Below are 193,595 nucleotides of genomic sequence, written 5' to 3'. Positions count from 1 at the left end.
TTCGTTCGACTTGCATGTATTAGGCACGCCGCCAGCGTTCGTCCTGAGCCAGGATCAAACTCTCATTAAAATGATGTTGAATACTTATTCATAAGTATGAATAAGCTTCCTTACTCGTTAAACGGTGCTAGCAAATTTTTACTAACGTTTTTGATGGAAACGACTTTTCGTTTCCTATCCTAGGAATTTTGGGTGAAACATTTCGTTTCATCGCTTTTTCTTCTTTTTTGTTCAGTTTTCAAAGATCGAACATTCTCATTTCGCTTGTTCAGCGACAACTTTTATATTTTACACCGCTTATTTCATAAAGTCAAGAAGAATCTCAAAAATATCCCTCTTAGTTTTATTTTTTTGCAGCTGTTCAACTGGAACGTTTATAAATATATCATGTTTCTCTAGGCTTTGCAAGCTTAATATATAAAAAAATAGGCAAAAAACAAGCTTCTTTCAAAAAACTTAAATACTCCTTTATACTGCTATAGTTTTCCACTAAAAAGGAGTTGTTTTCAACCAACATAGATGCTTTAATTTACATCGCTTACTTATTGATCAATACCCCATAGTGACACTAAAATCCTCCTCTCGTAGACTTGCTTTTACACGTCTGAAAGCCTAGCTAGATTTCAAGAATAGATCCAGACCTTAAGATTTTTAAGAAATAACGTTTCTCTTTTCAAAAAATGGAGAAAGCTAAAACTTTTTAATGGTTTTCCTTCTCCATTTTTTATTTAAGCATAGAAATTATAATCTATACGCTAATATCCATTCACTCTTTCAAGCAAGAAAATAGATCAATATTTAGCTTTGCCATAGGTTAGTTCGAAACCTGGGTTTTCATCTTCAATTTCTACATGAAATGAAGTTTCCCCTATTGGTAGGCTAAAGCTATCATTAAAATCACCTATATATTAAAGCACCAATTTTAATATCAACATCCTTTGTTCAAAAAATAGAGGAAGATAACCTTTTTAGTGGTTTTCTTCCTCTGGTTTTACCTATATGCTATTTCAATCAAATAATTGAGCACGAAGAGGGGTGTAATAACCCTCTTTACTTTTATAAATAACTATATACATTAGAATAAATGTTGGCTAGTTCGAAGCCTGGTTCTTCACCTTCAATTTCTATATGATACTTTAATGGGCCGTATAATCCACCCACTAAATACTTATCAATAACAAAACAGTTAGGATCTCCGTAACCTGAGCCTATTAGCTTACCTGTTCTATCATCATAAACTTTATATATACTTTTACCTTTATACGATGATACTACTTTATAATCTAAATAAAGTAGTACAGCATGCGGGCCAGAACCGTTTATATAATATGACGTAGATTTATAAATTGGAGAGCCATTTTTATTCATACCTATACACTCAAAGTTTCTTACATTCTTATAATACTTATCTTGTGTTAGGAAAAACTTCTGGGAATCATAATCACTGTCATATCCATAGAAACCGCTGTTCTTAATCTTTGTACCATCCTTGGTTGCACCTCGGTCTACAGTTAAAACAACATGCGGGTTGGCATAATTACGAATAATATATTCATTGTTGCCTAAATCTTCTACTTTCCAATAATAAGCATCATACTTTCTATTAGGTGCACAAACGACACGAGTAGAACCAGCATTTTTATCCCATGCAATGACTTGATTCGTTCCATCTTTAGTATAGATTTGGTAAGCTTCTTTACTTTTATCATATACAAACTTCCATTTTTGATTTGAGCCATTATGGTTTTGCCATATCAACACTTGTCTTGTGCTCCACTCAACATCAATTGTTTTTTTAGTAGAGCTCAATCGCATTTGATACTCTTTACCATCAAGTGTCCCGTGATCAATGTTTTGCTCTTTAATCTCTTTGCTTCCAGGAAAGTATTCATATCCACTAAGCTCAAATTTTTGAGTTGCAATTTCAGAAGATTTGTAGCCATGGAATTGTCTAACTTGAAGGTTCGCTCCTTGATCGGAAGAAGGAACACTTAGCACAAAGTTAGGATCAGAGTAGCTTCGGATAATATAGGAGCCATCACTTGCTTTCTCTACTTTCCAATAATAAGCAGCATATTGCTTATTAGGAGGACAAACGACACGAGTAGGGCTACCACCTTTGCCTTCCCATGCAATGGCTTGATTACTCCCATCGTTAGCGTAGATTTGGTAAGCATCTTTTTCTTTATCATATTTAAATGTCCATATCTGATTATTTCCTTTGTGATCTCTCCATATGACTGGTCTTCTTGTTTCCCTTACAACATCAATAACTTTTGTACGATCATAAATTAATTGCATTTGATATTCTTTGCCATCAAGCGTTCCATGATCAATTACATCATTATCGATTTCTGACGTTGATGTTGGAGATACAGCCTGTGATTTGATATTATTAATTGGTAAGTTTAAATTTAAAGCTAGAACAGCCAATATACATGAAATCCCTATTTTTTTAAACATAAAATACGCCTCCCTAATTCCTTTTTGATTATCGAAGTTCATAAGGGCCCTTTATAAACAACCATAATTAATTGTGCTACCTTTTTTGCTACGTTCTCTATGAAGTACTATTACTCTAGAGTAACCACCCATATTATAACAATAAAAATAATGTACAATGCAAAAACTTTCATTAATAATTTATTCAAGTATGGCGAAAGTATAACAATTCTCAATCATTGAGCATGAGACAAACCAAATTCAAAAACAAATCATTTTGTATCGTCTTCTATCCTGTTTTCAAAAAAATAGAGAAAGATAACCTTTTTAGTGGTTATCTTTCTCTATTTTTATTTAAACACGAGCAACATTTGGTAAAATTGCTTCAATATCTATCATTTTTTCCAATTTAATCAATCGCGATGTTTCATCGTTGGGAATAACAGCACATCTCGAATCGATGGGGCATTAGTAAGCAACATGATTAAGCGATCCATTCCGATACCTAATCCCCCAGTTGGTGGCAATCCATGTTCTAATGCGATCAAGAAATCTTCATCCATTTCATGAGCTTCATCGTTTCCGTCTTCGCGTTCTTTCATTTGTGCTGCAAAACGCTCTCGTTGGTCAATTGGATCGTTAAGTTCTGAAAAAGCATTTGCATGTTCGCGACCCACGATAAACAATTCAAATCGATCTGTAAATCGCTCGTCCTCTTTATTTTTCTTAGCTAATGGCGAGATTTCTACCGGATGGCCATATACAAAAGTTGGTTGAATAAGCTTTTCTTCTACAAATGTCTCAAAAAATTCATTAACGATGTGGCCATAAGTCATATGGCCTGTAACCTCAACACCATGCTTTTTGGCCAATTCACGCGCTTTTTCATCCGTGTTTACATTCCAAAAATCTACACCAGTATGTTCCTTGATAGCGTCCACCATATGAATTCTTTTCCATCTTGGCGCAAGGTTCACTTCATATTCTCCATAAGTCACGGTTGTTTGACCAACAACTTTTTCAGCAACAAAAGAAACGAGTCCTTCTACAAGCTCCATTACATCTTCAAAATCTTCATAGGAGGCGTACGATTCTAGCATTGTGAATTCTGGATTATGCCTAGTTGAAACTCCTTCATTACGAAATACGCGTCCAATTTCATAAACCTTATCCATACCGCCTACAATTAGGCGTTTTAAATGAAGTTCCAGTGCAATTCGTAAGTACAGCTCCATATCTAGCGCATTATGATGTGTCGTAAATGGTTTTGCCGCTGCGCCACCTGCAACTGAATGTAATACAGGCGTCTCTACTTCTAGGTAACCTTGATCATCCATATAATCGCGGGCATATTTTAAAATTTTACTACGCATAACAAAGCGCTTCTGGCTCTCTTCATTAGTGATTAAATCAAGATAACGCTGACGATACCTTTGTTCCACATCTTTTAAACCATGGTATTTATCAGGAAGCGGGCGTAATGCTTTTGATAATATGGTAAATTCCGTAGCTTTTACAGAAAGCTCACCTGTATTCGTGCGAAAAACGGTGCCTTTTATACCTATAATATCTCCTAAATCCGCTAACTTGAAAACATTATACGAGTCCTCGCCAATATTGTCTTTGCGAATGTATATTTGAACTTGATGAAAACGATCTTGAATATGTGTAAAGCCTACTTTGCCTTTTACACGTTTTGTCATGATTCGTCCCGCTACAGTTACTTCTATTTCAGCTGTTTCAAGTTCTTCTTTCGTTTTATCCTTATATCTTTCTTCCATTTCTTCTGGGCTGATGGAACGAATAAATTTTTCACCAAAAGGATCTATGCCTTCTTCGCGCAATGTATCCACTTTTTCACGGCGAACGATTAATTGATCATTTAATTCTTCGTGATTTTCGTGACTCATGTCATGACACTCCTCTATTTTTTCTAAATTATTGCAGATAAATTTATTATACGCTTTTTCAGCTGTATTTCGCTAGTATAATATTAAAAAAAGTTACCTATCTTTAAATAGGTAACTTGATATCGTTTATTTCACAAGGTTTTTCTCTTCATATTCTTGAACAAAATCAAGTAAGATTTGTGCCATTTCTTCGCGTTTAGTGGCTTGATTGACAGCTACTTTCGCGCGAGTGCTTCCTTTGGCGCCTTTCAAGTAATAAGCTGCATGTTGTCTGAATTCACGAACCGCAATATTTTCGCCTTTTAAAGCGATAAGTCGATCTAAATGTAGCAAGGCTGTCGCTATTTTTTCACGAGGATTAGGTTCTGTCACAAGCTCTCCTGTTTCCAGATATTTTACTGTACGATAAATCATCCAAGGGTTTCCAAGCGCAGCACGACCAATCATAACGAAATCAGCACCTGTTTCCTCCAACATTCGTCTTGCATCTTCTGGTGTTTTTACATCACCATTTCCGATAAATGGAATCCTTAATGCTTTTTTTACATCTCTTAAAATTTCCCAATTAGCTTTTCCTTCATACATTTGCACACGGGTACGGCCATGCATAGCGATCGCTTTAGCACCTGCACTTTCTGCTGCAAGAGCATTTTCGACAGCAAAAACATGATCATCGTCCCAGCCTATACGCATTTTCACCGTTACAGGTTTATCAGTACTTGCAACAACAGCCGAAACCATATCATGTACTTTGTTTGGATCAAGTAGCCATTTTGCGCCAGCTTCACACTTTATCACTTTATTTACTGGGCATCCCATATTGATATCAATGATGTCAGCTGTTGTGTTCTCAGCAACAAATTTTGCCGCACCAACTAATGTTTCTTTTTCACCACCAAAGATTTGTAAGCTTAGTGGTTTTTCTTTTTCATCTATATAAAGCATATCAAGCGTCTTTGTATTACGGTAAGCAATCCCTTTATCACTAATCATTTCACAGCAAACAAGGCCTGCGCCAAATTCTTTCACTGTTAAACGGAATGCAGAATTTGAAATCCCTGCCATTGGTGCAACTACGACACGATTTTTGATCGATACATCACCAATTTCAAGCATATTTCTAGCCCCTTCCTAATTTTGATTTCGCTAGTGTAATGTTAACACAGATTCCTAATTCTGCAAGTGTGTTTTTACCAATTTAATTCAAGTTGTGTTTTTCTAACTCCAGTTTGCTTGATCACGTTCGTATTTACGAGCTTTTTAGCAATATTCGGAGCAATTTCTAAAAGTGGGATCATCACAAAAGCACGCTCTTTCATGTAAGGATGTGGAATCTTCAGTGTTGCTTCATTGCGCACAACATTCTGATAGAGCAAGATATCGATATCAATCAATCGTGGTCCCCATTTAAATAAATGGACGCGGCCTAAAACCTTTTCAGTTTGCAAACAAAATGCTAATAGCTTTTCTGGTGTCAATATTGTATCAATTTCAACGACAATATTATAAAAAACTGCTTGTTGTTCATAACCTACTGGATCCGTTTCATAGACATGAGAGACTTGACAAATATCGATTTGATCGTGCTTTTTTAATAAAGAAATTGCTTCTTGGAGGTTAGCTAGTTTGTCACCAATATTCGATCCTAAAGATAAAAATGCTTGGACCACTATTTTATTTTCCTCGCTTTCTTAAAATTTCTACAGCAACTGAATGATAATGCCCCGGAATGGGAGGATTGGGCTTGATGACCTTTACTGTAATTTCATCGAGCAATTTATATTCATTTAAAACTTCAGCGGCGATTGATTCGGCTAATGCTTCAATTAGCTTAAATTGTCTTTTTTCGGTAATATATTGGACGGTTTGATAGACTTCAGCATAGCTTACAGTATCTTTTACAGAATCTGTTTTTCCTGCTTTTTTTGTAGATAACCCAAGGACGAGCGAGATGATAAATGATTGACCTAAGCGATTTTCTTCTGGCAGGACACCGTGATAACCATAAAAACTTAGCTCATTCATATAAATTTTATCCACTTTCATTTACCCCCTTGTAATTTGAGTTTTACCCATGATTGCATCTGTCATTTTGACCATTCGAACAATTGGTTTGACGTCATGAACGCGCGCAATTGTGCATCCTTTTGAAAAACCATAAACAACTGTAGCACCAGTACCTTCCACTCGCTCTTCCGGTGGTAAATCCAATACTAGTCCAATCGTTGACTTTCGACTTGTCCCAAGCAATACTTCAAAGCCAAGCTGAACAATTTCATCAATTCGGCGTAATATTTCTAAGTTTTGCTCTGGACTTTTAGCAAAACCAAATCCTGGATCTAAAATAATGGATTCATCTGGAACATTGGCGCTTTGACAAATCTTTACACTTTCTAATAAGTCGTTTTTTACATCTGCTATAAAGTCATTATAATCACGATTTGTTCTATTGTGCATTAAGCAAATGGGGACATGATATTTTGCTGCTATTTCCGCTATTTTAGGATCATATTTAGCACCCCATTGATCGTTTATCATATTTGCTCCTGCTAAAATCGCTTTTTCAGCAACCTCTGCTCGCCATGTGTCGACAGAAAGCCAAATATGAGGAAGTGCCGCACGAACAGCTTTGATAACGGGAAGAATTCGCTTAAGTTCTTCGTCCACATCTATATTTAAGTGCCCTGGCCGTGTTGATATTCCACCAATATCAATAATTTCAGCACCTTCCTTTGCCATTTCTATCGCTCTATTTTTAGCATCTTCTAACTGTATGTATTTACCACCATCTGAAAACGAATCTGGTGTAATGTTTAAAATTCCCATCACCATGCCTAAATGGTTTTTTTCCCATCTGCTTCTCACATTCATGCACCTCTTTTTTCATTATTATAACATTAAATTTAGGCATAAAAAAACCAGTACGGAAAAAGGGAGTAAACCGTACTGGGTAAAAAGGGTGTTTTGGGATTTTCATTTATAGGAGAAAATGAAAATATTTGTTGTTAACCTATATGTATATACTAACCATATAATGCGAAAATTTATTGTGATTATCATGAAAATTTTATGAGATTTTTGCATTTTCTACATAAAAAAACTCAGTGCGGAAAAAGGGAGTAAACCGCACTGAGCAAAAAGGGTGTTTTGGGATTTTCATTTAAAAAAAGGGAAAGAAATGAAAATGTTTTGTTTGTTGTTAGCTTATGTTTATATATTACCTTTCAAAAGCGACAATCCACTGAAAAAAGGATTAGAATTTGCTAAGAAAACTATTTAGATTTTCTTAGTTTTAAAAATCATAAAGTGCTGTGCTTAAATAACGTTCTCCATTACTAGCAACGATCGCAAGGATTTTTTTCCCTTTACCGAGTTTCTTGGCTAAATCAAGTGCCGCTTTAATTGTCGCTCCTGAAGATATTCCTACAAGAATTCCTTCTTTTTTTGCTACTTCTCTTGCTACGACAATTGCGTCTTCACTTTTTACTTTAATCACATCATCATAGACTGTTTTATCCAATATATCTGGGATAAAACCAGCGCCAATCCCCTGTATTTTATGAGGCGAAACTTCGCCACCGCTAAGAACAGCAGATTCTTCAGGTTCTAGTGCATAAATTTTAATATTGGGATTGTTTCGTTTTAAAACATGCCCTACGCCAGTTATGGTACCGCCTGTGCCTACGCCAGCAATAAAAGCATCTAAGCCATCTTTACCAAATGCTTCAACAATTTCTGGTCCAGTTGTTTTTTCGTGAATCTCAGGATTTGCTGGATTGTGGAATTGCTGAGGCATAAAATAACCATGTTCTTTGACTAATTCTTCCGCTTTACTAATTGCTCCCTTCATGCCATTTGCACCAGGCGTTAAAACTAATTCAGCCCCGTAAGCCTGAAGTAGCTTACGTCGTTCTTGACTCATTGTATCTGGCATAACAAAAATAGCACGATATCCTTTTGCTGCTGCTACTAGCGCGAGGCCGATCCCTGTATTACCACTTGTTGGCTCTACAATCGTATCTCCTTGCTTTAGTACTCCTTCTTTTTCAGCAGCTTCAATCATCGAGTTAGCAATACGATCTTTTACACTCCCACCAGGATTTTGAAATTCTAATTTCACATAAACATCGGCACTATCTTGTTCTGGCAAACGATTTAATTTGACAATAGGTGTATTTCCAATAAGTTCAGTAATTGAATTAACAATTTTCATTTTATTAATACTCCTTTTGATTAATTTTATTTCATTTAATCAATTCCGAGTGTTTTTGTCAAATATAATGTAATGGGCATATTATTTCGCTTGCTGGTAGAGCATCTCTAGTTCAGCTTCACTAAACTGGTATTTCTTACGACAAAAATGGCATTCTGCTTCAGCACCGTGATCTTCATCAATCATTTGGCGAATTTCAGCTCGGCCCAAAGAAATAATCGCATTTTCAAAACGCTCTTTTGAACAATTACATTCAAATTCCACAGGGATCTTTTCCAAAATCTGTAAATTTTGTGCACCGCCAACTAAGGTAGCTAAGATCGTTTCTGGTGTTTCGCCACGCTCAATTAAACGAGACACAGTTGGACAATCTTTCAAGTTTTTTTCCAGTTTAGCGATTAATTCTTCATCAGCTCCTGGTAATAGTTGAATCATAAAGCCCCCTGCTGCTTCGATACTGTCATCTGGGTTAACTAAAACTCCTACACCAACAGAAGAACCAATTTGTTCTGAAGTCGCTAAATAATAGGTGAAATCTTCGCCTAACTCTCCGGAAACAAGCGGGACTTGGCCGGTAAAATTTTCACCAAAGCCTAAATCTTTAACAACAGAAAGCGTCCCTTCTGTACCGACCCCACGCCGAACATCTAACTTGCCTGCTTCATTTAATTCATTAAAATGGACATGTGGATTTGATACATACCCACGAATATGTCCTTGTGTGTTACTGTCAGCAATAATTCGACCGATTGGACCGTTTCCATCAATTTTCACAGTCGTTTTTTGATTTCCTTTTTGCATTGCCCCAAGAAATAGCGTTGCGGTCATTGTTCTACCAAGCGCCGCAGATGAAACGGACCAAGTATCATGATAGCGCTGTGCTACTTTGACTGTATTCGTCGTTATCGCGGCATATGCGCGCACTTGACCATCATAAGCAAGAGCTTTAATTAAATAATCTTCCATCTTGAAAATCTCCTTCTATTCTACTAGTTTGTTACGATGATAAAGAATTTTTAGACCTTTTAATGTTAAAAATGGATCTAGAACATCAACAGATGCTGATTTTTCAGTAATTAAGCGTGCTAAGCCTCCAGTTGCAACAACTACTGGATTTGTTTGCATTTGCTGTTTTATTTCCGAAATAATTCCTTCGTATTGACCAATGAAACCATAAAAAATTCCAGATTGCATGGAAGCAACCGTTGATTTTCCAATAATATCGTTTGCAGCAGTAATGTCAACGCGAGGAAGTTTAGCCGCATTTGTATATAGTGCTTCTGTTGAAATCATAATTCCAGGCGCAATTGCTCCGCCCTGATAAATACCCTTTTCATCAATATAGCAAAATGTTGTAGCTGTTCCGAAATCAACGACAATTGCTGGAGCCCCGTATTCCTCAATTGTTGCAACAGCATTAACAATTCGGTCAGCTCCAATTTCACGTGGATTTTCTACTTTTAAATTCAAACCTGTTTTTATTCCTGGGCCAACAATAAGCGGCTTAATCCCAAAATAACGGGTACACATTGTCGTCATCGCATGCATAACTGGTGGAACGACAGAAGAAATAATAATGCCAGTAATCGATTTTACTTCGATATTTGAATAGCTAAAAAAATTTAAAACTGAGATACCGACTTCATCTGAGGTACGATTTCGATTGGTTTGCATTCGCCAGTGTTGAATAAGCTTATTATTCTCATAAAGTCCAAGTGTACAATTTGTATTCCCTACATCGATAACAAGTATCATTATTTTGCCACCTTTGTCAAAATTACGTTCGTTTTCTCCTAAAAAGCTGAGCTCTAAACGAAATAAATCGGCGACAAAGCTCAATATTTAAAGACTCTGGCAGAAATGCTCTCGCAAACTTATCACATAGCTAAGTAAAAAATACTTACCACAGAGATAATAAATCATTTCCGCCAACCGCTTAAATACAAACCTTTCGCTCGATTTATCACGCTTGTGTTATATTTTTTTAGGAAAATCTCCTAATTTTACTTATTCTTGGCCTTTCTTATCGTCTTCAGAATGATCTTTTTTGCTCGCCTGATCATCCCATTTTTCTTTGTCCTCTTTGCGTTCAATATTTTCTTCTGCTGAAGCATCTCTTTTTTCTTCTTCAAAAGTTTTTGGTTCTGTTTGATCTGGAGTTTTCTTTTCAGAAGGATAATCTTCAACAACTAATGTATCGGCATCTGGAGGCATTACACCATCGTTAAACAATGACTTGATTTGACGAGCATCTAATGTTTCTACTTCAAGTAATGTTTCTGCGATTAATTTATGTTGTTTTTGATGTTCAAGCAAAATGTTTTTTGCACGATCATAACAATGACGGATCAAGCTTTGTACTTCAGTGTCAATTTCATAAGCAATTTTATCTGAGTAATTTTTTTCATTCCCAAAATCACGTCCCATAAATACTTGCTGACCAGAACCAGATGAAAACTGAAGCGGTCCAATTTTATCACTCATTCCCCATTCAGTTACCATGCGGCGAGCGAGTTCAGTTGCTCGTTCGAAGTCATTACTTGCGCCAGTTGTTACTTCACCAAATGTAACTTCCTCAGCAACACGACCTCCCAAAAGACCTGTAATTCGATCCATCAATTCTGCTTTTGTCATTAAGAATCGGTCTTCCTTAGGTAGCATTACTGCATAACCGCCAGCTTGTCCACGTGGAACGATTGTTACTTTATGGACAGTTTCCGCTTCATCAAGAACCATGCCAACTACAGTATGGCCACTTTCATGATAAGCAACTGTACGCCGTTCTTTTTTCGAAATAACGCGATTCTTCTTAGCAGGACCAGCAATAACGCGATCACTTGCCTCATCTAAATCGCTCATATCGATTTGTTTCTTATCTGCACGTGCTGCAACAAGTGCGGCCTCGTTTAATAAGTTTTCTAAGTCTGCACCAGAAAAGCCTGGTGTTCGCTGTGCAATAGCTTTTAAATCCACACTTTTAGCAAGTGGTTTATTTCTAGCATGGACACGTAAGACTGCTTCACGTCCCTTAACATCAGGACGATCAACCATGATTTGGCGATCAAAACGACCCGGACGAAGAAGAGCTGGATCAAGGACATCAGGACGGTTTGTCGCAGCAACGATAATGATGCCTTCATTTCCACCAAAACCATCCATTTCAACAAGTAATTGGTTGAGGGTTTGTTCACGCTCATCATGACCTCCTCCAAGCCCAGCACCACGCTGACGACCTACCGCATCAATTTCATCAATGAAAATGATACAAGGTGCATTTTTCTTTGCATTTTCAAAAAGATCACGGACACGGCTTGCACCAACACCAACAAACATTTCAACAAAATCAGAACCACTGATGGAGAAAAATGGAACTCCCGCTTCTCCAGCAACAGCTCTTGCTAACAAGGTTTTACCTGTACCAGGAGGACCTACAAGGAGCACCCCTTTTGGAATACGAGCACCAAGATCAGCAAACTTACGTGGATCTTTCAAAAATTCTACAACTTCAACAAGCTCTTGTTTTTCTTCGTCTGCTCCTGCTACATCTGTAAAGCGAACTTTTTTCTTATCGTCGTTATAAAGCTTGGCTTTGCTCTTACCAAAGCTCATCACTTTACCACCGCCGCCTCCTTGAGATTGACTCATTAAGAAGAAGAATAAAACGATAATAATCAGAAATGGAATAATCGATGTAAAGAACGTTACCCAACCACTATTTTGTTTGGCAGGAACGACTTCCATTTTCGCATCTTTACTATCAGCTGCTTTTTGCATATCTGTTAATAAAGTATCTGAGTTGATTGCATACGTAGTAAAGGATGAATCACTTTTACTACTCCCTATGCTTGACTTACTTTTTGATTTAGAAGAATTAGATGTTTTGTATTCACCTTCAATTGTATAGACACTACGATCTGGCTGAATTGTAAATGATTTAACATCGCCATTCTTTAATTTTGTCATAAATTCATTATAACTGATATCTTTAGCAGCCTCTTTCTTGTTGCTAATTGATGTAACGATACCAATAATCACCAAAAAAATGATGATATAAAATATTGCATTTCTAAAAAACCTGTTCATTCCTTACCTCCTTCCACGTAAGAGAAATGGATGTATACATTCTCAAAATCACGACAAACAATCGGCTTTCAAACTACTTTTCCCTGATTCCCGAAAATCATATCCGTCAGTGGTCTCTCACGAAGATTCTTCTATTAAAATTATTAAATTAATGAGCTCTCAAAACTAAAATTAATGATAGCATAACCTTGCTCAGTTGCCCACTAATTTGCATGTTTATTAGTCTTCAGCTACATCATTTATTTTACTAAAAATATACTTAATTGTGAAATGGTTTTACTCACTATAAACTTCAGGTTTTAAAATACCGATATATGGCAAATTACGATACCGCTCTGCATAATCTAACCCGTAACCTACAACAAATGCATTAGGAACGATAAAACCCACATAATCTGCAGAAATATCAACATTTCTGCCTTCAGGTTTATCAAGAAGCGTTACCAGTTTTACAGATTTAGCTTTGCGATATTTAATTAAATCGACGAGATAGCTTAATGTTCTGCCGCTATCAATGATGTCTTCAACGACCAACACGTCTCGCCCTTCAACAGATGTATTTAAGTCTTTAACAATTTTTACTTCACCAGAAGATACCGTGCTATTTCCGTAGCTTGAAACATCCATGAAATCCATTTCTAAGTATGTATCCACACGTTTAAGCAAGTCGGACATAAAAGGTGTTGCCCCTTTTAAAATACCAATAACTAGCGGATTTCTACCAGCATATTCAGCGGTAAGTTCTGCGCCCATCTCTTTGATTTTTCCTTGTATTTCTTCCTCACTAATTAGCACTTTTTGAATATCATTACGCATGGTGTGATTTCCTCCTAAATTACTCCTATATTTAATTAAGTATTGCTTCTCGTTCTGACTTGGCATCACATCATTATTTGATTTCTTTACACCAGGAACCCATAAAATTTTGCCACTATAATCAGTTATAATTGGAAGTTCATCACGCTTATGTTTTGGAACCTTCGCATCGATAAAAATATCTTTTAATTTTTTTGTTCCACCAGTTCCTTTCAGCGTCATTTTATCACCTGGGAGGCGATTACGAATAATTATTGGCAGATCACAAGCTCTCGCATTGACAATGATACCATCTAAACCAGCAGTCTGAACAACTGAGCTTTTTTGCTTAATCTGTAGCTCGACACCACTAGATAGCGTCAAACGATCATTTATCGTCATCTGATGATAGAATTCAACAGCTTCAGTCTCCTCCTCATAAAAACAGGCTAATCTGTCGTATACTCGCCGTATAATCAAGCCACAAGCAAAGTGCAAAACTGCTGAGGGGTTATCTCCGCTTAAAATTGCTTGAACTTGACGTATTTGCCTTGATGTAAGTTCTTTTGGTTTATCACGATACAGATATTTTAATAGTAAATGAATTACTCGGCGTTGTAAAGGAATCTCACTATTTTTCACTTCACAAATATCAAACCATACTTCTTTATCTTTTATTTGAAGGTTTCGTTGAAAAATTTCAGCAGCCATGTTTTCAAGATACAAAAAATCTGCTGTCATTTCTTCTGAAAAGCGAAGGAAATGCTCTTGAACTGCTGGGTTTTCATTTATTAAAAATGGAAGAAGATGTTTACGATAACGATTACGTGTATATTTTTCATCAGTATTTGAGGAATCTTCACAGAAGGCAATCTTTTCTTTTTCACAAAATGTTTGGATTTCTGCTTTAGAAACAGCTAAAAAAGGTCGAATAGCTTGTCCGCTATTGAGCTTACGGATTGGCTGCATTCCTGCTAAGCTAAGCCCAGAACTACCACGGACTAAGCGCATCAAGATGGTTTCTATTTGATCATCTGCATGATGGGCAAGAACGATCTTATCAAAGTTCTCTTCCTTCATTAACTTTTCAAAAAATTGATAACGAGCCTCTCTTGCTGTTGCTTCGATACCGTTCTTTTCTCTTTTAGCAAGCTCAACTACATCAAGATTTGCTTCAAAATAAGGAAGCTTGTATTCTTTTGCTACGCGTTTTACAAAATCAGCTTCGGTATCCGCTTCAGGCCGCAAATGATGATTAACATGGACAACAGCGATATTAGCAGATGAAAAACCCAGCTTTCTCACAAAAAAAGTTAGCAATGCTAAAGAATCTGCACCGCCTGAAACAGCGATAAGCAGTTTTTCATCAGGGCAGATTAGTTGGTGTCGAAATATGTAGTTATTTACTTTGCGCTCAAACTCTTCCATTCCAAAGACCTTCTTTAAATTTATTAGAAAAACAAGGATGGGATTACCAAAAGAATCTAGGGGCTTTGAGTGACTCATATCCCTAATTTTGTTGGCTTTCCCATCCTATAGAATAAACATCTTCGTTATATCTTAATTAGCCTCGTCTTGCGCCGCGGCCGCCACGTTTTGATTCAGTTTGGCGCTTAATTGTAGAAAGGCGATCTTCGCTATCTTTCAAGAACTTAGCCATCTTATCTTCAAAGTTTTCAGGCGGTTTCACATTACTTGGCTTACTATATTTCGGTTTGCGATCATAATTTCTTTCTGGACGTTCTGGTTGATCGGTGGCTTTACGAATTGATAAACCAATCTTCCCATCGTCCCCTACGTTCATTACTTTAACTGTAACTTCATCACCTACAGTCAAAATATCATTAATATCTTTAACATAGCTACCGGCTACTTCACTAATATGGACCAGCCCTGTCTTGCCACCTTCTAACTCAACAAACGCACCAAAATTAGTAATCCCTGTAACTTTCCCTTGCAACTTGTTGCCTACTTCGATTGACATAAAAAAAAGTTTCCTCCTTAAAAAATCACTGTACAACTTAATTATAGCTATAATAAAAAGAGTGTCAAACTTGAGAAATAAAATCTCAGCTTGAGCTCTAAACCGATTAGTTGGTCACCTCTTTTTGCTTATTCAGAATCATTCGGGGTATTAAAAATAATTTCCCCATCTTTTGAAAGGTAATATTCGCTTCTAGCTAACTTTGCAATATAATCATCATCATGTAGCTTATTGATTTGATTTTTCAAAGCTTTCTCTTCTTGTTTTAAGTTTACTAATTGTTTTTCGGTCTTAATTTGCTCAGCTTGCTTATCCTTGAGAGCAAGAGCTTGTTTGGTATACATATAAGTCAACCCAAACCCAACGACTACAAAAACAACCGCAATAAGTGCAAGTCTTCTAGTAAGCGCAATTCGACGGCGGCTTCTTGTCTTTTTCATAGCTTGTGTATTGCGAATATGATGATTTTGCATTCTTGATACACTTGACTTTACTTTTTTCATCCGACGTCACGCCTCCTTTAACCAAAACTTACCTTAATGCTACTAAAATATCCGAGAAAAAACCTTTCATATTCAAAATAATAACAATAATTCTCCTCTTTGTCTATTGGTATCTACATAAATTTAATATTTTTCTTGACAAATGACAATTTATATAGATTAACTTAAATAAAGTCGCTCCATTTAGGCTTGATCATGATTTCTCTCTTCACTAACGATTGAATACATTTCTGCAGCTACTTCCTTACGAGCATTCTCTCCAAGATGTTCGATTTTTGCAATGACTGTTTTTTGACCAAAGCGAATCTTTAATTCATCGCCTACTTTAACATTTGTCCCTGGTTTAGCAACGACTCCATTTACTTCAATCCGACCTTTTTCCGCAACTTCTTTAGCAACGGTTCTTCTTTTAATTAACCTTGAAACCTTTAAAAATTTATCTAAACGCATTTGTTCACTCATATTTTCACCTACTTTCTTTATTTCATTCTCCGAGAAACTATACGACTTAGCGCTAGTAGTCTCGTGCCAAATGGAAGGAAAACAAAATCTTTTGTATTAAACAAACGATAGCGTAAAGCAAAAACCAAAAAGAGACTGCTCCCTAACGCCACACTGACTAAAGTTTGAAACATACTTCCAAGTCTTGAAACAAGAGGGAAAAGCCATTCCCATAGACAAGGGATAAACACCATGATAATAAGCACAACACCCAAGTAACCCAAAGTTCTTTTCTCAATAAAAGGAACATTAAGGTTTCGTTTCAAAGCAATATAACAACATAATAAAATAACAATTAGTCCTATACAAGTCGAAAGCGCCGCCCCAAGCGTCAACCATTTGGGAACAAGTAGCGAATTCATTATCCATTTGCAAACAATACCAATCATAACGGCAAAAGCAGGTAGATTACTTTTGCCAAATCCTTGTAAAATACTACTCATCATAATGATTAACGAACTAAGAAAGACAGCCGGCATAAAGCACTGTAAAACGATGGTGCCATCACTTGTTTCAAACAACATTTGATTAAGTGGACGCATAATCGCAATTAAGCCGACCGTTTCTGCACCAGCTACAACGATTGTAAGCTTCATCGCAAGCAAGACAGAACGCTTCAATTGTAATTCTTTGTGACGCACTCTTACTGAAGTAATCATCGGCACAAGAGCAAGGGAAAGTCCCGTTGAAATGACAAGACCCAACTGCAAAATCGGCTGTCCTCGATCATATACCCCTTTTATTGATTTCGCAAGCAGTTCTGATACACCATGTTCTGTCATCAAGCGGTATACTTGAAATGAATCGACAAGTTGAAAAATAGTCAACATCGCACTAACAAGGCAAACAGCTATGCTTTGTTTTAAAAATTCTCGTCCAATTCCTTTTTTCTCTTCCTTAGCAGCAAATACGCCCCAAATGGAAAAGCCCCCACTACACAAATTTCTTTTATAGAAAAAGCTCAAAATAAAGTACGCAATTAAACCACCAAAAAGCGCACCACTCATGGAAAAAGAGCTTGCCGTATATAGATCAAAGCCAAGCATAAGCGCACATCCTGAACCTGCAAGAATGATCACAATCCGGATAAACTGCTCTATTGTTTGCGAAATAGCTGTCGGAATCATCATTTCCTGACCTTGGAAATACCCACGGAAGAAAGAAAGCTTAGGCGACAGCAGGAACACAAAACTAACAACAGCAATTAAACTAGCTAAATGAGGGTCCCCCATCAAATTAGCAATTACTCCTGCTCCTAAAAATAAGCAAAGAAAGGTAGTAAATGCTATAACTTTCAAGACCCGGTAAATAGATTGCAGAATAATTTGCTGTCTTCTAATATCCCCGTCTGCTTCTGCCATCATTTTTGAAATAACAACTGGAAAGCCACCAAGAGCAAGCGTCATCGCAATCCCATAAATTGGGTAAACCTGTTGAAAAATATAAAAACCAACGTCTCCTACCATGTTTTGAAAAGGAACTCGGTAAACAGCACTAAGGATTTTCGAAACAAGTGAAGCGATTGTGAGCCACATAGCCCCTTTCATTAAGTTTTTAATTGAACGTTCTGACATGACTTCTCCGCCTTCCTTCGCTAACAGAAAAAAGTCCCCTTCGCTTCTATTTTTTGGTTGTCTCCACTTCTTTTAAAGCTCCCTGCATTTTTTCAGTTAGTGTTAAAAGATCAAATAACCACTCTTTCAAAGGCTTGTTTTGAATAGCTATTGTTAATTTTAGCTGTGAACCTTCCATTCCAACACCAACACTTCTACCTTGTTCACTGACTAATTTCATCACAACATCTCCACGAATATTGGTTGTCCCTTCTTCAGAAAATAAAATATGAACTTTATTTTGAATTTGTTTAATTTGCATGATCCCAACTTTAAGTGCATCTACTTTAAGTTCTGTTACAGTAAACAAATATTCTACTTCTTCAGGATACTCCCCGAAACGGTCAATCATATCTCTTTTTAGTTCTTCAAGCTCAATAGTTTCCATAATGTTGCGGAAATGTTTATACATCTCAATTTTTTGACGACCATCTGGAATATAATATTCTGGAATATAAGCATCTACTTGAATATCAATTTCAACAGCTACACCTTGCTCTTCTGCTTTATCTGGTCGTCTTGTTTCAATGGCTTCTTTTAATAATTGCGAGTAAAGGTCAAAGCCAACCGAATCAATAAAACCATGCTGCTGTGCTCCTAAAATATTTCCAGCACCACGAATAGATAGGTCACGCATTGCAATTTTAAAACCTGATCCAAGTTCAGTAAATTCTTTAATGGCTTGCAAGCGCTTCTCAGCTTCTTCACGTAAAATCTTATCTTTTTGATATAAAAAGTAAGCATAGGCAACGCGATTAGAACGACCAACACGACCACGCAATTGATAAAGTTGTGATAAGCCCATGTGATCAGCGTTTTGCACAAACAATGTATTGACATTTGGAATATCAACGCCCGTTTCAATAATGGTTGTGGTTACTAAAATATCAAATTCTCCTTCTAAAAAGCTTAAAATAACCGATTCAAGCTCTGATTCAGTCATCCGGCCGTGAGCCACAGCAACTCGCGCATCAGGTACTAGGGCTAAAAGTTCATCTGCTTTTTGCGTGATTGATTCTACACGGTTGTATAAGTAATATACTTGTCCCCCACGCACAAGCTCTCGTTCAATCGCTTCACGAACTAATACATTATTTTGCTCAGAAACGTATGTTTGAACAGGGAAACGATTAGCTGGTGGCGTTTCAATCACAGACAAATCACGTACTCCTAACATCGACATATGAAGCGTTCGCGGAATAGGTGTGGCAGTTAACGTTAATACATCTATTTTCGCACGAATTTGTTTAATTTTTTCTTTATGCGTAACGCCAAAGCGCTGTTCTTCATCAACAATTAAAAATCCTAGATCCTGATAGACAATATCCTTTGAAAGCAAGCGATGTGTTCCAACAACAATGTCTATTGTCCCTTCTTTTAGCCCTTTAATTGTTTCATTTTGCTGTTTTTTAGTTCTGAATCGACTAAGCAGCCCTATATTAATTGGAAAACCTTGGAATCTTTCTTTCATGGTCTCATAATGTTGTTGTGCCAAAATCGTCGTCGGAACCAAAAAGGCGACTTGTTTACCATCCATAACTGCTTTAAATGCAGCACGGAGCGCCACTTCAGTTTTCCCATAACCAACATCTCCAACAAGGAGGCGATCCATTGGCCGTATGTTTTCCATGTCTTTTTTAATTTCATAAGTGGAACGTAATTGATCTTCTGTTTCTTGGTAAGGGAAAGCTTCTTCAAATTCACGTTGCATTTCGCCATCAGGGCTAAAAGCAAAGCCTCTCTCAGCTTCCCGCTCAGCATATAGCTTAATCAAATCATCTGCAATATCTTGGACAGAAGCTTTCACTTTTGTTTTAACGCGTTTCCATTCTGTACCGCCAAGTTTATTTAATTTCGGTGCTTTTCCCTCTGCCCCAACATATTTTTGCACAAGTTCTAACTGTTCAACTGGAATAAATAACTTGTCATCCCCTTGATAAATCAAGAGTAAATAATCTTTATGCACACCATTTATTTCCAAAGTTTCCATGCCAACATAACGCGCAATTCCATGATTGACATGAACAACATAATCTCCTACTTTAAGTTCTGAATAGCTTTTAATCCGTTCAGCGTTTGATAATTTTTGCCGTTTCTTTGTTTTATTCGTTGTTTTGTTGAATAATTCAACTTCGCTAATAATGGCTACTTTAGCAAGCGGGAGTTCGAAACCATTTTGGAATGACCCTAAAACAAATTGAACGGATCCATATTTAGGTATTTCACTCTCATGCTTTAAAATAACACTTTCCATATCGTAGTCAGCAAGCGTCTGCTGCATTTTTTCAGCACGTTCAAGCGTAGGGGCTAAAATCACAACAGCATAATTATTTTTTCGCCAACTTGTCATTTCAGTTTTCAAAATATTCATCTGACCATGAAATTGTTGCATTTGTTTATAGACTAAATTTGTGGTCTTTGTTACGCGCATGCTCCCCATTGCTTTTTGAAATAAGGAAAGATAAACCTTTGGTGCTCTGTTTGCTTCAAGCAACTCTTTAAAGCGATGACCAAATACAGTATCACGTACCGTTTCAAGACGCCCTAGCATTTCTGTTTGCCACTCCGCCTCCTCTTTTTCGAGACGCTCTTCTGCTTCTTGAATACGAGCAAACTCATCAAAGAGGATCACTGTATCATTTGCTAAATAATCAAATAATGAAGCTGGATCAGGATAAGCGAAACCAATATATTTGAAGAACATATCTGGCTTTATATTTGAACGCAACTTCTCTAAATCGACTTCTAAATTATCGACAAGTGTCTGCTTTTCAGTTTCACCTTTCATATGGTTCAATGTTTCAGCAAGTTTTTTTTCAAATTTTTTAACAATCCCAGGGTAATAAGCCTCTTCAAGCAAAACCTCAGTTGCTGGCAAGACTTGGAATTCCTCAATTTTCACTTTTGAACGCTGCGTTTCGACGTCAAAATACCGAAGTGAATCAACCTCTGTATCAAATAAATCCAAACGAATAGGATATTCTTCTGTAATCGGATAAATATCAATAATGCCACCACGCACGCTAAACTCTCCTGGTGTATTAACCATATCACTTAACGTATAACCCATCGTAAGCAAATCTTTTTTTAATTTTTCAGGATCAATCGTGTCGCCTTGCGTAATTGAAAGATTGTACTTTTTCCACAGCGAAACAGATGGTAAGATTTTACGTAAACCAGCAATAGGAACAACTATAATCCCAGACTGCTTAGAAAGTAAAAACTCTAAAGCTTCTACCCGTTGCCCACGAAGCTCAGGGCTAGCAATACTTAATTCTGCTGAAATTAATTCATCAGCTGGATAAAGAAATAAACGATCACCATCCATTAACGAGAGCAAATCTTCATACAATTTTTGAGCATGATATAAATTATGCGTTACTAACATAACTGGTCGGTTTGTTGCCCCTTGAATAACGCTTGCAAAAAGCGCTCGGGAAGATCCAGATAATCCAGTTACAAGTTGTGATTCACCCTTGCCTTTAAGTGCATCGATGATTCCGATAATATCTTTTTGTTCATAAATTAATTGTTGCAACCCTTTCAATTTCATCATCTCCTTACATATCTATTTCACAACTGCCACATGCTTTAAGAGCGCTCCATTTTTTGGCAGCGCTCTTAAAGCATGATTAATTATATTTATTCATAATTTCTAAAAATGGTTGGCTAGAAAAATCTTCAATAGCGCTAGCACTCCGCTTGATCGTCTCGATAATAAGAGATTGTTCCGCTTTTTTGAAATCACCAAGGACATAGTTGATGATATCACCATGTTCAGGTCGATCAATTCCAACACGAATGCGATTAAAATCCTGTGTCTTCAAATGATGGATAATAGACTTTATGCCATTATGCCCGCCTGCACTGCCTTTTTGCCTCAAACGAATCTTACCGACCGAAATATCTAGATCATCATAAATAATCACTAAATCTTGAATGTCAGCCTGATAATAGTCCATTACCGCCCTGACACATTCACCTGATGCGTTCATAAAGGTAAGGGGCTTAATAAGTAGCAACTTTTCACCGTTTAAGTTGACTTCGCTAATCATGCCACCTAGCTTTGATTTTTTCCACGGTGTTTGATGTAAATAACTTAATTCATCTACTACCATAAAACCAACATTGTGCCTTGTTCGTTCATATTTTTTACCTGGGTTACCAAGCCCAACGATTATTTTCATGATATATTCCCTTCAACAAATCTTTAATGAAGTATGTTTTACGATTATAACATGTTTTTATTCGTTAGAAAAGATTAAGCACGTAAAAAAGCCGCTAAAAAATAAGACAAGCCAAATTAAGCGAAAACGGCTCGATTCGCGGCAGTAAAAGCTTTGAACACGAGCGTTTATCGCTAATTTGTTTATCTAAAAATATCTACTCTACTGGCTCTTCAGCTGTCCCGTGATCAGCAACAGGCTCTTTAGCTTCCGTATCAACGACTGTTTCTTCTGCCGAACGAGGTGCAGATACCGTAGCAACAATAGATTCTCCTTCTGTCACTACTTTATAATTATTAACAGCCGAAATATCTTTCACCGCAAGAGAATCTCCAACGCCTATTTCTGTAATATCCACTTCAATGGTTTCTGGAAGCTTATTTGGCGTTGCTGAAACAGTTAACTCATAAAGCACTTGTTGCAGTACTCCGCCTTCTTTCACTCCTTTAGATTCCCCTGTAAGTGTAACAGGTACTTCAGCTTCAACTTCTTCAGTCATATTTACTGCTAAAAGATCGACGTGAATTAACTCATCTTTTAGTGGATCTATTTGATATTCGTGTAATAGCACATTCAATTTAGAGCCATCAACGTTAATTGTAAATACTTCATTCCGACCATGGTCTCTCACAGCTTTAATAAGTTCCAGTGCATCAATGGAAACAGGAATATTACTCGCCTTATAGCCATAAACAATTGCCGGTATACGTCCTTCCTCGCGAATTTTCGACGTATAAGAATGTTTTTCTGTATCTCTTTTTTGAACTTCTAATGCTGTTGCCATAAACAATCACTCCACTCATTAATTTTTATTTTTCTAGATCATTTAATTTTACCCTCCTCCAAAATTTCAAAACAAGGGATGTTTATTTACTCAAATTAAAGGTAAATAAAATGAAAGATTATCTTTGCTTAAATAACGAGTTAACTGTATTATAGCGCTTTCATTATAAAGTATAACAAAATTAAAAAATAAAGAAGCTCAATGCTTCACAAATTAGAATAACATGTTATACTGTAATAGTATTAGTTTTAAGAAGGAGGAATTGTAGTTATGAAAGAGCATCAAAAAATTATTTTAGTTGGTGATGGCGCAGTCGGTTCCAGCTACGCCTTTGCTTGTGTAAATTTAAATATTGGCCAAGAGCTTGGCATTATTGATATTGATAAAGATAGGACGATTGGAGACGCCATCGATTTAAGCCATGCTGTCCCTTTTTCTTCACCTAAGAAAATTTATTCTGCCAACTATAGCGACTGTCACGACGCTGATCTTATCGTGATCACAGCTGGTAGCGCTCAAAAGCCTGGTGAAACTCGATTAGATTTAGTAAGCCGTAATATCAGAATTATGAAAGGAATCGTGACTGACGTGATGGCTAGCGGTTTCGATGGTATTTTCCTAATCGCTTCTAATCCAGTTGATCTCATGACTTATGCTGCCTATAAATTTTCTGGCCTTCCTAAAGAAAGAGTTATCGGTTCTGGAACAAGTCTTGACACAGCACGCTTCCGTATGTCCATTGCCGACTATTTGAAAGTAGATGCTCGTAACGTTCATGGCTATATTTTAGGTGAACACGGAGACACAGAATTTCCAACTTGGAGTCATACAAGAGTTGGTGGTTTGCCAATTACAGACTGGATTAATGAAGAAGAAAAAGGCGCAATGGAGACGATCTTTATTAGCGTGCGTGATGCCGCTTACGAAATCATCGATAAAAAAGGCGCAACCTATTATGGAATCGCTGCTGCTCTTGCTCGGATTACGAAAGCTATTTTAGATAACGAAAATGCAATCCTGCCACTTTCTGTTTATTTAGAGGGCCATTATGGTTTAAACGGGATTTATATCGGTGCCCCCGCCGTTGTTAACCGCAAAGGAATTCGCCAGATTATTGAAATGAAACTTAGTGAAAAAGAACAAGAACAAATGAAAATGTCCGCTGAAACATTACAAAAAGTTTTAAATGATGCAATGAAAGAAGTAGAATAATTTAGATTTAAGCGTTTAAGACATTTTCTTGTTTTAAACGCTTATTTTTTTGTTTATAAATTAAATAATTCGTTGTATTGTCACATTTTTTTGTTGGAAATATGCTATACTTAAATAATCTTAAACACATACATATGCATGTGTTATTATAAGATGAATTCTTAAATAGGAAAGAGGGATATATGTGCGTCAAAGATCTTTTTTTAAGCGTAAAATATTTGTGCAACAAAGCAATCATCAAGTACATCTTAATAAATCGCTTAAAGCTTTTGATTTAACAATGTTAGGAGTTGGAGCAGTAGTTGGCGGCGGGATTTTCATTCTCCCAGGAGAAGTCGCATCAAAAACAGCTGGCCCCGGTATTATGATTTCGTTTATTATTGCAGGACTGGCATGTTGTTTGGCAGCCTTGTGTTACTCAGAGTTCGCCTCTAAATTACCTGTTGCTGGTAGCGCATATACATATAGCTATCATGTATTCGGCGAAGGTATTGCCTGGATTTTAGGCTGGTCCCTTTTACTTGAATATGGCCTTGCTGTTGCTGCTATTGCTAGTGGTTGGTCATCATATGTCAAAAGTTTATTAACTGGCTTTCATATTGAATTTCCAAAAGTAATCTCCAGTTCATTTAATCCGAGTAATGGAACTTATTTTGATTTATTAGCTTTCTTAATCGTTATAATTATCGGAATACTCTTAAGCATTGGTATTCGTGAATCAACTCGGATAAATAATATTATGGTGCTAATTAAAATGGCCGTCGTGATCTTATTTATCGTTGTAGGTGTTTTTTATGTCAAACCGGATAATTGGACACCATTTTTACCATTTGGTTTTAACGGTGTCATTACAGGCGCATCATTAGTTTTCTTTGCTTATATTGGTTTTGACGCAGTTTCTACGGCTTCTGAAGAGGTGATTAATCCGCAAAAAAATATGCCTATTGGAATCATTTCATCCCTTGCGATTTGTACTTTCCTGTACATTTTGTTATCCGCAGTATTAACAGGAATGGTTTCTTACAAACAGCTTGTAGGAATTAGTGCACCTGTTGCGTTTGCTCTTCAATATGTTAATTTAAACTGGGTAGCAGGTTTCCTTTCGCTTGGTGCTATTGTTGGGATGACGACTGTTATATTGGTTATGTCTTATGGGGGGACTCGTTTAATCTTTGCAATGGGTCGCGATGGACTACTTCCTAAAACATTCGCTAAAGTAAATGAAAAAAATACACCTGTTAAAAATACGCTTATTTTTGCGTTTATTATGGGGATCATTGCAGGACTTATTCCTCTAAATGATCTGGCGGCATTAATCAATATTGGAACACTTTTCGCATTTGCAATGGTATCACTTGGTATTTTCTTTTTACGAAACAACAAAGAATTGCCTACAGCTGGATTTAAAACACCATTCTACCCTGTTATACCTGCGATTTCATTTATCTTATGTGTTTATTTAATGATTAATTTACCTGGACTAACATGGCTATCGTTCATCATTTGGTTTGTTATTGGAATCATTATTTATCTATTGTATGGTAGACGCCATTCAGTATTACAAAATGAAAAATAAGTTGCCACGATTTAAAAATCACAGTAAAATGGAATTGTGAGGAGGAATACTAATGATTACAACAACATCACCAAATATTGAAGGAAAACAAATCATCGAGTATAAACAAATCGTTTTTGGAGAAGTAATTACAGGTGTTAACTTCATGAAAGACATCGGAGCTGGTTTGCGGAATTTCTTCGGCGGACGCTCTGGCGGTTATGAGAATGAGCTAATAAAAGCTCGGGAAGACGCTATTTTTGAAATGGAAGAGCGCGCTAAAAAACTTGGTGCAAATGCAATTATTGGCGTGGATATAGATTATGAAGTGCTTGGTGCTGATAACGGCATGCTTATGGTTACTGCATCAGGAACAGCTGTAATTATTGAAGTTCTTGATTATTAAATAAAAAAATGGAGCAGCGAATATACGCTGCTCCATTTTTTATTCAAAAAGCGAACTAACTGAGGCATTTTCATGCACACGGACAATAGCTTCACCAAGAAGTGACGCCACAGAAAGCTGTTCCATTTTATCAATCCATTTATCCTTTGGCAGTGAGATTGAATTCGTTACAACAAGCTTTTCAATAGGAGACTCGTTGATACGTTCCATTGCTGGTCCTGAAAGAACTGGGTGTGTACAACAAGCATAAACTTTTGTTGCGCCATTTTCCATTAAAGCATTCGCAGCAAGCGTAATTGTACCAGCAGTATCAATAATATCATCAATCAAGATACAGACTTTTCCTTCAACATTACCAACGATATTCATTACTTCAGCCACATTAGGGCGCGGGCGACGCTTATCAATGATTGCGATAGGAGCTTTTAAGCGATCAGCCATCTTGCGGGCACGTGTTACACCCCCGTGATCAGGAGAAACAACGACTAAATCTCCATCTAAATGGCGTTCTCCAAAATAATTACTTAATAAGCGTACCGCATTTAAATGATCGATTGGAATGTCAAAAAAACCTTGAATTTGTGGGGCATGCATATCAAGCGTAATCATACGCGTTGCTCCAGCAGTCTCGATTAGATTTGCCACTAGTTTTGCTGTGATCGGTTCACGGCTTCTCGCTTTCCGATCTTGCCGAGCATAACCATAATATGGCATAACAATATTAATGGTTGCAGCAGAAGCTCGTTTTAACGCATCTATCATGATCAAAAGTTCCATCATATTTTGGTTCACTGGATAGCTAGTTGATTGAATAACGTAGACATGACAGCCACGAATACTCTCTTCAATGTTAATTTGGATTTCACCATCACTAAAATGAGTAACACTAGATCTTCCTAATTCAATTCCTACTTCTTTAGCAATCTCTTCGGCGAGCGCTCGATTCGAATTAAGTGAAAAAATTTTCAACTTTGGATCAAAATAATCGTTTGACATAATCAGCCTCCACATTTTTTTATATAAATTAGATACCCTATATATTACTTAACAAAATTCATCTTAGACATATAACCTTCTTTGTTCGTCTGACGAGTACGTGCAATAGCAAGTGCTTCTTCCGGTACATCTTCTGTTATTGTTGAACCGGCAGCAACGTATGTATTGCTATGGATCGTTACCGGAGCAATCAAGTTAGAATTGCAACCAATAAATACATTGTCCCCGATAATGGTTTTATGTTTATTTTTGCCATCATAATTTACAGAAATGGAGCCACAACCAACATTAACATTTTTCCCAATCTCAGCATCGCCCATATAGATAAAATGCGGTAATTTAGTTCCTTCACCAACAACTGCTTTTTTCGTTTCTACATAATTGCCAATTTTAACGTGATCATGAATATCTGATTCGGGACGCAGATGAGCATAAGGACCAATTTGCACGTCATTTCCTACTTTGCTATCTTCAATTTCAGAAGTACGTATCCACACACGATCACCAATCTCAGCATTTGTACAATCTGTTCCGCTTGTGATGATGCAATCTTCACCAATCGTTGTTTTACCACGTAATGTAACATTTGATTCAATAACAGTATCTTGACCAATCACTACGCCAGCATCAATATATATGCTTTCAGGGTTAGCTAAGGTAACACCCGCACGCATGTGTTTTTCATTAATTCGCTTGCGCATAATTTTTCCAGCTTCTGCAAGAGCTATGCGATCATTAACACCCAATGATTCTTCAAAATCGTCAATCCGATAAGCAGCCACCACTTCATCTGCGTCTTTTAAAATTTTGATAACATCCGGCAAATAATATTCACCTTGCGCATTATCATTTGAAACTTTTGAAAGGGCGTCAAACAATACCTGATTATCAAAACAGTACGTGCCTGTATTAATTTCTGTTACCCGCTTCTCTTGTTCGCTTGCATCTTTTTCCTCGACAATTTTCCCAACAATGCCAAGGTCATCGCGAATGATACGGCCATAACCAGTAGGGTCTTCTATTGTTGTTGTTAGAATAGTTGCTTTCGCACGCTTTTCATGGTGATATTTCATTAGGGCTTCTATTGTAGTATCTTGAATAAGCGGTGTATCTCCACAAATAACAAGCGTCACTCCTTCTTTATTTTCAAGAAGTGATTTCGCTTGAAGAACAGCATGCGCAGTTCCAAGCTGTTCTTCTTGCATAACAAACTTACTGCGATCTACCAAGCGCTCCTTTACTTTTTCAGCACCGTGGCCCACAATTGTAATAATTTCATTCATATTTAGTGATTCAATTTGCTCAACCACATGTTCAACCATTGGCTTTCCACAAACAGGATGTAACACCTTATATAATTTTGATTTCATGCGAGTACCTTGGCCAGCTGCAAGAACAACAGCATATTGATTTGTCATGGTATGGTAACCCTCCTATTTGTAATAAATTCACTGTAAGTGGCTTTTTCATCGATTTATTTACATAAAAAAACTTTACCTAAATAGTTAGATAAAGAGCGTAATAGCAGGAATAAGAACACTAAAAACAGTGCTCTTTGAAAAAAAGGATGCACCTTGTCCGTTATTGGATTTTTCGGTATAGACATCCTCAATGGCAACCATTTTTACGCTCCCCCACATATAATATCCTATTTTTAAATTATAGCATATTCTCAAAAAGAAAAACAATAGTTGAAAAAACAAAAAATGTGCTGAATAGATCTTTCTTATTCAGCACATCCTTATTTCAAGTTACCAAAGACAACTTCTATATTAATCAGCAGAAATAGCTTCTGATTCCACTTTAGTTTCTTCGTTTGCTTCTTCTTCGCCAACACGTTCGTACTCAGCAAGAACAGCTTCTTGAATTTTCGCGCGTGTTTCAGAATTAATTGGGTGAGCTATATCACGAAATTCGCCATCAACACCACGTTTTGAAGGCATTGCTACGAACAAACCATTGTTCCCATCAATAACACGAATATCATGTATTACAAATACCCCCCACAATGTAATGGAAGCAATTGCTCTCATTCTGCCATCAGTTTCTACTCTACGTAATCTTACATCAGTTACTTCTATTTCCATTTTTGTCACTCCTTATCCCATTTACCCTTTTCCAAAAAGAATAGCTCTAATATCCGCAACGGTTTTAAGTAACCTCTCTATTTTGTTGCCTCATAGCTGCTTCTCAAATTAAAGGGGCCTTAATTTTTATTCTTCTACATCATCTTCACTTGTAGAAGATCCTTCTTCTTTAGCTTCCTGCTCAGCTGCTTCATAAGCATCTAGGACAGCTTTTTGGATTTTCGCACGTGTTTCCGAATCAATTGGGTGTGCAATATCACGAAACTCACCATCTGGTGTACGTTTACTTGGCATTGCTATAAAAAAGCCATTATCGCCGGCGATAACACGAACATCATGGACAACAAACCCTCCACAAATCGTGATCGAAGAAATTGCTTTCATTCTTCCATCTGTCTCAACACGTCGTAATCTCACATCTGTAATTTCCATTTCCTTCACCACCTTATTCTAGTTGCGCTGCTTTTATTCACTCAGAAGACATGCAACATTATCCATGATCAGAAAATTAAAAGGACCTCCATTTTAGAGCCATTATTTTTTCCTTAGTTCCATCATAATAAAAAAAAATAAATTTGACAACTTTGTGAACTCAATTTATCCAATTTTTTATAGATTGAACATTATTAACGAAGCACTTTGTCTATTTACTCGTATACAAGGATTTTGCTCGTATTCTTAATAAAACGGCTCAAGCGCCTTTAAACATGGACATTGTCTAATTTTATTTTCCCTATTTCACTTGGAATAAAACGTCTGGTCATATTTTATTTTCATTTATCATTAAATTGATTGCTTCTCTCACAGATCTTACACCGAATAACACGTCAAAGTAGCGAAAAATCATGCTTATATGTATGATCTAACATTTATCGTCTAAATTATTACAAATGTCATTATCACACATTTAGTGTGATAAATTTTTTTATAGAGTCAAATCGAATTGTCAATACATAAAATTCGTACATTTTTTCCAAAAATATATGAAAAAATTCTCTATATTGTCACAAAAATAAGTGGCTGAATATAGTAAGATTTAATGGGGGGTTAAAAAAAATTAAAAAAGGGAGTTTCATATGAAAAAAATATTTATCTGTGTCATGTTTTTCAATTTAATGCTAGCTTCATTTGCACCTGTAGTTTCAGCTCAAGAAAACAACACACCCAAGTTGTCAGCTCAAGATCAAAAAATTGTTACGGAAATTCAATCCGAACTCAACAAGCAATTACCTAAAACAAGAGGGACATTAACAGCAAAAGACTGGGAAAAAGCGATTGTAAATGTAGCTTTTGATTTCGGCTTTGCAAGAAACAATTCTTTATTTAAAGACGTGGACGATTCAGAACAACCAGCAAAAAAAGATGCGCAAAATAAAGAATGGTATGATAATTTAAAGAATAAGTCACAAAGGGAATTAACCGTATATGACATACCAACAAAAAAAGATATTAAGCTAATCGCAACCTACATTGATAACCAATCTTCTAAGACTGTCATCCTTCACAGTGGTTATCGTGCAGCTGCAACTGCTCTTTTGGGAGAGGCTGAAATGTTTTCCAAATTAGGCTACAACGTCCTTCTTCCTGACACAAGATCGCATAACCGAAGTGGAGGAGAGTATATTACTTTTGGTTATTATGAAAAAGACGATTTAAACAAATGGATTGATCAAGAAACAGCTTTAAAACCTGATCAAGAAATCCTGCTATACGGCGTTTCAATGGGAGCAGCTGCAACAATGCTTTCCCAACAGACCCCTCATGAAAATGTAACAGCGTATATTGCAGATTGTGGTTATGCTTCTTTATCTGAACAATTAAAAGACACACTCCATTTATTAACAAGATTTTTCAAATACATTCCTTATCTTAACCAATTTAATTGGAATGATGAAGAAGACAAACTGATTAATCTTTTAAATGAACTTAAAATCAAACCTATACTCGGTTTTGATTTATACGAAGTAACACCGCTAGAAAGTGTAAAAGCATCGACTGTTCCTAAACTTTTCGTTCATGGAGGCGTTGACTGGTTTATTTCCCCTCGTTCTATGGACAAACTATACAAGGCATCACCAGGTTATACGGAAAAATTACTTGTTCGAACTGCTGCACATGCAAAATCATTCCGATCTGCACCACAGCGTTACGAAGATAAAGTAACATCATTTTTATACAATGTTGAACATCCAGAACCAGCTTTACCAAAAGTTGCTGACATCAGCAATCGCTCTCACCTTATCACATTTGGTGCAGAAAAAAATACAACTTACCATGTCTCAGTTACAAACCCTGCAGGGAAACTGGTTAAAGAATATAAAGGTACTGTACCCGTTATAAATGCCGTTTTTATTCCAACGCTTTCAATTGCAGCTGATTCTAAAGTAAGTGTTACAATTCAAAAAGGGATTTACAAAACTGAACCAGTAACGGTGACGGTAAAAGATTCTATTGCTCCACCGGCACCTAAATTAAACAAGTTCACAACAATAGATACTAACCTTACTGGTAAAGCTGAAAAAAATGCAAAAATAACAATTAAGACAAAAAATGGTCAAACCCTTGCAACTAGCTATGCAGATGATAATGGGAATTTCAGCATCGCTATTGGAAACCAAGAATTAAAAACCCAGCTTTTAGTAACTGCTACTGACAAAGCAGGTAACGAATCTCGCACAGCAAAGATTGATGTAAAAAAAGGTAAGGCTGTTACCGTAGTAAACTCAATTTCAGCAGGATTTTAAACTAATAAACGAGCGATTGATAAGCGTTTTTCTTGCTTACTAATCGCTCGTTTTATCTTTTTATGCAATTAAAAAAACTGTAAACAAATATATTTTGTTTACAGTTTTTTTGTTTTTATTCCGAGCGTAAAGCATCAATTGGACGTAATTTAGAAGCTTTGTTAGCTGGTGCAATACCGAAGATGACTCCAATACAAAGTGAGAAAACGAAAGAAAAGATGACAATTCCCACATTTATACCAGAAGGCATATCAGCTAAGTTACTCACTAAGCTTGCTCCACCGGCACCTATAAGAATACCAATGATTCCGCCAACAACACTAATCACAACCGACTCGATTAGAAACTGCATTAAAATGGCTCGTTTTTTGGCTCCGAGTGCTTTTCGAATACCAATTTCGCGTGTTCGTTCACTTACCGATACAAGCATAATATTCATAATACCAATTCCACCTACAATAAGGGAAATCGCTGCAATAGCTCCAAGTGCTGAGGTAAGCGTTGCACTAATGGTATTAAAGGCGGTTAGAAGCTCTTGCTGATTAATCACTCGATACTTAGGAGTTGTTGGATCATCTTTTGAATCTGTCGTTTTCTTACCATCATCAAATTTAATAGCAAGACGCGATTCTAAAGTATTAACAACAAAATCCACTTCATCAGCTGTTTTAGTTTCAATATAAATACTTTGGATTCCTGTATTTTTTAGCAACCGCTGTGCTGAAATAATTGGGATGAAAATTTCGTCATCGCTTGATCCCATCATTGAGTCGCCTTTTTCCTTTAGAACGCCAACAACTTTATATGGTAAACCATTTAAGCGGACTGTTTCACCAATTGGATTTGAAAAACCAAATAAATCTTTAGCTACCGTAGAACCGATGACTGCTACCTTTTGTCCGTATTCTACATCAACTGGTAACAAGAAACGTCCTTTATTAAGATCAAGTTTACGAGCTGCCTGGTACTCTTCATTTGTCCCAACGATTTTTTTGGAAAGTGATTTATAGCCATAAGCAGCGTTAGCTTGTCCAGAAAGCTCTGGTGAAACGCTTTTAACGCCATCTATATTACGATATTTCATAACCTCATCATAAGTGAATTTATCGTTTGGATTGGTGGAGCTATTCACTACAGTTACTAAATTGGAGCCTAAATCTCCCATCTGTCCATTAACTTTTGCAGAAAGGCCGTTTCCAAGTGATACAAGCAAAATAACTGATGCAACACCAATGATAATTCCAAGCATTGTCAAAAAGGAACGTAACTTACTTGCACGTAACTGTTTGAATGCCATTTTCATACTTTGAAGAACACTCATTTGCGGCCCCCCTCTTGATAAAGTTTGCCATCTTGGATGCGGATACTTCTTGTGCCATAAGCGGCAATATCAAGATCATGCGTGATCATGACAATCGTATTTCCAGCAGCATTAAGCCTTTTTAAAATCCCCATTACTTCTTGCCCTGTTTTAGAATCTAAGGCTCCTGTTGGTTCATCAGCAAGCAAAATAGAAGGGCTTGCTGAAAGTGCTCTAGCAATAGCCACACGCTGCTGTTGTCCACCAGATAGTTGTGTTGGTAGATTTTTCTTTTTACTGGCAAGACCTACCATGTCTAAGCTTTGCAGTGCAACTTCCTCACGTTTTGTAGCACCCATACCTGCATAAATCAAAGGTAATTCAACATTTTCTAGTGCGGATAACTTTGCTAGTAAATTAAATTGTTGAAAAATAAAACCGATTTTTTTATTGCGAATTTCAGATAAACGATCATCATTCAGTTTAAAAACATTAACGCCATCTAATTCATAGCTGCCTGAATCCGGTACATCTAGGCACCCGATCATATTCATCAATGTTGATTTCCCCGAGCCACTTGGGCCGACAATCGAAAGAAACTCGCCTTGCTTTACAGAAAGCGAAACATCATCTAGCGCTTTAAATGTTTCTCCCCCAAGAGTGTAACTCTTTGTAATATTTTTCATGTCAATTAACGGTTTTGCCATACTTATAATCCCTCCTTCTAACCCTCATGTCTTAAAATCCTGCCGTAGCTGTGTTTGTCTTTTTAGAAGGGAGGATGACTGTATCTCCTTTTTTCAAGCCTTTTGTAATTTCGATATTGTCTTCGTTATGCAAACCTGTTTCGACAAAAATTTTCTTTTTCGTTTCTTTACCGTCTTTTACTTCTGGTACCATGACATAATATTTATCATTATCTTTTTGTACAGCTTCAATTGGAACATATAGTGCGTTTGCCTTTTTATTGACTAGAATAGAAGCATCAGCTGTCATTCCAGCTTTAAGTTTATCTGTTTTATCCAAACTAATGGTTACTGAGAATGTTGCTACACCATTTTGTACTTGTCCTTGATCAGCAATTTCTTTTACTTTTCCTTTATATGTTCTATCTGGAAGTGCTGTGACAGAAATATTAACTTCTTGATCTACTTTAATATTAGGAATATCTAGCTCATCCATTTGAACTTTAAGTTCTAGTCTATCATAATTTGGAACTTGTGTATTTTTAGGGCCAATAGCTCCTGTTCCTGTTGCGTTAATTTTCATTTCACCTTGTTTTACTTTTGCTGTAATATTTTTATTTTGACCAGCTGTATTTCCTTCGCTACCTTTTGATAGAAATGCGATGACTACTCCTACGATCACCACAACAATAACAATTCCTATCAACCATTTTAACCACTTCTTCATGACTTTCCTCCTCTGTAATAAAAACCCTAACTTTTTTATAGCACAATTTATTTTAACACACAACGAGTTATTTTACCTACCCCTTGAGACTGATTGTTATCTTTTCCGGGCTAAAAAGTTACTTTTTTTCTGAAATATTCGTATAATTGAAAGAAATTTCTGTTTATTCTTATTGAAGATCGCCCTTCAAAAGATTTTACTGATTTGACAATTTGTAAAATTGCAGGGGTTTCTTAAAAAAGCTCAAAGTTTCTGCGCACATTAGGAAACTTCAAGCTATTTTTTTAAATGGAGGAAAAGTAATTCCCTTCTACAACTTCGATGCGTCTTTCTTTTACATTGACATTTTTTATTTTTACAAGGGAAACATAATCGTCCACAAGTTTTTCTTCTGCATTTTCCGACTCGACTAAAACGCCAATGCCCACCAAGTTTGCATTAAATTCTTCAAGTAAGTTTTTCATGCCATTAATTGTGCCGCCAGCTTTCATAAAGTCATCCACAATCACAACATTTGATCCTTCTGCTAAACTGCGCTTAGATAACTCCATTTTTTCGATTCGTTTAGTTGAACCTGATACATAATTGATGCTTACAGTTGAGCCTTCTGTAACTTTGCTATCGCGTCTTACAATGACAAAAGGAACACTTAAATATTCTGCTACAGCCTGAGCAATTGGGATCCCTTTTGTCGCAACAGTCATGATCGCATCAATTGGCTTATCATTAAATTGCGTCGCTAAAACTTTTCCAATTAATTTTAGTGTTGCTGGTTCCCCAAGCAAATCCGAAAGATATAAATAGCCCCCTGGTAAAAGCCGTTCTGGTTCTGCAATCCTGTTACAAAGTGTATGAATAAAATCCAGTGCATCCGCATGGTCTGCTTTTGAAATATATCGTACACCACCAGCTGCGCCAGGAATTGTCTCAAGGGTTCCTACACCACGATCTTCAAATGTCTTTTTGATGATAACTAAATCCTCGCTAATAGAAGATTTAGCAGAACTATAGCGCTCAGCAAACATCGTAAGCGGCACTAGCTTACGTGGATGTGATAATAAAAAACGCGTCATATCAATTAAACGCTCACTGCGACGAATTTTCATAATCTCTCTCCCTCGACTTTTTCCGTATATTCAAATGAAAAAAGTTCATTTTGTACGCATTTTCTTTATTATAGAACGTTTTATAGGAAGATACAACTTTTTCATGTTTTATTTCAGGCTTCGTTAGAAACTCAATGTGTGTAAAGAGACCATTACTTTCTGATATTAAAGAGGCTGGGACGTGAACCAAATAAATTGGCGGCAAACGGTCGATTTGTCGTGTTCGGCATGCTCTACTTTTTAAATCTATCCCTGACTCGCCTTCTCTATCTATTCTTCGCTCCACGGTCGCACCATATAAACCTCTTCACAAAAACCTTTTAATCCGTTATACACGCGCTTAGCCCGTGAATATTGCTTAATGATCGCAAACACAGTTGGGCCGCTTCCGCTCATCATTGCTGTATCTGCACCAAATTCGAGCATTTTTTCCTTCAGTTGTTTTACTTGAGCATTTTTTTCAAGCGTTACCGTTTCTAAAACGTTCCCGGTGGCTTGGCAAATCCCTTGCAAGTCACTGGTTTCAATCGCGGCAAGCATTCGCTGTGTATCGGGGTGCTTCATTTGATTTAAGCGCAGTTCTTTATAAACCGATTGTGTTGATACACTGATTGTAGGTTTGGCCAAAACAATCCAACAACTTGGCATTTTTTTTAGTGGATGGATAATTTCACCCCGACCTGTCGCAAGTGCTGTTCCACCGTATAGACAAAAAGCAATATCAGAACCGATAGCAGCGCTAAGTTCTGCAAGTTCTGCAAGTGATAAATTTAACCGCCATAATTGATTTAACCCTTTCAAAGTAGCTGCGGCATCACTGCTCCCTCCAGCAAGGCCTGCGGAAACGGGAATATGTTTATCAATGCTAATTCGGACGCCTTCATTTATCTGGAACTTCTCCTTTAATAATAAAGCAGCTTGATACATTAGATTTCGCCGATCATCAGGAATAAAATGCGCCTTCACATCTAAAATAATTTCGTTAGTTGGTAATAATTCTAATTGTAACCTATCAGAAAGATCAATTGTGGTCATCACCATTTCAACTTCGTGATAGCCATCATCGCGTTTATGTAACACATCAAGCGATAAATTGATCTTAGCAGGAGCTTTTATATTCATTTTCATTATTTTTGCCTCCGTGCATCCTATTCAAAATCTTTTTGTTTATTTTATCATATACTATGTTCATAATTCGACTAAAAAAAGTAAAAACCGGATCCCAAAAGAGATCCGGCTAATTCAAATGCTTATAAAGCTAATTCTTTCTTATCATCAACAAATTCAAGCTTTACAACATCTGTTAAAATATCGATATAACTATATGATACTCTCTCAAAGCTGTTTTCATCCTGATTTAGCTCAACAATGAAAACGGATGGATATGTTTCTGCTAATACACCGCAACGTTCAATTGTTTTCTTGCGGCCACCGTTTGCTTTTAACGTTAACTCTTTTCCTAGCCTAGAATCTAAGCTTTGTTTAATGCTTGCAATGGTTTTTGGCATTTAATTCCACCTCACTATTGCATAAGTATAGCATAAATTTTTGAAAAAATCAAGAAAAGCAATATTTTAACAAGAATAGTAACCAAATGTCAATAACTAAGTGCTTCTTTTTTTAATCTTTTTAAATTTGTTCACAAAATTTACCTAAAAAGTTACTTAATAAAGCAAATTCTTGGATGGATAATGTCTCTCCACGCCTTGTAAGATCAATCCCAATAGCAGCAAGTTCTGACGTTATTTTATCTTTTTGTTTTTTTATTTCAGGAAATCTTACTGCTAAATTGTTCCATAATGTTTTACGACGTTGTGCAAAAGCTGAGCGTGTGACTTCAAAGAAAAACGATTCACTGTTCACCTCTGCTGCAGGGGTTTTTCTTTTCGTCAAATGAATAACCGCAGAATCGACATTTGGTTGGGGCATAAATACTGTTTTCGGTACAATAAAGGCCAACTCTGCTTTCATGTAAAATTGGATAGCAATCGATAAGCTGCCGTAGCTTTTTGTTCCTGGTATTGCACTTATTCGATCAGCCACTTCTTTTTGCAGCATGAATGTCATGGTATCTATTGGCAAATGAGCATGCAAAAGCTGTAAAATAATAGGTGTTGTGACATAATAAGGTAAATTGGCAACGACTTTAAGCGGTGCTGTTGTATCTTCAAAGTGCTCAGCCATTACTTGCATGATATCTGTTTTTAAAATATCAGCATGCACAATAGCTACATTGTCGTAATCATACAATGTATCCGAAAGAATCGGAAGCAAGCGTTGATCAATTTCAAACGCGATAACTTGTTTGGATACTTTAGCCAGTTGTTCCGTTAGTGCACCAATGCCCGGGCCAATTTCAATAACATTCATTTCTTTGGTTAACCCTGCTGTTTCAGTGATTCTTCTTAAAATATTGCGATCAATTAAGAAATTTTGGCCTAAGCTTTTTTTGAAGAGAAAATTATATTTTTTTAAAATTTCAGTTGTGCGAATAGGTGTTGCAATATCTTTAGTCATGTTTTTCCTCCTGAATCACTTTTTCAATGGCTTCTTTAAAAGCGGAATCAGAAATCTGGAATGCTTTTAAACGGGCAGATAGTTGTTTGCCGTTTGCATAACCGATTTTAAGCAACTCTCCAAGCTTCATACGGCGAGTTTTTGCATGGGTACCACCAAGTAAGCCATATTCAATTAAAGCTCGTTGTGGGATGCTTTGCGTGGTTTCAGTTCGTTTTGTACTATGGAAATTACGTAAAGCTTCGCGAATTACTTCGACTGAAGCATGTTCAACACCAAGTCCTTTTCCTCGCTCAGGCAAAGCGTCTTTTTTACTAATAAAAGCATGGCTACAGAAAGGAACAGCTTGGTCAACCGTTTTGCGGATTTTTTCTCCTGGAAAATCAGGATCAGTTAAAATAATAACACCGCGCTTTTGGACGGCTAACCGTACTTTTTCGATGGTTTCTTTATTTACTGCAGAACCATTTGTCTCAATCGTATCAGCAATGACTGCACGCCGGATTGCGGTTGTATCATCGCGCCCTTCAACGACGATGATTTGTTCAATTACTGGTTTTTCCATCTGTTTCGTCCTTTACAAAATAAGTATTATTATCATAACACACGACAGCTAATTTAACCATCATCGAAAAAAGTCTGGAACATAAACAAAATAAATCGATGACAAGCATTCACACTTAAGAAGCTTGCCAGACTTCCGGTTCTCACATACAATCGTACGCTCCACTTCCGAATTCTGGCAAGCTTCTTAAAAAATATAGCTGCATTGCATGATGTAAAAGACTCTTTTTGATAGGATTTATTTATAAAATCGTGATCTTTACCGAACGTCGCCCCCATGAATAGCAACTTGATTCATTTGGGAAGTAAACATCGATAATATTTCCTTTAATCGCGCCACCTGTATCTCCAGCGATGGCCTCACCATAGCCTTCAACAAATACTCTAGAGCCTAATGGAATGACTCTAGGATCAACAGAAATAACTTTTGCTCCTGGATTAGCACTTAGGTTAATGCCTGTTGCTGTTATTCCACCTCCAGAATAAGCAGTTGCTTCAACTACAAACGAACGCTCACCATTTACACTAGCTTCCGAAGAAACTGGTTGCACTGAATAATTTGTTTGAGTCGTTTTTGTTCCGCGAGCAACGATTTTATTTTTAGGCTTAGTCATTAGTTCGTCTGAGATGCGATTGTTTTTTACTTGCTTTCCATTTTCAATTACTTTCTCATAAGTAACTTTTCTTTTCCCTGCTTCTCCTTTGGAAATCACTTTTTCATTACCTTTTTCAAGATTTGCATCATTTCGGTAAATTGTGTCAAAGGCTACTGTTTCTGTTTTAGTTTCCGTTTTTTTATCAACGTATATTACTTGAACGTTCATGTTTTTTGTTAATCTGACGTTTTTAGTAGGGGAAATGCGATCATCTTTAGTTAAATGAATCTTCTTTTCTGAAAGTAAGTCGCCTACCGTCTTTTTTGTTGTCCATACATTTTCTTTTTTATTGCCATTTTCTAAAGAAAGTTGAATGGCACGTGTAATATCAATTTGTAGCCCATTTTTGACTTTATCGCTAAGCCCAACATTTAGTACATCATGTGGGCTTAATTTAATATTTTTATCTTTAAGTACTTCTTTAACTGTTTTTTTCGTACTCCAAATTTGCATCTTTTTACCAGTGTCCATAATTGTCACAGAATTTGCTGGTATGTAATTTATTTTCATGCCATCTTTAATAGGTGTACTTTTCACAGGAGATACTTGGTCATGTTCTCTCACTTTAATGTCTGATTCTTTTAACGCTTCACCAACTGTCGCTGCGTGTGTTCTTGACTCCATTTTTGCTCCGGCATTCACGATAGTAATATCATTTTTAGTTCCTTCAAAAACGAAATAAAAAACGAATGCGATGACAATAACAAACCCTATGATCAAAAATGGAATGGTCCATTTTGAAATTCGGCTTGTGTTACTGCTTTGTTCCGTGGTCATGTGTTTCTCCCCTTCCTGTTCGCTAGTGATTATATACAGGGGGCTAAAGAACTGTCAATTTTGCAGGAAAAATACGCCTCTTTTTTCACAATAAAGAGCATTTTTATTGGTATAAAGGCATTTATCTTTTTTACATTTTATTGTTCAAACGAAAATATGACAAATATATTTCAAAGAACTACATCTCTGGTCGTAGGCGATAGGTATAGCTTTTCCAAGAATTCACATTTTTGCTTATCGCTTTAGCTTAAGATTAAGTTACAGAGAAGTCTATTTGTTACAAATAAATTACAATTTTATTTTATCCGAAATAATTTTTCAGCGTTATTCGTTGTGTAAGTAGCGATTTCCTCATATTTCATATTTTTCAATTCAGCAATTTTTTCAGCAACTAGTTTGACATAAGCAGGTTCATTTCTTTTTCCTCGTTTTGGGTGAGGTGCTAAATATGGGGCATCTGTTTCAATTAGCATCTTTTCAAGAGGTACAGCTTCGGCAGCTATTTTTGGTAGCTTCGCATTTTTAAAAGTTACTGTGCCGCCAAAAGAAATGTAGAAGTTTAGATCTAGGCATTTTTGCATCACTTCGATTGCCTCTCCAAAGCAGTGCATGATTCCACCTACTTCTTCAGCATGTTCTTCTTGTAAAATGCGAACAATGTCATCTGTTGCTTCCCGATTATGAATGACTATTGGCAAGTTTACTTCACGCGCCAAGCGAATTTGTTTACGAAAAACTTCAAACTGCACTTCTTTTGGTGACGTATCCCAATGATAGTCAAGTCCCATCTCACCAAGCGCGACAACTTTCGGATCTTTTGCTAAATCTCGTAGCCACGCTAAAATATCATCTGTAAAATGAATGGCTTCAGTTGGATGCCAACCAACAATCAAGTAAATAAATGGGTAAATTTGGGCCAATTCTAATGCGCGTTCAATCGTTGCTTTATCAAAACCGACAACAGCCATTTTTGTTACATCATTTTCCTTTGCTCTCTTAATGACTTCTTCTATATCTTTATTAAATGCCAAATCATTTAAATGTACATGTGTATCAAACAGCATCTTCATCCCTCCAATTTATCCATATTTCTTCTTTAAAATAAATCGGCGACAAGCGCTCGCATTTACAAGAGGTGATAAATTTCCAGCCTATACTCGCTGGTTTCTATCAAAGCTTGTAAATCCAAATCGCTGTCGCTCGATTTGTCCTATTCAAAATAATAGCATCTAAGAAGACAGCGAGCCAAAACTCGCTTCTTTTTTATTTTATTTTTGCGCCATTAGGTAATTCTTTACTTGCTTCAATTATACGAAGTTTTCCAGATTCCTCACCTGAAAGGATCATGCCTTCACTCATCAAACCACGTAGTTTTACTGGTTCTAAGTTAGCTACAACAATCACTTTTTTACCAAGGAGTTCTTCTGGCGTGTAAAATTCGGCGATACCAGATAACACTTGACGTAGCTTGCCTTCACCAAGGTCAAGCTTAAAACAAAGTAATTTATCAGCTTTTTTTACTTTTTCTACTTGCTTTACTTCAGCAACACGTAAATCAAGCTTGTTAAAGTCTTCAATGCCGATTTGTGGTGTTTCATATGGTTCTATTTCTGCTTTCTTTTCTACTTCACTTACTGCTGATTGCTTCATTTGTTCACTAATATAATGAACTTCTTCTTTCGCATCAAGGCGCGGAAAAATTGGTGTTCCTTTTGAAATAACTTTAGTTCCTGCAGGGATCTTGCCATACCCATAAATGCTTGACCAAGCTTTTGCTTCCTCTTGCAAACCTAACTGCACAAAAATTTCTTTCGGTGCACGTGTTAAGAATGGTTGAAGCAAAACAGCAATAATACGTAAATTTTCAGCCAAATGCACCATTACGCTTTTAAGCTGGTCCCTAGAATCCTCATCTTTAGCAAGTGCCCATGGTGCAGTTTCATCAATATATTTATTTGTTCTAGCGACGAGTGTCCAAATTTTGCTAAGTGCAACAGAAAATCGCATATGTTCCATGCTTTCTTCATATTCTTTCACAACATCATCTTTAAAAGCAACTAATGCTTGATCAAATGGTGTAACAGCTCCCTTATAATTAGGGATTTCTCCAGCAAAATACTTGTTAATCATTGCAATCGTACGGTTTAATAAATTGCCAAGGTCATTTGCCAAATCATAGTTAACACGATCAACAAAATCTTCTGGCGTGAATAAACCGTCTGATCCAAATGGAACTTCACGCAATAAATAATAACGAAGTGAATCAAGCCCGTAGCGATCAATCAGCATATAAGGATCAACAACATTACCTTTTGACTTAGACATTTTACCATCTTTCATTAAAATCCAGCCGTGCCCAAAAATCATTTTTGGAAGTGGTAAATCCAGTGCCATCAAGATAATCGGCCAATAAATGGTATGGAAGCGAATAATTTCTTTTCCTACAATGTGCACGTCTGCTGGCCAGTATTTTTTAAAGTTTGCATCATGATCTGTATCGTAACCTAGTGCAGTAATATAATTTGATAAAGCATCAATCCACACATAGACAACGTGCTTTGGATTACTAGGTACTTTAATTCCCCAGTCAAAAGTTGTTCTTGAAACAGCTAGATCTTCTAAGCCTGGTTCGATAAAGTTTTTGATCATTTCGTTTTTGCGTGATTCAGGTAAAATAAAATCTGGATGAGAACGATAATATTCGACTAAGCGATCAGCATATTTACTCATTTTAAAGAAATAAGATTCTTCTTTGACCAGCTCCACTTCATTGCCACTCGGGGCTTTCCCGCCGATTACTTTACCGTTTTCATCGCGGTAAACTTCAGCAAGCTGTGTCTCAGTAAAATACTCTTCATCAGAAACAGAATACCAACCTTCGTATTCTCCTAAATAGATATCGCCTTGTTCAACAAGACGCTCAAATATTTTAGTAACGCCTTCTTTATGACGCTTCTCTGTTGTACGAATGAAATCAGTATTAGAAATTTCGAGTTTTTGCCATAAATTTTGAAACCCAGTGGCAAATTCGTCAACATATTCTTGTTCAGAAATCCCGCGATCTTTTGCTTTTTCTTGGATTTTTTGACCATGCTCATCCGTTCCTGTTAAATAAAAAACATCAAAGCCCTTTAAACGCTTATAACGAGCCATTGCATCACCTGCGATCGTCGTATATGCATGGCCAATATGCGCCTTCCCACTCGGATAATAAATCGGGGTGGTTATGTAAAAAGTTTTTTTCTCTTCTTGCACTTGAGTTTCCTCCTCTTGAATTACATCTACTTTCTATTATACAGCTATAAAATATCTAAGGCTAGATTAAGTTCAATTTTTTAAATAAAAACGTCCTAAGATTTATCTCAACTATGAGAAAGCGCTCGCATTTCAAGATGATGTGCAACCCAACTACAATTAATGACTATCAGCTTTTAGCAATACCGATCATTACGCCGCCAACAATGACTAAGATAACACCGAGAATAACTAATATAAGCTCTCTTCTTGTTTTCTTTTCTCCTAAGAATAAAATCCCACCGATTGTTGAAATGATAACCCCCATTTGGGATAGTGAGAATCCTGTGGCAACACCTACTAAGCGATTGGCAAATAATAATGCCAAGTTCCCCGTCGCCCACATAACACCAGGAATAAGGTTAAGAAAAGTGCGTTTATCAAGCCTTTTGCCTTTACTTTTAATCGACAGAACTAAGGCTCCAATGACCATACCAACAGCTTGCGGTAAGATTGCATCCCAACCACTAATATCAAACCACCGTGTTACGACTACATAACCCACATAACCCACTGTGGAAATGAGCAATGTAATCATTCCCTTTTTCATATTTTGTTCCGCGTTTTCTTTATTTTGCTGATAACTTGTTAAGAAAATCCCAAGAATAATTAAAGCAAGTGCAGAGAAACCAAGAGCTAATTTCGCATTCGTTCCCCACTCATGAAATGCAAAAACGCCAAATAACGATGTTCCAAGCAGTTGCATCCCTGTAGAAAGCGGCATTGTTTTCGAAACACCTACTTGTGTAAAAGCACGAAATTGATTCATTTGTCCAAGACTCCAAAATGCCCCAGAAACAAAACTTGCAATCAAAATTGTTACTGTATAATGCGGACTTATGAAAAAGAAAATGAATACCGCAAAAATAAATGCCCCTATCGTCGTTCCAATGATTTGCTGTTTTGGTTCTCCACCAATCTTGGAAACAACAAGCGGCATAACACCCCACATTAACGCAGGGACAAGCGCAATAAGAATATTCATCATGTTTACCTCCATCAATTGCTTCAACACTATACCCATTTTTTCAGTACTTTAAGCATATTTTTACAAAAAACGGGAATTATTTGGTACCATAAATTAAACGAAGGTAGGTGAAAATCATGAAATCAACAGGAATGGTGCGCAAAATTGATGAATTAGGCAGAATCGTTATCCCAATTGAAATCAGACGCACACTCTATTTAAATGTGAAAGACCCTATGGAAATCTTCATTGACAATGAAAATATTATTTTGAAAAAGTATAATACGGGAATGGTTTGTGATGTGACCGGTGAATCTTCCACAGAGAACAAAAGCTTTCTTAATGGAAAGCTAACTTTAAGCAAAGATGGCGCAGATGAACTTATTGCCGAAATTAAACAACAATTTAATGAAAAATAAGGACGTTCTGGCTCATATTGCTCCAGACCGTAGAAAAACCGATTTTAGTTTCCGAATAAAATCGGTTTTTCTGTTGTTTGGAGCAAAAAAGAATATAAAAAAGAGAGCGCGATTCATTTTTCAATCAATCGTTCTCTCTTCTTTATTATAAGCTAGCTAATCGATTCTCATTATCTTTCAATTACTGAATTTCTTGAACAGCAATTGATCCGATATATCCACCTCTATAGTTTTCAACATTAATAAGTGGATTGGTTTCATCTTCACCGACTGTAAATGTGTTTGTTACGACATAATAGCCTTTTGGTCCAGGTGTCCCTTTATCAAGGGTTGTTCTAATTATTTCACGGTATTCAGAAGAAGATGGGTCAGCCTTTAATGAAACTTTAACATAATGGCTTCCTAAATCATCATCTGGTAAAGGTTTAAAGTAAACAGTTACTCGGTACTGATGCCCTTCTTTTAAAGCATCATCTCCATTGAAAATTTTATAAACACTAGCTTGTTCATCTGCATAAAAGACTTTTCCACTATCTAAAATGGAGTTAGCCGGATCATCAATAAGCTCAATATCTTGTCCAGAAAACATTTTCCATCCACTTGTATCGCCATCAGGCCATGGGTCATAAGCTTTAACTGTTACAGTGATTGTTTTTGTGGCTTCTCTACCCGCGCTATTTTTCACTTGATAAGTTACATGATAATCCCCTGCTATTAACGGATTCACATCGTTTTCTTTGACTTGAATTTTACTTGTAAGATCTCCATCTACTGGATCATAAGCTTTTAAGCCAATTCTCTTATCATAAGGATCAAATTTATCCCCTTGGTTGATTGTGAGATCTTTGGCATCAAGTGTTAAAACACGTTCTTTAACAGTTACTGAAGCACTTCTCCTAAGCTCTTGATATTCACCTGTATACGTAAAAGTAATCTCATATTTTCCTGGTTTTTCTGTATTCACATTGTCCTTGTATGTGATCTGAGCGTCTTCAAAAGGAATTGGTTCTCCCTTTTCATTTGTAGCTGAAACAAAATTGTCCTTTGGAGTCCAGTTTTGCCCTTCATAGATTGTCACATCTTTTGTGTTTATAGAAGCATTTTGTGGTATTTTTCCGAATGACATAGCGTTAACTTCGTACTTATCTCCCGTGGAAGATGTAAAGCCCCAGTAAACAAGAGGACTATCTAAGAAATTAGTACCTCCTGGCGCGCTTCCGTTCTCATTAAAGTAAACGACTGTTTCATTAGTGAAACGTGCTCCAGTAGCAACATCTCTATAGCGATAAGATAAAGTAAAGCTATTAGATGTCTTAGGAGTCCCTTCAACAGTTAATTCTTTCCATGATCCGTTAGACATCGTGTAGCCATCAGCGATTTCGGTAAGCCCCGCGTGGTAAATTGATCCACCATTTTTAAAGCCAATGTGTTGATACGGCCCTGTAAGTCCAGAATCTTTCAATTTATCTGTTCCATCTCCATTAAAGTACGTATCAAACTCTAGCGAAACAAAATTCTTTTTGTCTGTATTATACATCCCTAAATATTGCCCATCTTTCCCTAAAAATAAGTTGCTGTAAGGTTGTAATGTAAACGTCATTCCATCAGCAGCACTACCTCGTTGTTCTCCAAGATAAATGAAGCCATCAAGGACGAATGGTTTTCTCACATCAATTTTCTGTTTTGACCAAATGGCACCGGTTTGACTTGTTCCAGAGCTCATTTGTAATAAATCTCTATTGTCATTATATTTAACCCCTGAACCTACCGCATTAGCAAAATAGTCATCTAACTTTAATCCCTTTTCCGGTGGCGCTGGAATTTCGCGTTCAAGTTCAGCAGCTTTTACAGAAACAGAGGCCGCTATAATAAACAGTACACATATACCTAAAAAACACATGATTTTTTCGAAATTTTTCTTCATTTCTAAACCCTCCAATATTTTTTAAGAAATCAAATAATTTTGTTTTTTCGTTTACTGCTTAATATATCCTCCTTTCTGATTTTTTGTCTTTTATTTAACAACCCCCTTTCTCGTTATTAGGTTAACTATAAATGATCGTTATTTTTATTTCAACTATAAACCTGTTGTATTTACTCGTTTTTAAGCGTATACAAAGCAGAAATTCGTTTCTTCCGTTAGTATAGCAATGGGTGTGCTTATTTTACATTTTCATAAAATTAAATAAACAAATACAATTATTAAGTATTTTTTGTTTTAAAAAACAATTTTTATTGTTTTGAAAATTTATATAAATAATGTTTTTTTCAATTCTAAGAAAAACCGGTTTTTTATTCACTAAGAATAAAGAAACCGATTTTTACAGAATTAACAACAGCACTAAATGAACTAGGATTGCGTCTTTTTAACTCAATTTTATTTTCTCTCTTAATAAGGTATCTTCTTGTCGGATGCGAATAATAAGGGTAATGAGGTAAATTGGAAAAACCACGATAAAGGTATAAGAAGCATGGCACAAAAGGGCTAAGCCTATTAATTCTGGGATGATATTACAATAATAATTAGGATGTTTTATTTTGGTAAATAACCAATGATCATTATACTGGTGGTTTTTTACAAGCATTAATTTAATGGTCCAAACAGAACCTAATAAATGACTGACATAGTATAACATCACTAGTGAAAATAACAATAATATGACTCCAATACTGCTGATGCTATCAAATGAACTTTTTCTTAACAGCCCTTCACCTAAACAACTTAGATAAAATGCAGTATGTAGGCATGCAATCCATCTCGAATTTATCTTGCCATATTCCACTCCACCTTGTTGCAAAATTCTTTTTTCATTCGCTTTTGATTTTTTTAAGAAAAACAAACGCGTGATGAAGACAAATAAAAAGATGAACAAAATAACTAAACTCATATTTTTCCTCCTTATTTCTAATCATGGTGTTATTACTAGTTTAACTTATTTTTTATTAAAAAGCGGCCCTTTTTGCATAGCAGAAATTGCCATGGTTTCATTTTAGCTCATGATATGCGGCATAAACTTCGCGTTTAGGTAAATGACGGATAGTGGCTACTTGTTTGATAGCTTCTTTTACAGATACTTCTTCATTGGTTAAAAGATGCTCCACATGCTCTTTAAGCGAGAACTTACTCCAAGTGGGATCTTCTGCTATTTTTTGATCGTTTCCAGCAACCACTAAGCAAAATTCACCGCGAATATTTTCTGCTTCGGCCCATTCTAGCATTTCCAAAACAGTGCCCCGCAGAAATTCTTCATATCGCTTCGTTAATTCTCGGCATAATACTATTTTTCGTTCTGAACCTATTATTTTTTCGATGGCTTTAAGCGTCTCTTTTAAACGATGCGGGGATTCATACAAAATCCAACTTTCCTCACGTTTTGCTAATTGTTCTAAAACTGCACGCCGTTCTTTGTTTTGGCGGGGCAAGAAGCCGTAAAAATAAAAGGGTTGTGGTGAAAGCCCTGAAGCGATTAAAGCTGTTAGCGCTGCATTGGCACCGGGAAGTGGAACAACCGCAATATTTTTTTCCAGTGCTGATTGGACAAGTTCAAATCCTGGATCAGAAATTGAAGGCATACCGGCATCACTTACGAGAGCGATCGTCATACCAGATTCTATTTTTGCAATGAGGTCGTTTTGTCGGTTTTGTTCATTATGCTGGTGATAGCTGATCATTTTCGTCTCAATTTCAAAATGGTTTAGTAGTTTAATTGTGTTACGCGTATCTTCAGCTGCAATTAAATCAGCTTCTTTTAGTAACCGAATCGAGCGGAAAGTCATATCTTCCAGATTGCCAATTGGCGTTGGAACTAAGTATAATACGCCTGTTTGACGTGTTTCAGTAAAACTTTTTTGGCGGTTCATTCTTTTTCCTCCTTGGCTAAATACACTTCTTTTGCGCGTCTTGTTAAATGTTTAAAATAGGATTCAGCTTTTGTTGCCTCACTTCTTGTAGTAAATTTTTCAAAGTGAATCATTTTAACAGGCCTGCGTGTCTTTGTATACTTGCAGCGAATGCCCGCATTGTGTTCTTTTTCTCTGCGAACCACATCGGTTGTATAACCGCCGTAGTAAGAGCCATCGCTACACTGCAATACATAAAAAAAGTGTTCACTGGACTTCCCCATACAAAATCTCCCTTACGATTTCAGTATATTCACCTTGATCATCATGAACAATAATCGGCGCTAAATATTTGATTCCGCGCTTGCCATCTTTAATCCCTTCAATAAGTACCATATTCGCATCGCGGTTTGCTAATGGGTGGACAAATTGAATACGCTTTGGCTCTAGGCGATAACGCTGCATTAAACTGATGATATCAAGCAAGCGATCCGGACGATGGACAAAGCTTGCTTTGCCACCTTGTTTTAGCAATTCAGATGCTGTTTTAATGGTATCTTCAAGGGTACACATAATTTCATGCCGAGCAATAGCATAATGTTCATTTTGATTTTTTAATGACCGGTCTAGTGAATGAAAGTAAGGCGGATTGCACGTCACGATGGTATGTTTTTCTTTTCCCAAAAGAGGGACTACTGTACGTAAATCATGCTCGATTATCTGAATTTTACTTTCTAGTTGATTATAATTTATACTGCGTTTAGCCATATCTGCTAACCGTGGTTGAATTTCAACACCAATAATGGGTACTTCTGTATGCTTACTTATCAAAAGCGGAATAATTCCATTTCCACTGCAAAGATCGACAATGCTTCCTTTGCGCGCGGGAATTGAAGTAAAGTAAGCTAAAAGCACTGCATCAAGCGAAAATGAAAATACCGATGGGCTTTGAATAATCCGTAAATTTTCGGCTAACAAATGATCCAATCGTTCGTCGTTTTGTAATAAATTCACAATTATCACCTTTATTTATAAAAAGAGCTAGGGAATTTAGCGTTGTCTTCAAAATACAGTACATTTACTGTATTTCTGATAACTTCCTAGCTCTTTTAATCATTTTTTACTAAGCAAAGATAGGCAAAACAAGCAATCTTCATCGTTGTTACGCGGGCTACCAAAATGCACATGACAAACATGAAAGCCTTCTTTATATAATTTCAAAAGGTTATCATGTCCTTCACCGCGTTCAATTAGTTGTTTCATGGCTTCTTTACGTTCTGGTGTCATGACGGTTTCATCTTTAATTGATCTTTCTGTGGTATCTAATTCAATTAGACGCCTGCGTAAGTGGTTATTCTCTAGTTGTAAGCGATTATTTTCTTCAAGCATTTCACCAAGGTTATTTTTTAGCTCGCCTAGGCGTGTGTATAATTCGCCAATTTGTTCTTCCATATTACTTACTGAATCAAAAACAGCTTTTTTATCCATTTTTATTCACCGCCTCAAGTCTTTTCTGGCTGTTTAAACTTTGGATTAAATGGACGTAATTCATCTAGTCCGTATTCCACGACCAATTCTTCTTCCGGCAAGCGTACTTGTAGCAACCTTTGCAAAAGATTGATACCAATTACTTTTCCTTCCATTCCTTCTGGTGTTTTCACAATAACACCAACATCTGGCATTTCACGTTTTGCCAATTCGTATTCATCATTTTCATACTTTAAACAGCACATCAAACGGCCACATAAGCCAGAAATTTTTGTTGGATTAAGCGATAAGTTCTGATCTTTTGCCATTTTGATTGAAACTGGTTCAAAGTCGCCTAAAAAGGTGGAACAGCAAAGCATTCTGCCACAAGGCCCGATACCGCCAAGCAATTTGGCTTCATCGCGTACACCAATTTGGCGTAACTCAATTCGAGTACGGAAAATCGAAGCAAGGTCCCGAACAAGCTCACGAAAATCAACGCGCCCTTCTGCGGTGAAATAAAAAATGATTTTATTGCGATCAAATGTATAATCAACATCAATTAAACTCATTTCAATATCATGTTCTTTAATTTTTTGATTGCATAGTAAAAAAGCTTTATCACAGCTTTTTGCATTTTCAGCTACATCAGCATAATCCTTTTCTGTAGCGACGCGAATAATATTTTTTAACGGTAAAACAACGTCTTCCTCGTCAACGAAACGAGGGCCGATCGCGATTTTTCCAAATTCAATTCCTTGTGCGTTTTCAACAATAACGCCTTGATCTTGTTCGACATCAAAATCGCCAGGCGAAAAATAATATATTTTACCAGCGTCTTTAAAACGAACGCCAACAATTTTAAGCAAAATGATTACCTCCTTTGCATTTTAAGAATAAGTTGCTCCATCAAAAGCTGCATGTTCATGTTGGAATCAAGTTTTGACTTGGCTGCTAAGATAAGTTCGATTTCTCTTGTTGTTTCAGCAAGCGAAATTTGCAGAGCATCTTGTTTTAGTAGATCTTTTTGTCCACTACAGACAGGCTGATATTCTTCAAAAAGTGTTAAATAAAGCCGGTCTCGATATAATAATAAAAATAGCTCCAATCCAAGTGCGCAAAATGCTTTTTCCTTGAATAAAGGCACCCACGAGTCTTGAATGAGAATAAGCGGAGAAAACTCGCCGCGTGTTAAGCTCTCGTATAACTTTAATACAACTTTTCGTGCTTCTGAAAAGTTTTCATCATCTTCAAAAAGCATTCCCTGCTTAACATTATTCGTTAAACTGGCATAAATACGTGCTTTTTGTTCTGAAATGCCGGCTTCTTGAAAAGCTTTGACTAAATGTTTAAACGACAATGCTTTAAAAGAAACGGTTTGAAGGCGTGACTGAATTGTCGGTAAAATACGACCCGAACTTGCTGTGATGAAAAGAAGCAATAATTCACTATCCGGCTCTTCTATAAATTTAAGCAAACTACTTGCCGCCTGAGCGGTCATTTTTTCTGCTTCATTAATAATTAACACTTTGCGATCTGACTCCATACCTCGTTTACTTAAATCCGCTTTTAACTCGCGGACCTGATCAATCTTGATACTTGCTCCGTCAGGCTCTAACCAATGAACGTCAGGATGGTTGTCATTTGCAATACGAACACAGTTAACACAATGTCCACAAGCCACATCTTGCTCTTTTTTTTCTAAGCAAAAGAGTGTTTGTGCAAGAAACAACGCTAACCTCTTTTTACCTGTACCACGAGCACCTTCCAGCAAATAACCGTGTGATAGTCTGTTTTCGCGGATGCTTTTTAAAAACAGGTTCATTACAACTGGTTGCAATTCTGTTAGTTCAGCTTGTAATCCCACAAAAAACTCCCTTTCCTTTGCATTCTATTTTATTATAACATGAGAGATGGTAAATAGCTTTGTAAAATTGAAAGAATTTTTGAGGTTTAAATCGTTGTTCTATAAAAGCAAAAAATGCTTAGCTGCTTATAGCCAAACATTCTTGATATGATTACCAAATTATTTCACGTAAACCTGCTTCTTTTAGATAATGGTTAATTTGACTAAACGGCTTACTGCCAAAAAAACCATGATACGCTGATAACGGACTTGGGTGTACGGCAGTAATGATTTTATGTTGTGAGGCAGTGATTAAATCCGCTTTCTTTTTCGCATACCCGCCCCATAATACAAAAATTACTTGTTCTTCTTTTTGATTTAGTAATGTGATGATTTTATCTGTAAATATTTCCCAGCCTTTTTTCTGATGAGAAGCTGCTTTCCCTTTTTCAACAGTGAGTACTGTATTCAAAAGGAGGACTCCTTGCTCAGCCCAGTCAGTTAAATTCCGCTCGGTGCGTTTCACTCCCATATCTGCTTCAAGCTCTTTAAAGATATTGCGCAATGAAGGTGGGAATTTTGCTTGGTTTGACATAACAGAAAAGCTAAGGCCGTGAGCTTGATGCTCTCCATGGTAAGGGTCTTGTCCTAATAATACTACTTTTGTAGCTTTGTAGCTTGTTAATTCTAACGCTTTAAAAATTTGGTTTTTTGGAGGATAGATCACTTTTTGATCATATTCTTGATTGATAAAATACATTAATTCGGTAAAATATGGTTTTGTTATTTCATTTTTTAATAGGCTTTGCCAATCGTTTGGGAGCATAGTTTCCAAATCCTTTTTACTTAAGATGCCTTTATTTTACTTTAGTTTAGCTGGCGACTCAAGTATTCGGCGATATCTTCTCTTCTGGTATAAACTCTGTTGTTGTCACGTGTCCTGCTTGAGTTATTCCTTCGTGTAAAATGACCTTTTTGATAGTTAAAAGAAGAATTTTGCTGTCTAAAAAAAAGGAAATGTTATTCACGTAAGATACGTCTAATTTAAATTTCTCCGCCCAACCGATTGCATTACGGCCATTTACTTGAGCATATCCAGTTAAACCTGGAAGGACTTCATGTCGTCTGTTTTGTTCTTCTGTATAGCGATCTAGGTAACTAACGAGTAAAGGCCTTGGTCCAATAAAGCTCATCTCTCCTTTAATAATATTAAACAATTGTGGTAATTCATCCAAACTTGTTTTTCGTAAAATTTTTCCTAGTTTAAAGAGGCGCAACTCATCAGAAAGTAGATTCCCGTTGTTGTCATGTTCCTCCTTCATTGTTTTAAACTTATAAATTGTAAAGATAGCGCCTCCTTTTCCAACGCGTTGTTGCGTAAAGAGGGCTTTTTCTTTGATTGTCACTCGAATAGCCAAAGCAATAATAAGCATAGGAATGCTACAAACAATAATTAATAAACTAGCAAAAGCAAAATCCATTCCCTTTTTAAAATTTATATACTCCATAAATTTTCTCCTCTTTTCCGAAAATGTAATTTTATCACAAGCTATGACACTATTCGTTTTCTTTGGAATCACAAAGTAGTTTGACTTGTTGAATAACATAATCTTGCTCTTCTTTCGTTAAATTGCTGCCAGACGGAAGACATAAACCGTTAGCAAATAACTGATCAGATACTGCGATTTCATTTGCTTTATAAAAAGTGGCCGTTTTTAAAAATGGCTGTCTGTGCATCGGATTCCAATTCAAGCGGCTTTCAATCCGCTTAGCTGCTAGTGCTTCCATAACTTTAGCCGGTTGCTTAATTTTTACAACGGTCAGCCAACGATTTGAGCGTACCCCTGGTAAATCCATTGGCATGATTTGAATCTTCTCATTTTCCAAAAATGCTTCGTGATATCGTTCGAAGTTTGCACGTCTTTTCTCAACTTTGGACGCTAATGTCTTTAGTTGAGCGCGTCCAATTCCAGCCAAAATATTACTCAGTCGATAATTATAGCCAACTTCTTCATGTAAATAGTAAGGAGCCGGTGTTTTTGCTTGCGCTGACCAATATCTCATTTTTTTTGCTAAATGTGCTTTATTGGTAACGATCATCCCTCCACCGGACGTTGTGATGATTTTATTTCCATTAAATGAGTAAACACCGATATCACCAATGGTTCCTGAATGTTTGCCATGATACGTGCTACCAAGCGACTCGCAAGCATCTTCAATCAATACTGCCCCATATTCGTCGCATAGTTTTTTAATTCGAGTTAGTTCTGCAACTTGTCCGTAAATATGTGCTACAATAACAGCTTTTGGTTTTTTACTTTCTTTTTTAAAAGCCTCTTCTAATAAGTCAGCAGATAAATTCCATGTTGTTTGGTCTGAATCAATAAGCACTGGAATCGCTTGCTGATATAAAATCGGATTAACAGAAGCTGCAAATGTGAAATCCGAACAAAAGACAACATCACCTGCTGAAACCCCTGCTGCAAGAAGCGCTAAGTGAAGGCCAGCAGTTCCAGAAGAAACAGCTACAGCATGGCTTGAACCCACTTGTGCTGCAAATTCTTCTTCAAAAGCATCAATGTGTGGGCCAACTGGTGCAATCCAATTATCTTGCAAAGCTTGTTCAACATAACTTAGTTCATTACCAGATAAATCAGGCGGTGATAGTAAAACATGTTTTTCCACCTATTTGCCACCACCAATTTTATATATATTTGAAGCAGCATGTTTATATATATATTGCATGTCCACAATGACATGACTCTCCTCAAGCAAGCGTGTATAATCTACTGTACTATGTTTTGTTAAAATAACAACGCAATCATAAGCAGCAAAATCACAACTTTCCGCTTGAATTACGGCTACTTCTTCCCCCATTTTATTTTTAAAAGAAGGGACAAATGGGTCAAGAATTGTAATGCTTCCTTCTTTTTCTGTTAAAATTTCATAAATATCAAGCGTGGGCGATTCTCGTACGTCATTGATATTCGCTTTGTATGCTGCGCCAACTAGCAAAATATTAGCATTCTTTAAGGATTTTTCTTGATTGTTCAAAGCTTCTTGAATTTTATCAACTACGTGGTAAGGCATATTCAAGTTAATCGCTTGCGCAGTTTCAATAAATTGGTTGAAAAACTTATTTTGTTTTCCTTTCCAATGCAAATACATTGGGTCAAGAGGAATACAGTGCCCACCAACGCCTGGGCCAGGATAAAATGGCATAAAACCAAAAGGCTTCGTCGCAGCGGCATCAATGGCTTCCCAAATATTAAGGCCCATTCGTTCACACATAAGTGCCATTTCATTAACAAAGGCGATATTAATGCTTCGGAAAGTATTTTCGAGTAATTTACTCATTTCTGCTGTTTCTGGAGAGCTTACAAGAACGACTTTATCTAGTACTGATCCATATAAAGCTTCGGCTAATTCACCACTTGAAGCGGTTAGTCCACCAATTACTTTAGGAATACTTTTCGTTTGAAATTGAACATTGCCTGGATCAACACGCTCTGGCGAAAAACATAAGAAATAATCTTCATCTGCCCGTTTTCCATGTGCGTCAAAATAATTAGCAAAAAGTTCTCTTGTTGTACCGGGATATGTTGTGCTTTCAAGTAAAATAAGGATTGGATGATTAAGGTGTTGCTCAATTTTTTCAGCAACAAATTTCATATAACTTACATCTGGTTCTTGATGTTCATTTAAGGGTGTTGGTACACAAACACTAACTGCATCCAGCTCGCTTAACTTACAAAAATCTGTTGTCGCCTGAAAATGGCCGCTTTGGATCGCGGATATTACTTGCTCATTTGGAATATCGATAATATGTGATTCGCCTTCATTCAAACTGTGCACTTTTGAAGAGTCGATATCGATGCCAACTACTTGAAATCCTGCAGATGCTAGTTCCATTGCAAGGGGCAAACCAACGTAACCAAGTCCTATAACGCCGACTTTAGCAACTTTTGTTTGGATCTTATGCATCAAGATTTCTTTAGCTTTTTTTTCAATATTTAACATTTAAGCATGCTCCTTTTCTAATATTGGCTGGCTGTTCGTCAGAGCTAGTAATATTTTACGTATATCTTCTTCATTTTTTTTGCTGAAGAATAAATGCCAATCTTCTATTTCATAAATTTTTTGCGGGATTTGTGCTTTCCCGCAGTAATACTTGGTAAAGTGGGTATCTGCAGTATCTAATTCTTCCGTTTCAAAAAGTGCTTCAGACATTTTTTCGCCGTCTCGTAATCCAATGAAACGTATGTCTAGTTGTTCTTCTTTTTTTCCAGCCAAAACACCGAGTTTACGGACGATATCAATTATCTTTTGCGCATTGCCCATTTTCAAAATAAAGACTTCACCGCCAACAGCTAACATGCTCGCTTCAATAACAAGCTGGCTTGCCTCGGCAATGGTCATAAAATAGCGTTCCATATCAGGGTGTGTGATCGTGACTGGTTGGCCTGTTTTAATTTGTTCCCAGAAAAGTGGAATTGCGCTACCGCGACTTCCTAATACATTTCCAAAGCGTACAACGGAATAAATTCCTGCGTGTTTATTATTATTTTTAGCTTGGACTATCCATTCTGCCATTTTTTTTGTAGCACCCATAACAGAAGTTGGTTCTACTGATTTATCTGTAGAAATCATGATAAAGCGCTCTATGCAATATCGCTCGCTTATATCCACTAAGTTTTTGGTTCCTATAATGTTATTTTTTACAGCTTCTCGCACGTTTAGTTCCATCATTGGGACATGCTTATGTGCTGCTGCATGGTATACTATATCAGGAGTATACTTGGCAAATATTTCTTGTATCCGATCTTTATCTTGTATGTCTGCAATGATCGGAGTAACTTTTACATCAGAATGCAGGCTCATTTCATGATGAATTGTGAAAATGCTATTTTCCCCATGTCCAACAAGTATAATTTCTTGCGGTTCACACCGAGCCGCCTGTCGCACAATCTCTGAGCCTATGGAACCCCCTGCTCCAGTAATTAACACGCGCTTTTGTTTAAAGCTTGGTTTCATCTCTTCATAATTAAGCTTGCCTTCTTCACGATCAAGTAAATCGACATAATCTAATTTTTGCATCGCTTGGATTGTTCCTTCTCCGCGAATGATCGCAGCTAAATCTGGCATAATTTCTGTTGAAACGCCTGTCTTTGCACAAGCCTCTAAAACAGCTATCTTTGCTGAACCTTTTAACGATGGAATCGCTACAATCAGATGCTCAATCGATTGGGACTTTACTATTTTTTCAATGTCCTTCACATTTCCTAAAAGCGGCAATCCAAAGTTCACTAGGGTTTTCTTGCGGTCATCCACTACACCAATTAATTGCAATGTGTCCGCATGATGTATTTGTAGGAAAGAAAGCGCAAGTTCCCCTGCTTCACCTGCTCCAATTAATAAAGTTCTTTTTTTCTTTTGCTTTATCTCTTTCATGTCTCCCATCCTCCCTTCGCTCGATCAAACAAAGGACAACCCAACCTTAGTAACTAGGACTGTCCTTCTGCTACATTTATGATGTCATTTTCCTTTTTTAGTCATTTTTATTAACTCAATGATAGGATTTAGGTCAGTCTAATGACTTCTTTATGGCAGGCAACTAGACTTACTACCAAAATCTCAGCATTCTAATTTATTAAAAATTATACTTTTTCTACAAAACAAACTTGTATGCGTAAACGTTTATCATGTATCCATATTTCAATGTTCGTTCACTTCAATTTTTGTTATTCTCTTTGTGTAAGAAACCCCATAAGAATAAGCTTCTAGCCTATAATTTATTATCACATTGCTTTTAAAAAATATATATAAGCAATCTCAAGACATTGTCTTTTTTGAAACTCTATTTTTGGCTATCTTTTTACTTTATCCCTGATCATCTCTATCTTAATTGGCTGAGAAAGGAAAATAAATCACATTTGTTTATAAATTAATGATTTTTACGGATATTAATGTATTTTTTAAAAAAATCACTTGCATTTTACAAACTAGATTTGGTTTTATTAGACAGATAAGAGATTAAAAGCTTCCAGTCTTTAGGCAGAAGGAATAGAATTTCCATAATAGGAACATGATATTTTCTTTTAAACCAAATCATCATCATAATCCCACCATTTGCATAAGAAATAATCGAAGCTAATGCGGAACCCTCTATGCCAAATAGAGGAACTAATATAAGATTCAATACAATATTTAGAAAAACACTTCCTCCAAGGGATAAAAAGTAATAGCCCCAGCCTCCGTTTGCTGAGAAAAGGGTGCCGATAATTTTGACATAAACCATAAAAGGGACAGCCATAAACATCATGATTAGAACTGAATAAGCATTTGCATACGAAGATGAAAATAAAAAAATCAAAATCTCCTTGCCAAAACACAGCATGATAATAGCGATGAAACTAAGAATTGTCATACTAGCTCGCAAGGAAAACGTCATCTTCTCAATATTGTCTTTTCTTGCGTTTAAGTGATACATCACTTCTTTAAAAATATCTGGAACCATCCAAGCATATTCGGCTAATGCAACGCCGGCACTGTAAAGACCAATTTGATAAAAATCAACTGACATCCATTTTAATAAGAGAATATCTGCCTGGTAATTAATTGAGACTAAAATAGAAGTAAGAAGTGGTACAAATGCGAGGCGGGTCATTGTGCCAAAGGAAGGGCTGAAAAAACGAAATCGAAATGATTTTCTACAAAGAAAACATAAAGAACAAAACATGGATACATAACTTTTCAGGCCGTAAATGATGAAAATTGTTAGCATGCTATGTGCGGTGAGCACGCTCGCTAAAATAAGCAGAAGAACGTTTACTACAGCAGATCCAATCATGATCCAAGTCTGCACAGCGAGGTTTTCTACTAAATTAATCTGGGTTGCCTGTAAGTTTAAAATACTAACCGCAGAAACTAATAAAACTGAACCTACTAATAAATTATTTGTAAGTAATATAAAAATAACTCCAGCGATAAAATAAAGGGCAAATTGCAAAATTGAGTAACTAATAAATAATTCTTTGGCATGCGCCCATCTTTTCCTCATTTGAGGGTAAATGAGTGAAATTCCTAAATTGAATATAGTCGTAAGCACAATCACCATGTTTACTAGATACATATACTCTCCCCGAAGTGTAGGGCCTAAATATCTAGAAATAATCATTAGAGATGTAGCACCACTTAAGATGGTTACACCTTTTTTTACGGTTGTCAGGACAAATGGATTTTGTAATAATTTTTTCATTGTGTTACAACTTTCCTTGCTGATTAATAACTTTGGCTGGTACGCCACCCGCCACTGTATGAGCAGGGATCGTTGTTACGACTACTGCGCCTGCAGCTAAAGTTGTCCCTGCACCAATCTGTACGCCCGCACTTATAACAACATGACTAGCAAGCCAAGAACCAGCACCAATTGTCACCGCTTGCTCTAATGATCTTTGTTGGATTTTTCCGTTTTGATGCGTATGTTTCGAGGTTACAACAACAGACATAGGGCCAATCATGCAACCCTCTTCAATCGTTAGCCCGCCTGTTCCATTGATATAGCAATTATGTGAAATATAAACATTTTCGCCAATGATGATTTGGTCAGGTCGATTAATGATATTTCGAGTACCCATTCGGAATTTAGGTCCGCATTTTTTAAAAAACGGGCGCATCAAAGCTCCGCGTATTCTTGAAGTGATATCTGTATTAGGCAGTATACTTGTTAGTAGCTGAATAAGATGAATCGGCAGTATATAGCGCATAAATAATCGGATTTTCATTTTAGAGATTCTCCTTCTTTTCTTTTAAATACGAATAATGAACTAAGAGCATAAATGATTAAAAATAAGAATAAATTATAGCTTAGATCATTTACAATGTTCATCGTATTCTGTCCCATTACCATACCTAACCTTGTGCACACCAAAGTTAAAAAATAAAACATAGCTAGTGAGCGTGTGCGGTTAATCTTCAAACATAAATAATAGGCTAAGCATACCGTGAGGACTGAAAATAATGGCGCAGCTACGTAACCAAAGAAGATATTACCTTGCCCTATAATCGGCAAAATTTGAGTCTCTTGTGCTGCATAATAGTAGCGATGATTAAAAAAGATATTAGAATACGTAAATGGCAGGTTTTTAACCAAAACGTTGATCCCAATCATGGGACGAAAAATATCAAAAAATAAAACGGATAAATTTTGTACTTCTGGATATAAAAGTTTTGTTTCAACTGCCAAAGCTACATTGTATGGGCCACCAAAATAAACCTGTAAGTTATCTGTAAAATCTACTAAAGCACTATTACCTCCCGAAATCGATGCGATATTACGCACTTGTCCCATTAAAGAAATAATCGTTACTAATAAACTACCCGTACCCATTGCCACCCACTTAAAAAACCGGGGAAACAAACGTTGAAACACAATCAAACTAACAATGGCAGATAAGACGATATCTGAGCGATTAGTTCCTACAAAAATACCGATATTTATAATTAATAATAAAACGGCAGCTAGCAGGTAACGTTTTTTCATTGTTCTCTTATAGCCTTTATGGCAAGCGTAAATTCCTAAAAGAAATAGTAGTTGTTTGGCTATAATAAATAGATAAGTTCCTAACATAGACAAGGTATTATTATTGGAGACGACATCTACTAACCCATCTTTTGGAAATAAAAAGGTAATGGTCGAAGCTGCATTCGGAATAACAATAACAGCGATAAGGCCTACCACTGAAAAGAGCAAAAAGCCATCTCGTCTAGATTGATCAGATAATTCCTCTGCTTTTACCGGGGGTTTCCATTTCTTAGCCAATACAAGCTCCAAGATGATAATCGTTAATGCAATAGCAATTAACTCATAAATCATAAGGTAAATTGCCTTGTGCAATGAACCGGCCAAAGGAGGTTCTGGAGAGCGGCCACCATAATACCCTGTATAAACAATTAAACAAGGTAAAATAACATACCGTGCAAAACTTATGCCCGTAAATACGATCAAAAAAATATTAAATCTTCGTAATAAACAATGCGATAGTACTAAAAAAAATACTACTACATAGGTAAGAGGAAGAAGGTATAGTTTATCGTAACCTGCAGCATTTGCATTATTATAAACATATAAGCAGATCGTTAGCCCAACTATCAAAACAAGGAGGTTAAGCCCCCAAGTGTACAATGTTCTCATATTCATCCTCTTCCATCATTTCGATTATATATACTAGGTTTTCTTCAACATATATATCTACAGACAAATATATGTCGTATTCAAAAACTTCTAAACTACTATTATTAAGTTGAATTCCATAATATCTTGCCTGTACTTTTTTGATGTCCATTACTTCGTTATATAAGAATTGGCAGCTGAAAAGTGCTAAGCTCCAATTTTTCTTTTCTAACTACTTTGATAAATTTTTTCTAGTTCCTTCCAGATATGGATAGACTGGAATTCTTCTTTACTACGCTGATGTCCTCTTTCTCCCATGCTTTTAGCTAACGCTGGTTGATCTAGTAAGTTTTTCATCGCTTCATAAAGCTGAGGGACATTCCCAATATCTATGATCAAGCCGGTTTCCTCGTGAATAACTGCATCTCTTGCTCCAGTAGCATTCGTTGTTATCGTTGGTATCCGACAATAAGCTGCTTCAATCAATACGTTTCCAAAACCTTCTCGATAAGTAGGAAGAACAAGGGTGTCCATCGTGTAGTAATATGGTGTAGGATCAGAAACGAACCTTGTATACGTAATAGCTGGATGATTTTTAATTTGGAATGCTACATCCTCATCTACTGGGTCTCCATCTTCAAAATCCCCTACTAACAAAAGATTAATATTTACTTTTTCCTCTAGTAATATTAAGAAACTACGGACTAATTCGTTGACACCTTTATCCCGCGTCAACCTTCCTACAAAGCCAATAACTGGCCCTGTAAACGAGAGCTCCTTTTGTACTTGTTGAACGGCCTCTTCTTTCCTCTCTAACCGTTCTAATTCAATGCCATTGTAACTTCCTGAAGCTAAAACCTGTAGTTTAGATGCTTTAGACAACTTCTCTGCAACAAGCGTTTCCCTTAAACTGGGACTTACTGCAATACAGGTTGTAGAAATTCGAATCATTAACTTCTCAAGCAGATAGAGTATTTTACGTTTAAGTCCGCTACAAGTTTCTAATCGCAAACCAATAATAGAGTATATTCGGATTTTCGTACGACTGAGAAAAGCTGCAATACTACACAATAAACTAGCTTTCGGAGTAGAAACGTTAGAAATATCCGGTTTTACTTGAAAATAAATATAAATAATTTTTAATAAAGCAATAAAATCTGCAAAAACGGAAATTTCTCGTTTCATTGGAACTACATGGACAGTCACAGCTTTAAGTTCTTCTAATTCCAATTCAGGTCCATCCGAAGTAATTAAATGAATGCTATATCCTTTTTTTGTAAAATAGTCAAATTGTCCTTTTAATAAAGTGAGACTAAAAGGTGTTGTAACACCCATCATTATTTTTTTCATTCTTATACTCTCTCCAGTATATGATATTTAACCTTGACTTCGATCGGTGTGATAAACTTGATCGAACTAATATTTGTCAGCAAGCCTTTATTCAACCTCTAAAGAATCTCATTTTTTACAGCTAATTTTAATTGATTAAAGAATTGTCGTCTTTTACTTTGAAGGTTCAGTGATTCAAATTTCTCTGCAGTTAAAAATGCTTTTTTAGCATAACTTAATTGCACGGATGGTTCAGTGACAACTTCTATTATTTTTTTAGCAAGTGTAGTACTGTCATCTGGCTCATGCAGTTGCTTTTCTTCTAGTAATTCTGGAATTCCGCCTACATTTGAGCCTAAAGCAGGGCACCCACACGATAGGGCTTCTATAAGCGCTCGTCCTTGGCCCTCTGTTCGACTTGGCATCAAAAACAAATCAATGCTATCCAACCACTGATAGATTTCTTTATTTGGCATACTTCCAACAAAACAAACTTCTTTCTCAATGCCAAGTTGGGAAGCTAATGCCTGCCATTCAGCAGAAGGACCCTTCCCTACAATCATTAATTGAAATGGAGGCAGCTCAGGCTTTGCAATGGCAAGAGCTTTCATCGCGACATCAAAGCCTTTATAAGCAGAAGATAGTGAACCATTCATTCCGATTTTTATTGGGCCAGAAGGGTTCTCAATCTTATTTATTCGTTGCTTCTCACATGTACTTTCTCTTAATGGAAGTTCTACATTTGAACAGCTTATTGCTTTTCCACGTGTTGGATAAATTTTTTGCAATGCTTGGTCTGTGATGTATAATACATGCGGTGCATCTTGTACTCGTTTTTTCATTTTATGTTTTGCAATCGGTGCGTAAAGAGTACCTTTTAAATTTCCGTATGTGTTCATCGCTTCATAAGCGTCTCCAACTACTTCGATCGCATAAGGCTTACCCAGTGCTTTGGCTGCGTCGACTGCCATATAACCAATTTCAGAAGGCAACCTGGCAATCACTGCGTCTGTTTTAGCGACTTCCCGTTTGATTTCTTGATAAGATTTAGGGAATGGGGTAAAACATCTTACTCCATAAGGATCCGCTACTCCAACAAAATTAACTTTTGGACCGGATGAAATATTCCATTTATCAGTAGGCATGTCTGGTGATACTTTTTCCAATCGAGCTAAGATGGTTAATTCATCTGCATGTTCTAAATAACGCTTAAAACTCTCATATTGAAAAGCTACTTCTGCGAATACTTCTCCATTTTCATTGTGAAAAAAACGATTGTCATGTGCAAATAACCACTTCATAAAATGGGTTCCTTTGCAGAAGCTTCTCCTACTTGGTTAGCAAGTTCTAGTAGTATTTTCTTTAGTTTCTGCGGGGACCATAATTCAAAATTTTGAATGACTCTGGCCAGCTCCTTATAATCGGAATATTCTGCCTTTCCGATAAAAATTTTAGGATGGACTCGATTTTCTTGTATTTCATTGTCTAACAATAATTCTTCATACAGCTTTTCCCCATCACGAATTCCTGTGTATTGAATAGGTATTTCCTCAAGTGTATATCCAGAAAGGAAAATTAAATTTTTAGCAATGTCAATGATTTTAACAGATTCACCCATATCTAGAACAAAGATTTCTCCACCTTTAGATAAAGAGCCAGCTTGTAGAACTAAACTTGCTGCTTCTGGAATTGTCATAAAAAATCTAGTCATTCTTGGGTCTGTTAGCGTAATTGGACCGCCATTCATAATTTGTTTGCGAAATAATGGGATAACACTTCCTCGGCTGCCAAGTACATTGCCAAAACGAACAGATGAGAACTTAGTATCGCTAAACTTAGCTAACTGCTGAATGACCATTTCACATAGTCTCTTTGTTGCGCCCATAACATTCGTAGGGTTTACTGCTTTATCTGAAGAAATCATGACAAAAGAATCTACACCAGCTAGTTTTGCTGCTTCTCCAATATTCTTTGTTCCTATGATATTGTTCATTACAGCTTCATGAGGGTTATGCTCCATAAGTGGAACATGTTTATGTGCTGCTGCATGATAAACAATTTCTGGCTTATATTGATCCATAAGTAGGATCATCTTTTTTTTATCTTTAATATCTGCAATAAATGGGATTAATTCAACAGATGTATTTAACATTTGTAATTCTTGGTTGATTTCATAGATGCTATTTTCTCCATGACCCATCAATATAATTTTCTTAGGTTGATGACAAATTAATTGTCTACAAATCTCAGACCCAATCGAACCCCCTGCACCCGTTACAAGGATTGTTTTTCTTTTTACTTCTTTTGTAATGCTGTCTGTATCTAGTTGGACCGGTGCTCGATTTAACAGAGCTTCGAATGAGATAGATTGAAAGTCAAAGATTTCTTTCTTTTTTAAAAGTAAGTCTGTAATATTAGGAACTTCTTTACAATAAATTTTGTTTTTTTGTACAGCTTTTAAAATGAATTTTCTCTTATTCATGGAAAGAGATGGGATCGCTATAATAACTTCTGTGATAGCGTGCGCTTTAATCGCTTCATCAATATGATCTATAGGCCCAACAATAGGGAGCCCTACTAGTGTCATTTCTTTTTTTTCATGGTCATCATCAATAAAAGCTACTGGCTTACTAGCACAATTTCGTTCCTCTGATAATTTTGATGCAACAAGTTTTCCTGTACTCCCTGCGCCCACAATCAATGTCTTATTCACTTTTGTTTTAGCTAAGCCACTCATAGTACAGCCTTCTTCCTTTATTAAGTCATATAGTACTTACTGTTGTATTTTTTTTCTCTAGAATCATTCAAAATATATCCAAGTAAAGGCAAATCAAAGCTGTCTATAATGGTTTTACATTTTAACAGATTTGATTTACTGGTGCGGTTAGCACGAATAACAAGGATAGAGGCGTCTACTTCTTTCATTACAATTTTAGCATCTGCAAGTTGAATTAATGGCGTAGAGTCAATAAAGATATAATCGTAATGTTCTCTACAGGCAATTAAAAAGTTAGAAAAGGCTTCCGATGCTAATAGATCAGATGGATTTGGTGGTGTAACTCCACTAGTAATGAGGTCTATTCCATATTGTTCTTCTGTTTGGACAGCCTCTTTTATCGTATGCTGGCCAGAAAGTATTGTACTAACACCGACATCATTTTTCATATTAAATAACCGATGTTGCGTGGGATGGCGTAAATCAGCGTCAATCAGTAAGATTCGTTTTTTCTGCTGAGCAAAGGAAATCGCTAAATTAGCTACTATAGTTGACTTTCCTTCACTGTTTATCCCAGATGTCACTAAGAAAAGCTTCTTTCCCGTACCTATTGTAAAGTTGATATTCGTTCGGATGATACGAAACTGTTCATTTAGACTTTGATTAGACATACTTGCTTGAAAATGTTGCCGCTCTTTTTGGATTTTTTTCGTCTTTTTCATTTTTCGCGTTCTCTCCTTTAGAAGTGATCGACATTTCCCAAATGAGATATATCAAGAAGCTTTTGCACATCTTGTTCATTACGGATAGTTTGGTGTGTAAACTCCCAAAGAAGGATGAGCAGCATACTAATAAAGAGGCCCACTATCATGCCTATTCCGGTAACAAGATATACATTTGGTTTGGCGGGGGCTTTCTCTTGAGTTGGAGAGGTTAAGATCCGGACACCATTTACTCCTAATATATTCTCTGATTGGATAGACGTCTCCTTTAGTAAAGCTTCATTAATTTTTTGAGCTTGTTTGGCATTTGCGTCTAAAACATTAACAGTTAATACTTGAGAATCTTGACTATTCTCAACCGATATATGTTTACTTAAAGTTGATTTACTAATTGATAGCTTTAACTGTTTTCTTGCTTTTTCGATTACTTCTGGACTTGTTACAATCATTTTATACGTATTTACTAGTTGAATATTGCTTTGCACATCTGAAATTGTAAATCCGGCATTTTTTTGTTGGATAACAATTTGAGATTGAGATGCGTATATTGGTGTCATTATATATTTGGCAGTGCAAACTCCTATAAGTCCTCCTAAAACAAGAAAAATCAGGACTAATAAAGACCACTTCTTTACAAATAAAGTCAGTGATTCCAAATCAAATGATCGATTCTCTATCATTTAGAGAAATCCTTTATTGTCCAGCTAGCTGTTACATCTGAATCTTGATCTTTATATTGGATCTTATAAGGCGCTTTTCCATTTACTTGGAAATATGCTGAACCGGTTACTGTTTTTTCAGGGGCTATGATTTCCCCGATATTCTCACCTGGGTAAATACTTAATTTTTTGCTATCTTTATCTTCAATTTGCATGCCAATAGATGTAAAGGTTCGCTTAGATGAGGAATTGTTTTTTACTTTCATGTCTACTTTTAAAACACTATCTTTTTTTCCTTTATCGTCTTGCACTAAAGAAGCTTTTACCAGGGTAACGTGTAGTCCTTTAAAGTCAATGGTTTGATCTAATGAATAAGTCTTCTTTTTATCCGGTGTAATTAATTCCGAACTCTTTTTCTCTTTTGCACTTTCTTTTTTTGTATCTTTTGTATTGCCACAAGCACCTAAAGCTAAGCTTAGACAAAGAATAACTAGTAGCATTAATATACTCTGTTTTTTCATTTAACTAACCGCCTTTATTTTTTATAACGGTAACAAGAAGTTTTTCTTGTTACCGTCATTGTGTGTTTATTTGTTTATTAAAGTATTGAATGACGCTTTTTTAGCATCGATTCATTTTCTGGTTGTATTTTTTACTTAGCTGCTTTTACTGTTGTTGTTATTGGATCGCTATAAGCTCCGTTACTTGGGTTTTGCATTTGTACACTTACTTTTGTACCTACTGCTTGCTTGCCAATAACTTTGCTATAGCTGCCATCTTCCTCTGCATAAGCGACATTCACAGCTACATCATTAATCAGGATACGGATTTTAGCTTTAGCTGGGGCCTTTCCTGTAACTACTGTGTTATCTGTTGTCATTTCATTGATTGTTAATTCTTTTTCAGCTTCTTTTACAGTTGTTGTCACTGGATTTCCATAAGCGCCAGTACTTGGGTTTTGCATTTGTACACTTACTTCTGTACCTACTGGTTGCTTACCGATGACTTTACTATAGTTACCATTTTCATCTGCATAAGCGATGTTTACTGCTTCGCCATTAACCAGAATTCTTACTTTAGAATTAGCTGGAGCTGTTCCTGAAACAGTTGTATCAGATGTTGTCATTTCCTTGATTGTTAACGCTTTTTCAGCTACTTTTACAATGGTTGTTACTGAATCGCTATATGCTCCAGTATTCGGGTTTTGTACTTGAGCACCTACTTCTGTACCTACTGGTTGCTTACCGATGACTTTACTATAGTTGCCATTTTCATCTGCATAAGCGATGTTTACTGCTTCGCCGTTAACCAGAATTCTTACTTTAGAATTAGCTGGAGCTGTTCCTGAAACTGTAGTATCATCTGTTGTCATTTCATTGATTGTTAATGTAGTTGCAACTACTGTTACTGTTGTTGTCACTACATCGCCGTATGCTCCAGTATGCGGGTTTTGTGCTTGAACACCTACAACAGTTCCTGCTGGGTGCTTGCCAATGACTTTACTATAGTTACCATTTTCATCTGCAGTTCCTACATTGACAGCTGTACCATTAACCAAGAAGCGAAGTTTTGCATTAGCTGGGGCTGTTCCGGTTACAGTATTATCGCTTTCTGTTAATGAATTAATTGTTACAGTTTGATCTACTTGTTCTACTGTTACAGTTGTTGGTGAAGAAGTATTGTTATCTTTATCTGTCAAAGTAACAACAATTTTCTTTCCTCCAGCTTGCGCTGGGATAGTCACTGAGAAAGTTCCATCTTCGCCAACTGTCTCTGTTTTTACACTACCATCTTCAAGTTTAACTTTTACTGTAGCGCCTTTTTCTCCGCTACCTGTGACTACTGTATCTGTTTCTTTAACTGTGTCTACTCTTGGAGCGTCTGGAGCTGTTCTATCTGCTACTGTTACTGTCTTTGTTGTTTCTTTATTTTTGTTTGCAGCAACCACTTTAACTTCTGTCCCTGCTGCTAATTTACCAGTTGGGATTGAATATTTGCCATCGTCTGCTACTATACCTGTTACTGTTCTATCACCAATAATTGCTTTGATCGTAGAACCAGGTGTTGTTATTCCAGTAATGTCTGTTTTGTTATCTGCTGCTTCATCGACAGTTAAGTCTGGTGCTTTGATGTTTTCACCTGCAATGCGGTTATATTTATTAGCTTGGAAGTTCGTTACAAAATTACTATCATCTGAAGTGTTGTTACTTGAAGTAAAGGCATTAATAGTAGTTGAACCAGTTAAATCATCCCAAGATAATGATGGTTTATCCGTTGCATTTGCTTTTTCCCATACACCTAAAGTTTGATTTGCAAAGCTTAACTTTGAGGCTCCTTCAGAGTAGAAAACTTGTGCAGTTGATTTTGGTGCTTGAATGTCATAAGATGCCGTATTATTTAATTTAAAGTTTCCATATTTTAAATAAATTGCATAATCTGAAACTCTTGAAGCTTTTACATTAAATGTTGCATTTGGATCTACGGTAATATTTCTAGCATAAATTTGTGCTGAAGCGTAATCTTCATTTGTTGTCGCTAGTTTTACTACTGCATTACTTGCTACATTAAAGTCACCGTTTACTACATAGACTCCATTTCTACTATTAAAATTAACTTTAGCTCCATCATGAATATTGATTTCACTATCCGCAACAGCAGCATGAGCAGCATACTCGTCAGTAGTAAAGTTTACTTCTGCATTATCCATGATGTCAAACTTGCCAAGACCTACTAGATAAACTGGTGCTAGTTTACTTTTGATGTCAACTTTAGAGTTGGGTTGGAAAATAACATTCCCAGTAGATGCTAAATGAATACCGCGTACGTCGATACTTTCGATGTTAAAAGTAGCACCTGTTGCCACATTTACTTGGGAATCAGCACCAAGCATGTAGATCCCAGTGGTTTTACTCTTCATTTTAACTTTTGCATTTTTTTGAATATCTACCTTGCTGTTTGCGCCTATTGCATAAATAGGATGAGAATTATTATCAAATTCAACATCAGATCCTTCTTCAAAAATAATAGAAGATTTTCCGGTAGAAGTAATCCCTGTCCCACCTGGGGTCGATAACTTCACTATAGAATCTTTTTTAAAGTTAACGTTTCGAGCTTCAATATTTTCTTGCCCGTTTGTTGATTTAAGTGTTGTTGTACCAGAAATATTTACTGTCCCGTTAACATTAAAAATTGATTGTAAGCCGTTATAATCAACATTATTAAGATTAATTGTGTAACCTTCTACACTAGATACAACGATACCGTACCAAGCTAAGTCACCATCGCCTTTATCACTAACCACTTTTAAATCATTAATTGTGACTGTATTGGCACCATTTCCTTCTCCATCAATCGTTTGTCTATGTTGATTCATTGTATGCCCATGACCATTAATAACTACTGAACGAAATACTCTAGCATCTTTAGCTATCGTAGTTGGAAACTCAATGTCTGCAGTTAAATTAATTTCGCCAACTTCTCGATTAGCTAACGCTGCTTTAAATTCAGCAAAGTTACTAACATCCACTGCTTTCCCATCTTCTACTGCTTTTGCTGTTTGGCTTTTGCTTACTGATGATGCTTTTGTGCTTACTACTTTATTTTTATCTGCTGCTAGTACAGATGCTGGTACAAAAGTTGCCACTTGGCTTCCAACAGTAAGTGCACTAATACCGATAATTAAACCTTTTTGTAAAACTTTTTTATTTTTTTTCTTTACCATGTTCTCCTCCTAAATGTTATGCTTTAAGGGTATATGATCCTGTTTATTATTTAAATTTTGATAATATCAAAATTTTTCTGTATATGATTAAGTTTTTTTCGCAAAGTTGTTTTACTGAAGCTGTTTTTCTTATTCATATTCCTTCTGTTCCCCCCAAAACAATATTGCACTATAATTTAACTCACCCCCCTTAAAACCAGATAATTCTAAATTCACTTATAATTTTTTTATTAAGTAATGATAATTAAATTAATATGCTTTTATCATCTTGCTTATTATTATCACCGTATTTTTCAATATAATTTAAATCAGTAATGTAAATTGGTTTTTTATTGAGCGGAGAAATAATCCCCTCTTTTTCCATCTCATTTAAAATACGCGATACTTGCTTGGTTGAACATAAACAACAAGCAGCAATCAATTTAATTGAAACAAATTTTGGTAAGAAACAGCGATTGGAAGTTTTTGTTGAGTATTTACTGATAAAATTAATGATTCTTTGTTTGACAGGAGATGTAATGCTTGTTTCTAAATAATTTAGTTCCGTTAATTTATTTTTCCATAGAAGATAAATGAAATTTGATAACAAACCATGACGTTCTAATTCATCAAACAAACGAACTTTATCAAAAATGGCTACTTTCCCGTAAAACAAAGTTGCATTATTTTCATGTGCTAGCGTATCTATCACTTCATACGAACTATAAAGTCTACCAGCTCTGGTTCTGAGGTCCTCTTTTAATAGAATGCCGGATTTCATTATATAAATCTTTTTTTCATCTAAAAAAAGCGTGCGCTCCTTCTTGGCTACGAATTCTTCATCTTGAAACTTTTGGATAATGTATTTAAGCAGTATTTCTTGCTCCTCTACATGATCTTGAAACTCAAAAAAGTCCAACTTTCCACCCCCAAATTCATTATCACATTACTGTAAAAAAAAATATATAAGTAAACATAAGACATTGTCTTCAATTTCAGCTTATTATTGGCTGAATTTTTACGTTAACGTCAGCACTTTACATATTAATTGATTGGAGGTGGAAAATAAATTACATTTGTTTATGAATTGATAACATTTGCGGATATTAATGTATTTCTAAAAGGATAATAAACTTCTCATCGGTTATTTGAATATTAAAGTGTAAATTACTATATTTATTACATATTTTTTTTATGATATGAAGGCCCTTACCTCTATGGCCTGCTTTAGTGGAATAGTTTTTATTAGTTATCTTTTGTAAATCAATTTTGTTTTCAGAAGGGAGGTTATTTGCAACTCTGATATAGATGTGTTGATCAACTTCTGCTAGCTCTACTTCAATTGATGGTCTTTCTGCATAAACGCTTGCTTCCATCGCATTATCAAGCACGATATTTAAAATACGTATGCAATCAAAAATATTGATCTCTATATGCGTGATATAATTCAATACTCTAACATCTAAAGCAATGTTTCTTTCTTTTATATATTGTATCTTCTTTAATAATGCTCCTTGAATTGGAAAGTTCGTGATTTTTGAAACTTCACTATAAACATCGTCTGCCAACTCCGTCTCAGAGTAATTGGCAAGTTTTTTCAAATAAGTTAACGCTTCATCATTGCGTTCTTGCTCTAAAAAGCTCATTAAAGACAATAAAATACCCTTATAATCATGCTTAAATTCCTCAGTTTGATCAATCTGTTCGCGTTGTATTCGGTACTCTTCTGCTTGCCTTTGTACGAGTTGGTATTCAATTTCTCTTTTTGCAATCGCATAAGCAATAATAAAAAGATGTAAAAAAACTAACACAACCAGCCATGTACTTAAAAGCCTTTGCTGCTGTGACGCATAGCTATAGTGAATTCTGTATACAACAAACGTAATAAAGCTCACTATAAAAAGATAATTAAACATCTGATAAGAATAATTAATACTCATCAACTTATTAATTAACTTATAATTAACTTCAAAAAATTTCATGACTGCTAATAAAAACAAGAAAAGAGAGTAATAGATAATACATAACACTAAAATAGAGGGCGTTAAAAAAATAACAATCATTTCATAACTAACAAAATGCGGAATAAAATTACTCATAAAATAGACAGATAATAAAATCAATGCAATGAAAACCTTTTTTGTATGCATCCAAAAAATGACCGACAGTAAAAGATGATAAACTAAAACGCCAACGTTTAATATCAGCATTATCGTAAACAAACTTTCCTCTCGAAAAGAATATAAAAGTATGAATAAGATAGCAAAAAATGGCAATAAATATTTTAAAATGTCTTTTAGAAAGAAAAACTTCTTATATCCTAAAAAACAGCTAAAAATAATGCCATTTATATAAATAAAATATATATAATAAATTTCCACATTAATCACCTATAAAGTTACGTATTTTATCAATTATTCTAATGCCCAGTTCAATTTCTTCTCCGCTATAAAAAACGACTTTCCTTTCAATTCTATTGATCTCTTTGATATTCAATATATTAATGATGTAGGAATTTAAGTCTAGATAAAATAATTGATTGTTTTCTTGCAGTTCTTGTTTGATTTCTTTAAGCGTTTTTCCAATAATATATTGGCTTGATATCGTTACAATGACAGAGTTTTTTTGCCCTTTTAGGGTTTTTATATAATTGATATCGCTTAATAGTATATTTAAAATATTGCCGCCCCATCTAAATTGGTAATGCTCAGCTTCATTGGTTCTTCTTGTTGTAATATCTATAATTTGAGTGAGTGTCTCTTCCAATTGGTCATGTAAAGAAAGCGTACTCCCAACATTTTTCACTAAATAATTGATTGGCAAGATTTGCTCGTTAATGATTTGCAGAACGTTTTGCGTATTGGAAGTGCAAAAAACGATAAAGCATTTTAAATTGTTTTTTCGAATTTTTTTAGCCAACTCAATACCATTAAAATTAGTATTAAAATCAATATCAACAATAAAAACGTCATCATCGTTAATATCATCTGAAACGTTTTGATAAAACGCGAACAAATCTTTAACTCCGATCACATCATAATCGATTCTCGCCTTTTTTTCTAGAATTAACTGAACATGTTTTTCCAAATATTCTCGGTGTAAAAAGTTATCTTCTAATATATATAAATTCACTTTTAGTCCTCCCTAAATGCAAGTTTATTTTTTAATTCCCGATAATTTTGAAAGCAAAACTAATGTTCATCCGCCCTTTCTTTAGCACTTTATACCGCAAAAGTATTATCTCATAAAAAAACCTCTTCTTCAAATGAAAAAGAGGTTTTCGGTTACCGCAAAACCTAATTTTTTACAACTCAACAGAAAGGTGGATGCTAAAGAATTTATCTTTAACACTAACCCCGTAAGATAGGTTATGGTAACTACTACAGATTTGGTTCATAATGTGTAATCCTCGACCACGATGATTTTGTTTTGTTGTATAATGATTGCGCATAATTTTCTCAAAATCAATCGCCCCTTCTTTTACACTATTTATCACTTTAACCATTAATTTACTCTGAGCACAGTCCAATTCAATCGCAATAAAAGGTGTTTCAGACTCAACAGCTGCTTCAAGAGCATTATCAATAACAATATTAAGCAAGCGAAGAAAATCAAAAATATTAATTCCAATATCATTCACATAATTCCCAACGGTTACTTGTACTATAACTCCTTGACTACGAATACTTTCTACTTTCTTTAAAAGCAATCCTTGAACAGGGAAATAAGTGATCTTTGAGATCTCTGTGTAAATGTTTTCTTCCAAACTTTTTTCAGCATATTGTGTTAGTTTTTGAATATAGTCTAGGGCTTCATCGCATTTTTCCTGTTCAATATAACTCACTAAACTAAGCAGAATCCCTTTATAATCTCGTTTAAATGCATCTGTTTTTTGGATGATTTCTTTTTGCTTCTGAAATTCAAGCAGTTGGCTCTGAATGATTTTACGCTGCTTTTCGTTTCTAATAACAAAATAGACAATTAAAAATAAATTACTAAAAACAAGGATAACAACCCAAGAAAGAAAATATTCTTGGTTAGGCTCCATATTAATATAACGAATTTGAATAAAAGAAAATGTAAGAAAAATAAGAATAAAAATAAAGTTAAATCGTTGATATTTTGGTTTTATCGTTAATAAATTCTCCAAAATATTTAGCCGGTAGCCCAGCCACTTTAAAATTAAAACTAAACTAATGAAGAAAATATGGAAAATAAGGATAATTTGCCATAGATACTGTACTTTAAAAATAGTTACTACTTCAATTGTCATAAACCTGGTTACAAAGTTAAATGAAAATAAAACAGCAATGATGCTTAATGTTACAAACAATAATTTTAAATTTTTATAAAAAATAAGTGCAATAACTAAATAAAACAAAAGAAAATAGAGCTCTAAAACCATGTCCTTCTGTAAAAAGGGTTCGACCAAAAACTGAAAGTGATCAATCAAAAAGAAGATACAGATGTAGGGCAACATAAAAAACAAAAAATCTTTAATGAAAATCATCTTTTTATATCCGATAACAAATGAAAATAGCACCCCATCTAATAAGAACATGTAGATATACAGTGCACTCATCCCAATCCCCCCACGTAGTTCCTAATTTTATCAATGATTCGCGTCCCGACATAAAGTTCTGATCCGTTAGTAAATACAATAATATTTTCACTACGATTCACTGATTTGATTGCTCTTGTATTCACAATATAAGAGTTCAAGCCGCAATAAATATCAGGATAATTTTTGGGAATTTCATTTTTTACGCGAGAAATAGATTTTCCAACGATGTATTCGCCTTTTTTGGTGACAACCCGGACGCTTTTTCGTTGACCTTTTAGTGAGCTGATAAATACAAGTTCGCTTAAAAGAACCGTTAATACGTTAGCTCCCCACTGAAATGATAATTTGCCTTCGTTCGCATGGCGTTCTAGTACAGCAAAATAAACAAGTTCCAATGCTGTTTTTAATTGAGCCTCAATCGTTAGAGCACTACCTGGATTTTTTACAATATAATACATTGGCATAATGTTTTTATTAATCACTTCCATACTTCTTGACGCATTAGCAGTACAAAAAATGATAAAACAGTCTCGGTTTATATTTCTAATTTTTTCAGCTAAGGAAATTCCATTGAAATACATATTAAAATCTACATCAATTAAAAAAACATCATTATTTTGCACATTTATTTGCATTTGCTTATAAAAACAGTCCAAGTCTTGGATAAGTTTAACCGTATAACTTTTATCCTTATAATAGGTTTCTAGAATCTCAGTTGTATGCTTTCCTAAGTATTCACGATGTAAGAAATGATCTTCTAAAATATATACATTTAGCAATTTAGTCTTCTCCTTGATTTCTTTCGTTAATGTCGAGTTCTTCACTAGAAAAACAGAAGCATTTTGAACACAAATGAAATAAATCGGCGACAAGCGCTCGTACTTAAAGATTTTATTAAACCCTTAAGTACAAACGCTTCCGCTCGATTTATTGTGAATAAGATGTAGATACCTACACTGCATTACTTAAAAATACAGTGTAGTCATTTTTGATTTTACTTTTTTCACGAATAATTATCTTGATATATCTGTAATATCTATCCAAGGCTCTTTACCTGGCATATCGCCTGCATTAGCCCACCATTTTGCTTTGTAAATTCTATCGTTGTAAGTGACAATGGAATCAGCTGGATAGTTTTGATCTGCAGACCATTCAGGAATTGTGCCTGGAGGAACGAGTTCTTTCCAAGGACTGTTTGTACCTTCTCCAGGAACATCTAGTTCACCAGCCCACCATTTTGCTTCATAGTTTTTGCCTTTATAAGTGACACGATCACCTAGAAGATATGTTTTTGAGCTATCCCAAGTTGGGTAGTCTCCATCTGCTGGTTTGCTTTCTGTCAGTCCATAAATATAGTTACTTGTTCCTGAAGAATAGTTTCCTGCTTCATCATAAGCTCTAACTGCGAAGGCATAGATTGTTTCAGGTTCTAAATTCTTAGCTGTATAAGTTGTACCGCTTGTAACATCTGCAATCTCTTTACCGTCACGATTATACACTTTATATCCTGCTACTTTGTTGTTATCTTTAGAAGCATCCCATTTCATGCTTACTTCTGTTGCAGTTACCTTAGTAGCTTGTAGATTTGTTGGGTCTGTTGGTCTTTCTGTATCAGGTGTGTTGCTAGAATCTTTTTCAGTATGCGGTGTAATTATTTTACTTGTTATTGACTTGTTACCACTAGTATCAACTGCTCGTACGAAATATGCATACGTTGTATCAGCTTTCAAACCAGTATCTTTAAATGAAGTTCCTTTGACTGTTTTAATTGGTTCACTGTTGCGGTAAACTTCATATTCTTTTATAGCAACGTCGTCTTTTGCTTCATCCCATGCTAGTGAGATTGTGTTGCTTGTTACTTCAGTTGTTCTTAGGTTTTCTGGTGCTGATGGGTTTGTTGTGTCGCCTGGTGGTGTTGGATTTCCATCAATTAGATCACGATAACGGTTTGCAAATTCCCAGTTGTATGTGTTGCCATCCTTATCTTTCCCATTATCCCAGTTTACGGACCAAGTCATGATACCTTTAAGAGGTCTACCTTCTAAGGCTAATTTATTATACGCATTGTAAACTGCTGTTGGATCTTTAACATAACCAGATCCAGCTGCATCATTATTTGCAGGTAAACCAAGTACTAATTTATCTGATGGAATAGCTGCGTAGCCATTTCCTTTGATAATTGCATCACTCATGTAGTATAAGAATTGTTCTTTAACTTCGTCATTATTTTGTTGCAAGTTGCCCAAGCCGTCAACCCAGATTCCATCTCCGCCTTGATTATAAAGTTGCGGGTTAATCCAGTCATAGTAACCTTCTAATGCATTAATATAACTAACATAGCTTTGGCCAGTACGCATATTAGGGAATTCAGGTGCCATTGTGATTAAGAAGTTCTTACCTAATTTTGCATAGTGATCTTTTACTTGTTTAAGTGCTTTTGGAATAACTGTTTGGTTGTCTGCAGCTGTGATTGCAATTTGTTCTAAATCAATGTCTAATCCGTCAAAACCATAAGTGTCTACTTGACGAATAAGTTCTTTAGCAAATGCGTCTTCATCACCTTTTTTCAGGCTGATTTGTGCTTCTGCTCCACCTAATGCAAGTAAAACAGATTTACCTTGCTCGTTTAATTTACTGATTTGATTTCTGAATTCTTTATCGGTCATGTTGTATGGCTCAAATGTAGGAATTCGGCTAGTTGCTCCTTCTTCGGTTTTCATGAAGGAAACATCAATAACATTATAAGCAGAATTGATTTCATCAAGCTTCATGCTCGCAGAAGAACCTTGTTGATAACCATCACGGAAACCTTCTTTCCAGTTGTGCCAGTAGCCAACCATTATGTCTCCAGTTGGGTTAACCATTTCATCTGCTGCATCATTTGCTGGGTCTTGGACAGTAATTGTGCATGATCTTGTTGTTGTTGCATGTGCGCTATCTTCAACAGTGTAAGTTACTGTATATCGACCTGCTTTAGTTGTATCAACTGTATCGCCACTAACAACGATTTTATCTGTGAGGTTACCATCTTCTTCATCTGTTGCTGTTACACCGTCTTTTGCATTGAATGTGCTGTTTAAAGCAATTGTTTTATCTGTTACGCCATTTAAGACTGGTGCATGATTTTCTTTTTTCTCAACTGTGATTGCGCGCTCTTGTTTTGTTTCTAAATCTTCTTTATCAGTTACGCTGTATTTTACTGTGTATTTGCCTGGTTTAGATGTATCAACTGTGTCACCGCTAATAACGATTTTATCTGTAAGGTCACCGTCTTCTTCGTCTGTTGCTGTTACGCCTTCTTTTGCATCGAACTTGCTACCTTCTTGGATTGTTTTATCAACTACACCTTTTAAGACTGGTGCATGATTTTCTTTTTTCTCAACTGTGATTGCGCGCTCTTGTTTTGTTTCTAAACCTTCTTTATCGGTTACGCTGTATTTTACTGTATATTTGCCTGGTTTAGATGTATTAACTGTGTCGCCGCTAATAACGATTTTACCTGTAAGATCGCCATCTTCTTTATCTGTCGCTGTTACGCCTTCTTTTGCATCGAACTTGCTACCTACTTGGATCGTTTTATCAGCTACACCTTTTAAGACTGGTGCATGATTTTCGGAAGGGCCTTCTGAACCATAGATGATTTGTGAACTTAATTCACTACTTGTGCTACTTCCTAAACGATACATATGCTGAGATAGATCCATTTTAGCAAAGTTTTTGTTGTCAGCATTTTCTTTTGCATCTGTTTTTAATTTAAAAGTAAGGCTTTGTCCTGGCTCAATAAACTGAGAGTCATATTGTGCACTAATATCAACAGAAACGATATTTCCGTTTTGTACCACTGACCCTACTTTGCCATCGCCACCAGCAATAAGGTGCTCATTTGTGCCTAGTTGAATCTTAAGTTGTGGAACTTTAACTGTTTTAGCCACTTTTTCAGTAGAACTTAAAACTTCATTATTAGCAGATTCATTTAATTTCTCATTATTTTTAATTGTAATTGTATAAGAAGAGGAATCCCATGTTTCTTGTGGTATAGTTGTTTCAATTGAAGCTGTAACATCTAATTTATTAGAAGAAAGTGAATTAGCTGGTAAAGCACTTGTTCCTAATAATTCTGTTTTAATTGCAGTTGTTAATTCATCACGCTTCTCAGAACCACTTTGACTTGGTTTATCTTGGGATTGCATCCAAGAAATCATTCCACCTAAGTGATGCTCTTTTACATAATCAGCTTTTGCTTTTACTGATCTTACATTATCATAAGAGAAAAATTGTCCTGTTTCTTTACTGTATAAATATGGAGCTTTTGCTGTATCATCCCAATATTCAGTTAAGCCAGGCACTTCCGTTTTCAACTTATCAATATTACGATAAGCCCAAACGCCAGCTGCACGACCACCTGAACCTGGATTAATTGGAACATCATTCACTGTTCCATAGGTAAGGGAACCATCTGCATCGTGGAAATTCTTTGTAGCAGGTTGGAAAAGTCCAGGATGCTCTGCATCTTTTCCTTCTTCTACTTTATTCCATCCACGAGTATAGAAAGCTGCACCAATAATGATTTTTTCAGAAGGGGCACCATCATTTTCTAAATATTTAACCGTTTCATCGATAGATAGTTTATCATTTGCTGTTGGGTTTTTAGGATTAGAATATAAGCCTGTTTGGTGTCCACTTTGACCTTCCCATGCTCCGTGCATGTCATAAGTCATGACGTTGGCAAAATCAACTACATTAAAGAGTTTTTTTGTGTCTACACTGGTTTGTAGCGTGCTTTGAGAAGTTGCAAGAGCGACAGATAATTCATAATCTTTATTTAATTCTGTACCTTGCTTGTTTAAACCTTCTTTTAGCTTGGTTAGCAATTTAATATAGTTTTCTTTATCTTCTTTAGTAGCATTAGGAGTACCTTCATCATTTACATTATCTACTGTATCACCAGGACGCACCATTCCGGGATATTCCCAGTCAATGTCAACAAAGTCCATATTCATATATTTAATGAATTTTAAAGCATTGTTAACAAAATTCTCCGTTTTCTTAGGATCTTTAGCAACTTCTGAGAATTCTCCGGACTTGGACCAACCACCAATAGATACACCTAGCTTCAAATTAGGGTTTTTAACTCGTAATTCTTGTAGTGAATTTAAAACACCTGAATTAATTCGACTCCAGCCAGAACCATCTTTTGTGTCAGCGTCAAGTGCTGCTCCTTTATCTGTAAATTGGAAATCACCATTTCCATCAAAATCCATGAAAGAAAAATTTAAATGTGTTAATTGCTCAGCGGGAATATCTTTTGGATAAAACTTTCCTTGTCCTTCCCAAATTGACCAATCTCCATAATACATAACGTTATGATAAGCCGGGCTTTGTTTTGTTTTTTTTGCGCTGACTTGTGTTTTGCTTTCTTTAACAGGTGTAATGTCCCCTGCTGCATAAACTGGAGATGTAAATGCTTGTAAAGAAATAACAGCCGCTAATACTGCGCTCACTTTTTTTGCTTTCACCTTATCTTTTCTCCTTTTTCCATTTTTATTTATGAAATACCTGTCTCATCTGAATATTTTATTCGAGACCGTGTTCACATAAGTTATAATACAGGATCTTTTAACAGCGAGAATGACATTTAAGTTCAAATTCAAAACATTTAAGTATTAAATTAGACTTTTTTAATGCGCATTTTATCCGTTCATATGCAAAAGCGACTTTTAAATGGAATAAAAGCCGCTTTTTATCTATTTAAATTACTTAATGATTCTGAGTCCTAGTAAGCCTAAGATCAGCACACCAAGTAAGGATAGGTATAAACTTGTTTGATCACCCGTTTTCGGTAATTTATCTTTTTGTACTGGTTTAACTTTCTGCTTTAAAATTTGTTTGATTGCCTTATTAGAAGTTAAGATACTTGTTGGTTTAGATGGTAGTAGTTTCTCATCTGTATTCTCAGCCTTATTAGAGGTTCCAGGCGCTTTAATCGCTGTATAAACATAGATTATTTCTTGTTTAGCTGTAGTATATACACCTGTTTCATGTCCTTTAACTTCTTTTAACTTATAATCAGCAATCGTTTGGCGCTCACTTTTATATGCTTCGCCAACTTCGCCTTCTAAAACTTTATCTTCTGCTAATTTCTTACCTTGCTCATCTTCGTAGCGAATGATGACTTTTCCATTAGAAGTGACTGGCATTTCTTTTGCGTAGATGTATTTAACTTCTTGTTTTGCAGCTGTAAAATGACCCGTTTGCTCTCCAGCAACTTCTTTTAGTTCGTAACCTGGAATTATTTTTGGTTCGCATTTATATGGATCATTTACTTTGCCTTCTAAAGTTTCATCTGCTGATAATTTCACACCGTTTTCATCTTGATAATGAACGCTGACCTGTCCATTGACGATTGGTGGCATTTCTTTTGTATAAATATAGGTGACTTCTTGTTCTGCTATCGTAAAATTGCCCGTTTCTTCGCCTTCAACATCTTTTAAGTGATAATTTAATATATTTTCAGGACTTGTTTTATAAGATTCACCAATTTTGCCTTTTACGGCTTTATCTTCTGCTATTTTATGGCCTTCTTCATCTTTGTAATGCGTGGTTACCTCGCCTTCGACAGTTGGTGGCATTTCTTTTGTATAAATATATGTGACTTCTTGTTCTGCCATCGTAAAATTACCTTTTTCATTTCCTTTAACATCTTTTAAGTGATAATCTAAGATGTTTTTAGGTGAAACTTCATAAGGCTCACCAACTTTGCCTTCGATCACTTCATCTGTTTCTATTTGATAACCTTCTTCATCTTCATAATGCACAACTACCTTACCATCGATAACGGGTAGTATATCTTTTGTATAAACATAAGTGACTTCTTGTTCTGATATCCTAAAGTTACCAGCCTCTTCACCTTTAACATCCTTTAAGTAGTACCCTACAATATTTTCAGGTGTTGTTTGATAAGCTGCGCCGATTTTACCTTCGATTACTTCGTCTTTTGCTATTTGATGACCTTTTTCATCTTCATAGTGCGTGACAACATCGCCTTCTACTAAAGGTGGTCTATCTTTCGCATAAACGTATTCTACTACTTGTGTTTCAGCAGTAAAACGACCTTCTTCTGAGCCATTTATTTCTTTCAAATGATAGCCACGGATTAATTTTTGTTCACTCTTATAAGATTCACCAATAGAACCAGTTAACGTTTCATCTGCTGCTAATTGTTTTTTTTCTTCATTGTTGTAATGAACGACAACCTTACTTTTTGGTAAGTTGACAATGTCACTTGTATAAACATAATTAATTTCTTTTGTCTCAGCAGAAAAACTGCCTTCAGTTTCTCCCTCTGTAGTCTTTAATCTGTATCCTAAAATATTTTTTACAGTACTTTTATAAGGATCACCAACAATGCCTTCTAATGTATCGTCGTCTGCCAATTTATGGCCATTCTCGTCAATATAATGAATAGCCACTTGACCTTTTTGAGCTGCTACTTTTACATCAACAGTGTACGTATCATTGGCAGTACCTGGCATTATAATTTGCATGGATACATTACCGACTTTTTCGCCTCTTATTTTAATTCTTGTTTCTCCTGCTGAGCCACTGCTTGGTGATAATGAAATTTTTCCATCACCACTAGACTCGAAGGTCCAATCTTTTTTTGTATGAAGCGTAAATTCAGCTTCACCATTGGTTTCAATAATATCAACCTTACTTCCTGGAGCATAGACATTGCTATCGTCATCTGTCATATATGAAGTTGCCCAATCAGGAATATCGGATATTTCGTTTGCTTTTACAGTATTATTACTTACAATATTTAAGCTCGCAAAAATAATTACAAGTATTAGTCCTATACGTGAAGTTAATTTTTTCAATGTCGTGTTCCCCTTTACTCAATTTTTAAGCTCGTCACTATGTTAAACTATTTCTGCTTAAGGGTAAATTACATTTAAATATGACTTGATTACATTTGTAATTTCTTTGCTTATTTTGGAATTTTATAAGTAATCATCCTTTCATCTTTTTTTACTGTATTTTATAATGAAAGAACATACACACAAAGGGAGGGGAAAAAATTTAATGGTCAAACAAATCCTTTATTTTTTGAGAAACGAAGATACAAAAATTGTTGATTACTGGTTTTCTACTTATTACATGAGATCCGAAGAATACGCACTTCGCAAGGAGTACCCTGAATACTTAATAAGAAAAAAAGAAACAGTTCTATGGCTATTTCATAAAATAGAAAGCAGCCTAGATCATGGGTATCTAAATACTAGCACTTTATATCATTACGGTGAAGATGCAAAAGATATTAAGACTCCTCTGCAGAGCTTATTTCACAATGTAATTATTTATTTGTAGCCATTTTTGAGTACTTGTTTCAGCAAATTCAAACCAGGCGTTTTCTTCCATCGCAAGAAGCATTATTCAATTTTGTCACACTAATGCACAAACTTGAAGCTAAGGCTGATACATCTTTAATCCAAGGTTATCTACAACATCAATAGACGAAACAAAATAAATCGAACGAAAGCGACTCAATAGCTTTTAACAGACTATTGAGCCGCTTTTGTTCGATTTATTTACATTAGTATTCCATTGCTAATTAACTAACTTATTCCTGATGTTCTAAAACTTTACGTCCATTAAGTGGCTGGATTTTGCGGTTATTGCCATCATAATATTTATTGAATGTTGCAATTTGCTCACTTGAGACTTCAATTGGTGTTTTCATTAAATACCACTCTACATTTTCAGAAAGTGGTGGTGTTGTAAGTGAGCCTAAATAATGGTAGTACGTTTTATTTGCTGGCAGCATTTGTTCTACATCGATCTTGCCAGAAACGTTAGCTTTTTTGCCTTTTTTAATATTATTTAACACTTCTTGGAAACCAGCATTTTCTTTACCTTCTTTAAAGAAGACTCCAATAACAGCAATACGCCCATCTTGTTCTTGATTGACAAAGTGGGCTTCAATTGGAAAATGTTTTCCATCTATTGTATGTTCACTTTTTGCGTGAAAATGAAATTGCTTTAATTCAAACTGACGCCCATCAATTTTAGCTTTTCCAGTGTCATCAACTTGAATGCTATGACCATTATCTACTTCATCAATTGGAATATCATTATAATCTAGTGTTATTTTTCCTTCGTCCGTCATTTTCTCTGTTTTGTTTGTATCAATATTGATTGGTGATTGAGTTTTCCCTGACTCAAAATCCCATTTATCCTGCTTGCTATAGTCTACCTCCTCTTTTTTTGTTTCTTTCTTTTTGTCTTCTTTAACATCAGTGTTGTTAGAACAACCTGCAAATAATAGCGAGGTTGCCATTAAAGATGCTGCAATTAAACCGGTTTTTTTCATTTACTTCGTCTTCCCTTCAAATTTTTGTACAGCATAATTATAATGAACACCGCGAAAAAAAGCTGTAGATAAAATGTGTCCAAAGCATTAATTACAGTTATAAAATTCCAACATTCACTGTATTTTTGCTGATTTTTATTTTACCTGTTGTTTTTACATCAACTAATCGTACAGACCTTGCCCGGTACTGAATAGCAATTTTTCCAATATCGCTAAATAAATGATGAATTACTACTTTATTATAAGCGGAAACAACCAATGCACGCGGTTCAGACTTTAAATAAAGTGGTGTTTTAGTAGGCGATATTGCTACTAAAAAGGTGGCACGAATACCTAGCGCCGATCGAGTATCGCAATCTTTACCTTGATGATGTCCAATATGTCTAAAGTTAAAGGAACGATTGTCAAAATGTGACAAATGCCCAACAATCTGTGTATCTGATGCCGCTGAACTTTTTTCATGTGCTTTGATTTCGACACCACCAAAACAACCTTCTGTCAGATTATTCATAAGCACACAATGTTCTGTTCCATCGTCTACTTCAATTCCATTAGAGTTAGAAAAACCTGTTTGATGCGCTCGTCCACTTGGATGGTGCAAATAACAATTTGAAATTAAAATAGAATCACTATGATGCGTTGTAATCCCATCATCGCCAAAACCGCTCGCCTCTACTTGATCAATCCAGATAAAGCGACTAGAAAACCGAGATCTCGTCCCATCACCACCGTAGCTATAATAAGCGGATGTAACATCCACGCCATGTAGTCCTGGATCAATAATTTTCATATCGCGCACTAAAGCAAATGCCACATGTGCAAGGGTAATGCCACTTGAAGCAATACCTCCAGTAGCGCTCCGTTCATCGCGACCAAATCGCTCAATATTCCAATCAAGCGTCATTCCTTGAATAATTATTGCTCGGTCTCCTAAAAAAAGATGCCTGTTTCTTAATAATTGTTTTCGCTTAGGTTCATTAGGGTGCATTGTTAATTTTACAACATCACTTCCAGCACCAATTAATTCTGTATGAGAAGGAACAGTTAACCCTCGCACAACGTATTCTCCCGCCGGAATGATCACTTTCCTATTTCCTCTTAAAATAGCTTTTTGAAAAGCAAGTGTAGAATCCGTTTTCCCATCAGGTATAGCTCCATAATCTAACACGTTAACGGTTTGGATATCTTTGTTGAGTTCGGTTAATCTTTCCTTTAATAAATCCGTAAATGTTGTTTTTATATTAAAATTTTCATCGATAAAAACATGATTCATAAAGCTAAAGTCTTTTTTACCTCGGACATAACCCTTTAATGTTTTCTGTGTTTTAAACAAACGGGTAACAGGAAGCTGAAAAAATAACTCATCTGTCTTTTTGACTTCTTCATTTATTTTAAGCGGATAAATAGGGAAATATTCAGCAATCCTTGCCGAAATCCCATTTTTCAACTCCAATTTGCTGCACCTCCTTACATTTTATGTTATCTTTTCTTTAATTACCCTATTTCCCCATTGACAATCCGTACTGTTACTGAAATAATTATAGGAAAAATAATAAAAGGAGTGTTCGTATTGGCGTTTTATTTCGAAGAGCCTTCTCGCACTTTTAGCGAGTTTTTACTTGTTCCCGGGTATTCATCTAAAGAAGCGATTCCAACTCGTGTCAACTTAAAAACACCTATTGTTAAATTTAAAAAAGGTGAAGAACCTGAAATCACAATGAATATCCCCCTTGTTTCCGCAATTATGCAAGCCGTATCTGATGACAATATGGCCATTGCGCTTGCAAAAGAAGGCGGCGTCTCCTTTATCTATGGTTCTCAGTCCATTGAAAGCGAAGCAACAATGGTAGCACGCGTAAAAAATTATAAAGCTGGTTTCGTTATTAGTGATTCCAACATTCGTCCTGAACAAACTTTAGCCGATGTCATTTCATTAAAGGAAAAAACAGGACACTCCACAATGGCCGTTACAGACGATGGTACAGAACATGGTAAATTACTTGGGATCGTAACAGGCCGTGATTACCGAGTAACTCGTATGAATTTAGACGAAAAAGTAGAAAGTTTCATGACACCTTTTGAAAAATTAGTCACTGCAGATAAATCTACTTCACTAAAAGAAGCTAACAATATGATTTGGGATAACAAATTAAATGCACTTCCTCTTGTTGATGAAAACAGACACCTTGTTTACATGGTTTTCCGTAAAGATTATGATTCAAATAAAGAAAATCAATTAGAATTACTAGACAACAACAAGCGTTATGTAGTCGGCGCAGGGATTAACACTCGCGATTATATGGAACGCGTTCCGGCTCTAATTGAAGCTGGGGCCGATGTTTTATGTATTGACTCCTCAGAAGGCTTCACAGAATGGCAAAAGCAGACACTAACCTTCATTCGCGAACATTATGGTGATTCCGTTAAAGTAGGGGCAGGTAATGTTGTCGATCGTGATGGATTTAGATTTTTAGCAGAAGCTGGAGCCGATTTTGTCAAAGTTGGTGTTGGCGGTGGTTCGATTTGTATTACACGCGAGCAAAAAGGTATTGGACGTGGTCAGGCAACAGCTGTTATTGACGTTGCTAAAGCACGTGACGAGTATTTTGCTGAAACAGGTATTTATATTCCAATTTGTTCTGATGGTGGTATTGTCTATGATTATCACATGACTTTAGCACTTGCAATGGGTGCCGACTTTATTATGTTAGGTCGCTATTTTTCCCGATTTGATGAAAGTCCAACAAATAAAGTCAATGTCAATGGCACATATATGAAAGAATATTGGGGCGAGGGAGCTAACCGCGCACGCAACTGGCAACGTTACGATCTAGGAGGCGATAAAAAACTTTCTTTTGAAGAAGGCGTTGATTCTTACGTTCCTTACGCTGGTTCACTTAAAGACAATATTGCAATCAGCTTAAATAAAGTTCGTTCAACAATGTGTAATTGTGGCGCTTTAACAATCCCTGAATTACAACAAAAAGCAAAAATCACACTTGTTTCTGCAACTTCAATCGTTGAAGGTGGAGCACATGATGTTGTGATAAAAGATGCTTCTAACAATTTAATGAAATAAGCAAATAACTCTGGGACATCATGCGATTTAAAAAATAGATTTCGATTGAGTGTGAGCATTTGTATTGAAGAAGATTGCTAGACGTCTAGCAATCTTCTTCAATGTGAGCGCTTGTCGCCAAGTGATTTTGTTTATCAATAAACCCGATACATTTGTCCAGTTTGTGCTCCGTGTACGCTTTTTTCAAACGCTTTAGCAACTCGTTTAGCAGAAACAGGCTCAAATCCTTCAAAAAAGGCCTCCAAACCTTCCCACGATTCTTCTAAAGCATTAGGACTAACTGTATTAATACGAATTCCACGAGGCATTTCAATGGCTGCTGATTTAGCAAAAGCTGCAACCGCGCCGTTAGCCATCGCTGCTGAAGCCCCCTGCCGAATTGGATCTTCCATCATAATCCCAGTTGTCAAAGTAAAGCTACCCCCATCTCGCACATAATCTTGTCCAAGCAAAACAAGATTAATTTGTCCACTTAATTTACTTTGTATCGTTTGACTATTTTTCTCCGGCGTAAGCTCGCTGATTGGTGAAAATACCGCAGCACCTGTTGCACTAATCACTGCATCCACTTGCCCAACTGTTTTATACATTTCACGAATACTATCAACCAATGTAATATCAACGCGCACATCACCACTATGTCGTCCCGCTGTAATGACTTCATCTTTTTTATTTAATCGTTCCAGAATCGCGCTACCAAGCGTTCCTGAAGCTCCCACTAATAAAACTTTCATCTTCAACACCTCACATTTTTTTGTTATACATTTAGTATAACAAATCCAGCTAGAAAAGGAGCGCCCCCTGCTTACTTTGCTTTTTTTCGAGTTAACAAGCCTTTTTGCCTCTTCCATAAATAAAAACTACGCCTGGAAACGCCAATATTTTCATAGATTTCTTGATCTGTTTTTGTTTGCTTACATTTTTGATATTCTTGTGTGCTAAAAAGCAATAATTTCTGATCGGCTGTTAACAATCCTTTTTGTCGATCTCCTAACGCTTCGAGCCATTCAAGTTGTAACAACAGCCTTTCCCGTTCATCTAAAGATATATCTTGTTCAAGCTTTTGTAAAAGATTAAGTTGACATCTTTTTAATAGCGTTCGTTTTAACAATTTTTCCACCTCATCCGTTACCATATCGGTGCTATATCTCCCGTAAATATCTAGGCACTGATTTTTTATATACAAATTATAGCACCAATTAGGTGACAATGAAACAATTTTATCCTTAAAAGAGATCAATAAGTTCCAAATTGGCAACTAAAGTGCTATACTGTTAGCAATATAAAAGAAAGGTAGAACTAAAATAATGGAACTCTACAAATTTATAGGAAAGCAAATTCGCAAATTCCGGGAAGAGCGAAAAATCAGTCAAGAAGAATTAGCTACTAGGCTGCGAACAACACGACAAACTATTAGTCGCTATGAAACTGGCGATCGTAAGGTTAATCAAGATGTATTATATGCGTTAGCTACTCTCTTTGACAAACAATTAGATGAATTTTTTCCACCTCGGAATAAAAATGAACGGTTGCTAACGATTGCTGCTCATTTAGATGATAACGTAACAGATGAAGAAATGCGTGATATTTTAGCCTATATTGAAATGAAAAAAAAGCTCCATCGGGGGGAGTGAAAAATGATGTATGATGAATTGATGAATGAATACCAAGATAAAGTAGTAATTAAAGAAGAAGAAATGCCAGCTAAGCTTCCTGGTTTATTTTTACAAAACACGATTTTTATTGATCGAAAAAAAACAAATGCTGAAAAAAGTTGTATTTTAATTGAAGAACTGATGCACTGGAAATATACTGCTGGCGACATTATTAATCAAACTGAAGCAGCCAACATAAAGCAAGAAAATTTCGCAAGGCGTCGCGGTTACGAGACGCTTATTCCTTTAGAAAAAATCATCTCTTGCTTTTATGAAGGCTACCATGAATATTTTGAAGTAGCTGACTATTTAGGAATAACAGAAGAATTTTTAAGAAAAACAATCGCCTATTATCGGGAGAAGTATGGTTTGATGTATGAATATCAATGTTATTATATCAACTTTAACAAGACCATTGACATTTATCGCAAACTGCCTTAAAAAGTCAGTCTCCCCATAGGATATACTGATAAAAGGGTTGATTTGACAGCTCTAAAATCCTCTAACGTTACAACTCGGCTTTCAAACCATAAGAACAATAATACAAATACACTAATAATGAGACAAGTTACAATAAAACAGCTAAATTTCTTCATGTCTATCCCTCTCATTTTCTCAAAAAGTCAACGTTCCTTAAAGCATTCTTGAAAAGCGGTCTTTTCAAAATATGGTTGAAATGTGTAGCCTTTTGCTTTTAATTGTTGGATAATTGTTGGCAGTGCTTGTAATGTATTTTTTCTTTCATGGAATAAAATAACAAGGGGTTGGTTGCTATTTTTCTTTTTGTCAACTTGAGTCATTACTGATTCAATCACTCCATTTGAATCGTTTTTATAGCGCCAATCATTGCTATCAATATTCCAGTCTAATAATTTGAATCCTGCTTTTTTCACTTCTTGATACTGCTGGTTACTTAAATACGTACTTCCATAAGATGCTCGAATAAGATTGGTTGTTATACCCGTTTTTGTTTTTAACACTTGTTGCGCTTGCTTCATTTCTGGAATAAAGGTAGGGTTGTTGGCTCGGTAAAGTAACTTTGAATTATGCGTATAACTATGCAAACCTAAGCTAAAGTCTTTATCTGCAAGTCTTTTTGCCGTATTCTGATCTAGATTATTGATATTTTTCCCAACAAAAAAGAATGTTGCTGGAACTTCTGCTTGTTTTAAAACATCAATGAACTGGTTTAAGTACACTGTTGGTCCATCATCAAAAGTTAGAAAGACTGTTTTTCCATCAATTTTTGGAGGTATCGCAGCTTTTGGTTCCATTTTTTGGGGTTGGACTATCTTTTTTGATTGAGTGACTTTTTGTGGTTGATTCTCTTCTTGAAGGACTTTTGCATCAGTAAAAAGGCCATTACCTAAGAAAATACCTAAGCCAAGCGTGACAACGACCATGACAATAACGACAGAAAGATCTCGGAATTTCAACTTTTTTTTGCGCATGTTTTATTCCTCCTTTATTTAATATAATCATGATTCGTTAAAGCACTAGCAATATCTTGCGTTGGAATTTGAAATTCCACTGCCCCCATATATCCTGGTGCTACTTCATAAGTGCTAAAAGAAATCACTAATTTATTCTGATTCGTAATATAAAACTTCTTACTTAAATTTTTAGCAGTTAAAACCGATTCGAGTTCTTTCCCTTTCAAATAAACCTTTTGGGGATCTTTCTTTGTTTCTGCGTTCATTTGTTTTTTAATACTTTGTTGAATGAATTGGAGATAATCTTCATTTTTAAAGAGTCTATTTAAAGTAATTAACTGTTGTTTTTCTTTATCAATGGTTAAATATTGATTTTCTACATAACTGCTAGCTCTTACTTCTTCAATAGTTAGTTTAATCGCAAGGAGCCTGTTGGTGTTAGTCACTTCTTTAAAATCACTCGCAACAGAATAATTTGTACCATTTTCATTGACGTATTTTTTATATTTAGCAAATAAAGCATTACCCGTTTGGATATAAGAATGATTAATTTCATCTTCAAATGTTTTATCTTGAAGACCTTTTAATTTTGGTGTTTTAACCGTTGCATTTGTGCTAGCTGTTTTTTCTTGATAATTTTGCCCGGTAATAATACCAACGATATTTTTTAATACAGGAACATTAAGCATTGCGCGGGCTAATGGTTCATTTGTTGAAACCATCGTAAGAAAAATGGCGATACAGACTGGAAGCGCTAAGCCTCCCCATTTAAAAAAATATTTCTTTTCCCTCTTTTTCTTCATTTGCTTTGCTTGATAAATAATTTGGTCTAACTCGCTTGGAATAGGTATCATTTTATATTCTTGACGCATTTTTTCAAAAGACTCATTTCGATTCATGCAAATCCTCCTCGCTAATATCTAGCCGTAATAATTTGAGTGCTTTGTATAATCTTGTTTTTGTAGTACTTAAATTTCGATTGATAATATAGGATATTTCTTGGAGGGAAAGCTCTTCAAAATAACGTAGAATAATCACGGTTTTATATTTTGTTGGCAATCGTTCTAATGCCTCTTTTAAATCAATATTTTCATATTGATCTTCTGTATAGGTATTCAAGTTCCCCATGGTTTCATGGTCCATTAATGTTACTTTTTTCTTTTTTCTTAAAAAGTCAAGCGATGTTCGAACAACAATTTTATAAAACCAACTTTTTATTGCTTCTTTTTTTTTGATTGAATTTAAATGCAGCAACGCTTTTTGGATTGACTCTTGTATGATATCAAGAGCGTCAGTTTGTGTTTTAACGTAGCTAAATGCTAACCGGTAAAAATCATCTTTGTATTCCGCAATACATTCTAAGAAGCATTCCTCCATATCTTCTTTCATTCAAAATAGCCTCCCCAAAATACATGTATACTAATTAGACGGATGAACTCTTGAAAAAGTTTGTTTTTTTATTTAAAAAAAACAAACTTTAAAATGATACTTCCTTATTTTATAAAATCATAACGCCTAATGTGGATTTAAGCTTTAAAATACGAAATACATGTTGATCAATTTCTGTTTCAGTTATTTGCTTTTTTTGGACTGCTTTTTTTATAAGTGGAATAGCACTTTCATAATCGTTATTCATGATACAGTCAGCTCCTGCTAGAATTGCCATCATATCAGTCGGAACAGTTGGATGTTTTAGAGAGAATTTTACAATGGCTTCCATATCTAGCGAATCCGTGATAATCACGCCATTAAATCCTAATTTTTTACGTAACAAATCGGTTATTATTTTTGGAGATAATGAAGCAGGGTATTCAGAATCCATTTTTTCAAATAAAACATGGCTGACCATGATTGCAGAGACACCGCTTACAATTCCTGCTTTAAAAGGTAGTAAATCTTGCTTTTCTAATTGTATTAGCGCTTTATTGTTGATCGCAAAATCTTGATGTGTATCAATCGCTGACCCGTACCCGGGAAAGTGCTTGAGTGTTGCAGCCACATGTTTTTGCCAAGCAGGGACTACTTTCTTAATATAGTCAGCGGTTACATGATAATCTTGCCCAAGTGTTCTTTTATAAATATAACTGCTGGTCATAGGTGTGACATCCGCAACAGGTGCAAAATTCCAATTTATTAGTAAATCCCTCAAAAGAGCCGCTACTTTTTTTGCCTCAGTGACCGTTCCATTTATTCCTGCTTCATTATAGATCTCTTGTGGAGAAGAAAAGGTCTCTTCACCAATAATAGCTGGATGGTTAGTTAATCTTGAGACCATTCCACCTTCTTGATCAATTCCTATAAGTAATGGGATTTTAGCATTTAATTGAAATTTTGTTATTTTCTCTTTTAACGTTGTTGAATTTTCGCCTGTTAGATCTTCATCATATAAAACAAGTCCACCTAAATGATATGTGGCAATATCACTACACATTTTTTCTTGATTGATTACGGTTCGTGAGATAAACATTTGGCCAATTTTTTCAGTTAAGGTCATTTGCTCAATTTGGTGATTGATTTGATGATCATCATACATTTTAAAAGTCCTCCTCATACCGCTTTAATTATAACCTAAGAAATTTGAGTCATAAACTGTTTTTATACAAAAAATACTCGGCAGCTCTAAAAGCTACCGAGTATTCTTCTTTTATTTAGTTATTCCGTCTAATGCAGATTTTAAATCTTTATCTTCAATTTTGACATTAGCAGCTTTTACTTCTTTTGCAATTGCTTTGGTTTGTGTTTCTTGGTTCATTTTACTTGCAAGATAGTCTTTTTTAACTTGTTCTTTGTCTTTTTCAAAAGTTGTTTTCTGACCAAGTTTATCCAGCTTGATGACATGGTATCCGTATTTGGTTTTGACAGGTTCGCTGATGTCGCCTTCTTTTTTAAGAGCATAGGCAGCTTTTTCAAACTCTGGTTCCATTTCGCCTGGGCCAAATTCTTTTAATTTCCCACCATCATCTTTATTTGACGTATCTGTGGAGTATTTTTTAGCAAGGTCTGCAAATTTGTCACCATCTTTTAATTTGCTCTCTACTTCTTTAGCTGTTTTTTCATCTTTGACTAAAATATGTGAAACCGTAATTTTAGGCTTCCACGTTTTGTAGTACTCTTTTAATTTCTTATCGTTCACACCAATGTAATTTTCCGTTGCTTTTTGAACTAAAAGATTAGTTTTAGCGCTATTCTTAAGCTGCTCTTCGGGATATTGTCCACCGTATTGTTGCTTATATTGGTCTGTTAAAGCTTGCACCTCTTTATCAGAAACCTTATATTTCTTGTTTAAAACTTTTTGAATGATCGCTTGTTGGAGAAATTGATTCCCAGAGCTCTCTTTCATTGTTTTATATAAATCCTCTTTCGTAATATTACCAGCATCCGTTTTAGCGATAATATCGCCATTCCCGCATGATGCCAATACTAATAAAACACTTGCGCACATAAATGCTAAAAATAGTTTTCTCACTTTTTATTCTCTCCTTATATAGTTTATTAGTTACCTTAATTATTCCATAATAAAAACAGAAAAACAAGGTATATATAATGATAAAATTATAATATTTTTATGTGAATTTCATGACTATATAAGGAAAGATCCGTTTACAGCTTTATTTTCCTACATAATATGAATTTTCGTGTGAGATTTCTAAAGTCTTGATTTCAGTAATTGTATTATCTAGCTTAACTTTAGTAAATGTATTTGTATCGGAAGGATTCACATAGATGGTTAAGTTTGCTTGATCATAAGCTGACCAATAAACATTATAGTCACTCGTATTACTTGTATGATCGACTTTCTCCCATCCTGGCGCAATCATGACACTCTTTGTTACATTATATAAGCGAATGATGGCTTCTTTATCTGTCGGCGTATCAACAAATTCACTTAAATATGCGGCACGGATAAAACGACTTGGAGATGTATAATCTCCTGGTAACCCTTGTAAGCCAGAACCAGATTCAATTTGTTCTACTTCTTGGCCGCGAATCACTTTGGTCTCACTGCGGTTATAATCAGTTAATTCCATATAGTTACGAAGATTATCTAAATGCCATTCATAAGTAGGACTGTTTGTCATAATTCCCATTGTATCCTTATGAATTATAAAATCTCCATTTTTTACAGGTTCAAGTACAATATGCCGTTGATCTTTATCCACAAAACAGTAATGCGAGGCTACTTGGAGAGTATCAAGATATTTTTCATCAACTAAAGCGATTTTTTCAACGGCTTCAGCAATTTCATCAATTGTACTATACTGGCTAAGGATCCAAGCTACGAATTCTTCACCAAAAAGAGGCGTTTTATCACGCGCAATAATCTTTTCTCTTGAATCCCACTCGCATTCTTCTAAGTAAAAGAGCCCACCAATTAGCCCTGTCTCATTCATACCGTCAAAATATAGGTCTGTGTCAGGGACTGAAGCTCCTAAAAAAGCATATTTAGTTTTCCACGTGGCACTTTGGCCCTTCATTTCATAATTTTTAGGTATCGATTTTATTTCGGTGTTAGGATCAAAGTAGTTATCTAATGTTCGCGACCAATACATATTTCCTTCTTGTGATTTCAATGTGATATTAGAACATAACATAAGTACACTCATTCCTTTTCTGAATTTTTTTCGTCAAACTGCTTAATAATGCGCGCAAGAAGCAAATTGACAGAATTAGTATTTAATAATCTCTTTACTTTCTGATAATAACACAATATCGCAAAAAAATGTATTAAAACGGATTTTTATCATTTTTATGTGGTTCACTGTTGCATTTCCAGACCGCTTTCAATGAAAACAAAATTGTGCCCTGAAAAAATTGGATTTTTTTCAGGGCACAATTTATGATTAATAATTTAGTAATTCTCGTTCACTTGTTACATTAACAATAAACGCACCTGGATGCAATTGTTGCAATACTTGTCGCATATTTGATGTCGGTATAGCCACACAGCCAGCCGTTGCTGCACCATTTGAGCAGTGTAAGAAAAAGCCTGATCCTCTCCCTTTTACACGGGTAGTATTATAGTTAATGACTACACCATATTTATACTGAGTTGGATAACTTGCCATATGCTCATCAGCTTTATTTGAAGAATGACGCTCTTGCCATGTATTGTACTGCGGGTCCTTCACATTACTGATCCAATAAGAACGATTGGTAATATGCCTAAAGGATAATGAAGTACCAGGATTACTTGTTCCAAAAGCAAAACCTAGAGAATAAGCGCCACGTGGTGTCCTTGAATGGTATTCATCTGCAGCTCCTACACCTTGTGATCCAACTTGGCCATAAGTTGAAAATACTTGGTGCCAATTTGAACCTGATTTTTGCCAAAATTTCACGTTTGCAGTGGAACCACTTGCTACAACTGTGATGATTTGACTTGTCCGACTTGCAAGATTCATTTTGGCAACAATTGGTTGATTTGCGTTATTTTTTTCTTTAGTACTTGAAGGAGAAACATTCCCACTTTTTTTAGTATTGTTTTGTGTTGTGCTATTCTGTGCAGTGTTTTGTTCCCTGCCCCCACTACTTTGCTTTGCTGAATTTTTTTGATCATTTGAGGTAATGGCTTGTTTATTCTGGTTAGATTCTTTTACTGTTCCTTGCGTTTCAGTATCTTTTGGCTTTTTGGTTAATAATGTATAAGCAATTTTAATATCTTTACTTAGCTTTGTTTCGACTAGTTTTTGAGGAGTATGTTTTTCCACTTGTATTTTCGCATTATTAATGGTTTTTTGTGTGATATTATTGGCCAATTCTTGTTTTTTTTCGTTTTTAAACAATGCTGCTACTGTTTTCTGTGAATCCTGTACACGCTTATGTAGTTTAGCTGCTTTTTTGATGGAATTTATTAATTCGTTTTTATGCTGTTTATTTTTCAGTTCACTTGTTAGTTTTTGTGCTTTGCTCGCATTTTCTTGTGAATAAGAATCACTTAATATTTTTTCATCTTTATTTGCAAACAACTGACTTACTGCGATATTTGCATTTTGTTCGAGTGATTTTTCTTTTTTCAAACCCGTTTTATGCGCCTCCACTTGCTCTTGGTGTTTAAATGCTCCAAACGATACAGCAGCGATTAAAATAATAAATACAGTAATAGCTATATAAATACCTCTTTTTTTCTTCATTTGATAAATCAGCTCCTTTTTTAGGGTACAAAATATTAATCACAATATTTTTGATATATCCTTTTTTACCCTATTATGAATAGTTTATTCAAAGAGTTTGTACTGTTTATATGTAACAAAAAAGAAGCAAACAAAAGCTAATTTTATCAGCTTGTTTGCTTCTTTTTGGGTTTGTTATTAACAATAAAAAGTTTTTTATTGCGTTATTCTTGTATATAATTTATTCATTGATTTGCTATTTCCAGAAATTCGTCACTTTTAAGATTTAAATATTTTAACAAATGTCAGCAAAAAAAATGCTCAATACTTCAGACCGTTAGCATGTTTATTCTTTATTAAATAGTTAGGCTCTATTTAGAAGAAATGGCATAATAAAACCGTCGTCTACCCTTGGCGAACGTTCGTCAGTGGTAATACTATTTTCCAGTTTTATTGCGCCGATTGTAGTTGGTTGCGTTTTTCAAGTACATATTAGAAGAGCGACGCAATAAAAATAAGTAGACGAATCAATTCTAACCCCATAAAAACACCCTAGCTACAGCAACAGCTAGGGTATTTGGGTGTCGTTATGATAATACTATTTCCACATTTATTATAGCGTAGAAATAATTTCCCGTCAAAATACCATCATTCTTTATTCTAATTTATTTTCACTCGAAATTGACATGATACTAGAACTAATATTCGTAATAACACGAGTAAAGTAGAAGTGTAATTTCTTGCTAAACTAGCTGGTATTTGTTTTTACAAATTAAATTTTATTATAAAAAATCCTCTCTTTAAAAGAGAGGGAAAGATAAAATATTAACTAAGCTTTAGTTATAATTAGCCTTCCCTCCAGTCATTCCAATAACTAAGTTGTCCTTTGCCATTCCCCGCAACGGATACTGCTCGAACACATATTTGTGCAGACATACCTTTAAATGGACCAATAGCATAGCGGAATTTAGCACGGGCATATCCTTGCTTGTCATGAGATACATAGTTTGTTTTTGTAATCAAATCAACCTTCACAAGAGGATTATAGCTATACGTACAATAAGCTGTTGATCCAATAGTTTTTTGTACTTGCCCTTTACTAACTTGATAGGAAACATCTAAGTGAAGCCCATACATTTTCACACCGACAAGTTTGTAGCTGAAATTTTTTCCTACGTTCTTTCTTGAAGTTGACGCTCTTAGAACTATATTTTTATTACTTGGGTCAGGAGTTGTATCTTCGACTTCAACTACTGTTTTTTCTTCTAGTTTTTTCGGATCATTCAAAGCTTCAACAAATTCTTTTTGTTTTGTCTCGCTTAGAGAATCAAAAATATCTAAATTTCTTTCAGCAGTAATCCGAGTATCCATATCATCTGATGTAGATTGAGCTTTAAAAATAGATATAACAGTTTTTTTAGTAATTTCTTTTTTATTTCCCCTTTGATTAGTAACTGCATGTGCATTTTGTGAAATACACATAGATACCCCAAGCAATATCGCAAATACTACTACTAAAATTTTCTTTTTCATTTCATTTACTCTCCTAATTGTATATTGTGAAATTATTCACTAAATAATCTTATCAAAAAAGTTTTCAATTTGCAAAAGAAGCAATAATTCCGATGATCAGAAGTAGTGTAAAAATAATTTGTAGAGTTAACGCAATATATCCTATTAGTTTAGAAACCTTATAATATGGTACATTTTTAGGTGGAGTTAATAGAAGAATGACAAAAGCAATACCAACTATAGGTAATATAAAGGCTAGTATTGAGAATATAATTAGTTTAGTCATATCTACCCCAGTATAGGAATCTAATTCTTGTTTCATTGATTCAACAACCTCTCTTTCTGTATTTAATAAAATATCTAAAGAAGTATCATAAAGCTTACTTAAACTTACTAAAGAAATCACATCAGGATAATTTTTATTAGTTTCCCAATTAGAAATAGACTGTCTTGTTACATTTAGTTTTTCAGCAACCTCTGTTTGAGTCATTTTTTTCTCTTCCCGGAGTAATTTCAGTTTTGAACCAAAATTTTTCATATTTAGCGATCCCCTTTATTTTATTTTTAACACATTTTTAAGAAGAATAAAAGATAGATATTCTTGCTTATAGCTTTGTAAAACAACTTTTACATTATATTTCGCCTTAATTTGAATGATATACTTTATTTTTTTTATAAAGGGAACTTCAGTTGAATTTACAATCTCCAAGACCAACAACATCTTTTTTTACAGTTTTTCAAAAGTGATATTGCTAAGCTGCTTTATTCGACCAAATTCTGCAAACGCTCCGAGTACATTAAATAACAGTCATTGCATCCTTAGTTTCTAAATGATGCTTTTTAAACATAAAATATGTAATGAATAAACCTATAATAGATAACGGATTTAATAATGTGATGAATATGTTTTTATCTACAAAAATATAAATAATAAATTGGTATGCTGTTAATATCATAAACCAACTCTCAGCATAAAAAATAGAGTTATACTTAACATCAATTTTTAAAATTTTTCTCGAAAGATAATAAATGATGGTTACCAAAATGTAATTAATAAGCACGATAACTAAAATACTAAAAATAACTAACAGTACAGCTAAAAACTTAAATTTAACATCGTTATGAATTAAGCTAAGAAAATGGTTAAATTCATAAGGAGCTGCTTGTTTATAAGAAATGACAAGAGATAGCACCCCTGATAGGATTAATAAAAACAAAATTATAATCTTTTTCCATAAGTTCATACTTATATCTCTCCCTATATAAAAATTTCTTAAATCCTACTCGTGAAGGTTGGGATTTTCTTTAAACTTGGCATAAGTATGTTTTTCTCACCCACTTTACCTTGATTAATTGCTTTCTTAATAGAATGCAAAGTTTAAGTTTCCAGAAAAGGGAAAATACAGATATAAAATTATTGACTTCGTCCAATAATACAGATACAATTAAAGTATCAAAGATAACTCGTGAAGGAAAAACACTGGGTTCCAGAATGGAGTAGACGTTTTTGTCGAGCATTCCTATGTGCCTGGGGTTATCTTCTCTTTAAACTCTCGACAAAGCTGTCGGGAGTTTTTTCAATTTCAGAAAGAATAAAATCAATAAATTGTTGAGAATAGGTAAAGTACCGTTGTTTTCCAATCACATGTTCATAGGCATATTTTTCATTTTGCTTAATATTATAAAATTCGATTATTAAGTTCAATATGTATTGATTAAAACCTGATTTATAATTTAATCTTATGTTTTTTCTTTTCAACCTTTCTTGAACAGCTTTTATTACACTATTATAAGAATATTTATGAGTATCACATGGATCTTTTAATTCTTTAACAACTGTCACATTATTGTTCGAGTCCTTATTAATACTTACCTTAAAATCAGCCTCTGATCGTTTTTTAGTAATATATAAATTTTGCTTGATATCAACAGAAAATTTTTCAGAATTATAAGTATCGCTAAGCACATCAATATCATTAGCTTGAGAAATAAATTTTTCTGCGATCTCAGGCGGATATTTCAATTTTATTTGTTCATTTGAAAGAGGTTCATAGCTTGCCGAAATAGTTAAAAAATTTTGTGCAATATGTTTTGTAATATCTCTCGAGTGAAATTTCTGAATTTCATTAACAAAATTTAATACACAAGCTTGAAATAAAGGGGCATACTTTATTTCATAATCCTCTGTAATAAAATGTGTACTGATATTACGAAGTTCGATAATTTTTTCAAGGTTTAATCTTATTCTTGTATTTTTATCGGTATAAACTTTTCTAATGGTCCTTTCCACACTTAATGTCCGCTCTGGATTGTCTTTATAATAAATAGGGTGGCCTTTTTTTATTAATTCTGCTTTTAACATTAACTCCCAGGCATTAATTATAAAGAAAGAAAACCCTTCAATTCGATATTTAATTGTAGGCTTATTATAAATTTCAAGTCCCATTATAAACGCTTCTATGCTTTTATCAATAAGTTTTAATTGAATATTTTCCATATAATATCCCCTATTCATAATAGTATACTAATTATTATATCACAAACTTTCATCATATTAAGTATTAAAATTAAAAAGAGAGTCCCCATAACCGGCCTATCTCTTTTTGAATTTTTTATCACTAAGTTTATATTTTCAGGATAATATATAAAGTACAAGTAGTCACTTATTTTTTTCATAATATCGAGCTTTTTTCTTCCACTTTATCCAATGTCAATGATAATAATACATTAAAAATAAACAAATAAACCCCAATAACAAATGTATTTAAGTAATTAGCTTCCACATATGACGTAATCGCAATATAGATATATGCTGTAGCCTCTGTAAATAAAAAGTAAATAAAAAACTCAATAGCTATATACCATTTATTACGTGTTTTTTCAAAATCAGTTGTCATTTCAAAGATGAATGAGGTCGCTATACTATAAAGAAATAACAAACCACCTTGGATCAAGTAACCCCAGATTCCAAATGTCTCTACATTTACTCCTGGCAAAAGATGCATCCCCCAGAAAATAAAACTAAACAAAAAGAGAGGAATAATTAAAATACTAATAATAAGCATTGTTAGCAAGAAAATAGCACTTGTGCTGGATAGTATATCTTTCAATCGTTGCATTGTTCCCCTCCTTTTTATACAGTTAGCCTATTTTTGATTATGTAATAGATATACAGTTGATCACTTAATTTTTCTTCATCTTTCTAAAAAGCCTCATAATCAAATATATCACCAAAACAATAATAACAACTAAAATTAATGCACCAACTATATTAAAATTACCCATTTTCCCCGTCACCTCCCATATATCATATAAATTAAATTTACTAAAAGGGATTGTTACTTCAACATATGCCATTATATATGTATAAGTTGCAAATAATACTGAATATTTTCCCTTCCAATATACCTAGTATCGCTATTACCAATTCATCCATATGCGCTTTGTGTGACTACAGATTTTATTTCGCTAACTTTATAACTGCTTTTATTTATTTTAGCAGTTTTTTTACCTGAATACCACTGGTTTTCAGAGTTAATCGAATTTAAATGGTTGCTAATTTTATTAGAAAAAGTTACTTCTGTTAAGATTTTGCTTTTAGTAAAACTTTTGGAACTTGTCCCTTTATACTACTATAAATACAAAGAGCCACTTCAAATTGAAGCAACTCTTTATCTTTACTTAAGTATACGACTATAATTCTCTGGCGTAACAAAGCTATATGATTAGTAATATTGTTATCAAAGAAATTTTCTTCCATGATAATTTCATTAATATCACCTATCTTATAGAACTAGATTTTTTATCACTTCCATTATAAAGACCAACACAGCAAAGTACGTGAATGAAAAAATGTTGCTATAGCTAGAATAAATCCTAACAAGAAAATAAGTGGATTAATTCAAGCTATTTTGAGTTAATTTATATTCTGGTTACTTTTGCACGTAGAGGAAAAAATGAATGCTAGCAACCGCATTTTACACCTAAAATCATATGCCTAAAAGTGTATTGCTTCCGAAAAAACTTAACCGTTCATCACTTGAACCAGCACTTACTTTATTACATAAATAAGTAAAATTTAAAAGAAGTAATACCAATCAGCCTACTGTGAACAAATAAAACACATTATATTCCTAGTTGCATATTCATATAAATAAATATGCAACTAATATTATTTATAAGAGTGATAACATAAATAAATATATACCAAAAGAAGACACCTTTAATAGGATATTCACTTTTAAGAAACTTACTAAATCTAACTAACATAATTAAATCAAAACTTCTATTAAACTTTTTTGTTCGATCTAAATTTATATCTCAGCCTATTTTTTAGAGAAATTCTTTCTTTACGTTAATTTTCACCCTAATATTAAATACAATTTCTATAGTTAAATTTAGAGGCACAACTAATCACTCAATTTTTCTTTATCTTTTTAAAAATCTTCGTAATCAAATATATCACTAAAGCAATAATGACAACTAAAATTAATGCACCAACTATACTAAAATTACCCATTTTAACCTATCACCTCTCATATACCATATAAATTAAACTTACCAGAAGAAGTTGTTACTTCAACATATGTTGTTGTATATGTATAAGTTACAAATAGTGCCGAATACTTTCTCTTCTGATCTAAATAGTTCACTGTAGCACCCTTTCTAGAAGTCGTACTTGTCAAAGTAGATTTATGAACTAAACCGATATACGTGCCCCCATTACCAATTAATCCATACGTGTTTTGTGATACTACAGATCTTATTTTGCTAACTTTAGAACTACCTTTATTTATTCTAGCAGTTGTTTTACCAGAATACCACTGATCTCCTGGATTGAGCGAATTCAAATGACTACTAATTTTACCAGAAAAAGTTACTTTTACTCCCATTGAGGTTTTGCTTTTAGTAAAACTTTTAGAGCTTGTTCCTTTATAAAAGTGAATCCCTCTTAACATTGGATTTGAATTTTGATCTTCTCTGTTAGCATAATGAACAATAAATTCAGCATCTTCTTTAGAAAACGGCGCTTTTTCATCGTATTTTTCATCAATCAAACTAAAACGCTCAGCTATTTGTTCTTCATTCAAACCTTGATTACTTTTATACACAATCTCATTCGTTTGAGGCAAATTAGTATCTCCACTAGCTTTTACCATTACAGGAAACAAACAAAAAAGCAACAATAAACTTCCGACTAATAAGAAATACTTTTTTTTCATTAAAACAATTTTTTTCATGTTAGTTCTCTCCCTTACTCGTTTTTTGTGATACGCTTTCATAATACCATGAAAAAGGAAATTAAACGATAAATAAAATTGTTATATTTTTCAAAATAATAAAACTTATTTATCGGGGCTATCTAAAAAACAAACAAGGATACATGTATGCTAATAAAGTATACAGAAAACCTGATTTACCATTAATTAAATAAACACATAGTTAGAAAAGAGTTTTTATTATGGTAGACAAACGCAAATCATCACTCAAATTTTATAAAGAATTTAAGAAGTCCATTGACAAACTTCATGAAAGTGAAAAAACGCAACATACCTTAGCGAGTAAATATGGCATTGCGATTTCTTAGATCGCTCGTTGGATCAAACAGTATTTTGAAGTAAAAATTGATGAGGATACGTATTCACAGTTCAACAAATTAAACAACTTCAAAAACGGAATGCACAACTTGAGGAGGAAAATTTAATCTCAAAAAAAGCGATTGTCATTTTCACGTCTCTCTCAACGAACGATGAAAGCCATACATATTCTTCATAAGAAGCATCATATTAGCACTCTTTTTGCGTACTTAAAACGAATCTTTTCACTTATTACAAACAGTTTTCTAGAAAAAGACCAATCGCCACATGTTCCAAACGTCCTAAAACGCCCATATCGTGGGTTTGGCACCCAAGCGGACTATGAAGGTCTCGAGCCCCCGATCCACTAATTAAGAAATGTGCAAAAGTTTATTTATTATTTTAATCTGCATAAATACTATTGGTGGTTTGTGAAAAACAGCTATTTTTATGATATTTCTTTCTTATGCATTCAGGATTTTTAAGACAATAAATTACAAAGCCTTATAAATCCGCTTCGCAAGTGGCACAAACAACAAAGCAATCATATACCCCGCTACATTACATATAATATCATCTATATCCGCTACTTTATTCGGCCATCTAGTTAATAAATTAAGGACAATTTGGACACATTCAATTCCCAGTGAAAATGAAAAAGCAAACAAAATATTTCTTTTTAAACTCCATTTTTTAAATACATTTAAATAAATCGCAAGAGGCATCAGCATAATAATATTTCCAAACAATTGTACCATTGAATGAAAATTAATATCTAACAAATATCCATTTATCGTAGCAAAAGGAACCATTTGTAGATATGCTTGTAATGGAAATTGAGATACTATAGTATCACTAATAACAATTCTCATAGGGAAGAATGTCACTGCTATCAATCCTAACCAATAAGCAATAAAGATTAAATCAATCCATTTCTTTTTTGCTGGTCCCTCTTGTCTTTTGAAATATTTAACAATCAAAAAAATAACGGCACAAATAATGTATAATGGCACCATAAAATAATACGCTGCTTCAATAGCTACCAAATAAGCTCTCCCCTTTTTAATAAATAGTTAAATTTGCAACCATATATGTAGTATATAATAACAAATAGTTTCACAATTTCTATTTTTCTCTTTGAATAAAATTTTATTTCCCCTTTTCATAATCTCTGCCCCATTTCTGCCCAGTATTCCATTTTTGATAACAAAAAAAGACCGCGCGCCACATGTTCCAAACGTCCTAAAACGCCCATGTAACGCCGATCTCGTGGGTTTGGCACCCAAGTGGGTTATGAGGGTCTCGAACCCCCGACCCGCTGATTAAGAGTCAGCTGCTCTACCAACTGAGCTAATAACCCAATATCAAAATTGATAACAACATTACTATTATAGCACTTTCCTCTATTTTTGCAAATTTCTACCGCTACCATTCATTGAAAAGAAATGGTCAAAATGACAGACTAAAAATGAGTCGTTCTATCCAACCATTTTTCCAAAAAAATCAGCTGATATTATGCATCAAAAAACATAATATCAGCTGATTTCTATTATTTTATATCCGTTTCAGCTGGAACTATTTTTTTTTCCTCTTGAGGGGCTCTCGCTTTGCGAAAGTAATAAATAGCGATGAGTAAAACAAACCATACCGGCGTTACAAAAAGCGCTACTCGGGTATCCTCAGCTAAAGCCAATACGACTAAGACAAAGGCTAAAAAGGTTAAAATCAAGTAATTGGAAATTGGATAAAGTGGCATCTTAAATTTATTTTTAGCTGCTAATTCTGGACAAGTTTTGCGATATTTTAAATGGCAAATTACGGTAACTCCCCAGATATAAATAAAGCAAACTGTAGAAATACTTGTAATAAGTGTGAAAACACCTTCTGGCATAATAAAATTAAGCACTACAGCAATTAAAATAATAATTGTTGAGAAAAATAGCGCGTTTGATGGCACTTTATGAGAAGTTAATTTCGCCATTGGATAAGGTGCGTTTTTTTCTTTCGCAAGTGAATAAACCATCCGACTAGTACTAAATACTGCACTGTTACATGCTGATGCCGCTGATGTTAAAACAACAAAATTCACAATGCCTGCTGCCGCTGTAATCCCCACCGCAGCAAATACCTGTACAAAAGGACTTTCTGCTGGATCGATTGAATTCCATGGATAAATACTCATAATCACAAGCAAAGCACCAATATAAAAAATAACGATTCGAATCGGAATATTATTAATAGCTCTTGGAATTACTTTTTCTGGATTCTCTGTTTCGCCTGCTGTCAAGCCAACAAGTTCAATCCCAACAAAAGCAAAAACGACCATTTGAAAAGATAAAATAAATCCATTTGCCCCATTTGGAAACCAGCCATCGTGACTCCATAAATTAGCAAAACTAGAAGCTCCCGAGTCTGTTGAAAAACCGCGAATGATCATAAAAACACCAATTACAATGAGTGCCAAGATCGCAACAACCTTAATCAAGGCAAACCAAAATTCCATTTCCCCAAACAACTTAACAGTCGCCAAATTCATCAAAAGTAGAATAACTAGTGCAATCAACCCGGGAACCCATTGTGCAACATTTGGAAACCAAAATTGCGTATAAAGTCCAACCGCAGTAAGGTCGGCCATCGCAATCGATATCCAGCAGAACCAATAAGTCCAACCAGTAATAAAAGCTGCTCCTTTACCTAAATAATCATGAACAAAATCCACAAAAGAATGATAATTCAAATTAGAAAGTAACAATTCTCCAAGTGCTCGCATAATTAAAAAACAAACAGCACCAGTAATAATATAAGCAAATAAAATAGATGGACCAGCTAAGTGAATCGATTTACCCGATCCTAAAAACAGCCCAGTACCAATCGCTCCACCAATTGCAATGAGCTGAACGTGACGATTTTTTAAACCTCTCGATAAAGTTTCATTTTCTGACATATGTACTACCCCTTCCATATCGTTGGGTCTACCAATCTGTAAAATTTTAAAAGTTATTGTCCTTTTTATCATACATTAAAACTGCGAAATTGCAAAATAATTTTTTAAAAATAGTGATTTCAAATTTCACAATGTAAGCGTTGTCATGTAATAAAATTTTAGCTCATTTATTTAGATATTTCAACAAAAACGACTTATTTTTTTACTAATCTTTTTATCATCGCTATTAGCAAATTCGATTTTATAAAAAGATTGAAAAATCAATATTTTCCAGCAAAATAACTTTTTTTGTGAAATTTTTACCTTAATCTGATTTCTGAATTTACTAGCAAGTCATTAAATTTATTTCTCATATGACTAGACCAATTAGTCTAAACTGAAAGCGCTTGTGGTTTACCTGTTAACCACAAGCGCTTATTAAACAAACTATGCTAGACGCCAGACGCTTTTAACAACATGTGTCTGGTTACGATCAGGGCCAACCGAAAACATTGAAACCTGCACACCAGTAAGTTGTGCAATGCGTTCCATATAGTGGCGTGCATTAGCTGGGAGTTCATCTAATGAGCGCACACCTGTAATATCTTCAGACCAACCAGGAAGCTCTTCATAAACTGGTTCACAGCGCGCTAAATCCTTCAAGCTAGCCGGGAACTCAGTAATCGTTTTGCCATCTAGTTTATATGCAACACAAATTTTGATGGTCTGAATACCTGTTAAGACATCGAGTAGTGTTAAAGATAAGTCAGTTAAGCCGCTCACACGACGAGCATGACGCACAACAACGCTATCAAACCAACCTACACGTCGGGCACGTCCTGTTGTTGTTCCGTATTCATGTCCTACCTCACGGATTGTATCACCAATTTCATCAAATAGTTCAGTTGGAAATGGACCATCACCAACACGTGTTGTATAAGCTTTCGCTACACCGACAACATGATTGATTTTCGAAGGCCCAACGCCACTTCCAATTGTAACACCTCCAGCGATTGGATTACTTGAAGTTACAAAGGGATAAGTGCCCTGATCAATATCAAGCATTACACCTTGCGCACCTTCAAAAAGAACGCGTTTCCCTTCATCTAAAGCATCGTTTAATACAACAGAAGTATCACAAACATATTCTTTAAACTGCTGGCCATATTCATAATATTCTTCTAAAATATCCTCTAATTTAAAACCTTCTAATTCATAAAAACGCTCAAGCAGGCGATTTTTTTCTTTTAAATTATGTTCCAATTTTTCTTTGAATGTTTCTTTATCAAGTAAATCAATGACACGAACGCCAACACGTGCAGCTTTATCCATATAAGCTGGTCCAATGCCTTTTTTCGTTGTTCCGATTTTATTTGCACCTTTTCGTTCTTCATCTGCTTCATCAATACGGATATGATAAGGCAAAATTAAGTGAGCTCGATTAGAAATACGTAAATTGCTTGTTTCAACACCACGCTCATGTAAGTATTTAAGCTCCGTTACTAAAGCTTTTGGGTCAACAACCATGCCATTTCCAATCACGCTAATTTTATCTTTGTAAAAAATACCAGATGGAATTAAATGAAGCTTATACGTTTCACCATCAAATTTAATCGTATGACCTGCATTATTGCCTCCTTGATAACGCGCAATCGCTTCTGCATTTTCAGAAAGGAAATCAGTAATTTTACCTTTTCCTTCATCTCCCCACTGCGTTCCAACAACAACAACTGAAGACATTTAAACACCTCATTATAATTGATCTTTGAAGCTCTGGAATATAAACGAGAGAAAGCGGCAGCAAACGCGCACATTCCAGAAATTTAAGAGCCTTCTGAAACGCGCGCACTTACGCCCTATTTTTAAAATCGTTTATGACCTGAACTCACTATTTCCACCTTATATTGTAACGGTTGGCTTGTCATTAGTCAATTTATTCCACGAACGTTTTTAAATAGCATAAAAATAATCGTTCGTTTTTTATTCATCTTCTGGCATAAATGTTCGTTCAATTAAAACATCACATGGTGCATAATGGGCAACGTAGGCTGATACACTACCAAGAAAAAAACGTGTAATCGCTGAGTGGCCAATCGCTCCAACAATGACTAAATCAGGATGGACCTTCGCTTCAGCAGTTTCAACGATGACCGATTTAGGAGCCCCATATTCTACCATTGTTTCAACTTCTAAAACATCATCTTGTTCTGCTTTTTCCCGGTATTCGGTTAACATCTTCTCAGCAACTTCACTAAATTGATTTACTGCTTGTCCTCCATCTAATGCTGTTAAATTAGCGAAATAAAGTGTATCGATAACATGAATAATGAATAATTTTGCCTTATATTGTTTTGCTAGCACAACTGCTTTTCGAAAAGCTTCATCTCCGTACCGCGAACCATCAATTGCAACAAGTATCTTTTTATATTCAGGCATTACTACCACTCCTTTAATGTTTCGATACCCCTTTCTTTATTCTTAAAACCGTCCCTGTAAAATCGCCTTTGCGTTGTTTCCTAAAATATGGCTAGTTATAAAACCGATGCTAAAAATCACAATTCCAATGTCAAATTGCTCAAATAAAAACGGCAACATCGTATAAACAATGATTTAGATACTGGTTATGTACATATCAATTAACCCTCTTTCACTTTAAAACGGTATTTTGTATAGTTAGGGAAGGTTCGCTTTATATAGCCTAACTCAATTTGCTCTTTTGCTGTTGCCTTTTTTTCAAATTGCTCAAATTTGACAATATAAATACTCTCTTTATTTTCCTTTAATTTCACACGCTTTCCTTTTTGGTTATATATACCCTCGCATTGACCAACACTTGTATGTTTAGAAGTGATAAAAAGATTATCAAAGAGATCACCCAAATAGGCTATTTTGTTATTTGGTTTTTTGTTAACCTTTAATGTAAAAACAAGATTACTCCAGTTTGAATCCGCTGTTTTTTCTTTGTAAAAATCAACTATTTTAAAATCATAGCCTTTTGCAGGTATCCACTCATTGCGACCTACCGATACTTCTTTTAATGAATAATCTTTGTAACGATGATTGGCATGTGCATAACCAGCCGTAACGACCACTGCTAGCAAAACAATGATGCCAACATAAATAAATAGACATTTCTTATTCATACTAATCGCCCCAATTGAACTTCAAAAATCTGATCACACGTCATTTGCAAAAAGTTGCGATCATGGCTTGTAAGGATAATGGTTACATTTTGACTTTGCTTTAATGTCAATAATTGTTGCATCAAGTTTTGAACGCTTTCTTCATCCAGGCCGTTACTTGGTTCATCCAAGATTAGTAGTTCTGGTTCGGAAATCAAAGCCTGAGCTAAGCCCAATTTTTGTTTCATCCCTAGAGAAAAACTTTTAGCTCGGCGCTTATCTTCCGGGTCCAATCCTACTTGCTGTAAGAGCGCTTTTATGTTCTCCTTACTCACATTTTGCTCTTTTAATGCTGTAATGAGTTCAAGGTTCTTGATTGCTGAAAAATCTTGAATAATTGCTGGTTTTTCTAATAAAATTCCGGCATTAACCGGATATTTTTGATCCGCTTTCAATACCTTTCCAGCGATGATAATTTCTCCTTTGTTTAAGCGAATTAAACCCAGCATTGCACGTAACAGCATTGTTTTTCCTGAGCCATTGCCACCACGAAAACCATAGATCTGGTTTTTTTCTAAGGATAATGTGATATTATCTAGCACTTTATGTGTTTTTATCGTTTTGGTAACGTTTTTCATTTCGATATATTTCATTTTTTAACTCCTTATAAAAGATCTTTTTTCACGAAAATTTGACCAGCAATAAATAGGAGAAATCCGATAAATAGAATCATTATCAAGCAAATAATTAAAATGGATTGTACATCATAATCGGAAAATCGAGTGCTTATTGTCATGTTAAGCGGAGACCAGTAGAGATAGAATTTAGACTGAATCAAAGGCAACGAAAACAATATAAAGAGCGCCAAAAAAGAATGACTCGCTGCCAAAAGAAGGAAATAAATAACAACAAAACTGCATAAAACAAGCACAACATTTAAACTGAACAATAAAAAATAAGGATACTCAAACGGAATCGCTTGAGCAGTTATTAAAAAAATACCTAGTACAAACAAAGCATAATAAAGCGCTGCAAAAATACATACAGCAAATAATTTACTGCTGATAATCTTCACTTTTTTTAAGCGACTTGAAACTTGATAAGCTATAAAAAACAAGCTTTCACTATTAAAAAAGCTAGCCATTAAAAAAATAAACAAAACATAAAAGAGAAACCATGAAATGGGAATTTTATACGTATTATTTAGGAGTTCATCTTGCCCAGGCCCTGTCATAAAATGATTTAAATAGGCAATAAAAGTTGGATTTTCAATCGAAAAACTCCGATAAGTTAAGTAAAAAAATAGAAATAACAAGAGAAAAGAAAAAATAATTTTATATCTCTCTTTGGATAAAAACCATTTTAATTCAACAAATGTTAATCTCATGATAAATAATCCTTTCGATAAATAACCAGCAACAAAACACCACATAAAAGCACAATGATACCCAGCAAATAAAATTGTGATACCAGCTCAATCGTTTGTTGATTCCAGAATAAAGCGGCACTTTTATCCCAAAATAATGACATCTTAAATTTGGAAAACAGCACAAAATAATCTAAAAAAACAAGTAAATATGTGAAAATAAATGCAATCACTTTATTTTTTAATAACTGGAGTAAAACAAAATAAAATAACCATATAATTAAGAAAAACTCTAATTGAAAAAGAACAGTCGGTCCAAAATAAACAAAAGATGCCACATCAAATAATAAATAAAGACAATACTGACTAAAAAGCGGAACAAACACGATGCTAACTGAGAAGATAAATTTTATGCCATGATAAACAATTTCACTATTTCTACCTTTATAATTTAATAGATCGATGACACGCATTTCTGGTAAAATAGCGATTAAAATCAATAACGTTGGCACCATAAAAAAAAGCAGCCGCGAAGAAGCGCTTAATTCTCCCAAAATTTGGATAACTGAATAATGTAATTTTAAGTAGCGATAAATAAAGTTAAAAAACACAACAAGATTGATGAATAATGATATCAACAGCATGGCAGGCCATTTTTGCGAAAATAAAACACGAGAATAACGCCATAGTCTAAAGTTGTTCATATCTTCTCGCCCCTCGCACAAAAATCACTAAAGAACTAAAAAACAAAAGCCCCCAAACAACAGCAATGACAATGATATTTTTATCATAAGTAACCATACTTTCAGGTAAAAAGCCAAATGGCGAAAAAGCAAACAGTGGGAAGGCAAATGTATTTAAAGCGATCAAAACCACTTGCACAAATAAAGGCACAAGGATAATAATAATCTTATTCCTTGATAAAAAAGTAACAGCAAGACTCATAACGCCGAAAACTCCTGAAAAAATAAAACACAAAAATAAATGAAGCATCGCATAACCAAAAGGATGCGCATAAAATAAACGAGGAAATAAATCACCACTTCCTAGGTAAATCCCTAAGTTTAAATTAATAATTTTATCTGGAGCTATATTAGGCAAAAAGAGAAAGCTAAGAAAAAAATCAAGCAGCAATGGAATTGTCGTAACGAGTGCACTGATAACAAAAACAGTAATAAATAATTTTGTAAACAATGTCTTTCGCACAAAGCTCGTTAAGCTATAAGCAAACAGTTCGCTAGTCATATCTTCAAGAAAAACGCTTGCTGTTCCAAAGCAAGCGAGGAGCGGCAACAACAAATAAAATAAAATCATTAAGACACTTGTAAAATCAATGGAGAGCCAACTTGTATATGGCGTGAAAATAATTTCATGTTTTTGCGATAGGATATAAATTTTTATGATATGTAACAACATGATCATCATGCCGATCAAAAATGCAAGTAAGAGCTTTCTGTTTAAAAAACGGCTGATAAAAAATTTCATTCCTTCCCCCTCTTTTAGCTGAACTTTAGAAGATGTTAGTTTTAACTGGATTTTGTTTTTTCTGCAATTTTCTTATTATACTGACACTCACAAATCGTGTTCTAAAATTATTTCATCTTAGAACAATACAAATACTCGTTTAGTTAAGCCTTCATATAAATCATATCACGTTGACAACGCTTTCTCAACAAGTTTTTTCTTACAGAATATACTTGGAATTATTCAAATACAACAATACCCCAATGGTTTCATCTAAATTGCCGAATGATGGCCTTTTCAGACATTTTCTTTGTTTACAGGCTTTAAACATTCAACCACCCCAGTAAAAAATAATTTAACACCATTTTTACTAGGGCAATTTGATTAATTAATAATATCTTCATCATGTTTATTAACTGCTTCTAAACGTTTCTTCCACAACTCTCGCTCTTCGTCTGTAAGTCGCTTATAATCCGTTATTTTACCAACGACCTTTAAAGGATATACACTGCGATAGGATCGAGTTGGATTTCCTTTGAATTTTTTATCCGTTACGTTCGGATCATCTTCAAACTCGCCAGTTGGTTCAACTTGATAAACATATTCGGTACCTTCACCCTTTGCTAACGCTGCTGCAAGGCCGGCACCATCTTTTAAAGCTGTGAAGTAAATATGGTTCATAATAACTTTAGGTCGATAGTTAGAATGATAACCTGCACTCAAATAATCGCCAATATTAAGTTTAGCTTTCGTACCATGATAAAATGGTCCATTGTCTTGCGTATTGAGCATCCTACCCAGCTCCTTACTATCATTTAATTTCCCAATTTCTACGAGAGTCCACTCAAATAAACGCCACCTTAAGCTCCAGGTGGCGCTACTCTTTCATCAAAGCGAATTTCTAAATTGACAAACTTATTGTATTCTTTCACAAAAGCAAGTTTTACATCTCCAACTGGGCCATTACGTTGCTTAGCGATAATAATTTCAATGGTTCCATCATTTTCACCTTCACGGTCGTAGTAATCTTCGCGATATAAGAAGGCAACAATGTCCGCATCTTGCTCAATCGAACCGGATTCGCGGATGTCTGACATCATTGGTCGCTTGTCTTGACGTTGCTCCACACTACGAGATAACTGCGAAAGTGCAATAACCGGGACTTCTAATTCTCGCGCCAAAGCTTTTAATGAGCGGGAGATTTCCGAAACTTCCTGTTGCCTATTTTCACCGCTGCGTCCGCTTCCTTGGATCAGTTGTAAGTAATCGATTACGATCATTCCAAGGCCTGCTTCTTGCTTAAGGCGACGACATTTTGAACGAATTTCATTGACGCGAATGCCTGGTGTATCGTCAATATAGATGCCAGAATTAGAAAGCGTGCCCATTGCAATGGTCAATTTTTGCCAATCTTCTGAGGTAAGGGCGCCTGTACGCAAGTTTTGCGCATTGATATTTCCTTCTGCGCAAAGCATCCGCATCACAAGTTGTTCGGCACCCATTTCTAAGCTAAAAATGGCTACATTTTCATCTGTTTTAGTCGCTACATTCTGTGCGATATTTAAAGCGAATGCGGTTTTCCCTACAGAAGGGCGGGCAGCAACGATAATTAAATCATTGCGCTGAAAACCTGCTGTCATTCGATCCAATTCTTTGAAGCCAGTTGGTATTCCAGTGATATCACCTTTTCGATTGTGGAGGATCTCAATATCGTCATATGTTTTGACGAGAACATCTTTAATATTTTGGAAAGCACCAACGTTTTTGCGTTGTGAAACTTCAAGGATGCTTTTTTCCGCTTCGTCCATGAGCATATCGAGCTCATCTTCACGTGAATAGCCGTCTGTTGCGATCTGAGTTGCTGTTCTAATCAAGCGGCGCAATAATGCTTTATCCTCAATGATATGAGCATAATATTCCAGGTTTGAAGCGGTTGGCACTGCACCAGAAAGCTCGGTCAAATAAGGCAAGCCACCAACGTCTTCAATTTTCCCACCGGACGCAAGTGCTTCATAAACAGTCAGCACGTCTACTGCTTTTCCGTGATCATTCAAATCAAGCATCGTTTCAAAAATGAGCTGATGCGACTGTCTATAAAAATCGTCTGGCATTAAAATTTCAGAAGCTGTAATGAGCGCTTTTGGTTCAAGAAAAATAGCACCTAATACGGCTTGTTCAGCTTCAATATTTTGTGGCGGTGTTCTGTCTTGAAAGGCATCCACTGTTTTACGCTCCTTTTTTAACAAACTAATTATTCTTCAGTAACGTGTACATTAAGCGTTGCATTAACATCATGATGCAATTTTATCGGAACTTTCGTGTAACCTAGCGCGCGAATGGCATCGGGTAAATCGATTTTGCGTTTGTCTACTTTAATTCCATGATCCTTTTGTAGTGCTTGAGCAATTTGTTTCGATGTAATTGAACCGAATAAACGGCCGCCCTCGCCAGACTTGGCTTTTAGCTCAATGGTTAGGTTTTCGATCGTTTTTTTCAGTTTTTCTGCTTCTTGAAGCTCTTCTTCGGCTTCTTTTTCAACCTTTTTTTGTTGGCCACGTAATGCGCTTATATTACTTGCATTTGCTTCTGCAGCATACCCGTTTTTAAGGAGAAAGTTTTGCGCGTAACCATCAGCAACATTTTTTACTTCACCTTTTTTGCCTTTGCCTTTAACATCTTTTAAGAAAATAACTTTCATTTTATGTTTCTCCTTTCCAGTAAGCATCGATTGCGGTTAATAATTGGTGTTCTGCTTCTTTTACTGTGACGCCTTTTAACTGAGTTGCAGCGTTAGATAAATGGCCACCACCGCCAATTTTTTCCATAATAACTTGAACATTGATGTCGCCTAAGGACCTTGCGCTAATGCCAATCATCTTATCAGGACGAAGCGAAATGACAAATGAAGCTTGAACGCCTTCCATTGAAAGCATCGTATCAGCTGCTTGAGCGGCAATAACAGTGCCAAAAACCTCATCTTCGCCACCTTTGGCAATAGCCATCCCATCATGATAGATCTCAAGTGATTCTACTAAACGACTACGCTGTGTAAAGGTCGCTAAATCTTCTTTTAAAAATTGTTGAACAAGGATCGTGTCTGCACCAAGTGAACGCAAATAGCTTGCTGCATCAAATGTTCTTGAACCGGTTCTGAGTGTGAAGTTTTTCGTATCCACAACAATACCTGATAATAACGCTGTTGCCTCAATTTTGCCAACTTGTTCGAGATCTGGCTGATACTCAAATAGTTCTGTTACAAGTTCTGCTGTAGAAGAAGCGTATGGCTCAATATAAACAAGCACTGGGTTTCCAACAAATTCTTCTGAACGTCGATGGTGATCAATAACAACCACGTGTGCAGCTGAATCAAGCAATTCTTTATTGATAACCATTGAGGGTTTATGCGTGTCAACAACAACAAGCAGGCTTCTTTCGGTAATATTTTCAATTGCTGTTTGTGGTGTCACAATATTTTTAACGACATTCGGATATTCTTCAATTTCTGTCATTAGACGCTGGACGTCCGGACTCATTTTCCCAGGTTCAACGACAACGAAAGCATTCCGATTATTCATTTCAGCAATGCGCATAACACCTAAACCCGATCCGATTACATCCATATCTGGATAACGATGCCCCATAACAAAGACTTGGTCACTTTGCGTAATCAACTCTTGAAGTGCTTGGGAAATAACACGAGCTCTAACACGCGTCCGTTTTTCCATTGGATTTGTCTTACCACCATAAAAACGAACTTGTCCCTCTGGTTGCTTAATCACAACTTGATCTCCACCTCGGCCAAGTGCTAAGTCTAAGCTCGATTGTGCTAATTCAGCTAAATTAATTAAATCATCTTGGTTATAACCGATGCCAATACTAAGTGTAAGAGGAATATTTTGCTTTGATGTTCTTTCGCGAATGCGATCAAGCAATGTAAACTTCTCTTCTTCTAGCTTAGCCAGCTTTTCAGCATTTAAAAAAGCCATAAAGCGATCAGAAGAGATTCGTTTTAAGTAAATTCGATGTTCTCTTGCCCAGTTTGTCAGCATAGAAGTGACTAGATTATTTAGCGCACTTCGCCGCCGATCGTCCATGCCTTGTACCCATTCATCATAATTATCAAGGAAGATGATAGCAAGCGCTGGCTTTTCAGCTTGGTATTTTTGATTTAAATCATAATATTCTGTTCGATCGTATAAGTATAAAATTCGTTCTCTGCGTTTCACAATGGTGTCAAAACGGTGTTCACGCCAAGCAATAGACTGAATCCCCTGCTCTTTTTCACCTTTTATAACCGTTAAAAATTCTGGTCCAACTTCTTCAAGCGATTCTCCGATTAAACTTGTTTTATCAAAATATTTTGCCATAAATGGGTTAACCCACTGGACATTATAATTCTCATCATACAGCATAATTCCCATCGGCATTTCAACAAGCGCAGCCTCTTCACTACGTTTGATCCGATATGTCAAATTAGAAACATATTCTTGCACATCTGCATTCAATCGATGTTCAAAATAAAACATCGCAGTAATCGATGCAATTCCTGCCACAAAAATAGCAAGCGACAACCACCACGCAAAAAAGAATGTAATCACGCATAAAATAATTGTCGCAGCAATTAAGCCATATAATGGATATTTAAGCATTCTTTTTTCAAAAAAATCCTGCATTCCATTCAGCTCCCTAAATCCTAAAATCGTTTCGCTATTATAGCATAAAGTCTTTTTCCGAAATCGTTATTGAAAGTTTGGAGACTTAGTTTATATTTTACCTTTATTTGCTATGAGATTCAAATTTTAATGGGTAAAAATTGTTTAGCGCCTGTATGTCGGTATACTAACCCGTGCCTTTTCTCATTTTACAACCTTCCTAGTGGGTTCTTCTGGCTAGAAAGATATTGCAATTGGGTTTAACATATGAGGATTCTATCTCTTTATTTCTGTTCTTGCATAACATCTTATCTCTTCCAAAGAGATAAAATTAAGGACGAATTCCATAACTAATTCAATCAACCAAACACATTTTATTATTGAAATATTTATTTCAACTGAATCTACCACATAATATACCATACACAGTATATAAGTCCGTGCTATTCTAAAAAACATTCTTATCATTAAGCTGCAAGGAGACTAGACAATGAAAATTTTTATCCCTATTATTGATTGAGGCTACTGATTCTTAGGAACCTAATAAAATAAAAATTGTTTAAATTAGTTTACTTAATTTGACAAAAGGAACATACGTTCTATAATGAAAGTGTAAGAACCGAACATTTCGTTTGACCAGCGACATGTAAAAAATGAAGAGGTGAATAAAATGACAGTGGACGAACAATTATTAGAGGTACAGCAATGGCTTAATGAAACCTATGAAAAAGTAGATGGCTATCATCATGTAAAAGAAGATGGAAAACATACATGGGAGACGATTTATGCCTTAATTACAGGACTACAACATGAATTAGGGATTACAGACTTATCCATTAGCTTTGGTCCGACAACTGCGAAATATTTTGATCAGCAAGGTGGGGTTAAAACAGGAGATAATAATAATAAAGTTAAGATTTTGATGGGTGGTTTTTTGTGTAAAGGTGCTGGTTTCAATCCAGGCGGATTCGATACGTATTATGAAGAAAAACTAGAAGACTGTGTGGTCAAATTTAAATCAGCGGCTGGATTAATGGATACAGATGGACATGTGGATGCAAAGTTGATGAAGGCAATTTTGAATATGGATGCCTATACATTGTTAGGTAATGAAACCATTCGGACTATCCAACAATCATTAAATAGGGATTATAATACTTACTTTGACTTGATTGCTTGCGATGGTATCTACCAAAGAAACACTAATACAGGTCTCATTTATGGCTTGCAATCAGAACTTGGTATAGATGTTGCAACAGCTAACGGATCATTCGGACCATTGACAACATCCAAATATATAGACGCCGCAGCTAATAGTGGAATTAATAAATATCCTGGTGTTATAAAGATTTTGCAGTATGCATTGTATATCAATACAGGTGAAAAATTAACATTTACAGGAAAACTAGACGTCGCAACAACGCAGGCAATTAATAAATTCGAGACATTTATGGCCATCATTTCGGAAAATGTTGGTTATCCAACTATTACCATCGCGAAAGGACTACTTCAAAGTAGTGGAGATTCAGATCGCATATGTATAGGGGTGGATACATCAAGGCAATTAACTGAAGAGATGGTCACTACTATTTGGGAAAATGGCTATCGTTATATCGGACGCTATTTGACGGGGACTGTTGGAGGAAGTACTCCTAAGAATCTAACCTCACCGGAAATAAAACGAATCTTAGAAAGAAAAACACAAGTGTTAAAACTGTTCCCAATCTATCAAGATAATGACCCGGTTATCGATTACTATACCGAAGAGCAAGGAAATGATGATGGAGTAATTGCTTGTGAAAGAGCGTTTGAACTTGGGTTTATGCCGAATAGTATTATTTACTTTGCCGTAGATATTGATACGACAGAGGTTGATATTGTAAACAATATTTTACCTTATTTTAAAGGAATCTCTATCGGAGTCAATAAATGGAGCGCCAAACATTTTGGATATCCATTTCAAGTTGGGATTTATGCGAGTAGAAATGCCTGTACAAAAGCTCGAGAAGCTGGGTACAGCGTAGCCAGTTTTGTAGCTAATATGTCAACGGGATACAGTGGTAATTTAGGTTTCCCGCAACCGACAGACTGGACATTTGATCAATTCGCGGAACCGGAGGAGGGTATTGGAACTGGTGATGGTAACGTTCCCATCGATAAAGTCGCTGTTAATGAAAAAGATACAGCAACTAGTGAGGTACAACCAGCTTTTAATGGCGCTCTTTCAGTAGCACTGAATACACCATTTAGGATCTTTAATGCTACATTGGAGTATACAGATATTACACTTTCAAAAAAAGTAACTTTATTTGATATACCATTATCTGGTGTGAAAATTGAAGCAACATTTTACGATACACTTCAATCAACAGCAGGTGAAATGTTTACATTTAATGTAAAAAATGGCAAGATAGATGCTAAATTTAAAGAGCAACTTACTGATCTAGTGGGTTCTACTTTGAGTCAATCTATTACAGACAAAATAAATACTATTTCGGCGACTATAAAAGAGGGTGATATCAGTTTTAGTATAGCGACTAATGATAAAGCAGAATTAATCATCAGTAGTGTTATAAATTTCTTGGATTATGAACTCTCAGATAAAGAAAAGGTTAATGCAGCTATTCGACTAGATATAACTCTTTATAATACGATTATTACTGGTATAGCAGAGATAGTAGGAGATATATCATGGGATAAACTTGTAGAAATATTAAAGCCAATTGGATGGATTGCAGGAGCAGTTGTTATCGGGGGGCTAATTGCTGCAGAGGCTCCTATAGAAATAATTACTGCCATTGTACTAGGATTAGGTGGTTTAATTAAAGCGCTAATTTAAACTTGAAGAATGAATAATGATTTTGAATAAAGCAGTTTAACTATAAAAAAGGCACGAAATGAATGTTTATAAATGTCCATTTCGCGCCTTTTTATACAATTATTCCTTAATTTTTCTGATTTTATTATCTATTTCCTTTGCTACATCAAGTGGAATCACAGCAAAAAATTTAGATAAATAGAATTTTGATTTTAAAACAGCATATTTTTTTCGGTAAATGATCTTGAGCCTATTAAATTCCTCCATAGAAAGTTCTTTACCAAATTGTTGTTCTTTATAATAAAGTACAATCTTGTTCTTATATAAAACTAATTCTTGTTGAGAAGAAAAACCTATTAGCCCAAAAGACTTGTGAAAAAATAAGATGTACCCTTTTGAAACAAATATAATGATAACAGCAATACTTAGTAGAAAAAAAATAGTAGCTGATATAATCTGTAAAAAGGAAAGTTGACCAATTGAAACTGCAACCACGACCATACAGATCCATAAGAAAATATAGACAGCCGTAATATGAAAGTTCATTTCTATGATAGAGAATTTTTTTGGAATCGTATAATGATAGATCTCTATCGGTGTTTCTTGATGCGTAGACATAAAACACCTCCTTTAATAAAATGATATCCTATATATTTTAAAAAGCGGAAAAGCGTATTCAATATTATTAAACCCAAATCTATCTTTTTAAACTGTCACTAAATATACATTATAGCATATGCGTAAGTAAATTTGAAGTTGACCAAATGTTAATTGTATACAAAGAAAACAGCTTTGATTCGCTTGTCACCATCGTGAATAACTGAAACCCCATATCCCCTACTTCCCATCACTCATACTCGTTCAGCTACCCTCTCATCATATGTAAGCACGTTTCCATTACGCTTGATAAGTTAGCTTCCTTAGTTATACGTTTTTAGCTCGTTTTTCGTCCAGCTATTTACTGTTACTATACGCATAACTTTCATCTAAAACCACAATATTATTTCGCAAAATAGGAGTTAATTGAACAGATTTATCAAGAAACTTACTTTGGTTATTTCATCCCCATAAATCAAACATTATACACCTACATTGCTAACTTAAGCTTGAGATCTCCACCTTACCCTTCACTAATAGCTTTTAATAAGCTTAGTGAAAAAGCTTCTAAACGTCGATCAGAAAGACTAATAACAGTGTTAAAATAACTCCCTTCCTTAAATAGATCTTATCCATATTATCAAACGAACTTTTTTGATTTTTTAAGCCTAAAACTTTTCCCTCCTCCATTTTACGTACGAGATTGAAGCAAGAAAAAATTAAGCTTTTATTCTTTATTACTAATTCCACTTCTCATTACTTTTCTTATTTAGTAAATAATTTATTATCTCTATACCACCACTATAACTTAGCTTCACTCAATAATATAAAAACGTCATTATAATATAGATTATATACGCGATAAGATCAATTACTGATATAAAGCATAAAAAAACTAATAATAGCCTAGATTCACCCCTCTTCTTCATTATAAAATTTACTATACACGATATAAATAATAACCCTACAGCAATCCCTAAAATAAGAAAATGATATCCGTATATACCATTACTGTCAGAAATAAATAAACCTAAACTTACAGCTGAAAGTCCTACTGTATTGATAACAGCAATGAAGGTTTTTAAAAATCGCTTATCAGATTTCATTACCATTACCGTTGACAAAAAAGTTACAAACATGACTAAACTAATGCTTATATTTAATAAAACGCTCATTATACGTTCCTTTCCCTTTAGTTTTACTTATATCTCTATTGCATCAGACCTTCTAAATCGGCTACTTTTAGGTCCACACCTTTATAAATGAACCATACACAATATCGACCATCTTTTAAAAATGGTAATGCTCCATTTCCTAACGATAAGACAGATATTGCTGCCAGAATTCAGTATTAAATAAATGTTAGCGTTACATAAGTAATGTATATAAAGAAATTCACCACTATTAAACTTAAAATACATATATTCTTTAAAAAATTTGATTTTCCCCATTTAATTAGATGGTTTATAGTAAGCATAGCTAGAAGTAAAAGTACTTCTATCAATAAAATAGCATACATATAGGTATATACTTTTTCCACACCTGAAATAAATAAACCCATTCCTACCATTGCCATACCCAGCAACCCTAAAAAAGCTATTGCTTTTTCAATAAATTGCTTTTCTGACCTTAATGTAACAGAAACAATTAAAAAATTAGTAAACGCGATAAAGTTAATTACGATGTCTAAAATAAAATCCATGCTTTGCTCCTTAATTTATGATTAAAATTAGCTTTTTAGAAAACATTATTCTTTTAACGCATCTAAATCTGCTATACAATGCTGTTGTTCGTTGTGTTATCCCCTTTCTAAAAGAAGCATTAATCAAAGTGCTTTTAATTCTCTGGTTTTATTTCTATCTTTATTATATATTACGAATAATTTTTCACTAATTTTTTTTTAAATTCATCAACATCAATACCTGGTCCTAAGTTCATTTTTGTTTGTCGTTCGATAAATGTTCTCACTGGCATTAATTTATCTTGTAGAGATGTAGATAATTCCAAAGATTTATCAAGAGCTAGAACACTTACTTCAGATACTTTATCACCATAAATTATGCATTCTGAATTAAAATACCAATATAAATCATCAAACATTAAAAAGTTAATATTTTCGCCATCTACAAAAGTTTCTAGTATCTGATTATACTCGGTCTTACTACAATTTATATCCATTTTCGCATAAGGCATTTTTCTTTTGCGGTTAATTTTAAATTGGTTTTTTTTATAATAATATTCAGGTGTAAAAATCTTAACTGTTTGTTGATCTAATAGTTTTCCTAGTTCGCACAGTATAGAAATAAAACCTTTATCAATCACATAGTAAAAATCATAAAAATAAAAGTTATATTGCATAGTTTCTTTAAATACTTGTTCTGGTAATTCTTTAGAAAAACTTACAATATTTGCAACTCTATTTCTTAAGGCATCATCAGCATCTTGAAAAAATTTATCTTTATTTATCATCTATCTCATCTGAAAAATAGTCAATTAAACTATCTATTTTCCGTCCATAAGCAGTCGCTTCATCATTTTCATCTAAACCATAGTCAAGAAAATAATTTAATATAATTTCTTGTGCATCTTCTTTTTCTTTATCTGTCAAACACTTAATACTTTGTGGGCCATCATATGCAGAATAATTTTTTAAAATTTGCTTCAATAATTTTTCTGAGTCACTATCCATGTTATCCACCTCTACTTCCTTTTTATTCGAGTGATACCTTTAGCCTATTCAAAACTTATAGCTAAAAATTTAATTTTCTCTTTATTAATTATTTCCAACTTTTTTATTTACTCTACATTACGATAGTTCTTGATTAATTCTTCTTGAAATTCCTTAACATCTATCCCCGGATCCAAGTTCATGTCTTCATACTCCTTTACAAATATTTCTACCGGTAACCAATTACCTTGTAACTCAGGTGTTAATTGAAAAGATTTATCAAGAGCTAAAATACTTAATTCCGAAGCTTTATCTCCATAAATTAAACAAGCAGAACTAAAAATCCAATATAAATAATAAAATGAAAGAAAATCAACCACATTATCACCAATATCATGTTCTAAAGTAGCCTCATATTCTTCTGGTGTAGCATTTATATTAACATTTGCATAGCTAGCTTGCTTTTTTTTATTAAAGAAAAAGAAGCTTTTTTTATAATAATCATTGAGCGTATAAATTTTAAATTTTTGTTGTGATACCAAATTACCAATATTGTATAATTCTTTTATAAATGGTTTATTAACACATTTATAAAAATCATAAAAATAAAAGTTATATTGATATTTATGTTTAAAAATTTGATTTGGCAATTCCGCAGTGCTTTCAACTATATCTAAAATTTGTTTTTTTATATTATGATTTTTATCTTTTAAAAATGTGATCTTATTAACCATTTTTTTATCTCCTTAAACGAAATTTTATTACTCTACCTTTTTTTCTAGAATAATCTGCGGTAACACGTCCATCTTTTGAAAATTTACGTGTAACAATCTTTCTACCTTTTTTTGTATACTTATAAATTTTTTTGTTTTTTGGTTCAACTCTAGTTTTTTTCCATCCGCTTTTTTTCAGCCTATTTTGCAGTTGTCTTCGGCTTATATTCATTGTAAAATTCTTACGACTAGCTCCTTTTGTTATATCCTTAAACCTAAGCTTTTTACCATATTTAAACACTTTATAAGCCCCATTTTTTTATTACTGAAATTGATTTCTCCTCTATATCTTGAACTAATACAAATTCATTTTCATCAAACTTAGGTAGAGTTTTTTATCGATACAAAGCAAGTTCCTTTACTAAACCTTAGATTAAATCAAGTTTATCCCTTTTTGGTAAAATTCAGCTTTTTAATTAAAGCATTTGCCAAATCTTTTTGTGAGAAATTCTTCTACAAAAAAATCTAGATATTCCTGCGTGAGTTCTTCGGCACCCATTTCTGCCGTTTGTTCATCTAAATTTTCATCATCTAACCATTGATAATAATGTTGAATTTCATGAGATAATGTATTTAGCATAGAAAATAATGTTTGAAAAACACCTTCTTTTACTTTCATAATAAGAAAATCTCCTGTTGCAATTTTTATATAAGGTTCTTGTTGTTTATCGAAAGGAGCAAAGAATGATCCAGATGTTTCATATCCATCTTGATCTATTTTAATATAAGTACTCGATTTGATGTACACTACAACTCTTTGAGGAAATTCATAATGATGACGAAGCCATTTCGCATAGTCTACAAATGCTTGCTTTAAAAAGGGGGAAACCTCTTTTTCATTTATAATTCTTATTCCACTCCTTGAGAATAATTTATTTTCCAATATATTATTTACCTCCTTTATGTCTTTTACTTGGAGTATGCCTCTTCATCTTCCTATTAGAATTTTTATTAGACCTATTTTTCCATTTTTTCTTACCTTTTGGACTAATTCTCTTTTTCTGGTTTACTTCTCTCCCTTGTTTTTTTCTATTAGCTTTCCCCACCGGTTTAGAAGATTTATAATGAGCCATTCCTTTTTTAGCCTTGCGCCACTTATATACTTGATAACCTGCCCAAGCAGCACTAATACCTAACGCAAGCCCCCAGCCAACCGGCCCAAAGGCAAATCCTGCTGCCAATGCATACGCAAAATTCCCATCCGGATCCACATACATCACCGGATTATTATTCGCATAATTTTACCCATTCATCGTCTGTGGACCATCTTCATCCCCAGGATCTGGATCATACGCTGTAAACACATCTTGCTCCGGTTCATAATACCGTTCCATCAAGTAATACTAAAGATGTTTTCCCAAGTATCATATTACGATTTCGATAACCAGCAAGTATCATTATCTTATTAAAAATAAGGAAAGGAGAAAAAGTACCCTTTCCTCATTTTTTTAATTTTTATTGCTATAATTTTGTATCAATATTTTTTTAAATTCTTCTACGTCTATACCTGGATCTAAGTTCATTTCTGTTTGCCTTTCAATAAAGGACTCCACTTCCATTAACTTTTTGCGAACAGATCCATCTAATAAAATAGATTTATCAAGCGCAAGTACACTCATTTCTGTTGTTTTATCGCCATAAATTAAACACTTAGAATTAAAGTACCAATATAAATCATCAAATAGCAAAAAAACAGCTTGGTCTTCCTCAATAGAATATTCTAGCACTTCATCATATTCATCTTCACTACAATTTATATCTACTATAGCATAAGGCATTTTTACTTTTGTACTAAAAAATTGTCTAGGCTTCTTTTTCTTATAGTATTCATAAGGCGTACAAATTTTAAATGATTTTTGTTCAGCAAGAACACCAAGTTGATATAATTCTGAAATGAAGCTTTTATCTATACAATGATAGTAATCATAGAAATAAAAATTAAAATGTGCCGGATCTGTAAAAATTTGATTTGGCAAAACTGAAGATAATTTTATTATAGATGCTATTTTTTCCTTTAAAATAAATGGATCTTGGATAAATGTAACTTTGTTATTCATTAGTTTTATCTCCTCAATCGAAATTTCATAGCTCTACTTTTATTCCTAGTAATCGGCAGTCGCTCTACCATCATTAGAATATCTACGTATACTAATTTTTCTGCCTTTTTTCTTATAAACTTTAACGCCCTTGCTATTTCTTTTTTTAGGTTTATGTTTTTCCCATCCATTTTTCATTCAGAATAGCCAGATATGATAGTTTAATTATTTTACTAAGTATAAGCTCCTTTTGCTTTAAATTAAATAGCAAAATCTAAAATTTCAATTTTTCCTTTATTAATTGCATTAATTAAAGCAGTCTTTTTTATTGAACAAACTTCTTTCCAATCAGCTTCTTTTGTTTCTATGGTAAAGAAAAATTCTTCATCCTCAATAAAAAGTAAGTTTAAAGTTGTATTCCTTTTTAATGTAATCTTTCCAAGGTACTCTTCAAATGCTTTTTTATTGTTTTCCAGGCTCACTACCTCGCCATTACTTGTATCACGTATATAACTAAAATAATAAAGAAAAAAGCTTTGATTTCTGATAGTGAATTTCATTTTAGGGACTCCTTTTTTGATTTATAATCGGCTTTTAATTACCTATATTTTTCATAATGGAAATGCTGTACTCGTTTGGTCCATCTATTATAAACTACCTTTAGTTTATATTTTTTTCCATATTTAATAGCGTTAGCAAGTATAGAGCGAGGAACATGCCTGTTTTTATCCTTCATTCTCTTACTAGCCCCTCTCTGTTAAATGTCATTTTCCTTGTGATTCGTTATCATCCGAATACACATATTGGCGAATTACTTTGCCTGTATTATCCGTCTCATACAACACATCAATACTATCCCCATCATAATGATAATTCGTCACCGCACCATCTACCGTTTTCGACAAACGCCGGTTATCATCATCATACGTATACGTCACAAATGGCTTCGATTCACCCTTTTTCATCACCGCGACTAATCGGTCGCCTGTATCCAATGTATAACTGTATTTCCCATCGCTTATCCAGTTAATAAAATTTTATGATAGTTTTACAAAGTAGGAAAAGTACCACAAAAAGTTAATTTTGTAGTACTCTCCTATTAATTCTTTTTTAAAGTCTCTATTAATATCACTCTTTTGGTTTCTAAATACAGATCAGGTAGGTAAATTAACAAAAAGAAATGCATTTCATTTTATCGCATTTTCAATTCATATCTAATAAGCCTATATATATTGCAAGAAATACATACATACCAAAAGAAAATAGTGATATTAAAAAGGCACTTATTTTTAATATACGCTGATTTTTAATATTGATAAATTTTTTCATTAAGCACATTGCTAAAATTACTAATAAATTTATGACTACCGCAAGAGAAATAATCAAAAGATCTCAACCTTTCCAATAACATTAATAAAATAAATAGGTTACTAATAATGTAATAATAAAAATAGTAATAATATATGAATTAACCCATGTAGTTCTTGGTTTTTTATGTTCTTTATTATAAATTTCATTAAAAAGCATAATAATCAATAATGTTTCAATACCTAAAAATACAGTAAGTAAAAGACTTGTAACGCTATTAGGTTTTAAAAAATTCATTACTAACACTAGAGATATAAAAATTATTATTACCGTATTGAAACCCCATTTTCCTGCTCTTTTCATTATTTTATCTCCTTTTTAAATGTATCCTATAGTTTATCTATAGCGTTTAATTGCATTTGACGCACGGATTAGTTTTGTCTTCAAAGATTTTTTACGCATTCTTCTTATATTTATTGCTTGTTTTCCTTAAATGTTTTATCTGTTCATTTTCTACTTCCTAACCTTACCTGTTTCTTTAAAATCACGTGAATTTAATATATAAAAATAAGTATCACTCTCCATCATTATTTCAGTAAAAGCACTACTTACTTTAGAAACATTAGTATATACTTGCTCATCAATTAATCTCTCCATTTTTTCATTCATAGCCTTATCCGTTGCCAAAATATGACCATTTGTAAGTAAATAACAATTGCCATCTGCACTACAAACACCTTCAATATTATAATTAGGCATAGGATAGGTTATTATTTGGTGTGTTATTAAATTATAATCCACGTAAAATTTGTCATAAGAGCTTTTATTTTCTCCGTAGCAAAATAACCTAATCGTGTTGTTTTCATAATAAAAAGCGCTAATATCCACAATTTTATCCAGTGCTGCATCTTGCAGTAAAGGAACAATCTTACCAGTATCTTTTCTAATTTTTATAAAAGCTTCTTCTCCATATGAAAAAGATGCCTCACTTGAAAAAATACCTTCTTCAGAATAAATAATATATACATCACCATTTACAACTAAAAAATCTTGTACACCCTCACCTAATTCAAATCTACTATAAGTATCATTTAAGATAATAAATAATTATTTGTTTGATCAATACCCAGTGCATAAAGCTTTTGCTCATATTTAATTAACTTTGACCACTCAAGTTCTTTCCTAAAAAAGATTTCATCTTGAAAATTATATACTTGGTTTTCATGTAAAAAAATGGTGGCCCTGCCTTTTTTTACATGAATTTGAATAACTTCGCCGCCATCTTGTTTAAAGAGATAAACATCATTTGTTCTTTTTTTAATCTATTTCATTTTTGCTTCTCCTTGATTTTATATATAGAAACGAAGTAATAAAAAGAGCTATATTTAATCTGCTAATATTTCCTACACATAATTATACCCAGAGGCCGGCTCGTATGCCTTAAACACTCCTCGCTCCGATTCATAATAACTCGCCATCAAGTAATACTGCTAAAGTTCCTTATTATACCTATATCCAGCATACTAGTATAAATTCACTTTCATCTAGATTACAAAATTGCAGTTAATTTAAGTCAAATACCTTACCATTAATATCAATTTGCTTGCATTCAATCGTAAATCCGAGTTGATCTAATTCAATTAATATATTAGCTTCAGCAGAAAAATCTTGCCGGCCTTCGCCTATCTTAAACGTAGGTTGTAGTACTTCTAAAGTTTACAGCAAAAAAAGTCTTTGTTCTTTATCAAAATCAAAACGATCTTCGCCATAATTATTTTGAAAATAAAATGCTGAGAACTCTAAAATTTTAATGGGTAAATGAAAATTATTATCCGAAAAGATAAATTCTAAAATAGATCTCCGTATATCTATTTTGATATCTTGTAAAGGCATTTCAGGATATTTAAAAAGTTCCTCATTAATTTGAGTATTTATATTTTTTTCACAATGACCAAAGATAGACATATCTATAATCTTCTCCTTCCTAAATGTTTCAATTCCTAGGAGCACTGTCATTATAAGGCCTATTATGCTGTTTGGTTTCAAAAGATTGATTACTAAGATAATAAGTATAAAAATATTTAATGCAGCAATAAATCCTCATTTTTCTATTATTTCCAAGTTGTTTTACCACCTTTTAGTACACTTTATTCTTTAACTGTAGGCCTAAACGCATTTGATGCACTGTGTAATTCCCCTGCAAAGAATTTTTATGAGCTCGCCCAAGTTTTATTCCACATTCTGATAATTTTCAACGAGTTGTTGTTTAAATTTCTCTACTAACTCCATGTTAATGTTTGGATGCAACTGTTCTTTTGTTTTCATTGCCACGTATTCTTCTACTTTTACTAACTTATTTAAAAGTATTCCACTTAATTGAATAGACTTGTCCAGAGCCAGTATGCTTACTTCGTATACCATATCCCCATAAATTAAACACTTTGAATTAAAATACCAATACAAATTATCAAATGTTAGCAAATTAATACCATCGTTTTTTGGCGAGTTATTTAAAGCTTGTTCGTATTCATTCCTTGTACAAGTTATATTTAATTGCGCGTAGGGAATCGTTATTTTACGCTCAATTTTAAATCTCTTTTTTTTCCAATAATAATAAAGTGTAAATATTTTAAAATCTTGTTCATCTGTAAAAATGCCAAGTTCATGTAAATCAAGCATAAAATTTTTATCAACACATTGATCAAAGTCACAAAAATAAAAATTAAATTGGCTAGGATTTTTAAAAACTTGCATTGGTACGTCTTTAGAAAAATCTACCATACTCGTTATTTTATTCTCTAACTTATAATTAATATCGTTAAAAAACGTTACTTGTTTTGATTTTTCACGGGGGCCAAAGATCGGCATATCTATCATTTCCTCCTTCCTAAACGGTTATTTGGCTATATGCCTTACACACATAAAGAAACCGCTTAAAAATAATTTTTCACAAGCTGAACAAGTAGTTCTGCATTTCTATTATAGATATTTTGAATACTCTCATAATATTTTTTTATACAATTGAGTTCATTGAATGAAAAATGCTATCTTCCAAAGTATCATCTCTCTTTTTTGGGGCTTACCAATAAAACCATTACATTACCGTTATAAGCTAGATATTTAATAAATGAAACTTGCTATAATATAGTAACTATAAAGCAATGCGCTTATTACATTTAGTATCACTGTGCAAATAAATGGCGCTAGTGAATACTTCCTTTTCCTAGCATATAAATATAATAAAATGAACTGTAGGATTAATATGGTATACATAAAGAATGAATGGTATTATTACTTCCAATATATATGCCGGTGCCTACTAAGTAATATTCCTAGCCCAATACAAGTGGCTGAATTTTTTCATTCTTTCACTTTGCATTTCACACTGAGCTAGGATAAAAGTTACCCCTAATGAGAAAAAGCTTATCAAGATATGAATGATGAATTGCAATATCCATTCAACTCCTTTTTATTATTTAGATTGATATAATTCATTGCTAGCTATTCTTAAAAATAAACGTTATCAAATTCATTTAAATAGCGTTTATCATCCTTTGCTTTCCAAGCAGACCATTCTTGAAAATGATCATGAAATTCTTTTAGACTCATACTTTTAATATTTACAAAAGATGATGGCACCTTAAAATTATCTTTTACGCCTAAAATAACAAAATTAAATTCATTAACAAAATACAGACCCCAGTTATACGTAGTGGAGAACAAACAAGCTTCATTAAAAGTAAGAAAAAACGTATTTTTTTTATCTTGAGTTTTATACTCTAAAACGTCTATCTGTTTTAAGATCGTTTCTGGAGTAAGAACATTAGGAATATAAACTACTTGGAAATCATCATTTTCTTTTACTTGACTAGTAAAATACAAGATTTTTTCATTATTTTCAGAGGAAATATCTAGAAGCCAACCCCAACCAGTATCATTATAAAAATAATCCATATCGTAAACATAAAAACGATGAAATGACTCGTTAAATACTTTTTCAGGCAATTCGTTTTTTTCATCAAATACGTTAGAAAATTTTAGGCTGAATTTTTTATATGAATGACTTTTTAAAACCATTTTTTCCATTTAATTATCTCCTTTGCTTCAATCTATATTTTCGTGTTATTTTTTTAGCTCCTTTTTTGTAGTAATCTGCTGTAGGATTCCCTTGCTTAGATTTACTTCGCGTTACAATCTTACGACCATTTCTAGTGAACTCCCTAACACCATCTTTTCGATTTCTTACTTTCCAGTTGCTTTGTCGTAGCCTTCTTTCCAGTTGCCTACGAGTCACACTCGCTTTATAGTTTTTTACACCTTTTCCTTTAGTAATATTTTTTGTCTTTATTTTTTTCTTACCTTTACTCTTACTATATGAATGTGTTCTTCCCTTTCTAGCCTTATACCATTTATACGTTTGATAACCAGCCCAAGCAGCGCTAACTCCTAACGCAAGCCCCCAGCCAACTGGCCCAAAGGCAAATCCTGCTGCCATTGCATACGCAAAATTCCCATCCGGATCCACATACATCACCGGATTATTATTCGCATAATTATACCCATTCATCGTCTGCGGATCATCTTCATCCCCAGGATCCGGATCATACGCCGTAAACACACCTTGCTCCGGTTCATAATACCGGGCCATCAAGTAATACTGCTGAATCTCCTCATCATACCTATATCCCGCATAGCCATACGGATTCGCTTTCGCTTCTGGCGTTGTTGCCTCACTCTGAAGCACAGTTCCCCATGCATCATATTGATACTTCCCTACCACTTGACCAGCTTCATCCGTTAGCGCGATAACATCACCATGCGCATTGTAATGATAATATAGCGTCTGCCCATTCATCTTCATTGCTAGTCTCACATTGTCATCCGAATACACATATTGACGCGTCACTGTCCCCGAAGCATCCGTCTCATACAACACATCAATACTATCCCCATCATAATGATAATTCGTCGTCACATCATCCACTGTTTTCGACAAACGCCGGTTATCATCATCATACGTATACGTCACAAATGGCTTCGATTCACCCTTTTTCATCACCGCGACTAATCGATCGCCTGTATCCCACGTATACGTATACTTCCCATCACTTGTCCGGTTTCCATTCTCATCATACGTCAGCGCTTTGCCGTTCCATTCAACTAGTTGGTTTCCTTGATTATACCGTGCTGAGATCGTTTTTGTCTCGTTTCCGCTTAATTCTACACGTGTTCGATTGCCAAATCCGTCATACGTATAGCTTTTTACCGTTCCATTCGGCAGTGTTTCCTTCGTTAGCTGATTTACCGCATCATACGTATACGTCGTTTTCCCGGTTTGCTTGTTATCAATACTCGTCCGGTTACTTGCTGCATCATATGTGTAACTTTCATCTAAAATCGCACTCCCGCTCGCATTTCCAATCGATACATTGGTCACTTTTTGTGTGCTATCATACGTATAGTTTGCCGCGGTATCATTTCCTGCGATATAAGCGCCGATATTGCCGAATTCGTCAAATTCAAAATAGGCGTTTTTCTTCCCGTCATTCACACGCGTATTCTGGTCTAGCTCATTATACGTGTAGCTAGTTTTTGCGGTATAGGCGCCGTGATGAATCGAGACCTCGCCAACTTTATCCGTCTTGCCTTTATTCTCTTTGGAAGGTTCGTCTTTGTATGTGTAGCTGATGTTTCCTCCGCGGTCGCTCACTTTCGTAATTCGATCGGCATCATCGTATACTTTATCTGTGACAAGGTGATTCACATCATCCGTTACTTTTGTCTGGTTGCCATTGGCGTCATATTGGAAACGAAACGCGGATTTGTCATTCCACTTCACATCAGTCACACGGTCTGCAGAATCATACGCACTCTCTGTCACACGTCCATTTGGCATGATTGTTTTCGTTTCATTTCCTGCTGCATCGTACGCATAACGAATCGTTCGTCCTAAGGCATCGGTAAAGGCAGTGACTTTGTTATCGACATCATACGTATAACCGTTTTTCTGTATGATACCGGCTGCTGTGATCTGTTTTTCTGTTGTATTGCCGTTATCATCATAAGTGTAAGCAACCGAGGTTCCATTCGCAAGCGTTGTTTTGGTTAAGGCGTTGTCGGCATCGTACGCAAAGGTCTTTTGATGGCCTAATTCATCGGTTTCTGTCTTTTTATTCCCATACGTATCATAGGCGAAACTCGTTTTCCGTCCTACTTCATCATAGCTTGCTGTGACATAATTACCTTTTGAATCATACTCATTTTTCGTGAGCACTTCGCCTTCCATCAAGCGAACATCATCGAACCATGCTTTTCCAGTAAGGCCGTTTCGAAACATTGTATAGGCTTTAATCATGCGGATTGGTTTAGTTGGCTTGATGACTACCGCGCTTCGATTCCAGTCATTAGTCCCCAAAGGAAATTGGCCTTGAACGCTTGACATTGTGCCATCTTGATAATAAACCGTCCCCCAAATCGAATAATCATCGCTCATGGTTTGTGTGCTGCCATTTGCTTTTGCTCCGTCTGATTTGGATAAAGCAGTTAAGGTCAGGGCTTCTGCTGTCGTTTGATTGACATAAACATCTTGGACAATATGTGTGTAGCCTTCACTGGTGTTCTTTCGTTCAAAGGCAATGGCACTGTCTCCACTAAAACTACGCTCTTCTGTAACTTTGGCTTGTGTTAGTGATTGATCTCCCGTACGCATCCAGCCAGTTGGTTTTGTTGTATTATGATCTTCAAAACTACTATTAGTAACTGGGTTATAGCTCGATGCAACGCTTCCTTTTTCAAATTGGACTTTATCATACCATAGTGTTCCTTTTCCTTTAGAAGGAGCGGGTTGTTCATTATCTAGGTAAAGGACAACTTGTCGTGTTGATTTGGACGTTTTAAAAGTGAGTTGGCGTTTGACCCAATCACTATTCTTCTTTAGAGATGTGGGGCGATTGGACACCCATATCCCGCTATCGGTAATATCTCTTCCATTCGCATCTTGTAAGCGAACAAACAACGATCCATCCGTGTGATTTAAATCTGCGGCTTTCGTCCATGCGCTGAATGTATAGGTTGTCTCAGGTTCAACTTCCACACGTTGTGTAGCGGAAGTATAGCCTTTTTCGGTGGTGAGCGCTTCACTTGTGATCTTGACTGAACCGCTTCCGCCTAGAGCTCCAGGGGCGTGTTCAGCTGCATCATAGGTGATACCTCCTTTTGCTTTTGTTTGAACCATCGTCCAGCTGGTAAGATCTCCTTGTTCAAAACCACTATTTTGTAACAGATTAGTTCCTGATGCTAGTTCTCCGCTTCCTCGAATGGCATTACCATAAGCGTCGTATTGCGTAACAGAAGATGTTGGCGCTTCGGTTTTTAAAGTTTCAGAAACGGCATCTGCCCCGTCATAAACAACACTCGTTTTTCGTCCTTCTGTATCGGTGCTTGATGTAAGATCATTGTTTTGGTTATACGTATAGCTTTCGGTTCCATAAGCATCCGTCGTTTTTATAAGATTGCCATTCGCGTCATATTGGTAGGTTTCTTCTTGCCCTTTAGGTCGGACTTCTTTGATTAAGTTGTTGGATTCGTAAGTGTATGTGGTCGCAAGCTTTAGACCTGATGCATCTACTACTTCTTTTTTAGGATTACCAGCATCGTTGTATTCATAGACCGTTTGTTTTTTCTTTTCATTAGTGAGTGTGGCACGCTGCGCTTCTGGATCATAGGTTAGTGTCGTCTTCTTGCCAACGGGATCTGTAATGTCTGAAAGCTTTTCTCCATCATACGTATACGTGGTTTGATAGGGCTTTTCTTTCGTATGTTTGGGATCATAGATGGTGGTTAACTTCCCATTTGTATAGCCATAGCGATAGACTTTTCCACGAGCGGTAGAAGAAGCTATTAATTCTTGTTGCGCATTATACGTGTATTGAATCGTTCGTGCTTCTGGGCCCACCACTTTAGAAACAAGAGCTCCGTCATAAGACATGGTTACCTCACGACCGGAAGCGTCCTTGATACTCGTGAGTTTGCCATCCGTATATTGGTACGTTAATGTATTTCCTTTCGCATCTTTTTCGGATAAAAGTCGCCCATCGAGTAAAAAGCGCGTCTCTGTTTGATCTTCCTCCACTTTCAAAAAGCCACTCGCATCTTTGGTAATCTTCGCATAAATTCCTGGTGGTGCTTCGTATGTGTTTCCTGTTTTTTTGAAACGATGGATTTTTTTATCGGCTTCTACCCAGATAACATCGCCGTTAGATTCTTCCACAAGACGTTCTTCAAGCGTGCTGGTCCAACCCTTTCCAAACAATCCGATCGTCTCGTCTTGACTATTAAATGTCCGCTTCACCGCAATACTTGGCCCTCGTCCTGATAGCTCAAGATCAGTTTCATGGAATAAGAAATTCCCATTCACCGCATTGACTTCACCGCCACGCACAGGAATGTTTGTCCAGTAGTCCACCATTCCCAGTTGTTTATTCGTCGCTTCGGGAATGACTGGAACTGCTGGCTCAGATTGGATACTTCCTGCATGGTTCAAAGCTTTTTGGTAAGCGATAATTCGGAACCAATAATTCTTTCGTTCGCCGTAGACGCCACCTGAATTCCGATACACCGGTGATGGATCTTTCGAAAGTTCAGCTCCTTTTCCGTCTGTATGAAGAGCGAATTTCCCTGCTTCGATCTCTGCTTTAGTCGGCCAAATACCTTTATGCTGTGTTGTCCATTTTGTCACGTTTCCCACATCATATGATTGATAGGCTTTTCCATTATAAACAAGCACTTGATAGCCGTCTGCAAGTGGGCTCGGCTCCCAGTTTAGTTCCACATAGCCAGTTTCTTTTTTCGCTAAATTAGAATAGGCTTTAGCAACAGGTGGTTTTGGCTCTTCAAGTGGTAAATAGGCAAATGCCAAGTCTGAATTAGGGCTCTCACCACCAGGATAAACAGCTTGAACTCGGAATAAATAGCGCGTTAAATTTCGCAATCCAAATGTACTGCCGGCCTGGTAAGCATTTTCATAGAGCGTGCGAGGGTCCAGCGCGAATTCCGTCCCCTTTCCATCATGATGAAAAGCGAATTCGCCTTTTGCTAATTCATCTGCGGTTGGAAAAATCTTTTTCCCCTTCGTGCTCCATGTCGTTGCCGTACTTCCTGTATTAAAATATTGATAGTTGAAACCATTTGAAATCACAATATTATAGCTTGTCGCTCCTGGCATGGCTTTCCATGTAAGATCCATGTAGCCGCTCCCTGTCCCTACTCCATCCGAATTCGTCTTGACGGTAGGTTTTTCAGGTGGCGCGTAACTATAAGTGACCTCTAAATATGGATAATTTGTCTGATTTTCAGAGGCAACTAATTTTTTCCAATAATTCTGCTCATTGCTTGTTCCCAAGCGAAAACCATAATTAGGTCGCATGCCACTTGCCCATGCTTGTACGGTTTTCGTCACATCGATATTTGCCCATTGACCGCGGCCTGCATTGACACTCCCAATTCGGGTTCCGTTTGGCTGGTTATTCCATGTTACTTGCCAAGGGGACCAATTGGCATTTGCCTCGTACACCCAGATATCGTTTTTAAGTGTAGGTGACATGTGCCAGATCGTATACGCTTTCAATGTGGCTTTAGAAATGGTCGCTTTTTGTAAGGTCGAGGTGTCCATTTTAAGAAACGCAGCATTGTTTCCCGTTGAATGATCCCACTGACCGAGTTTTAGTGTATATGCATTTTGGCCAGGATCCCATAATTTACTTCCGATGTTATTTTGATTCGGATAAGCAGAATTCACATTCGCATTGTAAACATCATCCAACCGAATCGAAGGATCAATATATACAGGATAGACACGTTCTTTTGCCTGGAGCCATTCGGTATCTACTTTTAACTGAAGTTCATAGACCGTTTTAGTCAGACGCTTTAACTCGAATGTAGCTGCATCGGATGTCGCTGCCTCCCCAGATGCTTTGTCAACATTAGAATCAGACATCGATGGTTTAGGAAGTGTGTATTTCGTTTTCCCAGATGAGTCTTGAAAAACAACCGAGCCATCTTCTTCTTTTTTCACCGCTAGCTTTGTTTCAATGTGGTAAAGATAGGTAGCGATTTTCGTTGGTTTATGTAGGACTAAATCTTCTTTTACTGACTGATGGAATGTCAAATGGCGCAAGTCGGTTTGTGGAAATACATTCGCATACGTCACTTCATTCGCCCGGTAAGTTGCGGATTGATCTGTCACCGCCGTAACACTGTCCTCGGCCCGTGCTTCTTGAAGAGAAAAGCTAACTTCAGCACCTTTTTCAGTTAATTTCTCATAGATTCCATTTTCCATTTTTTCTAAAAATTCAAGTTTGAGTGGCGTTTGTTTCGGCTGAATGGTGTCGGTTTGCGCTTCTTTTTCGAGGGTCGCATCCAACTTTTTCATTTCCCCCTGATCCTTCATATAGACAGGGTCAGCATAAATTTGTTTTGTGAACGTGCCATCGTGGTTATCATAAACACTTTCGGTGGCCGTCCGTTCGGCTTTGACTTCTGTTGGGGCCGCTTGTTTTCCCTTTTTCTTCTCCTCGCGAGAAACCGCTTTCTTTTTAGTCGACTCAAACGGCTCTTTCGCTTGGGACTCGTAAACTGGGCAACTGGAACTCACTAACATCGCTGCCATGATAAGTAATAACCCTTTTTTTAGTCGTTGTCTCAATTTTCTTCCTCCTCTTTTTTTCTCATTTCCCAGAAAATAATAGCTTCTTCTTTCATTGAAGTCTTTTTTACTATATCATGAATAAAATATGAGCACAATAGGCTAGATAAAAGTTTATAAAAAACCCTACATCGAGCATACAAAAGAACCCAGAACATCACCACTATTTAAAAAATATAGCGTAGGAGCTACATCTCGAACACGACAAATCGAGCGAAAGCGTTTGCATTGAAGTGTTTTGCCAGAACCCGGAAGCGGAGCGTACGACTGTACGTGAGAACCGGAAGTCTGGCAAAACACTTCAATGCGAGCGCTTGTCGCCGATTTATTTCGCGTATACTCTAGATCACAGTTTTAGGCCTTTGATTAAGCGATTCGAAGCCAAACAATTCTCTCCATTCGACATTTTGACGATACCTTGTTTAGCATCAAGTTCACTCACATTATTTTTATTGACCAAGAAAGAACGATGACATCGATAAAATGGTTCTCCAAGCATCTTCTCAACTTCTTTCATTTTTGCATAAAATTCAATTTGCCGATTCTTACCATGCAAAATAACTTTATGAATTTTAGGCGACGTTTCAAAAAAGAGGATATCATCCATTTTTTCATGAATGACTTTTTTATCAGAGACATGAAACGTAAAATATTTCTCTCCGCCTTTATCATCAACCATGCGCTGCTCAATGCTTTTCATACAAGAAAGCACACGACTTTGCAATTCATTTAAGTTATCTTTAATAATATAATCAAGCGCTTCCACTTTATATGTAAAAGTTAAATAAGTTAGTTCCGCATGTGTTGTAATAAAGATGATAAAACCACGCGGATCAATCTTCCTAATTTCAGTTGCAAGCTCAAAACCATTCATCTTTGGTTGTTGCAAATCAATATCTAGAAAATAAATCCCCATACCTTCATGGTTTTTTAATCTCTCTAACATTTTAAATGGATCATTCGTTGTATAACTCATTTCCATATCAAAATGTTCAACCATAATAAAGTCGGTGATATATTTTTCCAATCGCTCTCGTTGAATTCGATTATCCTCGCATACAAAAATCGGTAACATATTTCTCCTCATTTCTTTACATAATTTCTAACTCTTGAACAAACTCACTGTCCGTTAACTTTGTATCCAAAGAGACATTAGAATAATCCTGTAATGTATCACGTAAACTAGAAAGTCCTAATCCACGTCTCTCTCCTTTTGTTGAAAATCCTTGCTCAAAAATCTTATAAACAGGCGGCATTTTCTCCGGTATACTATTAGCAAAAACGATAAGAACCGAATTCGCCTTTTTCACACAAGCAAGACGAATTACCCGATTTTTGCTTTCCAGTGCTGCTTCAACCGCATTATCAAGCAGAATTCCAACAACTTTACACAAATCAATACTTTTCATGTTAATATGGTCAATTTTTTCAACCACTTCAACAATCGCATCAATTTTGAGCTCTTGTGCGCGAATCACCTTAATAGCGACTAACCCTTTAAGCTCTGTAATTTCAATGTTTTGGAGAGATGAAATTTTATAGTTATTCGATTCAATCGTTTTATTGATGGAAACAATATTATTTTCAAAATAAGTTTTTAACGCTTCCATATCATTTTCTTCTATGTAACCTGCCAAACTAGAAATGATATTGATGTAATCATGTCGGAATACACGCATTTCATTGTGAAGAACTTCCAGTGTGTTTGTATATTCTTGGAGCTGCTCTAATTGTTCTTGTTGGTTTTTCATTTTAAGTTCTTTTATTGCTGTTTGGATGATGGAGTAAAAAACACCAATTAACACAACGAAATATACAACAAACAAAACTTCAATAAAACGTAACATACGTTGATCAAAACCATCAGCCAAACCAAAATGAAGGTTAATATAGAAAATTGATAATGTTAAAATGAGTAAAGCTAGAACAATTAAACTATAATTATTTTGTCTAAAAAACAATTCTAAGTTAGCTTTTACAAAAATTTTACGTGTAAGAAAAACGAAAACAAACATTAGTATAACCATACAGACAACGTAAAAAGCTAGAATTGATGGAGTTGTAAGTACTCCATTATAAGGAAACTGACATACTTGATAGAAAAAGATTCCTGTTATTGTATCAGCCATAATTGATAAAACGTAGGTAATCGATATAATAATTAACGAATAAATAATTTGTTGCTTTTTCCAAACCATGGCTATGGCAAAAACTGCGAAACTAAATACAACTGATAAATAGTTCATATACAAAAAGAGAGGGATTGCAATCATAGCTATACTTAAAATGACCAATCCCTCTTTAAAATTAAATAATCTTTCTGTTAAAACTTGAATAACTAGAAAAAAGCCTAATATTTGTATTCCTGAAAGTAAAATAGTCACAATAAGCCCTCCACTACGTTGATTTACGTATTTATAATACTATTTTATCGTAGTTTTTTCTAGCCTTTTCTCGTTTTTTCTATAATGGTTATTGTTTGTTTTGTTTTTCTTGCATTTTTATACATGGATGACTAGGTTCATAAGTAAAAGCTAAGCAGCTTTTACGAGAAGACACCTCAGCTATTTCCATTGATTTTTTTTCAATTTTTTCCATTAAATAATCTTTAAAATTTTTGTTCATGAGTAGCGTCTGTTCCTCCTAATAACAATTTATAGAATAATCTTGGATGAACAGACCCTAACATGATTATCGTTTTTCATCTCTTCCAATGATTAGTACTGCAATTCCCGTTAAACTACAGCACCAATCACTGTTTCTAATCTTTTGGTTGTTTTCATTCATTCTGGTGTAAATTTTCGCTTGGTACTGAAAATTTACAAAATTATATAGAATAGTATAGAAGAAGTAAAGCCGAGCACAAGTCACACGTAGAACGAACCACAATCACCTATCATCAAGGTAGTCAAAGTTATTCTCACATATAACTAAAATAATAGCGATACTATATCATGTGAAAACAAGCTTTAACAAAAGTTTGAGACAATGATAAAAGAGCTCGATTCAGCTTTAATTTCTAAGGAACGCTTCCCATTATCTTATCTAACGTTTCTTAAAAAAACGACTTGATCTGCAAATTACTTTCTAGATTACACTATTCAATCTATCCATCTCCATTTTTCATTCTACAACGAAATAGATCTAAAAAACCAAAAATGTAATGAAATGTCCAGTTTTTGTCATAAACGACTAAAAATAACGCATTTTTTTGATTTTTAGTGTATTATACAGAATTTTCAAATGATGATTATTGCCTAAAAATTAAGTATTTAGATCTATTAAAACTGAATTTTATTTTTAAAAAGGAGTAATCAGCTTTTAAGAAAAGTAATTTTACTCCAAAAAAGAAAACGCTATTTTTTACAACTTAATTAAATAGATTATCGTCGGCAAAACAATCGCATAAAAATTATTAACTACATGAATAACCATCGGATACCAAATTTTTTTCGTTATCAAATCCTAAAAATAGCCCCGCCACAAAATAAGAGAGCAATTGATCAAAGGAAGTAACTTGCCAGTAGTGTGCTAAGCCAAATAATGCGCTTGAAATAAATAAAATAAGCAGTCTCGCCAGTTTCTGCTTAACAGTACTAAAAAATAAATAGCGGAAATACAATTCTTCTGTAATCGCTGTCATTAATCCATACAGTGAATAAACCCCAACTAGAAGCATCTGCAACCCATTCAGTCCATCAAGATTAAGGCGCATATCTTTCCCAATCGCTAGCGTTCCCAACGTTAAAATAAACTGCATAAAAATTGTTCCAAAGAATCCAACGATTAGTAATTTCCATCGTTTAATCATTAGACGCTTCCAGTCTTCTTTCAAAACATTGTAAAAAAAGTAGTTAGCAATAAGAAAACAGATGAACGTTGATAAAAAAACACCTAAATCATTGAACTAATAACTTGTGAAATAATTTGAACAGGTATAATTAAAAATAACAGTGAACGATAAGTTTTCATGATTACTTCTTTAGTCTTGTAGTGTTTACTAATTTTCTGTTTCATAAAAATAGTAATTTCTATATAGATTGGTTTAATTATCATTGCCATTTTTATTCTGCAATAGTGTTAGTACCATAATTAACATTATGGTACTAACCATTGCTTTTTTTGGTTGTTTTCATTCATCTACTGTGAACTTTTTGCAGAAAGGAAAATTCACAAAATGATACAGAATAGCATGAAAGTAAGGATCAAGCATCAAATCATTTTATCCCAAAAATGAATCAAAAATAAGTATCGCTAGTTAAAAACGCTATTTTACATGTAAACTAAAATGATAGCAAGACAATGCGGTAATAGGCCAGCTTAACTAGATTGCATTGGGGGGCTTCGATAATGATCTTCGGCCCAAATTTAGTCGTTAAAGAATACTTCCCGTTATTTTTCCAATATTCTTTAAAAATAAACTGATCTGCAAAACTTTGACTTACTCTTTTTGGATAACACTATTCAATTTTCCCATCTCCACTTTTTATTCTACAATAAAATCGACCAAAAAAACCAAAAATGTAATAAAATGTCCAGTTTTAGTCATAAACGACTTATTTAAAAATAATAAAGGAACCATAACATCTGATATGATCCCCCAAAAACCCTTATTCTGTTATAACTCTAAATTTCGATGCTCAAATCATTGAAGAGCCACAGCCATTTCCCGTTAAATACCCATGGCCCCAAGTCCGTGCTAAACTTCTGATTCATAAAAACGATAGTTCTGATACTGCCTTCTTAAAACTTTGTACGTGATTGGATTGATACAGATCGCTTGATATAACGCTCCTAACATGATTAATGTTTTCATCTCTGCAAATGGTATGAACACTGTAATTCCCGTTATTATCACAGTACTCACCACTGCTTTTCTCTTTAATTTTTTTCGATTGTCCTTGTTCATCAACGGCAAGCTTTCAGTATCAGCTGGAGCAAATAAATACATATTGAATAACACAAAGGCAAATACCATCACGACAGCTATGTTATTAGAAGAAACATTTTGAAATAAAAATGGGCCCAAAGCAAACATCGCTAGACTAGTCAGTGTACAAACAAAGCTATTTTTTGCATGTAAGCCGAATGAATAACGGCGCAAAATAAGATATGTAAGATGCACGACCAACATTTGGAAAAATACACCTAAAATCAGTGCAGCCACCCAAACGATCACCAACTTGGTGACATTAATGATAATGACTTCTAACCCGTACTTAACTTTTAAGTAACCTTCCTCATCATCTTTCCAACGTTCTTTGGAAATAATCCGATTTGCTAATTTCTCGCTAAAAGCTAATTTTTGGGTTGTGCTACTCAATCTCTCCACCTCCAATTCCTATTTTACAATGAAATGCGCTAAAAAAACCAAAAATGTAATGAAATGTCCGTTTCTTGTCATAAACGACTAAAATCAGCTCATTTTTAAGAGTTTTAGTATATTATACAGAATTTTCAAATGTATAATATTATCTAACCCTGAAGCATTTAGACCTATTTAGACTGAATTGTACCTGTGGCGAATGTTTTCTTGCTTTAGGTATCTAAAAATTCATATTGTCCTGGAAAATACAACTTTAATGAAAAGCATTGCGGCCAATTTTCGGGTGTGCTATAGTTAATCCAAGCTTAGCGAAAAGAAAATAAAAGCAGGTATTTATTGCCGCTTTATCGCTACTATGATATAATATCTAATTGTGAGTAATTATAAATTATTCCTTGCTCGCTTCTTTATCGAAAAGTGCTAAAGGTACTCAGAAATAAAGAGATATGCTGTTTTTGGCTTATCAGAGCCGCTAAGACCACAAGGAGGTGTAAAAAGATGGCTAAAAAGTACGAAATCATGTACATTATCCGCCCAAACATTGAAGACGAAGATAAAAAAGCTCTAGTAGAACGCTTTAACGAAATCTTAACAAACAATGGCGCGGAAATCATCGAATCTAAAGAATGGGGAAAACGTCGCTTGGCTTACGAAATCCAAGACTTCCATGACGGTTTTTACCACATTGTTAAGATGACAGCTGACAAAGCAGATTCTATCAACGAATTTGACCGTTTAGCAAAAATCAATGATGATATCATTCGTCATATGGTTACTAAAGAAGAAGAATAAACACATTCTCAAGGGTTAAAACCTTGATTTACTAAATGAGAGGAGGATGTTTCTGTATGATGAACCGTGTAATTTTAGTAGGCCGTTTAACAAAAGATCCAGAACTTCGCTATACTCCATCAGGTGTAGCTGTTGCGACTTTTACACTAGCTGTTAATCGCACATTTACAAACCAACAAGGAGAACGTGAAGCGGACTTTATTAATTGCGTAGTTTGGCGGAAACCGGCTGAAAACGTAGCAAATTTCCTTAAAAAAGGAAGCCTTGCTGGTGTTGACGGTCGCGTTCAAACACGAAATTATGAGGGACAAGACGGCAAGCGTGTATATGTAACAGAAGTGGTTGCTGAAAGTGTTCAATTTCTAGAACCGCGTAATTCAAACCAGGGTAGCACGAATGGCTATCAGAATTCCGCTGGTAACAATTACAACCAACAGAATACTAGCAATGGATACAATCAGAACCAACAATCCTCATCTCAAGGTTTTCAGCAATCAAACAACGATCCTTTTGCAAATGATGGCAAACCAATCGACATTTCCGACGATGATTTACCATTCTAAGCTAAGATTCGTACACTGAAACCAACTTAATTTTATTCAGAATGGAGGAGAAAAGAATGGCTGGAGGACGCAGAGGTGGCCGTCGTCGTAAGAAGGTATGTTACTTCACAGCGAACGGCATTACACACATCGACTATAAAGATGTAGAACTTCTTAAAAAATTCGTTTCCGAACGAGGCAAGATCTTACCTCGTCGTGTAACTGGCACATGCGCTAAACACCAACGTAAACTTACTGTTGCTATCAAACGCGCTCGTCAAATGGCTTTACTTCCATTTGTTGCTGACGAAAAATAATTCAAAATGGAGCAAGACACCACTAAAAAGGTGACTTGCTCCATTTTTTTATATTCTTTGTTTAAAACGCACCGTACCAAAAATCAACATGTATAATAGTAGGCTATATAATGACAAACATAAAATCGCATTTTTAAAAGTGAGATTCGCATTCGCAAGTAACGCCTTTCCACTTAAAATATCCGTAAAATTAAAATAAAAAACAGGAAACAGAGCCATATTGCCGCTTACTAAAGAGCTATAAACACTCAAAGAATATGGCAGTAAAACAACAACTAATCCAACAATCAAAACGATGAAATCATTTTGAATAAATAAGCTAATAAAAGTCATCAAGAATATGAGAAAAATAATTAAGATCAGCATTAACGCTAAATATTTCATTATATAAATTGACACGCTAACTATCGTAACCTCTTCCGGAGAAATACCCTGATAAGCAATTGGATAATTCCAACTACCCGCACCGCTAAATATGCTACCTACGACAAAAGCTAGAATAACCACGAATAAAAGTAAAATACTAACATAAATAATGTAAGTAGCCATTTTTGCATGAAGAATCCGCGTTTTACTAAAAGGTAATGTATTTATAAAATCACGGCTTTTATTAATTTTTTCAGAATTAAGAACATCAATAGCTAAAATGATCACAAATAAGGTTCCGATAAAAGGCATCAACAATTTTAGCAAATGATATGTATAATTGAAGCCCATCTTATTTACACCCGCAATTTCAGGTTTTAAGTCATGAGCCGCTAAATAGCTATTTAGCGCAATGTTTTTATGTATATCCCGAATTTGTTGTTCTTCTAAAGGCACTGTACCTTGCTGCATACCTTGTAACTGTAACTTATCGTATTCAACTTGTTCATTCAAAAAAGTTTTCCAGTCTTTTTGTTCAATGGCTAAAACTTGATGGTTAACGATTTCGTATTCTTTTTTTGTAATTTCTAAAGCTTTTTTTGCTTCTGGTTGGTTTTTAGCCACGCTTTCTAATTCAGAGATAGAATTGCTTAGTTCTCCAGCATTCACAGAATAAAAATTTTTCTCAACTTCTGTATTATCATATATCGTAATAAGGATATAGTTGCCAGTGACAATGAACAAACTGGCGATAAACATCGCAATATTTTTTCTTGAACGAAAAAACTTTTTTGCTTCAAATGTCATTAAATTCATAAGCTAATCTCCTCGTATAGTAAATTATAATTTTTTTCGGTATTTGTAAATTTTTGATGTAATAGATCTTCTACTAAAATAATTTTTTTGTCTTTTAAAAAAAGGACTTTTGAACAAATTAAATCAATATGACTAAGTATATGCGATGAAAAAAGGAAACTCTTTTTTTCGTTCGCCATTTGTTTTATGATATGGCTAACAATTTTAACACTTGAAGGATCAAGGCCATTAAAAGGCTCATCCATCAAAATTAACGATGCTTCACTAATAATCGCCATAGCAATCAAAAGATGTTGCTTCATACCTAAAGAAAGTTGTTTTACTTTCTTATTTTTATAACTCTCCATTTTTAAAGTTTGAATGACAAAATCAATATTTTTAGAAGATTGCCACGATTTTTTCACGAATTCTAAATGTTCTAAGACCGTTAGATTTAAATATAATGACTCAACATTTTGGAAAAAAAAGAGGTTTTTATTGTAAAAAGGCGAATGTTTAGTTAATGAGACATCTTCAACAAATACATCGCCACTAACGATTTTTGTTAAACCAGCAATTGTTTTTAATAACGTTGTTTTCCCGTAACCATTTGGCGCTACTAAACCGGCTACTTCTCCATAATCGATATGTAAAGTTAACCCCTCTAAAATACAGGTCTTTTTGATTGAAACGTTCACATTATCTACTTTTAGCATTTTTATATCCTCCTTCGAGAAAAGCAGAAAATTTTATTTGAAGCAAAATCGTAAAAAAATAGTGACTAGATATACATATTAAATATCTAGTCACTATTTTCATCGCAATTTCGAAATTCTTGCTCTCATAAATGAAATAATCATTGGGAGAATCGAAACAATAATAATTCCGATAGCAACTAATGAAAAATTATCCTTAATAACCGGGATATTCCCAAAGAAATAGCCAGCTAATGTACAAAGAAGCACCCATACTGTTGCGCCAACAATATTATAACTTAAGAAATAGCGATAATTCATTCGACTGGCACCCGCAACAAATGGAGCAAATGTCCGAATAAATGGCATGAAGCGCGCAGCAAAAATCGTTTTTCCACCATGCTTATTAAAAAAGGCCTCTGCTTTTTCCATTTTTTCGCGGTTGATAATTTTACCAAACCAGCTATTTTCAGGAATAGCTGTGCCGATTTTCATGCCAATGTGGTAATTAACAGTATCGCCAAGAACAGCCGCAATCCAGAAAACAATGATAAGTATGACAACATTTAAAGCTGATCCGTTTAATACCGCTAACGCACCACCTGCAAAAAGCAGCGAATCTCCTGGTAAAAAAGGAAAAACAACGAGCCCTGTTTCAATAAACACAATTAAAAATAAAATAATATATGTCCAAATTCCAAACGTATTAATAATTTCTACTAAGTGTTGATCAATATGCAAAATAAAATCAACGAGCCAAGAAATAAAATTCAATAGGTCACTTCCTTTAGTTAAAAGTTTTGTTAGTTGTATTTTAGCATACTTTTCACGTGCATAAGACGGGCTAAAGACCCATTATTGACTTGTTTATACTACCACCTAAACAAGCCTAGCATAAACTAGGCTCACTAACAGTTAACTTTTCTTTTATTCCTCTACAAGTCCTTCTTCATGGTTGATTAATGCAATCAACCCGCCAAGACCTAAAAATGAAATTGGTATTAAAAACATGATTGATACGCTCATTGTGCAACCAATCGCAGCAAGCACCATCATGGCGCCTCCTAGAAGTGGTTTGCTTCCTACAATAAATGAACCTACTAGACCGGCTACACATAATATTAGCGACGCAAGTGTTAACATATAAAATACAAATGATTCCTCTTCTAAAGCTTGTGAAATTCCTGGAATCATAAGCACCATAAGTGAAAATCCAATGCCAAGTGCTGCTCCTAAAAATCCAAGTAAGCCTTCTACTTTCATAATAACCTACTCCTTTTACCATTTTACTTTATGTTACCACTTAAATCGTTTTTTTAACACTAATTCGCTTAATTTTTTTATGAAAAAATGGCTGTGGATCCTATTGGAACAGGGATTGAATCAGAGGAATGCCCAACTTGTGTTGTTTGTAATACTGGGATTTGATATCGTTCACCAATATCTTTAAACATACGATGAATTATCTCTTGTTTCCCATTCTTCTTTGCTTCTGTAAATTGTCCAATCACAACTGCATCACATAGAGAAAAAACACCGATCTGCTCATATTGTGCAATAAACGTTGCGATACTTGTTTCTAAGCCACTTAAAGATTCAAGAAGGAGAATTTTATTTGTAAAATCTGGAAAATACTTTGTTCCCGCTAATTTGAGCAAACAACGGATATTACCGCCAAGTAAAATGGAACTACCCAAATACTTCCCTATAAGCCATTTTCCATGTAGAGGGATCTTTTCATCATCAATAAATACTTGTTTAAAATTGTTTAAGCTTTTTTGACTGCAAACAATATTTTGTAATAAGAAATTATAACCTTGATTTCCTGTTTTTTGGTAAATGGCATTTAAAATTGTAGTTAAATCACTATAACCAACAAAAGGTTTTGGGTTCTTTTTAATTATATCGAAATCAAGATAATTTAAAATTTGATTCGCTGCATTCCCCCCAGAAACATCAAAAATAGCTGCGATCTCTTCATCTTGATAAAAAGACATTAATTCTTGCGCTCGTTTTTTAGCTGGTCCGCTAAAGGGGCTGGTTGAACTGGCATATAATGTATTTGCTTGAATGATTTCGATGTTGAATTTGCTTTCTAGTAGAACTTTCATTTGATGGAATTTAGTAGATTTCGAAATGTTACATCCATCTGAGCATGCAATTATGCCAATTTTGCTGCCTGGTAGGATTTTCATTTTATTCTCCTTGCATGTTGTTTGATTTTGAGGTTTATTAATTTTAAACTTTTTTATTTTGTACTGAAGTATACTTATTTTTACTTTTATAGTTATTCATATTTTATTATAACGTATGTAACAGATAAACCATACAATTAATTTATGTAAATTATTAAAATCTCTCCTCTTTAATTGTTTCACGTGAAACAATTAAAGAGGAGAAATAGGTTAAAACAAATGCTTATTGTTAGTTTATTTCAGCTATAATTCACGATTTTCTTTACCCTTCTCTACATAAGATGTATCACCAACGTATTCAACGTTAAACTTATTATTTTTATAAGTTATTTTTGTCACGCTAGCGTTTTCTAATTGCTGTCCTTTGTATTTATCCGTCATATCAGAAACCATTGCTCCGATCGTTAATCCATGGCTAACTAGCAAGACATTGCCTCCACCATTTTTCTTAGTATTTTCAACAATTTGCTTTAATTTTTTTTGAGAGCGATTTCTTACCGTAGTATAATCTTCGGCCATTCCAGATTTATCATTTTTTACAATTTCTGCTATGGATTGTTCGATTGTGATATTGCCTTTGTTTAGTTGTTCAAGTAGATCATCTGCCGTTTTATAACCTAGATTTTTAGCTGCATCTCCCCACATATTATCATCAAGATCACCTTCATATGTTCCAAAACAAAATTCACGTAGATCAGGGCTTGCTTTTACTTTTAGGTTTTTTTGCCCTTTTGTATCTAAAACGATTCTTGCTGTTTCTTTTGCTCGGCCGGAATCGCTTGAATAGGCTGCTTTAAAATCAACGTCCTTGATTCCTTTTCCTAAGTATTCAGCTACTTCTATCCCTTGTTTTGTAAGTGGAGTGTCTGACCAACCTTGCGCACGATGAGTTGTATTAAGCATCGTTTTTCCGTGGCGGGTTGCATAAATTGTAACGACCGGGTCCTTATCTGTTTCAGCGCTATTTTCTTTGCTGCTTGAAGTAGTGCCACAACCTGCAATCAGTAGCAATAACAAAGCAACAAGAGCTATTTTCCAAATATGTTTTTTCATATGAATTCGTTCCTTTATGTTAGATGACAAGTGTAATTAAACGATTGCCTTCTTTAATATTTTTTTCATCGACAACAAGTATGTCCAAATATTTTTCTGTGTTGGTTACAACAACGGGTGTTGTAATATCATATCCGGCTGCCTGAATTGCCGGAATATCAAATTCAGATAAAAGCTGACCTTGTTCAATCTTATCTCCTTGTTTAACATGAGCAGTAAAGTATTGACCTTCAAGTTGCACAGTATCCATTCCAATATGAATCAACACTTCTGCGCCGTCGTTCGTTGTGATTCCAATAGCATGTCCTGTAGGGAACATCGTTGTTACTGTTCCTGATGCTGGAGCAAATATTTTTCCTTCTGTTGGTAAAATGGCAATGCCTTTTCCTAATGCTTCAGATGAAAATGCCTCATCCTTTACATCGCCAAGCGCTTTAACGATACCTGTAACAGGACTAACAAGGGTTTCACGTTCGATCAGTGTTTCGCCTTCTTGAATAATTGGTTTTTCACTAGATGCGTTTACTGGGTCCTTAAATCCAAATAAATAAGCAAGGATAAAACTTAGGACGAAACTTACTACGATCCCTACCATAACTGCCCAGAAAGCAGTTCCAATTGGTTCACCTTTTCCAATGAAACTTGGGATTCCAAAGATTCCAAGGCCTCCGATAATATAACTTTTTGAACCTGCAACACCAATGATTGCTCCACCAACTGCTCCACCAATGCAGCTAATGATGAAAGGTTTTTTCAAAGGTAAAGTAACACCATAAATTGCTGGTTCTGTTACGCCGAAAATACCGGAAATGAATGCTGGTACACTAATGGATTTGAGTTGTTGGTTTTTAGATTTAATTAATACGGCAAGCACTGCTCCAATTTGCGCAAAAGATGCTCCGAATGTCATGGCTAAAATTGGGTCACCTCCAACCGTTGCGATGTTATTAATGGCAATTGGAAGAAGTCCCCAATGGAGTCCAAAAATAACAAACACCTGCCAAAAACCACCAAGAAGTAAACCTGCAATAATTGGGCTAAGATTATAAACCCAAAGCGTGCCTGCGCCAAGTAAATGTCCCGCCCAAGTTGCAATTGGTCCGATAACTAAAAACGTAATTGGTACGACAATCAGTAATGTAAAGAATGGTACTAAGAAAGTTTTGACAACATCAGGAATCATTTTCTTCAGAATTTTCTCAACTTTAGAACCAAACCATGTAGCTACAATAATTGGAATAACAGAAGAAGCGTAGCTCATTAGAATAACTGGAATCCCAAGGAATGTGATATGGATAGGTGACTCAAAAACCGTTCCGGAAAACAATACATAGAGTGGTTTTCCAGCCATAATTCCGGCTAATGTCGGATAAACAAGTGAGGCCCCTATCGCCATTCCGATAAAAATATTTCCTCCAAATTTTTTCATCGCGGTATAGCCTAGGAAAATTGGGAAAAAGTAAAACAGACAATCTCCTATCGCAGCCAGCAATTGATAGGTTCCAGATGTTTCTGTCAACCAATGGAAGGCAAGGCACATTGCGGCAAAACCTTTAATCATACCTGTTGCAGCAAGAACGCCAAGAACTGGTGTAAAGACGCCGGAAATCATATCAATAAAGCGATTAAAAATGTTTCCTCCTCCACCTTCTCCCTCATTGCTTCCTTCAGCGCTAATGCCACCCACTTCAAGCACTGCTTTGTAAACATCGGGAACGTTATTACCAATGACTACTTGGTACTGTCCACCACTTTGTAGGACAGAGATAACGCCATCTAATGACTTAATTTTTTCTGTATTCGCAATACTCTCATTTTTAAGTTTAAATCTTAGACGTGTAATACAATGAAACACACTATTAATATTTTCTGTTCCCCCGATATTATCGAGAATCTCCCTGGCTAACTGCTCGTATTTCATAGATAGCCAACTCCCTTCTTAAATTAAAATTAATTTTATCAAAAAGAAAAACCTAAACTCATTTAAGGGACATGTAAAAAACATATCCTTTAAATCAGTTTAGGTTTTGCCCAATAAATTGGTAACAATCCTTTATGATGAGTTAAATATAACATAATCAGAAAGCGTTTGCAATGCTTTTTATTAAAAAATTTTTTAATAGATAAAATTTGGGGCATATGAGCATGCCCCAAAATTCTAATCTTATTAATTAATCGGTGCGCCACCTGTAACCCCATAAACTTGGCCGGTAGTATAGCTTGACTCATCTGAAGCCAACAATACATAAGCACTTGCTAATTCTGCTGGTTGGCCTGCACGTTGTAAAGGCTGATTTTGTCCAAATTTAGGAATGGATTCTTGCGGTTGACCACCACTAATTTGTAGTGGCGTCCAGATTGGTCCTGGAGCAACAGCATTCACACGGATACCATGGCTACCTAGTTGAGCAGCTAAGCTTTTCGTTAAAGAGATGTTGCAGCTTTTTGTCATAGCATAATCGACTAAATGGGCACTTGGTTTCACGCCTTGAATAGAAGATGTTAAAATGATACTGCTTCCTTCTTTTAAATAATTAAGCGCTTCTTGAATAGCATGAACTTGAGAGAAAACATTGACTTCAAAAGTATCACGTAGTTGTTTAGAATCTAATTTTTGAATATCATATTGATACTGTTGAATCCCAGCATTCAATACGAGAACATCGAGTCCGCCTAATTGGCTAGCTGCTTCTTTTACCATTTCTTGTGCAAAAGTAGCTTCACGTAAATCACCAGGCAATAAGACAATTTTTTGCCCGATTTTTTCAATAGCAGCTTTCACATCTTGGGCATCACTTTCTTCTTCTGGATGATAATTAATAGCGACATCAGCGCCTTCTTTTGCATAGGCAATAGCGGCAGCACGTCCAATTCCTGAATCACCACCAGTTATCAAAGCTTTCTTACCAGTTAATTTGTTAGACCCTTGATACGTTTCTTCACCTGTATCAGGTACAGGTGACATTTTGCTTTGAATGCCTGGATATTCTTGCGGTTGCTTTTCAAAGTCTCCGCTATAAAATTTCTTACTCATAAAAATACGGCCTCCTATTTTTCTGATTACAATGAATGTTTACCCCAAAATTTTATTTTTAAAAGTTAAGATATGCATTTTTTCGTTTTTCTTTAATTTTAGGTTGATTTGAAATAATCGACAAGTTTGTTCAAAAAAGAGTTTTGGATATCCTATTTCGAGCACGACAAATAAAGCGAAAGCGTTCGCGATTGAAGAAATCTGACAAATTTTTTCAACCGTGAGCGCTTGTCGCTGATTTATTTCGTTTATGGACCTGATTTTTCTTTAATCTAGCTCGATACCATTTGTTTCGATAACTTTTTTATACCAGTAAAAAGATTTTTTTCTTGAGCGTTTTAAAGTGCCATGTCCTTCATTATCACGATCAACATAAATGAAACCATAGCGTTTTTTCATTTCACCGGTTCCGGCGCTAACGAGGTCGATACAACCCCATGGTGTATAACCAAGTAATTCCACGCCGTCTTCCATGGCTTCACCCATTTCGCGAATATGATCGCGTAAATAATCAATGCGGTAATCATCATTAATTGAACCATCAGCTTCTACCTGATCCACGGCTCCAAGGCCATTTTCAACAATAAATAAAGGTTTTTGATAACGATCGTAAATAGCATTCATTGTAATGCGAAGGCCAAGTGGATCAATTTGCCAGCCCCACTCACTTGCTTTTAAATAAGGGTTTTTCAATGTTGAAAACACATTACCTTCTGTTCCCCTATTTACATCGGGATCTGCGCTTATAAGTCGAGAAGAATAGTAGCTAAAGGCAACATAATCTACTGTGTGTTTCTGCAAAATCGCTTTATCCTCGGCTTCCATTTCTAATTGAATATTTTTTTCTTTAAACAAACGTGCACTATAGCTTGGATAATAACCGCGTGCTTGGACATCTACAAAGAAATAGCCTTCGCGATCGGCTTCCATTGCTTTCCATACATCATTTGGATTGCAGCTATACGCGTAAGTACTACCAGCTGCTAGCATACAACCAACCATATTATCAGGATTGATTTCATGGGCTAATTTAGTAGCATATGCTGAAGCAACGAGTTGATGATGAATAGCTTGATATTTATCTCGTTCTGGATTTTTTGACTTCGTTACATCCATTCCTCCGCCAAACATTGGAATGTGTAAAATCATATTAATTTCGTTAAATGTCATCCAGTATTTTACTTGATCTTTATAACGCTTAAAAATAACATCGCAAAAATTTAAATAGAAATCAATAGTTTTACGGCTTAACCAGCCATTATATTTTTTCATTAAGCCAACTGGTGTATCAAAGTGATTAATCGTTACAACTGGTTCAATACCATACTTGTGACACTCAGCGAAAACGGCGTCATAGAACTCAAGACCCTTTTCATTTGGACTTGTTTCGTCACCTTCCGGAAAAATACGTGGCCAGCTAATGGAAAGGCGGAAACACTTAAATCCCATTTCAGCAAGAAGCTTGATATCTTCTTTATAACGATGATAAAAATCAATCGATTCATGACTTGGATAATAATCATATGTCGTTGCAAGTGTTTTTTCGGGATTGAAAAGTGCTTCCCATCTTCCTCCACTTGCAGCAGGTAAAAGATCAACAAGCGAAAGCCCTTTTCCATCTTCTAAATACGCTCCCTCACATTGGTTTGCCGCTACTGCTCCTCCCCATAAAAAATTTTCTGGAAATTTAAAATTTACTTTTGACATTGTTTTTTCTCCTCCCTATCTTTCTATAAAAACACTATACAGTATGTAATGGATTACAGAGCAAGCCTTTTATTGTAAATTTTCTTGAATATATTATAAAATGAATTAAATTAAAAACTATGCTGAAGGAGAGAAAAACAAGTGGAAAAAATGACATTTTTTTTAAATTTACTTGAAAAAGCCCAAGTGATCTATCTTTCAACAAGTAAAAATAATAAAGTCTCCGTGCGACCTGTAAGCCCGATTAATCACAACTTCACTATTTTTATCCGTACTTCTGAACTTTCTGCTAAAGTTGACCAAATCAAAAATAACCCGCATGTTGCAGGTGTATGTGATGATTTTCAATTTGAAGGTACGGCTAAAATCATCGGCAAAGTGGATTCTACTGAAAATCGGATGTTAAAAAAAGAATATAAAACAAAATATCCTGATGCGTTCAGCACAGAAGATCGATTTTTAACGGATGAAGATATTTTTATTGAAATCGACATTTCGCTTCTAAAAGTTTGGAAACCAGATGCTGAGGGGAAACTAGAATTTATTGAAGTGCAGTTTTAGCTAGCTTTTTATTCTATCGGTTCCTTTTCTTCTGCTGCTAATCTATAAAATCAAATGGGCTTTTAATTACAAGACTTTGACATTATGCGATTCAACTCTCTTTTTTAAGAAAATACGGTTTTAAAAATAGTAAGCGCTCGCGATGAAAGAAGTGGCCAGAAACGAAAGTCTGGCTGACCTCTTCCATCACGAGCGCTTTATTTATATCCTAGTAAACTCACTTAATATCATGTATTTCGGATCATATAGTCAAAAGCACCTAATGCAGCAGTTGCGCCGGAACCCATTGAAATAATAATTTGTTTATACGCACTATCCGTACAATCTCCTGCTGCAAAAACACCTGGAAGATTGGTTGCGCCGCGTTTATCTACTACAATTTCGCCCATTTTGGTTTGTTCTAATGTCTCTTCAAGCCATTCGGTGTTTGGCTTTAGTCCAATTAAAATAAATACGCCTTGAACGTCTATGTGCGTTTCTTCGTTTGTAGTGCGGTCAATATAAGCAATACCTTCTACTTTGCTTTTACCAGTAATTTCTTTTGTCTGTACATTTTTTAGGACGGTAACATTTGGTAGAGAATAGAGTCTTTCCTGCAATACTTGGTCAGCTTTTAATTCTGACATAAATTCGAGTACTGTAACGTGTTTGACAATACCTGCAAGATCGATTGCTGCTTCAATGCCTGAGTTTCCTCCACCAACAACAGCTACATTTTTCCCTTCAAAAAGTGGGCCATCACAATGTGGGCAGTAAGCTACACCTTTATTTTTAAATTCTTGCTCGCCTGGTACACCGATGTTACGCCACCTTGCACCTGTTGCAATGATTGCCGTCTTACTTTGCAAAACCGCACCATTTTCTAACGTTAATTCAACAAGTTCTTTTTTTTCAAGTTTAGCAGCACGTGCTGTTTTCATGATATCAACGTTATATTCATTAATGTGTTCCTCGACAGCATTCATTAGTTGTGGCCCTTCGATGTATTTTGTTCCAATAACATTTTCAATACCTAATGTTTCCAGAACCTGTCCACCAAATGTTTCAGCAACGATGCCTGTTCTTATACCTTTTCGTGCAGCATAAATAGCAGCACTGGAACCAGCTGGACCGCCACCAATAACAAGCACATCAAATGGCTCTTTTTCTTCAAATTCAGAAAGATTTGCCTCACCAGCGATCTTTTCAACGATTTGTTCGATTGTCATACGTCCATTTCCAAAAGTGTTGCCATTTAAGAAAACAGTAGGAACAGCCAAGATATCCTTTGCTTCTACTTCCGCCTTAAACATGCCGCCTTCAATCATTGTATGTGAAATATTTGGGTTTAAAATGCTCATGATATTAAGCGCTTGAACAACATCTGGACAGTTATGACAAGTTAAGCTAACATAACTTTCAAAATGGTAGGGTTGATTAATTTTTTTAATGCGCTGAATGATTTTTTCATCGACTTTTGGTGCACGTCCGCTTGCTTGAAGTAAGGCAAGAACAAGTGACGTAAATTCATGCCCAAGCGGGATACCTGCAAAAACAATCCCTGTCTCCTCATTTTCACGATCCACAGCAAAGCTCGGTATCTTTTCTAATAATGTATTCTCTACAGTGATTTTCGGTGACATTTCAGCAATTTCTTGGACAAATGAAAGTAGTTTTTGCGATGCTTCATCTTTTTCAACGCTTACTTTTAAGACGATATTATTTTCTAGTAGCTCTAGGTATTGGGCTAATTGGTTTTTAATTTCTGTATCTAACATTTCTATCTCAGCCCCTTAAATTTTACCTACTAAGTCTAAGCTAGGTTTTAGTGTTTCAGCGCCTTCTTTCCATTTTGCTGGACAAACTTCGCCAGGATTACTACGTACATATTGAGCAGCTTTGATTTTATCAACTAATATGCTTGCATCACGGCCAATTCCATCTGCATTGATTTCAACTGTTTGAACAACACCGTCTGGATCAATGATAAACGTACCACGATTTGCAATGCCTTCTTCTTCATTTAAAACGTCAAAAGCACGAGAAATAACATGTGCTGGATCCCCAACCATAATGTATTCAATTTTTCCGATTGCTTCAGAAGAATCATGCCAAGCTTTATGTGTAAAGTGAGTATCAGTAGAAACAGAATAAACTTCTACACCTAGGTCTTGCAACGTTTTATATTGATCTTGTAAGTCTTCTAATTCTGTTGGACAAACGAATGTAAAATCAGCTGGATAAAAGCAAACGATGCTCCATTTTCCTTTGAAGTTTTCAGAAGAGACGTCAACAAACTCTCCTTTGTGATAAGCTTTGGCTGTGAATTCTTCAACTTCTTTTCCAATTAATGACATTTAAAATTCCTCCTTGGTTTTTATGTATTTATCAGTTCTTACACTTAAAATTATCAATCTTTTATTCAAAAATGTCAATAGGTTAATTATAGTATTTACTAATTTATAATAACTATAAGTAAAAAGATTTATTGATTTTACGCCATTTTCTTTTCTACTATTATCATTTACCTTATTTTTTTCTCATTCATTAAGAGCTGATTTTTACGCTTGACACAACAAATTAAGCGACGGCTACTCGCTACAGGCTTTGACAGAAATATACTTGTCAAAACCTGCGGATGCGAGTGCTTGTCGCTGATTTGTTTTATTTACATTAAATGATTCATATGACCAATTTCCATGACCCAATAAGATCCAAGTACGACAACAATGGCAATAAATGCTGAGAAAAGAATATGACCTGCTTGAATGCGTCCATTCCTTCCTTCAGTCATGTGCATAAACATAAGTAGTTGCAACGCTGCTTGAATAAAAGCAAAGATGAAAATAGTGACCACTTTAATGCTATAATCCAACGAGGAGTATAGCGCTACCCAAACTGCCATTAACGTTAAAATGATAGAAAGAGCAAAACCAATGATATGTTTCCAAGGAATGACTGAGCCATGCGCTTGATTTGTATTTTTATTTTCTGCCATCTTAATTCACCATCCCTAATAGGTAAACACCTGTGAAGATGAAAATCCAAACAACATCGAGAAAATGCCAATATAAGCTCGAGATGAATATTTTAGACGCTACACGAGGCGTAAGGCCGCGCATTTTTATTTGAATTAAGATAAATGTCATCCAAAATAAACCAATTGTTACGTGTGCTCCGTGCGTCCCGAGTAAGACAAAGAAAGCGGACCAATAAGAGCCTACCTGCATTGTTACGCCTTCCATCACATAATGCGTAAATTCATAAATCTCACAACCAATAAAGCCTGCGCCAAAAAGCAATGTAATCATTGAATAAATAACAAATGCTCTTATATTTCCTTTACGCATTTCGCCAATAGCAAGTCCACAAGTAAAACTACTTGTTAATAAGGAAAATGTCATGATCAAAACAAGAGGTAACTCAAACATCTCACTTGGTGGATGTCCTGCGTCTGATCCTGCTTTAGCCATTACAAAATAAGTCGCAAAAAGAGTCGCAAATAAGGCAATTTCAGCACCAATGAAAGTCCAGAAGCCTAAAATATTTAAACGGCCTTGTTCTGATTGATATTCTAATGGAAGGTCAGTGTTTGTTTTTAAAGGCTCCATGGGTTGCCCTCCTTTATACCAGTTTGATGTTCACGCTCGATATGTTCTTCCGTTCGCTTAATTTCATCGACTCCAATATGATAGCCTTCATCTTTTTGGAAAGATCGATAAATCATACAACCAAGCATTCCAAGCCCACCGATGATACCAATTGGATACCAATAAAATACCAAACCAAAAGCAGCGATAAATAAAAACACTGACATAATAAAGCCTAATAAAGTATTACTTGGCATGTGAATCGGTTTGTAATCTTTATTATCTTCATAGCTTTTTCCAGATTGTTTTAGTTTCCAAAAATCATCAAGATCATTCCATTTAGGTAAAACGGCAAAGTTATATTTTGGCGGGACAGCTGAGCTTGTTGCCCATTCAAGTGTGCGTCCATCCCATGGATCCCCAGTTACTTCGCGTTTTGAATGTTTAAAGCTATAATAGATATTCCAACATAGAATTAAGAAAGCAAGTCCCATCAAGAAAGCTCCGATTGATGAAATAAAGTTAAGTGTTGTCCAGCCATCACCTTGTACGTAAGTGTAAAGGCGACGCGGCATACCATCAAGCCCTAAGAAATATTGTGGGAAGAAACATAAATTAAATCCTATTACAAAAATCCAGAAGAACCATTTACCAATTTTTTCATTAAGTCGATAGCCGACTATTTTTGGATACCAATAAATTAAACCGGCAAAACAAGAGAACACCGTACCAGCAATTAACACATAGTGGAAATGCGCCACAAGGAAATATGTATTATGATACTGATAATCAGCTGCTGCCATCGCAAGCATAACACCTGTAACCCCGCCAATAACAAAATTTGGAATAAAGGCAAGCGACCAAAGCATCGGCGTTGTAAGCTTAATTTGTCCCCGATACATTGTAAACAGCCAGTTAAAGATTTTAATTCCAGTAGGGATCGCAATCATCATTGTCGTAATGGAGAAGAAAGAATTAACAAGTGCACCGGAACCCATTGTAAAGAAATGATGGACCCAAACTAAGAAGCTAAGAAGTGATATGACAACAACGGCTGCAACCATTGCTGGATAACCGAACAATTTTTTCCGGGCAAATGTCGAAATAACTTCCGAAAAAATCCCAAAAGCTGGCAAAATAACGATATATACTTCCGGGTGCCCCCAAATCCAGAAAAGATTGGCCCACATCATTGGAAGTCCTCCATTTGCAAGCGTAAAGAATGCTGTTCCAAACAAGCGATCAAATGACATTAAGGCGAGCGCTATTGTCAACACTGGAAAGGCAAAGAGAATAATGAGACAAGTAATAAGAGAAGTCCAAGTAAACATTGGCATTTTCATTAATGTCATGCCTTTCGTACGCATTCGCATAATCGTCACAAAGAAATTAATTCCTGTCATAAGCGTCCCAATACCTGCAACTTGAAGCCCAAGTAAATAAAAATTGATGCCATAGCCTGCGCTAAATTCCTCTGCAAGTGGCGCATAGTTTGTCCAACCAGCATCTGGTGAACCGCCGATAACAAACGAAAGATTAAATAACATCGCTCCCATAAAAAATGTCCAAAAGCTAAGGTTATTTAGAAATGGAAATGCAACATCGCGCGCTCCAATTTGAAGTGGCACAGCAATATTCATTAATCCAATAATAAACGGCATAGCCATGAATAAAACCATAACAGTTCCGTGCGTTGAAAACACTTCATTGTAATGTTGAGAACTTAAAAACTTCATTCCTGGTAAAGCTAGTTGCGTTCGTATCATAAGTGCATCAACGCCGCCGCGGAAAAACATCAATACTGCTGCTAGTAAATACATAATCCCAATACGTTTATGATCTACTGTTGAAATCCACTCTGTAAAAAGCCATTTCCATTTTTTTGTCCAAGTAAGTAAGACGACAATCCCGATACTTACAAGCGCAATTGACACTTGCGCACCTAAAATTAGAGGATCGCCAGTGACAATAAATTCATTTAGTTTCATATTTTGTATCCCCCTTTTTTATTTACCTGCGTCATCTGTTTCTTTTTTATTAAACTCATTGGTTTGAACATCATCTTCCATCTTCTTCATCTCATGATCATAGTGTTCATTTTTATGATACTTTTCACCGTTTTTGATGATCGTTGGTTTCATGTTATGACGTTTAAATTGCGGGTTGGTTACCGTAATTGGGCGAGGAGGCAACATTGGTTTTTCAGAAAGCTTAACCTTCACATTAGGATTATGCGGGTTGGTTAGCTTATAACCATAACGTTTGTAAGCGTAAAAAGCATATTCTGGGTCTGCTGCTGGATCAACAAATGCTAAATGTGTTCCTGAATATGTTTTTTTATTAGAGCTTCCTGGAATAATAAGACGATCGTAAACATCTTGTGTTATTACTGGTGAAGTAGCATTCGCATTTTTTGCCCATTTTTGAAATTCTTTTTCAGGTTCAGCAATAACATCAAAGCGTTGTTCAGAGAAGCCTTCCCCATTAAAATTAGCGTTTCGTCCCTTATAAACGCCTGGTTCATCAGCTTGTAAAAATAAGTTCATTGCCATCCCGCTCATAGCATATTTTTGTCCACCAAGTTGTGGTACCCAAAAACTCGTCATTGTATCGACAGAAGACAGTTTAAACTGTACTGGACGATCAGTTGGAATATGTACAAAGTTTACCGTTTCAATCCCTTCATTAGGATAGCTAAAAATCCATTTCCAGTTTGCGCTTGTTGCATAAATAATAACTGGATTTTTGTGGGTAGTTACTTTTGGAGCTTCTTCACCTGCATAGATGGTTTTTACAGTTGGTATCGCTAGAGCAATAACGATGACAACTGGAATTAGCGTCCATAAAATTTCTAATTTTTTACTGCCGTGCATGTCTGGTTCATAATTATCCATATTTTTACGCTCGCGGTAGCGAATTAATATAATCGTGAACAAAACAAAGATTGTCAAAACAATAATCAACATAAAAACAATGGAATACATGATTAAATAGCTTTGATCTTTTGCCACTGGCCCCTTTGGATTAAGCACAGTTAAATCACCGCACCCACTAAGCAATCCAACAAACATTACAAAAGCTGTTAACAATAATGATTTAAATCGCTTTGTCACCCGAATCCCCTCTTTTCTGTTAGATTTTCATGTATATTTCTTATACAAAATACCCTTCATTTATTAAATAAGCGCTTTCTCAAAAGCTTATTTAATATAAATCTGTCCACATCATTATACATTATAGCGGATTTTTTTCTTTTTTTCAAAAAGCTGACATATGATTTTTTCACATACTATTAGTGGATACCCTAATTTCGTTGCGTTAATCTTTTTCTAAGTAAGTTCAGATGAATAGGGGCCTTTAAAAACTTCATTTATACCAAAAGTTAAAGCGCTCCATTTAAATACAGTAAAATGAATAAGCGCCCCCCATTGATGAATTTTGTCAGAAGTTCCACAATGATGTCTTAGGGTGTTTTTTACCCAATCGTGTAATGAGAATAAGGAAGTCTGTCAAAGTTCACAAATGTGAGCGCTTATTATTAATTTATCTCGTTAGTATATGCCTGCTTGTTAATGGTTTCTAGGATCGAATTATTTTACAATCGTTGTTACTTGATCAGTATATTGATTATTAATTGGGTTAAGTCTTTCAACACTTATTGTTGTTCCTGCTGCATGTACCCCAATTACTTTACTATAGTTTCCATCGTCATTAGCATACACTACATTAACTGGTACGCCGTTAACTAAAATTCTAACTTTGGCATTGGCTGGTGCTGTTCCTGTAACCGTTGTATCTGTCGCTGTCATTTCATTGATTGTTAATGTTCTATCAGCTGCTTTTACAACTGTTGTTACCGGATTAGTATAGCCACCCTCACTTGAAGAGCTTTGTATTTGAACACCTACTACGGCTCCCACTGCTTGTTTACCAATAACTTTGCTATAATTTCCATGTTCATCAGCATACACTATATTGACGGGCGTACCATTAATTAGGATTCGTACTTTTGCGTTAGCTGGTGCTGTTCCCGTTACGGTGTTATCATTTTTTGTCATTGGGTTAATTGTTACAGTTTGATCTACTGGTGCTTGTGCTACCGTTACAGTTGTTGGTGAAGAAGTATTGTTATCTTTATCTGTCAAAGTAACAACAATTTTCTTTCCTCCAGCTTGTGCTGGGATAGTCACTGAGAAAGTTCCATCTTCGCCAACTGTCCCTGTTTTCACACTACCATCTTCAAGTTTAACTTTTACTGTAGCGCCTTTTTCTCCGCTACCTGTGACTACTGTATCTGTTTCTTTAACTGTGTTCACTCTTGGAGCGTTTGGAGCTGTTTTATCTGCTACTGTTACTGTCTTTGTTGTTTCTTTATTTTTGTTTGCAGCAACCACTTTGACTTCTGTCCCTGCTGCTAATTTACCAGTTGGAATTGAATATTTGCCATCGTCTGCTACTGTACCTGTTATTGTTTTTCCATCAATGATTGCTTTGATTGTAGAACCAGGTGTTGTTGTTCCAGTAATGGTCGTTTTGTTATCTGCTGCTTCATCGACAGTTAAGTCTGGCGCTTTTAAATTTGTTCCAGCAATACGATTATAATTATTTGTTTGGAAAAGTGTTTTAAAGTTATCGTTTGCAGAAATATTTGTACTTGATGCATAACCAGCAATCTTAGAAGACGCTGTCAAATTAGTCCAAGCATAAGTTGGGTCATTTGTTATGTTTGATTTGTTCCAAACACCTAAAGTTTGATTTGCAAAGCTTAATGTTGAAGTTCCTTCAGAATAGAAAACATGTGCAGTTGATTTTGGTGCTCGAACATCATAATCGGCAACATCATTTAATCTAAAGTTTCCATATTTTAAATAAATTGCATAATCTGAAGCTCTTGAAGCTTTTACATTAAATGTTGCATTTGGATTTACAAAAACATTTTTAGCATAAAGTTGTGCTGAAGCGTAAGCCTCATTTGTTGTCGCTAATTTTACTTCTGCATTACTTGCTACGTTAAAGTCACCGTTTACTACATAGACTCCATTTCTACTATTAAAATTAACTTTAGCTCCATCATGAATATTGATTTCACTATTATCAACAGCAGCATAAGCAGCGTACTCATCAGTAGTAAAGTTTACTTCTGCATTATCCATGATGTCAAACTTGCCAAGACCTACTAGATAAATTGGTGCTAGTTTACTTAAGACATTCACTTTAGATCCAGATTTGAAAATAACATTCCCACTAGATGCTAATTGAATACCACGAGTTTCGCTACTTTTAATATCAAAAATAGCATTTTGTCCCACATTTACTCGAGAACCAGCGCCAGCCATATAAATTCCTGTATTTCTGCTACTCATTTTAACTTTTGCATTTTTTTGAATATCTACCTTGCTGTTTGCGCCTATTGTATAAATAGGATGAGAGCCATTATTAAATTCAACATCAGATCCTTCTTCAAAAACAACAGAAGCTTTCCCGTAAGAAGTAATACCTGTTCCTGATGGAGTCGCTAATTTTACTTTAGAATCTTTCTTAAAATTAACGTTACGAACTTCCATGTTTTCTTGACCTTTTTGACTTGTAAGGTTTGTTGTTCCTGAGATGTTTACTGTACCATTTGTGTTGAAGATAGCTTGTGGACCGTTGTAAGTGACATTATTAAGATTAATTGTAAAACCTTCAACCGTTGAATATACGATACCATACCAAGCATAATCACCATCGACATTATCTGCTATAATTTTAACATTATTAAAAGTAACAACTGTATTTATAGAACTATGAAGACCATTAATCGTTGACTTATGTTGATTAATTGTATAGCCATTCCCGTTAACAACTACAGAATGCGTAGCATAAATATCTGTATAGGATGCAGTCGTAGGAAATTCAATATTTGCAGTTAAATTAATTTCACTAACATCTGTATCGTGCATTGCTGCTTTAAATTCCGCATAATTTCCAACGTTAACTACATCTCCGCTTTTTGGTTTTACTGCTTTGGTTTGCGAAGTATTTTTAGTAGCTAAGTTAGTTTTATCAGCAGCTAGAGCAGAAGTTGGTAAGAAGCTTACTACTTGGCTACCAACTGTAAGTACACTAACCCCAATAATTAAACCTTTTTGTAAAGTTTTTTTTCTTAGATTCTTTCCTGTTGTCATAATTCTTTCCTCCTAAAAATCTTTTCACCTGTCATATCAACTTTGATGGCTTTACGCTGTTTTTACCTTAGTTTTTTGATCACCTCCTTACTTGAGAGAATGTCGTTTGTACAAAAAACAGAATATTTATTCTTTTTATATACTTACACAGCTATCATTAAAGTAAAAGCTGGATTTGAAGCAATAAACTTAGGCCTTTGAACTATTTTATAAATTTATTATCAATCGGTATAAGACTACCAAAAGCTGTAAAAGAGAATAGTTTTGGAAAAATTCAAAAATATCTCTTTTTAAAATATTTAATTTAAAAGTTTATCATCTAATTCATATTAAAAAGTAAAAATGGATTTTTTGAGTATAGTGAAAAATGTTATGATTTTAAGCTATCGGTTTTTCTATGTAAATTTTTTTAGATTAAAAAACTACGTTTCGATAATTTATTTTTCAAATAATGGATAACAAATTTACTATAACAAGAAGTTTTATTAATTTCCAGATCAATCAAAGCAATAAAATAAAATTTTTCTAATTTGTCATATTTTTATCATATTTATGAGTTCAAGCTAATAAGCGTTGCAAATCAAGGGATAAGCTTGTATTTATACCAAAAATAAGCTTTTTTAAAAGAGAAAATGTCCGATGAAGAGCCCGATAAAGACAAACTTCAAGTTATTGCACATTCATGAAAATAGGGCAGATTTTTCTAATCATTTTAGATCAGAAAAATAAGGAAATTATACGTTTACTTATAAATTAGCACAAAACAAAGCGACAAGCGCTCTGAACACGAACGCTTGTCGCTAATCTCTTTATCTGCTAAATTTGCTTTTATTCTTAAATATCCTCATCCGGATTATCTTCAAAACTTTCATCTGGTACTTCAGTTGTCAGAACCTGTGCTTCGTCTGCAACTTTTTGTTCTACTAATTCTTCATCTTCTTTTGGAACTTTAGCAACCGTAGCTACTTTTTCACTTTCGTCAATGCGGATCAGTTTCACACCCATAGCGCTACGGCCAGTTTGCGAAACGGTATTGACTTCGAAGCGAATTAAAACACCATTGTTTGTGATAAGCATTAGATCTTCATCACCTATTACTGTCTTCATAGCAACAAGTGCCCCGTTTTTTTCTGTAATTGAAACAGTTTTAACACCCATACCACCACGACCACGAAGAGGGTATTGATCTGCTGATGTTTGTTTTCCGTAACCTTTTTCAGTAACAACAAGAACTTTTTCATTATCTTCTAAGATATCCATACCAATTACCTCATCATGTTCGCGTAAACGAATACCTCTTACACCAGCTGCAGTTCTTCCCATAACACGAATATCCGTTTCTTTAAAGTAAATGGATTGTCCTTCTTTTGTTGCAATAATAATTTTCTTAGCTCCATCTGTCATTTGAACAGCAATTAATTCATCATTTTCACGTAATTCAACAGCACGTAAACCACTTTGACGAATTTTCTCAAATTGTGATAATGTAGTCCGTTTCACAACACCATATTTTGTTGTGAAAAACAGATAGTTGTTATCCCCAAACTCGCTTAAATTAATGACTGCATTGACTTGTTCTTGGCTTTCGATACCTAATAAATTAATGATAGGAATTCCTTTTGCAGTACGCCCATATTCAGGAATTTCATAACCTTTTGCTCGATATACTTTTCCAGTATTTGTAAAAAATAACAATGTATCATGTGTACTCGTTGCAACAAGATGTTCAACAAAATCATCTTCATGCGTAGACATGCCTTGAACCCCGCGACCTCCGCGGCGTTGACTACGATAAGTAGAAAGTGGTAAACGTTTAATATAGCCTTTTTTTGTTAATGTAATTGCCACTTCTTCTTCAGGAATTAAATCTTCGTCTTCAATGCTTACCAAGTCACCTGTCAAAATTTCTGTGCGGCGTTTATCTGCATATTTATTTTTAATTTCTTCTAGTTCTTCACGAATGATTTGTAAAATACGTTCTTCATCCGCTAAAATCGCTTTTAAATCATGGATAAGCGTCATTAGATTTTGATATTCTTCTTCAATTTTTTCACGTTCTAGACCGGTTAGTCGTTGTAAACGCATATCAAGAATCGCTTGTGCCTGCTTATCAGAGAGGCTAAATTGCGTCATTAAACCTTCTTTAGCAGCTTCTGTTGTTTTTGAGCCGCGAATTAAAGCAATGACAGCATCAATATTATATAAAGCAATTCGTAATCCCTCTAAAATATGAGCTCGTGCTTCTGCTTTACGGAGCTCAAATTCCGTACGTCTACGAATGACAACTTTTTGATGTTCCAAATAATAATAGAGAATCTGTTTAAGATTTAAGATTCTAGGATGCTTATCAACAAGCGCCAACATATTAATACCAAAAGTAGTTTGTAAAGCAGTCATTTTATATAGATTATTCACTACAACACTAGCACTAATATCACGTCTCACTTCAATAACGATACGCATACCTGAACGATCAGATTCATCATTTAAATCCGTAATTCCATCAATTTTCTTTTCACGTGCAAGTTCAGCGATTCTTTCAATTAAGCGTGCTTTATTTACCTGATAGGGAAGTTCAGTAATAATAATGGTTTCTTTTCCATTATTTTTTTCTTCAATGTCAACCCGAGCACGAACAGTAATGGAACCACGACCAGATTCATATGCCCGTCTAATTCCACTTCTACCAATAATCATACCAGCAGTAGGGAAGTCTGGTCCTGGAATATATTCCATCAATTCTTGAATGGTGATATCAGGATCATGACTCAATGCAAGGACACCGTCGATTACTTCACCTAGGTGGTGCGTTGGAATATTTGTCGCCATCCCAACCGCAATTCCTGAAGAGCCATTAACTAATAGATTAGGAAAACGAGCTGGTAAAATAACGGGCTCTTTTTCTGATCCATCATAGTTCTCTGTATAATCGATTGTATCTTTATTGATATCACGCAATAGTTCCATTGAAATTCTTGACATCCGCGCTTCTGTATAACGCATGGCAGCTGCCATATCACCATCTACAGAACCAAAATTACCGTGCCCATCAACTAACATATTTCGATAACTAAAATCTTGTGCCATTCGGACCATTGTGAAATAAACAGCACTATCACCATGTGGGTGATATTTACCAATTACTTCACCAACAATACGTGCAGATTTTTTATGAGCTTTATCAGATGTCATTCCTAAGTCATTCATTGCATATAAAATACGGCGATGAACTGGTTTTAAACCGTCACGAACATCAGGAAGCGCACGTGAGACAATAACACTCATCGCATAATCCAAGAATGAATCGCGCATTTCCTTATTTAAATTTACTTCTGATACTCTATGATTCGGTGTTTCTGCCATGTTTAGCGAAACCTCCCTTTCTAATTTTCGAGAAATAATATCATCTTAAAATAAAAAACGATATAAAGTCCAAAACAAATCAATCTCATTTTTCAAGATTATTTCCCGGGTAATAATCAAATATCAAGATTTTTTACGTATTGCGCATTTTCTTCAATAAATTTACGACGAGGTTCAACGCGATCACCCATTAACATTTCAAACGTTTCATCTGCAATAATTGCATCTTGAATATTAACTTGTAGTAATGTACGATGCTCAGGATTCATTGTTGTTTCCCAAAGTTGTTCGGGATTCATTTCACCTAAACCTTTATAACGTTGAATGCTGTATTTTTCTCCGTTAAGTTGGGCTAAATAGTTATCCCGTTGTTTTTCAGAATAAACATATTCCACTTGTTTACCATGTTTGATTTGGAAAAGTGGGGGTTGAGCAATATAAACGTAACCAGCATCAACAAGCGGACGCATATAACGATAAAAGAGGGTGAGTAGAAGCGTTCGAATATGAGCTCCATCAACATCGGCATCTGTCATGATAATCAATTTATGATAGCGTGCCTTCGATACATCAAAGTCACCACCAAAGCCCGTACCCATTGCTGTAAAAATCGTTCGGATTTCTTCATTTGCCAAAATTTTATCTAAACGTGCTTTTTCCACATTCAAAATTTTTCCACGAATTGGTAAAATGGCTTGGAATACACGATCACGACCTTGTTTTGCTGAACCACCTGCTGAATCTCCTTCAACAATGTAAAGTTCGCTGATTTCAGGATTACGCGAAGAACAATCAGCTAGTTTTCCTGGTAGACTAGAAATTTCTAAGCCACTTTTTTTACGTGCTACTTCACGGGCCCGTTTAGCTGCAAGACGCGCTCGAGACGCCACAATACCTTTTTCTACAATTTTTTTACTAACATCAGGGTTTTCCATCATAAATTTATTTAATGCCTCAGAAAAGAGCCTATCAGTGATTGAGCGTGCTTCTGTATTCCCGAGTTTTGTCTTTGTTTGTCCTTCAAATTGTGGATCGGGATGCTTAATCGAAATAATAGCTGTTAAACCTTCGCGAACATCTTCACCAATCAGATTATCATCACTATCTTTAAAAAGTTTATTTCGTCGCGCATAATCATTGATTACACGTGTAAGAGCTGTTTTAAAACCAGATTCGTGAGTTCCACCTTCATACGTATGAATATTATTAGCAAAAGAGATAATATTACTTGAAAAACCTGTATTATACTGCATCGAAACTTCGACCATAATATCGTCGCGCTCACCTTCAATATAAATTGGCTCCTCGTGAATCACTTCTTTCGCACGATTCAAATGCTCTACGTACGATTTGATTCCACCTTCATAATGATAAACACTTGGGGAAGAATTTTCCTCACGCTTGTCGTCAATGGAAATTTGAAGATTACGATTAAGGAACGCTAATTCCCGCGTACGTGTCCGCAAAGTTTCATAATCAAATTCAGTTGTTTCAGTGAAAATTTCTGGATCAGGTGTGAAATGAACAATCGTTCCACGATCATCGCTTTCTCCTTGTTCTTCCATTTCCATCACAACATTACCGCGTTCAAAACGTTGATAATATTTTTTCCCGTCGCGATGTACATTTACTTCAAGGCTTGTTGAAAGGGCGTTAACAACAGAAGCACCAACTCCGTGTAAACCTCCCGATACTTTATAACCGCCGCCTCCAAATTTCCCGCCAGCGTGAAGTACTGTGAAAATAACTTCAAGAGTAGGGCGACCTAGTTTTTCATTTAGTCCAGTAGGAATACCACGTCCGTTATCTTTCACTGTGATACTGTTGTCTCTTTCAATCGTAATTTCGATTTCAGTACAAAAACCTGCCAGCGCTTCATCAATAGAATTATCGACAATTTCCCATACTAAGTGATGGAGCCCGCGTTGACTAGTTGATCCAATATACATACCTGGGCGTTTGCGAACTGCTTCAAGCCCCTCTAAAACTTGAATTTGGTTTTCATTATAATCAGAGGCATTTTCATGTACATTTGAAATATTTTCTTCTGACATTACACTATCCACCGCACTTTCTTTTTTATAAAATATCAGGCTTTTCTTACGGCTCCATTTTCAATATGAAAAGTTGTTGCCTGTTTTAACACGGCATGATTAAGCCCGCTAGTATTTGTTGTCGTAACAAAGGTTTGAACTTTCGAAGCAATCGCTTCAAGCAAGTGTGACTGCCTGTGATCGTCTAATTCACTCAATACATCATCAAGTAAGAGGATAGGGTATTCACCTATTTCTTCTTTAATTAAATCAATTTCAGCAAGCTTAATCGATAAAGCAGTTGTTCGCTGCTGTCCTTGTGACCCAAAAATCTGTACATTTTGTCCATTAATATAAAACAGAGAATCATCCCGATGTGGGCCCATAAGTGTAACCCCACGGTCGATTTCTCTTTGTTGAATCGATCTTAATTTCTCAAGCAATTGCTGAACTTGCTCATTTAATGTGCCACTTGAAATATCAATAGAGGGCATATATTTTACTTCTAACTTTTCTAAGCCGCTAGAAATTTCAGCATGAATAGGAGCTGCAAATCTTTCTAAGCGCTCAATAAAATTAATTCTACGTTCAGTAAGTTTGATGGCAACTTCTGCAAATTGTTCTGTTAAAATATCAAGCATAACGGGATCGTATTTTTTTTTCAGTTGCGCTAGTTTTAAATATTGATTCCGCTGATGTAAGATGCGTTGATATTGGCTTAAGTCATGTAAATAAACAGGCTTTATCTGACCAATTTCCATATTCATAAAACGTCTTCTTAAACCAGGTGCGCCTTTTACAAGTGATAGATCTTCTGGCGCAAACATGACCACATTTAAATGGCCTACATATTGGCTCAATTTTTTTTGTTCCAAATGATTAACTTTTGCTTTTTTTCCTTTTTGAGTAATTGTAATTTCAAGCGGAATCGTTTGATTATGTTTTTCAATTTGACCTTTAATTTTAGCAGCGTCTTTATCCCACTTAATAAAATCTTTATCATTTGTCGTCCGATGTGATTTGGCAAGAGCAAGAATCAAGATAGCTTCTAGCAAATTGGTTTTTCCTTGAGCATTTTTCCCTAAAAAAACATTTATCGACTTGTCAAAATCAAGTGAAAACTCTTCATAATTACGGAAATTACGTAACACAATATTTTCTAAAAGCATGTTTTAAATTCCTTTTTTAGGATTGTTCAATTTTTACTTTTCCTTTGCTTGGAATCAACACTACGTCTCCGTTACGTAGTTTTCTTCCGCGTCTGTTATCCTGTTCACCATTAATGTAAATCGGATGTTCAGCTAAGAATACTTTAGCCATCCCACCACTTTGCACAACTTCGATCATTTGAAGTAATTGTCCAAGTGTCACATATTCACGATCAATTTTTACTATATCAGCCAAAATGTCACATCCAATCTTTTTATCACATCTCTTATTTTACTAAAGTTTTAACAATAATACAAAGAATTTTTCATGCTATGAGGTTTATTCGCTTTTTTAACGAAAATAATGGGGGGATATTATTTTTATATAAAAAGAAACATAACGGCTTCTATGGCGTTATATTGAAAGTACTTTATATAAAAAAGGGTTTTGGCAAATGTCAGCCAAAACCCTAAGTAATTTAATATGTCCGAACAGGGGTAATCAATTGTAAAATTTCATTGGGGTTCGTAGCATCACGTGGTCTAAGGACAAACGGTCTCATTGTGCCTGAAAAAGAGATTTGAACATCATCACCATCAAATGCTCTTAGTGCATCCATCATGTATTTCCCATTGAATGAAATTTTTAAGTCTTCACCTGTAAAACTTTGACTAAACAGTTTTTCTGAGACATTACCTACCTCAGGAGAATTCGATGAAATTTCCACTTGACCATTTTCAAGCGTTGCAAGTTTGATGACATTATTACGATTTTCACGAGCAAGTAGGGAAGCACGATCAATCGCTTGTAAAAATGATTTTGCATTAATAACTAATTCAGATTTTGACTCTGTAGGAATTAAGCGTGATGTATCTGGGTAGCTTCCTTCAAGCAGCCGTGAATAGAACAGCAGATTCTTCATTTTAAAAAGAATTTGATTACTTGCAAGAACCATTTCAATCGATTCAGTTGCTTCATCAAGAATTTTATTTAATTCTGATAAACTTTTTCCCGGAATAACAATATTATATTCCTCTTGTGCTTCATTTTCTAACGGAATTTCACGCAAAGCTAGACGATGACTATCTGTTGCGACTGCTGTAAGCTGGTTACTTTTTATTATCCAATTTACACCGGTAAGTACAGGCCGAACCTCAATTGCTGAAACAGCAAAAACTGTTTGGCGAACAATATTTTTAAGTACATTGATTGGAATTGAAATCTTTTTGCCATCTGTAACTTCTGGTAATTTAGGATATTCCATAACATCTAGACCGTTTAATGTGAAAAAAGCTTGGCCGGAACAAATGGTCGTTTGATTATTTGTTGTCACTTCAATTTCAACATTCTCATCAGGTAAACGACGAATAATATCTCCAAAATATTTGGATTGTAAAACGATCCCTCCAAAAGTTTCAACTTCGACTAGAATTTCATCATTTTCAATTAAAGGAATAAAGGCTTCAATTGAAATATCTGAATCACTACCTGTAAGGGTCACTCCTTCATCATTAACCTCTATTTTTATCCCTGTTAAAATCGGAATGGTTGTTCTAGAAGAAATAGCTCGCGTTACTTCATTTACAGCAAGTACTAAACGATCTCGTTGAATTACAAATTTCATGATTAACCTCCACTTTTAAATTTTTTGGAAAACCTTTAATTAAGTATTAAAAAATCGTAGTAATAGTAGTAGGTCTTGTGGATTTGTGGATAAGTTAGTTTAAAGAAGGAAAATTAAAGTTTTCCACATGTTAATAAACTGTGCATAACTTGTATTTTATTATCCACAATATCCACAAGGCTGTATTAAAAAAGAGAACCAGCTTTGCGTAATGTTTTTTCAATTTCTGCGATGTCATTTTTTAAAACCTGATCATTTTTCAACATTTGGGTAATTTTTTCATGTGCATGGATAACCGTTGTATGGTCACGGCCGCCAAATTCATCACCAATCTTAGGAAGTGAGGCATCTGTTAGTTCACGGGACATATACATAGCAATTTGTCTAGGAAAAGCAATACTTTTCGTCCGTTTTTTAGCTTTAAAATCATCTAGTTGAACTTGGAAGTATTTTCCAACAGCTTCTTGGATATCTTTGATCGTAATTACAGTTGACTTCGTAGTAGGAATAATATCTTTTAGCGCTTCAGCTGCGAGCCCTGCAGTGATATCTCTATTTACAAGTGATGAGTAGGCAACGACACGAATCAGTGCGCCTTCGAGTTCACGAATATTGCTATCGATTTGATTAGCAATATAAAGCATGACTTCATTTGGTATATCTAGCCCATCAGCTTTAGCTTTTTTACGTAAAATAGCAATCCGTGTTTCTAAGTCAGGGGGTGTAATATCCGTTATAAGTCCCCATTCAAAGCGAGAACGAAGACGATCTTCAAGTGTTGGAATTTCTTTAGGTGGACGATCACTTGAAATAATAATTTGCTTTTGTTCGTCATAAAGTGTATTAAACGTATGGAAAAATTCTTCTTGTGTCCCTTCTTTTCCAGCTAAAAATTGAATGTCATCAATGAGTAAAATATCTACATTTCGATATTTTGTGCGAAATTCTTCCGTTTTGTTATCGCGGATGGAACTAATAAACTCATTCGTAAATTTTTCACTTGATAAATACATCACTTTAGCATTTTTTTTATGTTGTTGAACATAATGACCGACTGCATGCATTAAATGTGTTTTACCAAGGCCTACACCTCCATAAATAAAAAGTGGATTATAGGCTTTTGCTGGAGCTTCTGCTACCGCGAGTGAAGCTGCATGAGCAAAGCGATTCCCAGAACCAATAACAAAAGTATCAAAAACATAGCGAGGATTAAGCATGCTTTTGATGTTATCTGGATCATTTTCATCAGCAGTAGTTTTACCAGGTTGGATCGGTTTATAATCGAAGTTCTCTTCTTGTTCCCCGTCGATAAAACGAATATTGTAAGTTTGTCCAGTGATTTCATTTAAAATATTAGCAATGAATTGCGTATAACTTTTTTCTAACCAATCCCGAACAAAATTATTTGGCGCGGCAATCACAAATGTATCATTTTCTAGTGCATGAACGGTGGTAGACTTCATCCAAGTGTCATAGCTAGGTTTGCTCATGTTCTTTTTTACAATTGTGAGAGCCTCTTGCCAAATATCTTCAATAGGTTGCAAACTGCTTCCTCCTTTTAATTTTTAAAAGTTATCCACAAGTTAAAAAATAGTGGATAAAGTTATCCAGGTGCTGTTAAAAAAATATCCACAACAAAAAAATATTTTGTGGATAACTTTGATTTTTACGAATAACTATTCTCTTTGACAAAAATTATAATATCAAAAAAAAGCTTTAATAGCAAGGATTATAACGAGATATTAACAAATTTATCCAGATGTTAGTAAAAGTTGTCCACAAGCAGTTAATGTGTGAATAACTTGTTAGTATTCGGTGGGTAAGAAAAGATGAAAAAAAATTTATCCACAGGGCTTTGTTTATAAGGATTCTAATTTTGTGCATAAGTTTGTAATAAAATGTGGCGATATTTTTAAATTTTAGTTACAGCTACAGTTAAATGATATTTTTTTATGAGGTGTGTGGTAAAATTAAACGTATAGAAAGAGAAATAATTTAATTGGATTGGACGTGTACAAATGTGAGATTTCAACGTTTGATTAATACCCGCGACTTAGAATTTTATCGCGTCATCGAAAACGGGGATATTAATAATGTTTTTGGGTATTTATTGCTTTATGATAAGCGAAAGCCCGCGGTACTAAAAGATTTTACTGTTTTTTATAAAAGCAATATGAATGAAGATTTTTTCAAAGAGAGCATCAAAGATAATCACGTATATGCCATGTTTTTTCATTTCACTGATTTGGAAGAGGAAAGTGAAATGCCTAAATTTACAAAAGTAATTCGCTTTATAGAAGATTTACTAGCATTTAAGCCACGCATTAGTTATTATGTTGATAATTACCTTATTGATAGGAAATTAATTTTTGAATATCCAAATGAATATGAAAAAATTGGTCAATTTGCGCAGTATTTGGTAGCAGTTTCTGGAAGGGACGTTCCTATCCCAAGAACAAGTAAAATTAAATATCAACATTTGTCACAATAAATTTCAGAAAAAGATGTTGCTTGGATGAAAAGTATGATATGATTATAAATGGAGTTTTTGAATTCTATTAGTGGTTTAATTGACAAAATTCATTAATTTACGTATAATGTCTAGGACTGTCTAATAAATTTATTTAAGTTAGACCCTTTAATGGGAGGTGTAGTAATGAAAAGAACATATCAACCAAGTAAACGTAAAAGAAAAAAAGTACATGGTTTCCGCGCGCGTATGAGTTCTAAAAATGGTCGCAGAGTTTTAGCAGCACGTCGTCGTAAAGGAAGAAAAATATTGTCTGCGTAGACCACTGAAAAAGTCTCAGTGGTTTTTTTATTGTAATGCTAGACTTATCTTCAGTAAAAACTTGATAATCTATGGAAGATGGGGAAGATATGAAAAAAGAATATCGAATCAAAAAAAGTGATGATTTTCAAAAAGTCTTTAAAAGAGGTAAATCAGTAGCTAATCGCCAATTTGTTATTTATACTTTGAAAAAAGAAGATTTAGTTCATTTTCGAATTGGTTTATCAGTCAGCAAAAAAATTGGAAATGCTGTTTGTCGTAATCGCATTAAACGTTGCATTAGACAGGTTTTTCATGAATTGGATGACGGGCTAGTTCAAGAAAATGATTATATTATTATCGCCAGAAAACCGGCGGCCAACATGGATTTTCATGAGATAAAGAAGAGTTTGATTCATGTATTAAATATTGCGCATGCTTTTCAGAAACAAACCACTTTGAAATCAGAATGAAAATCAAAAAAGGCGGAATTGGAGGATACATCATTTGAAGAAAAAGAAGCAATTCAAAAGGAAGTTTTTAATTGTAGGGTTGATTGTCTTACTGATGGCTGTTTTGTCAGGATGTGGCTACTCAACTGATCCAATTACAAAAGATTCAACAGGTTTTTGGAGCCATTATATTGTTTTTCCATTATCTTGGGTAATTACTTGGTTCTCAAATCTTTTTGGTGGACATTATGCTATAGGAATCATCGTCGTGACGATTTTAATTCGTTTACTTATCATGCCTCTTATGATTAAGCAGCTTAAAAGTCAAAAAGAAATGATGAAAGTACAACCAAAAATAAAAGAATTACAGGAGAAGTATTCTTCAAAAGATAATGAAACAAGGCAAAAGCTTCAACAAGAAACAATGCGTTTATATCAAGAACATAACGTCAATCCGATGATGGGTTGTTTACCACTACTCATTCAAATGCCAATTTTAATTGGTTTTTATCAAGCAATTAGTAGAACAGCTGAGATTAAAACTGATACTTTTTTATGGATGCAATTAGGAAATCCTGATCCAATTTTTATTTTGCCAATTATTGCAGCAATTACAACATATCTTTCATCAAAAATTTCAATGATGGGGCAAACTCAACAAAATAAATCAATGGCGATGATCGTTTATATTATGCCGGTCATGATTTTATTTATGGGTGCGACACTTCCATCAGCATTAGCTCTTTATTGGATCATCGGTAATGTCTTTACATTTTTCCAAACGCTTTTAATTAATAATCCTTTTAAAAATAAACGTGAACAAGAGGCTCTTGAAGCTGCAAAAGTAGAAGAAGCTCGTTTACAAAAGAAAGCAGCAAACATGAAAGCCTCAAAGAAAGGAGGTAAAAAGAGAAAGTGAGAGATATAACTGCGCAAGGTCAAACCATAGAAGAAGCGATTCAAAATGCACTCAAAGAACTTGATACTACACGTGAAAAAGTAAAAGTAGAAGTTATGGATGAGGGGAAAAAAGGCATTTTTGGAATAGGTTCACGACTAGCCATGGTTAAAGTCATTGAAGAAGATAACGGAATCGAAAAAGCGGTCGATTATCTTTTTGATATAGCTTTGAAAATGGGTGCAAACGTCTCTATTGAGAAAGAAGAAAACGGGAAAGATGTAACTTTACAAATTTCTGGAGATAATTTAGGTTTATTAATTGGAAAACATGGACAAACTTTGAATGCGATTCAATATTTGACGCAATTAATTGCTAATAAAACAAATGATCAATATAAGAATATCATAGTAAATGTTGGTGATTATCGTGAACGACGCCATGATACACTTTCTGAGATTGCTAAAAAGATGGCAAATAAAGCGGTAAAAACACGTCGTCCTGTTCATTTAGAGCCACTACCTTCTTTTGAGCGGAAAATTATTCATGCTATTTTAAGCGAAGACGAACGAATTGAAACACATTCAGAAGGTCGCGATCCTTATCGTTATATTGTTATTAAAGCAAAATAAAAATTTTAAAAGCCGTTTTCTCAATTGAAAACGGCTTTTATTTATGTTCAAGTACAAATAATGAAAATAAATGTTTCACGTGAAACATTCATGCTTTTACACTATTTTATTTAAAGATCATAAATCTTTCCTGATCATCCATGAATTCTTTTTGATTTGGTGGCGATGCAATATTGCCAAATGGCATTTGTGCCCGTAAGTACCAAGAGCTAGGTATATTCCATTCAATTTTTATAGAATCATCAATTAACGGGTTATAATGCTGTAATGAAGCACCAATTCCTACATTAGCAAGTACTGTCCATGCAGAATATTGGGCCATACCACTAGATTGTTCTGACCATACTGGAAATTTGTCAGCATAAGCTGCGAATTTTTTTTGTAGATTTTCGATAATTTTTATATCTTCAAAAAATAAAATACTACCAAAACCAGCACGAAATGAAGCCATTTTTTCTTCAGTTGAAGCAAAATCTTTAGCTGGAACCAACTTGCGTAAAGTTTCCTCTACTATATTCCATAGTTTTTCATGGTGATCGTTAAAAAGAATTACAGCGCGCGAACTTTGAGAATTGAAAGAGGAAGGGCTTAGTTTGATTGCTTCTTTAATTAATTTTTCGATTTCATTTTCTGAAAGTGTAACATTTTTATCTAGCGCATAGATGGAACGGCGTGCTCTAGCTACTTCTAAAAATAGATTAGACATAAATAAAACTCCTTCTTAAATATCGCATACTTACTTAAGTATAGCGTCTAATATCCAAAATGCAAACAATTTACTTTAAAAAGCGCAGTACCTAATTTTAAGAAAATAAAATAAAACTATTGTTATCCACATGTGAATAAGTTAAAATGAAAAGGTAAAAAAAGAACTGTGTATAACTTAAATATGCTAACAATTAGATTGCTTTGGTCAAAGCGGAGTGAACTGTTGTCGGTAGCGTAAAGCAAATGCTGAAATGATTCAAACACATGAATTTCGGTTGTTTTTAACTGAAATAAAAGAGAAAGGTGGATGAAGAATGGATTTTGAGACAATTGCTGCTATCTCAACACCGCCTGGCGAAGGAGCTATTGCTATTATAAGACTTAGCGGTGATGAGGCGATTCAAATAGCGGATCGTATTTTTTATGCCAAAAAACAGCTAAATGAAGTAAAAAGCCATACTATTCATTATGGCCATATAAAAGAAAGCGAAGAAACAATTGAAGAAGTTATGATATCTGTTATGCGAGCACCACGAACTTTTACGAGAGAAGACGTTGTTGAGATTAATTGTCACGGCGGAATTGTTTCTGTGAATCGTGTGTTACAATTATTGCTCAGAAATGGAGCGAGACTAGCGGAACCAGGAGAATTCACTAAGCGAGCTTTTTTAAATGGACGAATAGATTTATCACAAGCAGAGGCTGTAATGGATTTAATTCGAGCGAAAACTGATCGTGCTATGAAAGTTGCCTTGAAACAGATGGATGGGAATTTATCGCGTTTAATCCGTAGCTTACGTCAAGAAATTTTAGATACGCTTGCTCAAGTAGAAGTTAATATTGACTACCCTGAATATGATGATGTAGAAGAAATGACGCAAAAAATGTTACTTGAAAAAACAATTCTCGTTCGTCAATCTGTTGAGGAATTATTACAAACTGCTGAGCAAGGGAAAATCCTAAGAGATGGTCTTGCTACAGCAATTATTGGTCGTCCTAATGTAGGGAAATCTTCTTTATTAAATCAACTTATCCAAGAAGACAAAGCGATTGTAACAGATATTGCTGGTACAACACGAGATATTATTGAAGAATATGTCAACGTTCGTGGAGTACCTCTTCGTTTAATTGATACAGCTGGTATTCGAGAAACGGAGGATATTGTAGAGAAAATTGGTGTAGAACGTTCACGAAAAGCATTACTTGATGCCGATTTTATTTTATTAGTTTTAAATCAAAGTGAGGAGCTTTTAAAAGAAGATCGAGCGCTATTTGAAGCTGTACGTGATCATCGTTTCGTTGTGGTTTTAAATAAAACGGATTTACCGACGAAAATAGATATGAATGAAGTAAAAAAATTGGCTGGAGAAAATCGAATCGTACACACATCATTATTAACAGATCAAGGTGTAGCTAATTTAGAAGGCGCCATTAATGAACTTTTTTTTACTGGTGAAATTGAAGCGGCAGATGCCACTTATGTATCTAATGTTCGACATATCGAATTATTGTATCAGGCTCTAAGTGCACTTGATGCGGTTCTTCAAGGGATCGAGCTTGGAATGCCAGTTGATATGATTCAAATTGATATGACAAGAGCTTGGGATTTATTAGGTGAAATTACAGGTGATGCTGTGCAAGATGAACTGTTAGACCAGTTGTTTAACCAGTTTTGCCTTGGTAAATAGTAAGGAGTTGTTATTTTAAATTATGCAAATATATGATGCAGGTCATTATGATGTCATTGTCGTAGGTGCTGGTCATGCTGGAGTTGAAGCAGGACTTGCAAGTGGAAGAATGGGCGCTAAAACACTAATGCTAACAATTAATTTGGATATGGTTGCTTTTATGCCTTGTAACCCATCAGTAGGCGGTCCAGCAAAAGGAGTTGTTGTCAGAGAAATTGACGCTCTAGGGGGTGAAATGGGACGTAATACAGATAAAACCTATGTACAAATGCGCATGTTAAATACTGGAAAAGGACCGGCTGTACGCGCTTTACGTGCTCAATCAGACAAATGGGATTATCAACATGAAATGAAACATACGATTGAAAAAGAAGATCATATTACGCTTCGTCAAGGTTTGGTTGATCGTTTAGTTATTGAAGATGGTATATGTTCCGGTGTGATCACAAGTACTGGCTTAAAATACACTGCACAGGCTGTTGTTTTAACAACGGGAACATTTTCTCGTGGTGAAATTATTGTTGGTGATTTACGTTATTCTAGTGGTCCAAATAACCAGCAACCTTCAATAAAACTTTCCGAGCACCTTGAAGAATTAGGTTTTGAATTACGTCGTTTTAAAACAGGCACACCACCGCGCGTTAAATCTAGTACAATTAATTATTCCAAAACAGAAGAACAACCTGGGGATAAAGATCCTCGTGCTTTTAGTTATGAAACAACTTCAATGATTTTGAGTCAATTACCTTGTTGGCTAACCTATACAAATTCCGAAACACATGATATTATTCAAGCTAATTTAAGCAGATCACCAATGTTTATGGCAACAAAAAAGGGGACAGGGGCGCGTTATTGTCCTTCAATTGAAGATAAAATTGTTCGTTTTAATGATAAGCCACGACATCAGATTTTTTTAGAACCAGAAGGAAGAAATACAGAAGAAGTTTATGTACAAGGTCTGTCAACAAGTTTACCGGAAGATGTTCAAGAAAAAATGCTTCGAACTTTACCAGGTCTTGAGAATGTAGAAATGATGCGTACAGGGTATGCTATTGAATATGATGCAATTATGCCTAGTCAACTTTGGCCTTCACTGGAAACAAAACTTGTATCAGGGCTTTTTACAGCAGGTCAAATTAATGGAACAAGCGGTTATGAAGAAGCTGCTGGACAAGGTTTAATGGCTGGAATTAACGCTTGTTTAAAAATACAAGAAAAAGAACCATTAATTCTAGGAAGAGATCGGGCTTATATTGGTGTTTTAATTGATGATTTGGTTACAAAAGGAACAGAAGAGCCCTATCGTTTACTGACTTCGCGTTCAGAGTATCGCTTGCTACTTCGTCATGATAATGCAGATTTGCGTTTAACTGAAATAGGGTATAAGATAGGTTTAATTAGTGAAGAGCGCTATCAACGTTTTATGGCAAAAAGAAAGCAAATTGCTGATGAAAAACAGCGACTTGAAACCACTCGCGTTAAACCAACAGAGCAAGTTCAAAAAATATTACGTGATTTAGGTACAGCGGAATTAAAAGATGGCATTTTAGCAGCAGACTTACTTCGGCGTCCAGAACTAACTTACGATAAAATTATTGAAATTGTTTCACGTGAAACATTTGTTGATTGGGAAATTGCTGAGCAGGTAGAAATCCAAATTAAATACGAAGGTTATATTGAAAAATCTTACCAACAAGTAGAAAAAATGAAGAGAATGGAAAATAAAAAAATTCCGGAAAATATTGATTATGATGCAATTTTCGGCTTAGCTACAGAAGCTGTAGAGAAATTGAAAAAAATCCAACCGCTTTCCATAGCACAAGCAAGTAGAATTAGTGGTGTAAATCCAGCAGATATTTCGATTTTGCTTGTCTATATTGAACAAGGGAAGATCGCTAAGGTAAGATGATAAATAAGGTATTAAGGTTATGAACAAAGCTATGGACTGTTTGTTCATTGGCCTTAATATCTTTGTTTAACGAAGAAAATTAAGATAGAATAGCTTTTTCATTTGATAAAGATACACTATTAATAAAGATTAGAACAAACAAAGGAGAAACTATGAATCCAGAACAATTTAGAATAGCTTTACAAGAAAAAGATATTGAACTATCTGGCAAACAAATGCTTCAATTTAGTCAATACTACGAAATGCTTGTCGAATGGAATGAAAAAATGAATCTAACAGCGATTACAAAAGAAAAAGAAGTATATCTTAAACATTTTTACGATTCGATTTCAGCAGCATTCTTTATGGATTTCACACAATTTCACTCAATTTGTGACGTTGGAGCAGGTGCTGGATTTCCAAGTATCCCGTTAAAAATTTGTTTTCCACATCTGAAGGTTAATATTGTTGATTCATTAAATAAGCGAATTACTTTTTTAAATGAAGTAGCAAAAGAATTGCATTTAAGCGATGTTGCTTTTTATCATGATCGTGCGGAAAGTTTTGGTCAAAATAAATTGCATCGTGAAAAATATGATTTGATAACCGCACGAGCAGTGGCACGTATGAGCGTACTTGCTGAACTTTGTTTGCCGCTTGCTAAAAAAGGCGGAGTATTTCTTGTTATGAAAGCTGCTCAAGCAGAGGAAGAAATTCAATCAGCAAAACAAGCAATCACAGTATTAGGTGGAAAAGTAGCTGAATATTTTTCCTTTCAACTTCCGATTGAAAACAGTGAAAGAAATCTCTATTTAATAAAAAAAACTAAAGAAACACCAAAAAAATACCCGCGAAAACCAGGGATTCCAAATAAACAGCCAATAGAATAATGTTTTTCTCGAGAAATTCTGCTAAAATAGATAATGATATTGATTATTTTGTAAATGAAACGCTTGGAAAGGAAGAAAGGCATGGCTTTTTCACTATTTGGAAAAAAAGATACAAACAAAACAGAAGAACTGATCGAAAATGTGAAGCAACAGGTGGAAGAGTTACCGCTTGACCAAATCTTGCCCAACCAATTTCAACCTCGTTCTGTTTTTAACCAGGAGAAAATTGAGGAACTAGCTGAAACAATTAAAATTCATGGAATCATTCAACCAATTGTTGTGCGTGAAATGGAGCCAGTAGGTTATGAAATTATCGCTGGTGAAAGAAGATATCGTGCAGCTGTATATCTTAAATTAGCTACAATTCCAGCGATTATTCAGAGCTTTGACGATGACGAAACAGCGGCTATTGCTTTGATTGAAAATTTGCAGCGTGAACAGTTGACGCCTATTGAAGAAGCTAAGGCGTATCAAAGTCTTTTAGAGATGCGTGAAGTAACACAAGAAGCTTTAGCTAAGCAAGTTGGTAAAAGTCAATCAGCTATTGCCAATAAGTTAAGGCTGCTTAAATTGCCAAAAGCAATACAAGAAGCAGTGCTTGCAAAAGATATTTCCGAACGTCATGCAAGGTCATTACTCGCTTTGCCTACTGAAAAAGAACAATTAGTCGTGCTTAAAATGGCACAAGAGCAACAATTAAATGTAAAGCAAACAGAAGAACTAATTCGTGAATTTTTAACAGAAGATCCAAAAAAAGAAACGAAAACAACTCCGCTAAAAGTGCGAAAACTTTCTGTCAGTAGAGATGTTCGCATTGCGCTCAACACGATTAAACAATCTGTTCAAATGGTTAAGGAAAGCGGGATAGAGCTAAATATAGAAGAAGAGAGCACAGCTGATTTTTATCAAATTACTATTCAAATACCAAAAAAGAAATAGAGGAGTCTACAAATGAAATTTTTGAAAATTGTCGGGCATGTTATAGGCATTATTTGTACTGCACTTATCCTACCTTCTTTTATATCAACTGTGACAGACTCGCTTTTAATGTTAGAGCCAGCGAGGTTTATTCAATTTTTTATGTATCCAATGGTAACAGGAGCAATGGCTGCTAAGAGTGCCGGAAATGTAGTGGGTTATCTCAATATGGCAATAGGTTATGCTATGTATATTATTGCTGCAATTTATGTCATTTATTTGCTACGAAAAATTATTTCGTGGTATCGTAAAGCAAAATTATATGATCAAAAAAATAAGACTTGTGGGTAAACTAGTACTAATCTTATGCCCTATGAGTGTTATTTTTTTAAAAATTAAATATAAAGTCACTGCCATTAAGTTGAACTTAATGGCAATTTTACATAGAAAACAGTACAATAAAAGTTAACAAGAAGTATAAAGGAGGATGTGGACAGCATGGCAAAGGTTATTTTTGTTAGAGATGAAAAAGATGAATTTCAAGCTTACGATTTTGTACATGATTTAATCACTGAACATCCATTAATGGCAACACTTCTACTTCAAGGTTTACTGCAATTAGAAAAAGCGGAAACAAGAAAGCTTAGTACTGGACGCCAAATGTTACCTGATATCCATTTGATTATTGGAAAAGGCCAGGCATATTCCCTGGAAACAAAACGAATTGAAACTTCATTAGATCAGCCAATTCAAGAAATGAAAGTACATTTTAAAGATAAAAATTTCCGATTAATTTATTTCACATCCTTTTCAGAAACGGAAACATGTTATTGTTTTGTAAAAGGATATTTTAAAGATAAAAACCCTTTCACAGATAAAATGGGAACATATCGTGAGGAAGCGAAGCGAATTTTCTTAAGCCAAATGGAGAGAGAGCTAAGCATTGGCGAAGATAAGTATGATTTTGAGCAGCTTAAAAGCCTTGCTTGGTTAAATGAAGGAATCGTTCATTATTTAGAAAGCTTTTCAGCAACTTTGGGACAAATTATTTTTGCAAAGCGAATTAAAAAGAAATGGACTCAATTGGATTTAGCTTTAAAAACTGATTTATCTCCACTTATTATTTCACGTGTTGAGGCAGGGGATCCTGATTTATCTCTTAGAATGTATCAGAAAGCTTGTCAGGTATTAGATATAAAAACATCATTTGTCGAATAATATGAAAACAACGCCAATTTTTGAAATTTGGCGTTGTTTTGCAAGGTAAAATTGTTTCACGTGAAACATTATTTAATTTTTCACTTTTTATGGGACGAAATCAAAAAGTTTTGGTATGATAGATAATAAGCGAATTATTAATTCTGGGAAAATGAGGTTGGTGAAAGAGATTGAGCAAAGTAATAGCACTTGCAAACCAAAAAGGTGGCGTAGGAAAAACAACTTCCTCTGTTAATTTGAGCGCTAGTCTGGCTTTTGAAGGAAAAAAAGTATTACTTATTGATATTGATCCACAAGGGAATGCGTCTAGTGGTGTCGGAATTAACAAGGGTGAAATTGATCGTTGTATTTATGATATACTTGTTGATGATGTAGAAATAAAAGAAGTCCTTCAAAAAACGGATTTAGATTCTTTAGATATTGTACCAGCGACAATTCAACTAGCTGGTGCAGAAGTTGAATTAGTGCCAGCGATTTCACGTGAGGTTCGTTTGAAAAAAGCAATCGAAGCGATTAAAGATGAGTATGATTATATTATCATTGATTGTCCACCTTCATTGGGTTTATTAACATTAAATGCATTAACAGCATCTGATTCCGTATTAATCCCAGTGCAATGTGAATATTATGCGCTTGAGGGCCTTAGTCAGCTGTTAAATACAATTCGAATTGTACAAAAACACCTTAATAGCGATTTAAAAATTGAAGGTGTGCTATTAACAATGCTTGATGCGCGTACAAATTTAGGTATTCAAGTAATTGAAGAAGTGAAAAAGTATTTTCAAAACAAAGTATTCAATACGATTATTCCACGAAATATTCGTTTAAGCGAAGCACCAAGCCATGGGAAACCCATTCTGTTATATGATGTAAAATCAAAAGGCGCAGAAGTTTATTTAGAGTTAGCAAAGGAAGTGATTTCTCATGGCTAAAGGGCTAGGTAAAGGAATTAATGCGTTATTTAACACAGTAGATTCAAATGAAGAAACTGTAACAAGTATTAACCTTGATCAGATTAAACCCAATCCATATCAACCGCGGAAAAATTTTGATAAAGCAGCTATTCGAGAATTACGTGATTCGATTAAATTACATGGAGTTTTACAACCTATTATTTTGCGAAAAGACGATAAAGACTACCAAATTGTTGTTGGAGAACGTCGTTTTCGTGCAGCTAAAGAAGCAAAATTAAAAGAAATTCCAGCTGTTGTCCGAGAATTAAATGATTCAGAAATGATGGAGCTTTCTATTATTGAAAATTTGCAACGAGAAGATTTATCAGTGCTTGAGGAAGCAAAATCTTATGAGCTTTTAATGGAAAAATTAAATTTAACCCAAGCAAAATTAGCAGAAAGAGTTGGTAAAAGTCGCCCTTATATTGCTAACTTTATCCGATTGCTAACTTTGCCAGATGAAGTTCAAGTGATGTTACGTGATGACTCACTTTCTGCAGGGCATGCACGAGCTCTTTTAGGTTTAAAGGTAAAGAAAAACATTATTCCTCTTGCTAAAAAAAGTGTTGCAGAAGAACTTACAGTGAGGCAGTTGGAAAGAATTGTTACTAATATAAATAAGAATGTTTCACGTGAAACATTTGAACCTAAAAAGATCCCTGTTTATATTCGCGAAAGTGAAAATCAATTACGTGATAAATTTGGAACAGCGGTAAATATTAAAAGACGTGACAAAAAGGGAAAAATTGAAATCGAATTTCTTTCTGATGATGATTTAGAGCGTATTTTAGAGATTTTAAATATTCGCTTAGATGAAGATTAATTAGGAAAAGCAGAGGATAACCGATGGAAAAACCAAAATTTGAAATAAACGATATTATTGAAATGAAAAAACCTCATCCTTGTGGAACAAATCGCTTTCGTATCATTAGGATGGGAATGGATATTAGAATTAAGTGCGAAGGCTGTGGCCACAGCGTGATGATACCGCGGCGTGAGTTTGAAAAAAAGTTAAAAAAAATATTAGTAAAAGCTAACGAAATAATAGAATGAAAAATTCTTAATAAAGCATGGATAAATAGTCTACTTTTGTTTAAGTATAGACTTTTGTCTATGCTTTTTTAATTAATATTACATATATAAAAGTTGTCAATTTTCATTTAAGGGCAAAATGCGCATAATAAATAACATCTCTCACAAATAATATACATCTTTCTTTCTGTTTTCTTGCTATACTCTAGCGTGTAAAGATGTTTTTAAAAGGAGGGGATAAAAAATAATGTGACAAATTTGTCAAAAATATGTAGAATCAACAATACAAAAGGAGCGAGGGCATGAAAAGAATATTAACTTTTTTAGTTGCCAGTATGATGGCATTATTAACAATTAGTAATGCAGTTGCACCACTAACTGTTAAAGCCGCAGATGGCGTAACACTTGAAGTAGGAACAGAAGCAGAGCTGCGTGCAGCTTTAAGCAATAATTTAGTAAGTAAGGTTGTTTTGAAAAATGACCTGGCATTAAATGAATATTTTGATTATATTGTTGGTCACAATGTAACGATTGATGGGGGGGACCACACTGTTGCATTAAATAATAGTGCTTTTAAAAGTACTAGCACAGGTGGAAACAACGTTACTTTTGCTAATATAAAATTTACAGCAGGAAACCTGAGAACAATTTTCATAACAGATTTAGTAAATTACACTGTTACTTTTGAAAATGTTACATTAAATGGTGGACAAGCTGTATCAAATATAAATGGGACTACTTATGTTAAAGGTAACAACAGCTTCAATACAACAACTCCAAAAGATCTTTTTGTTGTAAAAAACCTGATCTTTGATAAAAACTCAGTAACGACAATGAGAAATGGTAATAATTTACATGCTGTTCAAGTGTATTCAGGGGGTACAGTACAGCTTGATACAAGCTCTAAATTGTCAATAGACTCTGATGGCGAAGGTATTTATTTAAATGGGGCTCGTCAGAATCTGATTGTTGGAACTGATGCGGAGTTAAATATTTTAAGTACAGACTTAAGTATTGAGGGTACTTCAGCTAACGTAAAGTTTGGCACAGGAAGTAAGGTTAAAATAGATTATCGTAAAGCAGCTACTGGAATGATACCACGTATATATGTAAATCAATTAAACCTAAGCAATTGTGCTTCTGTGCAAATCACTTCTTCTCCGTCAAGCCCATATGCTATTCGTATTTCTACAGCTGGACAATTATCAATAGATAATGTGAAATATTTTGATTTCAGAAATGAAAACTCAACTGGACGAGCTATTTATATGGATGGCGATGGTGCAGTTTTTTCAACAACAGCACAAAATATAGGAGCTTGGGTAAGAGGAAGCAACTTAGATGGGGACCCTCAATATACTTGGAATAAGGTAGATACATTAACTGATTTTTCTGGATATACAAGTATAGTAGGAACAACAAATGTACCGGAATTCCAAACACAATTTAAAGCAGAGAATTTCGAAAGATTGTCGAATGGCTCAATGACTGACAATAAACCTGTCATTAATGCATCAGACAAAACATTAAAAGCAGGCGACACATTTAATCCACTACAAGGCGTAACAGCAAGTGACGCAGAAGATGGAGATTTAACAAGCAAAATCCAAGTAACAGCAAATGACGTAAACACACAAACACCAGGAACTTACCATGTAACATATAAAGTAACAGACAGCGATGGTAACATTACAGAAAAAACAATAACTGTTACAGTAAACAATAACAGTAAACCTGTCATTAACGCATCAGACAAAACATTAAAAGCAGGCGACACATTTAATCCACTACAAGGCGTAACAGCAAGTGACGCAGAAGATGGAGATTTAACAAGCAAAATCCAAGTAACAGCAAATGATGTAAACACACAAACACCAGGAACTTACCATGTAACGTATAAAGTAACAGACAGCGATGGTAACATTACAGAAAAAACAATAACTGTTACAGTAAACAATAACAGTAAACCTGTCATTAACGCATCAGACAAAACATTAAAAGCAGGCGACACATTTAATCCACTACAAGGCGTAACAGCAAGTGATGCAGAAGATGGGGATTTAACAAGCAAAATCCAAGTAACAGCAAATGACGTAAACACACAAACACCAGGAACTTACCATGTAACGTATAAAGTAACAGACAGCGATGGTAACATTACAGAAAAAACGATAACCGTCATAGTGAAAAACAACAGTAAACCTGTCATTAACGCATCAGACAAAGCATTAAAAACAGGCGATAAATTTGATCCATTACAAGGTGTAACAGCAAGTGATGCAGAAGATGGGGATTTAACAAGCAAAATTCAAGTAACAGCAAATGACGTAAACACACAAACACCAGGAACTTACCATGTAACATATAAAGTAACAGACAGCGATGGTAACGTTGCAGAAAAAACGATAACTGTTACAGTAAAAGCACTTGAAGGCGAAGTGAAAGTACTAGCTCCATTTTATATTGGAAAAGATAACTGGGTGCAATTTTCTACTTCTGGTGAAATTACAAAGGTTTATCTAGATGTAAATGGCACGAAATACCAGCTAGTTAAAGTTGCAGGTGGAGAAAATCAATACTATGCAAAAGATAAGATCACAGCATTGGATCAAAATGCTAAAGTTGTGGGTACAAATGATGCAGGTACGATTATATCCAGCGCCCCTGTTGTTATTAAAGATGGATCGCTTCTAACAGGTACAGTTGCTGCAAAGACATATCATGTTGGTACTGACAGTTGGGTAACAGGGACTTATACAGGAAGTGTTAAAACAATTGTACTGCAAGTAGGAGACAAAACTTATGCTAAAGTTGCAGTTGCAGCAGATGGAACCTTTAAATACTATGCAAAAGATCTTATTCTTAGCGTAAATGATAATGTAAAAGTTATTGGATACAATGCAGAAGGTACACCGATTGCAAACGGTCCAGTAAAACTTGAAGGTCCAGTTGTTCTAACCGGAACAGTTACACCAGATGATTACGTTTTAAAAAGCACGAATGTCACAGGAACTTATACAGGTGACGTAAAAGCAGTAGCGTTACAAGTAAACGGTCAAATATATAGTACAGTCAAAGTTGGAGCAGATGGCAAATTCCAATACTATGCAAAAGACAAGATCGTAAGTCTAACTGATGATGTAAAAGTATTAGCTTATAACTCAACAGGAGATTTAGTTGATACAAAACCAGTTAAAATTTTGGCCTCAAAACCAGCATCAGGAACAATTACTCCAGACGATTACGTTTTAAATGATTCTTATGTAACAGGGATATATAAAGATGACGTTAAAACGGTGGCACTACAAATCAATGGGCAAACATACAGTGCAGTCAAAGTCGGAGCGGATGGCAAATTCCAATACTATGCAAAAGGTAAAATACTAAGCGTAGATGATGATGTAAAGGTATTAGCTTATAATGTATCAGGAGAATTAGTTGATACGAAACCAGTTAAAATTTTAACATCTAAACCAGCATTAGGAACGGTTACTCCAGACGATTATGTTTTAAACGACGCTTATATTGCAGGGACATATGCAGGTAATGTCAAAACAGTAGCACTCGAAGTGAATGGTCAACTATATGAAACAGTAAACGTTGGACCAGATGGCAAATTCCAATACTATGCAAAAGGTAAAGTACTAAGTGCAGATGATACCGTAAAAGTATTAGCTTATAATGCATCAGGGGAATTAGTTGATACAAAGCCTGTTAAAGTTTTAGCATCTAAGCCAGCACCAGGAACGATTACGCCTAATAACTATATTTTAAATGACTCTTATGTAACAGGTAGCTACACAGGCGCTGTCAAACAGGTGGCGTTAGAAATCAATGGTCAAATGTATGACAAAGTAAATGTTGGAGCAGATGGTAAATTCCAATATTACGCAAAAGGTAAAATACTAAGCGTAGATGATGTTGTAAAAGTTTATGCTTACAACGCAGATGGTATATTAGTTGATACAAAACCAGTTACAGTAACAGGTGCAAAACCAGCATCAGGAACGGTTACCCCAGAAAACTACATTTTAAATGATTCTTATGTAACAGGCAGCTACACAGGTGCTGTCAAAACAGTAGCGTTAGAGATCAATGGACAAGTATATGATGCAGTAAATGTTGGAACAGATGGTAAATTTCAATATTATGCAAAAGGTAAAATACTAAGTGTAGACGATGTCGTAAAAGTATTAGCTTATAATGCATCAGGAGAATTGGTTGATACGAAATCTGTTAAAATCTTGGCATCTAAACCAGCAACTGGTACGGTTACCCCAGAAAACTACATTTTAAATGACTCTTATGTAACAGGTAGCTACACAGGCGCTGTCAAAACAGTAGCGTTAGAGATCAATGGTCAAGTATATGACAAAGTAAATGTTGGAACAGATGGTAAATTTCAATACTACGCAAAAGGTAAAATACTAAGCGTGGACGATGTCGTAAAAGTATTAGCTTATAATGCAGATGGAGTATTGATTGATACAAAACCAGTCACAATAATAGGTACAAAACCAGCATCAGGAACCGTTACTCCAGAAAACTACACGTTAAATGATTCTTATGTAACAGGTAGCTATACAGGTGCTGTCAAAACAGTAGCGTTAGAAATCAATGGCCAAGTATATGACAAAGTAAATGTTGGAGCAGACGGAAAATTTCAATACTACGCAAAAGGCAAAATCGCAAGTGCAACAGACACTGTGAAAGTTTTAGCTTACAACGCAGATGGAGTATTGATCGATACGAAACCAGTTACTATAATGACTGCAACGCCAGCACCCGGAACCGTTACTCCAGAAAACTACACGTTAAATGATTCTTATGTAACAGGGACATATACAGGCGCTGTTAAAACAGTAGCATTACAAGTAAATGGTCAAGTATATGACAAAGTAAATATTGGAACAGATGGTAAATTTCAATACTACGCAAAAGGTAAAATCGCAAGCACAACAGACGTTGTGAAAGTGCTAGCTTATAACGCAGATGGAGTATTGATTGATACAAAACCCGTTACTGTAACAGCCTCTGATCCAGCATCAGGTAAAGTCACTCCAGACAATTATATTTTAAATGATTCTTATGTAACAGGGACATACACAGGAACTGTCAAAACAATTGGACTAGAAATCAATGGCCAAGTGTATGGCAAAGTAAATGTTGGCGCAGATGGTAAATTCCAATATTATGCGAAAGGTAAAATCACAAGTACATCTGATGTTGTAAAAGTTTATGCTTATGATGCAGATGGAGTATTAGTTGATACGAAGCCAGTTACTGTGACGGACTCTAAACCAGTACCCGGAACAATTAATACTAATAATTACGTTTTAAATGATTCTTATGTAACAGGAATTTATACAGGTGCTGTTAAAACAATAGCATTACAAGTGAATGACAAAGTGTACGACAAAGTAAATGTTGGAGCCGATGGAAAATTCCAATATTATGCAAAAGGTAAAATCATAAGCACAACAGATACTGTAAAAGTTTTAGCTTACAACGCAGATGGAATATTAGTTGATACGAAACCAGTCACTGTAACAACAGCAACACCAGCACCTGGAACGATTACTCCTGATGATTACATTTTAAACGATTCTTATGTAACAGGCATCTATGCAGGTAATGTAAAAACAGTAACATTGAAAATCAATGACCAAGTATATGACAAAGTAAATGTTGGCGCAGATGGTAAATTCCAATATTATGCAAAAGGTAAAATCACAAGCGCAACAGATATTGTCAGTGTTTTAGCTTACAATTCAGATGGTGTACTAGTTGATACGAAATCAGTTAAAGTTCTAGGATCTAATCCAGCACTTGGAACGATCACTACCGATGAATACGCAGTAGATGACTCTTTTGTCACAGGAACCTATACAGGTAATGTAAAAACGATAGCATTGAAAATCAACGACCAAGTATATGACACAGTGAATGTTGGAACAGATGGAAAATTCCAATATTATGCAAAAGGTAAAATCACAAGTGCGACGGATGTTGTC

At 35.1% G+C, this 193,595-nt stretch carries 166 protein-coding genes, 1 tRNA gene, 1 rRNA gene and 5 pseudogenes (1 of these 173 only partly in view); 29 read left to right on the top strand and 144 right to left on the bottom strand.

Annotation, left to right across the window (positions count from 1 at the left end):
* The 19 genes and pseudogenes from G6Q10_RS10015 to G6Q10_RS09925 form a co-directional block, all read right to left on the bottom strand.
* A 16S ribosomal RNA gene (locus G6Q10_RS10015) occupies positions 1 to 70 on the bottom strand; the annotation flags it as partial.
* A gap of 986 nt (positions 71 to 1,056) precedes the next feature.
* Positions 1,057 to 2,463, bottom strand: coding sequence for an RICIN domain-containing protein (locus tag G6Q10_RS10010; protein ID WP_163655630.1), 1,407 nt, complete (start codon positions 2,461 to 2,463; stop codon positions 1,057 to 1,059).
* A gap of 392 nt (positions 2,464 to 2,855) precedes the next feature.
* A complete protein-coding gene (gene lysS / locus G6Q10_RS10005) occupies positions 2,856 to 4,352 on the bottom strand; it encodes a lysine--tRNA ligase (protein ID WP_163655628.1) in 1,497 nt (498 codons plus the stop codon).
* Between the two features lie 126 nt (positions 4,353 to 4,478).
* Complete coding sequence (dusB, locus tag G6Q10_RS10000; RefSeq protein ID WP_163655626.1) at positions 4,479 to 5,468, bottom strand: tRNA dihydrouridine synthase DusB; 990 nt, start codon at positions 5,466 to 5,468, stop codon at positions 4,479 to 4,481.
* Positions 5,469 to 5,542: 74 nt separating this feature from the next.
* Positions 5,543 to 6,022 carry a 2-amino-4-hydroxy-6-hydroxymethyldihydropteridine diphosphokinase gene (gene folK / locus G6Q10_RS09995; RefSeq protein WP_163655624.1) on the bottom strand — a complete coding sequence of 160 codons (480 nt, stop codon included), beginning with the start codon at positions 6,020 to 6,022 and terminating at the stop codon, positions 5,543 to 5,545.
* 4 nt (positions 6,023 to 6,026) lie between these two features.
* Positions 6,027 to 6,392, bottom strand: coding sequence for a dihydroneopterin aldolase (gene folB / locus G6Q10_RS09990; RefSeq protein WP_163655622.1), 366 nt, complete (start codon positions 6,390 to 6,392; stop codon positions 6,027 to 6,029).
* A gap of 6 nt (positions 6,393 to 6,398) precedes the next feature.
* A complete protein-coding gene (gene folP, locus G6Q10_RS09985) occupies positions 6,399 to 7,184 on the bottom strand; it encodes a dihydropteroate synthase (RefSeq protein ID WP_163655869.1) in 786 nt (261 codons plus the stop codon).
* 460 nt (positions 7,185 to 7,644) lie between these two features.
* Positions 7,645 to 8,565 carry a cysteine synthase A gene (gene cysK / locus G6Q10_RS09980; protein WP_163655620.1) on the bottom strand — a complete coding sequence of 307 codons (921 nt, stop codon included), beginning with the start codon at positions 8,563 to 8,565 and terminating at the stop codon, positions 7,645 to 7,647.
* An 81-nt stretch (positions 8,566 to 8,646) separates the two neighbouring features.
* Positions 8,647 to 9,531: an Hsp33 family molecular chaperone HslO gene (gene hslO / locus G6Q10_RS09975; RefSeq protein WP_163655618.1), complete on the bottom strand. Its 885-nt coding sequence runs from the start codon at positions 9,529 to 9,531 to the stop codon at positions 8,647 to 8,649.
* A gap of 15 nt (positions 9,532 to 9,546) precedes the next feature.
* Complete coding sequence (locus G6Q10_RS09970; RefSeq protein WP_163655617.1) at positions 9,547 to 10,320, bottom strand: type III pantothenate kinase; 774 nt, start codon at positions 10,318 to 10,320, stop codon at positions 9,547 to 9,549.
* A gap of 252 nt (positions 10,321 to 10,572) precedes the next feature.
* Positions 10,573 to 12,648 (bottom strand): ATP-dependent zinc metalloprotease FtsH, encoded by a 2,076-nt coding sequence (ftsH, locus tag G6Q10_RS09965; RefSeq protein WP_163655614.1) that lies wholly within the window; start codon positions 12,646 to 12,648, stop codon positions 10,573 to 10,575.
* A 276-nt stretch (positions 12,649 to 12,924) separates the two neighbouring features.
* A complete protein-coding gene (gene hpt / locus G6Q10_RS09960) occupies positions 12,925 to 14,871 on the bottom strand; it encodes a hypoxanthine phosphoribosyltransferase (RefSeq protein WP_163655612.1) in 1,947 nt (648 codons plus the stop codon).
* A 136-nt stretch (positions 14,872 to 15,007) separates the two neighbouring features.
* Entirely contained in the window at positions 15,008 to 15,427 is a 420-nt protein-coding gene (locus G6Q10_RS09955; RefSeq protein ID WP_163655610.1) for a S1 domain-containing RNA-binding protein, read from the bottom strand.
* Positions 15,428 to 15,533: 106 nt separating this feature from the next.
* A pseudogene (locus G6Q10_RS09950) lies at positions 15,534 to 15,930 on the bottom strand (septum formation initiator family protein).
* A gap of 183 nt (positions 15,931 to 16,113) precedes the next feature.
* Positions 16,114 to 16,380 (bottom strand): RNA-binding S4 domain-containing protein, encoded by a 267-nt coding sequence (locus G6Q10_RS09945; RefSeq protein WP_305068102.1) that lies wholly within the window; start codon positions 16,378 to 16,380, stop codon positions 16,114 to 16,116.
* 29 nt (positions 16,381 to 16,409) lie between these two features.
* Complete coding sequence (locus tag G6Q10_RS09940; protein ID WP_163655603.1) at positions 16,410 to 18,005, bottom strand: putative polysaccharide biosynthesis protein; 1,596 nt, start codon at positions 18,003 to 18,005, stop codon at positions 16,410 to 16,412.
* A 46-nt stretch (positions 18,006 to 18,051) separates the two neighbouring features.
* On the bottom strand, positions 18,052 to 21,591 hold the full coding sequence (gene mfd, locus G6Q10_RS09935) for a transcription-repair coupling factor (RefSeq protein WP_163655601.1): 3,540 nt from the start codon (positions 21,589 to 21,591) through the stop codon (positions 18,052 to 18,054).
* 85 nt (positions 21,592 to 21,676) lie between these two features.
* On the bottom strand, positions 21,677 to 22,231 hold the full coding sequence (gene pth, locus G6Q10_RS09930) for an aminoacyl-tRNA hydrolase (RefSeq protein ID WP_163655599.1): 555 nt from the start codon (positions 22,229 to 22,231) through the stop codon (positions 21,677 to 21,679).
* A gap of 196 nt (positions 22,232 to 22,427) precedes the next feature.
* Positions 22,428 to 23,054: a 50S ribosomal protein L25/general stress protein Ctc gene (locus G6Q10_RS09925; protein WP_163655597.1), complete on the bottom strand. Its 627-nt coding sequence runs from the start codon at positions 23,052 to 23,054 to the stop codon at positions 22,428 to 22,430.
* A 270-nt stretch (positions 23,055 to 23,324) separates the two neighbouring features.
* On the opposite strand from G6Q10_RS09925, the gene G6Q10_RS09920 reads away from it, so the two are divergent.
* From G6Q10_RS09920 to G6Q10_RS09910, 3 genes are all read left to right on the top strand, one after another.
* Positions 23,325 to 24,266, top strand: a complete 942-nt coding sequence (locus G6Q10_RS09920; protein WP_163655595.1) for an L-lactate dehydrogenase — start codon at positions 23,325 to 23,327, stop codon at positions 24,264 to 24,266.
* 184 nt (positions 24,267 to 24,450) lie between these two features.
* Positions 24,451 to 25,842 carry a branched-chain amino acid transporter BcaP gene (locus tag G6Q10_RS09915; RefSeq protein WP_163655593.1) on the top strand — a complete coding sequence of 464 codons (1,392 nt, stop codon included), beginning with the start codon at positions 24,451 to 24,453 and terminating at the stop codon, positions 25,840 to 25,842.
* Between the two features lie 52 nt (positions 25,843 to 25,894).
* Positions 25,895 to 26,227, top strand: a complete 333-nt coding sequence (locus G6Q10_RS09910; protein WP_163655591.1) for a putative heavy metal-binding protein — start codon at positions 25,895 to 25,897, stop codon at positions 26,225 to 26,227.
* A 39-nt stretch (positions 26,228 to 26,266) separates the two neighbouring features.
* On the opposite strand, the gene G6Q10_RS09905 is transcribed toward G6Q10_RS09910, so the two are convergent.
* The 4 genes from G6Q10_RS09905 to spoVG (G6Q10_RS09890) form a co-directional block, all read right to left on the bottom strand.
* Positions 26,267 to 27,223, bottom strand: a complete 957-nt coding sequence (locus G6Q10_RS09905; protein WP_163655589.1) for a ribose-phosphate diphosphokinase — start codon at positions 27,221 to 27,223, stop codon at positions 26,267 to 26,269.
* A gap of 44 nt (positions 27,224 to 27,267) precedes the next feature.
* The gene (gene glmU / locus G6Q10_RS09900; RefSeq protein ID WP_163655587.1) at positions 27,268 to 28,641 is read right to left on the bottom strand and encodes a bifunctional UDP-N-acetylglucosamine diphosphorylase/glucosamine-1-phosphate N-acetyltransferase GlmU; all 1,374 of its coding nucleotides are present in this window, start codon (positions 28,639 to 28,641) and stop codon (positions 27,268 to 27,270) included.
* Positions 28,642 to 28,995: 354 nt separating this feature from the next.
* Positions 28,996 to 29,304 (bottom strand): septation regulator SpoVG, encoded by a 309-nt coding sequence (spoVG, locus tag G6Q10_RS09895; protein WP_163655866.1) that lies wholly within the window; start codon positions 29,302 to 29,304, stop codon positions 28,996 to 28,998.
* A 132-nt stretch (positions 29,305 to 29,436) separates the two neighbouring features.
* Positions 29,437 to 29,742: a septation regulator SpoVG gene (gene spoVG, locus G6Q10_RS09890; RefSeq protein ID WP_163655585.1), complete on the bottom strand. Its 306-nt coding sequence runs from the start codon at positions 29,740 to 29,742 to the stop codon at positions 29,437 to 29,439.
* Between the two features lie 644 nt (positions 29,743 to 30,386).
* On the opposite strand from spoVG (G6Q10_RS09890), the gene G6Q10_RS09885 reads away from it, so the two are divergent.
* Positions 30,387 to 32,054, top strand: coding sequence for an Ig-like domain-containing protein (locus tag G6Q10_RS09885; RefSeq protein ID WP_163655583.1), 1,668 nt, complete (start codon positions 30,387 to 30,389; stop codon positions 32,052 to 32,054).
* 115 nt (positions 32,055 to 32,169) lie between these two features.
* Here G6Q10_RS09885 and G6Q10_RS09880 read toward each other — a convergent pair whose 3' ends face one another.
* From G6Q10_RS09880 to G6Q10_RS09825, 12 genes are all read right to left on the bottom strand, one after another.
* Positions 32,170 to 33,375, bottom strand: a complete 1,206-nt coding sequence (locus tag G6Q10_RS09880; RefSeq protein ID WP_163655581.1) for an ABC transporter permease — start codon at positions 33,373 to 33,375, stop codon at positions 32,170 to 32,172.
* The gene (locus G6Q10_RS09875; protein WP_163655579.1) at positions 33,372 to 34,061 is read right to left on the bottom strand and encodes an ABC transporter ATP-binding protein; all 690 of its coding nucleotides are present in this window, start codon (positions 34,059 to 34,061) and stop codon (positions 33,372 to 33,374) included. The genes G6Q10_RS09880 and G6Q10_RS09875 overlap by 4 nt, the downstream gene beginning before the upstream one ends.
* A gap of 31 nt (positions 34,062 to 34,092) precedes the next feature.
* The gene (locus tag G6Q10_RS09870; RefSeq protein ID WP_163655577.1) at positions 34,093 to 34,767 is read right to left on the bottom strand and encodes an efflux RND transporter periplasmic adaptor subunit; all 675 of its coding nucleotides are present in this window, start codon (positions 34,765 to 34,767) and stop codon (positions 34,093 to 34,095) included.
* A 284-nt stretch (positions 34,768 to 35,051) separates the two neighbouring features.
* Positions 35,052 to 35,873 (bottom strand): pur operon repressor, encoded by an 822-nt coding sequence (purR, locus tag G6Q10_RS09865; RefSeq protein WP_163655575.1) that lies wholly within the window; start codon positions 35,871 to 35,873, stop codon positions 35,052 to 35,054.
* A gap of 270 nt (positions 35,874 to 36,143) precedes the next feature.
* Entirely contained in the window at positions 36,144 to 37,001 is an 858-nt protein-coding gene (ispE, locus tag G6Q10_RS09860) for a 4-(cytidine 5'-diphospho)-2-C-methyl-D-erythritol kinase (protein WP_163655573.1), read from the bottom strand.
* Positions 37,002 to 37,123: 122 nt separating this feature from the next.
* Complete coding sequence (gene veg / locus G6Q10_RS09855) at positions 37,124 to 37,381, bottom strand: biofilm formation stimulator Veg (RefSeq protein ID WP_163655571.1); 258 nt, start codon at positions 37,379 to 37,381, stop codon at positions 37,124 to 37,126.
* Positions 37,382 to 37,502: 121 nt separating this feature from the next.
* A complete protein-coding gene (rsmA, locus tag G6Q10_RS09850) occupies positions 37,503 to 38,390 on the bottom strand; it encodes a 16S rRNA (adenine(1518)-N(6)/adenine(1519)-N(6))-dimethyltransferase RsmA (RefSeq protein WP_163655569.1) in 888 nt (295 codons plus the stop codon).
* Positions 38,383 to 38,955, bottom strand: coding sequence for a ribonuclease M5 (gene rnmV, locus G6Q10_RS09845; RefSeq protein WP_163655567.1), 573 nt, complete (start codon positions 38,953 to 38,955; stop codon positions 38,383 to 38,385). Before rnmV ends, rsmA begins: the two co-directional genes overlap by 8 nt.
* Positions 38,956 to 39,196: 241 nt before the next feature.
* Positions 39,197 to 40,387 carry a resuscitation-promoting factor gene (locus G6Q10_RS09840; protein WP_163655565.1) on the bottom strand — a complete coding sequence of 397 codons (1,191 nt, stop codon included), beginning with the start codon at positions 40,385 to 40,387 and terminating at the stop codon, positions 39,197 to 39,199.
* Between the two features lie 296 nt (positions 40,388 to 40,683).
* A complete protein-coding gene (locus tag G6Q10_RS09835) occupies positions 40,684 to 41,451 on the bottom strand; it encodes a TatD family hydrolase (protein WP_163655864.1) in 768 nt (255 codons plus the stop codon).
* Between the two features lie 199 nt (positions 41,452 to 41,650).
* On the bottom strand, positions 41,651 to 43,642 hold the full coding sequence (gene metG, locus G6Q10_RS09830; protein ID WP_163655563.1) for a methionine--tRNA ligase: 1,992 nt from the start codon (positions 43,640 to 43,642) through the stop codon (positions 41,651 to 41,653).
* Between the two features lie 169 nt (positions 43,643 to 43,811).
* Complete coding sequence (locus G6Q10_RS09825) at positions 43,812 to 44,666, bottom strand: GRP family sugar transporter (RefSeq protein ID WP_163655862.1); 855 nt, start codon at positions 44,664 to 44,666, stop codon at positions 43,812 to 43,814.
* A gap of 119 nt (positions 44,667 to 44,785) precedes the next feature.
* Here G6Q10_RS09825 and G6Q10_RS09820 point away from each other — a divergent pair, with 119 nt between their 5' ends.
* The gene (locus G6Q10_RS09820; RefSeq protein WP_163655561.1) at positions 44,786 to 45,067 is read left to right on the top strand and encodes an AbrB/MazE/SpoVT family DNA-binding domain-containing protein; all 282 of its coding nucleotides are present in this window, start codon (positions 44,786 to 44,788) and stop codon (positions 45,065 to 45,067) included.
* A 181-nt stretch (positions 45,068 to 45,248) separates the two neighbouring features.
* On the opposite strand, the gene G6Q10_RS09815 is transcribed toward G6Q10_RS09820, so the two are convergent.
* The 33 genes and pseudogenes from G6Q10_RS09815 to G6Q10_RS09670 all read right to left on the bottom strand — a co-directional run bounded on the left by G6Q10_RS09815 (position 45,249) and on the right by G6Q10_RS09670 (position 82,959).
* Positions 45,249 to 46,991: a lectin-like domain-containing protein gene (locus G6Q10_RS09815; RefSeq protein WP_163655559.1), complete on the bottom strand. Its 1,743-nt coding sequence runs from the start codon at positions 46,989 to 46,991 to the stop codon at positions 45,249 to 45,251.
* Positions 46,992 to 47,433: 442 nt separating this feature from the next.
* On the bottom strand, positions 47,434 to 47,955 hold the full coding sequence (locus G6Q10_RS09810) for an isoprenylcysteine carboxylmethyltransferase family protein (protein ID WP_163655558.1): 522 nt from the start codon (positions 47,953 to 47,955) through the stop codon (positions 47,434 to 47,436).
* 97 nt (positions 47,956 to 48,052) lie between these two features.
* Entirely contained in the window at positions 48,053 to 48,928 is an 876-nt protein-coding gene (rsmI, locus tag G6Q10_RS09805; protein WP_163655556.1) for a 16S rRNA (cytidine(1402)-2'-O)-methyltransferase, read from the bottom strand.
* Positions 48,925 to 49,191: a GIY-YIG nuclease family protein gene (locus tag G6Q10_RS09800; protein WP_163655554.1), complete on the bottom strand. Its 267-nt coding sequence runs from the start codon at positions 49,189 to 49,191 to the stop codon at positions 48,925 to 48,927. The genes rsmI and G6Q10_RS09800 overlap by 4 nt, the downstream gene beginning before the upstream one ends.
* Positions 49,175 to 49,924 (bottom strand): tRNA1(Val) (adenine(37)-N6)-methyltransferase, encoded by a 750-nt coding sequence (locus tag G6Q10_RS09795; protein WP_163655860.1) that lies wholly within the window; start codon positions 49,922 to 49,924, stop codon positions 49,175 to 49,177. Before G6Q10_RS09795 ends, G6Q10_RS09800 begins: the two co-directional genes overlap by 17 nt.
* Positions 49,925 to 50,020: 96 nt before the next feature.
* Positions 50,021 to 50,395 (bottom strand): DNA replication initiation control protein YabA, encoded by a 375-nt coding sequence (gene yabA, locus G6Q10_RS09790; RefSeq protein ID WP_163655552.1) that lies wholly within the window; start codon positions 50,393 to 50,395, stop codon positions 50,021 to 50,023.
* A gap of 14 nt (positions 50,396 to 50,409) precedes the next feature.
* Positions 50,410 to 51,243 carry a PSP1 domain-containing protein gene (locus tag G6Q10_RS09785; protein ID WP_163655550.1) on the bottom strand — a complete coding sequence of 278 codons (834 nt, stop codon included), beginning with the start codon at positions 51,241 to 51,243 and terminating at the stop codon, positions 50,410 to 50,412.
* Positions 51,244 to 51,248: 5 nt separating this feature from the next.
* Positions 51,249 to 52,241 (bottom strand): DNA polymerase III subunit delta', encoded by a 993-nt coding sequence (holB, locus tag G6Q10_RS09780; RefSeq protein ID WP_163655548.1) that lies wholly within the window; start codon positions 52,239 to 52,241, stop codon positions 51,249 to 51,251.
* Between the two features lie 151 nt (positions 52,242 to 52,392).
* Positions 52,393 to 53,055 (bottom strand): uracil-DNA glycosylase, encoded by a 663-nt coding sequence (locus tag G6Q10_RS09775; protein ID WP_163655546.1) that lies wholly within the window; start codon positions 53,053 to 53,055, stop codon positions 52,393 to 52,395.
* Between the two features lie 49 nt (positions 53,056 to 53,104).
* Positions 53,105 to 53,728 (bottom strand): sugar transferase, encoded by a 624-nt coding sequence (locus G6Q10_RS09770; RefSeq protein ID WP_163655544.1) that lies wholly within the window; start codon positions 53,726 to 53,728, stop codon positions 53,105 to 53,107.
* A gap of 49 nt (positions 53,729 to 53,777) precedes the next feature.
* Positions 53,778 to 54,905: a DegT/DnrJ/EryC1/StrS family aminotransferase gene (locus G6Q10_RS09765; RefSeq protein ID WP_163655542.1), complete on the bottom strand. Its 1,128-nt coding sequence runs from the start codon at positions 54,903 to 54,905 to the stop codon at positions 53,778 to 53,780.
* Positions 54,906 to 56,240: a nucleotide sugar dehydrogenase gene (locus G6Q10_RS09760; RefSeq protein ID WP_197914095.1), complete on the bottom strand. Its 1,335-nt coding sequence runs from the start codon at positions 56,238 to 56,240 to the stop codon at positions 54,906 to 54,908.
* Complete coding sequence (locus G6Q10_RS09755; RefSeq protein WP_163655540.1) at positions 56,241 to 57,671, bottom strand: polysaccharide biosynthesis protein; 1,431 nt, start codon at positions 57,669 to 57,671, stop codon at positions 56,241 to 56,243.
* Positions 57,672 to 58,215: 544 nt separating this feature from the next.
* On the bottom strand, positions 58,216 to 59,478 hold the full coding sequence (locus G6Q10_RS09750) for an MATE family efflux transporter (protein WP_163655538.1): 1,263 nt from the start codon (positions 59,476 to 59,478) through the stop codon (positions 58,216 to 58,218).
* A gap of 4 nt (positions 59,479 to 59,482) precedes the next feature.
* Positions 59,483 to 60,004 carry an acyltransferase gene (locus tag G6Q10_RS09745; protein ID WP_163655536.1) on the bottom strand — a complete coding sequence of 174 codons (522 nt, stop codon included), beginning with the start codon at positions 60,002 to 60,004 and terminating at the stop codon, positions 59,483 to 59,485.
* Positions 60,001 to 61,413: a hypothetical protein gene (locus G6Q10_RS09740; RefSeq protein WP_163655534.1), complete on the bottom strand. Its 1,413-nt coding sequence runs from the start codon at positions 61,411 to 61,413 to the stop codon at positions 60,001 to 60,003. The genes G6Q10_RS09745 and G6Q10_RS09740 overlap by 4 nt, the downstream gene beginning before the upstream one ends.
* A gap of 207 nt (positions 61,414 to 61,620) precedes the next feature.
* Positions 61,621 to 62,742 (bottom strand): glycosyltransferase family 4 protein, encoded by a 1,122-nt coding sequence (locus G6Q10_RS09735; RefSeq protein WP_163655532.1) that lies wholly within the window; start codon positions 62,740 to 62,742, stop codon positions 61,621 to 61,623.
* Between the two features lie 98 nt (positions 62,743 to 62,840).
* Positions 62,841 to 64,022 carry a glycosyltransferase gene (locus G6Q10_RS09730; protein ID WP_163655530.1) on the bottom strand — a complete coding sequence of 394 codons (1,182 nt, stop codon included), beginning with the start codon at positions 64,020 to 64,022 and terminating at the stop codon, positions 62,841 to 62,843.
* Positions 64,019 to 65,458, bottom strand: coding sequence for a polysaccharide biosynthesis protein (locus G6Q10_RS09725; protein ID WP_163655528.1), 1,440 nt, complete (start codon positions 65,456 to 65,458; stop codon positions 64,019 to 64,021). The genes G6Q10_RS09730 and G6Q10_RS09725 overlap by 4 nt, the downstream gene beginning before the upstream one ends.
* A 20-nt stretch (positions 65,459 to 65,478) precedes the next feature.
* Positions 65,479 to 66,159, bottom strand: coding sequence for a CpsD/CapB family tyrosine-protein kinase (locus G6Q10_RS09720; protein WP_163655526.1), 681 nt, complete (start codon positions 66,157 to 66,159; stop codon positions 65,479 to 65,481).
* Between the two features lie 17 nt (positions 66,160 to 66,176).
* Positions 66,177 to 66,839, bottom strand: a complete 663-nt coding sequence (locus G6Q10_RS09715) for a YveK family protein (RefSeq protein ID WP_163655524.1) — start codon at positions 66,837 to 66,839, stop codon at positions 66,177 to 66,179.
* On the bottom strand, positions 66,836 to 67,339 hold the full coding sequence (locus G6Q10_RS09710) for a DUF4352 domain-containing protein (RefSeq protein ID WP_163655522.1): 504 nt from the start codon (positions 67,337 to 67,339) through the stop codon (positions 66,836 to 66,838). The genes G6Q10_RS09715 and G6Q10_RS09710 overlap by 4 nt, the downstream gene beginning before the upstream one ends.
* A 131-nt stretch (positions 67,340 to 67,470) precedes the next feature.
* Positions 67,471 to 70,539, bottom strand: coding sequence for an Ig-like domain-containing protein (locus G6Q10_RS09705; RefSeq protein WP_163655520.1), 3,069 nt, complete (start codon positions 70,537 to 70,539; stop codon positions 67,471 to 67,473).
* A 244-nt stretch (positions 70,540 to 70,783) separates the two neighbouring features.
* Positions 70,784 to 71,437 (bottom strand): cyclic nucleotide-binding domain-containing protein, encoded by a 654-nt coding sequence (locus tag G6Q10_RS09700; protein ID WP_163655518.1) that lies wholly within the window; start codon positions 71,435 to 71,437, stop codon positions 70,784 to 70,786.
* A gap of 187 nt (positions 71,438 to 71,624) precedes the next feature.
* Complete coding sequence (locus G6Q10_RS09695) at positions 71,625 to 72,899, bottom strand: sensor histidine kinase (RefSeq protein ID WP_163655516.1); 1,275 nt, start codon at positions 72,897 to 72,899, stop codon at positions 71,625 to 71,627.
* Between the two features lies 1 nt (position 72,900).
* The gene (locus G6Q10_RS09690; RefSeq protein ID WP_163655514.1) at positions 72,901 to 73,650 is read right to left on the bottom strand and encodes a LytR/AlgR family response regulator transcription factor; all 750 of its coding nucleotides are present in this window, start codon (positions 73,648 to 73,650) and stop codon (positions 72,901 to 72,903) included.
* 172 nt (positions 73,651 to 73,822) lie between these two features.
* Positions 73,823 to 75,100: a GHKL domain-containing protein gene (locus G6Q10_RS09685; protein ID WP_163655512.1), complete on the bottom strand. Its 1,278-nt coding sequence runs from the start codon at positions 75,098 to 75,100 to the stop codon at positions 73,823 to 73,825.
* A complete protein-coding gene (locus tag G6Q10_RS09680) occupies positions 75,097 to 75,861 on the bottom strand; it encodes a LytR/AlgR family response regulator transcription factor (protein WP_163655510.1) in 765 nt (254 codons plus the stop codon). The genes G6Q10_RS09685 and G6Q10_RS09680 overlap by 4 nt, the downstream gene beginning before the upstream one ends.
* Before the next feature lie 234 nt (positions 75,862 to 76,095).
* Entirely contained in the window at positions 76,096 to 76,425 is a 330-nt protein-coding gene (locus G6Q10_RS10200) for a carbohydrate-binding protein (RefSeq protein WP_370519546.1), read from the bottom strand.
* Between the two features lie 48 nt (positions 76,426 to 76,473).
* A pseudogene (locus tag G6Q10_RS10195) lies at positions 76,474 to 76,959 on the bottom strand (fibronectin type III domain-containing protein); the annotation flags it as partial.
* 51 nt (positions 76,960 to 77,010) lie between these two features.
* Positions 77,011 to 77,946: pseudogene (locus G6Q10_RS10190) on the bottom strand (glycosyl hydrolase family 18 protein); the annotation flags it as partial.
* 42 nt (positions 77,947 to 77,988) lie between these two features.
* A pseudogene (locus tag G6Q10_RS10185) lies at positions 77,989 to 80,439 on the bottom strand (glycosyl hydrolase family 18 protein); the annotation flags it as partial.
* 396 nt (positions 80,440 to 80,835) lie between these two features.
* A complete protein-coding gene (locus tag G6Q10_RS09670; protein ID WP_163655506.1) occupies positions 80,836 to 82,959 on the bottom strand; it encodes a MucBP domain-containing protein in 2,124 nt (707 codons plus the stop codon).
* 205 nt (positions 82,960 to 83,164) lie between these two features.
* Between G6Q10_RS09670 and G6Q10_RS09665 the strand changes: the two genes are divergently transcribed.
* Positions 83,165 to 83,449, top strand: coding sequence for a hypothetical protein (locus G6Q10_RS09665; RefSeq protein WP_163655504.1), 285 nt, complete (start codon positions 83,165 to 83,167; stop codon positions 83,447 to 83,449).
* Between the two features lie 253 nt (positions 83,450 to 83,702).
* Here G6Q10_RS09665 and G6Q10_RS09660 read toward each other — a convergent pair whose 3' ends face one another.
* Positions 83,703 to 84,452: a carbonic anhydrase gene (locus G6Q10_RS09660; protein ID WP_163655502.1), complete on the bottom strand. Its 750-nt coding sequence runs from the start codon at positions 84,450 to 84,452 to the stop codon at positions 83,703 to 83,705.
* Between the two features lie 97 nt (positions 84,453 to 84,549).
* A complete protein-coding gene (locus G6Q10_RS09655; protein WP_197914094.1) occupies positions 84,550 to 85,905 on the bottom strand; it encodes a glycosyl hydrolase family 28-related protein in 1,356 nt (451 codons plus the stop codon).
* A gap of 117 nt (positions 85,906 to 86,022) precedes the next feature.
* Between G6Q10_RS09655 and G6Q10_RS09650 the strand changes: the two genes are divergently transcribed.
* Positions 86,023 to 87,531: an IMP dehydrogenase gene (locus G6Q10_RS09650; RefSeq protein WP_163655500.1), complete on the top strand. Its 1,509-nt coding sequence runs from the start codon at positions 86,023 to 86,025 to the stop codon at positions 87,529 to 87,531.
* A gap of 134 nt (positions 87,532 to 87,665) precedes the next feature.
* Here G6Q10_RS09650 and G6Q10_RS09645 read toward each other — a convergent pair whose 3' ends face one another.
* Entirely contained in the window at positions 87,666 to 88,265 is a 600-nt protein-coding gene (locus G6Q10_RS09645; protein WP_163655498.1) for a short chain dehydrogenase, read from the bottom strand.
* A 71-nt stretch (positions 88,266 to 88,336) separates the two neighbouring features.
* A complete protein-coding gene (locus G6Q10_RS09640) occupies positions 88,337 to 88,666 on the bottom strand; it encodes a hypothetical protein (RefSeq protein WP_163655496.1) in 330 nt (109 codons plus the stop codon).
* A 172-nt stretch (positions 88,667 to 88,838) separates the two neighbouring features.
* Between G6Q10_RS09640 and G6Q10_RS09635 the strand changes: the two genes are divergently transcribed.
* Both G6Q10_RS09635 and G6Q10_RS09630 read left to right on the top strand, forming a co-directional pair.
* Positions 88,839 to 89,165, top strand: a complete 327-nt coding sequence (locus G6Q10_RS09635) for a helix-turn-helix domain-containing protein (protein WP_163655494.1) — start codon at positions 88,839 to 88,841, stop codon at positions 89,163 to 89,165.
* A gap of 6 nt (positions 89,166 to 89,171) precedes the next feature.
* A complete protein-coding gene (locus tag G6Q10_RS09630; RefSeq protein ID WP_163655854.1) occupies positions 89,172 to 89,627 on the top strand; it encodes an ImmA/IrrE family metallo-endopeptidase in 456 nt (151 codons plus the stop codon).
* 182 nt (positions 89,628 to 89,809) lie between these two features.
* Here G6Q10_RS09630 and G6Q10_RS09625 read toward each other — a convergent pair whose 3' ends face one another.
* From G6Q10_RS09625 to G6Q10_RS09495, 27 genes are all read right to left on the bottom strand, one after another.
* Entirely contained in the window at positions 89,810 to 90,637 is an 828-nt protein-coding gene (locus G6Q10_RS09625; RefSeq protein ID WP_163655492.1) for a polysaccharide deacetylase family protein, read from the bottom strand.
* A 14-nt stretch (positions 90,638 to 90,651) separates the two neighbouring features.
* On the bottom strand, positions 90,652 to 91,518 hold the full coding sequence (locus G6Q10_RS09620; protein WP_163655490.1) for an anti-sigma-V factor RsiV: 867 nt from the start codon (positions 91,516 to 91,518) through the stop codon (positions 90,652 to 90,654).
* Entirely contained in the window at positions 91,505 to 92,008 is a 504-nt protein-coding gene (locus G6Q10_RS09615) for an RNA polymerase sigma factor SigV (RefSeq protein ID WP_163655488.1), read from the bottom strand. The genes G6Q10_RS09620 and G6Q10_RS09615 overlap by 14 nt, the downstream gene beginning before the upstream one ends.
* A gap of 109 nt (positions 92,009 to 92,117) precedes the next feature.
* On the bottom strand, positions 92,118 to 93,152 hold the full coding sequence (locus tag G6Q10_RS09610; protein ID WP_163655486.1) for a glycoside hydrolase family 3 protein: 1,035 nt from the start codon (positions 93,150 to 93,152) through the stop codon (positions 92,118 to 92,120).
* Positions 93,153 to 93,263: 111 nt separating this feature from the next.
* Positions 93,264 to 94,061, bottom strand: coding sequence for a peptidylprolyl isomerase (locus G6Q10_RS09605; RefSeq protein WP_163655852.1), 798 nt, complete (start codon positions 94,059 to 94,061; stop codon positions 93,264 to 93,266).
* Positions 94,062 to 94,227: 166 nt separating this feature from the next.
* Positions 94,228 to 95,211 carry a linear amide C-N hydrolase gene (locus G6Q10_RS09600; RefSeq protein WP_163655484.1) on the bottom strand — a complete coding sequence of 328 codons (984 nt, stop codon included), beginning with the start codon at positions 95,209 to 95,211 and terminating at the stop codon, positions 94,228 to 94,230.
* A gap of 249 nt (positions 95,212 to 95,460) precedes the next feature.
* Positions 95,461 to 96,750: a toxin Cry1Ac domain D-VI-related protein gene (locus tag G6Q10_RS09595; protein ID WP_163655482.1), complete on the bottom strand. Its 1,290-nt coding sequence runs from the start codon at positions 96,748 to 96,750 to the stop codon at positions 95,461 to 95,463.
* Between the two features lie 825 nt (positions 96,751 to 97,575).
* Positions 97,576 to 98,262 (bottom strand): hypothetical protein, encoded by a 687-nt coding sequence (locus G6Q10_RS09590; RefSeq protein WP_163655480.1) that lies wholly within the window; start codon positions 98,260 to 98,262, stop codon positions 97,576 to 97,578.
* 64 nt (positions 98,263 to 98,326) lie between these two features.
* Entirely contained in the window at positions 98,327 to 98,779 is a 453-nt protein-coding gene (locus G6Q10_RS09585) for a helix-turn-helix domain-containing protein (RefSeq protein WP_163655478.1), read from the bottom strand.
* A gap of 259 nt (positions 98,780 to 99,038) precedes the next feature.
* Positions 99,039 to 99,485, bottom strand: a complete 447-nt coding sequence (locus G6Q10_RS09580) for a hypothetical protein (RefSeq protein WP_163655475.1) — start codon at positions 99,483 to 99,485, stop codon at positions 99,039 to 99,041.
* A gap of 290 nt (positions 99,486 to 99,775) precedes the next feature.
* Positions 99,776 to 100,738 (bottom strand): DUF3644 domain-containing protein, encoded by a 963-nt coding sequence (locus tag G6Q10_RS09575; RefSeq protein ID WP_163655473.1) that lies wholly within the window; start codon positions 100,736 to 100,738, stop codon positions 99,776 to 99,778.
* 175 nt (positions 100,739 to 100,913) lie between these two features.
* The gene (locus G6Q10_RS09570; protein WP_163655471.1) at positions 100,914 to 101,360 is read right to left on the bottom strand and encodes a hypothetical protein; all 447 of its coding nucleotides are present in this window, start codon (positions 101,358 to 101,360) and stop codon (positions 100,914 to 100,916) included.
* 1,416 nt (positions 101,361 to 102,776) lie between these two features.
* Complete coding sequence (locus G6Q10_RS09565) at positions 102,777 to 103,481, bottom strand: hypothetical protein (protein WP_163655469.1); 705 nt, start codon at positions 103,479 to 103,481, stop codon at positions 102,777 to 102,779.
* An 830-nt stretch (positions 103,482 to 104,311) separates the two neighbouring features.
* The gene (locus G6Q10_RS09560) at positions 104,312 to 104,863 is read right to left on the bottom strand and encodes a VanZ family protein (protein ID WP_163655467.1); all 552 of its coding nucleotides are present in this window, start codon (positions 104,861 to 104,863) and stop codon (positions 104,312 to 104,314) included.
* A 241-nt stretch (positions 104,864 to 105,104) separates the two neighbouring features.
* Positions 105,105 to 105,177, bottom strand: a tRNA-Lys gene (locus G6Q10_RS09555).
* A 189-nt stretch (positions 105,178 to 105,366) separates the two neighbouring features.
* Positions 105,367 to 106,761: an amino acid permease gene (locus tag G6Q10_RS09550; protein ID WP_163655465.1), complete on the bottom strand. Its 1,395-nt coding sequence runs from the start codon at positions 106,759 to 106,761 to the stop codon at positions 105,367 to 105,369.
* 426 nt (positions 106,762 to 107,187) lie between these two features.
* Positions 107,188 to 108,480 carry an adenylosuccinate synthase gene (locus tag G6Q10_RS09545; RefSeq protein ID WP_163655463.1) on the bottom strand — a complete coding sequence of 431 codons (1,293 nt, stop codon included), beginning with the start codon at positions 108,478 to 108,480 and terminating at the stop codon, positions 107,188 to 107,190.
* 240 nt (positions 108,481 to 108,720) lie between these two features.
* On the bottom strand, positions 108,721 to 109,176 hold the full coding sequence (locus tag G6Q10_RS09540; RefSeq protein ID WP_163655461.1) for a universal stress protein: 456 nt from the start codon (positions 109,174 to 109,176) through the stop codon (positions 108,721 to 108,723).
* 200 nt (positions 109,177 to 109,376) lie between these two features.
* Positions 109,377 to 109,883 carry a hypothetical protein gene (locus tag G6Q10_RS09535; protein WP_163655459.1) on the bottom strand — a complete coding sequence of 169 codons (507 nt, stop codon included), beginning with the start codon at positions 109,881 to 109,883 and terminating at the stop codon, positions 109,377 to 109,379.
* Positions 109,880 to 110,515, bottom strand: a complete 636-nt coding sequence (locus G6Q10_RS09530) for an ABC transporter ATP-binding protein (protein WP_163655457.1) — start codon at positions 110,513 to 110,515, stop codon at positions 109,880 to 109,882. Before G6Q10_RS09530 ends, G6Q10_RS09535 begins: the two co-directional genes overlap by 4 nt.
* 11 nt (positions 110,516 to 110,526) lie before the next feature.
* Entirely contained in the window at positions 110,527 to 111,249 is a 723-nt protein-coding gene (locus G6Q10_RS09525) for a hypothetical protein (protein ID WP_163655455.1), read from the bottom strand.
* Complete coding sequence (locus G6Q10_RS09520; RefSeq protein WP_163655452.1) at positions 111,246 to 111,932, bottom strand: hypothetical protein; 687 nt, start codon at positions 111,930 to 111,932, stop codon at positions 111,246 to 111,248. The genes G6Q10_RS09525 and G6Q10_RS09520 overlap by 4 nt, the downstream gene beginning before the upstream one ends.
* Positions 111,919 to 112,713: a hypothetical protein gene (locus G6Q10_RS09515; protein ID WP_163655450.1), complete on the bottom strand. Its 795-nt coding sequence runs from the start codon at positions 112,711 to 112,713 to the stop codon at positions 111,919 to 111,921. Before G6Q10_RS09515 ends, G6Q10_RS09520 begins: the two co-directional genes overlap by 14 nt.
* A 363-nt stretch (positions 112,714 to 113,076) precedes the next feature.
* Positions 113,077 to 113,484: an NAD(+)--rifampin ADP-ribosyltransferase gene (arr, locus tag G6Q10_RS09510; protein ID WP_163655447.1), complete on the bottom strand. Its 408-nt coding sequence runs from the start codon at positions 113,482 to 113,484 to the stop codon at positions 113,077 to 113,079.
* 68 nt (positions 113,485 to 113,552) lie between these two features.
* Complete coding sequence (gene dnaB, locus G6Q10_RS09505; protein WP_163655445.1) at positions 113,553 to 114,914, bottom strand: replicative DNA helicase; 1,362 nt, start codon at positions 114,912 to 114,914, stop codon at positions 113,553 to 113,555.
* 29 nt (positions 114,915 to 114,943) lie between these two features.
* Complete coding sequence (rplI, locus tag G6Q10_RS09500) at positions 114,944 to 115,390, bottom strand: 50S ribosomal protein L9 (protein ID WP_163655443.1); 447 nt, start codon at positions 115,388 to 115,390, stop codon at positions 114,944 to 114,946.
* 1 nt (position 115,391) lies between these two features.
* Positions 115,392 to 117,365 (bottom strand): DHH family phosphoesterase, encoded by a 1,974-nt coding sequence (locus G6Q10_RS09495; RefSeq protein ID WP_163655441.1) that lies wholly within the window; start codon positions 117,363 to 117,365, stop codon positions 115,392 to 115,394.
* A 649-nt stretch (positions 117,366 to 118,014) separates the two neighbouring features.
* On the opposite strand from G6Q10_RS09495, the gene G6Q10_RS09490 reads away from it, so the two are divergent.
* The gene (locus G6Q10_RS09490; protein WP_163655439.1) at positions 118,015 to 120,183 is read left to right on the top strand and encodes a glycoside hydrolase domain-containing protein; all 2,169 of its coding nucleotides are present in this window, start codon (positions 118,015 to 118,017) and stop codon (positions 120,181 to 120,183) included.
* Between the two features lie 99 nt (positions 120,184 to 120,282).
* On the opposite strand, the gene G6Q10_RS09485 is transcribed toward G6Q10_RS09490, so the two are convergent.
* The 22 genes and pseudogenes from G6Q10_RS09485 to G6Q10_RS09380 all read right to left on the bottom strand — a co-directional run bounded on the left by G6Q10_RS09485 (position 120,283) and on the right by G6Q10_RS09380 (position 143,569).
* A complete protein-coding gene (locus G6Q10_RS09485; RefSeq protein WP_163655437.1) occupies positions 120,283 to 120,780 on the bottom strand; it encodes a hypothetical protein in 498 nt (165 codons plus the stop codon).
* A 1,330-nt stretch (positions 120,781 to 122,110) separates the two neighbouring features.
* A complete protein-coding gene (locus G6Q10_RS09480; RefSeq protein ID WP_232057816.1) occupies positions 122,111 to 122,461 on the bottom strand; it encodes a hypothetical protein in 351 nt (116 codons plus the stop codon).
* A gap of 170 nt (positions 122,462 to 122,631) precedes the next feature.
* Positions 122,632 to 123,228 carry a hypothetical protein gene (locus G6Q10_RS09475; RefSeq protein ID WP_163655435.1) on the bottom strand — a complete coding sequence of 199 codons (597 nt, stop codon included), beginning with the start codon at positions 123,226 to 123,228 and terminating at the stop codon, positions 122,632 to 122,634.
* Entirely contained in the window at positions 123,218 to 123,448 is a 231-nt protein-coding gene (locus tag G6Q10_RS09470) for a hypothetical protein (protein ID WP_163655433.1), read from the bottom strand. The genes G6Q10_RS09475 and G6Q10_RS09470 overlap by 11 nt, the downstream gene beginning before the upstream one ends.
* 107 nt (positions 123,449 to 123,555) lie before the next feature.
* Positions 123,556 to 124,161: a hypothetical protein gene (locus tag G6Q10_RS09465; protein ID WP_163655432.1), complete on the bottom strand. Its 606-nt coding sequence runs from the start codon at positions 124,159 to 124,161 to the stop codon at positions 123,556 to 123,558.
* Positions 124,162 to 124,165: 4 nt separating this feature from the next.
* Positions 124,166 to 124,441, bottom strand: a complete 276-nt coding sequence (locus tag G6Q10_RS09460; RefSeq protein ID WP_163655430.1) for a hypothetical protein — start codon at positions 124,439 to 124,441, stop codon at positions 124,166 to 124,168.
* A gap of 171 nt (positions 124,442 to 124,612) precedes the next feature.
* The gene (locus tag G6Q10_RS09455) at positions 124,613 to 125,083 is read right to left on the bottom strand and encodes a hypothetical protein (protein ID WP_163655428.1); all 471 of its coding nucleotides are present in this window, start codon (positions 125,081 to 125,083) and stop codon (positions 124,613 to 124,615) included.
* Between the two features lie 4 nt (positions 125,084 to 125,087).
* Complete coding sequence (locus tag G6Q10_RS10100) at positions 125,088 to 125,381, bottom strand: hypothetical protein (protein ID WP_232057815.1); 294 nt, start codon at positions 125,379 to 125,381, stop codon at positions 125,088 to 125,090.
* Positions 125,382 to 125,648: 267 nt separating this feature from the next.
* Positions 125,649 to 126,257, bottom strand: a complete 609-nt coding sequence (locus tag G6Q10_RS09445; RefSeq protein WP_163655426.1) for a hypothetical protein — start codon at positions 126,255 to 126,257, stop codon at positions 125,649 to 125,651.
* A 239-nt stretch (positions 126,258 to 126,496) separates the two neighbouring features.
* Positions 126,497 to 126,796: a hypothetical protein gene (locus tag G6Q10_RS09440; protein WP_163655424.1), complete on the bottom strand. Its 300-nt coding sequence runs from the start codon at positions 126,794 to 126,796 to the stop codon at positions 126,497 to 126,499.
* 222 nt (positions 126,797 to 127,018) lie between these two features.
* Positions 127,019 to 127,264: pseudogene (locus G6Q10_RS09435) on the bottom strand (hypothetical protein); the annotation flags it as partial.
* A 382-nt stretch (positions 127,265 to 127,646) separates the two neighbouring features.
* Positions 127,647 to 127,907, bottom strand: a complete 261-nt coding sequence (locus G6Q10_RS09430; protein WP_163655420.1) for a hypothetical protein — start codon at positions 127,905 to 127,907, stop codon at positions 127,647 to 127,649.
* Positions 127,908 to 128,057: 150 nt separating this feature from the next.
* Entirely contained in the window at positions 128,058 to 128,432 is a 375-nt protein-coding gene (locus G6Q10_RS09425; protein WP_163655418.1) for a hypothetical protein, read from the bottom strand.
* An 828-nt stretch (positions 128,433 to 129,260) separates the two neighbouring features.
* Positions 129,261 to 129,509: a hypothetical protein gene (locus G6Q10_RS10095; protein WP_232057814.1), complete on the bottom strand. Its 249-nt coding sequence runs from the start codon at positions 129,507 to 129,509 to the stop codon at positions 129,261 to 129,263.
* Between the two features lie 264 nt (positions 129,510 to 129,773).
* Positions 129,774 to 130,412 carry a hypothetical protein gene (locus G6Q10_RS09415; RefSeq protein WP_163655417.1) on the bottom strand — a complete coding sequence of 213 codons (639 nt, stop codon included), beginning with the start codon at positions 130,410 to 130,412 and terminating at the stop codon, positions 129,774 to 129,776.
* Between the two features lie 639 nt (positions 130,413 to 131,051).
* A complete protein-coding gene (locus G6Q10_RS09410) occupies positions 131,052 to 131,630 on the bottom strand; it encodes a hypothetical protein (RefSeq protein ID WP_163655415.1) in 579 nt (192 codons plus the stop codon).
* A gap of 4 nt (positions 131,631 to 131,634) precedes the next feature.
* Positions 131,635 to 138,210, bottom strand: a complete 6,576-nt coding sequence (locus G6Q10_RS09405) for a DNRLRE domain-containing protein (protein WP_163655848.1) — start codon at positions 138,208 to 138,210, stop codon at positions 131,635 to 131,637.
* A gap of 382 nt (positions 138,211 to 138,592) precedes the next feature.
* Positions 138,593 to 139,321, bottom strand: a complete 729-nt coding sequence (locus G6Q10_RS09400; RefSeq protein WP_163655413.1) for a LytR/AlgR family response regulator transcription factor — start codon at positions 139,319 to 139,321, stop codon at positions 138,593 to 138,595.
* 16 nt (positions 139,322 to 139,337) lie between these two features.
* Positions 139,338 to 140,633 carry a sensor histidine kinase gene (locus G6Q10_RS09395; protein WP_163655846.1) on the bottom strand — a complete coding sequence of 432 codons (1,296 nt, stop codon included), beginning with the start codon at positions 140,631 to 140,633 and terminating at the stop codon, positions 139,338 to 139,340.
* An 85-nt stretch (positions 140,634 to 140,718) separates the two neighbouring features.
* On the bottom strand, positions 140,719 to 140,871 hold the full coding sequence (locus tag G6Q10_RS09390; RefSeq protein WP_163655411.1) for a cyclic lactone autoinducer peptide: 153 nt from the start codon (positions 140,869 to 140,871) through the stop codon (positions 140,719 to 140,721).
* Between the two features lie 790 nt (positions 140,872 to 141,661).
* On the bottom strand, positions 141,662 to 142,057 hold the full coding sequence (locus G6Q10_RS09385) for a CPBP family intramembrane glutamic endopeptidase (protein WP_163655409.1): 396 nt from the start codon (positions 142,055 to 142,057) through the stop codon (positions 141,662 to 141,664).
* Between the two features lie 888 nt (positions 142,058 to 142,945).
* Positions 142,946 to 143,569 carry an accessory gene regulator B family protein gene (locus G6Q10_RS09380; RefSeq protein ID WP_163655407.1) on the bottom strand — a complete coding sequence of 208 codons (624 nt, stop codon included), beginning with the start codon at positions 143,567 to 143,569 and terminating at the stop codon, positions 142,946 to 142,948.
* Positions 143,570 to 144,070: 501 nt separating this feature from the next.
* Between G6Q10_RS09380 and rpsF the strand changes: the two genes are divergently transcribed.
* Genes rpsF through rpsR form a run of 3 tightly spaced genes read left to right on the top strand, consistent with a single transcriptional unit; the run spans position 144,071 to position 145,223 of the window.
* A complete protein-coding gene (gene rpsF / locus G6Q10_RS09375) occupies positions 144,071 to 144,364 on the top strand; it encodes a 30S ribosomal protein S6 (protein WP_163655406.1) in 294 nt (97 codons plus the stop codon).
* Between the two features lie 56 nt (positions 144,365 to 144,420).
* Positions 144,421 to 144,927, top strand: coding sequence for a single-stranded DNA-binding protein (gene ssb / locus G6Q10_RS09370; protein WP_163655404.1), 507 nt, complete (start codon positions 144,421 to 144,423; stop codon positions 144,925 to 144,927).
* A 56-nt stretch (positions 144,928 to 144,983) separates the two neighbouring features.
* On the top strand, positions 144,984 to 145,223 hold the full coding sequence (gene rpsR, locus G6Q10_RS09365) for a 30S ribosomal protein S18 (protein WP_163655402.1): 240 nt from the start codon (positions 144,984 to 144,986) through the stop codon (positions 145,221 to 145,223).
* A 48-nt stretch (positions 145,224 to 145,271) separates the two neighbouring features.
* On the opposite strand, the gene G6Q10_RS09360 is transcribed toward rpsR, so the two are convergent.
* The 9 genes from G6Q10_RS09360 to G6Q10_RS09320 form a co-directional block, all read right to left on the bottom strand.
* On the bottom strand, positions 145,272 to 146,405 hold the full coding sequence (locus G6Q10_RS09360; protein WP_163655400.1) for an ABC transporter permease subunit: 1,134 nt from the start codon (positions 146,403 to 146,405) through the stop codon (positions 145,272 to 145,274).
* Positions 146,402 to 147,100 carry an ABC transporter ATP-binding protein gene (locus G6Q10_RS09355; protein ID WP_163655398.1) on the bottom strand — a complete coding sequence of 233 codons (699 nt, stop codon included), beginning with the start codon at positions 147,098 to 147,100 and terminating at the stop codon, positions 146,402 to 146,404. The genes G6Q10_RS09360 and G6Q10_RS09355 overlap by 4 nt, the downstream gene beginning before the upstream one ends.
* 99 nt (positions 147,101 to 147,199) lie before the next feature.
* Entirely contained in the window at positions 147,200 to 147,853 is a 654-nt protein-coding gene (locus tag G6Q10_RS09350; RefSeq protein ID WP_163655396.1) for a DedA family protein, read from the bottom strand.
* A 153-nt stretch (positions 147,854 to 148,006) separates the two neighbouring features.
* Positions 148,007 to 148,342, bottom strand: coding sequence for a DUF4064 domain-containing protein (locus G6Q10_RS09345; protein ID WP_163655394.1), 336 nt, complete (start codon positions 148,340 to 148,342; stop codon positions 148,007 to 148,009).
* 77 nt (positions 148,343 to 148,419) lie between these two features.
* Positions 148,420 to 149,274: an LD-carboxypeptidase gene (locus G6Q10_RS09340; protein WP_163655392.1), complete on the bottom strand. Its 855-nt coding sequence runs from the start codon at positions 149,272 to 149,274 to the stop codon at positions 148,420 to 148,422.
* A 243-nt stretch (positions 149,275 to 149,517) separates the two neighbouring features.
* On the bottom strand, positions 149,518 to 150,327 hold the full coding sequence (locus G6Q10_RS09335; RefSeq protein WP_163655390.1) for a histidine phosphatase family protein: 810 nt from the start codon (positions 150,325 to 150,327) through the stop codon (positions 149,518 to 149,520).
* Positions 150,328 to 150,346: 19 nt separating this feature from the next.
* Entirely contained in the window at positions 150,347 to 152,248 is a 1,902-nt protein-coding gene (locus G6Q10_RS09330; protein ID WP_163655389.1) for a beta-glucoside-specific PTS transporter subunit IIABC, read from the bottom strand.
* 246 nt (positions 152,249 to 152,494) lie between these two features.
* Positions 152,495 to 153,361, bottom strand: a complete 867-nt coding sequence (locus G6Q10_RS09325) for an SDR family oxidoreductase (protein ID WP_163655387.1) — start codon at positions 153,359 to 153,361, stop codon at positions 152,495 to 152,497.
* Positions 153,362 to 153,628: 267 nt separating this feature from the next.
* On the bottom strand, positions 153,629 to 155,068 hold the full coding sequence (locus G6Q10_RS09320; RefSeq protein WP_163655385.1) for a 6-phospho-beta-glucosidase: 1,440 nt from the start codon (positions 155,066 to 155,068) through the stop codon (positions 153,629 to 153,631).
* 150 nt (positions 155,069 to 155,218) lie between these two features.
* On the opposite strand from G6Q10_RS09320, the gene G6Q10_RS09315 reads away from it, so the two are divergent.
* Complete coding sequence (locus tag G6Q10_RS09315) at positions 155,219 to 155,629, top strand: pyridoxamine 5'-phosphate oxidase family protein (RefSeq protein ID WP_232057834.1); 411 nt, start codon at positions 155,219 to 155,221, stop codon at positions 155,627 to 155,629.
* A 227-nt stretch (positions 155,630 to 155,856) separates the two neighbouring features.
* Here G6Q10_RS09315 and ahpF read toward each other — a convergent pair whose 3' ends face one another.
* The 13 genes from ahpF to dnaA form a co-directional block, all read right to left on the bottom strand.
* Complete coding sequence (ahpF, locus tag G6Q10_RS09310; RefSeq protein ID WP_163655381.1) at positions 155,857 to 157,386, bottom strand: alkyl hydroperoxide reductase subunit F; 1,530 nt, start codon at positions 157,384 to 157,386, stop codon at positions 155,857 to 155,859.
* 15 nt (positions 157,387 to 157,401) lie between these two features.
* The gene (gene ahpC, locus G6Q10_RS09305) at positions 157,402 to 157,965 is read right to left on the bottom strand and encodes an alkyl hydroperoxide reductase subunit C (RefSeq protein WP_163655379.1); all 564 of its coding nucleotides are present in this window, start codon (positions 157,963 to 157,965) and stop codon (positions 157,402 to 157,404) included.
* Between the two features lie 311 nt (positions 157,966 to 158,276).
* A complete protein-coding gene (gene qoxD / locus G6Q10_RS09300; protein ID WP_163655377.1) occupies positions 158,277 to 158,606 on the bottom strand; it encodes a cytochrome aa3 quinol oxidase subunit IV in 330 nt (109 codons plus the stop codon).
* Position 158,607: 1 nt separating this feature from the next.
* Positions 158,608 to 159,219, bottom strand: a complete 612-nt coding sequence (gene qoxC / locus G6Q10_RS09295) for a cytochrome aa3 quinol oxidase subunit III (protein ID WP_163655375.1) — start codon at positions 159,217 to 159,219, stop codon at positions 158,608 to 158,610.
* A complete protein-coding gene (gene qoxB / locus G6Q10_RS09290; RefSeq protein ID WP_163655373.1) occupies positions 159,207 to 161,186 on the bottom strand; it encodes a cytochrome aa3 quinol oxidase subunit I in 1,980 nt (659 codons plus the stop codon). Before qoxB ends, qoxC begins: the two co-directional genes overlap by 13 nt.
* Positions 161,187 to 161,204: 18 nt before the next feature.
* Positions 161,205 to 162,311 (bottom strand): cytochrome aa3 quinol oxidase subunit II, encoded by a 1,107-nt coding sequence (gene qoxA / locus G6Q10_RS09285; RefSeq protein ID WP_163655371.1) that lies wholly within the window; start codon positions 162,309 to 162,311, stop codon positions 161,205 to 161,207.
* 477 nt (positions 162,312 to 162,788) lie between these two features.
* Entirely contained in the window at positions 162,789 to 165,365 is a 2,577-nt protein-coding gene (locus G6Q10_RS09280) for an Ig-like domain-containing protein (RefSeq protein ID WP_163655369.1), read from the bottom strand.
* Between the two features lie 834 nt (positions 165,366 to 166,199).
* Positions 166,200 to 168,728 (bottom strand): DNA gyrase subunit A, encoded by a 2,529-nt coding sequence (gene gyrA / locus G6Q10_RS09275; RefSeq protein WP_163655367.1) that lies wholly within the window; start codon positions 168,726 to 168,728, stop codon positions 166,200 to 166,202.
* A 116-nt stretch (positions 168,729 to 168,844) separates the two neighbouring features.
* Positions 168,845 to 170,782 carry a DNA topoisomerase (ATP-hydrolyzing) subunit B gene (gene gyrB / locus G6Q10_RS09270; protein ID WP_163655365.1) on the bottom strand — a complete coding sequence of 646 codons (1,938 nt, stop codon included), beginning with the start codon at positions 170,780 to 170,782 and terminating at the stop codon, positions 168,845 to 168,847.
* Positions 170,783 to 170,817: 35 nt separating this feature from the next.
* The gene (gene recF / locus G6Q10_RS09265) at positions 170,818 to 171,930 is read right to left on the bottom strand and encodes a DNA replication/repair protein RecF (protein ID WP_163655363.1); all 1,113 of its coding nucleotides are present in this window, start codon (positions 171,928 to 171,930) and stop codon (positions 170,818 to 170,820) included.
* A gap of 16 nt (positions 171,931 to 171,946) precedes the next feature.
* Positions 171,947 to 172,180 carry a S4 domain-containing protein YaaA gene (gene yaaA / locus G6Q10_RS09260; protein ID WP_305068100.1) on the bottom strand — a complete coding sequence of 78 codons (234 nt, stop codon included), beginning with the start codon at positions 172,178 to 172,180 and terminating at the stop codon, positions 171,947 to 171,949.
* 208 nt (positions 172,181 to 172,388) lie between these two features.
* Entirely contained in the window at positions 172,389 to 173,534 is a 1,146-nt protein-coding gene (gene dnaN / locus G6Q10_RS09255) for a DNA polymerase III subunit beta (protein ID WP_163655359.1), read from the bottom strand.
* A gap of 185 nt (positions 173,535 to 173,719) precedes the next feature.
* A complete protein-coding gene (gene dnaA / locus G6Q10_RS09250; RefSeq protein ID WP_163655357.1) occupies positions 173,720 to 175,078 on the bottom strand; it encodes a chromosomal replication initiator protein DnaA in 1,359 nt (452 codons plus the stop codon).
* Positions 175,079 to 175,554: 476 nt separating this feature from the next.
* On the opposite strand from dnaA, the gene G6Q10_RS09245 reads away from it, so the two are divergent.
* The 5 genes from G6Q10_RS09245 to jag all read left to right on the top strand — a co-directional run bounded on the left by G6Q10_RS09245 (position 175,555) and on the right by jag (position 178,286).
* A complete protein-coding gene (locus G6Q10_RS09245) occupies positions 175,555 to 176,025 on the top strand; it encodes a hypothetical protein (RefSeq protein ID WP_163655355.1) in 471 nt (156 codons plus the stop codon).
* A 165-nt stretch (positions 176,026 to 176,190) separates the two neighbouring features.
* Positions 176,191 to 176,325 carry a 50S ribosomal protein L34 gene (gene rpmH, locus G6Q10_RS09240; protein ID WP_163655353.1) on the top strand — a complete coding sequence of 45 codons (135 nt, stop codon included), beginning with the start codon at positions 176,191 to 176,193 and terminating at the stop codon, positions 176,323 to 176,325.
* A gap of 89 nt (positions 176,326 to 176,414) precedes the next feature.
* Positions 176,415 to 176,777 (top strand): ribonuclease P protein component, encoded by a 363-nt coding sequence (rnpA, locus tag G6Q10_RS09235; protein ID WP_163655351.1) that lies wholly within the window; start codon positions 176,415 to 176,417, stop codon positions 176,775 to 176,777.
* A 34-nt stretch (positions 176,778 to 176,811) separates the two neighbouring features.
* On the top strand, positions 176,812 to 177,675 hold the full coding sequence (gene yidC / locus G6Q10_RS09230; protein ID WP_163655349.1) for a membrane protein insertase YidC: 864 nt from the start codon (positions 176,812 to 176,814) through the stop codon (positions 177,673 to 177,675).
* The gene (jag, locus tag G6Q10_RS09225) at positions 177,672 to 178,286 is read left to right on the top strand and encodes an RNA-binding cell elongation regulator Jag/EloR (RefSeq protein ID WP_163655347.1); all 615 of its coding nucleotides are present in this window, start codon (positions 177,672 to 177,674) and stop codon (positions 178,284 to 178,286) included. Before yidC ends, jag begins: the two co-directional genes overlap by 4 nt.
* A 106-nt stretch (positions 178,287 to 178,392) precedes the next feature.
* Here the strand turns inward: jag and G6Q10_RS09220 are convergent, their stop codons facing one another.
* Complete coding sequence (locus G6Q10_RS09220; RefSeq protein ID WP_163655345.1) at positions 178,393 to 178,992, bottom strand: nitroreductase family protein; 600 nt, start codon at positions 178,990 to 178,992, stop codon at positions 178,393 to 178,395.
* Between the two features lie 316 nt (positions 178,993 to 179,308).
* Here G6Q10_RS09220 and mnmE point away from each other — a divergent pair, with 316 nt between their 5' ends.
* The 10 genes from mnmE to G6Q10_RS09170 all read left to right on the top strand — a co-directional run.
* Complete coding sequence (mnmE, locus tag G6Q10_RS09215) at positions 179,309 to 180,682, top strand: tRNA uridine-5-carboxymethylaminomethyl(34) synthesis GTPase MnmE (RefSeq protein ID WP_163655343.1); 1,374 nt, start codon at positions 179,309 to 179,311, stop codon at positions 180,680 to 180,682.
* 22 nt (positions 180,683 to 180,704) lie between these two features.
* Complete coding sequence (mnmG, locus tag G6Q10_RS09210) at positions 180,705 to 182,591, top strand: tRNA uridine-5-carboxymethylaminomethyl(34) synthesis enzyme MnmG (RefSeq protein WP_163655341.1); 1,887 nt, start codon at positions 180,705 to 180,707, stop codon at positions 182,589 to 182,591.
* 152 nt (positions 182,592 to 182,743) lie between these two features.
* Positions 182,744 to 183,460 carry a 16S rRNA (guanine(527)-N(7))-methyltransferase RsmG gene (rsmG, locus tag G6Q10_RS09205; protein WP_163655339.1) on the top strand — a complete coding sequence of 239 codons (717 nt, stop codon included), beginning with the start codon at positions 182,744 to 182,746 and terminating at the stop codon, positions 183,458 to 183,460.
* Positions 183,461 to 183,541: 81 nt separating this feature from the next.
* Complete coding sequence (gene noc / locus G6Q10_RS09200; RefSeq protein WP_163655337.1) at positions 183,542 to 184,399, top strand: nucleoid occlusion protein; 858 nt, start codon at positions 183,542 to 183,544, stop codon at positions 184,397 to 184,399.
* A gap of 12 nt (positions 184,400 to 184,411) precedes the next feature.
* Positions 184,412 to 184,729 (top strand): hypothetical protein, encoded by a 318-nt coding sequence (locus G6Q10_RS09195; RefSeq protein ID WP_163655336.1) that lies wholly within the window; start codon positions 184,412 to 184,414, stop codon positions 184,727 to 184,729.
* 147 nt (positions 184,730 to 184,876) lie between these two features.
* Entirely contained in the window at positions 184,877 to 185,596 is a 720-nt protein-coding gene (locus G6Q10_RS09190; RefSeq protein ID WP_163655334.1) for a helix-turn-helix domain-containing protein, read from the top strand.
* A gap of 170 nt (positions 185,597 to 185,766) precedes the next feature.
* Complete coding sequence (locus G6Q10_RS09185) at positions 185,767 to 186,528, top strand: ParA family protein (protein WP_163655332.1); 762 nt, start codon at positions 185,767 to 185,769, stop codon at positions 186,526 to 186,528.
* The gene (locus G6Q10_RS09180) at positions 186,521 to 187,372 is read left to right on the top strand and encodes a ParB/RepB/Spo0J family partition protein (RefSeq protein ID WP_163655330.1); all 852 of its coding nucleotides are present in this window, start codon (positions 186,521 to 186,523) and stop codon (positions 187,370 to 187,372) included. Before G6Q10_RS09185 ends, G6Q10_RS09180 begins: the two co-directional genes overlap by 8 nt.
* A 23-nt stretch (positions 187,373 to 187,395) precedes the next feature.
* Positions 187,396 to 187,602, top strand: coding sequence for a DUF951 domain-containing protein (locus G6Q10_RS09175; RefSeq protein ID WP_163655327.1), 207 nt, complete (start codon positions 187,396 to 187,398; stop codon positions 187,600 to 187,602).
* 281 nt (positions 187,603 to 187,883) lie between these two features.
* Positions 187,884 to 193,595, top strand: partial view of an immunoglobulin-like domain-containing protein gene (locus tag G6Q10_RS09170; RefSeq protein WP_163655325.1) — the 5' portion only. It continues 324 nt past the right edge of the window; only the first 5,712 of its 6,036 coding nucleotides appear in the window; its start codon is at positions 187,884 to 187,886; its stop codon lies beyond the right edge, outside the window.

Source organism: Listeria sp. PSOL-1, assembly GCF_902806445.1.
GTDB lineage: Bacteria > Bacillota > Bacilli > Lactobacillales > Listeriaceae > Listeria.
The sequence above is the reverse complement of the archived record's forward strand: the minus strand, read 5'-3'. Positions and strand labels throughout refer to the sequence as shown.

Bases quoted from the DNA above. Each gene is read 5' to 3' on its own strand.
- G6Q10_RS10010 (WP_163655630.1), bottom strand. From the start codon at position 2,463: ATGTTTAAAAAAATAGGGATTTCATGTATATTGGCTGTTCTAGCTTTA.
- lysS (WP_163655628.1), bottom strand. From the start codon at position 4,352: ATGAGTCACGAAAATCACGAAGAATTAAATGATCAATTAATCGTTCGC.
- dusB (WP_163655626.1), bottom strand. From the start codon at position 5,468: ATGCTTGAAATTGGTGATGTATCGATCAAAAATCGTGTCGTAGTTGCA.
- folP (WP_163655869.1), bottom strand. From the start codon at position 7,184: ATGGTGATGGGAATTTTAAACATTACACCAGATTCGTTTTCAGATGGT.
- cysK (WP_163655620.1), bottom strand. From the start codon at position 8,565: ATGAAAATTGTTAATTCAATTACTGAACTTATTGGAAATACACCTATT.
- hslO (WP_163655618.1), bottom strand. From the start codon at position 9,531: ATGGAAGATTATTTAATTAAAGCTCTTGCTTATGATGGTCAAGTGCGC.
- G6Q10_RS09970 (WP_163655617.1), bottom strand. From the start codon at position 10,320: ATGATACTTGTTATCGATGTAGGGAATACAAATTGTACACTTGGACTT.
- ftsH (WP_163655614.1), bottom strand. From the start codon at position 12,648: ATGAACAGGTTTTTTAGAAATGCAATATTTTATATCATCATTTTTTTG.
- hpt (WP_163655612.1), bottom strand. From the start codon at position 14,871: ATGGAAGAGTTTGAGCGCAAAGTAAATAACTACATATTTCGACACCAA.
- G6Q10_RS09955 (WP_163655610.1), bottom strand. From the start codon at position 15,427: ATGTCAATCGAAGTAGGCAACAAGTTGCAAGGGAAAGTTACAGGGATT.
- G6Q10_RS09945 (WP_305068102.1), bottom strand. From the start codon at position 16,380: ATGCGTTTAGATAAATTTTTAAAGGTTTCAAGGTTAATTAAAAGAAGA.
- G6Q10_RS09940 (WP_163655603.1), bottom strand. From the start codon at position 18,005: ATGTCAGAACGTTCAATTAAAAACTTAATGAAAGGGGCTATGTGGCTC.
- pth (WP_163655599.1), bottom strand. From the start codon at position 22,231: ATGAAAATAATCGTTGGGCTTGGTAACCCAGGTAAAAAATATGAACGA.
- G6Q10_RS09925 (WP_163655597.1), bottom strand. From the start codon at position 23,054: ATGGCAACAGCATTAGAAGTTCAAAAAAGAGATACAGAAAAACATTCT.
- G6Q10_RS09920 (WP_163655595.1), top strand. From the start codon at position 23,325: ATGAAAGAGCATCAAAAAATTATTTTAGTTGGTGATGGCGCAGTCGGT.
- G6Q10_RS09910 (WP_163655591.1), top strand. From the start codon at position 25,895: ATGATTACAACAACATCACCAAATATTGAAGGAAAACAAATCATCGAG.
- G6Q10_RS09905 (WP_163655589.1), bottom strand. From the start codon at position 27,223: ATGTCAAACGATTATTTTGATCCAAAGTTGAAAATTTTTTCACTTAAT.
- glmU (WP_163655587.1), bottom strand. From the start codon at position 28,641: ATGACAAATCAATATGCTGTTGTTCTTGCAGCTGGCCAAGGTACTCGC.
- spoVG (WP_163655585.1), bottom strand. From the start codon at position 29,742: ATGGAAATTACAGATGTGAGATTACGACGTGTTGAGACAGATGGAAGA.
- G6Q10_RS09885 (WP_163655583.1), top strand. From the start codon at position 30,387: ATGAAAAAAATATTTATCTGTGTCATGTTTTTCAATTTAATGCTAGCT.
- G6Q10_RS09880 (WP_163655581.1), bottom strand. From the start codon at position 33,375: ATGAGTGTTCTTCAAAGTATGAAAATGGCATTCAAACAGTTACGTGCA.
- G6Q10_RS09875 (WP_163655579.1), bottom strand. From the start codon at position 34,061: ATGGCAAAACCGTTAATTGACATGAAAAATATTACAAAGAGTTACACT.
- G6Q10_RS09870 (WP_163655577.1), bottom strand. From the start codon at position 34,767: ATGAAGAAGTGGTTAAAATGGTTGATAGGAATTGTTATTGTTGTGGTG.
- purR (WP_163655575.1), bottom strand. From the start codon at position 35,873: ATGAAAATTCGTCGCAGTGAGCGTTTAATTGATATGACGCGTTTTTTA.
- ispE (WP_163655573.1), bottom strand. From the start codon at position 37,001: ATGAAAATGAATATAAAAGCTCCTGCTAAGATCAATTTATCGCTTGAT.
- veg (WP_163655571.1), bottom strand. From the start codon at position 37,381: ATGCCAAAAACCATTGCAAGCATTAAACAAAGCTTAGATTCTAGGCTA.
- rsmA (WP_163655569.1), bottom strand. From the start codon at position 38,390: ATGACTAAAGATATTGCAACACCTATTCGCACAACTGAAATTTTAAAA.
- rnmV (WP_163655567.1), bottom strand. From the start codon at position 38,955: ATGGAAAAACCAGTAATTGAACAAATCATCGTCGTTGAAGGGCGCGAT.
- G6Q10_RS09840 (WP_163655565.1), bottom strand. From the start codon at position 40,387: ATGACCACGGAACAAAGCAGTAACACAAGCCGAATTTCAAAATGGACC.
- G6Q10_RS09835 (WP_163655864.1), bottom strand. From the start codon at position 41,451: ATGCTGTTTGATACACATGTACATTTAAATGATTTGGCATTTAATAAA.
- G6Q10_RS09825 (WP_163655862.1), bottom strand. From the start codon at position 44,666: ATGAATATTCTTATTGCGCTTGTCCCTGCGTTAATGTGGGGTGTTATG.
- G6Q10_RS09820 (WP_163655561.1), top strand. From the start codon at position 44,786: ATGAAATCAACAGGAATGGTGCGCAAAATTGATGAATTAGGCAGAATC.
- G6Q10_RS09815 (WP_163655559.1), bottom strand. From the start codon at position 46,991: ATGAAGAAAAATTTCGAAAAAATCATGTGTTTTTTAGGTATATGTGTA.
- G6Q10_RS09810 (WP_163655558.1), bottom strand. From the start codon at position 47,955: ATGAGTTTAGTTATTTTGTTCATCTTTTTATTTGTCTTCATCACGCGT.
- rsmI (WP_163655556.1), bottom strand. From the start codon at position 48,928: ATGAACCGCCAAAAAAGTTTTACTGAAACACGTCAAACAGGCGTATTA.
- G6Q10_RS09800 (WP_163655554.1), bottom strand. From the start codon at position 49,191: ATGGGGAAGTCCAGTGAACACTTTTTTTATGTATTGCAGTGTAGCGAT.
- yabA (WP_163655552.1), bottom strand. From the start codon at position 50,395: ATGGATAAAAAAGCTGTTTTTGATTCAGTAAGTAATATGGAAGAACAA.
- G6Q10_RS09770 (WP_163655544.1), bottom strand. From the start codon at position 53,728: ATGGAGTATATAAATTTTAAAAAGGGAATGGATTTTGCTTTTGCTAGT.
- G6Q10_RS09760 (WP_197914095.1), bottom strand. From the start codon at position 56,240: ATGTTAAATATTGAAAAAAAAGCTAAAGAAATCTTGATGCATAAGATC.
- G6Q10_RS09755 (WP_163655540.1), bottom strand. From the start codon at position 57,671: ATGAAAGAGATAAAGCAAAAGAAAAAAAGAACTTTATTAATTGGAGCA.
- G6Q10_RS09750 (WP_163655538.1), bottom strand. From the start codon at position 59,478: ATGAAAAAATTATTACAAAATCCATTTGTCCTGACAACCGTAAAAAAA.
- G6Q10_RS09745 (WP_163655536.1), bottom strand. From the start codon at position 60,004: ATGAAAATCCGATTATTTATGCGCTATATACTGCCGATTCATCTTATT.
- G6Q10_RS09740 (WP_163655534.1), bottom strand. From the start codon at position 61,413: ATGAGAACATTGTACACTTGGGGGCTTAACCTCCTTGTTTTGATAGTT.
- G6Q10_RS09735 (WP_163655532.1), bottom strand. From the start codon at position 62,742: ATGAAAAAAATAATGATGGGTGTTACAACACCTTTTAGTCTCACTTTA.
- G6Q10_RS09730 (WP_163655530.1), bottom strand. From the start codon at position 64,022: ATGAAGTGGTTATTTGCACATGACAATCGTTTTTTTCACAATGAAAAT.
- G6Q10_RS09725 (WP_163655528.1), bottom strand. From the start codon at position 65,458: ATGAGTGGCTTAGCTAAAACAAAAGTGAATAAGACATTGATTGTGGGC.
- G6Q10_RS09720 (WP_163655526.1), bottom strand. From the start codon at position 66,159: ATGAAAAAGACGAAAAAAATCCAAAAAGAGCGGCAACATTTTCAAGCA.
- G6Q10_RS09715 (WP_163655524.1), bottom strand. From the start codon at position 66,839: ATGATAGAGAATCGATCATTTGATTTGGAATCACTGACTTTATTTGTA.
- G6Q10_RS09710 (WP_163655522.1), bottom strand. From the start codon at position 67,339: ATGAAAAAACAGAGTATATTAATGCTACTAGTTATTCTTTGTCTAAGC.
- G6Q10_RS09705 (WP_163655520.1), bottom strand. From the start codon at position 70,539: ATGGTAAAGAAAAAAAATAAAAAAGTTTTACAAAAAGGTTTAATTATC.
- G6Q10_RS09685 (WP_163655512.1), bottom strand. From the start codon at position 75,100: ATGAGTGCACTGTATATCTACATGTTCTTATTAGATGGGGTGCTATTT.
- G6Q10_RS09665 (WP_163655504.1), top strand. From the start codon at position 83,165: ATGGTCAAACAAATCCTTTATTTTTTGAGAAACGAAGATACAAAAATT.
- G6Q10_RS09660 (WP_163655502.1), bottom strand. From the start codon at position 84,452: ATGAAAAAAACCGGTTTAATTGCAGCATCTTTAATGGCAACCTCGCTA.
- G6Q10_RS09645 (WP_163655498.1), bottom strand. From the start codon at position 88,265: ATGAAAGTTTTATTAGTGGGAGCTTCAGGAACGCTTGGTAGCGCGATT.
- G6Q10_RS09640 (WP_163655496.1), bottom strand. From the start codon at position 88,666: ATGGTAACGGATGAGGTGGAAAAATTGTTAAAACGAACGCTATTAAAA.
- G6Q10_RS09635 (WP_163655494.1), top strand. From the start codon at position 88,839: ATGGAACTCTACAAATTTATAGGAAAGCAAATTCGCAAATTCCGGGAA.
- G6Q10_RS09630 (WP_163655854.1), top strand. From the start codon at position 89,172: ATGTATGATGAATTGATGAATGAATACCAAGATAAAGTAGTAATTAAA.
- G6Q10_RS09625 (WP_163655492.1), bottom strand. From the start codon at position 90,637: ATGCGCAAAAAAAAGTTGAAATTCCGAGATCTTTCTGTCGTTATTGTC.
- G6Q10_RS09620 (WP_163655490.1), bottom strand. From the start codon at position 91,518: ATGAATCGAAATGAGTCTTTTGAAAAAATGCGTCAAGAATATAAAATG.
- G6Q10_RS09615 (WP_163655488.1), bottom strand. From the start codon at position 92,008: ATGAAAGAAGATATGGAGGAATGCTTCTTAGAATGTATTGCGGAATAC.
- G6Q10_RS09610 (WP_163655486.1), bottom strand. From the start codon at position 93,152: ATGTATGATGATCATCAAATCAATCACCAAATTGAGCAAATGACCTTA.
- G6Q10_RS09605 (WP_163655852.1), bottom strand. From the start codon at position 94,061: ATGTGCGCAAGTGTTTTATTAGTATTGGCATCATGCGGGAATGGCGAT.
- G6Q10_RS09600 (WP_163655484.1), bottom strand. From the start codon at position 95,211: ATGTTATGTTCTAATATCACATTGAAATCACAAGAAGGAAATATGTAT.
- G6Q10_RS09595 (WP_163655482.1), bottom strand. From the start codon at position 96,750: ATGAAGAAAAAAAGAGGTATTTATATAGCTATTACTGTATTTATTATT.
- G6Q10_RS09590 (WP_163655480.1), bottom strand. From the start codon at position 98,262: ATGAAAAAGAAAATTTTAGTAGTAGTATTTGCGATATTGCTTGGGGTA.
- G6Q10_RS09585 (WP_163655478.1), bottom strand. From the start codon at position 98,779: ATGAAAAATTTTGGTTCAAAACTGAAATTACTCCGGGAAGAGAAAAAA.
- G6Q10_RS09580 (WP_163655475.1), bottom strand. From the start codon at position 99,485: ATGAACTTATGGAAAAAGATTATAATTTTGTTTTTATTAATCCTATCA.
- G6Q10_RS09575 (WP_163655473.1), bottom strand. From the start codon at position 100,738: ATGGAAAATATTCAATTAAAACTTATTGATAAAAGCATAGAAGCGTTT.
- G6Q10_RS09570 (WP_163655471.1), bottom strand. From the start codon at position 101,360: ATGCAACGATTGAAAGATATACTATCCAGCACAAGTGCTATTTTCTTG.
- G6Q10_RS09565 (WP_163655469.1), bottom strand. From the start codon at position 103,481: ATGAAAAAAATTGTTTTAATGAAAAAAAAGTATTTCTTATTAGTCGGA.
- G6Q10_RS09550 (WP_163655465.1), bottom strand. From the start codon at position 106,761: ATGTCAGAAAATGAAACTTTATCGAGAGGTTTAAAAAATCGTCACGTT.
- G6Q10_RS09545 (WP_163655463.1), bottom strand. From the start codon at position 108,480: ATGTCTTCAGTTGTTGTTGTTGGAACGCAGTGGGGAGATGAAGGAAAA.
- G6Q10_RS09540 (WP_163655461.1), bottom strand. From the start codon at position 109,176: ATGCCTGAATATAAAAAGATACTTGTTGCAATTGATGGTTCGCGGTAC.
- G6Q10_RS09535 (WP_163655459.1), bottom strand. From the start codon at position 109,883: ATGAATAAGAAATGTCTATTTATTTATGTTGGCATCATTGTTTTGCTA.
- G6Q10_RS09530 (WP_163655457.1), bottom strand. From the start codon at position 110,515: ATGAAATATATCGAAATGAAAAACGTTACCAAAACGATAAAAACACAT.
- G6Q10_RS09525 (WP_163655455.1), bottom strand. From the start codon at position 111,249: ATGAGATTAACATTTGTTGAATTAAAATGGTTTTTATCCAAAGAGAGA.
- G6Q10_RS09520 (WP_163655452.1), bottom strand. From the start codon at position 111,932: ATGAACAACTTTAGACTATGGCGTTATTCTCGTGTTTTATTTTCGCAA.
- G6Q10_RS09515 (WP_163655450.1), bottom strand. From the start codon at position 112,713: ATGAAATTTTTTATCAGCCGTTTTTTAAACAGAAAGCTCTTACTTGCA.
- arr (WP_163655447.1), bottom strand. From the start codon at position 113,484: ATGCTCAATACGCAAGACAATGGACCATTTTATCATGGTACGAAAGCT.
- rplI (WP_163655443.1), bottom strand. From the start codon at position 115,390: ATGAAAGTTATTTTCTTAAAAGATGTTAAAGGCAAAGGCAAAAAAGGT.
- G6Q10_RS09495 (WP_163655441.1), bottom strand. From the start codon at position 117,365: ATGCAGGATTTTTTTGAAAAAAGAATGCTTAAATATCCATTATATGGC.
- G6Q10_RS09490 (WP_163655439.1), top strand. From the start codon at position 118,015: ATGACAGTGGACGAACAATTATTAGAGGTACAGCAATGGCTTAATGAA.
- G6Q10_RS09485 (WP_163655437.1), bottom strand. From the start codon at position 120,780: ATGTCTACGCATCAAGAAACACCGATAGAGATCTATCATTATACGATT.
- G6Q10_RS09480 (WP_232057816.1), bottom strand. From the start codon at position 122,461: ATGGATTTTATTTTAGACATCGTAATTAACTTTATCGCGTTTACTAAT.
- G6Q10_RS09475 (WP_163655435.1), bottom strand. From the start codon at position 123,228: ATGATAAATAAAGATAAATTTTTTCAAGATGCTGATGATGCCTTAAGA.
- G6Q10_RS09470 (WP_163655433.1), bottom strand. From the start codon at position 123,448: ATGGATAGTGACTCAGAAAAATTATTGAAGCAAATTTTAAAAAATTAT.
- G6Q10_RS09465 (WP_163655432.1), bottom strand. From the start codon at position 124,161: ATGGTTAATAAGATCACATTTTTAAAAGATAAAAATCATAATATAAAA.
- G6Q10_RS09445 (WP_163655426.1), bottom strand. From the start codon at position 126,257: ATGAATAACAAAGTTACATTTATCCAAGATCCATTTATTTTAAAGGAA.
- G6Q10_RS09440 (WP_163655424.1), bottom strand. From the start codon at position 126,796: ATGAAATTCACTATCAGAAATCAAAGCTTTTTTCTTTATTATTTTAGT.
- G6Q10_RS09430 (WP_163655420.1), bottom strand. From the start codon at position 127,907: ATGAAAAGAGCAGGAAAATGGGGTTTCAATACGGTAATAATAATTTTT.
- G6Q10_RS10095 (WP_232057814.1), bottom strand. From the start codon at position 129,509: ATGTCTATCTTTGGTCATTGTGAAAAAAATATAAATACTCAAATTAAT.
- G6Q10_RS09415 (WP_163655417.1), bottom strand. From the start codon at position 130,412: ATGCCGATCTTTGGCCCCCGTGAAAAATCAAAACAAGTAACGTTTTTT.
- G6Q10_RS09410 (WP_163655415.1), bottom strand. From the start codon at position 131,630: ATGGAAAAAATGGTTTTAAAAAGTCATTCATATAAAAAATTCAGCCTA.
- G6Q10_RS09405 (WP_163655848.1), bottom strand. From the start codon at position 138,210: ATGGCAGCGATGTTAGTGAGTTCCAGTTGCCCAGTTTACGAGTCCCAA.
- G6Q10_RS09400 (WP_163655413.1), bottom strand. From the start codon at position 139,321: ATGTTACCGATTTTTGTATGCGAGGATAATCGAATTCAACGAGAGCGA.
- G6Q10_RS09390 (WP_163655411.1), bottom strand. From the start codon at position 140,871: ATGAACAAAAATTTTAAAGATTATTTAATGGAAAAAATTGAAAAAAAA.
- G6Q10_RS09385 (WP_163655409.1), bottom strand. From the start codon at position 142,057: ATGATTAAACGATGGAAATTACTAATCGTTGGATTCTTTGGAACAATT.
- rpsF (WP_163655406.1), top strand. From the start codon at position 144,071: ATGGCTAAAAAGTACGAAATCATGTACATTATCCGCCCAAACATTGAA.
- ssb (WP_163655404.1), top strand. From the start codon at position 144,421: ATGATGAACCGTGTAATTTTAGTAGGCCGTTTAACAAAAGATCCAGAA.
- rpsR (WP_163655402.1), top strand. From the start codon at position 144,984: ATGGCTGGAGGACGCAGAGGTGGCCGTCGTCGTAAGAAGGTATGTTAC.
- G6Q10_RS09360 (WP_163655400.1), bottom strand. From the start codon at position 146,405: ATGAATTTAATGACATTTGAAGCAAAAAAGTTTTTTCGTTCAAGAAAA.
- G6Q10_RS09355 (WP_163655398.1), bottom strand. From the start codon at position 147,100: ATGCTAAAAGTAGATAATGTGAACGTTTCAATCAAAAAGACCTGTATT.
- G6Q10_RS09345 (WP_163655394.1), bottom strand. From the start codon at position 148,342: ATGAAAGTAGAAGGCTTACTTGGATTTTTAGGAGCAGCACTTGGCATT.
- G6Q10_RS09340 (WP_163655392.1), bottom strand. From the start codon at position 149,274: ATGAAAATCCTACCAGGCAGCAAAATTGGCATAATTGCATGCTCAGAT.
- G6Q10_RS09335 (WP_163655390.1), bottom strand. From the start codon at position 150,327: ATGAAAAAACATATTTGGAAAATAGCTCTTGTTGCTTTGTTATTGCTA.
- G6Q10_RS09330 (WP_163655389.1), bottom strand. From the start codon at position 152,248: ATGAAATACGAGCAGTTAGCCAGGGAGATTCTCGATAATATCGGGGGA.
- G6Q10_RS09325 (WP_163655387.1), bottom strand. From the start codon at position 153,361: ATGAGTAAGAAATTTTATAGCGGAGACTTTGAAAAGCAACCGCAAGAA.
- G6Q10_RS09320 (WP_163655385.1), bottom strand. From the start codon at position 155,068: ATGTCAAAAGTAAATTTTAAATTTCCAGAAAATTTTTTATGGGGAGGA.
- G6Q10_RS09315 (WP_232057834.1), top strand. From the start codon at position 155,219: ATGACATTTTTTTTAAATTTACTTGAAAAAGCCCAAGTGATCTATCTT.
- ahpF (WP_163655381.1), bottom strand. From the start codon at position 157,386: ATGTTAGATACAGAAATTAAAAACCAATTAGCCCAATACCTAGAGCTA.
- ahpC (WP_163655379.1), bottom strand. From the start codon at position 157,965: ATGTCATTAATTGGAAAAGAAGTTGAAGAATTCACAGCCAAAGCTTAT.
- qoxD (WP_163655377.1), bottom strand. From the start codon at position 158,606: ATGGCAGAAAATAAAAATACAAATCAAGCGCATGGCTCAGTCATTCCT.
- qoxC (WP_163655375.1), bottom strand. From the start codon at position 159,219: ATGGAGCCTTTAAAAACAAACACTGACCTTCCATTAGAATATCAATCA.
- qoxB (WP_163655373.1), bottom strand. From the start codon at position 161,186: ATGAAACTAAATGAATTTATTGTCACTGGCGATCCTCTAATTTTAGGT.
- G6Q10_RS09280 (WP_163655369.1), bottom strand. From the start codon at position 165,365: ATGACAACAGGAAAGAATCTAAGAAAAAAAACTTTACAAAAAGGTTTA.
- gyrA (WP_163655367.1), bottom strand. From the start codon at position 168,728: ATGGCAGAAACACCGAATCATAGAGTATCAGAAGTAAATTTAAATAAG.
- gyrB (WP_163655365.1), bottom strand. From the start codon at position 170,782: ATGTCAGAAGAAAATATTTCAAATGTACATGAAAATGCCTCTGATTAT.
- recF (WP_163655363.1), bottom strand. From the start codon at position 171,930: ATGCTTTTAGAAAATATTGTGTTACGTAATTTCCGTAATTATGAAGAG.
- dnaN (WP_163655359.1), bottom strand. From the start codon at position 173,534: ATGAAATTTGTAATTCAACGAGATCGTTTAGTACTTGCTGTAAATGAA.
- rpmH (WP_163655353.1), top strand. From the start codon at position 176,191: ATGAAAAGAACATATCAACCAAGTAAACGTAAAAGAAAAAAAGTACAT.
- rnpA (WP_163655351.1), top strand. From the start codon at position 176,415: ATGAAAAAAGAATATCGAATCAAAAAAAGTGATGATTTTCAAAAAGTC.
- G6Q10_RS09220 (WP_163655345.1), bottom strand. From the start codon at position 178,992: ATGTCTAATCTATTTTTAGAAGTAGCTAGAGCACGCCGTTCCATCTAT.
- mnmE (WP_163655343.1), top strand. From the start codon at position 179,309: ATGGATTTTGAGACAATTGCTGCTATCTCAACACCGCCTGGCGAAGGA.
- mnmG (WP_163655341.1), top strand. From the start codon at position 180,705: ATGCAAATATATGATGCAGGTCATTATGATGTCATTGTCGTAGGTGCT.
- rsmG (WP_163655339.1), top strand. From the start codon at position 182,744: ATGAATCCAGAACAATTTAGAATAGCTTTACAAGAAAAAGATATTGAA.
- noc (WP_163655337.1), top strand. From the start codon at position 183,542: ATGGCTTTTTCACTATTTGGAAAAAAAGATACAAACAAAACAGAAGAA.
- G6Q10_RS09195 (WP_163655336.1), top strand. From the start codon at position 184,412: ATGAAATTTTTGAAAATTGTCGGGCATGTTATAGGCATTATTTGTACT.
- G6Q10_RS09190 (WP_163655334.1), top strand. From the start codon at position 184,877: ATGGCAAAGGTTATTTTTGTTAGAGATGAAAAAGATGAATTTCAAGCT.
- G6Q10_RS09180 (WP_163655330.1), top strand. From the start codon at position 186,521: ATGGCTAAAGGGCTAGGTAAAGGAATTAATGCGTTATTTAACACAGTA.
- G6Q10_RS09175 (WP_163655327.1), top strand. From the start codon at position 187,396: ATGGAAAAACCAAAATTTGAAATAAACGATATTATTGAAATGAAAAAA.